Source organism: Streptomyces durmitorensis (assembly GCF_023498005.1).
GTDB classification, from domain to species: Bacteria; Actinomycetota; Actinomycetes; order Streptomycetales; family Streptomycetaceae; genus Streptomyces; species Streptomyces durmitorensis.
This window is the reverse complement of sequence record NZ_CP097289.1, coordinates 8,762,514-8,993,199: the sequence shown is the minus strand read 5'-3', so window position 1 is coordinate 8,993,199 and position 230,686 is coordinate 8,762,514. Positions and strand designations below refer to the sequence as shown.

The 230,686-nt window shown below is 71.0% G+C and carries 127 protein-coding genes, 3 pseudogenes and 1 riboswitch (2 of these 131 only partly in view); of the genes and pseudogenes, 63 read left to right on the top strand and 67 right to left on the bottom strand.

Annotated features, from left to right (window positions below; translation table 11 throughout):
- Both M4V62_RS39740 and M4V62_RS39735 read right to left on the bottom strand, forming a co-directional pair.
- Positions 1 to 116 carry the 5' end (the start) of a type 1 periplasmic-binding domain-containing protein gene (locus M4V62_RS39740; RefSeq protein WP_249592052.1) on the bottom strand. It extends 2,449 nt beyond the left edge of the window, so 116 of the gene's 2,565 nt are visible here — the first part of the coding sequence; the start codon lies at positions 114 to 116; its stop codon lies beyond the left edge, outside the window.
- 276 nt (positions 117 to 392) lie between these two features.
- The gene (locus tag M4V62_RS39735) at positions 393 to 1,760 is read right to left on the bottom strand and encodes an MFS transporter (RefSeq protein ID WP_249593198.1); all 1,368 of its coding nucleotides are present in this window, start codon (positions 1,758 to 1,760) and stop codon (positions 393 to 395) included.
- 156 nt (positions 1,761 to 1,916) lie between these two features.
- Between M4V62_RS39735 and M4V62_RS39730 the strand changes: the two genes are divergently transcribed.
- The 4 genes from M4V62_RS39730 (at position 1,917) to M4V62_RS39715 (ending at position 5,403) form a co-directional block, all read left to right on the top strand.
- On the top strand, positions 1,917 to 2,606 hold the full coding sequence (locus M4V62_RS39730; protein WP_249592051.1) for a GntR family transcriptional regulator: 690 nt from the start codon (positions 1,917 to 1,919) through the stop codon (positions 2,604 to 2,606).
- A gap of 796 nt (positions 2,607 to 3,402) precedes the next feature.
- Positions 3,403 to 3,867, top strand: a complete 465-nt coding sequence (locus tag M4V62_RS39725; RefSeq protein WP_249592050.1) for a Crp/Fnr family transcriptional regulator — start codon at positions 3,403 to 3,405, stop codon at positions 3,865 to 3,867.
- Between the two features lie 42 nt (positions 3,868 to 3,909).
- The gene (locus M4V62_RS39720; protein ID WP_249592049.1) at positions 3,910 to 4,572 is read left to right on the top strand and encodes a CBS domain-containing protein; all 663 of its coding nucleotides are present in this window, start codon (positions 3,910 to 3,912) and stop codon (positions 4,570 to 4,572) included.
- 129 nt (positions 4,573 to 4,701) lie between these two features.
- Positions 4,702 to 5,403, top strand: a complete 702-nt coding sequence (locus tag M4V62_RS39715) for a response regulator (RefSeq protein WP_249592048.1) — start codon at positions 4,702 to 4,704, stop codon at positions 5,401 to 5,403.
- A 75-nt stretch (positions 5,404 to 5,478) separates the two neighbouring features.
- Here M4V62_RS39715 and M4V62_RS39710 read toward each other — a convergent pair whose 3' ends face one another.
- The 7 genes and pseudogenes from M4V62_RS39710 to M4V62_RS39675 form a co-directional block, all read right to left on the bottom strand.
- Positions 5,479 to 7,224, bottom strand: coding sequence for a sensor histidine kinase (locus M4V62_RS39710; RefSeq protein WP_249592047.1), 1,746 nt, complete (start codon positions 7,222 to 7,224; stop codon positions 5,479 to 5,481).
- Between the two features lie 224 nt (positions 7,225 to 7,448).
- On the bottom strand, positions 7,449 to 7,958 hold the full coding sequence (locus M4V62_RS39705; RefSeq protein WP_249592046.1) for a flavodoxin domain-containing protein: 510 nt from the start codon (positions 7,956 to 7,958) through the stop codon (positions 7,449 to 7,451).
- A gap of 42 nt (positions 7,959 to 8,000) precedes the next feature.
- Positions 8,001 to 8,546: a CBS domain-containing protein gene (locus tag M4V62_RS39700; protein ID WP_249592045.1), complete on the bottom strand. Its 546-nt coding sequence runs from the start codon at positions 8,544 to 8,546 to the stop codon at positions 8,001 to 8,003.
- Positions 8,547 to 8,558: 12 nt separating this feature from the next.
- Positions 8,559 to 11,252: a bifunctional acetate--CoA ligase family protein/GNAT family N-acetyltransferase gene (locus tag M4V62_RS39695; RefSeq protein ID WP_249592044.1), complete on the bottom strand. Its 2,694-nt coding sequence runs from the start codon at positions 11,250 to 11,252 to the stop codon at positions 8,559 to 8,561.
- A gap of 552 nt (positions 11,253 to 11,804) precedes the next feature.
- A pseudogene (locus M4V62_RS39685) lies at positions 11,805 to 12,429 on the bottom strand (universal stress protein).
- A 121-nt stretch (positions 12,430 to 12,550) separates the two neighbouring features.
- Positions 12,551 to 12,739 carry a hypothetical protein gene (locus tag M4V62_RS39680; protein ID WP_249592043.1) on the bottom strand — a complete coding sequence of 63 codons (189 nt, stop codon included), beginning with the start codon at positions 12,737 to 12,739 and terminating at the stop codon, positions 12,551 to 12,553.
- 5 nt (positions 12,740 to 12,744) lie between these two features.
- Positions 12,745 to 13,320: a DUF5994 family protein gene (locus M4V62_RS39675; RefSeq protein ID WP_249592042.1), complete on the bottom strand. Its 576-nt coding sequence runs from the start codon at positions 13,318 to 13,320 to the stop codon at positions 12,745 to 12,747.
- 292 nt (positions 13,321 to 13,612) lie between these two features.
- On the opposite strand from M4V62_RS39675, the gene M4V62_RS39670 reads away from it, so the two are divergent.
- Positions 13,613 to 14,098: a DUF5994 family protein gene (locus tag M4V62_RS39670; RefSeq protein WP_249592041.1), complete on the top strand. Its 486-nt coding sequence runs from the start codon at positions 13,613 to 13,615 to the stop codon at positions 14,096 to 14,098.
- Positions 14,099 to 14,308: 210 nt separating this feature from the next.
- On the opposite strand, the gene M4V62_RS39665 is transcribed toward M4V62_RS39670, so the two are convergent.
- The 3 genes from M4V62_RS39665 to M4V62_RS39655 all read right to left on the bottom strand — a co-directional run bounded on the left by M4V62_RS39665 (position 14,309) and on the right by M4V62_RS39655 (position 20,352).
- Entirely contained in the window at positions 14,309 to 15,220 is a 912-nt protein-coding gene (locus tag M4V62_RS39665; RefSeq protein WP_249592040.1) for a universal stress protein, read from the bottom strand.
- A 67-nt stretch (positions 15,221 to 15,287) separates the two neighbouring features.
- Positions 15,288 to 17,885, bottom strand: a complete 2,598-nt coding sequence (locus M4V62_RS39660) for a cation-translocating P-type ATPase (RefSeq protein WP_249592039.1) — start codon at positions 17,883 to 17,885, stop codon at positions 15,288 to 15,290.
- Between the two features lie 82 nt (positions 17,886 to 17,967).
- On the bottom strand, positions 17,968 to 20,352 hold the full coding sequence (locus M4V62_RS39655; RefSeq protein WP_249592038.1) for a phosphoketolase family protein: 2,385 nt from the start codon (positions 20,350 to 20,352) through the stop codon (positions 17,968 to 17,970).
- Positions 20,353 to 20,660: 308 nt separating this feature from the next.
- On the opposite strand from M4V62_RS39655, the gene M4V62_RS39650 reads away from it, so the two are divergent.
- The 6 genes from M4V62_RS39650 (at position 20,661) to M4V62_RS39625 (ending at position 27,731) form a co-directional block, all read left to right on the top strand.
- Positions 20,661 to 21,551 (top strand): universal stress protein, encoded by an 891-nt coding sequence (locus M4V62_RS39650; RefSeq protein WP_249592037.1) that lies wholly within the window; start codon positions 20,661 to 20,663, stop codon positions 21,549 to 21,551.
- A 349-nt stretch (positions 21,552 to 21,900) separates the two neighbouring features.
- Positions 21,901 to 22,542, top strand: coding sequence for a hypothetical protein (locus M4V62_RS39645; protein ID WP_249592036.1), 642 nt, complete (start codon positions 21,901 to 21,903; stop codon positions 22,540 to 22,542).
- 107 nt (positions 22,543 to 22,649) lie between these two features.
- Entirely contained in the window at positions 22,650 to 23,456 is an 807-nt protein-coding gene (locus tag M4V62_RS39640; RefSeq protein WP_249592035.1) for an HAD family hydrolase, read from the top strand.
- Complete coding sequence (locus tag M4V62_RS39635) at positions 23,453 to 25,873, top strand: glycoside hydrolase family 65 protein (RefSeq protein WP_249592034.1); 2,421 nt, start codon at positions 23,453 to 23,455, stop codon at positions 25,871 to 25,873. Before M4V62_RS39640 ends, M4V62_RS39635 begins: the two co-directional genes overlap by 4 nt.
- A gap of 165 nt (positions 25,874 to 26,038) precedes the next feature.
- Positions 26,039 to 26,905, top strand: a complete 867-nt coding sequence (locus M4V62_RS39630) for a universal stress protein (RefSeq protein WP_249592033.1) — start codon at positions 26,039 to 26,041, stop codon at positions 26,903 to 26,905.
- A 97-nt stretch (positions 26,906 to 27,002) separates the two neighbouring features.
- Positions 27,003 to 27,731 (top strand): helix-turn-helix domain-containing protein, encoded by a 729-nt coding sequence (locus M4V62_RS39625; RefSeq protein ID WP_249592032.1) that lies wholly within the window; start codon positions 27,003 to 27,005, stop codon positions 27,729 to 27,731.
- Between the two features lie 715 nt (positions 27,732 to 28,446).
- Here M4V62_RS39625 and M4V62_RS39620 read toward each other — a convergent pair.
- Positions 28,447 to 29,301, bottom strand: coding sequence for an amidase family protein (locus tag M4V62_RS39620; protein ID WP_283779137.1), 855 nt, complete (start codon positions 29,299 to 29,301; stop codon positions 28,447 to 28,449).
- A 71-nt stretch (positions 29,302 to 29,372) separates the two neighbouring features.
- Between M4V62_RS39620 and M4V62_RS39615 the strand changes: the two genes are divergently transcribed.
- The 18 genes from M4V62_RS39615 (at position 29,373) to M4V62_RS39530 (ending at position 52,236) form a co-directional block, all read left to right on the top strand.
- The gene (locus tag M4V62_RS39615; RefSeq protein ID WP_249592030.1) at positions 29,373 to 29,564 is read left to right on the top strand and encodes a hypothetical protein; all 192 of its coding nucleotides are present in this window, start codon (positions 29,373 to 29,375) and stop codon (positions 29,562 to 29,564) included.
- 324 nt (positions 29,565 to 29,888) lie between these two features.
- The gene (locus M4V62_RS39610) at positions 29,889 to 31,133 is read left to right on the top strand and encodes a Pvc16 family protein (RefSeq protein ID WP_249592029.1); all 1,245 of its coding nucleotides are present in this window, start codon (positions 29,889 to 29,891) and stop codon (positions 31,131 to 31,133) included.
- A complete protein-coding gene (locus M4V62_RS39605) occupies positions 31,130 to 33,196 on the top strand; it encodes an ATP-binding protein (protein ID WP_249592028.1) in 2,067 nt (688 codons plus the stop codon). The genes M4V62_RS39610 and M4V62_RS39605 overlap by 4 nt, the downstream gene beginning before the upstream one ends.
- Complete coding sequence (locus M4V62_RS39600) at positions 33,097 to 35,178, top strand: eCIS core domain-containing protein (RefSeq protein WP_283779136.1); 2,082 nt, start codon at positions 33,097 to 33,099, stop codon at positions 35,176 to 35,178. Before M4V62_RS39605 ends, M4V62_RS39600 begins: the two co-directional genes overlap by 100 nt.
- A gap of 100 nt (positions 35,179 to 35,278) precedes the next feature.
- Positions 35,279 to 36,907 carry a phage tail sheath family protein gene (locus tag M4V62_RS39595; protein ID WP_249592026.1) on the top strand — a complete coding sequence of 543 codons (1,629 nt, stop codon included), beginning with the start codon at positions 35,279 to 35,281 and terminating at the stop codon, positions 36,905 to 36,907.
- Between the two features lie 10 nt (positions 36,908 to 36,917).
- Positions 36,918 to 37,445, top strand: coding sequence for a phage tail protein (locus tag M4V62_RS39590; protein WP_249592025.1), 528 nt, complete (start codon positions 36,918 to 36,920; stop codon positions 37,443 to 37,445).
- The gene (locus M4V62_RS39585) at positions 37,442 to 38,230 is read left to right on the top strand and encodes a hypothetical protein (protein WP_249592024.1); all 789 of its coding nucleotides are present in this window, start codon (positions 37,442 to 37,444) and stop codon (positions 38,228 to 38,230) included. The genes M4V62_RS39590 and M4V62_RS39585 overlap by 4 nt, the downstream gene beginning before the upstream one ends.
- Before the next feature lie 996 nt (positions 38,231 to 39,226).
- On the top strand, positions 39,227 to 39,475 hold the full coding sequence (locus M4V62_RS39580; protein WP_249592023.1) for a hypothetical protein: 249 nt from the start codon (positions 39,227 to 39,229) through the stop codon (positions 39,473 to 39,475).
- Entirely contained in the window at positions 39,472 to 40,140 is a 669-nt protein-coding gene (locus tag M4V62_RS39575) for a hypothetical protein (protein ID WP_249592022.1), read from the top strand. The genes M4V62_RS39580 and M4V62_RS39575 overlap by 4 nt, the downstream gene beginning before the upstream one ends.
- A 28-nt stretch (positions 40,141 to 40,168) precedes the next feature.
- On the top strand, positions 40,169 to 40,465 hold the full coding sequence (locus M4V62_RS39570; protein WP_249592021.1) for a LysM peptidoglycan-binding domain-containing protein: 297 nt from the start codon (positions 40,169 to 40,171) through the stop codon (positions 40,463 to 40,465).
- Between the two features lie 16 nt (positions 40,466 to 40,481).
- Complete coding sequence (locus M4V62_RS39565) at positions 40,482 to 41,591, top strand: phage late control D family protein (protein ID WP_249592020.1); 1,110 nt, start codon at positions 40,482 to 40,484, stop codon at positions 41,589 to 41,591.
- A 30-nt stretch (positions 41,592 to 41,621) separates the two neighbouring features.
- Positions 41,622 to 42,125 (top strand): phage baseplate assembly protein V, encoded by a 504-nt coding sequence (locus M4V62_RS39560; RefSeq protein WP_249592019.1) that lies wholly within the window; start codon positions 41,622 to 41,624, stop codon positions 42,123 to 42,125.
- Positions 42,125 to 42,451: a hypothetical protein gene (locus M4V62_RS39555; protein ID WP_249592018.1), complete on the top strand. Its 327-nt coding sequence runs from the start codon at positions 42,125 to 42,127 to the stop codon at positions 42,449 to 42,451. The genes M4V62_RS39560 and M4V62_RS39555 overlap by 1 nt, the downstream gene beginning before the upstream one ends.
- Entirely contained in the window at positions 42,451 to 42,816 is a 366-nt protein-coding gene (locus tag M4V62_RS39550; protein ID WP_249592017.1) for a GPW/gp25 family protein, read from the top strand. Before M4V62_RS39555 ends, M4V62_RS39550 begins: the two co-directional genes overlap by 1 nt.
- Entirely contained in the window at positions 42,813 to 45,329 is a 2,517-nt protein-coding gene (locus M4V62_RS39545; RefSeq protein ID WP_249592016.1) for a putative baseplate assembly protein, read from the top strand. Before M4V62_RS39550 ends, M4V62_RS39545 begins: the two co-directional genes overlap by 4 nt.
- Entirely contained in the window at positions 45,326 to 48,808 is a 3,483-nt protein-coding gene (locus M4V62_RS39540) for a putative baseplate assembly protein (protein WP_249592015.1), read from the top strand. The genes M4V62_RS39545 and M4V62_RS39540 overlap by 4 nt, the downstream gene beginning before the upstream one ends.
- Positions 48,805 to 50,922, top strand: a complete 2,118-nt coding sequence (locus tag M4V62_RS39535) for a hypothetical protein (protein WP_249592014.1) — start codon at positions 48,805 to 48,807, stop codon at positions 50,920 to 50,922. The genes M4V62_RS39540 and M4V62_RS39535 overlap by 4 nt, the downstream gene beginning before the upstream one ends.
- A 12-nt stretch (positions 50,923 to 50,934) precedes the next feature.
- On the top strand, positions 50,935 to 52,236 hold the full coding sequence (locus M4V62_RS39530; protein ID WP_249592013.1) for a DUF6519 domain-containing protein: 1,302 nt from the start codon (positions 50,935 to 50,937) through the stop codon (positions 52,234 to 52,236).
- 55 nt (positions 52,237 to 52,291) lie between these two features.
- On the opposite strand, the gene M4V62_RS39525 is transcribed toward M4V62_RS39530, so the two are convergent.
- Positions 52,292 to 52,990 carry a hypothetical protein gene (locus M4V62_RS39525; RefSeq protein WP_249592012.1) on the bottom strand — a complete coding sequence of 233 codons (699 nt, stop codon included), beginning with the start codon at positions 52,988 to 52,990 and terminating at the stop codon, positions 52,292 to 52,294.
- Between the two features lie 9 nt (positions 52,991 to 52,999).
- Positions 53,000 to 54,538 carry an ROK family protein gene (locus M4V62_RS39520; RefSeq protein ID WP_249592011.1) on the bottom strand — a complete coding sequence of 513 codons (1,539 nt, stop codon included), beginning with the start codon at positions 54,536 to 54,538 and terminating at the stop codon, positions 53,000 to 53,002.
- Positions 54,539 to 54,740: 202 nt separating this feature from the next.
- Between M4V62_RS39520 and M4V62_RS39515 the strand changes: the two genes are divergently transcribed.
- Positions 54,741 to 56,240 carry a hypothetical protein gene (locus M4V62_RS39515; protein WP_249592010.1) on the top strand — a complete coding sequence of 500 codons (1,500 nt, stop codon included), beginning with the start codon at positions 54,741 to 54,743 and terminating at the stop codon, positions 56,238 to 56,240.
- A gap of 71 nt (positions 56,241 to 56,311) precedes the next feature.
- Here M4V62_RS39515 and M4V62_RS39510 read toward each other — a convergent pair whose 3' ends face one another.
- On the bottom strand, positions 56,312 to 56,959 hold the full coding sequence (locus M4V62_RS39510; protein ID WP_249592009.1) for a class I SAM-dependent methyltransferase: 648 nt from the start codon (positions 56,957 to 56,959) through the stop codon (positions 56,312 to 56,314).
- 255 nt (positions 56,960 to 57,214) lie between these two features.
- On the opposite strand from M4V62_RS39510, the gene M4V62_RS39505 reads away from it, so the two are divergent.
- Positions 57,215 to 57,871, top strand: coding sequence for a helix-turn-helix transcriptional regulator (locus tag M4V62_RS39505; protein WP_249592008.1), 657 nt, complete (start codon positions 57,215 to 57,217; stop codon positions 57,869 to 57,871).
- Between the two features lie 68 nt (positions 57,872 to 57,939).
- On the opposite strand, the gene M4V62_RS39500 is transcribed toward M4V62_RS39505, so the two are convergent.
- The 6 genes from M4V62_RS39500 to M4V62_RS39475 all read right to left on the bottom strand — a co-directional run bounded on the left by M4V62_RS39500 (position 57,940) and on the right by M4V62_RS39475 (position 147,702).
- On the bottom strand, positions 57,940 to 58,710 hold the full coding sequence (locus tag M4V62_RS39500; protein WP_249593197.1) for a thioesterase II family protein: 771 nt from the start codon (positions 58,708 to 58,710) through the stop codon (positions 57,940 to 57,942).
- Positions 58,711 to 58,804: 94 nt separating this feature from the next.
- On the bottom strand, positions 58,805 to 70,114 hold the full coding sequence (locus tag M4V62_RS39495; RefSeq protein WP_249592007.1) for a type I polyketide synthase: 11,310 nt from the start codon (positions 70,112 to 70,114) through the stop codon (positions 58,805 to 58,807).
- A 50-nt stretch (positions 70,115 to 70,164) separates the two neighbouring features.
- Positions 70,165 to 90,237 (bottom strand): type I polyketide synthase, encoded by a 20,073-nt coding sequence (locus tag M4V62_RS39490; protein WP_249592006.1) that lies wholly within the window; start codon positions 90,235 to 90,237, stop codon positions 70,165 to 70,167.
- A 77-nt stretch (positions 90,238 to 90,314) separates the two neighbouring features.
- Positions 90,315 to 115,106, bottom strand: coding sequence for a type I polyketide synthase (locus M4V62_RS39485; protein WP_249592005.1), 24,792 nt, complete (start codon positions 115,104 to 115,106; stop codon positions 90,315 to 90,317).
- Positions 115,107 to 115,198: 92 nt separating this feature from the next.
- Positions 115,199 to 134,500: a type I polyketide synthase gene (locus M4V62_RS39480; RefSeq protein WP_249592004.1), complete on the bottom strand. Its 19,302-nt coding sequence runs from the start codon at positions 134,498 to 134,500 to the stop codon at positions 115,199 to 115,201.
- A gap of 53 nt (positions 134,501 to 134,553) precedes the next feature.
- Entirely contained in the window at positions 134,554 to 147,702 is a 13,149-nt protein-coding gene (locus M4V62_RS39475; RefSeq protein WP_249592003.1) for a type I polyketide synthase, read from the bottom strand.
- Positions 147,703 to 149,325: 1,623 nt separating this feature from the next.
- Between M4V62_RS39475 and M4V62_RS39470 the strand changes: the two genes are divergently transcribed.
- The 9 genes from M4V62_RS39470 to M4V62_RS39430 all read left to right on the top strand — a co-directional run bounded on the left by M4V62_RS39470 (position 149,326) and on the right by M4V62_RS39430 (position 158,891).
- Complete coding sequence (locus M4V62_RS39470; RefSeq protein ID WP_249592002.1) at positions 149,326 to 150,555, top strand: NsdA family TPR-like regulatory protein; 1,230 nt, start codon at positions 149,326 to 149,328, stop codon at positions 150,553 to 150,555.
- 60 nt (positions 150,556 to 150,615) lie between these two features.
- Complete coding sequence (locus M4V62_RS39465; protein WP_249592001.1) at positions 150,616 to 150,825, top strand: hypothetical protein; 210 nt, start codon at positions 150,616 to 150,618, stop codon at positions 150,823 to 150,825.
- A 354-nt stretch (positions 150,826 to 151,179) separates the two neighbouring features.
- Positions 151,180 to 152,238: a beta-ketoacyl-ACP synthase 3 gene (locus tag M4V62_RS39460; RefSeq protein ID WP_249592000.1), complete on the top strand. Its 1,059-nt coding sequence runs from the start codon at positions 151,180 to 151,182 to the stop codon at positions 152,236 to 152,238.
- Positions 152,239 to 152,311: 73 nt separating this feature from the next.
- The gene (locus M4V62_RS39455) at positions 152,312 to 152,560 is read left to right on the top strand and encodes a phosphopantetheine-binding protein (protein WP_249591999.1); all 249 of its coding nucleotides are present in this window, start codon (positions 152,312 to 152,314) and stop codon (positions 152,558 to 152,560) included.
- Positions 152,557 to 153,786 (top strand): beta-ketoacyl-[acyl-carrier-protein] synthase family protein, encoded by a 1,230-nt coding sequence (locus M4V62_RS39450; protein WP_249591998.1) that lies wholly within the window; start codon positions 152,557 to 152,559, stop codon positions 153,784 to 153,786. Before M4V62_RS39455 ends, M4V62_RS39450 begins: the two co-directional genes overlap by 4 nt.
- Before the next feature lie 64 nt (positions 153,787 to 153,850).
- Entirely contained in the window at positions 153,851 to 154,846 is a 996-nt protein-coding gene (locus M4V62_RS39445) for a 3-oxoacyl-ACP synthase III family protein (protein ID WP_249591997.1), read from the top strand.
- 76 nt (positions 154,847 to 154,922) lie between these two features.
- Entirely contained in the window at positions 154,923 to 155,828 is a 906-nt protein-coding gene (locus M4V62_RS39440) for a ferredoxin (RefSeq protein WP_249591996.1), read from the top strand.
- Between the two features lie 38 nt (positions 155,829 to 155,866).
- On the top strand, positions 155,867 to 157,087 hold the full coding sequence (locus M4V62_RS39435; RefSeq protein ID WP_249591995.1) for a cytochrome P450: 1,221 nt from the start codon (positions 155,867 to 155,869) through the stop codon (positions 157,085 to 157,087).
- Positions 157,088 to 157,364: 277 nt separating this feature from the next.
- The gene (locus tag M4V62_RS39430) at positions 157,365 to 158,891 is read left to right on the top strand and encodes a hypothetical protein (RefSeq protein ID WP_249591994.1); all 1,527 of its coding nucleotides are present in this window, start codon (positions 157,365 to 157,367) and stop codon (positions 158,889 to 158,891) included.
- Positions 158,892 to 158,930: 39 nt separating this feature from the next.
- On the opposite strand, the gene M4V62_RS39425 is transcribed toward M4V62_RS39430, so the two are convergent.
- The 8 genes and pseudogenes from M4V62_RS39425 to M4V62_RS39390 form a co-directional block, all read right to left on the bottom strand.
- Entirely contained in the window at positions 158,931 to 159,509 is a 579-nt protein-coding gene (locus M4V62_RS39425) for a dihydrofolate reductase family protein (RefSeq protein WP_249591993.1), read from the bottom strand.
- 63 nt (positions 159,510 to 159,572) lie between these two features.
- Complete coding sequence (xdhC, locus tag M4V62_RS39420) at positions 159,573 to 160,400, bottom strand: xanthine dehydrogenase accessory protein XdhC (RefSeq protein ID WP_249591992.1); 828 nt, start codon at positions 160,398 to 160,400, stop codon at positions 159,573 to 159,575.
- Position 160,401: 1 nt separating this feature from the next.
- Positions 160,402 to 162,849, bottom strand: a complete 2,448-nt coding sequence (xdhB, locus tag M4V62_RS39415) for a xanthine dehydrogenase molybdopterin binding subunit (protein ID WP_249591991.1) — start codon at positions 162,847 to 162,849, stop codon at positions 160,402 to 160,404.
- Positions 162,846 to 164,327 carry a xanthine dehydrogenase small subunit gene (locus tag M4V62_RS39410; RefSeq protein ID WP_249591990.1) on the bottom strand — a complete coding sequence of 494 codons (1,482 nt, stop codon included), beginning with the start codon at positions 164,325 to 164,327 and terminating at the stop codon, positions 162,846 to 162,848. Before M4V62_RS39410 ends, xdhB begins: the two co-directional genes overlap by 4 nt.
- Before the next feature lie 416 nt (positions 164,328 to 164,743).
- Complete coding sequence (locus tag M4V62_RS39405) at positions 164,744 to 165,268, bottom strand: hypothetical protein (RefSeq protein ID WP_249591989.1); 525 nt, start codon at positions 165,266 to 165,268, stop codon at positions 164,744 to 164,746.
- Between the two features lie 112 nt (positions 165,269 to 165,380).
- Positions 165,381 to 166,172, bottom strand: coding sequence for an alpha/beta hydrolase (locus M4V62_RS39400; RefSeq protein ID WP_249591988.1), 792 nt, complete (start codon positions 166,170 to 166,172; stop codon positions 165,381 to 165,383).
- Positions 166,173 to 166,186: 14 nt separating this feature from the next.
- On the bottom strand, positions 166,187 to 167,014 hold the full coding sequence (locus tag M4V62_RS39395) for an alpha/beta fold hydrolase (protein ID WP_249591987.1): 828 nt from the start codon (positions 167,012 to 167,014) through the stop codon (positions 166,187 to 166,189).
- Between the two features lie 97 nt (positions 167,015 to 167,111).
- Positions 167,112 to 167,936, bottom strand: a pseudogene (locus M4V62_RS39390) (alpha/beta fold hydrolase).
- A 281-nt stretch (positions 167,937 to 168,217) separates the two neighbouring features.
- Here M4V62_RS39390 and M4V62_RS39385 point away from each other — a divergent pair.
- Positions 168,218 to 169,192, top strand: a complete 975-nt coding sequence (locus M4V62_RS39385) for a helix-turn-helix domain-containing protein (protein WP_249591986.1) — start codon at positions 168,218 to 168,220, stop codon at positions 169,190 to 169,192.
- A gap of 85 nt (positions 169,193 to 169,277) precedes the next feature.
- On the opposite strand, the gene M4V62_RS39380 is transcribed toward M4V62_RS39385, so the two are convergent.
- Positions 169,278 to 169,859, bottom strand: coding sequence for a TetR/AcrR family transcriptional regulator (locus M4V62_RS39380; RefSeq protein WP_249591985.1), 582 nt, complete (start codon positions 169,857 to 169,859; stop codon positions 169,278 to 169,280).
- 204 nt (positions 169,860 to 170,063) lie between these two features.
- Here M4V62_RS39380 and M4V62_RS39375 point away from each other — a divergent pair, with 204 nt between their 5' ends.
- Entirely contained in the window at positions 170,064 to 171,221 is a 1,158-nt protein-coding gene (locus M4V62_RS39375; protein WP_249591984.1) for an agmatine deiminase family protein, read from the top strand.
- Between the two features lie 89 nt (positions 171,222 to 171,310).
- Positions 171,311 to 173,773, top strand: a complete 2,463-nt coding sequence (locus M4V62_RS39370; protein WP_249591983.1) for a SpoIIE family protein phosphatase — start codon at positions 171,311 to 171,313, stop codon at positions 173,771 to 173,773.
- A gap of 31 nt (positions 173,774 to 173,804) precedes the next feature.
- On the opposite strand, the gene M4V62_RS39365 is transcribed toward M4V62_RS39370, so the two are convergent.
- From M4V62_RS39365 to M4V62_RS39345, 5 genes are all read right to left on the bottom strand, one after another.
- Positions 173,805 to 174,632, bottom strand: a complete 828-nt coding sequence (locus tag M4V62_RS39365) for an aldo/keto reductase (protein ID WP_249591982.1) — start codon at positions 174,630 to 174,632, stop codon at positions 173,805 to 173,807.
- A gap of 178 nt (positions 174,633 to 174,810) precedes the next feature.
- Positions 174,811 to 176,316: a hypothetical protein gene (locus tag M4V62_RS39360; RefSeq protein WP_249591981.1), complete on the bottom strand. Its 1,506-nt coding sequence runs from the start codon at positions 176,314 to 176,316 to the stop codon at positions 174,811 to 174,813.
- Between the two features lie 338 nt (positions 176,317 to 176,654).
- Complete coding sequence (locus M4V62_RS39355) at positions 176,655 to 179,936, bottom strand: family 78 glycoside hydrolase catalytic domain (RefSeq protein ID WP_249591980.1); 3,282 nt, start codon at positions 179,934 to 179,936, stop codon at positions 176,655 to 176,657.
- A 186-nt stretch (positions 179,937 to 180,122) separates the two neighbouring features.
- Complete coding sequence (locus tag M4V62_RS39350; RefSeq protein WP_425575148.1) at positions 180,123 to 181,292, bottom strand: serine hydrolase domain-containing protein; 1,170 nt, start codon at positions 181,290 to 181,292, stop codon at positions 180,123 to 180,125.
- Positions 181,293 to 181,432: 140 nt separating this feature from the next.
- Positions 181,433 to 182,704, bottom strand: a complete 1,272-nt coding sequence (locus tag M4V62_RS39345) for an alginate lyase family protein (protein WP_249591979.1) — start codon at positions 182,702 to 182,704, stop codon at positions 181,433 to 181,435.
- A gap of 210 nt (positions 182,705 to 182,914) precedes the next feature.
- Between M4V62_RS39345 and M4V62_RS39340 the strand changes: the two genes are divergently transcribed.
- From M4V62_RS39340 to M4V62_RS39315, 6 genes are all read left to right on the top strand, one after another.
- Positions 182,915 to 183,472: a DinB family protein gene (locus M4V62_RS39340; protein WP_249591978.1), complete on the top strand. Its 558-nt coding sequence runs from the start codon at positions 182,915 to 182,917 to the stop codon at positions 183,470 to 183,472.
- 235 nt (positions 183,473 to 183,707) lie between these two features.
- Positions 183,708 to 184,478, top strand: coding sequence for an MBL fold metallo-hydrolase (locus M4V62_RS39335; protein ID WP_249591977.1), 771 nt, complete (start codon positions 183,708 to 183,710; stop codon positions 184,476 to 184,478).
- Positions 184,479 to 184,660: 182 nt separating this feature from the next.
- Entirely contained in the window at positions 184,661 to 185,617 is a 957-nt protein-coding gene (locus tag M4V62_RS39330; RefSeq protein ID WP_249591976.1) for an SDR family NAD(P)-dependent oxidoreductase, read from the top strand.
- Between the two features lie 100 nt (positions 185,618 to 185,717).
- A complete protein-coding gene (locus M4V62_RS39325) occupies positions 185,718 to 186,260 on the top strand; it encodes a GNAT family N-acetyltransferase (protein WP_249591975.1) in 543 nt (180 codons plus the stop codon).
- A 68-nt stretch (positions 186,261 to 186,328) separates the two neighbouring features.
- Positions 186,329 to 187,243 carry an alpha/beta fold hydrolase gene (locus M4V62_RS39320; RefSeq protein WP_249591974.1) on the top strand — a complete coding sequence of 305 codons (915 nt, stop codon included), beginning with the start codon at positions 186,329 to 186,331 and terminating at the stop codon, positions 187,241 to 187,243.
- A gap of 40 nt (positions 187,244 to 187,283) precedes the next feature.
- Entirely contained in the window at positions 187,284 to 188,021 is a 738-nt protein-coding gene (locus M4V62_RS39315; RefSeq protein WP_283779135.1) for a MerR family transcriptional regulator, read from the top strand.
- 95 nt (positions 188,022 to 188,116) lie between these two features.
- On the opposite strand, the gene M4V62_RS39310 is transcribed toward M4V62_RS39315, so the two are convergent.
- The 3 genes from M4V62_RS39310 to M4V62_RS39300 form a co-directional block, all read right to left on the bottom strand.
- Positions 188,117 to 189,244: a S1 family peptidase gene (locus tag M4V62_RS39310; RefSeq protein ID WP_249591972.1), complete on the bottom strand. Its 1,128-nt coding sequence runs from the start codon at positions 189,242 to 189,244 to the stop codon at positions 188,117 to 188,119.
- Positions 189,245 to 189,366: 122 nt separating this feature from the next.
- The gene (locus M4V62_RS39305) at positions 189,367 to 190,659 is read right to left on the bottom strand and encodes an alpha-L-fucosidase (protein WP_249591971.1); all 1,293 of its coding nucleotides are present in this window, start codon (positions 190,657 to 190,659) and stop codon (positions 189,367 to 189,369) included.
- 196 nt (positions 190,660 to 190,855) lie between these two features.
- Entirely contained in the window at positions 190,856 to 191,854 is a 999-nt protein-coding gene (locus M4V62_RS39300; protein WP_249591970.1) for a helix-turn-helix transcriptional regulator, read from the bottom strand.
- Positions 191,855 to 192,101: 247 nt separating this feature from the next.
- Here M4V62_RS39300 and M4V62_RS39295 point away from each other — a divergent pair, with 247 nt between their 5' ends.
- On the top strand, positions 192,102 to 192,563 hold the full coding sequence (locus tag M4V62_RS39295; RefSeq protein ID WP_249591969.1) for a VOC family protein: 462 nt from the start codon (positions 192,102 to 192,104) through the stop codon (positions 192,561 to 192,563).
- A 134-nt stretch (positions 192,564 to 192,697) separates the two neighbouring features.
- The gene (locus tag M4V62_RS39290) at positions 192,698 to 192,880 is read left to right on the top strand and encodes a CsbD family protein (RefSeq protein WP_249591968.1); all 183 of its coding nucleotides are present in this window, start codon (positions 192,698 to 192,700) and stop codon (positions 192,878 to 192,880) included.
- A gap of 138 nt (positions 192,881 to 193,018) precedes the next feature.
- On the opposite strand, the gene M4V62_RS39285 is transcribed toward M4V62_RS39290, so the two are convergent.
- A complete protein-coding gene (locus tag M4V62_RS39285; RefSeq protein ID WP_249591967.1) occupies positions 193,019 to 193,792 on the bottom strand; it encodes a uracil-DNA glycosylase in 774 nt (257 codons plus the stop codon).
- 206 nt (positions 193,793 to 193,998) lie between these two features.
- Here M4V62_RS39285 and M4V62_RS39280 point away from each other — a divergent pair, with 206 nt between their 5' ends.
- Positions 193,999 to 195,546 carry a carboxylesterase/lipase family protein gene (locus M4V62_RS39280; RefSeq protein ID WP_249591966.1) on the top strand — a complete coding sequence of 516 codons (1,548 nt, stop codon included), beginning with the start codon at positions 193,999 to 194,001 and terminating at the stop codon, positions 195,544 to 195,546.
- Positions 195,547 to 195,718: 172 nt separating this feature from the next.
- On the opposite strand, the gene M4V62_RS39275 is transcribed toward M4V62_RS39280, so the two are convergent.
- Complete coding sequence (locus M4V62_RS39275) at positions 195,719 to 197,260, bottom strand: SulP family inorganic anion transporter (RefSeq protein ID WP_430626885.1); 1,542 nt, start codon at positions 197,258 to 197,260, stop codon at positions 195,719 to 195,721.
- A gap of 225 nt (positions 197,261 to 197,485) precedes the next feature.
- On the opposite strand from M4V62_RS39275, the gene M4V62_RS39270 reads away from it, so the two are divergent.
- On the top strand, positions 197,486 to 197,914 hold the full coding sequence (locus M4V62_RS39270) for a MerR family transcriptional regulator (RefSeq protein WP_249591964.1): 429 nt from the start codon (positions 197,486 to 197,488) through the stop codon (positions 197,912 to 197,914).
- Here the strand turns inward: M4V62_RS39270 and M4V62_RS39265 are convergent.
- A complete protein-coding gene (locus M4V62_RS39265) occupies positions 197,887 to 199,110 on the bottom strand; it encodes a 4-hydroxybenzoate 3-monooxygenase (RefSeq protein WP_249591963.1) in 1,224 nt (407 codons plus the stop codon). The genes M4V62_RS39270 and M4V62_RS39265 overlap by 28 nt on opposite strands.
- Before the next feature lie 290 nt (positions 199,111 to 199,400).
- Between M4V62_RS39265 and M4V62_RS39260 the strand changes: the two genes are divergently transcribed.
- Together M4V62_RS39260 and cpt are read left to right on the top strand one after the other, a co-directional pair.
- A complete protein-coding gene (locus M4V62_RS39260) occupies positions 199,401 to 199,811 on the top strand; it encodes a hypothetical protein (RefSeq protein ID WP_249591962.1) in 411 nt (136 codons plus the stop codon).
- Positions 199,812 to 199,861: 50 nt separating this feature from the next.
- Positions 199,862 to 200,404 (top strand): chloramphenicol phosphotransferase CPT, encoded by a 543-nt coding sequence (gene cpt, locus M4V62_RS39255; RefSeq protein WP_249591961.1) that lies wholly within the window; start codon positions 199,862 to 199,864, stop codon positions 200,402 to 200,404.
- 118 nt (positions 200,405 to 200,522) lie between these two features.
- Here the strand turns inward: cpt and M4V62_RS39250 are convergent, their stop codons facing one another.
- Together M4V62_RS39250 and M4V62_RS39245 are read right to left on the bottom strand one after the other, a co-directional pair.
- Positions 200,523 to 200,873 carry a PRC-barrel domain-containing protein gene (locus M4V62_RS39250; protein ID WP_249591960.1) on the bottom strand — a complete coding sequence of 117 codons (351 nt, stop codon included), beginning with the start codon at positions 200,871 to 200,873 and terminating at the stop codon, positions 200,523 to 200,525.
- 139 nt (positions 200,874 to 201,012) lie between these two features.
- The gene (locus M4V62_RS39245; protein ID WP_249591959.1) at positions 201,013 to 202,035 is read right to left on the bottom strand and encodes a MerR family transcriptional regulator; all 1,023 of its coding nucleotides are present in this window, start codon (positions 202,033 to 202,035) and stop codon (positions 201,013 to 201,015) included.
- A gap of 154 nt (positions 202,036 to 202,189) precedes the next feature.
- Here M4V62_RS39245 and M4V62_RS39240 point away from each other — a divergent pair, with 154 nt between their 5' ends.
- On the top strand, positions 202,190 to 202,780 hold the full coding sequence (locus M4V62_RS39240) for an RNA polymerase sigma factor (RefSeq protein ID WP_249591958.1): 591 nt from the start codon (positions 202,190 to 202,192) through the stop codon (positions 202,778 to 202,780).
- A 238-nt stretch (positions 202,781 to 203,018) separates the two neighbouring features.
- Here M4V62_RS39240 and M4V62_RS39235 read toward each other — a convergent pair whose 3' ends face one another.
- The 4 genes from M4V62_RS39235 to M4V62_RS39220 all read right to left on the bottom strand — a co-directional run bounded on the left by M4V62_RS39235 (position 203,019) and on the right by M4V62_RS39220 (position 206,363).
- On the bottom strand, positions 203,019 to 203,729 hold the full coding sequence (locus M4V62_RS39235; protein ID WP_249591957.1) for a C39 family peptidase: 711 nt from the start codon (positions 203,727 to 203,729) through the stop codon (positions 203,019 to 203,021).
- Positions 203,730 to 203,802: 73 nt separating this feature from the next.
- Entirely contained in the window at positions 203,803 to 204,447 is a 645-nt protein-coding gene (locus M4V62_RS39230) for a peptidoglycan-binding protein (protein WP_249591956.1), read from the bottom strand.
- Positions 204,448 to 204,688: 241 nt separating this feature from the next.
- Positions 204,689 to 205,669, bottom strand: a complete 981-nt coding sequence (locus M4V62_RS39225; RefSeq protein WP_249591955.1) for an ArsR/SmtB family transcription factor — start codon at positions 205,667 to 205,669, stop codon at positions 204,689 to 204,691.
- Positions 205,670 to 205,796: 127 nt separating this feature from the next.
- The gene (locus M4V62_RS39220) at positions 205,797 to 206,363 is read right to left on the bottom strand and encodes a hypothetical protein (protein WP_249591954.1); all 567 of its coding nucleotides are present in this window, start codon (positions 206,361 to 206,363) and stop codon (positions 205,797 to 205,799) included.
- Positions 206,364 to 206,507: 144 nt separating this feature from the next.
- On the opposite strand from M4V62_RS39220, the gene M4V62_RS39215 reads away from it, so the two are divergent.
- The gene (locus M4V62_RS39215; RefSeq protein ID WP_249591953.1) at positions 206,508 to 207,095 is read left to right on the top strand and encodes a TIGR04222 domain-containing membrane protein; all 588 of its coding nucleotides are present in this window, start codon (positions 206,508 to 206,510) and stop codon (positions 207,093 to 207,095) included.
- 84 nt (positions 207,096 to 207,179) lie between these two features.
- On the opposite strand, the gene M4V62_RS39210 is transcribed toward M4V62_RS39215, so the two are convergent.
- The 3 genes and pseudogenes from M4V62_RS39210 to M4V62_RS39200 all read right to left on the bottom strand — a co-directional run bounded on the left by M4V62_RS39210 (position 207,180) and on the right by M4V62_RS39200 (position 210,597).
- The gene (locus M4V62_RS39210; RefSeq protein ID WP_249591952.1) at positions 207,180 to 208,661 is read right to left on the bottom strand and encodes an FG-GAP-like repeat-containing protein; all 1,482 of its coding nucleotides are present in this window, start codon (positions 208,659 to 208,661) and stop codon (positions 207,180 to 207,182) included.
- A 208-nt stretch (positions 208,662 to 208,869) separates the two neighbouring features.
- A pseudogene (locus M4V62_RS39205) lies at positions 208,870 to 209,442 on the bottom strand (dioxygenase family protein); the annotation flags it as partial.
- A 183-nt stretch (positions 209,443 to 209,625) separates the two neighbouring features.
- Positions 209,626 to 210,597 (bottom strand): AraC family transcriptional regulator, encoded by a 972-nt coding sequence (locus M4V62_RS39200; protein ID WP_249591951.1) that lies wholly within the window; start codon positions 210,595 to 210,597, stop codon positions 209,626 to 209,628.
- A gap of 179 nt (positions 210,598 to 210,776) precedes the next feature.
- Here M4V62_RS39200 and M4V62_RS39195 point away from each other — a divergent pair, with 179 nt between their 5' ends.
- Both M4V62_RS39195 and M4V62_RS39190 read left to right on the top strand, forming a co-directional pair.
- Positions 210,777 to 211,535: a PP2C family protein-serine/threonine phosphatase gene (locus M4V62_RS39195; protein ID WP_249591950.1), complete on the top strand. Its 759-nt coding sequence runs from the start codon at positions 210,777 to 210,779 to the stop codon at positions 211,533 to 211,535.
- A gap of 65 nt (positions 211,536 to 211,600) precedes the next feature.
- The gene (locus M4V62_RS39190; RefSeq protein ID WP_249591949.1) at positions 211,601 to 212,221 is read left to right on the top strand and encodes an L-threonylcarbamoyladenylate synthase; all 621 of its coding nucleotides are present in this window, start codon (positions 211,601 to 211,603) and stop codon (positions 212,219 to 212,221) included.
- Between the two features lie 9 nt (positions 212,222 to 212,230).
- Here M4V62_RS39190 and M4V62_RS39185 read toward each other — a convergent pair whose 3' ends face one another.
- The 8 genes from M4V62_RS39185 to M4V62_RS39150 form a co-directional block, all read right to left on the bottom strand.
- Entirely contained in the window at positions 212,231 to 212,905 is a 675-nt protein-coding gene (locus M4V62_RS39185; RefSeq protein WP_249591948.1) for an alpha-ketoglutarate-dependent dioxygenase AlkB family protein, read from the bottom strand.
- Positions 212,902 to 213,459 carry a type 1 periplasmic-binding domain-containing protein gene (locus tag M4V62_RS39180; RefSeq protein ID WP_249591947.1) on the bottom strand — a complete coding sequence of 186 codons (558 nt, stop codon included), beginning with the start codon at positions 213,457 to 213,459 and terminating at the stop codon, positions 212,902 to 212,904. Before M4V62_RS39180 ends, M4V62_RS39185 begins: the two co-directional genes overlap by 4 nt.
- Positions 213,456 to 213,758: an Ada metal-binding domain-containing protein gene (locus M4V62_RS39175; RefSeq protein WP_249591946.1), complete on the bottom strand. Its 303-nt coding sequence runs from the start codon at positions 213,756 to 213,758 to the stop codon at positions 213,456 to 213,458. The genes M4V62_RS39180 and M4V62_RS39175 overlap by 4 nt, the downstream gene beginning before the upstream one ends.
- Positions 213,755 to 214,489, bottom strand: coding sequence for a 2OG-Fe(II) oxygenase (locus tag M4V62_RS39170; RefSeq protein ID WP_249591945.1), 735 nt, complete (start codon positions 214,487 to 214,489; stop codon positions 213,755 to 213,757). Before M4V62_RS39170 ends, M4V62_RS39175 begins: the two co-directional genes overlap by 4 nt.
- A 28-nt stretch (positions 214,490 to 214,517) precedes the next feature.
- Positions 214,518 to 215,021 carry a methylated-DNA--[protein]-cysteine S-methyltransferase gene (locus tag M4V62_RS39165; protein ID WP_249591944.1) on the bottom strand — a complete coding sequence of 168 codons (504 nt, stop codon included), beginning with the start codon at positions 215,019 to 215,021 and terminating at the stop codon, positions 214,518 to 214,520.
- Between the two features lie 118 nt (positions 215,022 to 215,139).
- Positions 215,140 to 216,045, bottom strand: coding sequence for a PhzF family phenazine biosynthesis isomerase (locus tag M4V62_RS39160; RefSeq protein WP_249591943.1), 906 nt, complete (start codon positions 216,043 to 216,045; stop codon positions 215,140 to 215,142).
- 37 nt (positions 216,046 to 216,082) lie between these two features.
- Positions 216,083 to 217,579 carry a leucyl aminopeptidase gene (locus M4V62_RS39155; RefSeq protein WP_249591942.1) on the bottom strand — a complete coding sequence of 499 codons (1,497 nt, stop codon included), beginning with the start codon at positions 217,577 to 217,579 and terminating at the stop codon, positions 216,083 to 216,085.
- Positions 217,576 to 218,517 (bottom strand): DMT family transporter, encoded by a 942-nt coding sequence (locus M4V62_RS39150; RefSeq protein WP_249593195.1) that lies wholly within the window; start codon positions 218,515 to 218,517, stop codon positions 217,576 to 217,578. The genes M4V62_RS39155 and M4V62_RS39150 overlap by 4 nt, the downstream gene beginning before the upstream one ends.
- A gap of 183 nt (positions 218,518 to 218,700) precedes the next feature.
- Positions 218,701 to 218,786, top strand: a riboswitch (ZMP/ZTP riboswitch).
- A gap of 21 nt (positions 218,787 to 218,807) precedes the next feature.
- On the opposite strand from M4V62_RS39150, the gene M4V62_RS39145 reads away from it, so the two are divergent.
- A complete protein-coding gene (locus tag M4V62_RS39145; protein ID WP_249591941.1) occupies positions 218,808 to 219,668 on the top strand; it encodes a bifunctional 5,10-methylenetetrahydrofolate dehydrogenase/5,10-methenyltetrahydrofolate cyclohydrolase in 861 nt (286 codons plus the stop codon).
- A 26-nt stretch (positions 219,669 to 219,694) separates the two neighbouring features.
- On the opposite strand, the gene M4V62_RS39140 is transcribed toward M4V62_RS39145, so the two are convergent.
- Positions 219,695 to 220,588, bottom strand: a complete 894-nt coding sequence (locus M4V62_RS39140) for an EamA family transporter (RefSeq protein WP_249591940.1) — start codon at positions 220,586 to 220,588, stop codon at positions 219,695 to 219,697.
- A gap of 103 nt (positions 220,589 to 220,691) precedes the next feature.
- Here M4V62_RS39140 and M4V62_RS39135 point away from each other — a divergent pair, with 103 nt between their 5' ends.
- A complete protein-coding gene (locus tag M4V62_RS39135; protein ID WP_249591939.1) occupies positions 220,692 to 221,543 on the top strand; it encodes a LysR family transcriptional regulator in 852 nt (283 codons plus the stop codon).
- Here M4V62_RS39135 and M4V62_RS39130 read toward each other — a convergent pair.
- The 7 genes from M4V62_RS39130 to M4V62_RS39100 all read right to left on the bottom strand — a co-directional run bounded on the left by M4V62_RS39130 (position 221,531) and on the right by M4V62_RS39100 (position 228,665).
- Positions 221,531 to 222,088: a PPOX class F420-dependent oxidoreductase gene (locus M4V62_RS39130; protein ID WP_425575150.1), complete on the bottom strand. Its 558-nt coding sequence runs from the start codon at positions 222,086 to 222,088 to the stop codon at positions 221,531 to 221,533. The genes M4V62_RS39135 and M4V62_RS39130 overlap by 13 nt on opposite strands.
- Positions 222,089 to 222,230: 142 nt before the next feature.
- Positions 222,231 to 223,403 carry an ABC transporter permease gene (locus tag M4V62_RS39125; protein WP_249593194.1) on the bottom strand — a complete coding sequence of 391 codons (1,173 nt, stop codon included), beginning with the start codon at positions 223,401 to 223,403 and terminating at the stop codon, positions 222,231 to 222,233.
- A gap of 92 nt (positions 223,404 to 223,495) precedes the next feature.
- Positions 223,496 to 224,230, bottom strand: a complete 735-nt coding sequence (locus M4V62_RS39120) for an ABC transporter ATP-binding protein (protein ID WP_249591938.1) — start codon at positions 224,228 to 224,230, stop codon at positions 223,496 to 223,498.
- Positions 224,227 to 225,612 carry a peptidoglycan-binding protein gene (locus M4V62_RS39115; RefSeq protein ID WP_249591937.1) on the bottom strand — a complete coding sequence of 462 codons (1,386 nt, stop codon included), beginning with the start codon at positions 225,610 to 225,612 and terminating at the stop codon, positions 224,227 to 224,229. Before M4V62_RS39115 ends, M4V62_RS39120 begins: the two co-directional genes overlap by 4 nt.
- Positions 225,612 to 226,184 carry a hypothetical protein gene (locus M4V62_RS39110; RefSeq protein ID WP_249591936.1) on the bottom strand — a complete coding sequence of 191 codons (573 nt, stop codon included), beginning with the start codon at positions 226,182 to 226,184 and terminating at the stop codon, positions 225,612 to 225,614. The genes M4V62_RS39115 and M4V62_RS39110 overlap by 1 nt, the downstream gene beginning before the upstream one ends.
- 124 nt (positions 226,185 to 226,308) lie before the next feature.
- The gene (locus M4V62_RS39105; protein WP_249591935.1) at positions 226,309 to 227,295 is read right to left on the bottom strand and encodes a prephenate dehydrogenase; all 987 of its coding nucleotides are present in this window, start codon (positions 227,293 to 227,295) and stop codon (positions 226,309 to 226,311) included.
- Positions 227,292 to 228,665 carry an aminotransferase-like domain-containing protein gene (locus M4V62_RS39100; RefSeq protein ID WP_249591934.1) on the bottom strand — a complete coding sequence of 458 codons (1,374 nt, stop codon included), beginning with the start codon at positions 228,663 to 228,665 and terminating at the stop codon, positions 227,292 to 227,294. Before M4V62_RS39100 ends, M4V62_RS39105 begins: the two co-directional genes overlap by 4 nt.
- A gap of 210 nt (positions 228,666 to 228,875) precedes the next feature.
- On the opposite strand from M4V62_RS39100, the gene hppD reads away from it, so the two are divergent.
- Both hppD and M4V62_RS39090 read left to right on the top strand, forming a co-directional pair.
- Entirely contained in the window at positions 228,876 to 229,979 is a 1,104-nt protein-coding gene (gene hppD / locus M4V62_RS39095) for a 4-hydroxyphenylpyruvate dioxygenase (RefSeq protein ID WP_249591933.1), read from the top strand.
- On the top strand, positions 229,966 to 230,686 hold the 5' portion of the coding sequence (locus tag M4V62_RS39090) for an alpha-hydroxy acid oxidase (protein WP_249591932.1). Its footprint extends 392 nt past the window's final position; 721 of the gene's 1,113 nt are visible here — the first part of the coding sequence; it begins with the start codon at positions 229,966 to 229,968; its stop codon lies off the right edge, out of view. Before hppD ends, M4V62_RS39090 begins: the two co-directional genes overlap by 14 nt.

The following is a 230,686-nucleotide window of genomic DNA, read 5'->3' as shown; positions in this document are numbered from 1 at the left end:
GGACGGCGCAGCCTGGCGTAGGGGACCAGCTTCTCCTGCTCCTGCGGTCCCAGGACGAAGGCGAACTTGTCCAGGAGCTCGTCCGAGAAGCTCTCGTCCCCCGTGTTCAGGAGCATCGCCGGCAGCACCTTGTCCCGCAGGCTCTTCCACTCAGCCCGGGGAGGGACCACCGCCTTCCTGAAGGCAGGCAGGAAATCACGTGAACTGGGAAAGGCCGGGAACCTGTTCTCATGCAGTGGTCGGTCTGCGTGCCCGGGCGTGGGCTGGTGCCTGTTCGGAGGTACGGATTGGTTCATGGCGAGCCTCCAGCTCTCCTCCATGAGTGATGCGATGCCGGTCGCGGTACGGCTCGGTCCGGCCGAGCGCGCCCCGGAGCGGTTGGGTGGCCTGGCTCAGCGCAGCTCGATGCCGCGGGTTTCGGGAAGCCCCAGCAGTGAGACATAGGCCAGCGCGTAGCCTGCGGCGGCGAAGCCGAGCGCGCCGCCCACGCCCCAGCTGTCGGAGAGGAATCCGACGAGGGTGGGGAAGACGGCTCCGACGGCCCTGCCGGTGTTGTACGTGAACCCCTGTCCGGTGCCGCGCACTTCGGTGGGGTAGAGCTCGGCGAGGAAGGAGCCGAAGCTGGAGAAGATCGCCGACATGCAGAACCCGAGCGGGAAGCCGAGCAGCAGGGATATCTCGTCCCAGTCGGCGGGGACCTGGGAGTAGCTCAGGACGCACAGGGCCGACAGAACGGCGAAGGTCTGGATGGTGAGTCGGCGTCCAAGCCGGTCGGCCAGGTGGGCGCCTGTCACGTAGCCACAAAACGCACCGATGATCTGCACGACGAGGAATCCCCCGACACCGGTGACCGACAGGCCCCGCTCGTCGCTGAGGTACTTGGGAATCCAGGTCGCCAGGGTGTAGTAGCCGCCCTGTACGCCGGTGGACAGCAGGCCGGCCAGCAGGGTCGTACGCAGCAACTGGCCCCGGAAGATGTCCAGGAACGAGTGCGAGCGTCCTGCCGCCTTCAACCGTTCGGTCGCGGCAGGCGCGTCCTTCACGTTGCGCCGGACGTAGAACACGAGCAGTGCGGGCAGTGCGCCGGTGAAGAACAGCACCCGCCATGCGATGTCATCGTCGACCAGGTTGTACACCACCGTGTAGGTGACGACCGCCAGGCCCCAGCCGACGGCCCAGGCCGACTGGATCCAGCCGAGCGTGCGTCCGCGGTGACGGCTCGCGGCGTACTCGGCCACCAGGACCGCGCCGACCGCCCACTCCCCGCCGAACCCGACCCCCTGCAAGGCCCGGAAGACCAGCAGGGTGCCGAAGTTGGGCGCGAAACCACAGGCGACCGTGAACACGGCGTACACACTCACCGTCCACATCAGCGCGCGTACCCGGCCGACCCGGTCGGCGAGCACTCCGGCCAGCGCACCGCCCACGGCGGACATCAGCAGAGTCACCGTGGCCAACAGGCCGGTCTGGCCGTTGTCGAGCCCGAAGTAGACGCCGATGGCGGCCAGGCTCAGTGGCAGCACGTAGAAGTCGTACGAGTCCAGGCCGTAGCCGCCGTACGCGCCGAAGAACGCACGCCGCCCGTCAGGGCCGAGCTCGTGGAACCAGGCGAACCGGCGGCCGCCGTCCGGCGTCGGCCCCGCTTCCCGCGGCAATGGACTCCGCTGATCCGCTGTGACGGCCTGGTCCGGGGCGGCGGTCTCGTCCGGGGAGGGGGACCTGCCCGTGGAGGTGGCCTTGTCCGGCGAGGGAGAACTCATGCTCATGGCCTTGCACCTCTCAAGGGGCTTGATGGGGCCGCGAGTTGATGCATCGTCACCGTAGAGGATTGGTGAACAATCCGACAAGAGGATGCGTCATTGTTCCTCTCCGAGGGGTGTCATACAGTCATCCTGAGGTCTGAGGAAGGAGCATCCATGAGCCGCCAAGCGGATCAACTGGCAGACGACAAATACCTGTTGGGACGGTCGAGCATCTCCGAACGGGTGGCGGATCTGCTGCGGATACGCATCGGCGAGGGCCAGTTCAAGCCTGGCGCGAAACTGTCCGAGGACGAGATCTGCACGGCCCTCGATGTCTCCCGCAACACCCTGCGGGAAGCCTTCCGCCTGCTGACCCATGAACGACTGCTGGTCCACGAACTCAACCGGGGCGTCTTCGTACGCAGACCCAGCGCCGCGGACGTCACCGACATCTACCGCGTGCGACTCCTGGTGGAGTGCGCCGTCGTCCGCTCCCTCGGGCAGCCGCCCTACGGCCTCGACGGCCTGGCGGAGGCCGTCACCGACGGCGAACGGGCCACCGCGGCGCAAGACTGGGACGCGCTCGGCACGGCGAACTTCCACTTCCACCGCGAGCTCGTCGCCCTGGCCGGCAGCCCCCGCATTGACGAATGCATGCGCACGGTCCTGGCCGAACTCCGCCTGGCCTTCCATGCGTTGACAGACCCCGAGGCCCTGCACTCCCCGTACCTGGAACGCAACCGCGCCCTGCTGGAGACGCTGGAGAAAGGCGACACGGCCCAGGCCGAACAGCTACTGGAACGCTACCTCGCCCACTCCAGCAACAACTTGATCCGCGCTTCTTCAGCAGGCGCCCGCCCTTGATCGTGGCCCTGGCATGCTCGCCTTCCGTACCGGCGACGCTTCAGATACTTCATCGCCCAGGACCTGGCCGAGGGGCGCACCTGGCAGCCGTGCGCCGCTGGTCAGTGCGAAGACGGTACGGCTGGTCCCTGTTGGAACAGGCGGCGGCCATCGGAAACTTGACCATCACCCCGCAGTTGGCTGTGATCATGACTACGGTGCCGATCGGATCTTCGGGGTAACCCGTCGGCACGATCGGAGTGCCTTTGTCGCCTTCAGTCCGCTCAACCACTGACACTCCCGGCTCTGGCTTCAGCCGTCCGGGCCGCTCGAAGTAGAAGCCCCTGGGCCCCTGCCGTGCGCCGCTCTCCCCGGGTGGTGGAGTCGCCGCAACACCCTTGACCAGCGCGCTGCCGTCAAGGACACACTTGCCGTCGAACCGGTGGCCGGCGAAGCCGAACAGATGGGTTCCCCGACCCAGCCGCAGCAGCCCCATGGTGACGTGCGTCGCTTCGAGGGGCACACCGCTTGGCAACCGGGGTGGTGGCGTAGCGCCACAGCGCATCCGCGACGGCGTGATGAGCCTGCACGACGTGATGTTGTGCGGCCTGGAGAAATGGATCCACACCCCTATGAACTGGGGTGTTGCGACCACCGCTATAAGTCGAGCACCGCGGCGACGGAGCCCACGCCAAGAGCCTCACCGACCGAGCCATGCCATGCGGCCCGGCCTGGGGGCCGGATGGCCCATGGCGGAAGAGGGGGGACGGGAAGAGATTGGAGTCGGCAGGGTCGCGCTCCAGGAAGAGGCAGGGCCATGAACGCTTTTCCCATTTCCACCATGCTGCGGGCGTTGCCGGTCGAGCACCGAGAGCGGCTGATGGGCCTCGCCCGCGAGGTGTCGTTCCCGCAGGGAACCCGCCTCTTCAAGGAGGGTGGGCGCGCCGACCGGTTCTGGATCATCCGTACCGGCACCATCGCCCTCGGCATGCACGTGCCCGGTCGCCGAGCAGCCGTCATCGAGGCACTCGGGCACAACGAACTCGTGGGCTGGTCCTGGCTGTTCGGGCCGCACGCCTGGTGTCTGGGCGCCGAGACGACGAGTCCGGTGCGCGCGTACGAGTTCGACGCCGAGGCGGTACGGGTCATGTGCCGGGCCGACCCCGTGCTGGGAATGGCCGTGACCCAGTGGGTGGGAGACATCGTCGCCCGCCGGCTGCGGTCAGCGAGGACCCGCTTGCTGGATGTGTACGCGCCCTACGGCAGCGGCAACTCTCGCTGACCCGACCACGATGGAATCGTCGGAACCGACCAAGGAGTCACCGTGCACGGCAGCCCGCACATCGTGAGCGACGTGATGACCCGCACCGTCGCCTCCATCGGTCGCAGGGCCGACTTCAAGGAGATCGTGCAGCTGATGGAAGAGTGGAATGTCAGTGCCCTTCCCGTTCTGGAGGGCGAGGGCCGGGTGGTCGGCGTCGTCTCCGAGGCCGACCTGCTGTACAAGGAGGAGTTCCGCGACGCCGACCCCGATGGCTCCACACAGCTGCGGCGATTCTCCGATCTCGCCAAGGCCGGTGCCGTGACCGCCGAGGAGCTGATGACATCGCCGGCGCTGACCGTGCACGTAAACGCGACCCTCGCGCAGGCCGCCCGCATCATGGCGCGCGCAAAGGTCAAGCGGCTCCCCGTCGTCGACGACACCGGAAGGCTGGAAGGGGTTGTCAGCCGCGGCGATCTCCTGAAGGTGTTCCTGCGGGACGACGAGGAGGTCGCCGAGGAGGTCCGCAGGGAAGTGGTGTCATATCTGTTCCCTGCGTCGTTCCCGCCTGTCCGTGTGCGGGTGAAGGACGGGGTCGTCACACTCGTCGGGCGCGTCAGGGACACCTCTCTGGTGCCCGTGGCCGCACGCTTGGTGCGGGCCGTCGAGGGTGTGGTGGATGTGCAGTGCGAGCTCGCAGGACCGGCTCGCCGCCCGGAGCAATGACCGGCAGCCGAATCCGACGACCATCGTCGGACTGGGCCGCTCGGCCCTGGTGCGTCCGCTCCACAAGGGTGACGATGGTCATCACAGTCGGCATGTGATCCGTGGTCCACCATCGAACGAGGGGACGTCATGGCCGGGGCTCGTACCTTCACGGAAGAGAACCCGATCCGGGTCTTCCTGCTCGATGACCACGAGGTCGTACGACGCGGTCTCACCGACCTGCTGGACTCCGAGCCCGACATCTCAGTGGTCGGCGACGCGGACAGCGCCGAGCACGCGCTGGTGCGCGCACCGGCCCTGCGCCCGGACGTCGCCGTCCTCGACGTACGCCTGCCGGACGGTGACGGGATCAGTGTCTGCCGCGAGCTGCGCAGCCTGATGCCGGAGCTGGCCTGTCTGATGCTGACCTCGTTCGACGACGAAGAGGCCCTGCTCGACGCGATCATGGCCGGGGCGGCGGGCTATGTGCTCAAGCAGATCAAGGGCTCCGACCTGGTTTCGGCGGTCCGCACGGTCGCCTCAGGGCAGTCGATGCTGGACCCCACGACGACTGCCCGCCTGATGCGCTCCCTGCGCGCGGGCCCCGCCGAAGGACCGGCACTCGCACCTGAGCTCGCCAGCCTGTCACCCCGCGAGCGGGACATCCTCACGCTCATCGGAGACGGGCTGACCAACCGCGAGATCGGCAAGAAGCTCTACCTGTCCGAAAAGACGGTGAAGAACCACATCTCCCGGCTGCTGGCCAAGCTCGGCGTCCAACGCCGCGTGCAGGCGGCGGTCCTGGCCAGCCATCTCGAACGGCCCGACTCCACCGACCATCCGACACGATGAACCCGTCCTGCCCCGCCTCACCGTCCTGCCCCGCCTCACCGTCCGGGCCTGCCGCCGGGCCGCGCCCTTCTGCGGTCAGCCTCCGGCCGCGGATCCGTCCGCACTCACGGGAACCCGCCACACCAGCCGCGTGCCACCGCCCTCCGGCCGTGCGTCGAGTGCCAGCGTTCCGCCGAGGGTGACGGCCCGCTCCTCGATGTTCTTCAGCCCGCTGCGCTGGGCGCCACCCGGCACCCCGCAGCCGTCGTCCATCACCGTGAGCGTCAACTCGCCCCTGGAGCACTGAAGTCGGACGTCCACCGCCTGTGCTCCGGCGTGCCGGGCCGCGTTACTGAGCGCCTCGCCGAGGACAGCGACCGCATGGTCGGCGACGTCGCCGGGGACATCGGTCTCGACGAGCCCCTCGATGCGCAGCGCGGGCTGGAATCCGAGTGACGTGGCCGAGTCCCCCACCGCCTCGGAGACCCGGCCGCGCAAGCCGTCGCTCTCCCGCCCGCCCCCGCCGTGGGTGCGCAGTCCGAAGATCGTGGACCGAATGATCTTGATGGTGTCGTCGAGGTCGTCGACGGTCCGTGTCAACCGCTCCATGCCCTCGGGGTGCTCCATGAAACGCTGGGTGCTCTGCAGGGTCATGCCGGCCGCGAAGAGCCGCTGGATGGCGATGTCATGGAGGTCGCGGGCGATGCGGTCCCGGTCCTGCAGCAGGGTGATCTGTTCCGCGTCGCGGCGCCGCTCTGCCAGCTCCAGCGCCAGCGCCGCCTGGTCGGCGAACCCGAGCAGCGGCCCGGAGTCCACGTCGCCGAACGGCGTACCGCCCGGCACACGCCCCAGCAGCAACACGCCCCGCGCTCTCCCGCCGGCGCCGAGCGGCACCGCGACCACGGGTCCGAGCCCGGCCCACTGGGCTTCACCTTCGCCCGTGCGGGAGTCGTGCTCGATGTCGGCGCTGACCACCGGTTCCATCGCGCCGAGTGCCGCTCCGACGAAACCACCCCGCGCGGACAGCACCAGACCGCTGCGTTCCTCTCTGCCCAGGCCGACCGCCAGGGCCGGTCGCAATGTCTCCTCGCCCGGCACGCGCTCCGCGATCAGCCCCATGTCGGCGGATACGATTTTCCGGGCCTCGTCGACGATCAGTTCCATCACGTCCGCGCTCGGCGCACCGGTCAGGAGCATGCTGGTGACCTTGCCGCTGGCCCGCTGCCAGCGCTCGCGCAGTCTGGTCTCCTCGTACAACCGTGCGTTCTCGATGGCCACTCCGGCGGCCACCGCCAGCGTCGACAGGACGGACTCGTCCTCCGCGTCGAATTCCCCGGCGCTGCGCTTCTCGGTGAGGTAGAGGTTTCCGAACACCTCGTGGCGCACCCGGATCGGTACGCCGAGGAAGGAGTGCATCGGCGGGTGGTTCGCCGGAAAGCCGTACGACGCCGGATGCTCCGACAGCTCCGCCAGCCGCAGGGGCACAGGGTGGCGGATCAGCTCTCCGAGGAGACCGTGCCCGCTGGGCAGCGCCCCGATCTCCGACCGCCCGTCCTCACCAATGCCGACGGTCAGGAACTCGGACAGACTCTGGTCGCCGGCGATCACGCCCAGCGCTCCGTACTCGGCGTCCACCAGCACCACCGCGGCCTCGACGATGCTGCGCAGCACCTGCGGCAGGTCGAGTTCCCGTCCGACCGAGAGGACGGCCTCCAGCAGGCTGTGCAGGCGGTCCCGCGTGCCGCGGACCGCGTCGATGCGCACCTGCAGCTCGCCCAACAGTTCGTCGAGCCGCAGTTTGGGCACGTGCTCCTCGGAACCGCCGCGTCCATCCCCGCTCATGACTTCCTCCGACCGACACAGCAGACAAGGCAGTTCGAACCGGTTCCTCGCTGTTCACCGTACTGTCCCGGGGGCCTCGACATCGACATCAAGCGGGCCGAAGACCGGCTGGCATAACGGCGGCGCGGACCGCCCCTAGATCACCACGCCCGCTCCCGCACGGGACTGTCGCTGCCCACTCATGGCGGCGAAGGACATGGGGGGCGATGCGATGCCCACGTGGATCAGCTTCCTCGGGGCTCGGCCGCGAGTTCCGTGCCGATCCGCGTGGCCCACGCCTCGATCTGCCCGAAGTCGCGGAAGTCCCCGCCCCTTCCGGAAGAGACGATCTTCCGGGCCATGAATCCTGTCGCTCCCTCTACGAGGCAGCCACCGAACGTGATGTGTTCCCTGGCGCCGAGCCGGGCCATGGCCCGCTGCACACCGGGCACGGGCGGGATGTCCCGTTCCGGAGCCGTGGCGTCGAGCGGACCGCTGCTGAAGAACCACAGCGGATGCCCGGCCAGCGCGCGGCCGTGACGGCGGACGAAGCGGCGGGCATCCCTGTGCCAGTGCCCCGCGTACAGCCCGCCACCCACCACCACGGCGTCGTACGGCTCCACGTTCGTCACGGACCGGGCAGGTATCGCCTCGGCCGACATTCCCTCCTTGCGCAGGACTTCGGTGATGGTCTCGGCGATCCGCGCGGTCGAACCGTTCGTCGTTCCGTAGGCGACCAGCACTTTACTCAGCATGACGGTGCGTCTCCTCTCACAGCTTTCGAAGCCCTTGCCCGGTCACACCCTGCGAGGCTCGTCCGGCCTCAGGTGCGAGTCGTCGAGCCGGTAGGTGAGCTTCTCGATCACCTCGCGGCGGCGGATCTCGTCGTCGGGTTGGAGGAAGACCCGGATGAGGTCGCGGCGGGTGACGATGCCGACCAGCCGGTTCCCCACGTCCACCACCGGCAGCCGCTCCGCACCGCTCTGCGTCATGGTCCGGGCGACCTCGGCAATGGTGTTGTCGGCGCGCACGGTGACCGGCGGCACGGACATCAACTGTCCGGCGGTACGGGCATGCGTCTTCGGAGCCTGCCTGCGAGTGCCGCGGGTCAGCCCGGTGAGCCGGAAGCGGCGCTTCGATCTGGCCGGGTCGGGTGTGTGCTCCCGCCGGACCATGAGGTCGGTCTCGGAGATCACCCCGATGACCTTCTCGTCCTCGTCGACCACCGGCAGTCCGCTGATGTGGTGCTCGACGAGGAGTCCTGCCACCTCCTGGAACGGGGTGCTGTGCAGAGCACGGACGACCTCCATCGCCATCACGGATCCGGCCTTGTTGTGCTTCATGTCTGTTCCTCCTCAGCGCAGTCGGCGCAGGTAAGGGTGCTGAGCCCTGCGCGGCAGCAGGCGGACGCGTGCGTCGAGCACGCTGACGGCATCAGGCATCGCGAGGACGGGGTCGAAGTCGGCTTCGGCGAGCTGCGGCAGGTCGACCGCCATGCGAGACAGACGCAGGAGTAGCTGTTCGAGGCCTGCGAGGTCGACGGGTCCGCTGCCCCGTGCCCCGAACAGGAGCGGTGCGCAGCGCGGGGCGGTGATCAAGTCGTGTACGTCGAGGTCGGTCAGCGGGGCGAGGCGGGCGGCCTGGTCGGCCAGGACCTCGGCCACGGTGCCGCCGAGCCCGAACAGTACGAGCGGGCCGAAGACCTCGTCCTGCACGACTCCCGCGAACAGTTCGGTGCCGCGCGCGGCCAGCGGCTGGACGACCACCCCGGTCATCAAGCCCACGAACCGTGTCTCGAAGTCCCGGAAGGCGGCGCGGACTTGGGATTCACCTTCGAGATCGAGGTGCACGGCGTGCTGTTCGCTCTTGTGGAGCAGGCCTTGCCAGTGAGCCTTCAGGACCACCCGGCCGTCGGGGCCGCGCAGCCGTTCGGCCGCGATGACGGCGTCGTCCTCCGTCTGCACCCAGGACCACGGAAGCTGGGGAATGCCGTAGCAGGTGAGGAGTTCGCCGCAGGTGCGCGGGTCGAGCCAGCCGCCGTCCGGGTGGGCGGCGAGGTACGTTTCGGCGACCGCGCGGGCCCGGGCCGTGTCGACCTCCGCGAGCTCTGGGATCGTGCCCGCCGCCCTGCTCAGCCACGCCGCGCGGTGAGCTGCGTGGGCCAGCGCGCGTGCTGCCGCGCCGGGTTCGGCGTACGAGGGGATCGAACCGCCCTCGGTGGCCGGCAGCAGCCTGACGGGCAGGTTCTGCTCCAGGCGTACGACGGCGACCGGAAGGGCGCGGCGTGCGGGGCCGCTGGTGAGGGCCCGCACGAGGTCGTCGCCGGTCGCGGCCGCGACGGCCGTGGGGACGAGGGCCAGCAGGACGGTGTCGATACCCGGGTGCCGCATGATCCGGTCCACGCAGTTTCCGAGCTGCTCCTCCGTGACGGCGGCGGTGACGTGGACGGGGTTGCCTGCGGTGGCACCGTCGGGCAGTACGGCAGACAGGCTTTCGATCACCGAGGGCGTGAGCGGCGGAAGCGAAAGTCCCGCTTCCTCGCAGGCGTCCGCGGCCAGGACACCCCCGCCTCGCGGATTGGTGACGATGACTACGCGGGTCCCGGCCGGCAGCGGCTGGGAGTACAACAGGGCTGCGGTTTCGAGTAGTTCACCCACCGAGCGGGTGGCGGTGATGCCGGCCTGGGTGAACAGCGCCTGCCGGGTCATGGTCGGGGTCGCGGCGGCCGCGGTGTGCGAGGCGGCGGCTCGACGGCCGGCGTCAGTGCGGCCCGCGTCGACCGTGAGTACGGGCATGCGGCGACTCACGCGCCGGGCGGTACGGGAGAACGCCCGCGGATTGCCGAAGGACTCCAGGTGCAGCAGGGCGAGTTCGGTGCGGTTGTCGCTCTCCCACCACTGGAGCATGTCGTTGCCGCTGACGTCGTACTTGTCGCCAAGCGAGGCGAAGGACGAGACACCGATGCCAAGCCGGGACAACCCGTCGAGCAGGGCGATGCCGACGCCGCCGGACTGCACGGCGACGCCCGCCGTGCCGGGGCGAGGATGATCCGCTGCGAAGGTGGCGTCGAGGGAGAGTGCCGGGTCGGTGTTGGTGATGCCGAGGCAGTTGGGTCCGACGAGCCGCATGCCGTACGTGCGGCAGGCGGCCATGAGGGCTTGTGCCTGCTGGCTGTCGAGGCCGGCCGAGACGACGAGCAGTGCCCGGACCCCAGCCTTGCCGCACTCCTCAGCGATGCCAGGGAGAGCTGCCGCGGGCACCGCGAGGACAGCGAGGTCCGGGACCTTGGGCAGCGCGCTGACCGACGGATAGGACGGAACGCCGAGGATCGACGTGGCGCAGGGGTTCACCGCGAAGAGCCGCCGGGTGAAACCGCCCGCGTGCAGATGGTGCAGGAGAGCCCGCCCCACCGACCCCGGCCTGCGTCCGGCGCCGACCACCGCGATCGCGTCCGGTCGCAGCAGCGGCTCCAGGCTGGCCACGTCGGCGGCCCGGCCGCGCGCCTCGACGGCCGAGAGATAGGCGTCGTCCTCGTCCAGTTCGATGGCGCAACGCACCTCCGGACCCTCGAAACGGCGTGCGGTGCGCAGGCCCAGGTCGGCGAAGAGCCGAAGCACTTCATGGTTCTCGGAAAGGGCGTCGGCCGTGAACGTGGTGATGCCGTCCGCACGGGCGTCGGAGACCAGGTGCTCGACCAGGAGCGTGCCGACGCCCCGATGGTGCAGTCCGTCGGCCACCGCGATGGAGATCTCGGCCGTGGCCGCTTCGTCGCCGACCTCGTACTCGGCCAGACCGATCACCTGGTCCTTCGACTCGGCCATCAGCGCCCGGTAGCCGGGGCGCGGCGGCGTACAGGCCCGGTCGGCGGCCATCCCGGCGGAATACCGGCTCGCCGCGAAGAACCGCAGCCTCAGATTCTCCGCGGACATCTCCTCGTAGAACCCGTGCAGTTGCTCGTGATCGCCCGGCCGCACGGGACGTATGCGCACGGTGGTGCCGTCCGAGAGCAGGGCATGGACCGTGGGTCGGCTGCGCGTGTCATGGGTCATCGTGGCTCTCCTCCAGGCCTTTTGCCACTTCGAGCATCCAGCGGATCGGCCAGTGATCCCATGGGCTGCCCGGGGTGCTTTGGGGGCCGGTCGGCCCTGGAGTCTGGTCCCGCACGAGCAACGGGCCCAGCTCGGCACCCGGCGAGCATCGAGGGTGCAAGCGTGGGCCCGGGCGGGGTGACGGTGACGCCGTAGTCGGCCCACTGGAGGGCCGCCGGGTCCCTGGGGCCCGCCTTCGCCCGGTCGAACGCCGCGCGGAGGTAGGTGCGGGCGATACGACCGACGCCGTTGATGCCGACGCGTACGGTCATGACGTTGAACTCCCTTGCGGGGTAGTGGCGTTCAGGCCATCCAGGTCCGGTCGAAGCGGGAGCCGACAGATCTCCGAGCACCTCGACCCGCGCGTCGCGGGGACCGTGGCACAGGACCGCGCCGAGCAGTAGCTCGGCGAGGCCGCTGCGGCCGCGCGAGCCCAGGATCAGTGCCGAAGCGGTACGGCCTTCGCGCAGCAGAGCGGGCACGGGCTCTTCGGGCAGTACCTCTTGGCTCAGGTCAGCTGTGCGGAACGACGACGGGGGCGGTGGCGTGGTGCAGTACGGCGTACGTGACGGAACCGACGCGCGCGCCGAGCGGGCTGCGGCGGATTCGGTGGCCCATGACGACCAGGGAGGCCTCGCGGGAGGCGTCCACCAGGTGATTGGCGGCCGTCCCGTACCGGGGCTCCTCAACGACCTCGAGGGTTCCAGCCATGGACGATCCGCAGGGTGGTGGCACGGCGGTCGGCCGCGTCGAAGGCGAACTCGATGAGCGAGGGCTCCGGGTCGTCGATGGCCAGGCCCAGCACCACAGGCCGGTAGGGGGTCGCGGCGGACGGGATGCCCGCCGGGTCCATCAGGTGTTCGTCGGCGGCCTGCTCCCCTGCTCAGGCCGCGCGAGCCCAGGACGAGCAGCGCGGCGTCATCGGCAAGGTGCGCCAAGACCTCGCCGGGCCGGCCGTAGACCTGCTCCGGGGTGCCGCAGGCTCAGTCCCTCTGCGGACTCGCGGGGCCTGCGCCATCGGCGCGGGAACCGGCTCCCAGACGTTGACGAGTTTCAGCGGCAGGCCGCGCAGCTTGGCCTCCCTGGCCGCCCTCCCCCACTCTCGGGCGAGCCGTGTAGGAGCGGGGCAGCACGTCAGGTCGAGGTGAGCCGGAGTTGGCCACGATCGCCTTACGCGGCTTGACCGTTCAGTCCGCCTTGGACGGCGACCACAGGCTGACCGTGCAAGCGCTGCCCCCGGTCAGAGATAGTTCCGTTCCTCACCAGTCGGCATCCGTGCGATGGGCACGACGACCGGTGTCGTCCGGCAGGCCGGGAGGCCTCGGCAGGGGGTCGCTGAAGTGGTGTGCAGCGATCCGTGCGTCGTGCTGGGCGTTGAGCAGGTGGATCAGGCGCATTCCGATGCCGATCGCGAGGACGATCACCGCGATGACGACGAGGGTCTCCACGAGGCTCACCTCCAGCCGTTTCCGGACAGCGGGAGGGCGCTTCGGCCCATGGAGTCCCCGAAGGGCGACATGCAGGCCCCGCCTTCGCCCTCCCAGGTGGCTTCCCGGCGCTGCGCGTCGCGGATGCCACGCCCGATGACGGCTTCGTTGGCCATCAGGATGCCCGCGGTGAGGACGCTGCCCGGAATCGCGGCGGCGGCCATCAGGCGGGCCGCAGCTGCGGGTGGGGTCTCGGGTGGGATGACGAGGAGGTCCCAGCGCCCCACCGTGTAGGAAAGCAGGATGACCTTGTCAGGGTCCTGCTCGGTGAACCAGCCCACGTGCAGCCTGCGCCCGTCCACGGACACCGTGTGCGGTACGACGGGCCAGCGCGTGGGGTTCACGGTGACGCGGGTGATGCGCCCCCAGGATTCCTCCAAGGCGGCGGCGAGCGGTGGGAGCTGGGCTTCGAGGTCTCGGGAGCAGGGCCACCAGGCCCCGTCCAGCTGACCGCCGAGGGTGGTCTTCGGGGTGAGGGACAAGCGGGCCGGGAACTCTGCGGCGAGGTCGCGGGGCGCGGTCCGGTCGAGGGTCGTGGTCATGATGCGGACCTGCCCCCGGACTGCCCGTCGGCAGCCCGGTTCATAGGCGATCGCCGGAAGTGACACCCGCGTGAGAGCCGGTGTGCGAAGTACTCCCGGTGCTGCCACTGTACGCCCGTTCGGTGGGCTCTGGTCGGTTTGACCAGGTATTTTCCGGCGGGCAGTGGAGCGGGCGGCGGGAGTATCGTGAAGTGACGGCGGGCTCGTGCACGCCGCCGACCGGGCACCGGCGTGGGCATGGGCGCCGATTTGCGACAACGCACGGCCGCACCCCGTAGACGGGCGGACCGACATGGCTGACTCCGACATCCCCCACACGCCCCCGCTACTCCTGCCGGATGCGATCCACCAGGCGGTCAAACCCGGTACGGCCCTGCTGCGGCTGGAGACCACGCGATCCCGTGAGGGACTCCTCGACGGCGCGTGGTGGCCGCGCACGCGCGACATCGAGACCGAGCTGCCCGCACTGATCAGCGTGTTGACCGGGCACCTCGGACCGATCACACGGGTGGGCGTGGACGCGTCCGCCTGGAACAGCCTCCCGACCCGCCTGGTCATCGACGACCAGGTCGTGCACCTCGACTCCGACCCGGTCGGCGACGACACCGTCCTCATCACCCGCGGCGACAACGACCACTTCGCCCTGCTGGTGGTTCCCCCGGACACCACAGCCGATGCCGCCCGTGAAGCGATGGCCCGTGCCGTCCGCGCCGACAACATCACCCAGGCCGCTCAGATCCTCATCGCCACCACGCCCGAACCCGAGACGTCGTCTTGACCGAGCCCAGAACCGGCCCTCACAGCCCAATTCCCCTACGCCAAAGGGACTTACTCGGCTACCCGGCCTCATTCCGTCCGACGGCGCCAGACACCCGCACTTGGGGCCGGGGCCAACTGGCGCGCCTGGTCGGGGCCGTGGCCGGTCTCGGCCACGGAGCTCGTTCGCGGCGATGTGCCGCTGCCAATCCGGCGAACCCTCGCGGGTGATCTACCGCCCGCGCTTCCACTGTCCGCTCAAGGGACGGGAAGAGACACATGATCCCCTTGAGGGTCCGTGCGTGACGGGGACGAGGACCACGTGGCAGCGCGCATGGTGCAGGAGCGCATGGGTCACCGGGCCGAGTTGCAGTCCCAGCGTGAACTTCCGGCGGTGCGCGGCGATGACGACGACCTCACCCGTCGCGCCGGCGTCGATCAGTGCCCGAGCGGGTGCGACGCGTACCGAGCGGTTGTCCAGATGCACGAAGGGGTGCTCCTTGTGGAGTGGAGCCACGACCAGCTCGGTCGACGCCTCCTCTCGCCGTGCGCAGGACTTGCGGTCGCTGTGCGTACGGTCGTTCCGTCCGTAGGCCCATGCGTGCACGACCGACACCCCGGCATCTCGTCGGAGGGCCTCCGCGAAGGCGAAGGACACTGCCGGAGCGTCCTCCTCGCCCCGCACGCCCACGACGACGGTGCGCACACGGGCCGTCGTCCGCAGCGGAGGTTCGTACCGGACGACGAGAAGCGGGCTTCGGCAGTGCGCGGCAACGCGTAGGCTCACGGAACCCAGCAGCAAGCCCGCGAATCCCCCGTTGCCGCGGGTGCCGACCACAGTGAGGGCCGCTGCCCGACCCCTCCTCACCAGCACTTGCGCGGCGTCGTCGGCCACGGCGACGGTGGTGACCGGTACCTCCGGGGCCAGCGCCGCGATGTGCCGGGCGGCCTTCGCCAGGATGTCCGGCGCATCATCGTCCAGGGGCTCGTACGCGCCGCCCCAGGGCCAGGCATGGACTATCTCAAGGGGCACCCGGCGGCGGTGCGCCTCCCCAGCCGCCTGTTCTAGTGCGTGCGTCGCCGCTCGAGATCCGTCCGTGCCGACCACGACGTGGCCGTGCGGGCTTTCGCTTCGTCGGCTCATTTCCCCTCCTTCTCGTGGCGCTGCCCGTGACAGCTGCGAAATGGCGTGCTGTGTACGGGCACGAGCCTCAGCCGCGGCCTTCGGGCGAGCGGGAACACTCCGTGCGAGCAGCGATGAAGGCGATGAGGCCGGCCGCAGCAGCGATGCCGATGTCCGGCCAGGACAGGGCCGAGGTGCCCAGGAGATGAGCGAGGAAGGGTACGTACACGGCAGCGACGCCCAGAGCCGCCGCGGTCAGCACGGCGACCGGAAGGCTGAGGTTTCGGCGCGTCAGAACCCGCTCGCGCAAACCCAGTGCGACTCCGAGCTGGGCGGCCAGCAGGGACAGGAACAGCACGGTCTGCCAGGGGCCGCCGGTGTGCCGGACCCAGAGACTTGCGCCGAGACAGACAGCCGTGACAAGGATCGACAGCCGCAGCACACGCTGCCACAGACCGCCGCCGAGAACGTGCTGCCGCGGGCGGCGGGGCGGACGGTGCATCGCGTCGGGTGAGGAGGGTTCGGCTCCCATGGCCACCCCGGTCAGGCCGTGGGTGAGGAGGTTGATCCACAGGATCTGTCCGGCGCGCAGAGGTAGTACGAGGCCGAACAGGGGCCCCAGGAGCATGATCAGGATCTCTGCCGCACCGCCTGCCAGGGCGTAGAGGAGGAAGCGGCGGATGTTGGCGTAGACCCGGCGTCCTTCCTCGACGGCAGCGACGACCGAGGTGAGTTCGTCGTCGGCGAGGACCAGGTCGGCGGCCTGACGGGCGACTTCGGTGCCCCGGCGGCCCATGGCGACGCCGATGTCGGCCTGGCGCAGTGCGGGGCCGTCGTTGACGCCGTCGCCGGTCATGGCGGTGACCTCGCCGCGTGCCTGCCACGCCCCGACGATGTCCAGCTTCTGCTGGGGCGATGTCCGGGCGAAGACCCGGACTGCGGTGAGGTCGGGGATCTGACCTGCCGCCAGTTCCTGGCCGGTCACCACCAGTCCCGGCTGCTCGGCTTCGTCGCGCCGCAGGATGCCGACGCGCACCGCGATCGCGCGGGCTGTCGCCGGATGGTCTCCGGTGATGAGGACGGACGTGATGCCCGCGCTCCTGCAGGCGAGCACGGTCGCCTCGGCCGCCGCCTTGGGCGGGTCACTGATGGCCGCAAGGCCCAGCAGTCTCAGGCCGCTCTCGCTCTTCTCCGCGGGGTCGGGCAGAGCGGTGTGGGAGCCCGCTGCCACCGCCAGGACGCGGTAGCCCTCGGCGGACAGGGCAGCCGCCTCCTCGCGCGCCCGCTTCAGCACCTCGGGCTCCTCGTCGAGCAGCGATGGCTCCAGCACCGCTTCCGGGGCGCCTTTGAGGCAGATGTCGATCGCTCCCCCGGCTGTGCTGTGGAGGGTGGTCATGCGTTTGCGGAGACTGTCGAAGGGGACTTCCCCGACCCGGGGCCGGTCACGGAGGAGGCCCTCCCGGGCGCAACCGGCCTTCGCGGCGCCGGTCAGCAGGGCGGCTTCCGTCGGATCGCCGAGGGCTGCCCACGGTGTGGCCGCCTCGGCGGGCGGGACCAGCGAGGCGTCGTTGCACAGCGCCCCCGTCACGAGGACTTCGCGTACGGCGTCAGCCAGGGCGGGAGTTGGAGGCAGACCGGCGTGCAGGAACTCGCCCACGGGTTCGTACCCGGTCCCGGAGACGGTGACAGTACCGAGGGGGGTCCAGACGCGTTCGAGGAGCATCCTGCCCTCGGTGAGAGTGCCGGTCTTGTCGGTCGCCAGGACGGTGACCGACCCCAAGGTCTCGACGGCGGAGAGACGGCGCACCACCGCGTTGCGGGCAGCCATCCGCCGCGCGCCCAGGGCCAGCCCGAGCGTGACCACAGCCGGCAGCGACTCCGGGACGGCGGCCACGACAAGACTGATCGCGGTGACGGCCATGAGCTCCAGCGACTGACCGCGCAGCAGTCCGAGACCCAGGACCAGGAGACACAGCCCGACAGTGACGAGGGCCAGCACCTTCCCGAGCCCGGCCAGGCGTTTCTGAAGGGGAGTCAGCTGCTGCCTGGGATGCAGCGAGGCGGCGATCACGCCCAGGGCGCTGTGCGCTCCGGTCGCGGTGACCGTGGCCACGGCTCGGCCCCGCACCACCACCGTCCCGGCCCGCAGCCGTGCCGTATCCGGGTCCGTTCCATGGACGTCCTTGTCGGCCGGGACGGATTCTCCGGTCAGGGTCGATTCGTCGACCAGGAGTGCGGCGGCCTGGCGGAGAGTGGCATCGGCCGGGACGATGTCGCCCTCGCCGAGCATCAGGACATCGCCCGGAACGACGTCGGCGGAGGCGACTTCCTGCTCGGTGCCATCACGCCGGACGCGCGCGGTGGGGGCGGTCATGGCGGAGAGGGCCGCGACCGCGTTGTCCGCCCGGACCTCCTGCACCACCCCGACAGTGGTGTTGAACAGGACGACCACACTGATGATGATCGCGTCGGCGTAGTCCGCGGTGGCGACGGTCAGTGCCACCGCGGCCAACAGCACGATGATCAGCGGGTCGCGGAGTTGCGCGGAGACGCGGGACCACAGGGAGATCACGGCGGGCGGGGCAAGCGTGTTGGGGCCGCACTCGGCCAGCAGCCGGGCAGCCTGTTCCCGGCTCAGGCCCGCTTCGTGGGTCGGGTCGGGGTGGACATCGGACGATACGGACACGACGGCTCCGACTGCTCTGGTTCCGGCTCACAAGTTCTGTGACGGGGTGCGGTGACGGTGACGCGATACCCGTCCCTGGAGGTCAGTTGGTCCAGGTCCACTCGCTGACCTCGGGGAGATCGGTGCCGTGTTCGCGGATCCAGGTGTGGTGGCGCAGTCGTACGTCCACCATCTCCTGGCGGACCGCGGCGGCGCGGACGGCGAGACCGGGGACACGGTCGATGACGTCCATGACGAGCCGGTAGCGGTCGAGGTCGTTGCGCACCACCATGTCGAAGGGCGTGGTCGTCGTGCCCTCCTCCTTGTATCCGCGCACGTGCAGGTTCGCGTGCCCGGTGCGCCGGTAGGTGAGGCGATGGATGAGCCACGGGTAGCCGTGGTAGGCGAAGACGACGGGCTTGTCGGGGGTGAACAGGGCGTCGAAGTCCGCGCCCGACATTCCGTGCGGATGCTCCTCCTGCGGGAGCAGACGGGCCAGGTCGACCACGTTGACGACCCGGAAGGCGAGGTCGGGCAGGTGGCGCCGCAGGAGCTGGGCGGCGGCCATGACTTCCAGGGTGGGGACGTCCCCCGCGCACCCGAGGACGACATCGGGCTCTCCGTCGTGGTTCTCGCTGCCGGCCCAGTCCCAGATCCCCGCGCCGCGGGCACAGTGTCCCCGGGCCTCTTCGAGCGTCAGCCAGTCGAAGCAGGGTTGCTTGCCCGCCACGACGACGTTGACGTAGTCGCGGGAGCGCAGGACGTGGTCCGCCACGGACAGCAGCGTGTTGGCGTCCGGCGGCAGGTACACCCGTACGACCTCGGGTGACTTGTTGAGGACGTGGTCGATGAAACCGGGGTCCTGGTGCGAGAAGCCGTTGCTGTCCTGCCGCCACACGTGCGAGGTGAGCAGGTAGTTGAGCGAAGCGATGGGACGCCGCCAGGGCAGGCGGCGTGAGGTGCGCAGCCACTTGATGTGCTGGTTGACCATGGAGTCGACGATGTGGACGAACGCTTCGTAGCAGGAGAAGAGGCCGTGCCTGCCGGTGAGGAGGTAGCCCTCCAGCCAGCCCTGGCAGGTGTGCTCCGAGAGGATCTCCATCACCCGGCCGTGCGGGTCAAGGTGCTCGTCGGTGTCCAGTGTCTGTGCCTGCCAGGCCTTGCCGCTCGCCCCGTACACGTCCTGGAGACGGTTGGAAGCGGTCTCGTCCGGACCCACGAGGCGGAAGTCACGCCGCTGCGCGGTGTTCTCCATCACCGCTTCCAGGAGGCCGCCCAGGACCCGGGTGGGCTCGTGCAGGGTGGTGCCGGGTTTGTCGACGGGTACGGCGTGCCGGCCCAGCGGCGGGATCGGCAGGTCGTGGACGAGCAGCCCTCCGTTGGAGTGCGGGCTCGCGCCCAGCCGCCGCGTTCCGGCCGGTACGCAGTCCAGTACGGCCTCACGCGGCCGCCCGGCCTCGTCGAAGAGCTCCTCGGGCCGATAGGAGCGCATCCACTGCTCCAACTGGCGTAGGTGGTCGGGGTTTTCGCGCACTCCGCTCAGAGGGACCTGATGGGCACGCCACGTCCCCTCGACCGGCAGCCCGTCGACCTCGGCCGGTCCGGTCCACCCCTTGGGTGTGCGCAGGACGATCATCGGCCAGCGGACGCGTTCGCTCACACCTTCTTCGCGGGCTCGCCGCTGCGCGGCCCTGATCCGGTCTAGCGCGGTGTCCATCGCTTGCGCCATGGCGCTGTGTACCCGCAGCGGTTCGTCGCCCTCGACGTGCAAAGGCTCGTGCCCCACGCCCCGCAGGAAGTCGTCGAGTTCTTCCCTGGGCAGGCGTGCGAGCACGGTCGGGTTGGCGATCTTGTAGCCGTTGAGATGCAGGATCGGCAGGACGGCCCCGTCGTGAACGGGGTCGAGGAACTTGTTGGAGTGCCACGAGGCCGCCAGCGGCCCGGTCTCTGCCTCACCGTCGCCGATCACGCATCCGACGAGAAGATCCGGATTGTCCAGGGCCGCACCGTAGGCGTGGGACAGGGCGTACCCCAGCTCGCCGCCCTCGTGGATCGAGCCGGGAGTCTCAGGAGCCACGTGGCTGGGCACGCCGCCGGGGAACGAGAACTGCCGGAAGAGCCGGCCCATGCCGACCTCGTCCCGGCTGACGTCCGGATAGGTCTCGCAGTACGTGCCCTCCAGCCAGGAGTTCGCCAGGACGGCAGGACCGCCGTGGCCGGGCCCCCAGACGCAGACGATGTCCTGTCCACGCTCTCGTGCCACGCGGTTGAGGTGGGTGTGCACGAGGTTGAGGCCGGGCGAGGTCCCCCAGTGCCCAAGGAGCCTGGGCTTGACGTGTTCGGGCCGCAGCGGCTCCTTGAGGAGCGGGTTGGACATCAGGTAGATCTGGCCGACGGCCAGATAGTTCGCGGCCCTCCAGTGTGCGTCCAGCGACGCGAGTGCGGTGTCGTCGAGGTAGCGGGCGTCTCCCCGGGCAGGGCTGTCCATGTCTCGCTCCCTTGGCTGATGGCGAGCCGGTCCGGGCCGTCCGCCCCGCCGGTGGCAGGGGCCTTTGGCCGCCGACGGTCGCCGCTCGGCCAGGACCGGTCCCCGACCGCGCAGACGACCACGGACGGTCTCGCGCTGCCGCCCATCGTGGTCGCCCCGACGGGCGGCGGGAGAGGGGCCGTTCGGCCCCGTGCCGACGCCGGGTGGCCTCTCTTGTCGCACGGCCGCCGGTGCGAGGGTCGAACCGAACGAGCCTGTGCGAACCGAACGCGTCTGTGCAGAGCCACATCCAACAGGAGGCGAGCATCATGCTCCGTCCCGTCATCGTCGGCATCGACGGATCTCCCGAGAGCCTGGCCGCCGCCGGCTGGGCGGCGCGGGAGGCGCAGCGCCGTGACACGGCACTGCGCCTCGTCCACGCCTGGGCATGGTCCCCGCATCCCTCCGCCGCCGTCCCCTCGACGACCAGCCAGCGCCAGTGGGCACAGCGCATCCTGCGCGAGGCCCGCGATCACCTCGGATCCCTGTATCCGCACCTGCACGTCGAGGAAGCCCAGATTCCGGGACCCGCTCCGGCCGTACTCCTGGAAGCGTCGTCGCAGGGCGCGCTTCTTGTGCTGGGCTCACGAGGGCTCAACGGCTTCACCGGCTACCTCGCGGGATCGGTGAGCCTGAGCCTCACGGCGCGGTCCACGACCCCCGTCGCCCTTGTGCGGGCGGGCGAACAGGCGGCGGACGCACACCAGTTGAACGTGGAGGGTCACAGTTCGACGGACACTCCGTACCGCGCTGTGCTGCTCGGAATCGACCTGGCGCACCCCGGCGATGAGGCCATCGCCTTCGCTTTCGAGGCGGCGCAGTCGCGCGGCGCCGCCGTGCAGGTCCTGCACGGCTATCGGCCACCCTCGATCGCGGCGACGGGCCGGGGTGCCGGGGGTGGCCGCGAGACGGCCGCAGAGCACCAGTCAGCCCTCGACGCGCTGGTGCAGCCGTGGCGGGCGAAGTACCCCCGTACGGCGGTGACGACCTCAGCGCTCCGGGGCCGTGCGCAGAGCCTGCTGCTGCACGCCGCGTCCGATGCCGGACTCCTCGTCCTCGGCCGGCGCGACCGGCCCCGCTCCGGCCCGTTCACGGGGCCGACGATCCACGCGGCGCTGCACCACGTCCGGTGCCCGATGGTCGTCGTACCGCACGCCTGACCGGGCGATCGTCATCCGGCCGGCACCTCACCCGACGGACATGCGCCGATGTCCAACTGCCCTACACGCCGCACCGGTCGGCGGACAGGGCGGAGGAGGGGGACATGCGGACGGCATCCGACCGGGCGGCCCGGGCAGCCGCGACATCGACGTCACGCGCGGGGCGAAGAGGGCGGCCTCGATCGCCCTCGTGCGGGCCCGTCGCGTTGGACCTGCCCCAACCGGCCCGCCGGGCAGGGACCTTCGGCGGGTGCCCGAGGACCGATCGGACCGGTCCCGGCACCTGGACCCGGCGAACAGTCTGGACGGACTCACACAGTTCGCGTGACACGAGCAAGGGCGGGACACCATGGCACTGCACCAACGCCCCCGACGACGCACGGGCATCCGTTTTCCCGCTTCCCGCAGGGCCCCGGCGCAGGGTGCGGCGGCTGGCGGAACAGTCGCGCGTCTCGACGAAGCGGCCGCGTCCACCGTCGCTCTCGCACGTACCACCGCCGTACTGCGCATCCTCACCGCGTTCACCTTCCTCTGGGCGTTCTTCGACAAGACCTTCGGCCTGAGCTACGCGACCGGGCATGGCAAGGGATGGCTCGACGGCGGTTCCCCGACGATGGGCTTCCTGAGCGGCGTCTCGGCCGGGCCGATGGAGGGCACCTTCCATGCCTGGGCCGGCGATGCCTGGGCGGACTGGGCCTTCATGCTCGGTCTGCTGGGCGTTGGCGTCGCGCTGGCGAGCGGTGTCGCGCTACGGCTCGCGGCACTCGCCGGAACGGCCATGATGGCCCTGATGTGGGTGGCGGAATGGCCTCCGGCCCAGCACCTGTCCGACGGCTCGCCCAGCATGTCGACGAATCCGCTCGTCGACTACCACGTGTTGTACGCAGCCGTCCTCATCCTGCTCGCCGTGGCACACGCCGGGCGCACCTGGGGGCTCGGTGGCGCATGGGCACGGCTGCCCCTCGTACGGCGACACCGCTGGCTCCTCTGACCCGCCGCCACCCCGCCGCTCCGCCACCAGCGCCCATCGATCCCTCGCATCGCCACCCGCTCGTGCCTCGCGAGCGCCCGGAGCCCGTCGATCACAGGAGAACCGTCATGAGCGCACACCCGCGGACCACAGCGGAGAACCCCCGCGGCCTCCCCGTACTGCGAGACATGAGTGCCGTCGTGTTCGACACCGACGGCGTCATCACCGACTCCGCGCGGCTCCACGCCGCCGCCTGGAAGACCGCCTTCGACGCATGTCTGCGCGCACAACCGTCACGGGGCCCAGGGCCCGAACGGCCCTTTGACCTTCCCGCTGACTATCTGCGCTACGTGGACGGCAGATCGCGGCTCGACGGTGCCGCCTCGTTCCTCGCCTCGCGAGAGCTGCGGCTCCCGGCAGGCAGCCCCGACGACCTCCCGGGAACCGGCACCGTGGGGGCGGTCGCCGCCCGCAAGGAGCAGCTCTTCGTGGAACGCCTGAGCCAGGGCCGCATCGAGGCGTATCCCGGAACGGTCCGGCTGTTACGGATACTGCACGCCCGCGGCGTGCCGATGGCCGCCGTCTCCGCCTCCCGCCACGCAGGCGAACTGCTGCGGGGCGCCGGGGTGTTCGAGCTCTTCGCGGCCCTGGTGGAAGGCGCGGAGGCGGCCCGGCTTGCGCTGCCGGGCAAGCCGGATCCCGCTCTGTTCCTGGAGGCGGCCCGCAGGCTCGGCACGCCGGTGGAGCACACCGCGGTGGTGGAGGACGCCCTGGCGGGGGTCGAGGCAGGTCGCCGCGGCGGGTTCGGGCTCGTGATCGGCGTGGACCGTACCGTGGGTCCGGGCACGGGCGCAGCACTGATGGCACACGGCGCCGACGTCGTGGTCACGGACCTGGCCGAACTGTTCGGCGACGGCGGGGAGATGCGGCCATGACGGGATGGACCTGGGAGTACCACGGGTACGACCCGGCGTCGGAACGCCTGCGCGAGGCACTCTGCACGCTGGGCAACGGATACTTCGCCACCCGCGGTGCCGCACCCGAGTGCCCGGCCGACGACGCCCACTACCCCGGCACGTACGCCGCGGGCTGCTACGACCGGCTCACTTCCACGGTGGCCGGCCGGCAGGTCGAGAACGAGGACATCGTCAACCTGCCCAACTGGCTCCCCCTGCGCTTCAGGATCGACGCGGAGAACGGGGGTATTTCTGAGGCCGCGGAGAGCACCGACGCCCCCTGGCTCACGCCGGACAGTGCAGCGCTGCTCGACCATCACCAGCACCTGGACCTGCGCGCCGGAACCCTGGAACGCACCATGCGCTACTCGGTCGGGGGTGAGCGGGTGCTGTCCGTGCGACAGTTGCGGCTCGTCCACATGGCGGACCCGCATCTCGCCGCGCTGCGCACCGAGTTCACCGCTGAGGGATGGGCGGGCAGCGTGGAGGTCGAGGCGGCCCTGGACGGGGCGGTCACCAACGACGGCGTCGCCCGCTACCGGCAGCTCGACGGCCACCACCTCACAGACGTCCGCACCGGGCGCGGCACACCGGACTCCGCCTGGCTGACCTGTCGCACCCGTACGTCCGCGATCCGCGTCGGCATGGCCAGCCGTGTGACCGCCGATGGCCCCGTCGAACGCCGCCACACCGAGCCTCGCGCCCTACGGGTCACCCAATCCCTGCGCCTCTCCCTCGCGCCCGGCCGTACGACCACCGTCGACAAGGTCGTGGCTCTGCACACCTCACGCGACCCCGCCATCAGTGATCCACTGCACGCCGCCGTCGACAGGGCAGGCCGGGCACCGGGATTCGAGACGCTCCTCATCTCGCACCGCGCGGCCTGGCTGCGCCTGTGGAACAGCGCAGAGCTGGACGTACCGGGGAAGTCGGGCGGCATCCTGCGCCTGCACCTGTTCCACATCCTGCAGACGCTCTCCCCGCACACGGCCGACCTCGATGTCGGGGTGCCGGCCCGCGGCCTGCACGGGGAGGCCTACCGGGGCCACATCTTCTGGGACGAGCTCTTCGTCCTGCCCTATCTGAACCTGCACTTCCCCCAGATCTCCCGTGCCCTGCTCACCTACCGCCACCGGCGCCTCGAACAGGCACGGAACGCGGCCTCCGACGCCGGCCGGACCGGCGCCCTCTACCCGTGGCAGAGCGGGAGCGACGGTCGCGAGGAAACCCAACAGGTACATCTCAACCCCCGCTCCGGACGATGGCTGCCCGACCACTCACGACTCCAGCACCATGTCGGATCGGCGATCGCCTACAACGTGTGGCAGTACTGCGAGGCCAGCGGGGACACCGAATTCCTGCACACCAAGGGCGTGGAGATGCTGACGGAGATCGCCCGCTTCTGGGCAGATCTCGCGACCTACAACGACAGCACCGGACGGTACCGAATCCTCGGCGTGGTCGGCCCCGACGAGTACCACGACGCCTACCCCGGGTCCTCGACGCCCGGTCTGGACGACAACGCCTACACGAACGTCACCGCCGCCTGGGTACTCGCCCGCGCGCTCGACGTGGTGCGCGCACTGCCACAGGCGCGCCAGGACGAACTACGCGAGCGAACCGGCCTCCAAGAAGCCGAACTGATCCGGTGGGACCAGGTGTCACGGAAGCTGCGGGTGGCCTTCCACGACGGAGTCATCAGCCAGTTCGAGGGCTACGGAACGCTCGCCGAGCTCGACTGGAGCGCCTACCGGGCGCGTTACGGCGACATCCGCAGGCTCGACCGAATCTTGGAGGCGGAGGGCGACACGGCCAACCGCTACCAGGCCTCCAAACAGGCCGACGTCCTCATGCTCGGCTACCTCTTCTCGCCGTCCGAACTACGCCAGATCTTCGCCAGGCTGGGCTACGAACTGGACGACGCGCTGTGGGCGAGGACCGTCGACCATTACATGCGGCGTACGAGTCACGGCTCCACCCTCAGCGGTCTTGTGCACGGCTGGGTGCTTGCCCGCCTGCGACGCGAGGACGCCTGGACGTACGTCGAGGAGGTGCTGGCGGGCGATGTCGCGGACGTCCAGGGCGGCACCACGGAAGAGGGCATCCACCTCGGCGCCATGGCCGGCACCCTGGACCTGGTCCAGCGCGGGCTCACCGGCCTCGAGACACGGGACGGAGCCCTGTGGCTCGACCCCGTCTCGCTGCCGCGACTCTCCGAATACGGCTTCTCCGTGCGCTATCAGGGGCATGAGGGGGTCACCGTGCAGGTACGGGCCGGAGAGCTCTCCATCAGCGCGCCCACCTCTGAGCGATCGCCGATCGACATCAGGCTTCCCACTCGTACGGTGTCCCTCGCCCCGGGCAAGAGCTGCTCGCTGCCGCTGCACGACCGGTGAAGCACGCCTTCGACCGGACCCGGCCCACGTCGACGGCCGGGGCCGGGGCCGGGGCCGGGGCCGGGGCCGGTTGGAGACGGTGAGGGACCAACGGCCCCTGCTGCGCGCTCCCATGACGCGGGGAGAGTGGGGACATCCCGAAGACGGCCAGCTCAGGAGGCTCCAATGTCCCGCACCGTGATCGCAGGCATCGATGGTTCACGCGAGAGTCTGGCGGCCGCGGAGTGGGCCGCCGGTGAGGCTTCGCGGCGACGACTACCGCTTCGGCTGCTTCACGTCCGGGACCCGTCCCCCGGGGTGCGCGCGACGTTCGCCGGTGCCAAGAGATCACTCTGGCCTGACGGCGGAGCGCAGTCGGCGGCCGAGTCCCTCCGGATACGGCACCCGGACCTCGATGTGGCAACCGACGACGTGCTCGGCAGGCCCGCCGAAATCCTCTGCACGGCGAAGGACCAGGAACTTCTGGTGCTCGGTTCACGGGGTCTTGGCCGACTGGCGGGCTTCCTCCTCGGCTCCGTGTCGCTGGCGGTCATGGCCCGCAGCACCACCCCGGTCGTCCTCGTGCGGGCCGAGGACACGTCGTCCGCGCGGGAGTGGCTGCCGTCCGGCGATGTCGTGGTGGGCCTGGACACCGCACAGCCGTCGGACGCCGTGCTGGAATTCGCCTTCGCCCACGCCGAACGGCACGGGGTCACGCTGCGGGCGTTGCACAGTTGGCAGCTACCCCCCTTGTACGGCGGCGATCCGACGGGCGCAATGCTGTCGGCCCAGTCCGAACTGGCCACGGTGAGGGGCGAGGTCCTCGAGGAGATTCTGGCGCCCTGGCGGGAGAAGTTCCCCACCGTCGCCGTCACCGAGCGGTGCCGGCTCGGTCATCCCGCGCGCGACCTCGTGGAGGCGTCGCGCGATGCCGGTCTCCTCGTCGTGGGCCGCATGGGGCACCGGGCGAACGTCGGCGCGCACATCGGCTCCGTCACGCACGCGGTGCTGCACCACTCGGTGACCGCGGTGGCCGTGGTGCCCCACGCCTGACCAAGCGCGACCGCCGCGCACCCGCACGGCCGACGCCGACGCGAACTCCGCTCCCTTGCCGGAGCAGACCCTCCGGCCGACGACAGGAGGCTCTCCCATGTCCCCCACCTCAGCGCCCGGCCCCACCGCCCCCGCGTCCCGCCACCGACAGGGTGACATGGGCCGACGCGTGTCGTGGCGTCGAGAGCAACTCGGTCTGTCCCGCCAGGACGTGGCGGAGCGATGTGGCTCGGTGCCCGGCTACATCAGATACGTGGAGGAACAGTCCGTCACGTCACCGGGTATCGGCTTCCTGACCAGCCTCGCCAACGCGCTGGAGACGACGGTTGCCGAACTGGCAGGCGGCACGGCAGACCTCCCACCCGGCACCGCAACAGCGCCCTACCGTCCGCAGTTCACCGAACTGGGTGTCGGGGAGTGCCATCGGCTGCTAGGCACGCACGGCATCGGGCGAGTGGGATTGTCCACGCCCGACGGGCCCGTCATCCTGCCGGTCAACTACATCCTGTCGGAGGATGCCGTCGCTTACCGGACTGCCCCGAACGCTCTTCCCGCGTCCGCCGCGGGAAACCGGGTCGCTTTCGAGGTGGACCGCATGGACGACGCCCTCAGCCAGGCGTGGAGCGTCCTGCTGTCAGGCACGGCACGTGCGGTCACAGACCCCGTCCAGGTGCGTCTGCTGAACGAGAGGGCTCAATCGCTGCCGTGGGCGGGGGGCGACCGCGACCTCTGGATCGCGATCACCCCCACCCGGCTCACCGGCCGCCGGATCGCCGCCCGCCACACCTATCTCTCGTCCGCGGTCGCGCGGCCCGAACTGCAGTAGCCCACCCGCGGATCCGGGCCCACACCTGGCTGGCGAGTGCGCGCGGGTCGATGCCGGGCGGGGCGATGTTGGCGGCACAGCGTCCGCTGCTTTGGCCGATGATCGAGAAGGTGGCATGAGTACCGCCCGACCTGTCCGCTCCGGCCAGGCAGTCCCTGACAGCAGCTGCCTCGTCGGTGATCTTGCAACGAGGATTCCACAGCCGAACATCCGGGCGCGAGGACCAGCAACGCTGCCGCAGCGTGGTCCACTCGGATTGGCGCGCTGGGGCTTGTGTGGCGTGTCCTGGTCTGCGAGTGAGCCGAGTGCTGCAACGCCGCCGTCGCAGTTGTCGGCTCCCGCCAAACGGCCGCGATGTGCTGCGCGCCCCCGAAGCCCCTCGCCGAGCGCGATCGCCCACCCAGCGCTACCCGCAGGTGACCTTTCCATCCAGTCCCGAACGGGCCTGGGCGATGTCCTCGTTGGACCGCCCGATGAAGTTCCACCACAACCCGATCGCATGCCCCATCGCGGCCCGAGGGTAGATCCACCATCACGTCGCCAACCAAGTCCTCAATGCCCGCCTGTGGATCCAAGCACCGGGCCAGTTGCGGTCCAGTGACCGGCCTTCCACGCGTAGCAGACGAAGAACCTGCTGGTTTCATACAGCCCGAAGAAGCTTGGGTTTCTTCTAGAGCCTCACATGGATCAGTGCCTGGTCAGGACGGACCGACGATCAGTCAGTGGCCGACTGCACGAGAGGCTTCGGCTGGACGGTCGGCCGGTGGTTCGGGGTGTAGGCCCAGGGGCGGAGCTGTTCCAGGGCCTTGCCGATGCGGAAGGCGGTCGGGTCGTCGTAGGTGTGGCCGACGATCTGGACGCCAGTCGGCAGGCCCCAACTCGATCGGCCGCTGGGCACGTTGAGGACCGGGCAGCGGTTGCTGATGTTGAACGGCAGGGTCATCGCCGCCCACAGGGGCTCACCGTGGTCCTCGCCGTTCACCACCACGCGGCCCAGGAGATCGTCCCCTGCGGGCAGCCCCGGTACGGCCGTGGTCGGGCAGATCAGGGCGTCGAAGGGAGCGATCGCCTCGGCCAGTTCGCGCTGCAGCCGGGTCTCCACGCGCAGGCCGTCGAGGTAGCTGACCTGCTCACGCGCGACAGCCATGGTGTCGGCGAAGGCGGCTGCGTACGGCGACATCCGGTCGCGGTGCTCGGCTTCGATCTCGCGGACGAGGGCGCCGAAGATGGTGGAGAAGTGTGCGGCGGCACTGGTGAGGAGGTCGTCCTTGGTCCACGGGAGTTCGATCTCCTCGACGATCGCGCCCGCGTCGGTGAGGGCACGGGCGACGGCGCGGGTGTTGGCCTCGATCTCCGCCTGGACGTCGTAGGCGCCCAGGCGGAGGCACAGGGCGATGCGCATCCCGGCGACCGCGTCGTACTCGGCTGGCAGGACGAGTTTCGGGCGCAGTGGGTGCGGGTCTCGTTCAGGACAGGGCGGGTGCGGCCCTGACCGGGGCACCGAGCGGCGTTGCCAGCAACATAGGAAGTGATCTCCAGGCGGATTCGGCACTCCCGGTAGCGTGTCCATCTGCCGCATTCAGCGTCATGTGTCCGGCCGGCCCGTGCTGAGGGCATGCGGCGGAGAGCGACGAGGGTGCAATGAGTGAACGTGCCGCGGACACCGGAACCACGGTGGCGGTGACCGTGCACCTCCGGAGACAGCTCCGGGGACTCGAGAAGTGGGACCCTGACGGCGCAGACCGCTGCTGCACCGAGGACTCCCGCCGGTGGCGCCGTATCGTGCGCGAGCTGCTGGACCAGGGCCACTCCACCCGCCCCGACAACACCTGAACCTTCCACCGTGGGTGGCCGCCTACAAGTACCCGCGGATCGTGCGCTGCGTCGACGCACTCCCGAAAGGGGCGACCGGCAAGATCCTCAAACGGGAGATCGTGGTCGGGCCGCTGATGGCCCCGCCTGTCTGATGGACACGGGCAAGGTCCGGGTCAGGTGCGGGAGCAGGTGCTCGATGCTGCGGCAGGCGCGGGCCGCGTGAGGGGCTGCTTGCGTGCGGGGCCATCAGGGCGGTGACGTGCGGGTGACGCGCCCCGGTGACGCTGAGGGCGTCCCACCGGCAAGCGACCGGCAGAGGCTACGCGAGAGGGGCACACCATCATGAGCAACGCCCTGGCCGTGGCCGCGGTCACCGCCACGCTCGCTCATGTGCTCGGTGAGGCGCTCGGGAACCAGGGGCCCGGCGAGGTGCCCAATGTGAAAGTGTCCACGCTGCGGCCGGACATGGACGCTGCCACGGGAGCGAACGCCCGCGGCATCAACGTATTCCTGTACCAGGTGACGCCCAACCCGGCCTGGCGCGGCGACGACCTGCCGACGCGACGGTCCGACGGCACCGCTCTGACGCCCCCTCAACAAGCATTGGACCTCCATTACTTACTGTCCTTCTCCGGCAACGAGGCCGAGCTCGAACCCCAGCGGCTGCTGGGCACCGCGGTCAGCACCCTCAACGCGCGGCCCGTTCTCACCCGGGAGGTCGTGCGCGACGCCATCGCGCACGCTCTGGCCGCTCCTGTACCCCAGCCGTATCTGCGGTTCGCCGACCTCGCCGACCAGGTGGACGTGGTGCGCTTCACCATGCTTCCGCTCAACTTCGAGGAGCTGTCCAAGCTTTGGTCGACGTTCTTCGAGGTCCCCTACCGGCTCTCGGTGACCTATCAGGGCAGCGTCGTCCTGCTGACGAGCGACGTTCCTCGCCACGTGGCACTCCCCGTGCACTCCCGCACCATCGACGTCGCTCCCCTGGGCCGCGGCCCACAGGTCGCCCGTGCCATCGCCGACTCAGGGGCGGACGACCCGATCACCGCGGGCACGCCCCTCCGCGTCGAGGGCACCGGCTTGCGGAACTCCATCACGCGCTTCCGGATCGGCGGCGTCGAGGACAAGGTCCCGGACGGCCAAGTGGCGGACACCAGCCTCACGTTCACGCTGCCCGCCGACCTGCGCGCCGGTGTGCACGGGCTGCAGATCCTGCATCCGCGCGCGATCGAGTCCAACGTCGTGCCCGTCGTCGTACGACCGGTCGTCGGTCCAGGACCTGTGACGACGGCGCCCGGCGCGAGCGGCACCGTGGACATCACCGTGCCGCTCCTGCCGAAGGTCGGCCACCGCCAGCGCGTCGTCGTCCTGCTCAACGGCCACGGGGCCACGTCCCCCCGCGCGTACACCTTCGCGCTGCCGTACGGCGGAGAGGATCCGGCGGACTCCGACGCGTCCGTCGCCGTCCGGAAGGCGGATCTCGAGGCGGGAGAGTATCTGGTACGCGTCCAAGTGGATGGAGCCGAGAGTGTTCTGACGATAGATCAGGACCGACTCTACGCCGCGCCACGGGTCACCGTCCCATGACCGCCGCGTCGATGAGCACGGACGACAGCTGGACCGAGGCCAATCAGCGCTATGTATCGGCATCGTTGGGCGTGCTGAAGCACATCGTGGGGAGGTCGCACGAAGAGGCGGACCGGGAAGAGACGGACGGAGGGGACCTGCTCCGCCTGGAGGAAGAACGTGTCGCCTCTCGGGACGCGATGTCGGAGCCGCCCGCCCTCGACCGCATCGCTTCAGCCCTCGCCCTGTCGGACTTCGAGCGGGATGTGCTCCTGCTGTGCGCAGGGGTGGAACTGGACTCCTCGGTGGCCGCCGCGTGCGCGACCGCGCACGGTGATCCGGTGCACCGGCACGCGACGTTCGGCCTGACGCTTGCCGCGCTGCCGGATGCCCACTGGAGTGCGCTGAGCCCGGCCGCGCCGCTGCGTCGCTGGCATCTGGTCGACCTCGTGCACCCGCAGCTGCCGACCACGAGCCCGCTGCGCATCGACGAACGGGTGCTGCACGCCCTGGCCGGCCTCGCCTACCTGGACCCGCGGCTGAGCCCTCTGGTCCGGCCGGTGCAGGTCCCCGAAGCTCTGCCGGCCGCCTTGGGGGACGCGGCCGGCAGACTGGCGTCGCTCTGGTCGGACCGGGGCGCGCATCCGCATGTCCAGCTGCACGGCCCGCAGCGCTCCGACTTGCTGGCGGTCGCCGCCGCCGGGTGCACGAGGGCGGGCTTGCGTCCGGTACGCGTTCGGACCGCTGACCTCCACCTCCCCAGCGCTCCCTCCGACCGCGAACTGCTCGCCCGGCTCTGCGAGCGGGAGACGGTGCTCGGCGCGGTGGCCTGGCTGCTGGACGTCGACGAGCCCGAACAGGCGGCGTCCGCCCTCGACTTCGCCGCCGGTACGGATGCCCCGCTCGTCCTGCTGGCCCGTGAGCCGCTGTGCGGACCCGACTCCCGCCCTCGCGGGATCGCGGTCTCCCGGCTGTCACCGTCCGACACGCGGGACGCCTGGACCCACGCCCTGGGGACCGGCACGGCGCTACGTCTCCATGGCGGGCTTGATCGAGTGATCGGCCAGTTCGACCTCGGGGTGGAGGCGATGCGGGCCGCTGCCGAGGAGGTGGACCGGAGCCTCCCCGCGGAAGCGGCGGGCCGCCAACTCTGGCAGGCCTGCGCCGCCCAGGCCCGCCCGACGCTCGACGCCCTCACGCAGCGCATCACGCCGCGGGCCACCTGGGGCGACCTGGTCCTCCCCGCACCCCAGACGGAGGCCCTGCACCAGCTCTCCGCACACGCACGGCATCGCCTGCGCGTCCTCCACGACTGGGGCTTCGCCGCGCGGGGTGGCCGCGGTCTCGGCACGAGCGCGCTCTTCGCGGGTCCGAGCGGAACGGGCAAGACGCTTGCCGCGGAGGCCCTTGCGGCGGACTTGGACCTCGACCTCTACCGCATCGACCTCAGCCAGGTCGTCAGCAAGTACATCGGTGAAACGGAGAAGAACCTCCGCTCGGTCTTCGACGCGGCGGAAGCGGGCGGCGCCGTGCTCCTCTTCGACGAGGCCGACGCGCTCTTCGGCAAGCGCAGCGAGGTCAAGGACAGCCACGACCGCTACGCCAACATAGAGGTCAGCTACCTCCTCCAACGCATGGAGACCTACCGCGGCATAGCCGTCCTCACCACGAACCTGAAGGACTCCTTGGACTCGGCCTTCCTGCGGCGCCTGCGGTTCGTTGTCCATTTCCCTTTCCCGGACGAGGAGTTGCGGGCGGGGATCTGGCGACGGGCGTTCCCCGGCAGTACCCCGATCGACGGCCTGGACCCCGAGCTGCTGGCGTCGCTCACCATCACTGGCGGGTCCATCGCCAATATCGCGTTGTCGGCGGCCTTTCTGGCCGCCGAGGATGACCTGCCCGTGGGTACCCACCATGTGCTGGCGGCTGCTCGTACTGAATACGCCAAACTCGAGAAGGTCCTCACGGACACGGAGGTGCGGGGATGGGTTCGACCGGACGACGAAGCTCTGAACCCGCGGTCGGGCGGTCCACGCCATCGACTCGACTTGGCCGATTCCCCGCGCCGATCCGAGAAGCACTGACGAGGCCCGGCCAACCACTGCCCTCGACGGATCGCCAGCAGATGTCTCAGCGCTTTGCCTGGGACTTCAGCCACGTGCGAGTGCACACCGATGCGACGGCCGCGGCATCCGCCAGGTCCATCGGCGCGGCTGCGTTCACTGTCGGTAACCACATTGTCTTCGGCGCCGGCCAGTTCGCCCCGTCCACACCCGCGGGAAGCAGAGTCCTGGCACATGAGCTCACGCACACAATCCAGGCGCATCCAGGTCAGACAGAACCCGAGATCGCCCAGCCGAGCGATCCACTGGAGAGGGAAGCAGCGAGCAACGCCTATCGAATACACGACAACATCCCGCTGCGGATATCTCCCGGTGCTTCACATCGAATTCACCGTCAGTCCCAAGACGACGACCAGGGATCCGAACTTCGCACACCGAACGCAAGGGTGATCTACCTCGACGGAAACCTGATAGAGGAGGAGCTGAAGCGAGGAAACGAAAATGTAGCAAGGACCTTGAGAGGCCTCCTGTCCACGGCTGACGTGCGACTCGCGCGATGGACATATCATGAACTGGTGGAAAAGCCAGAACTTCCACGGACGTCGGTGGCCAACAGGTTGATGATCGAAGAGCTCTCAAAGCAGGGCCTGCGCGTGGAGGCCACCTACCCACCTCTGTCGCAAACGGTGGACCGGCGACTCGAGAACGACAGCCCCCGACCGGTCACGTCGGAGCTCGACCTGCAACTCGTCGCAGCAGCACGGGCCGGCCGGGGAGAAATCTGGAGTGTCGACAAGGTTTTCGCCCGGAACGGAAAGGCGGTGGAACAGCGTTTCGGAGTGAAGGTCGCAACTGAGAGTGCACTCGGCTCCGGAGGCTCAGGAGCAAAGGACTACCGTGTCGCTCGGCAGCTCATGGGACTTGCCCCCATCGACATCTCGATGTCGGGGGTCGTCCGCAGACAAGGCGGGACAGGAAACGACTCCGGCGGGACCAGCAACGGACCCATGCCATCGGCTAAGGGTGGGGGCTCCGCAGTCACGCCAAAGGCGATACCCACGCCCCAAGGGCGCTTCACGGACGCGACAGGGCCTCGCGCGGAACAAGGCTCAACCCGGGCCTTGGTGGGCTCGCCCGACATGACTCCACCGATGGTCTTCGGGCCGTCACCACGAGGAACCGCCATTGCACAAGGCGCAGTCGTCGCCCTTCAAGGGCTCAACTGGATACTCAAGGCGGTCAATGACGCCATAGAGGCAGAACGCGTACAGGCGGCTCTCGACCTGCTACAGCCGCGCATCGCAGCGACACAGCTTCAGCACCCGTCGCACGGCGTACTCCTCGTGTTGTTCTTCGCCCGATTCCAGCCCGTGCCGGACAGCCCACTGGTCCCCCCTATGGGGTTGACACACATCGAGATGGGATCCGGGATATCTCTCGATGAAGCGCGCATCCAATGGCGCAATGTTGACCGATGGCGCAACCGGACCCCCGGCCGAGAGGTCACCACTCAGGAATTGTGGATCCCTCCGCCGCAACCAGCGGAGATTTCGTCATACCGCACACCATTCGACAAGTTCGCATTGGCTACCTTCACTGCCGGAACGCCCATTCTGCAAGATGTGAATTGGGGCGGAGTCACAGGCTTCGATGACGAAGGCATAACAAGTCTGAGTTCACACCGAGAGACAGCATTGAGATTCTTCCTGCTCAGCGTGCCGAGCACCATTCAATTCTTCGCAGGAAGTTTGCACGAAGTGTCCATTCCAGTAGAGGATCGAACGGTCGCCACCGGAGAAGCAGTTCCCGCAGTCAACCTCGACCCAATCATCCCTGGGGATGCCGCAGCCATTTGCGCATTCCCGGCCGACGAGCAGACTGTGACAGCATTTTCCACCGCTCCGGCAACACATGACAATTACAGGCAATTAGATAGGTATCCGAACTTCGGGATGGTTCGATGGGTACCCCCGGAGAACGTGACCGTGATCCGAAAACTCTGAACCGACGCGAGCTTCCAGGGCTGGTGACGATGGGGTGACGGGCGAGTGATGCGGCACGGGAACCATCATCCCCGGTGTACCACCGAGAGGAGTGCCCACCGTGCCCAGTGCGCTGACATATCCCGGGGTCTACGTAGAAGAGATCCCCAGCGGAGTCCGGACCATCGTCGGTGTGGCGACGTCCATCACCGCGTTCATCGGGAGGGCTCCTCGTGGGCCCATCGACGATCCGCGGACGATCAACGGGTTCGGGGACTTCGAGCGGATCTATGGAGGGCTCTGGGGGAAGAGCTCGCTGGGGTTCGCCGTGCGGGACTTCTTTCTCAATGGCGGGAGCCAGGCCGTCGTTGTCCGGGTGCACGAGGGCGCCAAGAAGACCCGGCTGACGCTGCCCGACGCGTTCAAGCTTGAGGCTGCGTACGAAGGTGCTTGGGGGAATGAACTGCGGGCCCGCGTCGATCACGACGTGTCCGAGGATGTGGCCAAGAGCTATGGGCTGGCCAAAGCGGATCTGTTCAATCTGACGCTCCAAGACACGGCCACCGGCGTCCAGGAGATCTTCCGCAATGTCACCGTCGCGGAGAGCCCGGCCAAGGTGGACCGCGCGCTGGAGAACGGCTCGGTCCTTGCGCGCGTCGTCATGCCGCTGCCGCCCGGTGTCCCCAAGGAGAGCGACGCGGACCTCGAGGCGAAAGCCCTCGACGCCGACGACGCGGTGAGCAAGCCCGCCAAGGCTGCGCTTGCGAAGCCGCCGTTCGGGTCCGACGATGATCCCCGGTCCGTGGGTCTCGCAGCCGACGCAGACAAGGGGAGCGACGGCGACCCGTTGGTGCAGGACAGCTTCATCGGGGCAGGGTTCGAGAACGGAAAGCAGGGCCTCTACGCCCTCGCCAAAGTCGACCTCTTCAATCTTCTGTGCATTCCGGGCTACACAGCCACCGACGACGTCGACCCCAGCCTCGTCACGGTCGCCGCCCAGTACTGCGAGCGCCGCCGCGCGATGCTCCTGGTCGATCCGCCCTCCGCGTGGAGCACCAAGGACGAGGCGCGGGACGGCGTGACCAGCGTCGGGACGAGCAGCAAGAACGCGGCGTTGTTCTTTCCGCGTCTGCGCCAGCCCCATCCGCTGCGCGGCGGCCAGTTGGCGGACTTCGTGCCGTGCGGCGCGGTCGCGGGGATCTTTGCCCGGACCGACACCCAGCGAGGCGTGTGGAAGGCGCCCGCCGGGCTCGAGGCCACGCTGGTCGGCGTGCCCGAGCTCTCCGTTCTGATCAATGACCAGGAGAATGGTCAACTCAATCCGCTCGGCGTCAACTGCCTGCGCGACAGGCCTCCCGCCGGGCGCGTGATCTGGGGCGCGAGGACCCTGCAGGGAAACGACCAACTCGCCTCCGAGTGGAAGTACATCCCCGTACGACGGCTGGCCCTCTACATCGAGGAGAGCCTCTTCCGGGGAACTCAGTGGGTCGTCTTCGAACCCAACGACGAGCCCCTCTGGGCCCAGATCCGGCTGAACCTCGGCGCCTTCATGCACGACCTCTTCGTGCAGGGCGCGTTCCAGGGGAACACCCCGGCGAAGGCGTACTTCGTGAAGTGCGACAGCCAGACCACGACCCAGAACGACATCGACCGGGGTGTCGTGAACATCCTCATCGGATTCGCGCCGTTGAAGCCGGCCGAGTTCGTGGTCATCAAGCTTCAGCAGATCGCCGGCCAGATCCAGACGTGAGGGAAGCGACATGGCCCAGTTCACCGTCGCTCAGCGGCGATTCGACCCGTACAAGAACTTCAAGTTCCTGGTCAAGTGGGACGGCCAGTACGTCGCGGGCGTCAGCAAGGTGAGTTCGTTCAAGCGGACCACGGAGGTCGTGCGGCATCGCGAAGGCGGAGACCCCAGCAGCAGCCGGAAGTCCCCGGGGCGGACGGAGTACGAGGCCATCACCCTGGAGCGCGGGATCACGCACGACCCGCGGTTCGAGCAGTGGGCCAACAAGGTCTGGAACTTCGGATCGGGGCTCGGCGCCGAGGTGTCCCTGCGCGACTTCCGCAAGGACATCATCATCGAGATCCTCAACGAAGCGGGCCAGGTCGCCATCGCCTACAAGGTGTACCGCTGCTGGGTCTCCGAGTTCCAGGCCGTACCCGATCTCGACGCGAACGCCAACGCCGTGGCGATCCAGCACCTCAAGCTGGAGAACGAGGGCTGGGAGCGCGACTACGAGCGTCCGGAGCCCGACGAGCCGACCTTCACCGAGCCGGGCCCGTGATGGACGGTCAGGACGGTCCCGATCGGTACCCGGAGCAGTTGCTCGGGGCGTGGGAGCGTGGGGTCCCGCGGCCGGTGGCAGGGCGGGCCCTCGTCCTGCTCGCCATGGCGGACGAGTCATCGGCGACCGACGACGAGCTCGCCTCGCTGAGCATCGGCCGACGCGACGCCCGTCTCCTCGCCCTGCGCACCCGGCTGTTCGGCGAACGTATGGTCGCCCTTGCCACGTGCGCCGCGTGCGGTGAATCCCTGGAACTGGACTTCTCCGGCGCCGATATCACCCACATCGACCACCCGACGGCGGCCCAGGGCGTGGACCCACTCGTGGACGGGCCCATCAGGCCCGTCACTCTGCACATCGACGGATTCGAGCTGCGCGTCCGTCTCCTCGACAGCCGGGACCTCCAGAGCATCGCCGACGAGACCGACCTCGGCAGCGCACGGGACACACTGCTGCGTCGCTGCATACTCTCGGCGCGTCGGGAAGACGCGGAAGTTGCGGCTGCCCAGCTGCCCGACGCGGTTCTGGACGCCGTCGACGAGTGGCTCGCCGCCAGTGATCCGCAGGCCGACGTCCAGTTAGAGCTCCGCTGCCCCGGGTGCGCGGCGGCCTGGCAGCAGGGCTTCGACATCGTGGGCTTCCTGTGGGCCGAGGTCGACGCGTGGGCGCGGCGGACTCTGTACGAGGTCCACCTCCTCGCCTCCGCGTACGGCTGGCGAGAGAGCGATGTCCTCGCCATGAGCGTGCCGCGCCGCCAGGCGTACCTGGATCTGGTGAGCTCATGAACGGGCCAGGGGCAGCAGCCTCGGGGGCCGGTACGGCGGGGGCGGGCAGTGCACGGGGCTTCGCCGGTCATCAGGCCGCGCGCGTGATGGATCCGGGGCGGCTGGTACGTCCGCGGGTGGTGTCCCTGTATGAGCCGTTCGAGCCCTTCCAGCCGTTCCAGCCACTCGCGCCGATCCCGTCGTCGGACGACGGTCTGTCGGGAGGCCGCCGGGGCATCATCACCGCGTCGGCGGAGCCGACCCAGCCGTCATGGCCATCGCCTGCGCCATCGCCTCTGCCTGCCCGCTTGCCGTCGCTCTCGCCCTCCCTCCCACCCGGTCGGTCACCGGTTCAGCCACCGAGCGCGACGGATACGGATACGAGGACGGGGACAGGGACGGGGACGGAAGTCAGCCATACCGAGCCGGTGTCGGCCGCGTTCTCCTCACCTCCGACACCCGAACCGCACACCCCAGATCCCCGGGACGCCGAGCCCCCGCCCCCGACCCGAGAGCCGGTACGGCCGGTACGGCCGGTACGGATGCAAGTACCGGTGTACGTCAAAGAGTCGGCGCACCTGCCGACCGCGGAGCCCCTGCCCGAGCCCCACTCGGCGCCCGCGCCGAGTTCTCCCTCGGGGCCGGAGCACCCGCAGCAGCAGAAGTCTCCGCTCCACACCGCAGCGCTCCCCCAGACGGCCACGCTCCCTGTGCCGCCCGCGCACCAACCCACGCGGCACCAATCCCTGCCCCTGCCCCTGCCCGCACCCGCCGTACGCCCGGCCGTCACACCCTCCGCCGCCGCGTACGCCGCTCAGCCGACGGCACCTGCCGCGCCACCCCAACCACCTCAACCCCCCTCCATCAACGTCACCATCGACCACATCGAGCTACGTCCCACCACCTCGACTCCCGCACCGACTCCCGCACCCCCCGCCTCCTCCCCGCCCCCGGTGATGACCATGACCGACTACCTCAACCGACGTCGCGAACGCGCAGGGAACTGAGGTGAGGACCGTGCCAGAGAGCCCAGAGAGCAAGGAACCCGAAGGCAACGTGCCGGAGATCAGCCTCCGTATCCGCCGTCTCGTACTGGACCGCCTGCCGGACGGCCCTTCCGGTCAAGCCGAGTTGGCCAAGGAGATCGAGTCGCAGCTGGCCCGGCCGCTCAGCGCCGCCCTGCCACCCGGGGTAGCCGTGCCGGCCATCGCCCACCACATCGCCGCGACCATCCAGCAACGCGCGCCCCGCAAGGAGGCCTCATGAGCGCCTTTCCTCGCTCCCCACGCCTCTTGAAGGGCGCGCTCATCGGCATGGACCCCGCGAACCCGCTCGCGAGCGTGATCGTCTTCCAGTACAACCCGGAGCGGATGACGCGCCGCCTCGATGCGCGTACCACGCGCGGCGGTACCGGTGGCGACGCGGCGGGTGCACGTGCCGAGCCGTTCCGGCTGACCGGGGCGCCGCGGGAGACCATCACGCTCAATGTCGAGATCGACGCGGCGGATCAGCTGGAGAAGGCGGATCCGCTCGCGACGGCCTCCGGTATATCGCCGACGCTGTCGGCGCTGGAGATGCTGCTCTATCCGAAGAGCGCGGTCGTGGTCGCCAACACCGTCCTCGCCGAGCTCGGGTTCACCGAGATCATTCCTCCGCAGGCCCCGCTGACCGTGTTCGTCTGGGGGCCGCAGCGCGTGCTGCCGGTCCGTCTTTCCGGGTTCACGATCACCGAGGAGGCGTACGACACGGCCCTCAACCCCCTTCTCGCCAAGGTCGATCTGACCCTCGACGTCCTCAGCTACTCCGACCTGAAGCGCTCCGACCCGGGCTACACGCTCTTCCTCGCGCACCAGATCGCCAAGGAGATCAGCGCGACGGCGAACGTGACACGCGCCGCGCAGAATCTCGCGCCCTTCCTCAAGAACGTTTGAATCGATCACATCTTCTGGGGGCCTCGTCATGTTCTCGGTGACCAGCCGCTACCGCGGCATCGACACCGCCCGCCTGACGCTGCCCGGCGGGCGCGACACCGTCTACGTTCGCCGTCGCTTCCTGCCTGCCGGTCCGCCGACCGCGGTCGCCACGGAACACACGGTCGCGCAGGGCGAGCGGCTCGACAACATCACGGCGCGGTACCTCGGCGACCCGGAGCAGTTCTGGCAGCTCTGCGACGCGAACGGCGCCATGCGGCCGGTCGAGCTGACGGCGGTGACCGGGCGGCGGCTGGTCGTGCCGGTTCCGCGGGGAGGCCTGTGATGGAGGGCGGTCTGTGATGGCGGGCACCGGCGTACGGATGCAGTTGCTGATGGGGCCGACGGTCGTGCTGCCGGCGCCGTACGAGGTCGTGGACGCGCTGATCGGGGTGCAGGTGTGGTCATCCGGTCGGCAGCAGGACGCGTTCCGGCTGACGTTCGCGCTGGGCAAGGACTCGGCCGTCGACTACGGGCTGCTGCGGGGCGGGTACTTCGACCCACCGGCCCGGGTCAGTGTCGCCGTCGCCATGGGGGCCACTTTCGACGTGCTCATCAACGGCATCGTCACCGATCACCAGGTGGTGCCGAGCGACCGGCCCGGAGCATCGCGGCTCGTCGTCACCGGTGACGACCTGAGTTTCGAGCTCGCCCTGGAGGAGCGGAGCGCCAGTTATCCGGGGCAGAGCGATGCCGAGATCGTCGAGAAGATCGTGACGGGGTACGGCCTGCGGCCCGAGGTCACGGCCACGGACGACAGGCCCACCGAATCCATGCGGATTCCGAACCAGCAGGGCACCGACCTCGATTACGTACGCCGGCTCGCCCGCCGCAACGGGTTCGTCTTCTTCCTGGAGCCGACCCGGCTGCCAGGCGTGAGCACCGCCTACTGGGGGCCGGAGCCGCGCGGCCCGGGTGGTCAGCCGCCGCTGTCCGTGGGCATGGGGCCGGACGCGAATGTCGAGGGGCCGATCACGTTCGGCTTCGACGCGGCAGGCCCGGCCACTCCCCAGGTCACGATCCTGGAGCCGCGGACAGGGCTGTCGATCACCATCCCGCTGCCCGCCAGTCCGCTGGCCGCCCTCAGCGGCCGCCCGACCGCCGCGCTGCGCAAGGTGACCGCCCGCGACGCGGCCCATCTCGACCCGGTCCAGGCAGTAATGCGCGCGATGGCGATGTCGAGCGACGCGGCAGACGCCGTGACCGGCCGGGGCGAGCTCGACGCCGTGCGGTACGGGAGGGTGCTGCGTCCGCGCCGTTCGGTGGAGGTGCGGGGCGCGGGGCAGAGCCATGACGGCGGCTACTACGTGCAGGAGGTCAGCCACCTCATCGAGCGCGGCAGCTATCGGCAGAGCTTCGTCCTCACGCGGGAGGGGCTCGGCGCCCTGTCCACCCGGGTGGGGCTGTCATGAACGGGGGATCGCCATGATCGGGGGAACGCCATGAGCGCAGACGGGCCCGCCTACTACGGCAAGTACCGGGGCGTCGTCACGGACAACTGCCTCCAGGACGGCACGAGCGATCCACAGGGCCGCATCCGCGCCAAAGTCGTCGACGTGTACGGCGAGGACAAGAGTCCTTGGGCCCTGCCCGCGGTGCCGTACGCGGCCAACGGCCTCGGTCTCTATCTCACTCCTCCGGTCGACGCGTTCGTCTGGATCGAGTTCGAGCACGGCGATCCGCACTACCCCGTGTGGAGCGGCTGCTTCTGGGCGGCCAATCAACTCCCGGCCGCCAGACCGGAGATGAAGGTGCTGAAGACCCCGGCAGGGACCGTCACGCTGGACGACTCCCCGAACGCACCCGGCATCACCATCGTGACGGCCAAGGGGCTGAAGATCACCATCGACCAGAACGGCATCGAGATCAACGCCGGGAAGAAGGGCGTGATCCAGCTCACCGACAACAAGGTGACCGTCAATCGCGACGGTCTTGAGGTGACGTGATGGCCGGGTTCCTGCTGCACTCCGGCGCCACCGTCCAGTGCGCGCACACCGGCGGCGCCCAGCCGACCGGGTCGAGCCCGCGCGTCAAGGTCGCGGGGCAGGCCGTCGTCACCCAGCCGACGTCGTACAGCGTCTCGCCCGACTGCAAGGCGCCGCGTCCCACCACGGGCAACGGACCGTGCGTCACGGCGCAGTGGACCTCCGGCGCGACCCGGGTGAAGTCCACGGGCCTGCCGGTGCTTCTCGACGGCAGTGCCGCGACCTGTGCGCCGACCGGGACGGGGCTGAGTGTGATCTCGACCCAGCAACGCGTCAAGGGGGCCTGATGCGGCACATCGATCATCCCTTCCGCGTCGACGCGCGCGGCCGTACCGCGGACACCACGGACGAGGGTCATCTCCGCGACCTGATCGAGCAGTTCCTGTTCACGAGTCCCGGGGAGCGGGTCAACCGGCCGGACTTCGGAAGCGGTCTGCTCCGCAAGGTCTTCGAGCCGAACAGCCCGGAGCTGGCGACCGCGCTCGAATTCACGGTCCAGGCCGGTCTGCAGCAGTGGCTGGGAGACCTCATCGAAGTGCGGTCGCTGGAGGTGACGGCGGAGGACGCGGCGCTGCGGGTCGTTCTTCAGTACGCGGTACGGGCCACTGGCGAGGTCTGGCAGGAGACTCTCGTCCAGGGCGGTGTGCCATGACGGGTCGCCCCCTTGAGTGCCGCGACGAGCAGCGCAGGAAGCACCCCCGGGTCAACGGGCTCGACCGGATCGAGGTCAGTGAGGACCAGCTCACCCTGACCGTCCTCTTCTTGGGCAGGGCCCCGGAGGGGATCGCCCGGGACACCGTACGCATCGACCACCGACCCGGCGCCCTGGCCGTCCAGGTGGACGACGTCGACGTCCGGCGCGCCGAGGGCCCCGGCGCGGACGACTGCATGGTCGTCCGCGTGACCGCTCCCGGCGACTACTCGACGTACACCTTGCGCCTCGTCGTGGCCGACGAGCGGGGCAGGCCCACCGACCGGCCCCTGCCGGGGCTCGATCCCCGGTACGCGCGGCTGGAGTTCAGCTTCAAGGCCAACTGTCTCGAAGGCCCGTTCGGCGGTCTGGACTGCAAGACCGAGCCGGTCTGCGACGAGCCGCTCCCCTCGGAGCCTGAGATCGACTACCTGGCCAAGGACTACGCGAGCTTCCGGCGGCTGATCCTGGACCGGCTCTCGCTCGTGCTGCCCGATTGGCAGGAGCGGCACGTCCCCGACCTCGGGATCGTCCTCACGGAACTGCTCGCCTACGTCGGCGACCACCTCAGCTACCACCAGGACGCCGTCGCCACCGAGGCCTACCTCGCGACCGCCCGGCAGCGCGTCTCCGTGCGCCGGCACGCCAAGCTGGTCGATTACACCGTGCACGAGGGGTGCAACGCGCGCGTGTTCGTCGCGCTGGAGACGGACGCCGACCGGGTCCTCGATCCCGGGCAGGTGCAGTTCCTCGCCGTGCACGGGTCGCTGCAGGGGCTTCCCGCCGTCCTCACACCCGACGATCTCCAGCGGCTGCCGTTCGGCGGGTACGAGGTCTTCGAGCCGCTCGGCGACGGCCCCGTCCAACTCCGGCGCGGCCACAACCTCATTCCCTTCCACACCTGGGGGAACCGCGACTGTGTGCTGCCCGCCGGAGCGACCGCGGCAACGCTCCTCGACCGCGGGCGCCGGCTCGCCCTGCGCGTGAGCGATGTGCTGATCCTCGAGGAGGTCAAGGGGTCGTGCAGCGGGGAGCCGCAGGATGCCGACCGGTCCCGTCGACACGCCGTCCGGCTCACCTCCGTCGACGCGAGCGGCGTGGATCCGTACTCCGAGCCGCCCGGCGCTCCCGTCGTCGAGATCGAGTGGGCCGAGGAGGACGCCCTGCCCTTTCCGCTGTGTCTGTCGGCGGTCGGCAGGGCGCCTCAGTGCGCGCTCATCACGGACATCAGCATGGCGCGGGGCAATGTCGTGGCGGCCGACCACGGGCGGACGGTCCACCGCGAGCCGCTCGGCACGGTGGCCGCCGAGGAGACACCCATGAGCTGCCTCGGCGAGGGACGGCCCGCCGAAACAGCCGTCGTGGCAAGGCCGTTCACCCCCTCACTGCGGCAGCTCCCGCTCACCCATCGCGAGCCGTACGTCCCTGACGCGCCCGCCTCCCGCCTCGCGGTGCAGGATCCCCGTCGCGCGTTGCCGCAGATCAGCCTCGCTCAGCGCGGGGGCGCGGCGCCGCCGGGCGGTTCGCGGTGGGCTCCTCGCCCCGATCTGTTGGACAGCGGTCCCGGGGCGCGGGAGTTCGTCGTCGAGACCGACAACGAGGGGCGCGCGCATCTGCGGTTCGGGGACGGCCGCCTCGGGTGGCGCCCGGAAGCGGGGACCCGTCTGGTGGCGGATTACCGCGTCGGCAATGGACCGGCGGGCAACGTGGGCGCCGGATCCATCTCCAGGCTGCTGCTGCGCGACGGCAGCGGTGACACCGGGGGCATCAGGCCCGGCAACCCGCTTCCGGCAGCCGGGGGACAGCTCCCGGAGACGCTGGACGACGTCAAGTCACTTGCGCCGGTGGCCTTCCGCACCCGGATCGAGCGGGCGATCACCGAGGACGACTACGCGATGCTGGCGGCCCGCGGCGACGACGCGGGCCCCGCACGAGTGCAGCGGGCGGCGGCCACGTTCCGGTGGACGGGCAGTTGGTACGAGGTGCTCACCACGATCGATCCGCTGGGCCTCGCGCAGCCGGACGAGGAGCTGCTGCGACAGGTGGAGCGCAGACTGCGCCGCTACCGGCGGATCGGCCACGACCTTGTCGTCGCCCCGGCCGCCTATGTGCCGCTCGACGTCGGACTGTGCGTCTGTGTGGAGCCGGGGTTCGTCCAGGGGCGGGTCCGGGCGGCACTCCTGGACGCTCTCGGGAATCGGGGGCTTTCCGGAGGGCGCCGCGGGTTCTTCCATCCGGACAACCTGACCTTCGGGCAGGGCGTTTCGGTGAGCCGGCTCACCGCCGCGGCGCTGACGGTGCCGGGCGTCGCGAGCGCCGAAGTGACCAAACTGGAGCGGCTGTTCGCCGGGCCCAACGGTGAACTCTGCGACGGCGTCCTGCGGATCGGCCCGGGCGAGGTCGCCCGGCTCGACAACGATCCCGCCGCGCCGGAACAGGGCCAACTGCTGCTGATACTGCGAGGCGGTCGATGAACTCCCCATGCTGTTACGGACGTTGTGGATGCTGCGCTCCCACTGGCCCGGCCCGGGTCGACACGACCAACCAGCCGGGACTCGACGCCCTCGTCCACCGCATCGGCACCCACGCCTCGTTCTTCGAGACCATGCGCTCGCGGCTGGCCGAGCGGCTGCCCGACCTGCACACCCGGGACCTCGACGACCCTGCCGTCGCCTTCCTCGACGCCTGGGCCGTGGTGGCCGACGTCCTGACCTTCTACCAGGAGCGGATCGCCAACGAGGGCTATCTGCGGACGGCGACGGAGTGGCGGTCGGTCGCGGAGCTCGCCGCTCTCGTCGGTCACCGGCCACGGCCCGGCGTCGCGGCGAGCGTGTTCCTGGCGTTCACCCTCGAGAACGGCTACAGGGGGGAGATCCCGCCCGGCACCCGCGCGCAGAGCATGCCCGCTCCTGGAGAGCTTCCGCAGCCGTACGAAACCACGAACGCACTGCCCGCTCGCGCCGAGTGGAATCTGCTGGGGCCCCGCCTGACCCGTCCCCAGGCGCTGAGGTCCGACCTGATCCCGGACCCGAAGGACCCCGAACCCGGCAAGCGTCTGCCGACGGTGTATCTGGCGGGCACCCGGACGGGCCTTGAAGCCAATGACGCACTGCTCGTGGTTCTGGCGGAGGGCGAGGAGTCGGCCTTCCGAGTCGCGACGGTGGTGACGGATTCGGCGGCCGACCGCACAGCGGTCGAAGTGACGCCCTGGGGGCGGGTGTTCGCCGCTTCCGCCAGCGCCGCTTCCGCCATCGCCAGTTCCGCCAGCGGCGGGCCCGTCGACCGGCTGTGCCGGATCATCGACGACGCGCTCACCCTCCCAGCGGGCGCACGGCCCGGCGAGGCCTGGCGGGAGACCGCCGTGCTGCTGCGGCGCGTGCGATCCCGGCTCGATCACCCGGTCGCCCTCGCCGATCTCCATGTCCTCCTTGAGCGGCAGCTCCTTCCGGTGCTGCGGGAGAGGCAGGCCGTGGCGCTCCGCCACCGGAAAGCCGTCCATCTGCGGGCACGGTTCGCGAGCCTGCTCCCCCCGCTCGAATCGCTCGTGACCGAACTCGAAAGCCGTCCGACACGGCTCCCGGGCTTCGGCGGCCTGGCCCAACTCGCGGACGCCCTCGGCAAACCCGCCTCCGTACCGCCTGCCGACGCGCGCCGCATGCCACGCAGCCCCCGCGACACCTACGCCGCGACCGGTGACACCGTGCCCCGCTTGCTTGCGGCCGTGCGACCGGACCTGGGCCCGGTCCTCTACGCGGCGTGGCGGAACCTGCCGCGTACGCCGCAGCCGACGGACCAGGTGTACGCGCTGCGGACGCGGGCCAGGCTGTTCGGACACAACGCTCCCCCTCGCGCGGCCGAGGCATTCGCCGTCTCCTTCCCTCCGACACACGGCAGCGAGGCACTCATCACCTTCCACGTCACTGTCGCCGGGCACACCATCGCCGTCAGGGCGGCCACCGGCACCACCACCGTCACGCGGTTCGACGCCGCCGCCGAGACGATCGAGACCACGCTGTCGGGGTTCGGGGAGCTGGGCCCTGCCCCCGTCGCGGTCGTCGTACTCAAGCAGCGCCGGGTGACGTTGACGGCGCATCTGCGCCCCTCGGCGCCTCTGAGAGTGGTCTGTGCCGGGAGCGATCCCACAACCGTGGTGCGCGAGGTGCCGGGCGGCGTGATCGGTGCGGTCGGTGCGGGCGGTGCGGTCGGCGAACCGCCCGATCTCACGGTCAGCGGCGAGATCCAGGCGGAGTTCCCGCTCCGCGAGCAGCCGCGAACGCTCACCCTCGATGCCTCGTATCCGCAGATCCTGCCCGGCAGTTGGGTCGCGGTGGACAAGCCGGGGCTCCGAATGGGCCATGGCAACCCGGTGATCGCTCGTGTAGTGCAGGTGCGTGAGGTCACCAGGGCCGATTACGGCATCAGCGCGGCCGGTACGCAGCTGGAACTGGACAGGGAATGGCTGCGCCGGGACGAGAACTCCTATCCCCTCGTCCGCGGAACGACCGTCCATGCCCTCAGTGAACCGCTCCCCCGTGCGCAGGCGCCCCTCGATCCGGTCGCCGAGGCGATCTGCGGCGACCGGATCGAACTGGACGGCGTGTACGAGGGTTTGGAGCCGGGACGCCGTGTCGTCGTGTCCGGTGAACGCACCGACGTCCCTGGCGTGACCGGGCTCCCGGCGGCCGAGGTGGCGATGCTCTCCGGGGTCGAGCAGGTGGCCAGGGACGACCTGCCCGGCGAGACCACCCACAGCGTGCTCCGGCTCGCGGGCCCGCTCGCGTACTGCTATCGGCGCGACACCGCGAAGATCTACGGCAACGTCGCCGACGCCTCGCACGGGGAGACCCGTACGGAGGTGCTCGGCAGCGGTGACGCCTCCGCCGCGGGCCAGCGGTTCGGGCTGCGCCACGGTCCGTTGACGTTCGTCGCCGCCGCGACGCCCTCGGGAACAGAGAACACGCTGCGGGTTCGCGTCGGTGAGGTCCTGTGGCACGAAACCGGGAGTCCGGCCGACGCGACACCCACCGACCACAGCTACAGCACGGCCACGGACGACGAACGGCGCACGACCGTCCTGTTCGGCGACGGCCGTCACGGTGCGCGCCTGCCCACCGGGACGGAGAACGTGACCGCCGTCTACCGCACCGGCATCGGCCGCTCGGGCAACGCGCCGACGGGCCGGATCAGCCTGCTGTCCACACGGCCCCTGGGCGTGCGCGAGGTCGTCAACCCGGTGCCCGCGACCGGCGGCGCCGAGCCGGACGGGCGCGAACAGACCAGGCACAACGCCCCGTTGGGGGTGACGGCACTGGATCGCCTCGTCTCGGTGCGCGACCACGAGGACTTCGCCCGGACGTTCGCCGGGATCGGCAAGGCAGCGGCCGTACGGCTCTCGGACGGGCGTCGACAGCTGGTCCATGTCACGCTGGCGGGCGTCGACGACATCCCGATCGCCCCGTCGTCGGACCTGTACTCCGGCCTCCTGAGGGCCTTCCACCGGTTCGGCGATCCGCATCTTCCGGTGCAGCTGGCCGTGCGCGAACAGCTCGCTCTCGTCGTCGGCGGACGGGTGCGGGTGGCGCAGGACCACCGATGGGAGTCGGTCGAACCCCGTGTCAGGTCGGCCCTGTTGGGGGCCTTCGGCTTCGAGCGTCGCGCACTTGGCCAGGACGCCCTGCTCAGCGAGGCGCTCAAGGTGATCCAGGGCGTGGAGGGCGTCGACTTCGTCGACATCGACACGTTCACGGCCGTCGACGAGGCAGATCTCTTCGCGTCCCTCGCCCGCGACGACGGTCTGTACGGCTTGCTGCGGCGGCGGCAGCGCGTCGCCGCTCGGCCCGCCCGCACCGACCGTTCCGCCACCGATCCGGCACGCCGCGTCCGCCCCGCCCAGCTCGCGGTCCTCGACCCCCGGATCCCGGACACCCTGATCCTCACGGAGCACACGCCATGACCGACCGCCTCTACGAACTTCTGCCCGCCGACTATCGCGGCCGCGACGCCCAACAGGGTGAACCGCTGCGCGCGTTGCTGAGTGTGGTGGAGGAACAGGTCGGGCTGCTCGACGAGGACATGGCCCGGATGTACGAGAACTGGTTCATCGAGACCTGCCAGGAGTGGGCGGTCCCCTACATCGGCGACCTCGTCGGGTACCGCCCGGCGCCCTCCGCCACCGGCCCCGCGAACGCGGTGACGACGGAGTTCCTCTTCCCCCGCCGCGCGGTCGCCCATGTCGTGCGCGACCGCCGCCGCAAAGGAACCCTGGCGCTCCTGGAGTCGCTGGCGACGGACCTGGCCGAACTCCCCGCCAGAGCAGTGGAGTTCTACCGCCTCCTGTCGGTCACCCAGCCGGTGCGCCTGCTCGGCACCGGCGACGTACGCCTGCGCCACCGGCTCCGCCAGGGCCGCACCGCCGATCTGCGCCGCGGTGAGGCGCTCGACCTGCTCGACGGCCCCTTCGACACCCTCGCGCACACCGTGGACGTACGCAGGCCCGACTCGCACCGGACCGCGGGGCGCCACAACATTTCGAGCACCGGTGTCTTCGTCTGGCGGCTGCGCTCCTACCCCGTGAGCCGGACACCCGCGCTGTGCCTGGAGGACGAGGATCCGCACCGCTACACGTTCAGCGTCCTCGGCAACGACACCCCGCTGTTCTCCGGCCCTGCGCACGGCGCGGACACGCGGGATGAACTCCGCTTCCCCGCCGTCCTCCGCCGCAGGGCCCTCGCCCGGCGCCCTGCGGACCAGTACGGCCCGGGCAGGAGCTTCGAGATCCTCCTCGGGGACCCGTCGGCTCCGGTTGCGGTTCCGGTCGAGGACATCAGCGCCGCGGATTTGTCGTCATGGAGCTACCGCCCCCGCGGACGGACCGTCGCCGTCGACCCGAGCCTCGGCCGCATTCTCTTTCCGCGCGACCTCCTCAAGGCGGCCGACGCAGGCGTGACCGTCTCCTACCGGTACGGCTTCAGTGCCGACGTCGGTGGCGGTGAATACGACCGGCCGCTGTCGCAGCGGCCCGGCAGCGTCACCTACCGCGCGAGCGGACAACAGGAGTTGCAGCGGCGGCTCGCGCCGTGGCAGGACGCGGGCCAGCTGGACCGGCAGCCGGAGCACGCCGTCATCGAGATCACGGACAGCGGGGTCTACGACATCACCCCACGGTCGATCCGCCTCGCGGCAGGGCACAGCCTCCAACTGCGGGCGGCCAACCGCTGCCGCCCCGTCCTGCGCCTGCCCGACCACAGGACCGGCCCCGACGCCCTGCGCTTCTCCGGCGAGGCGGGCAGCAGCGTCACCCTCGACGGCCTGCTCATCTGCGGCGGTGCGGTGCGCGCCGACGGCGGGCTGGCCGACGTGACGATCCGGCACTGCACACTGGTCCCGGGCTGGGGCCTCGATGCCGACTGCCGCCCTCACCGCCCGGCCAGGCCGAGCCTGATGCTGATCGACACCGACGCACGGGTGGTGATCGAGCACAGCATCACCGGCTCCGTCGCTGTCGCCCACGACGCCGCCCGGCGGGACCCCGAGCCCATCCGGATCGCCGACACGATCGTGGACGCCACCTCCCACGAGCGCTCCGCGCTGTGCGCCCTCGGCGGCGGTGTCGCCCAGGCCGTGCTCACGCTGCATCGGGCGACCGTCATCGGCGAGGTCTGTGCGCACAGCCTGGAACTCGCCGAGAACAGTGTCTTCGACGGCCGCATCGAGGTGGCACGCCGCCAGTTCGGCTGCGTGCGCTTCTGCTACGTCGCGCCCGGTTCACGGACCCCGCGCCGCCACGGCTGCCAGCCGGACCTCGTGGATGCCGTGACCGCCGAGCCGGATCGGGAGCGCGAGCGACTGCGCGTACGTCCCGCCTTCGACAGCACCCGCTACGGAACACCGGCGTACGGCAGGCTCTCCGCGACCTGCGCCGAAGAGATCACCCAAGGCGCCGATGACGGCTCCGAGATGGGTGTCTTCCATGACCTGTACCAGCCGCAGAGGGCAGCGAATCTGCGTTCCGGGCTTGCCGAGTACACGCCGTCGGGCAGCGACGCCGGTGTCATCGACGCCGATTAGGAGGCACTCATCATGGCAGGCGACTACTCCAGCGTCGGCTTCGACGTGTACAAGCACTTCAGCGGTGTCCTCATGCAGCAGGGCCGCGTTCAGCTCGACCGGGACTGGAACGAACAGGCCGACATCCTCCGCCACTTGCTGCGTTCCTTGGCGGCCGATCTCATCGGGCCGCACGGCGGGCCGGGCAGCGGGTTCGAGATCGGCGCGCCGAAGGACCTCCCCCGGGATGTCACGATCGCTCCGGGCCACTACTACGTCGACGGCATCCTGTGCGAGAACGACGGCGTACGCGACGCACCCGAGCTCCCCCTTCCTCCGTGCCGATACAGCCGACAGCCGGACCTTCCCTCGCCTCCGGAACTGGAGGCGAACGGCGACTATTTGGTCTACCTGGACGTCTGGGAACGCGAGGTGGTCGCCCTCCAGGACGACACCATCCGCGAGACGGCTCTCGGCGGCCCCGACACCACCGCTCGGTCCCAGGTGGTCTGGCAGGTCAAGGCGCTGAGTGTGAAGGACGACAAGGACTTCGACCCAGGCCGGCCCGACGACCATCTGCGCGCGAGCCTCCCGGCGAGCACCGGGCGTCTCCGTGTGCGGGCCCGGCCGCTGCGCACGTCGGACGATCCATGCATCGCGTCTCCGGACGCCCGCTACCGAGGTCTTGAGAACCAGCTCTACCGGATCGAGATTCACCGTTCCGGCCCTCCCGGCCAGGCCACCTTCACCTGGTCGCGGGAGAACGCATCGGTGGTCCTCGCCGTCAGCCGCGTCACGGACCGCTCGGTGACGCTCGAAAGCCTCGGCCGCGACGAGCGGTCATCACTGCACGTGAACGACCAGGTGGAAGTCATCGACGACAACTGCGTCCTGCAAGGGGGCCGCGGTCCCCTGTTCCGAGTCGACGGCGTCAGCGCCGACGATCGCTCGGTGGAGCTGGACGGAAGGCCCCCTCTGTCCGACGCCGACCGGCACCCGCTGCTGCGCCGATGGGACCACCGCGAGCCCGCCGACGGGGACCTCATCGACGGTGCGCTGCCCCTCGACGCGGGAACGTGGCTGGACCTTGAGGACGGCGTACAGGTCTGGTTCGAGGCCGGGGGCAACTACCGCAGCGGCGACCACTGGCTCGTCCCGGCGCGCACGGCAACGGGCGAGGTGGTCTGGCCCGGCCCGCCCGACTCACCGGAGTACCGCCCGCCACTCGGCGTCCGCCACCACTACGCACCCTTGCAACGCATCAGCCTCGATCCGAGCGGCCGGGTCTCGCTTGACAGGACGTATCGCCGCACCATCAAACCGTCGGCTTCGTAGCCGACTTGGCTCCGGCCGCGCCGTCGAGGCCGGCGTGCTCGGCGAGAGGCCGAGCTCAGCCCTCGCTGCGGGCGTCCGACGAACCGTCGACACCGCCGGGCTGCCCGGCGCTGCCTGCTTGTCCGGTGCCGGGTGCCGGAGCTCCGGGAGGTTCCGCGGCGGGGCCGACCAGTTGGTCGGTGCTGTCCCGTGGTGGTGTCAGCAGGGTGTTGAACACCACGCTGAGCTTGTCGACGGTCTGCCGGGAGAACATTCCGACGAGCGCGGCCACGGAGGCCACTCCATAGGGGTTGATGTCGCCGGACGAGGCCACGCTCGTGGTGAGCCCGCCACGCAGGACGCAGTAGACGACGAGGGCCAGCGACGCGCCGACGAGCGGCTCCAGCAGGTACATGAGGAACCAGCTCCGCCGCAGACGCCTGTTGCCCACGTACTCGTAGGCGGAGCGCAGAACGTGGATCAGGGCGCCCAGAGCGCCGATGGAGAACACGACCAGGAAGAGCCGGGTGTCCCGCGCCAGCATCGGATTCCAGATCAGCAGCCGCGTCCGGCTCGCCCTCTCGGTGTTCGCGCCCGGGGACGCAGGCTGCGGCCACGCCTGGAGCAGTACGGTCGCGGACACTGCGGCGAGCAGCAGCAGGACGGCGACGAGAACAATCACGTCCCGCGTTGTCGCGAACCTCGTGCCGACGGCCATCCGCTGGGCCTGCCCCGCGGATGGCTCATCCGGCCGCGCCGGCTCCTCGTCTGTCATGGCGCTGCCCTAATCCTGGTCGAGCCGGTTCCAGGCGACCGCGGCAGCGGCACGGGCACCGAGTTCGTCCTCGTAGGGCCGCGTCACGATGACGACATCGCGAGCGGTGGAGAATGCATGCTCGATACTGGTCCGGCGCACGGCCGTCATGAAGACTTTGGCCGCCGGGAACCTCTCGTGGTCCTCCGACACCAGCGGCTCGGGACCGTAGAGCACCACACGGTCCGGGTTCGCCAGGTTGAGCAGGTCCGCGAGGCCTCGGCCCAGCGCCCGGCCGGCCTCCCTCAGGGCCTCCTCGACGAGCTTGCCGCAGTCGTCGCTCTTGAGCAGGACGAGCGCACGGGCCAGGTCCGGCACCGGATCCCCGCTCATCTCCTGGACCCGCCGCGCGATGGCGTCGCTGCCCGCGACGCTCTCCAGGCATCCCCTGTTCCCGCAACTGCACTCGTGGCCCTGGTAGTTCTCGACCACGACGTGCCCGATCTCGCCCGCGGCCCCTGAAGCCCCGTGAAGGAGTTCGCCGTCGACCACGAGCCCCGCGCCGATCCCCTTGTCGAGCACGACGGCGGCGAAGTGGCTGCTGCCGTCCGCGTCACCGACCGCGAGGGCCAGCTGCGCCATGGCGTTGGCGTCGTTCTCCACGACGGTGGGCAGCGCCGTCGCCTTCCGCAGGAGTTCCCCGAGCGACAGACCGGACCAGGAGGCGTCGTCGGCGTAGTTGGGCGCCTTGACGACGTCCCCGCTGTCCGTCGCCACATGGCCGCCGATCTCCACGCCGAGGCCCGTCCGCCCCGACTTGGCCGCCTCGGCCGCAGCCGGCACCTTGTCGAGCAGGTCTTGAACGAAACGCGCGAGTCCCTGGATCAACTTCTCCTGGCTGCCGTCGAACCGCGCCTGGCGGTGCAGGCTGATGTGCACCTCTCCGCTCGCGTCGGTGACCACGCCTGTCAGTGACTCCGGACGGACCTTGACGCCTACGCAGTAGTCGATGCCCACAGGCTTGGGCGGGACCAGACCGGCGCTCTCCAGGTACTGCGTACCGCGCGACGTGAGGCTCCAGGCGTTGTGGCGCCACTGTCGGCTCTTCCACACCAGGCCGGCCGCCGTCAGCCTTCGGCCGATCCGGCTGATCTCCGTGGCGTCCACCTTGAGCCGGCCGGCGAGTTGCTCGTTGCTCAGGCCCTGCTCTTTGACGACCTCCAGGAGAAAGCTGACGGTGTGCCCCTGGGGGGCGAAGTTCAGTTGCAGTGCCGAGGGCAGGCGGCGCAGTGCCCAGGTCGTCATGTCGAGCAGCCCGAGGAGGTGCCCCCGCTGCTCGGCGCGTTCCGCCTGGTCCCGGTCGGCCCGCACGTGATGCCCGTACAGCCTGCGGAGTCCGTCGTGTGCGGCCTGGATCGCCGGTTCGTCGGCGGTCAACGACGCGTCGGTGACCAGCATGGCCAATGAACTGAACTGCTGGGGCAGAATTATCCGCTCCGCCTGCATCTCCTCGAGTGCGGCCTGCACCTCGCTTAAACGGTCACCCTTGGGTCCCGGTGTTTCACTCATGTCACTCGCCCCTTCGTTCCGACAGCCATAGAGGTGCATCCCCAGCATGGGGCTATGTCAAACGAGCGTCAAGTGACGTTTCATGATCGCTCACAAATGCTCTTCGAATACTTTCTGTTACAGCTTTTTGCCACGAGGAGACACGCATGGATAACACATTCCGTTAACATCTCAGATACGCACTCATGCTTCGGGGGGAGTCATGAATAAAGAGCCGCGCGATCCCGATCATTCGGTCGACGAGATCGAATTACCGGTCGATCCGGCAGACCTCTTCGTCGTCCTGTACGACGCGCTTCCGAACTGGCCATTCAGCGGCCGTACCGCGAACAAGTGGTTCGGTGACATCGGGGTGAAACAGCGAGCGGAACTGGTCTGCAAGGACGTACGCAGAGACGGACGCGCCGACATCGACCTGGTGCGCGACCTCATCCGCCAATACGGCGATCAGGGAATGTTCGCCGTACTCATGGGCCTTGACCGCGCCTTCGAAAACGCCGGAATCTACCCAGGAACCACCGGCGAAAAGACGATGTGCTGGCTCGCTCGGCGATACCAGAACACCAACAGCCTCAACAGCAACACGGACCGGACCGGCCTCCTGCTGCCCCGCTACACGCGGCCGGGCAAAGTCACGGCAGAACACACGGGAAAACCTGATTTCTTCTCCGTGCACCGGGTCACCCCGGCTGCTCGTGAGGGAATCTGGCACAGCGGTATCCTGCACCTCGAACCACGGGGTTGCCCGAGAGGGCAAGCGATTTCCATTGGGGCCGCACCCGTACTGGAGAGCTACCTCGATCTGAAGTTCGAATTCCCGGACGGCGAAGATATCGGTCTCTACCGCATCGCACCGGACGACGGCCGGCTCCGCCCACGGATCGAAAGGGTGTTCCAGAATCTGGAAAACTCCGGTGCCCAGATAGGCGTGCTTCCGGAATGCACGCTCTCGAACGATCTACTCAAACACTGGGACACCCTCCTGCACAGCGACCCGTCCGAGGCGAGCCGCCTCCAGTGGATCCTTCCCGGCACCGGACCCATCGGCCCCACGGAACCGGATACGGCGCCGCCGAACCGGGCCGTCCTGTTCGACCGCGAGACCGCGCAGGTGCTGCTGTGGCAGGACAAGATGGCCGGCTTCACCCTGGGTGAGGGCCAGGCGGAGGACTGGCAGCTGCCGGACCGCCCCAAACACGAACCGGCGGCCGAGTACATCTCGAAAGGGGACCAGGTCGCCGTACTGGAGACCTTCCTCGGCCGCATCGCCATCCTCATCTGTGAGGACATCAAGCAGAACGCCGCTTGGCTGGGCAAGTGCCAGGCATTCGGTGTCTCGCACATCTTCGTGCCGCTGTTCGCCTCGCCGATCAGCCAGCGGGTCAAACGCTGGACACTAGAGGCCGCGGAGCACTGCGTCGACCAGCTGGGCGCGTGGGTCGTCCTCTCCAACAGCCTGGCCGTCGAGGAGGGGATGCGCACCCGGCCGGACTTCGTGGCGGACGGCGCCTACAACTGTGTCGTGGTCGGCCCATCCCTTCCCCGGCCGACGAAGCACGCCAAGGCTCCGGCCCAGTTCTGCCGCTCGGCCACGGTCGAGGAGACAGCCCGGGTCGTCTGCGACGAACACGGCGCACCGCCCGCCTACGACCCAGACGATCCGGCGCCGCTGCCCAAGATACGGTGCGGCCCGGAGGCCTGACGCAGGAACGGCGGCACGGACGTATCACCGACTTGTCCGAACCCTCCCCGTTCGGTCGGACAGCCCCCTGCCTAACCCTTGCGGGCCAGCAGCTGAATCGCCTTGAACTGCCTGCGGTCGGTGGGCTGAGGCTCGCGGACCAGCCTGGCCACCTCCGCCAATCCCAACTCCCGCAGCATCGCGGCGAGGTGGTCGGGCCACCACCTGTAGGCCGGTGCGACCGCATGGTCGAAGACCTGCGTCAGGTGCGTCGGATCCTCACTGCCCGAGAAGCCGATCAGGAGGTGGCCGCCGGGGGCCAGCACGCGGTGGAACTCCGCCAGGACGGCGGGGACTTCCTGCGGCGGTGTGTGGATGATGGACCAACGCGAGAGTACGCCGCCCAGCGCTCCGTCGGCGATGTCCAACGCGGCCATCGAGCCCACCTCGAAGCGCAGGCCCGGATAGGCCTGTCGAGCCAGCTCGATCATCGCAGGAGAGGCATCGACACCAAACGCCGCCAGCCCCAACTCGTCGAGATGCGCGGTGACATGACCGGGGCCACAGCCCAGATCCGCGACCTCACCGGCCCCGCTCGCCGTCACGGACTCGGCGAAGGCACCCAGGATCGCGCGGTCCAGAGGGCTGTCCCGCAGCGAGTCGCGGAACAGTTCCGCATAGGTGGGCGCGGCATCGTCGTAGGCCTCGCGGGTTGCGGTGAGGGCATCGTGTTCGACCATGCCCGCGACAGTAGTTGGTGGCCCTGAGGCGGGACGAGGGAGGGGTAGGGGCTGCCGGTACGGCACCGGACGTCAGCGGAACATCAGCGGGACGTGAGCGGTGGGCACGAACCTGGTGATCAGGAACACGTTGAGCCTCCTAGGGCACACACGCAGTAGCTGATTATCTGGTCGACGAGGGGGTAGCGGTGCACGCTCATGTCTGCCGCGCTCGAACCCCCTGGGCCTTCATGGAAGCAGAAGGAGCTCTAGCCCGTGCAGCAGCAGACCGTCGAGATTGTCCCTACGACTGAGCGGGTGCTGTTGTCCGTTCACACATCGGACCCCATTTCCCGGGCCGGAGTGCGCAGCCAGCTCCGCCAGTACGCGGAGATCGAGTTGGTGGACACCACCCGGCAGGACCGCGGCCAGGTCGCCCTGCTCGTCGCCTGCTCCGTGGACGAGACGACTCTGCTGAGCCTGCGCACCCTCGTCCGCATCAAGGGCGTCCGGGCGGTCCTGGTGGTGGACCGGATGCGGGAGGCCGACCTGCTGGACGTCGCCGGGTGCGGCGTCACGTCGATCGTGTGGCGACGAGAGGCCACGCCGGCGCGGCTGCTGCGGGCCGTGCTCGCCGCCCACCGAGGTGACGGTGACTTACCGGCCGATTTATTGGGCACCTTCCTCACCCGCATGGGACAGCTCAACAGCAGCACACCAGGTCCGGCCGGACTCCCCACGATGGGCATGACCCCGCGTGAGGTCGAAGTCCTCCAACTGGTGGCGGAAGGTCTCGACACCGGGCAGATAGCGGTCAAGCTCGCGTATTCCGAGCGGACGGTGAAGAACGTCCTGCAGACTCTGACCTCCCGCCTCCAACTGCGCAACCGCACCCACGCGGTGGCCTACGCGGTGCGCGCGGGCTACATCTGAGGTCCGCACGCAGTCGCGTACGGCCGCGACGGGGGCTGGACCATCTACTCGTCCAACCCCCGCCTCCCTTACGCCCGGCCGACGGCTACCGCACTGCGCAGCCCCTCACGCGTCAGTGAGATCACTTCCGCCGCGCGCGAGCTGAGGAAGAAGTGGCCCCCGCGGAACGTGTGGATCTCGAACGCGGCGGTCGTGTGGGAGCGCCACGCGTCGGCTTCCAGGACCGTCGACTTCGGGTCCGCGTCGCCGATCAGGGCGGTGATCGGGCATGCGACGGTCGCGCTCACGGGCACGGAGCCGTACGTCTCGATGGCGCGGTAGTCGCTGCGGATCGAGGGCAGCACCATCCGCAGCAGTTCCTCGTCACCGAGTACCTGGGCGTCGGTGCCGCTCATGGCCTTCATCTCGGCCACGATCCCGTCGTCGTCACGCTGATGGACGTTCTCCACTCGCCGCGTCGACGGTGCGCGCCTGCCGGAGGCGAACAGCATGGCGGGCTTGTGGCCCTTCTCCTCCAGCCTGCGCGCGACCTCGAACGCGAGGATCGCGCCCATGCTGTGCCCGAAGAGCACGACGGGCCGGTCGAACAGCGGCTCGAGCACGGGCGCGATCCGGTCGGCGAGCACACCTATGTCGTCGACGTTGGGCTCGGACCGGCGGTCCTGACGGCCTGGGTACTGCAGGGCCACCACGTCGCTGTCGCTCTGGAGCGCGGCCGAGACGGGGAAGTAGAAGGTCGCCGATCCGCCCGCGTGCGGGAAGCACACCAGCCGGACCGGGGCCTCCGGTGCGGGGTGGAACCGGCGGAGCCAGAGGTCACTGCCGTCGGTAACAGTCATGTTGATCGTCCGTTCTGCTGTGGTTGTCGTACGCAGCTCTGCTGTGGTTGTCGTACGCAGCGTGCTGCTGTCCATGGTGGGGCTTCGCGTGCGTTCAGGGGGAGTTGGTACCCCGGTCGCCGGCCAGCCAGGCCCGTACGGCGAGCGCCGTCGACTCCGAGTGGTCGTCCATGATCGTGAAGTGGTCGCCGGGGACGTCGGCGTCCTCGTGCGGCAGGGGCCACTGGGGACGCCAGTCGTCCTCGGTCTCCAGTGCCTGCGACTCCCCCGGCGGGAAGGTGGCGTGCACGTACAGGGTCGGCGTGTCGATCGGTTCGGGTTCCCAGTCCCCGAAGATGCGCAAGTAGCCGCCCTGGCCTGTCAGTTGTGCCCCTGACATCAGCTCGAACGCCTCGCTGGTGGCCGCGCGTTGCCGCAGCGCCTCCTCGAGCCGCCCCTCGAACGAATTCGTCGCGGTGTACGTGTCGACGAGCACCACCGCCGCCGGTGAGGTGCCCTCCTGTTCGAGCAGCGCGGCGACCGCGTTGGCCAGCCAGCCGCCGGACGAGTAGCCGACGAGCACGAACGGCCCTTCGCCTGCCTGCCTCTTGACGGCCTCGGCCTGGAAGCGCACGACCGCTTCCCTGGTCGCGGGCAGCGCCTCCCCCGCCGCGAAGCCGGGGTTGGGCAGCACGGTCACGTCCCGCTCGCCCGCGAACACGGGGGCGAAGCGGCCGAAGTAGTGCGGGCCGGACGGCGCCATCGTCGGCGGGAGGCAAAGGAGCGGGGTTCCAGGACCGGTCGCCAGCGTGACCGGCGGCAGTGCGGCCACCTCGTCCGGCGTCTCGAACACCGGCCGCACGCGCGCGGCGGCGTTCACCATCTGCCATCCCTCCTCGTACAGGCCGAGGTCACAGGCCTGCCGGTACAGGCCGGTGAGCGTGTCCTCCACCGCCAGGGCCGCGGTCGAGGCGGGAGCGTCGTCGTCCCCGGCTCCCGATGCGAGTTCGCGCCGGAGGTAACCGGCGAGCGCCGGTCCTGTCGGCTGGTCGAACACGACGGTGGTGGGCAGCCGGAGCCCGGTCGCGCCGGCGAGCCGGTTGCGCAGTTGGAGCGCGGTCAAGGAGTCAAGGCCGAGCTGGGTCAGTGCGCCGGAGACATCGAGCTCCTCCGGCGCGTAGCCGAGTACGGCCGCCGTCTGGTCCCGGACGAGCAGCAGGAGTTCCCGCCCCTGCTCCTCCTCCGTGAGACCGGCAAGCCGCTGCGACAGCGGTTCCTCGCTCGCGGCGGCCGCCTTGGTGGCCCGCGGGCGCACGAGGCCGCGCAGCAGCGGAGGCACCTCGTCGGGCCCGCCGCGCAAGGAGCCGAGGTCGAGCCGCATCGGCACCACGACCGCGTCGTCCGCAGCGCATCCGAGGTCGAACAGCGCGAGGCCCTGCTCCTCGGTCAGTCCCCCGACACCGGAGCGGGAAAGGCGCGCCAGGTCGGTCTCCGCCATGTCGCCGGTCATCGCGCTTGCCGTCTCCCACAAGCCCCACGCCAGTGATGTCGCGGGGAGTCCTGCGGCCCTGCGGTGGTGGGTGAGCGCGTCGACGAACGCGTTGGCCGCCGCGTAGTTGCCCTGGCCGGGGCCTCCGAGGATGCCCGCCGCCGAGGAGAACAGCACGAACGCGGACAGGTCCAGGTCACGGGTCAGCTCGTGCAGATTCCAGGCCGCGTCGACCTTGGGCCGGAACACCCTGTCGACCTGGTCCGGGGTCAGCGAGGTGATCGTGCCGTCGTCCAGGACGCCCGCCGAGTGCACCACGCCGGTCAGCGGGTGGTCCGCGGGCACCGCGGCGAGGAGTTCCTTCAGCGCGCCGGGGTCGGTGACGTCGCAGGCGGCGAGCGTCACGTGCGCGCCGAGGTCGGTCAGTTCGGCGCGGAGGGCGTCGGCGCCGGGTGCGGCGGCGCCGCTGCGGCTGGCGAGGACGAGGTGCCGGACGCCGTGCTCGGTCACGAGGTGCCGGGTGACGAGGCCGCCGATCATGCCGGTGGCGCCGGTCACCAGGACGGTGCCGCCGGGCGCGAACTCGATTCCGGACTCCGCATCGGAGGGCCTGGTGCGGGCGATGCGCGGCACCAGCACGTCACCGGTGCGCAGAGCCAGTTGCGGCTCGGCAGCGGCGAGGGCGGCGGGCAGCGCCGGCCAGGAGGTGTCGTGCCCGTCCACGTCGACCAGCGTGAACCGCTCGGGGTTCTCGGACTGTGCCGACCGGATCAGGCCCCACACCGCCGCGTCGGCGATGTCGTTCACGTCCTCGTCGGGTCCGGTCGCGACGGCCCCGCGGGTCACGAAGACGAGGCGCGATGCGAGGAACCGGTCGTCGGCGAGCCACTCCTGGGCAAGGCGCAGCGCGCGCAGGGCGGCGGTGCGGGCCCCGGTTACCGGCTCCACGTCGTCCTCGGCGCACGGGACGACGACGAGCCCCGGCACACCGGCCTCGGCGAGCGCCGTGAGGTTCTCGTGCTCCTCGACGGCGATGCCGGCCGCGGCGAGGCCCGCGCCGACCTTCAGGTCGTCGGGGCCGACGACTGCGCAACCGCGGGCGGGAGCGGGGGTGGCCGCACGGGTCGGTGCGGCCACCCACTCCAGCCGGAACAGTGAATCGCGGTGGCGCGCACCCCATTGGTCGGCGGCGATCGGCCGCAGGACCAGTGATGCGACCGTCGCCAGGGGGTTCCCCTGTACGTCGGTCAGTTCCAGGGAGACGGCGTCGGGTCCGGCCGGTGTGAGCCGTACCCGCGCCGCTGTGGCACCGGTCGCGTGCCATCGGATCCCGCTCCAGGAGAACGGGAGCCGGGGGCGACCGGCGTCTTCGACGAGGCCGCCGAGCATGCAGGCGTGCAGCGCGGCGTCGAGCAGCGCCGGGTGGAGGCCGAACGACGCGGCGTCCCGGTGCTGGTCCTCGTCAAGGCTGATCTCGGCGTACACGGCGCGCTCGCCGCGCCATGCCGCCCTGAGGCCCTGGAAGGCGGGCCCATAGGCGAAGCCGGCCCCTTCCAGGCTGTCGTAGAGGCCGTCGATGTCGACGGGCTCGGCTCCGACGGGCGGCCACTGCGAGACAGCGGCCGGCTCGACGGGGGTTCCTGTGGTGAGGAAGCCGGTGGCGTGCCGGGTCCAGTCGGCTCCGGCGGCGGGATCGTCCGGGCAGGAGTCGATGCTCAGTGCCCGCCGGTCGGAGCCGTCGTCGCCGCCGACCGTCACCCGCAGGCGCACGCCGCCACGTTCGGGCAGCACCAGCGGTGCGGCGAGCGCCAGTTCCTCCACCTCGTCAAGGCCGAGCCTGCCGCCCGCCGCGAGCGCGATCTCCGCGAAGGCGGTGCCGGGCAGGAGCGTCGTCCGTGCGACGGCGTGGTCGGCGAGCCACGGGTGGGTGTCCGTGCCGAGCCTGCCGGTGCACACCAGGCCCTGCTCGTCGGCGAGGTCCACGGCGGCGCCGAGCAGCGGATGGTCGGCGTCCGCGAGGCCGAGACCACCGGCCGCTTCGACGAAGCGCAGATCACGCGGGACGTCGAGCCAGTAGTGCTTGCGCTGGAAGGGGTAGGTGGGCAGCTCGACGGGCCGCCCGGCGGGCACCACGGCACGCCAGTCGAACGGCAGGCCCCCTACGTATGCCTCGGCGGCGGAGAGCAGGAACCGGTCGAGGCCGCCCTCGTCCCGGCGCAGCGTGCCCACCATGACGGCGTCGCCACCGGTGGCCTCCACCGTCTCGGACACGCCGATGGTGAGGACGGGGTGCGGGCTGCACTCGACGAACACGCCGACCCCGTGGTCGAGCAGACCGCGGGTCGCGTCCTCGAACCGCACGGTGTTCCGCAGGTTCTGATACCAGTACTCGGCGCCGACCTCGGTCCCGGTCAACCACTCCCCCGTCACCGTGGACAGCATCGGCACGCTCGCGGGCGTCGGCTCAACACCGGCCAATACTCCCGCCAACGCCTCCTGAATACGCTCCACGTGCGGCGAATGCGACGCGTAGTCGACGGGCACCCGACGGGCGCGCACCTCGTCTGCCGCGCACGACTCCATCAGCTCGTCCAGGGCGTCGGCATCACCCGCCACCACCACCGAACCCGGGCCATTCACAGCAGCGACGGATATCCGTCCGTCCCACCGCGCGATCCGCTCCCGCGCGGCATCGGCCGTCACCGCGAGCGACACCATGCCGCCCTGCCCCGAGAGCGCCAGGATCGCCTTGCTGCGCAGCGCGACCACCTTGGCGGCGTCGGCCAGCGACAATGCACCCGCAACGTGAGCGGCGGCGATCTCGCCCTGGCTGTGCCCGACCACCGCGTCGGGCTCCACACCGTACGAACGCCACAGCGCGGCCAGCGACACCATCACCGCGAACAACGCGGGCTGCACAACGTCCACCCGCTCCAACTCGGCACCATCAGCCAGCACCTCGTGCAACGACCAGTCCACATACGGCGCGAGCGCATCAGCACACGCATCGAGAGAAGCACGGAACACCGGCGAGGACTCCGCCAACTCCGCACCCATCCCCAGCCACTGCGAACCCTGCCCCGGGAACACGAACGCCACCTTGCCCGCAGGCCGCGCCACACCAATCGCCACACGAGTGGACTCAGAGCCCGCAGCCACCGCCGCCAACGCATCGGCACCACCCGAAACCACCACCGCCCGGTGATCGAACACCGACCGCGACAGCAGAGCATCCGCCACATCCACCAGCGCCGACCCCTCCACCGCAGTGGCGAGTTGGGCGGCATGGGCGCGCAGGGCGGCTTCCGTGCGCGCGGAGAACACCAGCGGGACCGGTACGGACACCGATGCCGAATCCGAAGCCGAAGCGGCCGGGGTCTCGTCGGGCGTCGCGTCCGGAGTCAACTCCTCCGGCTCCGGGGCCTGTTCCAGAATGGTGTGTGCGTTCGTCCCGCTCACGCCGAACGACGACACACCCGCCCTGCGCGGTCGACCGACGGCCGGCCACGGACGGGTCTCCGTCAGTACGTCGACCTCGCCCGCCGACCAGTCCACGTGCGAGGAGCGTGCGTCGACGTGCAGCGACTTCGGCAGTTCGGCGTGTCGCAGCGCCATCACCATCTTGATGACGCCACCGACACCGGCAGCCGCCTGCGTGTGGCCGATGTTCGACTTCAGCGAACCGAGCCACAGGGGCTCTCCGGCACGGTCCTGGCCGTAGGTGGCGAGGAGGGCCTGGGCCTCGATCGGGTCGCCGAGGGTGGTGCCGGTGCCGTGCGCCTCGACCGCGTCCACGTCGGACGGGGTCAGGCCCGCGTTCGCCAGGGCCTGGCGGATGACGCGCTGCTGCGAGGGGCCGTTCGGCGCGGTGAGGCCGTTGGACGCGCCGTCCTGGTTCACCGCCGAACCCCGCACGACCGCGAGGACGCGGTGACCGTTGCGCCGGGCGTCCGAAAGCCGCTCGAGCACCAGCATGCCGATCCCCTCGCCCCAGCCGGTGCCGTCGGCGCTCTCGGAGAACGCCTTGCAGCGCCCGTCCGGAGCCAGGCCGCGCTGCCTGCTGAACTCGACGAAGGTCGCCGGGCTCGCCATCACCGTCACGCCGCCCGCGAGGGCCAGCGTGCACTCACCGGAGCGCAGCGCCTGGCTCGCCAGGTGCATCGCCACCAGCGACGACGAGCACGCCGTGTCCACGGTCACCGCGGGGCCTTCGAGGCCGAAGACGTAGGACACGCGGCCGGACGCGACACTGCCGGAGCTGCCGACGCCGAGCTGGCCCTCGAAGCCTTCCGGAGAGCGGCCGAGCCGGGCGGCGTAGTCGTTGTACATCACGCCCGCGAAGACACCGGTCGCGCTGCCCCGCAGCGACTTGGGGTCGATGCCGGCCCGCTCGAACGCCTCCCAGGAGGTCTCCAGGAGCAGTCGCTGCTGTGGGTCGACCGCGAGGGCCTCGCGCGGCGACATGCCGAAGAACGCGGGGTCGAACTCGGCGGCGTCGTGCAGGAAGCCGCCCGACCTGACGGTGCTTGTGCCCATGTTCTCGGGGTCGGGGTCGTAGAGCGCCTCGACGTCCCAGCCCCGGTTGTCGGGGAAGTCGGACACGGCGTCACGGCCCTCGGCGACCAGTCGCCACAGGTCCTCCGACGAGCGCACTCCGCCGGGGTAGCGGCAGCTCATGCCGACGATGGCGATCGGCTCGTCGTCGGCGGCGGCCGTGCGGACGGTCGCCGTTCGCGTCTCGTCGTCGCCGAGCAGCGTGGCGCGCAGGTGCTTGGCGAGGGCCAGGGGCGTCGGGTAGTCGAAGACCAGCGTGGCGGGCAGGCGCAGGCCGGTGGCCGCGTCGAGCCGGTTGCGCAGCTCGACCGCGGTCAGCGAGTCGAACCCGAGCTCGTCGAAGGCTCGCTCCGCCTCCACCGCGGTGGCGGAGGCGTGGCCGAGCACGGCGGCGACGCAGGTGCGTACGAGGTCGAGCACGGCCGGGAGGCGCTCTTCGAGCGGCAGGGCAAAGATCCGCGCCGCCAGGCCCCCGTCGGCCTTGGCGGCCTCGGGGCGCGCCGTGCGCACGAGCGCGCGGAGCAGGGCGGGTACGGCCTCGGGGCGGGCCCGCAGCGGGGCCAGGTCGAGGCGCATGGGTACGGCCACGGCCGACGGCAGCGCGAGGGCGGCGTCGAAGAGGCGCAGCCCCTCCTCGGCGGAGAGACCGGCGACACCGGCCCGTGCGAGGCGGCCGCGGTCGGTCTCGGCCAGTTCGTCGGTCATGCCGCTCGCGTCCGCCCACAGGCCCCACGCGAGCGACGTCGCGGGCAGACCCTGCGCTCGCCGGTGCTGGGCGAGTGCGTCCAGGAAGGCGTTGGCGGCCGCGTAATTGGCCTGGCCCGCGTTGCCGAAGGTGCCGGCCGCGGAGGAGAACAGCACGAACGCGGACAGGTCCAGATCGCGCGTCAGCTCGTGCAGGTGCCGGGCGGCGTCGACCTTGGGCCGGAACACGGTGTCGATCCGTTCCGGGGTCAGCGACTCGATCACGCCGTCGTCCAGGACACCCGCCGCGTGCACGACGGCCGTCACGGGGTGCTCGGTGAGGAGGGCCGCCACCGCGTCGCGCTCGGCCACGTCACAGGCGACAGTGGTGACGTCGGCACCCAGGCCGACCAACTCGCCGTACAGGTCGCCCACTTGACCGCGCCTGCTCGCAAGGATCAGGCGTCGCACCCCGTGCCGTACTACCAGATGCCGCGCCACGAGGCCGCCCAGCGTCCCGCTCGCACCGGTCACGAGAACCGGACCGGCACCGAAGTCCGGCTCGTCCTGGTTTGCTGGACGGGCCCGCACGAGCCTCGGCGCCAGCAATTCACCGGCGCGCAGGGCGAGTTGAGGCTCACCGGTCGCGACGGCACCCAACAGAGCGTGGGCCCCGTCCGCCGACCACTCGGTATCGGTGTCGATGAGCACGAACCGGCCGGGGTGCTCGGACTGTGCCGCGCGTACGAGGCCCCACACCGGGGCGTTGTCCAGGTCGAGGACGTCTTCGTCGTGGCCTGATGCCACCGCGCCGCCGGTGACGAACACCAGTCGCGCCGAGCCGAACCGGTCGTCGGCGAGCCAGGCATGCACCAGGGCCAGCGCCCGGTGCGTGGCCTCCGCAGGGGTCGCTGCCGGGGGCACGGGGGCGAACACGAGGTCCGGCACCTCGTCCTCCGCCAGCGCGGCCAGGTCGGGCTCGTCCCCCAGGACCGCCCAGCGGGACGGGGGCGCCTCGGCGGGGCTCACCCGCGTCCAGTCGACCCGGAACAGCGAGTCGAGGCGGTCGCCGGTGAGGCCGTCCGTCGACAGTGGCCGCAGCGACAGTTCCTCGACCGTGGCGACGGCGGCACCCGTGCCGTCCGTCAGGGCGATCGCGACGCCCGATGCGCCCGCCGGGGACAGCCGCCCCCGCAGTGCGGACGCGCCGCTGCTGTGCAGCCGCACGCCGCGCCAGGAGTACGGCAGGTGCAGCCGCTCCGTGTCGGTGACGAAGTCGCCGAGGCCGATGGCGTGCAGCGCGGAGTCGAGCAGCGCGGGATGCAGTCCGAAGGAGCCCGCGCCGTCCTGGTCGGGCAGCTCCAGCTCCACGAACACCTCGTCGCCCTGCCGCCACGCAGCGCGCAGGCCGCGGAACGCGGGCCCGTAGCCGAGTCCGGACGCGGCGAGGTCGTCGTAGCGGCCCTCGATGTCGATGCGTTCGGCTCCGGCGGGCGGCCAGGCGCCGGTGTCGGCGGCCGGGGCCGCCGCTTCCGACGCGAGCGTGCCGAAGGCGTGCCGCGTCCACGGTTCGTCGTCGGGTGCGTCGTCGGCCCGTGAGTAGACGCTCAGGGCACGGCGCCCCGACTCGTCCGGGGCTCCGACGGACACCTGGAGCCGTACCGCGCCGTCCTCGGGCAGGACCAGCGGCGCCGCCAGCGTCAGCTCCTCCACGTGGTCAAGGCCGACCTGGTCGCCCGCCCTGATCGCGAGCTCCACCAACGCGGCGCCTGGTACGAGGACCACGCCACCGACGGTGTGGTCGGCCAGCCACGGGTGGGTGGCCAGGGAGAGCCTGCCCGTGAGCAGGGCTCCCTCCTCGTCGGCCAGGGTGACCGCGGCGCCGAGGAGCGGGTGGTCGGCGGGCCGCAGGCCCACCGAGGTCATGTCTCCCACGTGCGCGCCGACGTCCAGCCAGTACCTGGTGCGCTGGAAGGGGTACGTGGGCAGGTCGGTGCGCCGGGCGCCTCGGCCCGCGAACACCGCCTGCCAGTCGAGGGCGACACCCCGCACGTGCAGGGCCGCGACCGCCGAGGTGAGCGTGGCGCCCTCGGGCCGGTTCGCGCGTGCGCCTGCGACAAGGAGCGCGCCCTCGTCGGCGCAGTCGCGGCCCGCCGCGGTCAGGACCGCGTCGGGGCCCAGCTCCAGGAAGTTGGTGACGCCCTGCTCGCCCAGGCACCGCACGCCGTCGAGGAACCGCACCGCCTCGCGCACGTGGCGCACCCAGTGCTCCGGGTCGCGTGCCTGTGCCGGGGTCAGGACGGCGCCGGTCAGCGTGGACACCACCGGGATCGCCGGGGTGCCGTACGTGATGGTCCGGGCGACGGCGCGGAAGTCGTCGAGTACGGCGTCCACGTGCGGCGAGTGGAACGCGTGGCTGACCTTCAGGTACCGGGTCTTGCCGCCGCGCTCCCGCCATGCGGCGTCGATCGCGGCCACGGCGTCGGCGTCACCCGAGAGCACCGTGGACTCGGGGCCGTTGACCGCCGCGACGTCCACCGTGCCGCCGTGCTCGGCGACCAGCGCGCGGACGGTGTCCTCGTCCGCGCGCAGCGACAGCATCGCCCCGCCCTCGGGCAGCGCACCCATCAGCCTGCCGCGGGCGGCGACGAGCGTGCACGCGTCGGCGAGGGAGAACACGCCCGACACGTGCGCCGCCGCGAGTTCTCCGATGGAGTGGCCCGCGAGGAACTGCGGGGTGAGACCCCACGCGGTGACGAGGCGGAACAGCGCCACCTCGATCGCGAACAGCGCGGGCTGCGTGTAGGTGGTCAGGTCGAGCAGGGCGGCGGTCTCGGTGCCGGGCTCGGCGAAGAGCACGTCCCGGAGCGGCCGGTCCAGGTGCGGGTCCAGGCCCGCGCAGATCTCGTCGAGGGCCTGCGCGAACACGGGGAACTCCCCGTACAACTCACGTCCCATACCCACCCGTTGGCTGCCCTGTCCGCTGAACAGGAACGCGAGCTTGCCGCGCGTTCCGACGGTGCCGCGCACCAGGTTCGGTGCCTCGCCACCTGTGGCCAGGGCCTCAAGACCGCGCAGCAGTTCCGCGCGGTCCGCGCCGACGACGGCGGCGCGGTGCTCAAGTGCGGTCCTGCTCACGGCGAGCGAGTAGCCCACGTCCACCGGTGTCTCGTCCCGGCCGTCCAGGTGGGACACGAGAGCGGCGGCGCGCTCGCGCAGGGCGGCGGGGTCGTTGCCGGAAAGGATCCACGGCACGGCGTCGGCGACGACGGGGTCGACGGGGGCCAGGGGCTCCCCCGGTTCGTCGTCGGGGTCCTCGACCGGGGCCTGTTCGAGGACGACGTGGGCGTTGGTTCCGCTGATGCCGAAGGACGACACCGCTGTCCTGCGCGGCTGCCCCGTCTCCGGCCACGGCCGCCCCTCGGTCAGGAGTTCCACGGCGCCCGCCGACCAGTCGACGTGCCGGGAGCGCTCGCCGACGTGCAGGGTCGGCGGCAGTACGCCGTGCCGCATCGCCATGACCGTCTTGATCACGCCCGCCACACCGGCAGCCGCCTGCGTGTGGCCGATGTTGGACTTCACCGAACCGAGCCACAACGGCCGGTCGGCGGTGCGGTCCTGACCGTACGTCGCAAGGAGCGCCTGGGCCTCGATCGGGTCGCCGAGGGTGGTGCCGGTGCCGTGCGCCTCGACCGCGTCGACCTGGCCGGCGGTCAGTCCGGCACTGTCGAGCGCCTGCCGGATCACGCGCTGCTGCGACGGGCCGTTGGGCGCGGTGAGGCCGTTGGACGCGCCGTCCTGGTTGACCGCCGATCCGCGCACGACCCCAAGGACGGTGTGGCCGTTGCGCCGGGCGTCGGAGAGACGCTCCAGGAGCAGCATGCCGGCGCCCTCGCCCCAGCCGGTGCCGTCGGCGTCCTCGGAGAAGGACTTGCACCGGCCGTCCGCGGCGAGGCCGCGCTGCTTGCTGAAGCCGATGAACGTGTCCGGTGTCGCCATCACGGTGACACCGCCCGCGAGGGCGAGCGTGCACTCGCCCGACCGCAGTGCCTGGGCCGCCAGATGCAGCGTGACCAGGGAGGACGAGCAGGCGGTGTCCACCGTGACGGCGGGCCCCTCAAGGGCGAACGTGTAGGACACGCGGCCGGAGGCGACGCTGCCGAAGCTGCCGGTGCCGAGGAAGCCCTCGACTCCCTCCGGCACCGACCGCAGCCGCGACGTGTAGTCGTGGTACATCACTCCGGCGAACACGCCCGTCCTGCTGCCGCGCAGCGACGACGCGTCGATCCCGGCCCGCTCGAACGCCTCCCAGGAGGTCTCCAGGAGTAACCGCTGCTGCGGGTCCATCGCAAGGGCCTCGCGGGGCGATATCCCGAACACGCCGGGGTCGAACTCGGCCGCGTCGTGCAGGAATCCGCCTTCGGTGCGGAACGCGCGGTCGGGGTCCTCGGGGTCGGACAGTTCGACCTCGCCCCAGCCCCGGTCGGCGGGGAACGCCGTCACGCCGTCGCGGCCGTTCGCGACCAGCTCCCACAGGTCCTCGGGGGAGCGTACGTCGCCGGGGTAGCGGCAGCTCATGCCGATGATCGCCACCGGCTCCTGCTCGCCCTCCTCGACCTCGCGCAGACGCCTGCGCGTGTCACGCAGGTCCGCGGTGACCCGCTTCAGGAAATAGCGGAGCTTGTCCTCGTTGTCCATCGTTCTCAACTCCAGGCAGTGTTCGTGCAAGTGCGGTGGCCGGGGGCGGGTCAGGAGATGCCGAACTCCTTGCCGAGCAGGTCGAACACCTCGTCGTCCGTGGCGGCGTCCAGGTCGTCGGACGCCTGCGCGGCGGCGTCGGCACGGCTGTCACGCCACACCGCGAGGAGCGCCGACAGACGGGCACCGACCCGGTCGTCCGCGTCGTCGCCGGGCTTGACCGAGGCGAGGCCCGCCTCGATGCGGCTCAGTTCGGCGAGCAGCGGCGCCACCCCGTCGGGTTCGGCGACGGCGAGCGCGTCCTCGATGTGGCCGACCAGGTCGAGCGGGGTCGGGTAGTCGAAGATCGCGGTGGCGGGCAGCCGCAGGCCGGTGGCGGCGCCGAGCCGGTTGCGCAGCTCGACCGCGGTCAGTGAGTCGAAGCCCAGCTCGGTGAACGCGCGCCGCTCGTCGACCGCTCCGGCGCCGGGGAGCGCAAGTACGGCCGCGACGTGCGTGCACACCACGTCCATCAGCGCGGACGTCCGCTCGGTCGCCGGCAGCTCCGCGAGCCGGTCCCGCAGAGCGGCCGCGGGGTCGACCCCGGTCTCCGCCGCCCTGCGGGCCGTGGTCCGCACCAGGCCGCTGAACACCGGCGGGATCACCGGGAGTTCGCGTACGGCCCGCAGGTCGAGCCGCATCGGTACGACGACCGGGTCGGTCCCGAGTGCCGCCGCGTCGAACAGCTCCATGCCCTCCTCGGCGGACAGGCCCGCGGCTCCGGTCTCCGCCATGCGGGCGCCCATGCCGTCCTCTCCGGCCCACAGGCCCCACGCCAGCGACGTCGCGGGCAGGCCCTGGACGTGCCGGTGCCGGGCGAGTGCGTCCAGGAACGCGTTGGCCGCGGAGTAGTTGGCCTGGCCGGGGTTGCCCAGCGTGCCCGCCGCGGACGAGAACAGCACGAACGCGGACAGGTCCAGGTCACGGGTCAGCTCGTGCAGATTCCAGGCGGCGTCGACCTTCGGGCGGAACACCGTGTCGATCCGCTCCGGCGTCTGCGACCCGATCACGCCGTCGTCCAGGACACCCGCCACGTGCACGACGGCCGTCACGGGGTGCTCGGCAAGGAGCGCCGCCACCGCGTCCCGGTCCGCCACGTCACAGGCGACGGCCGCGACCTCGGCACCCAGACCGACCAACTCGTCGTGCAGTGCGCCGACTTGACCACGCCTGCTCGCAAGGACCAGACGTCGCACCCCGTGCCGTACGACCAGATGCCGCGCCACAAGGCCGCCCAGCATCCCGCTCGCACCGGTCACAAGAACCGGACCGGCACCAAAGCCCCGCCCGTCCTCGATTTCGGGACGGGCCCGCACGAGCCTCGGCACGAACGTCTCACCGGCGCGTACGGCCAGCTCGGGCTCCGCGCCGACGACGGCAGGCTTCCAGCCGTCCTCGTCGTCGACGTCCACCAGGACGAAGCGGTCCGGGTTCTCCGCCTGTGCCGTCCGCAGCAGACCCCACACCGCGGCCGATGCCAGGTCCGCCACGTCGTCGTCGGCGTCCACCGCCACCGCGCCGCTGGTCACGAGCACCAGGCGCGACTGCGCGCAGCGGTCGTCGGCCAGCCAGCCCTGCACCAGTTCCAGAGCGGTGTGCACCTGCCGGTGCACGGCGTCCGCGTCCACGTCACCGGGCCGTGCGCACCGCACCACGGCGTTCTCCGGCAGCGACTCGTCCGCGTCGAGCGCCGACCGTACCGCCGCCCAGTCGGCGAACTCCGCCACCGAACCGGCACTTCCGGCCGCCGCCGAAGCGGCCACCCAGTCAAGGCGGAACAGCGACTCGTGCCCGCGCGCCGTCCCCAGCGAACCGGGCGACACCGCGCGAAGGACCAGCGAGTCCACGGTCGCGACCGGGGCGCCGGAGCCGTCGGCGACGGCCAGGGCCACCGCGTCAGGTCCCACCGCGGTCAGCCGCACCCGCAGCGTCGTGGCGCCCTCGGCGTGCAGGCGGACCCCCGTCCACGCGAACGGCAGCCGACCGTGCTCGACCGGGGGCAGCACGCCGAACGCCACCGTGTGCAGCACCGCGTCAAGGAGCGCCGGGTGTACGCCGAACCCGGCGACGGCGGTTTCCTCCGGCAGCGCGACTTCGGCGAACACCTCGTCCCCGTTGCGCCACACCGACCGCAGGCCCTGGAACAACGGACCGTAGGCGAAGCCGCCGTCGGCCATGCCGTCGTAGAAGCCGTCCAGTTCGACGGCCTGCGCGCCAGCCGGCGGCCACGCGCCGAGGTCGGCGGGAGCACCGCCGTCATCGGCGAGGACTCCGCTGGCGTGCCGGGACCACGGCAGGTCGCCGCTCTCGTCCCGCGCGTGGACCGCGATCGGGCGTCGGCCGGACTCGTCCGGCGCGCCGACCCGTACCTGGACCTGCACACCGCCGCGCTCGGGAAGCACCAGCGGTGTCTCCAGGGTCAGCTCCTCCACCGAGGTGCAACCGACCTGGTCACCGGCGCGCACCGCCAGCTCGACGAACGCCGTTCCGGGCAGCAGTACCGATCCCATGATCTCGTGCTCGGCGAGCCACGGGTGCGTCCGCAGCGAAAGCCTGCCCGTGAACAGGACGGTGTCCTCGTCCGCGAGCGCGACCGCCGTGCCGAGCAGCGGGTGATCGGCGGAGCCGAGCCCGAGCCCGGTCGCGTCGGTGGTGGGCCGCACGCTCGTGTCCGGCCAGAACCGCTGGTACTGGAAGGCGTAGGTCGGCAGGTCGACTCCGTAGCCGCTGCCTTCGAAGTAGGCGGCCCAGTCGACGTGCACGCCTCGCACGTGCAGTTCGGAGAGCGCCGTCATGACGGCGCCGTCCTCCGTACGGTCGCCGCGCAGCACCGGCACGAACGCCGCGTCCGGCAGCGACTCCTGCCCAAGGGCCGACAGCACGCCACCGGGTCCCATCTCGACGAGGACGTCCGCGTCGATGCCGGCCACGGCGTCGGCGAACCGTACGGGCTCGCGTACGTGCCGCACCCAGTACTCCGCCGAGGTCAGTTCCTCGGCGGTCGCCAACCGGCCCGTCAGCGTGGACACGATCGGGATCGCGGGCGCCTCGTACGACACACCCTCCAGAACCCGGCGGAACTCATCCAGCATCGGGTCCATGAGCGGCGAGTGGAACGCGTGGCTCACCTTCAGGCGAGACACCTTCCGGCCCGCCTCACGCCACCGCTCGGCGACTGCTTCCACGTCGGTGTCGACACCGGAAATGACCACCGACGTCGGCCCGTTGACCGCGGCGACACCGACCGTGTCCGGCAGATCCGACGCGACTTCGGCCTCGGTCGCCTGGATCGCCACCATCGCGCCACCGGCGGGGAGCGCCTGCATCAGGGCGCCCCGCGCGGACACCACCTTCACGGCGTCGGACAGCGCCCAGACACCGGCCACATGGGCGGCGGCCAGCTCACCGATCGAGTGCCCGGCCAGCACGTCCGGCCGCACACCCCACGACTCAAGCAGACGGAACAACGCCACCTCCACCGCGAACAGCGCGGGCTGCGTCACCCCCGTCTCGTTCAGCGCATCGGCATCCTCACCGAACAGCACCTCACGAACCGCCGGGTCGAATTCACCCAGTACGGCGTCCAGTGCCTCGGCGAACACCGGGAAAAGGTCCGCTAGTTGGCGCCCCATACCGAGCCGCTGCGAACCCTGACCCGAGAACAGGAAACCGACCCGGTGCTCATCGGAGACACCCAGCACGACTCCGCTGCCCGGCCGTCCCTCGACGGCATCGGTCAGCCCGGCCGTCAGGTCGGCCACATCCCCGCCGACGACGGCGAGCCTGTGCTCGAACCCGGCCCGCGAGGTCGCGAGTGCGCGGGCGACGTCAGTGGGGTCGAGGTCGGGCCGCTCGGCCAGGTGGTCGCGCAACCGCGCCGCCTGGTCGCGCAGCGCGCCCTCGGTGCGGCCGGAGAGCAGCCACGGACCGGCAGGGCCCTTCGGCACATCGGCATCTGCCGTGGACTCGAATTCCGGCGACTCGATGATGACGTGCGCGTTGGTGCCGCTGAAGCCGAAGGACGAGACTCCCGCCCGTCGGGGCCGGTCCGCCTGAGGCCACGGCTGTGCCTCGGTCAGCAGCTCCACGGCGCCCGCCGACCAGTCGATGTGCGGCGAGGGCTCGCCGACGTGCAGCGTCTTCGGCAGCACGCCGTGCCGCAGCGACATCACCGTCTTGATGACGCCGCCCACACCCGCGGCGGCCTGGGTGTGGCCGATGTTGGACTTCAACGAGCCCAGCCACAGCGGCTCACCCGCACGGTCCCGTCCGTAGGTGGCGAGCAGCGCCTGGGCCTCGATCGGGTCGCCCAGGGTGGTGCCGGTGCCGTGCGCCTCGACCGCGTCCACGTCGGACGGGGTGAGGCCCGCGCTGGCGAGCGCCTGGCGGATCACCCGCTGCTGCGAGGGACCGTTCGGAGCGGTCAGGCCGTTCGACGCACCGTCCTGGTTCACCGCGGAGCCGCGGACCACCGCGAGTACGGGGTGTCCGTTGCGCCGGGCGTCCGAGAGACGTTCCAGTACGAGCATGCCGACGCCCTCACCCCAGCCGGTGCCGTCGGCATCGGCGGAGAAGGACTTGCACCGGCCGTCGGCGGACAGGCCCTGCTGGCGGCTGAAGTCGACGAACGCGCCGGGCGTCGCCATGACGGTGGCGCCTCCCGCGAGGGCGAGCGAGCACTCCCCCGACCGCAGTGCCTGCGCCGCCAGGTGCAGCGCGACCAGGGACGACGAGCAGGCCGTGTCCACGGTCATCGCGGGGCCTTCGAGGCCGAACGTGTAGGACACGCGGCCGGAGGCGACGCTGCCCGCGTTGCCCGTACCGAGGAATCCCTCGCTGCTCTTCGACACGCCGTGCAGCTGGGAGGCGTAGTCGTGGTACATGACGCCCGCGAACACGCCGGTCGCGCTGCCGCGCAGCGACTTGGGGTCGATGCCGGCCCGCTCGAAGGCCTCCCAGGAGGTCTCAAGGAGCAGTCGCTGCTGCGGGTCCATGGCGAGCGCCTCGCGGGGCGAGATCCCGAAGAACGTCGGGTCGAACAGGTCGGCGTCGTGCAGGAAGCCGCCCTCGCGGGTGTAGGAGCTGCCGTCTCGTTCGCCCGACGGGTCGTAGAGCGACTCCACGTCCCAGCCGCGCTCGGTCGGGAACGGCGTGATGCCGTCGGCGCCGTCGAGGACGAGTCGCCACAGGTCCTCCGGCGTACGGACGCCACCGGGGTAGCGGCAGCTCATGCCGACGATGGCGATCGGCTCGTCGGTCGCGGCCACGACCGTGGCGGCGGGTGCCGCGACGACGGGCGCGCCCGCGAACTCCGTGCCGATGAACTCGGCGAGTGCCGCGGGGGTCGGGTAGTCGAAGACCAGCGTGGCGGGCAGGCGGAGGCCGGTGGCCAGGTTGAGCCGGTTGCGCAGGTCGACGGCCGTCAGCGAGTCGAAGCCCAGCTCGGTGAAGGCCTGGTCGAGCGAGACCGCCTCGGGACCGGCGTGGCCGAGCACCGCGGAGGCCTGGGTGCGGACGAGGTCCAGGAGCGCCCGCTCGCGTTCGTCCTCGGCCAGCGACGCGAGCCGGTCGCGGAGCGCGGCTGCGGGGTCGACCCCGGTCTCCGCCGCCCTGCGGGCCGTCGTCCGCACCAGGCCGCTGAACACCGGCGGGATCACCGGGAGTTCCCGTACGGCCCGCAGGTCGAGCCGCATCGGTACGACGACCGGGTCGGTCCCGGAGACCGCGGCATCGAAAAGTGCGACGCCCTCCTCCGCGGACAGGCCGGTAGCGGCGGACTGTGCCACCTTGGCGCCCATGCCGTCGGCCCACAGGCCCCAGGCCAGGGATGTCGCGGGCAGGCCCTGGGCGCGCCTGCGCCGGGCCAGGCCGTCGAGGAACGCGTTGGCGGCCGAGTAGTTGCCCTGGCCGGTCGCGCCCAGGGTGCCCGCCACCGAGGAGAACAGCACGAAGGCGGACAGATCCAGGTCACGGGTCAGCTCGTGCAGGTTCCAGGCGGCGTCGACCTTGGGCCGGAACACGGTGTCGACCTGATCCGGGGTCAGCGAGCCGATCGTGGCGTCGTCCAGCACACCGGCGGTGTGCACGACGGCGGTCACGGGGTGCTCGGCGATGAGCGCGGCCAGCGCGTCCCGGTCCGCGACGTCACACACCGCGAACGTCACGTCGGCGCCCTGCGCGACCAGTTCGGCACGCAGCTCCTCGGCGCCTTCCGCCGCCTGCCCGCGCCTGCTGGCGAGGACGAGGCGCTCGACCCCGTGCCCGCCGACGAGGTGCCGGGCGACGAGACTGCCCAGGGCGCCCGACGCGCCGGTCACCAGGACCGAGCTGTCCGGACCGAACGCCGGGCCGGTGCCGGTCTCCGGCCGCACTCGCGCGAGGCGGGCCACGTACACCCGTCCGTCCCGCACGACGACCTGGGATTCCCCGGTCGTCAGCGCCTGCCGCCAGCCGTCATCGTCGTCGACGTCCACCAGGACGAAGCGGTCCGGGTCCTCCAACTGTGCGGAACGCACCAGCCCCCACACCGCGGCCGACGCCAGGTCCGCCACGTCGTCCTCGGCGCCCACCGCGACAGCGCCACGCGTCACAAGGACAAGCCGCGACGCCAAGCACCGGTCATCGGTCAGCCAGCCCTGTACGAGTTCCAGGGCGTTCAGCGTCTCCCTGCGCACGGCGTCCACGTCCTGGGACTCGGCGCACCGCACCACGACGTGGTCCGGCAGCGACTCGCCCGCGTCGAGCGCCGACCGCACCGCGGCCCAGTCCGCGAACTCCACCACCGGTCCTGCACTCCCGGCCTGCACGGCGGCAGGCACCCAGTCCAGGCGGAACAGCGACTCCCAGCCCTGCCGCGACAACGTCGCCGTCACCGGCCGGAGGACCAGCGATTCGATCGTGGCCACCGGAGCACCGGAGCCGTCCGCGACCGCCAACGACACCCCGTCCGACCCCGCGGGCGCCAACCGCACCCGCAGCACCGTCGCACCCGAGGCGTGCAGCCGCACACCCGACCACGAGAAGGGCAGCTTGCCGGGTCCTTCGGGCCCGCCCATCAACCCGATGCCGTGCAGCGCCGCGTCGAGCAACGCCGGGTGCAGACCGAAACCGTCCACTCCCGCGCCGTCCGGCAGCGCGACCTCGGCGAACACCTCGTCGCCCTTGCGCCACGCGGCCCGCAGCCCCTGGAAGAGCGGACCGTAGCCGAACCCTCCGTCGGCCATGCGGTCGTAGAGCCCGTCCAGGTCCACGGCCCGCGCCCCGGCCGGAGGCCAGGCACCGACATCGGCCGGCGGCGCGTCAGCTCCGGCCACGAGCACACCGCTCGCATGCCGCACCCACAGGTCCCCGTCATCGTCCCGCGCGTGCACCGTCACCGCACGCCGACCGGACTCGTCCAACTCACCGACCTGCAACTGCACCCGTACGCCACCGCGCTCGGGCACCACCAGCGGCGCCTCCAGCGTCAGCTCCTCGACCAGATCGCAGCCGACCTGGTCACCGGCGCGCACCGCCAGCTCGAGGAAGGCCGTGCCGGGCAGCAGGATCGAGCCCTGGATGACGTGATCGGCCAGCCACGGGTGGGTCGCCACCGACAACCGGCCGGTGAAGAGCTGCCCGTCCGAGTCGGCCGTGTCGACGATCGCGCCGAGCAGCGGGTGACCGGCCGAGCCGAGCCCCGCGGCGTCCAGGTCGCCCGCCGACACACCGGCGTCCAGCCAGTAACTCTGGTGCTGGAACGCGTACGTGGGCAGGCCGACCCGGCGTGCGCCACGACCGGCGAAGAAGGCTTCCCAGTCCACCCGCGTGCCCCACGTGCAGAGCTGGGCCACGGCGGAGACCAGCGCGGCCTCCTCCGGGCGGTCGTTCCGCAGCACCGGCACGAACCCGGCGTCCGGCGCGGACTCCTGACCAAGCGCCGACAGCGTGCCACCCGGGCCGACCTCGACGAACGTCGCCACACCCTCGTCCACGAGCGTGCCGACGGCGTCGGCGAAGCGTACGGACTCGCGCACGTGCCGCACCCAGTACTCCGGGGACGTCAGCTCTTCGGCGGTCGCCCGCGCGCCGGTCAGTGTGGACACGATGGGGACGGTCGGAGCCTCGTACGACACCTCTTCGAGGACCCGGCGGAAGTCGTCGAGCATCGGGTCCATGAGCGGCGAGTGGAACGCGTGGCTGACCTTCAGGCGAGACACCTTCCGGCCCGCCTCACGCCAACGCTCGGCGACTGCTTCAACGTCAGCGATGACTCCGGAAATGACCACTGAATTCGATCCGTTGACCGCGGCAATGCCCACGGTCTCCGAGAGGTCCGAGGCGACCTCGCTCTCGGTGGCCTGGATCGCGACCATCGCGCCACCGGACGGCAGCGCCTGCATCAGCGAGCTCCGCGCCGACACCACCTTGACGGCGTCGGACAGCGACCACACACCGGCCACGTGGGCCGCGGCCAGCTCGCCGATCGAGTGCCCGGCAAGGACATCGGGCTGCACACCCCACGACTCAAGGAGCCGGAACAGCGCGACCTCGACCGCGAACAGCGCGGGCTGCGTCACCCCCGTCTCATTCAGCGCATCTGCGTCCTCACCGAAGAGGACCGCACGCACCCGCGGGTCGAACTCGCCCAGTACGGCGTCCAAGGACTCGGCGAACACCGGGAAACGGGCGGCCAGTTCACGGCCCATCCCGAGTCGCTGCGAACCCTGACCCGAGAACAAGAAGCCCACACCGCCCACGGCGACGGACCCGGTGACCAGGCCCGGGAACGGCCGGCCCTCGGCCAGAGCGTTGAGCCCGTCAAGGAGCACCGCTCGGTCGTCGCCCACGACAACGGCCCTGTGGTCGAAGGCCGATCGTGTCGTCGCCAACGAGTAGGCCACGTCCGGCGCACCGGTCTCCGGCCCACCTTCGACGTGCTCCCGCAGCCGGATCGCCTGGTCACGCAGCGCCTCCGCGCTCCGTGCGGACAGCACCCACGGCAGCACGCCGTCGACGGGGGCCGGAGTGTGGTCCACGTCCGGCACGTGCTCGATGATGGTGTGTGCGTTCGTGCCGCTCACGCCGAACGACGACACACCTGCTCGGCGCCTGCGTCCGGTCTCCGGCCAGGGCTGTGCCTCGGTCAACAGCTCGACGGCGCCCGCGGACCAGTCCACGTTCGACGAGGGCTCGCCGACGTGCAGGGACTGCGGCAGCACACCGTTCCGCATCGCCATGACCATCTTGATCACACCCGCGACACCTGCGGCGGCCTGGGTGTGGCCGATGTTCGACTTGATCGAGCCGAGCCACAGGGGCTCACCGGTGCGGTCCTGGCCGTAGGTGGCGAGGAGGGCCTGGGCCTCGATCGGGTCGCCGAGCGTGGTGCCGGTGCCGTGCGCCTCGACCGCGTCCACGTCGGACGGGGTCAGGCCCGCGCTGGCGAGCGCCTGTCGCATGACGCGCTGCTGCGAGGGACCGTTCGGGGCGGTGAGACCGTTGGACGCGCCGTCCTGGTTCACCGCCGAACCACGGATGACGGCAAGGACGGGGTGTCCGTTGCGGCGGGCGTCCGAGAGCCGCTCCACGAGGAGCATGCCGACGCCCTCGCCCCAGCCGGTGCCGTCGGCGTCGTCGGAGAACGACTTGCACCGACCGTCGGCGGACAGGCCGCGCTGGCGGCTGAAGTCGACGAAGGTCGCCGGGCTCGCCATCACGGCGACACCACCGGCGAGCGCCATCGAGCACTCCCCCTGGCGCAGCGCCTGGATCGCCCAGTGCAGGGCCACCAGGGACGAGGAGCACGCGGTGTCGACGGTGACGGCGGGGCCCTCCAGGCCCAGTGCGTAGGCGACACGGCCGGAGGCGACGCTGCCCGCTCCGCCCGTGCCGAGGTAGCCCTCGACGTCCTCCGATACGGAACGCAGCCGCGCCACGTAGTCGTGGTACATCACGCCCGCGAACACCCCGGTCGCGCTGCCCCGCGCGGACTCCGGGGCGATACCGGCCTGCTCGAACGCCTCCCAGGAGGTCTCAAGGAGCAGTCGCTGCTGCGGGTCCATGGCGAGGGCCTCGCGGGGCGAGATCCCGAAGAACGCCGGGTCGAACAGGTCGGCGTCGTGCAGGAAGCCGCCTTCGCGGGTGTACGAGGTCCCCATGTGCTCGGGGTCCGGGTTGTACAGGGCGTCCAGGTCCCAGCCACGGTTGACGGGGAACTCGCTGATGGCGTCGGCGCCGTCGAGGACGAGTCGCCACAGATCCTCGGGCGAGTTGACCCCGCCGGGGTAGCGGCAGCTCATGCCGACGATCGCGATCGGCTCGTCGCTCACGGCGACGGTCGTGCGAGTGGGCGCCACGGCGACGGGCGCGCCCGCGAACTCCGTGCCGATGAAGGCGGCGAGCGCCGCGGGGCTCGGGTAGTCGAAGACCAGCGTGGCGGGCAGGCGCAGTTCGGTGGCCGCGTTGAGGTGGTTGCGCAGCTCGACGGAGCTGAGCGAGTCGAAGCCCAGCTCGCGGAACGCGCGGTCGGGTGCGACGGCGTGCGCCGAACTGTGGCCGAGCACCGCTGCGGCGTGGGTACGGACGAGGTCAAGCAGTGCCTTCTCCCGCTCGGCCTCGGTCATGCCGGCAAGGGACTGCGCCAGCGCGGTCCGGGCGGCGGCGGGATCGACGGTCCTGCGCGCGGTGCCCCGCACCAGGCCGCGCAGGAGGTGCGGGACGGGGTGAGAGCGTGCCTGCCGCTGCAGAACGGTCAGGTCGAGGGGAACGGGCGCAAGCAGCGCGCGGCCCGTGGATCCCGCCGCGTCGAACAGCGCAAGGCCCTCGGTCGCGCCGATCGGTATCGCGCCGCCGCTGGTGATCCGTCGTACGTCGGCCTCGTCGAGGCTGCCTGCCATGCCGCCGCCCGAGGCCCACAGGCCCCACGCGAGCGAGGTCGCGGCAAGCCCGGCCGCGTGACGGTGGTGGGCGAGCGCGTCCAGGAACGCGTTGGCCGCCGCGTAGTTGCCCTGACCGGCGCCACCGAACACACCGGCGGCGGACGAGAACAGCACGAAGGCGGACAGGTCGAGGTCGCGGGTCAGCTCGTGCAGGTGCCAGGCCGCGTCGACCTTGGGCCGGAAGACGGCATCGATCCGCTCGGCGGTCAGTGAGCCGATCGTGCCGTCGTCCAGCACGCCTGCGGTGTGCACCACAGCGGATATGTCGTGCTCGGCGAGCAGCGCCTGGAGGGCTGCGCGGTCGGCCACGTCGCATGCCGCGTACGTCACTTCGGCGCCCTGCGCGGTGAGTTCGCCACGCAGTTCTTCGGCGCCCTCGGCCGCAGCACCACGCCTGCTCACCAGGAGCAGGTTGCGCACGCCTCGCTCGGCCACCAGGTGCCGGGCGACAAGGCCACCCAGCGTTCCCGTCGCGCCAGTGAGCAACACGGCGCCGGTGCCAAAGCCGGGGTCTTCGACCACGGACTGCCGGGCCCTGGCCAGGCGCGGGGCGCTGGCAGCACCCGAGCGCAGCGCCAACTGCGGCTCACCGGTGGCCAGCGCGGACGGCAGTACGTCGCGCGAGGACGCCTCGTCGTCGAGGTCGACCAGCACGATCCGGTCCGGGTTCTCCGACTGAGCGGACCGCAGCAGACCCCACACCGCTGCCTGCGCGACATCTCGTACGTCGTCATCGGCCGTGGCGGCAATCGCGCCGTTGGTGACGATGACCAGGCGCGACGCGTCGAACCGCTCGTCGTTGAGCCAGGACTGCACCGCGTTCAGTGCCCAGTGCGCGGCCTCGTGCGCACCGGCCACCGGGTCGGACCCGGAGCTGACCGGGCACGACAGAACAACGAAGTCAGGCAGCTCTGCCGCCTGTGTCAGCGCCTCCAGGTCGGTCCACTCGACCGTCGAAACATCGTCCCTGGCCAGGGGCACCGATACCCAGTCGACGCCGAACAGCGCGTCATCGCGGTCGTCAGCGGCGACCTGGGCAGGTGCGGCCGGGCGCAGGACCAGTGAATCGATCGTGGCCACCGGTGCGCCGGAGCCGTCCGCGACCGTCAGCGCCACTCCGTCCGCGCCGGTGGGTGACAGGCGCACCCGCAGAGCCGTCGCACCCGAGGCGTGCAGCCGCACACCCGACCACGAGAACGGCAGCTTGCCGGGAGCGTCGGCCTCGCCCATCAGCCCGATGGCTTGCAGCGTCGCGTCCAACAGCGCCGGGTGCAGACCGAATCCCTCAGCCTTCACGCCGTCCGGGAGCGCGACCTCTGCGAACATCTCGTTGCCGCTGCGCCAGGCCGACCGCAGCCCCTGGAACACCGGCCCGTAGCCGAAGCCACCCGCCACCATGCGGTCGTAGTAGCCGTCCAGGTCCACGGCCTCCGCGCCTGCGGGCGGCCACTCGGCCAGCGAAGCCCCGCCGGAGCGGCCGCCTGCTCCCAGCACACCGGTGGCGTGCCGGGTCCACGCACGGCCGTCGTCGGTGTCGCCCACGCTGGAGTGGAAGCTCAGCTCGCGCCGGCCCGACTCGTCCGCCGCACCGACCCACACCTGAACCCGCACCGAACCCTGCTCGGGCAGAACGAGCGGCGCCTCCAGTGTCAACTCCTCGACCAGGTCGCACCCGACCTGGTCACCGGCGCGCACCGCCAGCTCGACGAACGCCGTACCGGGCAGCAGCACCGAGCCCATGATCTCGTGATCGGCCAGCCACGGATGGGTCCGGACCGACAACCGGCCGGTCAGCAGCACACCGTCCGTGCCGCCGAGGGTGACGGTCGCGCCGAGGAGCGGGTGCTCGGCGGCACCGAGCCCGGCCGCCGCGACGTTGCCGATCACCGGCTGGACGTCAGGCCAGTAGCGCTCGCGCTGGAACGCGTACGTCGGCAGGTCGGCCCACCGCGCACCGCGACCGGTGAAGAACACATCCCAGTCCACTCGGACGCCGCGTACGTGCAGCTGTCCCGCGGCCGTCGTCGCGGCAACCGCCTCCGGGCGGTCGTTCCGCAGCACCGGGACGAACCCGGCATCGGGCGCGGTCTCCTGGCCCAGCGCGGAGAGCGTCCCTCCGGGACCCACCTCGACAAACGTCGCAACGCCCTCGTCGACGAGCGTGCTCACGGCGTCGGCGAACCGCACCGACTCACGCACATGCCGCACCCAGTACTCCGCCGACGCCAACTCCTCGGCGGTCGCGCGGACTCCGGTCAGCGTCGACACGATCGGAATCGCGGGAGCCTCGTACGACACGCCCTCCAGAACCCGGCGGAACTCGTCGAGCATGGGGTCCATCAGCGGCGAGTGGAACGCGTGGCTCACCTTCAGGCGAGACACCTTCCGGCCTGCCTCGCGCCAACTCTCAGCCACCGCCTCCACATCACCCGCGACACCCGAAATCACCACTGACGACGGGCCGTTGACCGCAGCAATCCCGACGGACTCCGACAGGTCCGATGCGACCTCGGCCTCGGACGCCTGGATCGCGACCATCGCGCCACCGGACGGCAGCGCCTGCATCAGCCCGGCACGAGCCGACACCACCTTGACCGCGTCGGACAGCGACCAGACGCCCGCCACGTGAGCCGCGGCCAGCTCGCCGATCGAGTGCCCGGCCAACATGTCGGGCCGGACACCCCACGACTCGAGGAGACGGAACAGGGCGACCTCGACCGCGAACAGCGCGGGCTGGGTCACCCCCGTCTCGTTCAGCGCATCGGCGTCCTCACCGAAGAGGACTTCGCGTACCTGCGGGTCGAACTCGCCCAGTACGGCGTCCAGCGCATCGGCGAACACCGGGAAACGGGCGGCCAGTTCGCGCCCCATCCCGAGTCGCTGCGAACCCTGACCCGAGAACAGGAATCCAAGTCGGCCGGGCTCGTCAGCAACTCCCTTGACCACAGCTCCGGTTGCCTGACCCTCGGCCATGGCCTCCAATGCGGCCACCAGTTCCGCCCGGTCGGCTCCGACCACCACGGCACGGTGCTCAAGCACCGCACGCGAGGACACCAGCGCACGGCCCACGTCCGCCACACTCAGCTCGGGAGCCGCGTCCGCGAAGGACTTGAGCCGTGCGGCCTGCTCCCGCAGCGCCTCGGGGCTCTTGGCCGACAGCAGCCACGGCACCAGGCCCTCGCCTGCCATCGGCTCCGGAGCCTCCGCCTGCTCCTCCTGCTCGACGGCGGGGGCCTGCTCGATGATGGTGTGCGCGTTTGTGCCACTGAAGCCGAAAGACGACACACCCGCGCGCCACGGCCGGTCCACAGCAGGCCACTCACGTTCGTCGGTGAGCAACTCCACCGCACCCGCGGACCAGTCCACGTGGGGTGACGGCTCGTCCACGTGCAGCGTCTTGGGCAGTACGCCGTGCCGCATCGACATGACCATCTTGATCACGCCCGCCACACCGGCAGCGGCCTGCGTGTGGCCAAGGTTCGACTTGATCGAGCCCAGCCACAACGGCCGGTCGGCGGGCCGGTCCTGGCCGTAGGTGGCAAGGACAGCCTGCGCCTCGATGGGGTCGCCCAGCTTCGTACCGGTGCCGTGCGCCTCGACCACGTCCACGTCGGCCGACTCCAGGCCCGCGCTGGCGAGCGCCTGGCGGATCACGCGCTGCTGCGACGGGCCGTTCGGGGCGGTAAGCCCGTTGGACGCACCGTCCTGGTTGACCGCGGATCCGCGGACGACGGCCAGCACCTGGTGGCCGTTGCGCTGAGCGTCCGAGAGCCGTTCGACGAACAGCATGCCGACGCCCTCGCCCCAGCCGGTGCCGTCGGCACCGGCGGCGAACGCCTTGCAGCGGCCGTCCACCGCGAGACCACGCTGGCGGCTGAACTCGACGAACGAGGTCGGCGTCGACATCACCGTCACACCGCCGGCAAGGGCCAGTTCGCACTCGCCCCTTTGCAGTGCTTGCACCGCCAGGTGCAGGGCCACCAGCGACGACGAGCACGCCGTGTCCACCGTGACGGCCGGGCCCTCAAGGCCGAAGGTGTAGGACAGGCGGCCGGAGGCCACGCTGGCCGCGTTGCCGGTCGCCACGTATCCGCCCATGTCGTCGGCAGCCGCGCCCAGCACCCATCCGTAGTCCTGCATGTTCGAGCCTACGAACACGCCGACGCGCTCACCGCGCAGCGAACCCGGGTCGATGCCTGCCCGCTCGAAGGCCTCCCACGAGGTCTCAAGGAGCAGTCGCTGCTGCGGGTCCATGGCAAGGGCCTCGCGCGGCGAGATCCCGAAGAACGCCGGGTCGAAGGCGCCCACGTCGGACAGGAAGGCACCGGAACGCGAGTATGAGGTTCCCACACCGTCCGGGTCGGGGTCGTACAGCGCCTCCAAGTCCCAACCACGATCGGTCGGGAACTCCGACACCGCGTCCTCACCCGCGAGGACGACGTCCCACAGTTCCTCCGGGCTCGACACACCGCCCGGGAACCGGCACGACATCGCCACGATCGCGATCGGCTCATCGGACGCGCTCGACACGGTCACGGAAGCGGAGGCAGTGGGGACCACGCCGGACAGTTCGGTACGCAGATACGTGGCGAGTACCGCCGCGTTCGGGTAGTCGTAGACCAGCGTCGCAGGCAACGCCACACCCGTGGCCTCACTCAGCCGGGCACGCAACTCCACCGCCGTCAGCGAGTCAAAGCCCAACTCCCTGAACGCACGAGACGCCGAGAACGCATCCCCCGACACATGGCCCAGCACCGCCGCAGCCTCATACCGCACCAACTCCGTGAGCTGCCGCTCCTGCTCCACCTCATCCAGACCGGACAGGCGCTGCGCCAGCTCAGACATACCGCCAGCCGCCGACGTCGCCTCGAACGCCGCACGCACCGCAGGCAGTTCACCCAGCAGAGGGCTCGGTCGCTGCGCCATGAACGTGCCCGCGAACCGCTCCCAATCCACATCAGCGACGACCACATTGCCGTCACCACGCTCCAACGCCATGGCCAGACCCGCAATCGCCACCGCCGGATCCATCGTCGGCAGACCCCTGCGACGCAAGTGCCCCGCCGCATCGCCACCGGCGCCGGCGACCATACCGCCACCACCCCACGGACCCCACGCAACCGCCGTAGCAGGCAAACCCACCGCCCTACGGTGACCAGCAAGGGAGTCCAGATAGGCGTTGGCAGCCGCATACGCTCCCTGACCACCACTGCCCCACACACCAGCAATGGACGAGAACAGTACGAACGCGTCCAACTGCCGGTCACCCAGCAGCTCGTGGAGGTTGCGCGCGCCGTCCACCTTCGCCGACAACACGTCAGCGAACCCACCCAGATCAGCCGGGTCAAGGTCGGCAAGAACACCCGAACGCTCGATACCCGCCGCGTGCACCACCGCAGTGAGCGACGGGATGCTCTCCAGCAGCTCGGCGACGGACTCCCTGTCCGCCATGTCGCAGGCGGCGAACGTGACGCGTGCGCCCAGCTCGACGAGTTCGGCCTCCAGCTCCGCGGCACCATCAGCAGCGCGTCCGCGACGGCTCACCAGCACGACGTGCTCGGCCCCGTGCCCCGCCAACCAGCGGGACACATGACCACCCAGGGCACCTAGGCCTCCGGTCACAAGGACCGTCCCACTCGGCGTCCAGCCGGCGCCGAGGGTGTTCGTACTCATCGGCGCGGGCACCAGCCTGCGCCCGAGGATTCCGCCGCCACGCAGGGCGATCTGGTCCTCGCCGTTCGGGTCGGCGAGGGCGGATGCGAGAAGGTCGCCGGTCGCCTCGTCCTGCGCTTGGGGCAGATCGACCAGGCCGCCCCAGCGGCCGGGCTGCTCCAGCGCGGCCACCCGGCCCAGACCCCACAGCATCGACTGCTCGAACCCGGCGACCACATCGTCCGCACCCGCCGACACCGCGCCCGACGTCAGGCACCACAGCGGCACGTCCGCTCCACCGAGTGCCTGCAACAGACCGATCGTGGCCGCGACACCCGCGGGCACAGTCGAATCACCCGCATCGGCGAGCCCGAGGAGCGAGACCACACCACTCAGGGCCGACAGACCGGCCAACTCCTCCGCCCAGTCGGCCCCTTCCGGGTCCACGTGCAGGACGTGCACGTCGTCCGCGCCGTTCCGGGTCAGCGACTCACGCACCCAATCGGCACGGTCCTCACCCACCGGCGCGACAACCAGCCAGCCACCATCCAGGCGCCCGGACCCGGCAGCCACCGACCGCCACTCGACCCCGTACCGCCAGCCGTCCACGGTGGAGCGGCCCTGCTGCTCCTTGCGCCACGCGGAAAGCCTCGGCAGCACCGCACTCAGCGGAGCGTCCGACGACACATCCAGCGTACGGGCGAGGTCGGCGATGTCGCCGTCCTCCACGACGCCCCAGAACCGCGCCTCCACCGGCGACAGGAGCTCAACCTCCATATCGGCGGCGGAGGGAGCGTCCAGCCAGTAGCGCTCGCGCTGGAAGGCGTACGTCGGCAGGTCCACCCGCCGCGCACTGCGATCGGCGAAGAACACCTCCCAGTCCACTCGGACGCCTCGCACATGCAGATGTCCTGCGGCCGTCGTAGCGGCGACCGCTTCCGGGCGGTCACCACGCAGCACCGGCACGAAGGCCGCATCAGGTGCGGACTGCTGACCCAGCGCCGACAGCGTCCCGCCCGGACCGACCTCGACGAACGCGGTCACTTCGTCGTCCACGAGCGTGCCGACGGCAGCGGCGAACCGCACCGACTCACGCACGTGCCGCACCCAGTACTCCGCCGACGCCAACTCCTCGGCGGTCGCGCGGACTCCGGTCAGCGTCGACACGATCGGAATCGACGGTGCCTCGTACGACACCTCTTCAAGCACCCGGCGGAAGTCGTCAAGCATCGGGGCCATCAGCGGCGAGTGGAACGCATGACTCACCTTCAGGCGAGACACCTTGCGGCCCGCCTCACGCCAACGCTCCGCCACCGCCTCAACATCAGCGGCCACACCCGAAATCACCACTGACGAGGGGCCGTTGACCGCGGCAATGCCCACCGTCTCCGGCAGATCCGATGCGACCTCGGTCTCGGACGCCTGGATCGCCACCATCGCGCCACCGGACGGCAGCGCCTGCATCAGCGCACCACGCGCCGACACCACCTTGACCGCGTCCTCCAGCGACCACACACCAGCCACATGCGCGGCAGCCAGCTCACCGATCGAATGCCCCGCCAGTGCGTCGGGCTGCACACCCCACGACTCAAGGAGCCGGAACAACGCCACCTCGACCGCGAACAGCGCGGGCTGCGTCACCCCGGTCTCGTTCAGCGCATCGGCATCCTCACCGAACAACACCTCACGGACCTCAGGCCCGAACTCCGCAAGCACAGCGTCCAGGGAATCGGCGAACACCGGGAAACGGGCGGCCAGTTCACGGCCCATACCGAGTCGCTGCGAACCCTGACCCGAGAACAGGAAAGCCAGTCGGCCGGGGGCGTCGGCAAGGCCCGTGACCACGGCGCCGGTCGTCCGGCCCTCGGCCACGGCTGCCAAAGCCGCCTGGAAATCGGACCGCTCACCGGCGACCACCACCGCACGGTGCTCAAGCACCGCACGCGAGGACACCAGCGCACGGCCCACGTCCGCCACGGCCAGATCCGACGCCTCGTCCACGAAGGACTTGAGCCGGGCCGCCTGTTCCCGCAGCGCCTCGGCACTCCGTGCCGAAAGGACCCACGGCACCAGGCCCGCGTCGCCCACCGGCTCCGGTGCCTGTGCCTGCTCCTCCTGCGCGACCACAGGAGCCTGCTCGACGATGACATGCGCGTTCGTCCCGCTCACGCCGAACGACGACACACCCGCCCGCCACGGCTGACCCGTCTCCGGCCACGGACGCGCCTCCGTCAGCAGTTCAACTGCGCCCGCAGACCAGTCCACATGCGACGACGGCTCATCCACGTGGAGGGTCTTCGGCAGCACACCCTGCCGCATCGCCATCACCATCTTGATCACACCGGCCACACCCGCGGCCGCCTGCGTGTGACCGATGTTCGACTTCACCGAGCCCAGCCACAGCGGCCGGTCGGCGGGCCGGTCCTGGCCGTAGGCCGTCAGGAGCGCCTGCGCCTCGATCGGGTCGCCCAGCTTCGTGCCCGTACCGTGCGCCTCCACCGCGTCCACCTGCGCCGCGGTGAGCTGTGCGCTCGCCAGCGCCTGGCGGATGACCCGCTGTTGGGAAGGGCCGTTCGGCGCCGTCAGGCCGTTCGATGCGCCGTCCTGGTTCACCGCCGAGCCGCGGATCACACCAAGGACCTCGTGGCCGTTGCGCTCCGCGTCCGAGAGACGCTCGAGGACCAGCAGGCCGACGCCCTCGCCCCAGCCGGTGCCATCGGCGGCGTCGGCGAACGCCTTGACACGGCCGTCCATGGCCAGGCCGCGCTGGCGGCTGAAGTCGATGAAGACTCCCGGCGTCGACATGACGGTGACACCGCCCGCGAGGGCGATCGGGCACTCGCCGTGCCGCAGCGCGTGCACCGCGAGGTGCATGGCGACCAGGGACGACGAGCAGGCGGTGTCCACCGTCAGCGCCGGGCCCTCGAAACCGAAGGTGTAGGACAGCCGGCCGGAGATGACGCTCGCCGCGTTGCCGGTGCCGAGGTAGCCCTCGTAGCCCTCCGGCGCGCCGGTCAGCAGGCGTGCCAGGTAGTCCTGGCCGTTGGTGCCGACGAACACGCCCGACCTGCTGCCCCGCAGCGTGTGCGGGTCGATGCCCGCGCGCTCGAAGGCCTCCCAGGACGTCTCCAGGAGTAAGCGCTGCTGCGGGTCCATCGCCGCGGCCTCGCGCGGTGAGATCCCGAAGAAGGCCGGGTCGAAGTCCGGCACGTCGTGGATGAAGGCGCCCTCACGGGTGTAGCAGGTCCCCTGCCGGTCGGGGTCGTCGTCGAAGAGTGCCTCCAGGTCCCACCCACGGTTGGTGGGGAACTCGGAGACGGCGTCCTTGCCGTCCTCCAGGAGTCGCCACAGGTCCTCCGGCGAGCGCACACCACCGGGGAACCGGCAGCTCATGCCGACGATCGCGATCGGCTCGGCCTCGCGCTCCTCGGCCTCCCGCAGCTTGCCGCGTGCCTCCTGGAGGTCCACGGAGGCTCGGCGGAGGTAGTCGAGGTACTTCTCCTCGTTGGACATGTGTTGCGACCCTTCAGGTGAGTTCATCGGCTCAGGACCGACCGAGTTGTTCGTCGAGCAGCGGGAGCGGCTCGTGCTCAGGACTTGCCAAGTTGATCGTCGAGCAGCGCGAGCAGCTCATCCGCCGACGCGGTACGCGCGTCCGTTCCGGACTCGGCGGGTTCTGTGCGGTTGTGCGTTGCGTCCCACTTGGACAGCAGGGCGCGGAGGCGGTCTCCGACGGCCGCGCTCTGTTCGTCGTCCGGTGTGAGGAGGGACAACGTGGACTCCAGACGGTCCAGTTCGGTGTCGATGGTCGGCGCCCCGCCTCCCGGCAGCCCGTCGAGCACGTGCGCGGCGAGCGCGGACGGCGTGGGGAAGTCGAAGACGAGCGTCGCGGGCAGGCTCAGGCCGGTGGTGGCGTTGAGGAGGTTGCGGAACTCGACGGCGGTGAGCGAGTCGAAGCCCAACTCCTGGAATGCCCGGCCGGGTTCCACCAGCTTGGTTCCCTCGTGTCCGAGGACGGCGGCCGCCGCCTCCCGCACGAGGTCGAGGACGGCGCGTTCGCGCTCCGGCCCGGACAGCGCGGTGAGCTTGGCCACCATGTCGACCGGCGCCGTCGTATCGGCGGCGCCCTGGGCGCGGTGCACGCCGGGCAGTTCCTGGAGCAGCGGGCTGGGCCGCACCGATGTGAAGGCCGGGGCGAACACACCCCAGTCGACGTCCGCCACGAGCGCCGTCGGATCGCCCTGTCGGACGGCCCGGTCCAGCGCGGCGACGGCCTGCTCGGGCTCCAGCGGGGCCAGGCCGCGGCGGCGCAGCTGTTCGCCGAGCTGCCCGTCGGCCATTCCGCCGCCGCCCCAGGGTCCCCACGCGACCGCGGTGGCGGGCAGGCCGGCGGCCACCCGCTGTTCCGCGAGTGCGTCGAGGAAGGCGTTGGCAGGCGCGTAGTTGCCCTGGGCCGCGGCACCGAACGTGCCCGACACCGAGGAGAACATCACGAAGGCCGACAGGTCCATGTCGCGGGTCAGCTCGTCCAGGTTGGCCGCGGCGCCGGCCTTCGGCCGCAGCACGGCGTCGAGCCGCTCCGGGGTGAGCGAGGACAGTACGCCGTCGTCCAGAGTGCCCGCCGCGTGGACGACCGCGGTGAGCGGGAACTCTGCGGGAACCGATGCCAGCAGGGCCGCGAGCGCGTCCCGGTCGGCGACATCGCAGGCCGCGATCGTGACACGGGCGCCAAGGGCGGTCAGCTCCGCGTGCAGTTCCTTCGCGCCGTCGGCCTCCAGGCCGCGCCTGCTGGTCAGGAGCAGATGCTCGGCGCCCTTCGCCACCAGCCACCTGGCGACGTGCCCGCCGAGCGAGCCGGTGCCGCCGGTGACGAGGACCGTGCCGGTGGGGTCCCAGCCGCCGAGGCGTGCCGAGGTCACCGGCTGGAGCCGTCGGCCGTACACCCCGCTGGCGCGGAGCGCGACCTGGTCCTCGCCCTGCGTTCCGGACAGGACGCCCGCGAGGCGTGCGCCGCTGCGCTCGTCCAGTGTGCCGGGCAGGTCGACGAGGCCACCCCAGCGTTCGGGGTGTTCCAGTGCGACGACGCGGCCGAAGCCCCACACCATCGCCTGGTCGGGTGCCGCGGGTGCGTCGGAGCCGCCGATGGCGACACCGCCCCGCGTCGCGCACCACAGCGGGGCGGCGATGCCGATGTCGCTGAGGGCCTGGACGAGGGCGAGGGTCGCGTGCAGGCCGCCGGACGGCAGTTCGGGGTCGAGCGCGAGCAGCGAGAGCATGCCCGCGACGGGGTCGCCGGTCGCTGTCCGGGCCTCGGTCGCCATCCGGGCCGCGAGGGATTCGCGGTCCACCGCATCGCCGGTCCGGACGGAAACGACCTGCGCGCCGTGCCTGCTCAGCGCGGCGGCGACGTCTTCCTCACCGGCGCCGTCCCGGCTGACCACGAGCCAGGTGCCCGTGAGCGCAGCGGTGGGCTCGTTCACCGGCTGCCAGGTCACGCGGTAGCGCAGACCGTCGACCGCGGAGTTCTCGGCCTGTTCCTGCCGCCACGACGAGAGCCGGGGCAGTACCGCACTGATCGGGTCGTCGAGGGACACGGCCAGCTCGTCCGCGAGCTCGCCGAGGTCGCCCTCGGCGACAGCCGCCCAGAACCGTGCGTCGACGGCCCCGGAGACCTCGCCCGATGGGGCCTGGGCCAGCGTCGGCCAGTACCTCTGGCGCTGGAAAGCGTAGGTGGGCAGGTCGATGTGCGCGCCGCCGGCGGTCAGGGCGGTCCAGTCGACGGAGACACCGCGCACGTGCAGCCTGCCCGCGGCCGTCGCCAGTTCGAGCGCCTCGGACCGGTCGCCGCGCAGCGCGGGCACGAACGCGGCGTCGGGCGCGGTCTCCTGGCCGAGCGCGGTGAGCACCCCGCCGGGACCGATCTCCAGGAACGCGTCCACGCCCTGGTCCCGCAGCGTGCCGACGGCGTCGGCGAACCGCACCGCTTCGCGCACGTGCCGCACCCAGTACTCCGGCGACGTCAGCTCTTCGACGGTCGCCCGCGTGCCGGTCAGCGTGGACACGATCGGGATGGCCGGAGCCTCGTACGACACCTCTTCAAGGACCCGGCGGAAGTCGTCGAGCATCGGCTCCATGAGCGGTGAGTGGAACGCGTGGCTGACCTTCAGGCGAGACACCTTCCGGCCCGCCTCACGCCAGCGCTCGGCGATGGCCTCGGCGTCGGCGGCGACACCCGAAACCACCACGGAGGTCGGGCCGTTCACCGCTGCGATGCCCACGGTGTCGGTCAGCTCCGGCAGGATCTCGGCCTCGGTCGCCTGGATCGCGAACATCGCGCCGCCCTCGGGCAGCGCCTGCATGAGGCGACCCCGGCTCGACACCACGGCGGCGGCGTCGGCCAGCGACCAGACACCGGCCACGTGGGCCGCGGCCAGCTCGCCGATCGAGTGCCCGGCCAGCACCTCGGGGCGGATGCCCCAGGACTCCACGAGCCGGAACAGCGCGACCTCTACCGCGAACAGCGCGGGCTGCGTCACCGCGGTCCGGTTCAGCGCTTCGGCGTCGTCGCCGAACAGCAGGTCCCGCAGCGGCGCGGCGGAGCCGGACTTGGCGTCGGAGCCGGACTTGGCCTCGATATGGGCATCGATGTGGGCGCAGACCTCGTCGAGCGCGGCGGCGAACACCGGGAAGCGGTCGTACAGTTCGCGTCCCATGCCGAGCCGCTGTGCGCCCTGGCCGGAGAACAGGAACGCCGCCCGGTGCCCCGCCGCGACGCCGGAGACGAGACCGTTCGCGGTCCGCCCCTCGGCGAGCGCGCCGAGGGCCGCGAGCAGCCCGTCGCGGTCCTGCCCGACGACGACCGCCCGGTGGTCGAGGGAGGCTCGCGTCTGAGCGAGCGTCGTGGCGACGTCGAGCAGGTTCAGCTCCGGGTGCGCCACGAGGTGGGCACGCAGCCGTTCGCCCTGCGCACGCAGCGCGTCGTCGCCCCGAGCCGATACCAGCAGCGGCAGCACGGACGGGTCCGGTGCGGCCTTCGGTACGGCGACCGGGGTGGCCGGCGCCTGCTCGATGATGGCGTGTGCGTTGGTTCCGCTGAACCCGAACGACGACACGCCGAACCGGCGCGGCCGGTCGGTCTCCGGCCAGGGGCGGGCCTCGGTGAGGAGCTCGATGTCACCGGCCGACCAGTCGACCTGCGGGGTCGGCTCGGCGACGTGCAGCGTCTTCGGCAGCACGCCGTGCTGCATCGCCATGACCATCTTGATGACGCCGCCGACTCCGGCCGCGCCCTGGGTGTGCCCGATGTTGGACTTCAGCGACCCGAGCCACAGCGGCTGTTCGGCGGGCCGGTCCTGGCCGTAGGTGGCAAGGAGCGCCTGCGCCTCGATCGGGTCGCCCAGCTTCGTGCCGGTGCCGTGCGCCTCCATCGCGTCCACGTCGGCCGACTCCAGGCCCGCGCTTGCCAGCGCCTGCCGGATGACGCGCTGCTGCGAGGGACCGTTCGGAGCGGTCAGGCCGTTGGACGCACCGTCCTGGTTCACCGCGGTGCCCCGCACGACGGCAAGCACGCGATGCCCGTTCCGCCGGGCATCGGAAAGACGTTCCAGTACGAGCATGCCGACGCCCTCGCCCCAGCCGGTACCTTCGGCGTCCGACGAGAACGGCCTGCACCGACCGTCCACGGAAAGGCCGCGCTGGCGGCTGAAGTCCATGAACGCGCCCGGCGTCGTCATCACCGCCACGCCACCGGCCAGCGCCATCGAGCACTCGCCCGACCGCACCGCCTGCGCGGCCAGGTGCAGGGCCACCAGGGACGAGGAGCACGCCGTGTCGACGGTCACCGCAGGTCCCTCAAGGCCGAACGTGTAGGAGAGCCGACCGGACGTGACGCTCGCCGCGTTGCCCGTACCGACGTATCCCTCGACGCTCTCCTCGCCCGCCGCCAGCAGGTTCGCGTAGTCCTGGATGCTGGTGCCGGCGTAGACGCCGATGTCGCGTCCCCGCACCGAGTTCGGGTCGATGCCGGACCGCTCGAACGCCTCCCATGAGGTCTCCAGGAGCAGCCGGTGCTGCGGGTCCATGGCGAGGGCCTCGCGGGGCGAGATCCCGAAGAACGTCGGGTCGAACAGATCGGCGTCGTGCAGGAAGCCGCCCTCGCGGGTGTAAGTGGTGCCCGCGTGGTCGGGGTCCGGGTGGTAGATCGCGTCCAGGTCCCAACCGCGGTTTCCGGGGAACTCGCTGATGGCGTCGGCGCCGTCGAGGACGAGTCGCCACAGGTCCTCGGGCGAGTTGACCCCGCCGGGGTAGCGGCAGCTCATGCCGACGATCGCGACCGGCTCGTCGGCCACGGCGACGGTCGTGCGGGTGCGCGCCGCCGCGACAGGCGTGGTGCCCGCGAGTTCGGCGCCGAGGTGCGCGACGAGCGCGGCAGGGGTCGGGTAGTCGAAGACCAGCGTGGCGGGCAGGCGCAGCTCGGTGGCCGAGTTGAGCCGGTCGCGGAATTCGACGGCGGTCAGCGAGTCGAACCCGAGCTCCTTGAACGCACGATCGGGTACGACGGCGTGCGCCGAACTGTGACCGAGCACCACGGCCACATGGCCGAGCACGAGGTCAAGCAGCGCCTTCTCCCGCTCGGCCTCGGTCAGCCCGGCAAGGGACTGCGCCAACGCGGACGCGGCGGCCCCGGAATCGGCGGTCCTGCGCGCGGTGCCCCGCACCAGGCCGCGCAGGAGGTGCGGCACGGGCTGGGAACGCGCCTGCCGCTGCAGCACGGTCAGGTCGAGGGGGATCGGCACGAGCGCGGCACGGTCCGTGGATCCCGCCGCATCGAACAGCGCAAGGCCCTCGCTCGCGCCGATCGGCATCGCGCCGCCGCTGGTGATCCGTCGTACGTCGACCTCGTCGAGGCTGTCTGTCGTGCTGTTCTCGTCCGCCCACAGGCCCCAGGCCAGGGATGTGGCAGGCAGGTCGGCGGCGCGGCGGTGCTGGGCGAGCGCGTCCAGGAAGGTGCCGGCCGCCGCGTTGCAGCCCTGGGCCGGGTCGCCGAGGGTGCCCGCCGCCGAGGAGAACAGCACGAAGGCGGACAGGTCGAGGTCGCGGGTCAACTCGTGCAGGTGCCAGGCCGCGTCGACCTTGGACCGGAAAACCGTGTCGATCTGGTCCGGGGTCATCGATTCGATCGTGGCGGTGTCCAGCGCGCCTGCGGTGTGGATCACGGCGGATATGTCGTGGTCGGCGAGCAGTTCCTTGAGGGCTGCGCGGTCGGCGACGTCGCATGCCGCGTACGTCACTTCGGCGCCCTGCGCGGTGAGTTCATCACGCAGTTCCTCGGCGCCCTCGGCGGCAGCGCCGCGTCGGCTCACCAGGAGCAGGTTGCGCACGCCTCGCTCGGCCACCAGGTGCCGGGCGACGAAGCCACCCAGCGTGCCCGTGGCACCGGTGACCAGGACGGTACCGGTACCGAAGCCGGGGCCATCCGTTGCGGACTGGCGCACCCTGGCCAGGCGGGGCACGCGAACGTCGCCGGACCGCAGCGCCAACTGCGGCTCACCGGTGGCCAGCGCAGACGGCAGCGCCTCAAGCGAGGCCGACTCGTCGTCCAAGTCCACCAGCACGATCCGGTCCGGGTTCTCCGACTGAGCCGACCGCACCAGACCCCACACCGCCGCCTGCGCAACATCTCGTACGTCGTCATCAGCCGTTGCGGCAATCGCACCATGGGTCACGATGACCAGACGCGACGCGTCGAACCGCCCGTCCGCCAACCAGAATTGGACTGCGTGCAGTGCCCAGTGCGCCGCCTCGTGCGCACCGTTGACCGGGTCCGACGAGGAAGTGCCCGGGCACGGCAGAACGATGAAGTCGGGCAGTTCCGCCGCCTCCGCCAGCAGCGGCAGGTCGGTCCACTCAATCGTCTCAATCGTCGGTACGTCAGCGTCGGACGAAGGAGCCGACACCCAGTCGACGCCGAACAGCGACTCCCCGTTCTGCCGCGCCGGCTTCGCCGCCATGGGGCGCAGCACGAGCGAGTCGATCGTGGCCACCGGTGCGCCGGAACCGTCCGCGACCGTCAGCGCCACTCCGTCCGCGCCGGTGGGCGACAGCCGCACCCGCAACGCCGTCGCACCCGAAGCGTGCAGCCGCACACCCGACCACGAGAACGGCAAGCCGCCGGAGTCACCTTCGCCACCCGCCAGGCCGATCGCGTGCAGCGCCGCGTCCAGCAACGCCGGGTGCAGACCGAAGCCGTCCACTCCCACACCGTCCGGGAGCCCGACCTCGACGAACATCTCGTCACCCTTGCGCCAGGCCGACCGCAGCCCCTGGAACACCGGCCCGTAGCCGAAGCCACCCGCGGCCATGCGGTCGTAATGACCGTCCAGGTCCACGGCCTCCGCGCCCGCCGGCGGCCACTCGGCCAGCGAAGCCCCGCCGGAGCGGCCGCCCTCGCGCAGTACGCCGGTGGCGTGCCGGGTCCACGCACGGCCGTCGTCGGTGTCACCCACACTGGAGTGGAAACTCAGCTCGCGCCGGCCCGACGAATCCTCGGCGCCGACCCACACCTGCACCCGCACCGAACCGCGCTCCGGCAGAACAAGCGGCGCCTCCAGCGTCAGCTCCTCGACCAGGTCACACCCGACCTCGTCCCCCGCACGCACCGCCAGTTCGACAAACGCGGCACCAGGCAGCAGTACCGAACCCTGTACGAGGGAGTCGGCCAGCCACGGGTGGGTCTGGAGCGACAACCGGCCGGTCAGCAGCACACCGTCCGTGCCGCCGAGAGTGACGGTCGCGCCAAGCAACGGGTGCTCCGCCGCACCGAGCCCGACTGCCGAGACATCGCCCATCGCGGGCAGCACATCGGGCCAGTAGCGCTCGCGCTGGAAGGCGTACGTCGGCAGGTCCACCCGCCGCGCACTGCGACCGGCGAAGAACACCTCCCAGTCCACTCGGACGCCCCGCACGTGGAGCTGTCCCGCGGCCGTCGTCGCGGCCGCCGCCTCCGGGCGGTCGCCACGCAGTACGGGTACGAAGGTTGCCTCCTGCGCGGACTCACGGCCCAGCGCCGACAGCGTGCCACCCGGGCCGACCTCGACGAACGTACCCACACCCTCGTCGACGAGCGTGCTCACGGCGTCGGCGAACCGCACCGACTCGCGCACGTGCCGCACCCAGTACTCCGGCGACGCCAACTCCTCGGCGGTCGCACGGACTCCGGTCAGCGTCGACACGATCGGGATCGCGGGAGCCTCGTACGACACGCCCTCAAGCACCCGGCGGAACTCGTCGAGCATGGGGTCCATCAGCGGCGAGTGGAACGCGTGACTCACGCGGAGGGCGGTCACCTTCCGGCCCGCCTCGCGCCACCGCTCGGCGACAACCTCGACGTCGGCAGTGACACCGGAAATGACCACCGAGTTGGGGCCGTTGACCGCGGCGACACCAACAGTCCCCGGCAGGTCGGACGCGACCTCGGCCTCGGTGGCCTGGATCGCGACCATCGTGCCACCGGACGGCAGCGCCTGCATCAGCCCCGCACGGGCCGACACCACTGCGGCGGCGTCAGCAAGGGACCACACACCGGCCACGTGCGCGGCGGCCAGCTCGCCGATCGAATGGCCCGCCAGTACGTCGGGGCGAACACCCCACGACTCCAGGAGCCGGAAGAGCGCCACCTCGACCGCGAACAGCGCGGGCTGCGTCACTCCGGTCTCGTTCAGGGCGTCGACGTCCTCACCGAAGAGGACCTCGCGCACCTGCGGGTCGAACTCCGACAGCGCGGCGTCCAGGGCGTCGGCGAACACCGGGAAACGGGAGGCCAGTTCGCGACCCATCCCGAGCCGCTGCGAACCCTGACCCGAGAACAGGAAGGCCAGTCGGCCGGGCTCGCCAGCCACGCCCGTGAGCGCGGCGCCGGTCGGCTGCCCCTCGGACACAGCCGCAAGAGCAGCCAGGAACTCGGACCGGTCGGTGCCAATCACCACGGCACGGTGCTCAAGCAGCGCCCGCGAGGACACCAGCGCGCGGCCGACGTCCGCCACACTCAGCTCGGGAGTCGTGTCCGCGAAGGACTTGAGCCGTGCCGCCTGCTCCCGCAGCGCCTCAGGGCTCTTGGCCGACAGCAGCCACGGCACCAGGCCCGCATCGCCCACCGGCTCCGGTGCCTCCGCCTGCTCCGCCTGCGCGACCACAGGAGCCTGCTCGACGATGACATGCGCGTTCGTACCACTCACACCGAACGACGACACACCCGCCCGCCACGGCTGACCCGTCTCCGGCCAGGGCTGTGCCTCGGTCAACAGCTCGACGGCGCCCGCAGACCAATCCACATGCGACGACGGCTCATCCACGTGGAGGGTGCGCGGAAGTACTCCGTGCTGCATCGACATGACCATCTTGATCACGCCCGCCACGCCTGCGGCGGCCTGGGTGTGACCGATGTTGGACTTCACCGAACCGAGCCACAGGGGTCGGTCGGCGGTGCGGTCCTGGCCGTAGGTGGCAAGCAGCGCCTGGGCTTCGATCGGGTCACCGAGTGTGGTGCCTGTGCCGTGCGCCTCCATGGCATCCACGTCGGCCGACTCCAGACCCGCACTCGCGAGTGCCTGGCGGATGACGCGCTGCTGCGACGGGCCGTTCGGCGCGGTCAGACCGTTGGATGCGCCGTCCTGGTTGACGGCCGAGCCCCGCACGACGGCCAGTATTTGGTGGCCATTGCGCTGGGCATCCGACAGCCGCTCCACGAGCAGCATGCCGACGCCCTCACCCCAACCAGTGCCATCGGCGGCATCGGCGAACGCCTTGCAGCGGCCGTCCACGGACAGCCCGCGCTGACGGCTGAACTCGATGAACGCACCCGGCGTCGACATCACCGTCACACCGCCGACCAGTGCCAACTCGCACTCGCCCTTGTGCAGTGCCTGACTCGCCCAGTGCAGGGCGACCAGTGACGACGAGCACGCCGTGTCCACGGTGACCGCCGGGCCTTCGAGACCGAAGGTGTAGGACAGCCTGCCGGAGATGACACTTGCCGCATTGCCGGTACCCGCGTAGCCATCCACGTTCTCGCGCGAGGCCATCAACAAGGCCCCGTAGTCCTGGCCGTTGGTGCCCACGAAGACACCGGAGCGGCTTCCGCGCAGCGAGTTCGGGTCGATTCCGGCCCGCTCGAACGCCTCCCAGGAGGTTTCGAGCAGCAGTCGTTGCTGCGGGTCCATCGCCAGCGCTTCACGGGGCGAGATCCCGAAGAAGGCCGGGTCGAAGTCCGCGACGTCGTTCAGGAAGGCGCCCATGCGGCTGTACGTGGTGCCCGACTGCTCGGGGTCGGGGTCGTAGAGCGAGTCGATGTCCCAGCCGCGGTCGGCGGGGAATCCGGCCACCGCGTCCGCACCGGACTCGACGAGACGCCACAGGTCTTCCGGCGACTCGACGCCACCGGGGAAGCGGCAGCTCATGCCGACGATCACGATCGGCTCGTCGGCCACCATCGCAACGGGCTCGTTGGTGACGACATCGACCACACCACCCAGCAACTCGGCGCCGAGATGCGCCGCGAGCGCGGCCGGAGTCGGATAGTCGAAGACCAGCGTGGCCGGCAACGCCAACTCGGTCGCCGCGTTCAACCGGTTGCGCAGCTCGACAGAGCTCAGCGAATCAAAGCCCAGCTCCTTGAACGCACGCTCAGGCGCGATGGCCTGCGCCGAACTGTGACCGAGCACCACGGCCACATGACCGAGCACGAGGTCAAGCAGCACCCTCTCCCGCTCCGCGACAGGCAGCACCGTCAACGACTGCGCCAACGCAGACCCTGCGACAACGAGGCCGGACTCAACAGCCCTACGTGCGCTGCCCCGCACCAGGCCGCGCAGGAGGTGCGGCACGGGCTGGGAACGCGCCTGCCGCTGCAGCACGGTCAGGTCGAGCGGGATCGGCACCAGCGCGGCACGGCCCGTGGATCCCGCCGCGTCGAACAGCGCAAGGCCCTCGGTCGTGCCGATCGGGATCACGCCACTGCGGGTCATCCGTCGTACGTCGGCTTCGTCGAGGCTGCCTGCCATGCCGTCGGCTGAGGCCCACAGGCCCCACGCGAGCGAGGTCGCGGCGAGGCCGTCCGCGCAGCGGTGCTGGGCGAGCGCGTCCAGGAAGGTGTTGGCGGCCGCGTAGTTGCCCTGGCCAGGTCCACCGAGGGTGCCCGCCACCGAGGAGAACAGCACGAAGGCGGACAGGTCCAGGTCGCGGGTCAACTCGTGCAGGTACCAGGCCGCGTCGACCTTGGGCCGGAAGACGGCGTCGATCCGCTCGGCGGTCAGCGAGCCGATCATGCCGTCGTCCAGCACGCCTGCGGTGTGGATCACGGCGGATATGTCGTGGTCAGCGAGCAGTTCCTTGAGGGCTGCGCGGTCGGCGACGTCGCATGCCGCGTACGTCACTTCGGCGCCCTGCGCGGTGAGTTCATCACGCAGTTCCTCGGCGCCCTCGGCCGCAGCGCCGCGTCGGCTCACCAGGAGCAGGTTGCGCACGCCTCGCTCGGCCACCAGGTGCCGGACGACAAGGCCACCCAGAGTGCCCGTCGCGCCGGTGACCAGGACGGTACCGGTACCGAAGCCGGGGTCATCCGTTGCGGACTGGCGCACCCTGGCCAGGCGGGGCACGCGAACGTCGCCGGACCGCAGCGCCAACTGCGGCTCGCCCGTGGCCAGCGCGGACGGCAGTACATCGAGCGAGACCGCCTCGTCGTCCAGGTCGACCAGCATGATCCGGTCCGGGTTCTCCGACTGAGCGGAGCGCACCAGACCCCACACCGCAGCCTGAGCAACATCTCGTACGTCGTCATCAGCCGTGGCAGCAATCGCACCACGGGTCACGATGACCAGACGCGACGCGTCGAACCGCCCGTCTGCCAACCAGAATTGGACTGCGTTCAGTGCCCAGTGCGCCGCCCCATGCGCACCGGCCACCGGGTCGGACCCGGAGCTGACCGGGCACGACAGAACAACGAAGTCAGGCAGCTCTGCCGCCTGTGTCAGCGCCTCCAGGTCGGTCCACTCGACCGTCGAAACATCGCCCCCGGCCAGGGGCACCGACACCCAGTCGACACCGAACAGGGTGTCGTCCTGGCCGTCGCCGCCGAGCTGATCCAGCGACACCGGACGCAGTACCAGCGAGTCGATCGTCGCTACTGGTGCGCCGGAGCCGTCCGCGACCGTCAGCGCCACTCCGTCCGCGCCGGTGGACGACAGCCGCACCCGCAACGCCGTCGCACCCGACGCGTGCAGCCGCACACCCGACCACGAGAACGGCAAGCCATCGACATCACCGTCGGTCAAGCCAACCGTGTGCAACGCCGCGTCCAACAAAGCCGGATGGAGACCGAACCCCTCAGCCTTCACACCCTCCGGCAACGCAACCTCGGCAAACACCTCATCGCCCTTGCGCCAAGCCGACCGCAACCCCTGGAACACCGGGCCATAACCCAAGCCCAGCTCCGCCAAATCGCCGTAGAACCCCTCCAGGTCCACGACCTCCGCACCCGCCGGCGGCCACTCCACCAGCGCAACCCCACCGGAACGGCCACCCTCACACAACACACCCGTGGCATGCCTGGTCCACGCACGGCCGTCGTCAGCGTCACCCACACTGGAGTGGAAACTCAGCTCGCGCCTGCCCGACGAATCCTCGGCGCCGACCCACACCTGAACCCGCACCGAACCCTGCTCGGGCAGAACGAGCGGCGCCTCCAGAGTCAACTCCTCGACCAGATCGCACCCGACCTGGTCACCGGCACGCACCGCCAGCTCGACAAACGCAGCACCGGGAAGCAGAACCGAACCCTGGACCACGTAATCAGCCAGCCACGGGTGGGACTGGACAGACAACCGGCCGGTCAGTAGCACACCATCTGTGCCGCCAAGGGTGACGGTCGCGCCAAGCAGCGGGTGCTCCGCCGCACCGAGCCCGGCCGCCGCGACATTGCCGATCGCGGGCAGCACATCGGGCCAGAAGCGCTCGCGCTGGAACGGGTACGTCGGCAGTTCAATTCGGCGTGCGCCGCGACCGGCGAAGAACGCTCCCCACGCCACCTGTACACCGCACACGTGCAGCTGTCCTGCAGCCGTCGTAACGGCGGTTGCCTCCGGGCGGTCGCCACCACGCAGCACCGGTACGAAGGTTGCCTCCGGCGCGGACTCACGGCCCAGCGCCGACAGCGTCCCACCCGGGCCGACCTCGACGAACGTACCCACACCCTCAGCAACCAGAGCCCCGACGGCATCGGCGAACCGCACCGACTCACGCACATGCCGCACCCAGTACTCCGCCGACGCCAACTCCTCGGCGGTCACGCGGACTCCGGTCAGCGTCGACACGATCGGAATCGCGGGAGCCTCGTACGACACGCCCTCAAGCACCCGGCGGAAGTCGTCAAGCATCGGGGCCATCAACGGCGAGTGGAACGCGTGGCTCACCTTCAGGCGAGACACCTTCCGGCCCGCCTCACGCCACCGCTCGGCGACAACCTCGACGTCGGCAGCGACACCGGAAATGACCACCGAGGCAGGGCCGTTGACCGCGGCAACACCGACAGTCTCCGGCAGGTCGGACGCGACCTCGGCCTCGGACGCCTGGATCGCGACCATCGCACCACCAGACGGCAGCGCCTGCATCAACGCACCACGCGCCGACACCACCTTGACCGCGTCCTCCAGCGACCACACACCAGCCACATGAGCCGCAGCCAGCTCACCGATCGAATGCCCGGCCAGCACATCCGGCCGCACACCCCACGACTCCAACAGCCGGAACAACGCCACCTCGACCGCGAACAACGCAGGCTGCGTCACCCCCGTCTCATTCAGCGCATCGGCATCCTCACCGAACAACACCTCACGGACCTCAGGCCCAAACTCCGCAAGCACCGCATCCAGAGCCTCGGCGAACACCGGGAAACGGACGGACAACTCACGACCCATACCGAGCCGCTGCGAACCCTGCCCCGAGAACAGGAAACCCACTCGGCCAGGCTCATCAGCGACACCCGTGACCACCGCACCGGTCGCCCGGCCCTCGGCCAAGGCCGCCAAAGCGGCCAGGAACTCGGACCGGTCAGCGGCCACGACCACCGCACGGTGGTCCAACGCCGACCGCGTCGTGGCGAGCGAGAAGCCGACATCAGCGAGCGCGTGGTCGTCCACCACGGACAGCAGCCGCTCGGCCTGGCCACGCAACGCGCCCTCGTCGCCCGCCGAAAGCACCCACGGCACCACGCCGTCACATACCGGCTCCGGTGCTTCCTCCTGCTCCTGCTGCTCGACGGCGGGGGCCTGCTCGATGATGGTGTGCGCATTGGTACCGCTGAACCCGAACGACGACACACCGGCGCGCAACGGCTGACCGGTCTCCGGCCAGGGGCGCGCCTCCGCAAGGAGTTCCACGGCGCCCGCGGACCAGTCGACATGGGGCGACGGCTCGTCCACGTGCAGCGTCTTCGGCAGTACGCCGTGCCGCATGGCCATGACCATCTTGATCACGCCCGCCACACCGGCCGCAGCCTGAGTGTGACCGATGTTCGACTTCACCGAACCCAGCAACAGCGGCTCACCGCTGCGGTCCTGGCCGTAGGTGGCAAGGAGGGCCTGGGCCTCGATTGGGTCGCCCAGCTTCGTACCGGTGCCGTGCGCCTCGACCACATCCACATCGGCAGGGGCCAGGCCCGCACTGGCGAGCGCCTGGCGGATCACGCGCTGCTGCGACGGGCCGTTCGGGGCGGTCAGGCCGTTGGACGCACCGTCCTGGTTGACCGCGGAGCCCCGTACAACGGCCAGCACCTGGTGGCCGTTGCGCTGAGCGTCCGAGAGCCGTTCGACGAACAGCATGCCGACGCCCTCGCCCCAGCCGGTGCCATCGGCGCCGGCGGCGAACGCCTTGCACCGCCCGTCCTCGGCAAGGCCACGCTGACGGCTGAACTCGACGAACGCACCCGGCGTCGACATCACGGTGACGCCACCCGCAAGGGCCAGTTCGCACTCGCCGGACCGCAGTGCCTGCACCGCCAGGTGCAGGGCCACCAGCGACGACGAGCACGCCGTGTCAACCGTGACGGCCGGGCCCTCGAAGCCGAACGTGTACGACAGGCGCCCCGACGCCACGCTGGCCGCGTTGCCGGTCGCCACATAGCCGCCGACATCCTCAGCGGCCCCGCCCAGCACCAGCCCGTAGTCCTGCACGTTCGAGCCCACGAACACGCCGACGCGCTCACCGCGCAGCGACGCCGGGTCGACCCCGGCCCTCTCGAACGCCTCCCACGAGGTCTCAAGGAGCAGTCGCTGCTGCGGGTCCATGGCAAGGGCCTCGCGCGGCGAGATCCCGAAGAAGTCCGCGTCGAACCCGCCTACGTCTGACAGGAAGGCACCCGAACGCGAGTATGACGTTCCCACCCCATCCGGGTCGGGGTCGTACAACGCCTCCAAGTCCCAACCACGGTCCGTCGGGAACTCCGACACCGCGTCCCCACCGGACAGCAACACCTGCCACAGGTCCTCCGGGCTCGACACACCACCGGGATACCGGCAGGCCATCGCCACGATCGCGACCGGCTCATCGAGCACACCAGAGACTGCGGTCGGAGCGGAGGGGGCGACGACGTCCACGCCGGACAGTTCGGTCCGCAGATACGCGGCAAGCACCGCCGCGTTCGGGTAGTCGTAGACCAGCGTCGCAGGCAACGCCACACCCGTGGCCTCACTCAGCCGGGCACGCAACTCCACCGCCGTCAGCGAGTCAAAGCCCAACTCCCTGAACGCACGAGACGCCGAGAACGCGTCGCCCGAGACATGGCCGAGCACCGCGGCAGCCTCGTACCGCACCAGCTCCGTGAGCTGCCGCTCCTGCTCCACCTCGTCCAGACCGGACAGGCGCTGCGCCAGCTCAGACATCCCGTCAGCCGCCGATGTCGCCTCGAACGCCGCACGCACCGCAGGCAGTTCACCCAGCAACGGGCTCGGTCGCTGCGCCATGAACGTGCCCGCGAACCGCTCCCAATCCACATCAGCGACGACGACGTTCCCGTCGCCGCGCTCCAATGCCATGGCCAGACCGGCAATCGCCACCGCAGGAGGCATGGTCGGCAGACCCCTGCGCCGCAACTGCGCCGCCGCATCGCCACCGGCGCCGGCGACCATACCGCCACCACCCCACGGACCCCACGCAACCGCCGTAGCAGCCAGGCCCTCCGCCCTACGGTGGTCGGCGAGAGAGTCCAAGTAGGCGTTGGCGGCCGCATACGCAGCCTGACCACCACTGCCCCACACACCAGCAATGGACGAGAACAGTACGAACGCGTCCAACTGCCGGTCACCCAGGAGCTCGTGCAGGTTCCGCGCACCATTCACCTTGGCCGACAACACATCAGCGAACCCACCCAGATCAGTCGGATCAAGGTCGGCAAGAACGGCCGAGCGCTCAATGCCCGCCGCATGCACGACCGCAGTGAGCGGGTACTCGGCGGGAACCGACGCCAGCACATCCGCCAAGGCGTTTCGGTCAGCGACGTCACAGGCCGCGATCGTGACACGGGCACCCAACTCGGTCAGCTCCGCGCACAGCTCCTGCGCACCATCGGCGTCCAGTCCACGCCTGTTGGTCAACAGCAGGTGCTCGGCACCCTTCGCCACCAGCCACCTGGCAACGTGCGCACCGAGCGCACCGGTACCACCTGTGACCAGGACCGTCCCACGCGGCGACCAGCCCGCCCCAGATGCCTTGTCCAGCGGCGCGGGCACCAGCCTGCGCCCCAGAACCTCGCCACTGCGCAGCGCGACCTGATCCTCGCCACTGGTCCCGGCGAGTACGGCAGCCAGCAGATCACCGGCCCCGTCGTCCTGCGCCTCGGGCAGGTCGACCAACCCGCCCCAGCGGCCCGGCTGCTCCAGCGCGGCCACCCTCCCCAGACCCCACAGCATCGACTGCTCGAACCCGGCAACCACATCGTCCGCGCCCACCGACACCGCACCCGACGTCAGGCACCACAGCGGGGCGGACACGTCCGCATCACCGAGCGCCTGCAACAGACCCACCGTGGCCACGACACCCGCAGGCACAGTCGAATCGCCCGCATCAGCAAGGCCCAGCAAGGAGACCACGCCGTTCAGGTCCGACAGACCGGCCAACTGCTCGGCCCAGTCGACCACTTCCGCATCCACATCTACATGCAGGACGTACACATCGTCCGCGCCATTCCGGGTCAGCGCCTCACCGACCCACCCAGCGCACTCCTCACCAGTCGGCGCGACAACCAGCCAGGCACCGTCCAGTCGCCGACTCCCTGCGGCCACCGACCGCCACTCGACCCGATACCGCCAGCCATCGGCGGTGGAGCGCCCCAACTGCTCCTTGCGCCAAGCCGAAAGCCTCGGCAGCACCGCACTCAGCGGAGCATCCGACGACACATCCAACGTACGGGCGACGTCAGCGAGGTCACCGTCTTCGACGACCTCCCAGAACCGCGTCTCCGCCGGCGACAGCCCCTGGGTGCGATCCTCGGGCGCTACGTCCAGCCAGTAGCGCTGGTGCTGGAACGCGTACGTCGGCAGATCCACCCGCCGGGCACCACTGCCCGCGAAGTACACAGCCCAGTCGACCGTCACGCCCCGCGTGTGCAGCGCGGCAAGCGTGGTGACCAGCGCGGTCTCCTCGGTCCTGTCCGCACGCAACGCGGGCAGGAACACCGCGTCGGGCGCACTCCCGAGACCCAGAGCGGACAGCGTCCCACCCGGACCGACCTCGACGAACACCTCCGCACCCTGCTCACGCAACGCCACAACCGCGTCATGGAACCGAACGGCCCCACGCACGTGCCGCACCCAGTACTCCGCCGAGGTCAGCTCCTCGACAGTCGCCAACCGACCCGTCAGCGTGGACACGATCGGGATCGCGGGCGCCTCGTACGACACGCCTTCCAGCACCCGGCGGAAGTCATCCAGCATCGGGTCCATCAACGGCGAGTGGAACGCATGGCTGACACGGAGCCGCGTCACCTTCCGGTCCTCGGACCGCCACCGCTCCGCAACCGCCTCCACGTCGGCGGCGACGCCGGAAATGACCACCGAGGTCGGGCCGTTGACCGCAGCGATACCCACCGTCCCCGGCAGATCCAACGCGACCTCGGCCTCGGACGCCTGGATCGCCACCATCGCACCACCGGACGGCAGCGCCTGCATCAACACACCACGCGCCGACACCACCTTCACGGCATCAGCAAGCGACCACACACCAGCCACATGCGCGGCAGCCAGCTCACCGATCGAATGCCCCGCCAGCACATCCGGCCGCACACCCCACGACTCCAACAGCCTGAATAGCGCCACCTCGACCGCGAACAGCGCGGGCTGCGTCACACCCGTCTCATTCAGCGCATCGGCATCCTCGCCGAAGAGGACTTCGCGTACCTCCGGCTCGAACTCCGCAAGCACAGCGTCCAGAGCCTCGGCGAACACCGGGAAACGGACGGCCAGTTCACGACCCATACCGAGCCGCTGCGACCCCTGCCCCGAGAACAGGAAACCCAGCAGGCCGGTGACAGCGGAACCCGTCACCACTCCCCCCGCCTGCCTGCCCTCGGCCAACGCGGTAAGAGCGCTCAGCCGGGTCTCCGCGTCGTCAGCAATGACGACCGCGCGCTGCTCCAGCGATGCCCGCGTCGTCGCGAGGGAGTAGCCGACATCCGCAGGGTCCAGGTCAACCGTGCCCGAGACCAGCCGTGCCGCCTGCTGCCGCAGCGCCTCGGCACTCCTTGCCGACAGCACCCACGGCACCAGGCCGACCGGCACAGAAGCAACAGCCGGAGTCGACTCCTCGACCGTCGGGGCCTGCTCGATGATGGTGTGCGCGTTCGTGCCGCTGAAGCCGAACGACGACACACCGAACCGGCGCGGCCGGTCGGTCTCCGGCCAGGGGCGGGACTCGGTGAGGAGCTCGACGTCACCGGCCGACCAGTCGACCTGCGAGGTCGGCTCATCCACATGCAACGTCTGCGGCAGCACCCCGTGCTGCATAGCCATGACCATCTTGATCACACCCGCCACACCGGCAGCCGCCTGCGTGTGACCGATGTTCGACTTCACCGACCCCAGCCACAACGGCCGGTCGGCAGTGCGGTCCTGCCCGTAAGTCGCGAGGAGCGCCTGGGCCTCGATCGGGTCACCGAGCGTGGTGCCGGTGCCGTGCGCCTCCATGGCATCCACGTCGGCCGACTCCAGACCCGCACTCGCGAGTGCCTGCCGGATGACGCGCTGCTGCGACGGGCCGTTCGGCGCGGTCAGGCCGTTCGACGCACCGTCCTGGTTCACCGCCGAGCCCCGCACGACGGCCAGCACCTGGTGGCCATTGCGTCGGGCATCCGAAAGCCGCTCCACGAGCAGCATGCCGACACCCTCACCCCAGCCAGTGCCATCGGCGGCATCGGCGAACGCCTTGACCCGGCCGTCCACGGACAGCCCGCGCTGACGGCTGAACTCGATGAAGGAGCCCGGCGTCGACATCACCGACACGCCACCGACCAGCGCCAGTTCACACTCGCCCTTGTGCAGCGCGTTGACCGCCAAGTGCAGCGCCACCAACGATGACGAGCACGCCGTGTCCACCGTCACCGCAGGGCCCTCAAAGCCGTACGTGTACGACAGGCGGCCGGAGATGACGCTCGCCGAGATACCGGTGCCCGCGTAACCCTCGACTTCCTTCTGCGCGGCCATCAGCAGCGCCGCGTAGTCCTGGCCGTTGGTGCCCACGAAGACACCGGAACGGCCGCCGCGCAGCGAGTTCGGGTCGATGCCCGCCCGCTCGAACGCCTCCCAGGAGGTTTCGAGCAGCAGTCGCTGCTGCGGGTCCATCGCCGCGGCCTCACGCGGCGAGATCCCGAAGAACGCCGGGTCGAAGTCGGCCATGCCATCCAGGAAGGCGCCCATGCGGCTGTACGTGGTGCCCGACTGCTCGGGGTCGGGGTCATAGAGCGAGTCGATGTCCCAGCCGCGGTCCGTCGGGAACTGCGACACCGCGTCCCCTCCCCCGGCCACCAAGCGCCACAGGTCCTCCGGCGACTCGACACCGCCGGGGAAGCGGCAGCTCATGCCGACGATCACGATCGGCTCGTCGGCCACCATCGCAACGGGCTCGTTGGTGACGACATCGACCACACCGCCCAGCAACTCGGCGCCGAGATGCGCCGCGAGCGCGGCCGGAGTCGGATAGTCGAAGACCAGCGTGGCCGGCAACGCCAACTCGGTCGCCGCGTTCAACCGGTTACGCAGCTCGACAGAGCTCAGCGAATCAAAGCCCAGCTCCTTGAACGCACGCTCAGGCGCGACGGCCTGCGCCGAACTGTGACCGAGCACCATCGCCACGTGCCCGACCACGAGGTCAAGCAGCACCTTCTCCCGCTCCGCGGCGGGCAGCACCGCCAGCGACTGCGCCAACGCAGACCCGGCAACCGCCAGGCCGGACTCAACAGCCCTACGTGCACTGCCCCGCACCAGGCCGCGCATGATGTGCGGCACGGGCTGGGAACGCGCCTGCCGACGCAACACCGGCAGGTCGAGAGGGATCGGCACCAGCGCGGCACGCCCCGTGGAACCCGCTGCGTCAAACAACGCCAAGCCCTCAGCCGCGCCGATCGGGATCGCGCCGCCACTGGTGATCCGCCGCACATCAGACTCATCGAGGCTGCCGGCCATGCCATCCGCATCAGCCCACAAGCCCCACGCCAACGATGTGGCGGACAGCCCGGCCACCCGACGGTGTTGGGCGAGCGCGTCCAGGAACGCGTTGGCCGCCGCGTAGTTGCCCTGCCCCGCGCCACCGAACACACCGGCGGCGGACGAGAACAGCACGAACGCCGAAAGGTCCAAGTCCCGCGTCAGCTCGTGCAGATGCCAGGCCGCGTCGACCTTGGGCCGGAACACGCCGTCGATCCGCTCGGCGGTCAGCGAGCCGATCGTGCCGTCGTCCAGCACACCCGCCGTATGCACCACGGCGGAGACCTCGTGCTCGGCCAGCAGCGCTGCCACCGCATCCCGATCCGCGACGTCACACGCCGCGAACGCCACCTCGGCGCCCAGCGCGGTGAGTTCGCCACGCAGTTCCTCGGCACCCTCAGCCGCAGCACCGCGTCGGCTCACCAGCAGCAGGTTGCGCACGCCCCGCTCGGCGACCAGGTGCCGGGCCACGAGACCACCCAGCGTGCCCGTCGCGCCAGTGATCAGCACCGCACCGGCACCAAAGCCCAGGTCGTCGACCACGGACTGCCGCACCCTCGCCAGGCGCGGCGCACTGACAGCACCCGAACGCAGCGCCAACTGCGGCTCGCCCGTGGCCAGCGCAGACGGCAGTACGTCGAGCGAGGCCGACTCGTCGTCCAGGTCGACCAGCACGATCCGGTCCGGGTTCTCCGACTGAGCGGACCGCACCAGACCCCACACCGCCGCCTGCGCAACATCTCGTACGTCGTCATCGGCCGTTGCGGCAATCGCACCACGGGTCACGATGACCAGACGCGACGCACCGAACCGCCCGTCACTGAGCCACGACTGGACCGCGCTCAGCGCCCAGTGCGCCACCCCATGCGCACCGGCCACCGGGTCGGACCCGGAAGTGCCCGGGCACGGCAGAACAACGAAGTCAGGCAGCTCCACCGCCCCAGCCAGCGCCTCCAGGTCGGTCCACTCGACCGACGGAACATCGTTCTCGACCAGGGGAACCGACACCCAGTCGACACCGAACAGCGCATCGTCATGGCCGTCACCGGCGAACTCTTCCAGTGACACCGGACGCAGCACCAACGCGTCCACGCTCGCGACCGGGGCACCCGCCCCGTCCGCCACGGCCAACGACACTCCGTCGGACCCCGCAGGCGTCACCCGCACGCGCAGAGCAGTCGCGCCCGAGGCATGCAGCCGCACACCCGACCACGAGAACGGCAAGCCATCGACATCACCGTCGGTCAGGCCAACCGTGTGCAACGCCGCGTCCAACAACGCCGGGTGCAGACCGAACCCCTCAGCCTTCACACCCTCCGGCAACGCAACCTCGGCGAACACCTCATCGCCCTTGCGCCAGGCCGACCGCAACCCCTGGAACACCGGGCCATAACCCAAGCCCAGCTCCGCCAAATCGCCGTAGAACCCCTCCAGGTCCATGACCTCAGCACCCGCCGGCGGCCACTCCACCAGCGCAACCCCACCGGAACGGCTGCCTGTCCCCAGCACACCCGTGGCATGCCTGGTCCACGCATGACCGTCGTCAGCGTCACCAGCGCTGGAGTGGAAGCTCAGCTCACGTCGCCCCGACTCGTCCGCCGCACCGACCCACACCTGCACCCGCACCGAACCCCGCTCGGGCAGAACGAGCGGCGCCTCCAGCCTCAATTCCTCGACCAGATCGCACCCGACCTGATCCCCCGCACGCACCGCCAGCTCGACAAACGCAGCACCCGGCAACAACACCGAACCCTGCACCACATAATCAGCCAGCCACGGATGCGACTGAACCGACAACCGACCGGTCAGCAACACACCGTCCGTGCCACCCACCGTGACAGCGGCACCCAGCAACGGATGGTCCGCCGAACCCAGTCCGGCCGCCGCGACATCGCCGACCGTGGGCAGCACGTCCAGCCAGAAGCGCTCGCGCTGGAACGCGTACGTCGGCAGATCGACGCGCTGAGCCCCGCTGCCCGCGAAGTAGGCGGCCCAGTCGACGCGAACGCCCCGTACGTGAGCTTCCGCGATCGCGGAGGTCAGTGCCGTCTGCTCCGGGCGGTCGTTCCGCAGCACCGGCACGAACCCGGCGTCAGGCGCGGTCTCCTGCCCCAGCGCCGACAGCGTGCCACCCGGGCCGACCTCGACGAACGTACTCACACCCTCGGCAACCAGAGCCCCGATGGCATCGGCGAACCGCACCGACTCACGTACGTGCCGCACCCAGTACTCCGCCGAGGTCAGCTCCTCGGCAGTCGCCAACCGGCCCGTCAGCGTCGACACCACCGGGATGGCGGGCGCCTCGTACGACACACCCTCCAGAACCTGGCGGAACTCATCCAGCATCGGGTCCATCAACGGCGAGTGGAACGCATGACTGACCTTCAGCCGGGACACCTTGCGGCCCGCCTCACGCCAACGCTCAGCCACCACCTCCACATCAGCGGCCACACCCGAAATCACCACCGAAGACGGCCCGTTGACCGCAGCGACACCTACCGTCTCCGGCAGATCCGACCCAACTTCGGCCTCAGAGGCCTGGATCGCGACCATCGCGCCACCAGACGGCAGCGCCTGCATCAACGCACCACGCGCCGACACCACCTTGACCGCGTCCGCCAGCGACCACACACCCGACACATGAGCCGCAGCCAACTCACCGATCGAATGTCCCGCCAGCACATCCGGCCGCACACCCCACGACTCCAGCAGCCGGAACAACGCCACCTCGACCGCGAACAGCGCAGGCTGCGTCACCCCCGTCTCATTCAGCGCATCGGCATCCTCACCGAACAACACCTCACGGACCTCAGGCCCGAACTCCGCAAGCACAGCATCCAGAGCCTCGGCGAACACCGGGAAACGGACGGACAACTCACGACCCATACCGAGCCGCTGCGATCCCTGACCCGAGAACAGGAAACCCAGCAGGCCGCCGGCGACGGAACCCGTCACCACTCCCGCCGCCTGCTTGCCCTCGGCCAACGCGGTCAGGGCGGTCAGCCGGGTCTCCGCGTCGTCCGCGACGACGACCGCGCGCTGCTCCAGCGATGCCCGCGTCGTCGCGAGGGAGTAGCCGACATCCACAGGGTCCAGGCCGAGCACACCCGAGAGCAGCCGCGCCGCCTGCTCCCGCAACGCATCGGCATTCCGCGCCGACAGCACCCAAGGCGCCAGTTCGACCGGCATGGACGCCCGAGCGGGAGTCGACTCCTCGGCTCCCGAGGACTGCTCGGCTTCCGGGGCCTGCTCAGCTTCCGGGGCCTGCTCGATGATGGTGTGCGCGTTCGTGCCGCTCACGCCGAACGACGACACACCCGCCCGCCACGGCTGGCCCGTCTCCGGCCACGACCGGGTCTCCGTCAGGAGTTCCACCGCGCCCGCGGACCAGTCCACGTGCGACGACGGCTCGTCCACGTGCAGCGTCTTCGGCAGCACGCCGTGCCGCATCGACATGACCATCTTGATCACGCCCGCCACACCCGCTGCGGCTTGCGTGTGGCCGATGTTGGACTTCACCGAACCGAGCCACAGCGGCCGGTCGGCGGGGCGGTCCTGGCCGTACGTCGCGAGGAGCGCCTGCGCCTCGATCGGGTCGCCCAGCTTCGTGCCCGTACCGTGCGCCTCCATCGCGTCCACATCGGCCGGGGTCAGGCCCGCGCTCGCCAGCGCCTGGCGGATCACGCGCTGCTGCGAGGGGCCGTTCGGGGCGGTCAGGCCGTTCGACGCGCCGTCCTGGTTGACCGCGGAGCCACGGACCACCGCGAGCACCTGGTGGCCGTTGCGTCGGGCATCCGAAAGGCGCTCGACGAGCAGCATGCCGACGCCCTCACCCCAGCCGGTGCCGTCTGCGGCGTCGGCGAACGCCTTGACACGGCCGTCCGGGGCGAGGCCGCGCTGGCGGCTGAACTCGATGAAGGAGCCCGGCGTCGACATCACCGTCACACCGCCGACCAGCGCGAGCTCGCACTCGCCCTTGTGTAATGCCTGTACCGCGAGGTGCAGGGCGACCAGCGACGACGAGCACGCCGTGTCGACCGTCAGCGCCGGGCCCTCGAGACCGAAGGTGTACGAAAGGCGGCCGGAGATGACGCTCGCCGAGATGCCCGTGCCCGCGTAGCCCTCGACTTCCTCCTGCGCGGCCATCAGCAGCGCCGCGTAGTCCTGGCCGTTGGTGCCGACGAACACGCCCGACCTGCTGCCCCGCAGCGAGTTGGGGTCGATGCCCGCCCGCTCGAAGGCCTCCCAGGAGGTTTCGAGGAGCAGTCGCTGCTGCGGGTCCATCGCCGCGGCCTCACGCGGCGAGATCCCGAAGAAGCCGGGGTCGAACTCCGTCGCGCCGTACAGGAATCCGCCTTCACGGGCGTAGGTGGTGCCCGTGTGGTCGGGGTCCTCGTCGTACAGCGACTCCAGGTCCCAGCCGCGGTCGGCCGGGAACCCGGCCACCGCGTCCGCACCGGACTCGACAAGACGCCACAGGTCCTCGGGCGACGCGACCCCGCCGGGGAAGCGGCAGCTCATGCCGACGATCGCGATCGGCTCGCTGTCCTTCTCCTCGACCTCGCGGAGACGTTGCTTGGTCTGCCGCAGGTCCGCGGTCAGGCGCTTCAGATAGTCGAGGACCTTGTCGTCGTTCGACATGTGCTTGATACCCCTCTGGGTGAGAGCCCGTACCCCGTGTTGATGAGAGTCCGTACCGGCTGGTCAGGTTGGTCAGAGTCCGTACCGGCTGGTCAGGACTTTCCGAGTTCGTCGTCGATGATGTTGAAGACGTCGTCGAGCGTGGCCGCGGTCAAGTCGTCCGCCGCGGGCTCGGGTTCGCCCTCGTCCCACGTGGACAGGAGCGACCGGAGCCGCAGCCGGATGTCCCCGGCCAGGACGTCGTTCGGGTCGAGCTTGGAGATGGTGACCGTCAGCTTGTTCAGCTCGCTGAGTACCGCGGCGGCGGGTGTGCCGTCGCCGGCGAGCACCGTCGTGCGCAGGTGGGCCGCGAGGGCCGCCGGGTTCGGGTGGTCGAACACCAGGGTGGCGGGCAGTCGTGAGTCGACCTCGGCGTCGAGCCTGTTGCGCAGTTCCACGGCGGTGAGTGAGTCGAAGCCGAGTTCCTTGAAGGCACGGTCCGCCTCGACGGCGTCCGGTCCGGGGAAGCCGAGCACGGCCGCGGTGTGGGTGCGGACGAGCTGTACGAGGGCCCGGTCCTGCTCCGCTTCGGTGAGTCCTGCGAGCCGCTGGGCGAGCGGGACCGCGCCGGGGCCGCCGTCGCCGGACCGTGCGGACCGGCGTGCGGGCGTCGGAACCAGGCCGCGCAGCAGCGGCCGTACCTGTTCCGGGTGGGCCCGCAGCGCTGCCAGGTCGATCGCGGCGGGCACCGCGGTCGCGGTGCCGGACGCGCGTGCCGCGTCGAACAGGGCCATGCCGTCGGCGGAGGAGAGCGGGGTCATGCCGCCCCTCGCCATCCGCTGCACGTCGGCGTCGTCCAGGTGCCCTGTGATGCCGCTGGCCTCGGCCCACAGGCCCCAGGCCAGCGAGGTCGCGGGCAGCCCGGCGGCCCTGCGGTGCTGTGCGAGCGCGTCGAGGAAGGCGTTGGCGGCCGCGTAGTTGCCCTGGCCGGGGCCGCCGAAGACACCGGCGGCGGCGGAGAAGAGCACGAATGCCGTGAGGTCCTTCTCCCGGGTCAGCTCGTGCAGGTGGAGCGCGGCGTCGGCCTTGGGTCCGAACACCGCGTCGACGTGCTCCGGTGTCAGGGACTCGATCACGCTGTCGTCCAGGACGCCCGCCGTGTGGACGACGGCGGTCACGGGGTGCTCGGCGAGGAGCGCGGCGACCGCGGCGCGGTCGCCGACGTCGCACCGGACGACCGTGACGCGTGCGCCCAGTTCGGCCAGTTCCCGGCGCAGGTCGTCCGCGCCCGGTGTGGCCGGGCCGCGCCTTCCGGTCAGTACGAGGTCCCGGACTCCGTGGCGGGTGACGAGGTGCCGTGCGGTCAGGCCGCCGAGCACGCCGAGTCCACCGGTGATGAGCACGGTGCTGTCGGGGGTGAACGCCGTCTGCTCGGGAGCGTCGGCCGGGGTGGTGAGCCGTGCCAGCCTGGCCACCGTGGCGGTGCCGTTCCTGACGGCGATCTGCGGTTCCCCGGTCGCCACGGCGGCGGGCAGCCTGCGCAGCGACTTCTCGTTCGCGTCCACGTCGACGAGCACGAACCGCGCCGGGTGCTCCGACTGTGCCGACCGCGCCAGGCCCCATGCGGGAGCCCGCACCAGGTCCGTCACGTCCTCGTCCGGTCCTGCCGGTACCGCGCTGCTCGTCAGGAACACGAGCTGCGTCGCGGCGAACCGGTCGTCCGCCAGCCACCTCTGGAGCAGGTCGAGGGTGTGGTGGGTCGCCTCGCGGGGGCTCGTCGCGCCCTCGCCCGGCGTCACGGCCACGTACCGGGGCACGGGCACGCCTGCGTCGACGGCGGCGAGGAGTGCGGCCAGGTCGGCGTGCTCGTCGACCGGTCCGCCGGCCGCGGTGAGCGCGTGGGCGATGCGGGCGGTGTCGTTGCCGAGGACCGCCCAGGTGCCGGTCTCGGGAGCGGCGTCCGGCATCGGCACCCACTTCACCTCGAACAGCGAGTCGCGGTGGGCGGAGCGTGCGGTGTTGAGCTGGTCGGCCGAGAAGGGGCGCAGGATCAGTTCGTCCACGGCGGCGACCGCCTCGCCGGAGCCGTCGGTGACGAGCACCGCCACGGCGTCCACGCCGACCGGCGTCAGCCGGACCCGCAGCTGCGTCGCACCGGTGGCGAGGAGCCGCACCCCGGACCACGAGAACGGGAGCCCGTCCGAGCTCACCCCGAGCCCGACGGCGTGCAGCGCGGCGTCCAGGAGAGCCGGGTGCAGGCCGAAGCCCTCGTCGGCGATGCCGTCCGGCAGCGCCACTTCGGCGAACACCTCGTCGCCCTTGCGCCAGGCGGCGCGCAGGCCATGGAAGGCGGGGCCGTGGTCGAGGCCGGATGCGGCGACGGTGGCGTAGTGGCTGTCGACGTCGAGCGGTTCGGCCTCGCTCGGCGGCCAGACGACGAGGTCGTCGGTGACGGGGGGTGCATCGGCCGTCAGGGTGCCGGTGGCGTGGCGGGTCCAGTCACCGCCCTCGTCTCCTCGGGAGTCCACGGTGAACGCCCGCACGCCGGACGCGTCGGGGCCGTCGAGGCTGAGCCGTATCTGGACGCCGTCCCGCTCGGGCAGCACCAGGGGCGCTTCGATGACCAGGTCGTCCAGGGACGCGCAGCCGACGTGGTCGCCGGCGCGCAGCGCGAGGTCCACGTAGGCCGCGCCGGGGAGCACGGCGGTGTCCAGGAGTCGGTAGTCGGTGAGCCAGGGGTGGGTGCGCAGGGACAGTCTGCCGCTGAACACGAGGCTCTCGGAGTCGGCGAGTTCGGTGACGGCGGCGAGCAGGGGGTGGTCCACGCGCCCGAGGCCGGCCGAGGTCACGTCGCCGGACGCGGCGTGGGCCGTCGTGGGCCAGAAGCGGCTGCGCTGGAAGGGGTAGGTGGGCAGGTCCACGCGGCGTGCGTCGGGGAGCGGCAGGGCTACCCGGCCGCCGCGCACGAACAGGCTGCCTGCCGAGTTCAGGAGTCGGTCCTTGCCGCCGTCGCCGCGCCGCAGGGAGCCGACCACCAGGCCTTCGGGGCCTGCCAGTTCGCCGAGTCCGGCCACCAGGACGGGGTGCGGGCTGACCTCGACGAAGGTGGTGAAGCCCTCCGCCACCAGGGTGGACACGGAGTCCGCGAACTCCACCGTCTGCCGCAGGCTGCGGTACCAGTAGGAGGCGTCCAGGTCACGGGTGTCCAGCCAGCCGCCGGTCAGCGGCGAGTAGTACGGCACGTCGCCGGAGCGCGGCGTCACATCGGCGAGGCCTTCCAGGATCTCCGTCTCGACCTGCTCGACGTGGTGGGAGTGCGGGGCGTAGTCCGCCTGGACCCGCCGCGCCCACGTCCCCCGCTCGGTGCAGACCTCCATCAGCTCGTCCAGCGCGGCGGCGTCACCGGAGACGACGACGGACGCGGGGCCGTTCACCACGCCGACGGCGAGCTGTCCGTCCCACCGCGCGATGAGTTCCCGTACGTCGTCCACGCCGAGCGCGACCGAGACCATGCCGCCCTGGCCGGACAGGGCGGTCAGCGCCTTGCTCCGCAGGACGGCGAGGCGCGTCGCGTCCTCCAGGGACAGGGCGCCCGCGACGCACGCCGCGGCGATCTCGCCCTGCGAGTGCCCCAGTACGGCGCTCGGCTCGACGCCCCAGGAACGCCAGGTGGCGGCAAGGGACACCATCACCGCGAACAGGGCGGGCTGCACGACGTCAAGACGTTCCATCAGGCCGGGGTCCTGGATCGCGTCGAGGAGCGACCAGTCGACGTACGCGTCGAGTGCCTCGGCGCACTCCTCCATCCGTATGCGGAACTCCGGCGAGGAGTCGAGGAGTTCCAGGGCCATGCCGACCCACTGCGTGCCGTGGCCGGGGAACACGAACACCGTGCCGGTGCCGCGGTTCTCGGCCGCGCCGGTCACGACGTTCGGCGCCTCGCGGCCGTCGGCCAGGGCGGTGAGACCGGCGAGGAACTCCTGCCGGTCGACGCCCACCACGACGGCCCGGTGGTCGAACACCGCGCGGGACCGCAGCGAGTGGGCGACGTCGGCGACCGACACGGCCGCGTCGGCGCGCTCGCACTCCTCGCCGAGGCGGGACGCCTGCTCCCGCAGGGCTTCGGCGGTGCGCGCCGAGAGCACCCACGGCACGACGGTCGGTTCTGCCGGCTCCGCCGGTTCGATTTCGGGGGAAGGCGTCTCGGGGGCCTGCTCGATGATGGTGTGGGCGTTCGTGCCGCTGAAGCCGAACGACGACACACCGGCGCGCCAGGGCCGGTCCACGGCAGGCCACTCACGCCGGTCGGTGAGCAGTTCCATCGCTCCTGCCGACCAGTCCACGTGCGACGACGGTTCTGTGACGTGCAGCGTCTGCGGCAGTACGCCGTGCCGCATCGCCATGACCATCTTGATCACACCCGCCACACCGGCAGCCGCCTGCGTGTGACCAATGTTGGACTTCACCGAACCGAGCAACAGCGGCCGGTCGGCGGGACGGCCCTGGCCGTAGGTGGCAAGGAGCGCCTGCGCCTCGATCGGGTCGCCCAGGGTGGTGCCGGTGCCGTGCGCCTCGACCGCGTCCACGTCGGACGGTGCAAGGCCCGCCCCGGCGAGCGCCTGGCGGATGACGCGCTGCTGCGAGGGGCCGTTCGGGGCGGTGAGGCCGTTGGAAGCACCGTCCTGGTTGACCGCGGATCCCCTTACGACGGCGAGCACTTCATGGCCGTTGCGCTGCGCGTCGGACAGCCGCTCGACGATCAGCATGCCGACGCCCTCGCCCCAGCCCGTGCCGTCGGCGCTGTCGGAGAACGCCTTGCAGCGGCCGTCCACGGACAGCCCGCGCTGGCGGCTGAACTCGATGAACGCACCCGGCGTCGACATCACCGTCACGCCGCCCGCGAGAGCCAGTTCGCACTCACCCGACCGCAGGGCCTGCGCGGCCAGGTGCAGGGCGACCAGGGACGACGAGCACGCCGTGTCCACCGTCACCGCGGGTCCTTCGAGGCCGAACGTGTACGAGAGGCGGCCGGACATGACGCTCGCCGCGCTGCCGGTCGCCACGTGCCCGCCCACGTCCTCGACGGCCTCGCCGAGGACAAGCCCGTAGTCCTGCACGTTCGAGCCGACGAACACGCCGACTCGCTCGCCGCGGACCGAGTTCGGGTCGATTCCGGCCCGCTCGAACGCCTCCCAGGAGGTTTCCAGGAGCAGTCGCTGCTGCGGGTCCATGGCGAGGGCCTCACGGGGCGAGGTCCCGAAGAAGGTCGCGTCGAAGTCCGCCACCTGGTCGAGGAAGGCGCCCCTGCGCGAGTACGTCGTGCCGATGCCCGCGGGGTCCGGGTCGTACAGCGCCTCCAGGTCCCAGCCACGGTCGGCCGGGAAGTCCGTGACCGCGTCCCCGCCCGACAGGAGCACCTGCCACAGCTCCTCCGGGCTTGTGACGCCGCCGGGGTACCGGCACGTCATCGCCACGATCGCGATCGGCTCGTCGGTCATGACCGGCCGCGCGGTGTCCGGCGTCAGGGGCGCCTCGCCGTGCGGTTCAAGGACCGCGGACAGCAGGTGGTCGGCGAGCGCCGCGGGGGTGGGGTAGTCGAAGACCACGGTCGCGGGCAGGGTCAGGCCGGATGCGGCCGCGAGACCGTTGCGCAGTTCCACGGCGGTCAGCGAGTCGAAGCCAAGGTCCCGGAAGGCCCGGTCGGGGTCGACGGCGCCGGCCGTGGTGTGGCCCAGGACGGCGGCTGCCTGCGCCACCACCAGGCCGCGCACCAGTTCGTCCTGCTTCGCCTTGTCCAGGCCGGTGAGCCGGTCCCGCAGCTCGGCTCCGTCCCGGCCGGATCCGTCCGGCCCGTCAGCACCGTCGGCTCCGGCGATCCGGCCCGCGACCGCGTCGCGTGCCTCGACCAGGTCGGCGAAGAGCGGGCTCGGTCTGCCGATGGTGAACGCGGGGGCGAACCGTTCCCAGTCGACGTCCACCACGACCGTGCTCGCCGCGGTGCCGCCGACCGCGTCGGCGATGGCACCCACCGCGAGTTCGGGCGACAGCGCCAGGAGGCCGCGCCGGGAGAGCTGGCGCTGCGCCTCGTCGTCGGCCATCCCGCCACCGCCCCAGGGACCCCAGGCCACGGCTGTGCCCGGCAGGCCGTGCGCGGTGCGGTGCTCGGCGAGCGCGTCGAGGTAGGCGTTGGCCGCGCTGTAGCCGACCTGACCGCCGCTGCCCCAGATGCCTGCGATCGAGGAGTAGGAGAGGAACGCGTCGAGCGGCGTGTCGGCGAGCAGCTCGTGCAGGTGCGCGGCACCCGCCACCTTGGCGCCGACCACGTCGGCGAAGCGCGCGAGGTCGGTCTCCTCGACAGGGGTGCTGTCGTTGAGTCCGGCGGTGTGCACGACGGCGTCGACCTGGTCTCCGGCGGCCGCCAGGCCGTCGAGCAGGGCGGCGAGCCCGTCCCGGTCGGCGATGTCGACGGCGGCGATCGTGACGCGTGCGCCCAGCTCGATGAGCTCGGCCTCCAACTCGGCGGCGCCATCGGCCTCGGAACCGCGTCGGCTCACCAGCACGATGTGCTCGGCGCCGTGCGCCGCCGACCACCGGGCGACCCTGGCACCCAGGGCGCCGAGACCTCCGGTCACCAGAACCGTCCCGCGTGGCGTCCAGCCGGATTCCGGGGCGGCCGGGTCGGCCCGGCGGAGGCGACGTGCGAAGACACCGGATCCGCGTACGGCGACCTGGTCCTCCGCCCCGCCGAGCAGCCCGCACAGCCGTGCGGCCACCCGCTGGTCCACCGTTTCCGGCACGTCGGCCAACCCGCCCCAGCGGGCAGGGAGTTCCAGGGCCGCGGCCCGGCCGAGACCCCACACCATGGACTGCGCGAAGCCTGCGACCGCGTCACCCGCGACCGCCGCCACGGCACCCGACGTCACGCACCAAAGCGGCGCCTGTACGTCGGCCTCGCCGAGCGCCTGGACCAGCGCGAGGGTGGCTGCCACGCCGTTCGGCACGGCGGGGTGGTCGGGGTACGGCGACTCGTCGAACGCCAGCAGCGACAGGACTCCGCCGACCTCTTCTCCCCGCGCGAGAACCTGCGTGACGCCGGAGCGCAGCGCGTGGGCGAGGGCTGTGCGGTCCGTGCGGTCCGTGCGGTCCGTTCGGTCCGTTCGGTCCGTGGGGTCCGCCTCTTCTGGCTCGACCACGACGAGCGACAGGCCGCTCTCCGCGAGCAGTTCGCTCAGCGCGGCGGCGCGCTCGTCACCGGTGGGCGCCACGACCAGCCACGTGCCCGAGGGTGGCGTCGTCGCCGGGACACCGACGGACTTCCAGCCGACGGTGTAACGCCACTTGTCCCATGTGGACTTCTCGTGACTCCGACGTCGCCACGACGTCAGGAACGGCAGCACGGCGCGGAGCGAGTCGGTCGCACCGTCGTCGGTGATGCCCAGGGACGACGCGAGCGCGGACGCCTCCTCGCTGTCCACCGCGGCCCAGAACCGTGCCTCGTCCGCGTTCGGAGCTGCCTCGGCGGCGACGGGCGGAGCGTCCATCCAGTAGCGCTGGTGCTGGAACGCGTACGTCGGCAGATCCACCCGCCGGGCACCACTGCCCGCGAAGTACGCCGCCCAGTCGACCGCCACGCCCCGCGTGTGCAGCGCGGCGACCGTGGTGACCAGCGCGGTCTCCTCAGCCCTGTCCGCACGCAACGCAGGCAGGAACACCGCATCGGGCGCACTCCCGAGACCCAGAGCGGACAACGTCCCACCCGGACCGACCTCGACGAACACCTCCGCACCCTGCTCACGCAACGCCACAACCGCGTCATGGAACCGAACGGCCCCACGTACGTGCCGCACCCAGTACTCCGGCGAGGCGAGTTCCTCGGCGGTGGCCGGGCAGCCGGTCAGCGTGGACACGATGGGGATCGCGGGAGCCCCGTACGACACGCCTTCGAGCACTCGGCGGAAGTCGTCAAGGATCGGGTCCATCAGTGGCGAGTGGAACGCGTGACTCACGCGGAGGCGGGTGACCTTGCGGCCGGCTTCGCGCCAGCGCTCGGCGAGGTTCTCCACGTCGGCGGCGACTCCCGAGACGACCACCGAGGTCGGGCCGTTCACCGCGGCAATCCCGACGGTTTCCGGGAGTTCCGATGCGACCTCGGCCTCGGAGGCCTGGATCGCCACCATCGCGCCACCCGTCGGCAACGCCTGCATCAGAGCACCACGCGCCGCCACCACCTTGACCGCGTCCGCCAGCGACCACACGCCCGCCACATGAGCCGCGGCCAGCTCACCGATCGAGTGCCCGGCAAGGACATCGGGGCGCACACCCCACGACTGCAGGAGCCGGAACAGCGCGACCTCGACCGCGAACAGCGCGGGCTGCGTCACCCCCGTCTCGTTCAGCGCATCGGCATCCTCACCGAAGAGGACTTCGCGTACCTCCGGCTCGAACTCCGCAAGCACAGCGTCCAGAGCCTCGGCGAACACCGGGTAACGGGCGGCCAGTTCACGACCCATACCGAGCCGCTGCGCCCCCTGCCCCGAGAACAGGAAGGCCAACCGGCCGGGCTCGCCCGCGACTCCACCGACCACGGCACCGGTCGTCCGGCCATCGGCCACGGCAGTCAAGGCCGCCAGGAACTCGGACCGGTCGGCGGCCACGACCACCGCACGGTGATCCAGCACCGACCGTGACGTCGCGAGCGAGTAGCCGATGTCGACCGGTGCGTGCTCGTCCACCAAGGACAGCAGGCGCTCGGCCTGGCCACGCAACGCGCCCTCGTCGCCCGCCGAAAGGACCCACGGCACCAGGCCGCCGTCACGCACCGGCTGCTGAGCTTCTGCCGGGTCCGCCGGCTCGACCGTCGGGGCCTGCTCGATGATGGCGTGCGCGTTCGTACCGCTGAAGCCGAACGACGACACACCGGCGCGCCACGGCCGGTCCGCGGCAGGCCACTCGCGCTGGTCGCTGAGCAGTTCCACGGCGCCCGCCGACCAGTCGACGTGCGGTGACGGCTCGTCCGCGTGCAGGGTGCGCGGCAGTACGCCGTGCTGCATCGCCATGACCATCTTGATCACGCCCGCCACACCGGCAGCCGCCTGCGTGTGGCCGATGTTCGACTTGATCGAACCGAGCCACAGCGGCCGTTCGGCGGGACGGTCCTGGCCGTAGGTGGCGAGGAGCGCCTGCGCCTCGATCGGGTCGCCCAGCTTCGTGCCCGTGCCGTGCGCCTCCACCGCGTCCACGTCGGACGGTGCCAGGCCCGCACCTGCGAGCGCCTGGCGGATGACCCGCTGCTGTGACGGGCCGTTCGGGGCGGTCAGGCCGTTGGAAGCGCCGTCCTGGTTGACCGCGGAACCACGGATGACGGCCAGGACCGGGTGCCCGTTGCGCTGTGCGTCCGAAAGGCGCTCGACGAGCAGCATGCCGACGCCTTCGCCCCAGCTGGTGCCGTCGGCGCCTGCTCCAAATGCCTTGCACCGGCCGTCCAACGACAGTCCGCGCTGCCTGCTGAACTCGATGAACGCGCCCGGCGTCGACATCACCGTCACACCGCCGGCCAGCGCGGACGAGCACTCACCGGACCGCAGTGCCTGCACCGCAAGGTGCAGGGCCACCAGCGACGACGAGCACGCCGTGTCCACGGTGACGGCCGGGCCCTCGAAGCCGAACGTGTAGGACAGGCGGCCCGAGGCCACACTGGCCGCGTTGCCGGTCGCCACATAGCCGCCCACGTCCTCGGCCGCGTCGCCGAGCACGAGGCCGTAGTCCTGGGCATTCGAGCCGACGAACACGCCGACGCGCTCGCCGCGCAGCGACGCAGAGTCGACCCCGGCCCGTTCGAGCAGCTCCCAGGAGGTCTCGAGCAGCAGCCGCTGCTGCGGGTCCATCGCAAGGGCCTCACGCGGCGAGATCCCGAAGAAGCCCGCGTCGAACCCGCTCACGTCCGACATGAACGCGCCGGAGCGCAGGTACGTGGTCCCCACCGAGTCCGGGTCGGGGTCGTACAGCGCCTCGACGTCCCAGCCGCGGTCCGTCGGGAACTCCGTCACCGCGTCCCCGCCCGACAGCAGGACGTCCCACAGGTCCTCCGGGCTCGCCACACCACCCGGGAACCGGCACGCCATCGACACGATCGCGATCGGCTCGTCGGTCACACCGGACACAGCAACAGGGTTGGTGGGGGTGGGCGTTGCGTCCACGCCGGACAGTTCCACGCGCAGATAGGCCGCCAGGGCCGCGGCCGTCGGGTAGTCAAACACCAGGGTCGCGGGCAGGGCGATGCCGGTGGCCTCGCGGAGCCGTGCGCGCAGCTCCACGGCCGTCAGCGAGTCGAAGCCGAGCTCCTTGAAGGCACGCGTCGGCGAGAGGGCGTCACCGGACACGTGGCCCAGCACCGCGGCAGCCTCGTACCGGACCAGCTCGGTGAGCTGCCGCTCCTGCTCGGCCTCATCGAGGCCCGCGAGCCGCTGTGCGAGTGCCGACGTGCTGCCCAGCTCTGCCGGAGCGGCATCGAACGCCGCACGCACCTCGGGCAGTTCACCGAGCAGGGCGCTGGGGCGCTGCGCCATGAAGGTGCCTGCGAACCGGGTCCAGTCGACGTCGGCGACGACGATGTTCCCGTCCCCGCGCTCCAGGGCCGTGGCCAGGCCGGCGACAGCCACATCCGGATCCATCGTCGCCAGACCCCAGCGGTGCAGCTGCGTGGCCTGCTCGGTGGTCGCGACCATGCCGCCACCGCCCCACGGGCCCCATGCGACGGCTGTGGCAGGTAGACCGGCCGCTCGGCGGTGCCCGGCGAGAGCATCGAGGTACGCGTTGGCAGCCGCGTACGCGCCCTGCCCGCTGCTGCCCCACACTCCGGCGATGGACGAGAACAGCACGAACGCGTCCAACTGCGTGTCAGCGAGGAGCTCGTGCAGATTGCGCGCGCCGTCGACCTTCGCCGTCAGTACGTCGGAGAACTCGGAGAGGTCGCCGAGGTCGAGGTCGGCGAGGGCCGCCGAACGCTCGATGCCTGCCGCATGTACGACCGCGGTGAGCGGGAACTCGGTGGGGACGGACGCAAGGACATCCGCCAACGCATCGCGATCGGCCGCGTCGCAGGCCGCGATCGTGACCTGGGCACCCAACTCGGTCAGCTCGGCGCGCAGTTCCTCCGCGCCGTCGGCGTCCAGTCCACGCCTGCTGGTCAGCAGCAGGTGCTCGGCCCCGTGCGCCGCCAGCCAGCGCGCCACGTGGCCGCCGAGGGCGCCGGTGCCACCGGTGACAAGCACGGTGCCACGCGGCGACCAAGCGTCCCCGGACGCCTTGCCCACCGGAGCGGTGACCAGCCTGCGGCTGAGGATCTTGCCACCGCGCAACGCGACCTGGTCCTCGCCACTGGTCCCGGCGAGCACGGCAGCCAGCAGATCACCGGCCCCGTCGTCCTGCGCCTCGGGCAGATCAACGAGACCGCCCCAGCGGCCGGGCTGCTCCAGCGCGGCCACCCGGCCAAGGCCCCACAGCATCGACTGCTCGAACCCGGCAACCACATCGTCCGCGCCCACCGACACCGCGCCCGAGGTCAAGCACCACAGCGGCACATCCGCCTCACCCAGCGCCTGCAACAGCCCCACCGTGGCCACGACACCCGCAGGCACGGTCGAATCACCCGCATCAGCGAGCCCCAGCAAGGAGACCACGCCGTTCAGATCCGACAGACCGGCCAACTGCTGGTCCCAGTGCACCGCTTCCGCGTCCACGTGCAGGACGTACACATCGTCCGCACCGTTGCGGGTCAGCGCGTCGCCGACCCACTCGGCGCGCTCCTCACCGGTCGGTGCGACAACCAGCCAGGCACCGTCCAGTAGCCGACTCCCTGCGGCAACCGACCGCCACTCGACCCGATACCGCCAGCCATCGGCGGTGGACCGCTCCCGCTGCTTCCGACGCCACGCGGACAGATGGGGCAGCACCGCGCTCAACGGGTCGTCGGACGACACGCCCAGCGTGTGAGCGAGATCCGCGATGTCGCCCTCCTCCACGACCTCCCAGAACCGCGCCTCCACCGGCGATATCCGCTCGGAGTTCTCCTCTGCGGCCGGTGCGTCCAGCCAGAAGCGCTCACGCTGGAACGCGTACGTCGGCAGGTCCACCCGCCGCGTGCCACGACCGGCGAGGAACGCCTCCCAGTCCACCTCGACACCGCGTACGTGCAACTTCCCGACAGCCGTGGTGGCGGCCACCGCCTCCGGGCGGTCGCCGCGCAGCGTCGGTACGAAGGCCGCTTCCGGCGCGGACTCCTGGCCCAGCGCGGACAGCGTGCCGCCGGGGCCGACCTCGACGAACGTGGTCACACCCTCGTCCCGCAACGTACTCACGGCGTCGGCAAAGCGCACGGACTCGCGTACGTGCCGCACCCAGTACTCCGGGGAAGCGAGTTCCTCGGCGGTGGCGCGGACGCCGGTCAGCGTGGACACGATGGGGATCTCGGGCGCCTCGTACGACACTGCTTCCAGCACTCGGCGGAAGTCGTCAAGCATCGGGTCCATCAACGGCGAGTGGAACGCGTGACTGACCTTCAGGCGAGACACCTTCCGCCCCGCCTCACGCCAACGCTCAGCCACCATTTCCACGTCACCGTCGACACCAGAAATGACCGCCGAGGCAGGGCCGTTGACCGCAGCGATACCGACGGTCTCCGGCAGATCCGACCCAACCTCGCCCTCGGACGCCTGGATCGCGACCATCGCACCGCCAGACGGCAGCGCCTGCATCAACGCACCACGCGCCGACACCACCTTGACCGCGTCCGCCAGCGACCACACACCCGACACATGAGCCGCAGCCAACTCACCGATCGAATGCCCCGCCAGCACATCCGGCCGCACACCCCACGACCGCAGGAGCCGGAACAACGCCACCTCGACCGCGAACAGAGCGGGCTGCGTCACACCCGTCTCGTTCAGCGCATCGGCATCCTCACCGAACAACACCTCACGGACCTCAGGCCCAAATTCCGCAAGCACAGCATCCAGAGCCTCGGCGAACACCGGGAAACGGGACGCCAGTTCACGCCCCATCCCCAGCCGCTGCGAACCCTGACCCGAGAACAAGAAGCCAAGTCGCTGCGGCACCGCCTCACCCACCACGACACCCGCGCCGCCACGCCCCTCGGCCAGCGCACTCAGAGCCGACTGGAACTCTGCGGGCTCCGCGGCGACCACCACCGCGCGGTGGTCAAGGACGGCCCGTGAGAACGCCAGCGCACGGGCCACGTCCGCCACGGCCAGGTCAGGCGATCCGTCCACGAAGGCCTTGAGCCGTGCTGCCTGCTCCCGCAGCGCCTCGGGGGTGTTGGCCGACAGCGTCCACGGGAGGGCCGTGCCGGCCGGCAGCGGCTCCGGGAGGTCTTCCTGCTCGATCTCAGGGGTCTGCGGGGCCTGCTCGATGATGGCGTGGGCGTTCGTGCCGCTGAAGCCGAACGACGACACACCGGCCCGCCACGGCTGACCCGTCTCCGGCCACGGGCGCGTCTCCGTCAGCAACTCCACCGCACCCGTGGACCAGTCCACGTGCGGTGACGGTTCGTCCGCGTGCAGCGTGCGCGGCAGTACTCCGTGCCGCATCGACATGACCATCTTGATCACACCCGCCACACCGGCAGCCGCCTGCGTGTGGCCGATGTTCGACTTGATCGAACCGAGCCACAGCGGCCGTTCGGCGGGACGGTCCTGGCCGTACGTCGCGAGGAGCGCCTGCGCCTCGATCGGGTCGCCCAGCTTGGTGCCGGTGCCGTGCGCCTCGACCGCGTCGACATCGGACGGCACGAGGCCCGTTGCCTCCAGCGCTGCCCGGATGACCCGCTGCTGCGAGGGGCCGTTCGGGGCGGTCAGGCCGTTGGAAGCGCCGTCCTGGTTGACGGCGGATCCCCGTACGACCGCGAGGACTTGGTGGCCGTTGCGCTGTGCGTCCGAGAGGCGCTCCACGAGCAGCATGCCGATGCCCTCGCCCCAGCCGGTGCCGTCCGCGTCCGCTCCGAAGGCCTTGCACCGGCCGTCGACCGAAAGCCCGCGCTGGCGGCTGAACTCCACGAACGCGGCCGGCGTGGACATCACCGTCACGCCGCCCGCGAGGGCCAGTTCGCACTCACCCTTCTGCAGGGCTTGTACCGCAAGGTGCAGGGCGACCAGGGACGACGAGCACGCCGTGTCCACCGTCACCGCGGGGCCTTCGAGGCCGAACGTGTACGACAGGCGGCCGGAGATGACACTCGCCGCGCTGCCGGTGCCGAAGTAGCCGTCGACGCTGTCCGGCGCGGCCATCATCAGCGTCGTGTAGTCCTGGCCGTTCGTGCCGACGAACACGCCCGAGCTGCTGCCACGCAGTGAGTTGGGGTCAATGCCCGCCCTCTCGAAGGCCTCCCAGGAGGTTTCGAGGAGCAGTCGCTGCTGCGGGTCCATGGCGAGGGCCTCACGCGGCGAGATCCCGAAGAACGTCGGGTCGAAGTCCGCCACTTGGTCGAGGAATGCGCCCATGCGGGAGTACGACGTGCCGACGCTCGCCGCGTCCGGGTCGGGGTTGTACAACGCCTCGACGTCCCAGCCGCGGTCGGTGGGGAACTCCGTCACCGCGTCCCCGCCGGACAGCAGGACGTCCCACAGGTCCTCCGGGCTCGCCACACCGCCCGGGAACCGGCACGCCATCGACACGATCGCGATCGGCTCGTCGGTCACACCGGACACAGCGCTGGGGACGGAGGCGGTGGGCGCGGCCCCGGACAGTTCCACGCGCAGATAGGCCGCCAGGGCCGCGGCCGTCGGGTAGTCGAACACCACGGCCGCGGGCAGGGCGATGCCGGTGGCCTCGCTGAGGCGTGCGCGCAGTTCCACGGCCGTCAGCGAGTCGAAGCCGAGCTCCCTGAAGGCACGCGTGGCGGAGAACGCGTCAGCGGACGCATGGCCGAGCACCGCGGCCGCCTCGGACCGGACCAGCTCGGTGAGCTGCCGCTCCTGCTCGGCCTCGTCAAGGCCCGCGAGCCGCTGCGCGAGAGCCGACGTGCTGCCCTGCTCGGCGGTAGCGGAGTCGAACGCGGCGCGCACCTCGGGGAGTTCACTCAGGAGCGCGCTCGGGCGCTGGGCCATGAAGGTGCCCGCGAACCGGGTCCAGTCGACGTCGGCGACGGTTACCTTGCCGTCTCCGTGTTCGATGGCCGAGCCGAGACCGGCGAGCGCCGCCTCGGGGTCCATCGTGATGAGGCCGAGGCGCTGGAGGTGGGCGGCCTGCCCGGAGTCCTCGACCATGCCGCCGCCGCCCCACGGGCCCCATGCCACGGCCGTGGCGGGCAGACCGGCAGCCCTGCGGTGGTCTGCGAGGGCGTCCAGGTAGGCGTTGGCCGCCCCATAGGCTGCCTGGCCGCCGCTGCCCCACACTCCGGCGATGGACGAGAACAGCACGAACGCGTCCAACTGCGCGTCGGCAAGGAGCTCGTGCAGATTGCGCGCGCCGTCGACCTTCGCCGCCAAGACCTCACCGAACCCGGTGAGGTCGTCCGGTTCGAGGTCGGCGAGAGCGGCCGAGCGCTCGACGCCTGCCGTGTGCACGACGGCGGTGAGCGCCGGGACGCTCTCAAGCAGCGCCGCGACGGCGTTCCGGTCGGCCACGTCACAGGTGGCGAACGTGACGCGCGCGCCCAGCTCCACGAGCTCGGCCTCCAGCTCATCCGCCCCTTGTGCGGCCCGGCCGCGGCGGGCTGCCAGCACGATGTGCTCGGCTCCGTGCGTCGCCAGCCAGCGCGCCACGTGGCCGCCCAGGGCGCCGGTGCCGCCGGTGACGAGGACCGTGCCGCGCGGCGACCAGTTCTCGCCGGAAGTGTCGCCGCCCAGCGGGGCGGGGACGAGTCTGCGGCCGAGGATCTCGTTGCCGCGCAGGGCGATCTGGTCTTCGCCGGTCGTCTCGGCGGGGCCCGTCGGTTCGGCGAGGGCCGAGGCGAGGAGGTCTCCGGTCTTCTCGTTCTGCGTCTCGTCCTGCGTCTCGCCCTGCGTCTCGGGCAGGTCGACCAATCCGCCCCAGCGGTTGGGGTGTTCCAGCGCGGCCACCCGGCCAAGGCCCCACAGCATCGACTGCTCGAACCCGGCAACGCTCTCGCTCTCGCCCACCGAGACCGCGCCCGACGTCAGGCACCACAGCGGTGCGGACACGTCCGCGTCACCGAGCGCTCGTAAGAGCCCGATCGTGGCCGCCACACCCGCAGGCACGGACGATGCGCCCGCGTCAGCGAGCCCCAGCAGCGAAACGACTCCGCCCAGAGACGGAAGCCCGGCCAACGGCTCCGCCCAGTCGACCGACTCCGCCGGGTCCACGTGCAGGACGTGCACGTCGTCCGCGCCGTTCCGCGTCAGCGACTCACGCACCCACTCGGCGCGCTCTTCACCGGTCGGTGCGACAACCAGCCAGGCACCGTCCAGTCGCCGACTCCCTGCGGCAACCGACCGCCACTCGACCCGATACCGCCAGCCATCGGCGGTGGACCGCTCCCGCTGCTTCCGACGCCACGCCGACAGGCGAGGCAGCACCGCACTCAACGGGTCGTCGGACGACACGCCCAGCGTGCGGGCGAGATCAGCGGGATCGCCCTCCTCCACAACCTCCCAGAAGCGCGCCTCCACGGGCGAAATCCGCTCGGCGCTCTCCTCCGCGGCCGGCGCGTCCAGCCAGTAGTGCTCGCGCTGGAACGCGTACGTCGGCAGGTCGACCCGGGTGGCGCCGCTGCCGTCGAAGAGGGCGGTCAGGTCCACCGGGACACCGCGTACGTGCAGTTGACCGATGGCGGTGGTCAGTGCGACGAGTTCGGAGCGGTCACCACGCAGGGTGGGTACGAAAGCGGCCTCCGGGGCGCTGAGCTGCCCGAGACCGGAAAGTACGCCGCCGGGACCGACCTCCAGGAAGACGTCGACGCCTTGCTCACGCAGCCCCAGGACCGCGCCGTGGAACCGCACGGACTCACGCACGTGCCGCACCCAGTACTCCGCCGAACCCAATTCCTCGGCGGTCACACGGGCACCGGTCAGCGTGGACACGAGAGGGATCGCGGGCGCCTCGTACGACACGCCCTCCAGAACCCGGCGAAACTCATCCAGCATCGGGTCCATCAACGGCGAGTGGAACGCATGACTCACCTTCAGGCGAGACACCTTCCGACCCGCCTCACGCCAACGCTCAGCCACTGCCTCCACATCACCCGCGACACCCGAAATCACCACTGAAGACGGGCCGTTGACCGCAGCAATCCCGACGGTCTCCGACAGGTCCGACGCGACCTCGGCCTCGGTGGCCTGGATCGCCACCATCGCCCCACCGGAGGGGAGCGCCTGCATCAGCCCGGCACGCGCCGACACCACCTTCACGGCATCGGCCAGCGACCAGACACCAGCCACATGCGCGGCAGCCAACTCACCGATCGAATGCCCGGCAAGTACGTCGGGGCGCACACCCCACGACTCCAACAGCCTGAACAACGCCACCTCGACCGCGAACAGCGCAGGCTGCGTGATACCCGTCTCGTTCAGCGCATCAGCGTCCTCGCCGAACAGCACCTCACGAACTGCCGGGTCGAATTCACCAAGTACAGCGTCCAAGGCCTCGGCGAACACCGGGAAACGGGCCGCCAGTTCACGCCCCATCCCCAACCGCTGCGACCCCTGACCCGAGAACAAGAAACCCAACCGGTGCGGCGCCGCCTCACCCACCGCGACACCCGCACCACCACGCCCCTCGGCGAGCGCGGTGAGGCGCTCGGTGGTGGTGGTCCGGTCCTCGGCGATGAGGACGGCGCGGTGCTCAAACAGGGACCGTGTCGTGGCCAGCGAGAAGCCGATGCCCGCCGGGTCGAAGTCGGCCGAGGCCTCCACGGCGGACCGGAGGCGGTCGGCCTGCGCGCGCAGTGCGTCGGGGGTGCGGGCGGACAGCACCCACGGCGTGACGGTGGGGGCCGGCAGCTCGGTGGCCGCTGTGGGCTCCGGAGCTTCGGCGTCCGCCGTGGGTGCCGGTTCGGGGGTGGGCGCCTCCTCCAGGATGACGTGGGCGTTCGTGCCGCTCACGCCGAACGAGGACACACCTGCGCGGCGCGGTTCGCCGGACTCCGGCCAGGACTGGCCCTCGGTCAGGAGTTCCACGGTGCCCGCCGACCAGTCGACGTGGCTGCTCGGCTCGTCGACGTGCAGGGTCTTGGGCAGCATGCCGTGCCGCATCGCCATGACCATCTTGATGATGCCGCCGGCTCCGGCCGCCGCCTGGGAGTGGCCGATGTTCGACTTGAGCGAGCCAAGGAGCAGCGGCCGGTCGGCTTCCCGCTCGGCGCCGTAGGTCGCGATGAGGGCCTGGGCCTCGATCGGGTCGCCGAGCGTGGTGCCGGTGCCGTGAGCCTCGACCGCGTCCACCTGCGCAGCGGTGAGCCGCGCGCTGGCAAGGGCCTGGTTGATCACGGTCTGCTGGGACGGGCCGTTCGGCGCGGTCAGGCCGTGGGAGGCGCCGTCCTGGTTCACCGCCGAGCCACGGACGACCGCGAGGATGGGGTGCCCGTTGCGCTGGGCGTCGGAGAGGCGCTCCACCAGGAGCATGCCGACGCCCTCGCCCCAGCCGGTGCCGTCGGCGCTGTCGGAGAACGCCTTGCAGCGGCCGTCCACGGACAGGGCACGCTGACGGCTGTACTCGACGAACGTACGCGGTGTGGACATGAAGGTGGCACCGCCCGCGAGCGCGAGGGAGCACTCGTCGCGGCGCAGCGCCACCATCGCGAGGTGCAGTGCCACCAGGGACGACGAGCATGCCGTGTCCACCGTCACAGCGGGTCCGACGAGGCCGAGCGTGTAGGCGATCCGGCCGGACGCGATGCTGCCCGCGCTGCCGTTGGCGAGGAAGCCCTCGAACCCTTCGGGCGCCTGCGGCAGACGGGTCGCGTAGTCGTTGTACATGACGCCCGCGAACACGCCGGTCCTGCTGTCCCTGGCCTGCGCCGGGTCGATGCCTGCGCGCTCGAAGGCCTCCCACGACGTCTCGAGGAGCAGCCGCTGCTGGGGGTCCATCGCGGCGGCCTCGCGCGGGCTGACCCCGAAGAACGCCGGGTCGAAGCCCGCGGCGCCCTGGAGGAAGCCGCCGTGGCGGGTGATCGAGGTGCCCGCGTGCTCCGGGTCGGGGTCGTAGAGCGATTCGACGTCCCAGCCGCGGTCGGCGGGGAACTCGACCACGGCGTCGCGGCCCTCGGCCACCAACTGCCACAGGTCTTCCGGGGACTCGACACCACCGGGGTAGCGGCAGCTCATCCCGATGATGGCGATGGGCTCGTTCTCCCGCTCCTCGACCTCGCGCAGGCGTCGGCGTGCGGTGCGCAGATCGGTGGTGGCCCGCTTGAGGTAATCGCGGAGCTTGTCCTCGTTCTGCATCTGGCGTGTGCTCCTTACAGCGGTGCGGGGGAGATCGTTGCGGTCCGACTCGGTCACGAGGTCTCGAGTTCGTCGTCGAGGTAGCCGAAGAGTTCGTCGTCGGTGGCCGATGTGAGGTCGGACTCGGCGTCCTCGTCGACGTCGTCGGCCCGCGCGTCGCTCCACTTGGCGAGCAGGGCCCGCAGCCGCAGGTCCGCCTTGGTGGCGGTGCCGTCGTCGGTGAGGGCGAGCAGCGCGCTTTCCAGTTGGTCGAGTTGGTCCAGTACGCGGGTCTCCGGCTGGTCCTCGGTGCGCGGGAGCAGCGTGAGTACGTGCCGGGTGATCGCGGCGGCCGACGGGTGGTCGAAGACGAGCGTCGACGGCAGTCGGAGCCCGGTGGCCGCGGTGAGCCGGTTGCGCAGTTCCACCGAGGTCAGTGAGTCGAACCCGAGGTCCTGCAGCCCACGGCCGGGATCGACCTGGGTGCCCGCCGCGTGGCCGAGCACCGCGGCGACCTGTGCGCAGACCAGGTCGAGGACCGTCTGCTCGCGGTCCGCGGCGGACTGGCCCGCGATGGTGTCGGTGAACGTCGCGCCCGTGGTGGTCGTCTCCGCCGTGACGCGGCGTGCGGGGGCGCGGACCAGGCCCCGCAGCATCGGGGGCAGCGTGCCGTCCGCCGCCTGTCCGCGCAGTGTCGCGGTGTCGAGAAGGACCGGCACGAGTGCGGCGCGGTCGTCCTGCGCCGCGGTGTCGAAGAGCGCGAGGGCGTCCTCGGTGGGCAGTTCGAGGATGCCGGAGCGGCCGAGCCGGGCCCGGTCGTCGGCGTCGAGGCCCGCCGTCATTCCGCTCGCGGCCGCCCACATGCCCCACGCAAGCGAGACGCCGGGCAGACCGAGGGCGTGGCGGCGGCGCACGAGTGCGTCGAGCGCCGCGTTGGCGGCGGCGTAGCTTGCCTGGCCCGCGCTGCCAATGATGCCGGCCGCGGAGGAGAACACGACGAAGGCGGACAGGTCGGCGTCCCGGGTCAGTTCGTCCAGGTGCAGCAAGCCGTCGACCTTCGGGCCGAAGACGCGGTCGACCCGCTCGGGCGTCAGCGACTCGACGACGCCGTCGTCGACGATCCCGGCGGCGTGCACGACCGCGCCGAGCGGCCGGTCGAGGGAGGCGATGAGCGCGGCCACCGCGTCGCGGTCGGCCACGTCGCACGCCGCCACGGACACCTGGGCGCCCAGTGCCGTCAATTCGTCGCGCAGTTCCTGTGCGCCGTCGGTCGCAAGGCCCTTGCGTCCGGCGAGGACGAGGTTGCGGGCGCCCCGGTCGGCGACCAGGTGGCGGGCCACCAGTGCGCCGAGCGTGCCGAGGCCGCCGGTGACCAGGACCGGGCGCTCCGGGTCGAGCGGGGCGGGCGCGGTCAGGACGACCTTGCCGATGTGCCGACTCTCGCTGTGGTGTCGCAGCGCCTCGGGTGCGCGGCGCACGTCCCAGGCCCGCACGGGCAGGGGGCTCAGCACGCCTGCGGCGAACAGCGCGAGCACTTCGGCCAGCATGTCCTGGAAGCGGTCGGGGTCCGGCTGTGTCTGGTCGAAGGTGGCGTACTTGACGCCGGACGGCAGGTCGTCGGGTTCGGGTACGTCGCCCTTGCCCAGTTCGATGAACCGCCCGCCGTCGGAGAGCAGTTCTAGGGAGGCCTGCACGAACTCCCGCATTTCCGGGGAGTCGTCGGTGATCTCCGGGAGTCGCGGGGAGCCGTCCGTGGGCTCCGACTGCTGCCGCGAGGCGTCCACCAACTCCCGTACCGGCGAGTTCAGGACCACATCCACGCCGCGTCCGCCGGTCTCGGCGGCGAAGTGCGCCGCGAAGCCGGTGTCGAGGCAGGACGCCAGGTGCGCCTGGGGCACGCCCGCCGCCCGTACGGCGTCCCACTCGGCGGGACTCGCGGTCGCGAAGACCTCCGCGCCCCGGTGCCGTGCGAGCCGCACGGCCGCCATGCCGACATCGCTCGCCGCATCGTGCACGAGGACGGACTCGCCCCGGCGCAGATCCGCCAGGTCGTGCAGGGCGTGGTAGGCCGTGAGGAACGCCGGCGCTACGGATGCCGCCTGTGCGAAGGACCATCCGGCGGGCACCGGTGCGACCAGCCTGCGGTCGGTGACCGCGAGCGACCCGAAGCCCTTGGTGGCCATGGCAAGCACGCGGTCGCCCACGGCCAGGTCGGTCACCGCCGCGCCGGTCTCGGTCACCACGCCCGCGATCTCACTGCCCGGCCGGACCTCACCGTGGGGTGCGCCGAGGGCGGCCAGCACGTCCCGGAAGTCCAGGCCCGCCGCGCGGACGGCGATGCGTACGTCGCCGGGCGCGAGGGGTGCGGTTGCTTCGGGGTGCGGCACCAGGGCGAGGCCGTCCAGGGAGCCGCGCGCCGTGACGTCGAGGCGCCACGGTCCTTCGGCGGGCGGGGCGAGCAGTTGGCCTGCGGTGGCTCGGGCGAGCCGGGGCACGGTCACCAGTCCGGCCCGCACCGCCGACTGGGGCTCACCGGTGGCCAGCGCGGCCGGCAGTGCGAGGGCGGACTCCTCGGCGTCGTCGAGGTCGATCAGGGCGAACCGGCCGGGGTTCTCGGTCTGCGCCGACCGCACGAGTCCCCACACGGCGGCCTGCGCCGGGTCGGGCGTTTCGTCGTCGACCGCGCCGCGGGTCACGAACACCAGGCGGGTGTCCGCCGTCCGCTCGTCGGCGATCCAGTTCTGGGCAAGCTCCAGCGCCCAGGACACCGCGTCCCGCGCCGCCGCTCCGTCCGACCCGGTCGGGCCGGACGGTCGGGGGCAGAGCGCGAGCAGGTCGGTCACGACGTCGAGGGCGCCGAAGTCGCGCACGGTCGGCACGTCGATGCCGAGGTCTCCCGCGGTGAGGCCGTCCGGGCCGGCGGAGTGCGCGTCGAGCACGGCGAGCCTGACCGACCTCTCCCCTGTCGCTCCGTCGGCGGCAGGCGTCCACTCCAGGGCGAACAGGGCGTCGGCGGTGCGGGATGCGGCCTTGTGGAGCTCCACCGGTCGCATCACGAGCGACTCGACGGTCGCGACGGGCCTGCCGGACGGGTCCGCGACGGCCAGCGACATCTCGTCCTGCCCGTCCTTCCCCTTGGGCGACCAGCGCACCCGCAGTGTCGAAGCGCCGACGGCGTGCAGCCGCACCCCGGTGAAGGCGAACGGCAGCCGGGGGCCGCCGCCGGTCTCCTCCAGGGCGCGCAGCACCGGCGCGTGCAGGGCGGCGTCGAGCAGGGCGGGGTGCACGCTGAAGCCCTCGCCGCCGGTCCCGTCGGGCAGGGACACCTCCACGTACACGTCGGAGCCGAGGCGCCAGGCCGCGCGCAGCGCACGGAACACCGGGCCGTAGCCGTAGCCGAGTTCGGTGAGCCGGTCGTAGACGTCGTCGGCGTCCATCGGTGTCGCGCCCTGCGGCGGCCACACGGAGAGCTCGGTCGCCGGGGCATCGCCCATGGTGAGCGTGCCGGTGGCGTGCTCGGTCCACGGCGCGTCCCGGTCGGCGTCCTCGGCCCGCGAGTGCACCCGGACGCCGCGCCTGTCGTCGCTCGCCGCGCCGACCGTGACCCGCAGGACGCGGGCGCCTCGCTCGGGCAGGACCAGCGGGGCGTGCAGGGTCAGTTCCTCGACGGTGTCGAGACCGCAGTGGCCCGCGGCGTGCAGGGCGAGGTCGAGGAAGCCAGTGCCGGGGAACAGCACCTGGTCGCCGACACCGTGGTCGGCGAGCCACGGCTGGGTCCGCGTGGACAGCCTGCCGGTGAACACGACGCCGTCGGAGTCGGGCAGCGCGACCGCGGCGCGCAGCAGCGGGTGGTCGCCGGTGGCGACACCGAGTGCCGCGGTCGCCCCGTCGCCCGCGGGGGCGACGGCCGCGGTCAGCCAGTAACGGTCGTGCTGGAAGGCGTAGGTGGGCAGGTCGACGCGGGTGCCCCGGCCGCCGAGCGCGGCGGCCAGGTCGAGGCGTGCGCCCCGGACGTGGAGCTGCGCGGCGGCGAGGGCCAGCATGTCCGGTTCGCTCCTGTCGGAGCGCAGGGTGGGCACGAACACGGCGGCGGGCGCGCTGTCCTGGCCCATCGCGGTGAGCACGCTGCCGGGTCCGACCTCCACCATCGTCGTCACGCCCTGCGCGACGAGGGCGGTGACGCCGTCGGCGAACCGTACGGGCCGGCGCACGTGCTGGACCCAGTGGTCCGGTGCGGCGAGTTCCTCGGCGTCGACCGGCGCGCCGGTGAGGGTGGAGACGATCGGCAGGGTGGGCGGGTTGGCGGTCGCGGCCGTCACGACGCGGCGGAACTCCGCGAGCATCGGCTCCATCAGCGGGGAGTGGAACGCGTGGCTGACCCGCAGTCCGGTGACCTTGCGCCCCTGCGCCTTGAGGCGGTCGGCGAGCTCGCGCACCTCGGGTTCGCTGCCGGAAAGGACCAGTGAGTCCGGGCCGTTGATGGCGGCGATGCCGACGTGCTCGAAGCACTCCGGCGCGATCTCGGCCTCGGTGGCCTGCACGGCGACCATGACGCCTCCGGCGGGCAGCGCCTGCATGAGGGCGCCGCGGGCGGCGACGATCGTGCAGGCGTCCGCGAGGGAGAAGACGCCCGCCACGTGCGCGGCGGCCAGTTCGCCGATCGAGTGTCCTGCGAGCGCGTCGGGCTTGAGGCCCCAGGACTCCCACAGCCGGTACAGCGCGACCTCGACGGCGAACAGCGCGGGCTGGGCGTACTCGGTGCGGTCGAGCAGGTCCTGGTCGTCGCCGAACACCACGTCGCGCAGCGGCACGTCGAGGAGCGGGTCGAGGTGGGCGAACGCCTCGTCGAGCGCGTCGGCGAACGCGGGGTGCGCCTCGTACAGGCCGCGGCCCATGCCGATGCGCTGGGAGCCCTGGCCGGAGAACAGCACGGCGAACCTGCCGCCGTCGGGGACTCCGCGCACCACGCCCGGGGTGACGGCGCCCTCGGCCAACGCGTCGAGTCCGGCGCGCAGTCCAGCCGTGTCGGTGCCGAGCACGACCGCCCGTTGGTCGAGCGCGGCTCGCCCGGTCGCGAGCGTCAAGGCGACGTCCACCGGCGACAGTTCGGGCTGCGCGTCCACGGTGGCCGCCAGACGGGCGGCCTGCTCGCGCAGCGCGGCGGTGTCGCGGGCGGACAGGGCCCACGCGAGGGTGCGTCCGTCGGGCTCACCGGCGAGGTCCGGGGTCGGGGCCGCGGGGGCGGGTTCGCCCTGTTCGAGGATGACGTGGCCGTTGGTGCCGCTGACGCCGAACGCGGAGACGGCTGCGCGCCTGGGCCGGCCGGCCTCGGGCCACGGCCGCTGGTCGGCGAGGAGTTCCACGGCGCCGGTCGTCCAGTCCACGTGGTCGGATGGACGGTCGAGGTGGAGGGTGCGGGGCAGTACGCCGTGCCGCATCGCCTGCACCATCTTGATGACGCCCGCGATGCCCGAAGCCGCCTGGGTGTGGCCGATGTTGGACTTCAGGGCGCCGAGGAGCAGCGGCCGGTCGGCGGGGCGGTTCTGGCCGTAGGTGGCGAGGAGCGCCTGTGCCTCGATGGGGTCGCCCAGCTTGGTGCCCGTGCCGTGGCCCTCGACGGCGTCCACGTCCGCGGTGGACAGGCCCGCGTTCGCGAGCGCCGCGCGGATGACCTGCTGCTGCGCGGGTCCGTTCGGTGCGGAGAGGCCGTTCGACGCGCCGTCCTGGTTGGTGGCGGAACCCCGGACGACGGCGAGTACTTCGTGGCCGTTGGCCCGTGCGTCGGAGAGCCGTTCGAGGAGGATCAGGCCCGCGCCCTCGCCCCAGCCGACGCCGTCGGCGGCATCGGCGAACGGCTTGCACCGGCCGTCGGGGGCAAGGCCGCCCTGGAGGCTGAACTCGGCGAAGGGCGTCGGCGTCACCATGATCGCCGTGCCGCCCGCCAGGGCCATCGAGCACTCCCCCGACCGCAGCGCCTGCACCGCGAGGTGCAGGGCGACCAGCGAGGACGAGCACGCGGTGTCCACGGTGACGGCGGGCCCGCGCAGGCCGAGCGAGTAGGCGATGCGCCCGGACACGACGCTCAGCGCGTCGCCAGTGAGCCGGTAGCCGTCCATCTCGGGCGTGGCCTGTTCCAGGGTGCCCGCGTAGCTCTGCGGTGAGGCGCCGACGAACACGCCGGTGAGGCTGTCGCGTACGGAGGACGGGTCGATGCCCGCCCGCTCGAAGGCCTCCCAGGCCAGTTCGAGCACCTGCCGCTGCTGCGGGTCCATCGCGAGGGCCTCGCGCGGGGCGATGCCGAAGAAGCCCGCGTCGAACCCTCCCGCGTCGTCCATGAAGGCGCCCTCGAACGTACGGCTGCGGCCTTGTGCCTCCGCGTCGGCCGGGTACAGCCGGTCGGGGTCCCAGCCCCGGTCGTCGGGGAACGGTCCGACGGCGTCGTGTCCACCCAGGACGAGCGACCACAGGTCCTCGGGGCCGCGTACGCCGCCGGGGAAGCGGCAGCTCATCGCCACCACCGCGATCGGATCGTCGGCGGCGCGGGCCGCGGCCGGGACCGGGGCGGTGCTCTGCCGCTCGCCCAGGACCACGGAGTACAGGTGGTCGGCCAGCGCGTCCGGCGTCGGGTGGTCGAAGACGACGGTCGCGGGCAGACGTACGCCGGTGGCGGAGTTGAGGCGCTTGCGGAGCTCGATGGCGGTGAGGGAGTCGAAGCCCAGCTCGCGGAAGGCCCGGTCGGGCGTGACGGTGTCGGGTCCCTCGTGGCCGAGCACCGTCGCCGCGTGACCGCGGACCAGGTCGAGCAGGAGCCGGTGCTGGTCGGCCTCGGCGAGCCCGGTAAGGCGGTCGGCGAGCGCACCGCCGGAGGCCGGCTGCTCCACCGCGTCCTGCGCGGCGAGGGTGACGACGTCGGGTATCTCGCTGATCAGGGGGCGCGAACGGGCCGCCGTGAAGCCGGGGGTGAAGCGGGCCCAGTCGACGTCCGCGACCGTCACGGTCGTCTCGCCCGCCGTGAGGGCGGCGGCGAGCGCGCTGACCGCGAGTTCCGGCCGCATGGGACGCATGCCCCTGCGGCGCAGCTGGTCGTCGAGGTCGCCGGTCACCATGCCACCGCCGGCCCACATGCCCCAGGAGACCGAGGTGGCGGGCAGGCCTTCGGCGTGGCGGCGCTGCGCGAGGCCGTCGAGGAAGGCGTTGGCGGCGCCGTAGGCGCCCAGTTCGCCGCTGCCCCAGACCGCGGATCCGGAGGAGAACAGCACGAACGCGTCGAGCTCGCGTCCTGCGCACAGCTCGTCGAGGTGGGCCGCGCCGACGGCCTTCGCCTCCAGGGCGTACGCGAGGTCCGAGGTCTCGGTGTCGGACAGCGGCAGGGACGGGACGGTGCCCGCCGCGTGGAAGACCGAGCGGATCGGGGTGCCTTCGGCGTCGAGCCGGGCGAACAGGTCGGCGAGCGCGGCACGGTCGGCGGCGTCGCAGGCGGCGACGGTGGTCCGGACGCCGAGTCCGGTCAGCTCGGCCTCCAGCTCCCGCGCGCCGGGGGCGTCGGCGCCACTGCGGCTCGTCAGGACGATGTGCTCGGCGCCGTTGCCCGCGAGCCAGCGGGCCACGTGGCCGCCGATGGCGCCGGTGCCGCCGGTGATCAGTACGGTGCCCGTGGCGCGCCAGGCGGGTGCCTGCGCCGGTGCGGGGGCCGGGGTCAGCCGTCGTGCGGACAACCCGGAGGCCCGGATGGCCAGTTGGTCCTCGTCCGCGAGTCCGGCCAGGGCGGCGGCGAGCCGCGTCGCGGTCCTGGCGTCGGGGGTCACGGGCAGGTCGACGATGCCGCCCCAGCGGCCCGGCTGTTCCAGGCCGACGGCGAGGCCAAGTCCCCACACCTGGCTCTGCGTCGGGTGGGTCAGCGGGTCGGACCGGCCGACGGACACCGCGCCCGTCGTCGCCATCCACAGCGGTGCGCCGATCCCGGCGTCACCGAGTGCCCGTACCAGCTCCAGCGTGCCGGACAGTCCCCTCGGGACGGTCGGCGCCGCGGGGTCGGGCCGTTCGTCGAAGGCCAGGAGGGAGAGCACACCGCTGGGTACGAAGTCCACGGCGCGCAGCGCCTCCGCCGATCCTTCGACCTCCAGGGCGTCGGCGCCGTGGGCGCGCAGGGCGTCGACCGCCGCCGCACGCCACGGGTGCTCCGCCTCGGACGGCGAGCCGATCACGAGCCAGGTGCCGGACAGGGCCGGGGTGGCGGCGGTGCCGAGCGCGTGCCAGGTGACCCGGTAGCGCCAGGCGTCGACAGTGGAGCGCTCCTGCCTGCGGCGGCGCCAGTCGCCCAGGCTTGCCAGCACGTCGGAGAGCGGCGCGTCGGCGGGCACGTCCAGCGTCGTGGCGAGGTCGCCACGCTCCACCGAGGACCAGAATTCCTCAAGGGCGGGATCGCCTGCCGTGGACGGGCGGGCGGTCTCGTCGAGCCAGAACCGCCTGCGCTGGAAGGGGTAGGTGGGCAGGTCGACGGGCCGCCCCGCGGGCACCACGGCACGCCAGTCGAAGGGCAGGCCCTCCACGTATGCCTCGGCGGCGGAGAGCAGGAACCGGTCGAGGCCGCCGTCCGTGCGGCGCAGCGTGCCCACGACGACGGCGTCGGCGCCGGTCGCATCCAGCGTCTCCCGCACCCCGAAGGTGAGCACGGGGTGCGGGCTGCACTCGACGAACGCTCCGATGCCCCGGTCGAGCAGACCGCGCGTGGCCTCTTCGAACCGCACGGTGTTCCGCAGGTTCTGATACCAGTACTCGGCGCCGACCTCGGTCCCGGTCAGCCACTCCCCCGTCACCGTGGACAGCATCGGCACACTTGCGGGCATCGGCTCAACACCGGCCAGCACTCCCGCCAACGCCTCCTGAATACGCTCCACGTGCGGCGAATGCGAGGCGTAGTCGACAGGCACCCGACGGGCGCGCACCTCGTCTGCGGCGCACGACTCCATCAGCTCGTCCAGGGCGTCGGCGTCACCCGCCACCACCACCGAACCCGGGCCATTCACAGCAGCGACGGATATCCGTCCGTCCCACCGCGCGATCCGCTCCCGCGCGGCGTCGGCGGTCACAGAAAGGGACACCATGCCGCCCTGCCCGGAGAGCGCCAGGATCGCCTTGCTGCGCAGCGCGACCACCTTGGCCGCATCCGCCAGCGACAACGCACCCGCCACATGCGCGGCAGCGATCTCACCCTGGCTGTGCCCGACCACCGCGTCGGGCTCCACACCGTACGCACGCCACAACGCGGCCAGCGACACCATCACCGCGAACAACGCGGGCTGCACGACATCCACCCGCTCCAACTCGGCACCATCAGCCAGCACCTCGTGCAACGACCAGTCCACATACGGCGCGAGCGCATCAGCACACGCATCGAGAGAAGCACGGAACACCGGCGAAGACTCCGCCAACTCCGCACCCATCCCCAGCCACTGCGAACCCTGCCCCGGGAACACGAACGCCACCTTGCCCGCAGGCCGCGCCACACCAATCGCCACACGAGTGGACTCAGAGCCCGCGGCCACCGCCGCCAACGCATCGGCACCACCCGAGACCACCACGGCCCGGTGATCGAACACCGCGCGGGACAGCAGGGCATCCGCCACGTCAGCCGGCGCAAGCGCCTCTGCTGCAGTAGCGAGTTGGGCGGCGTGGGCGCGCAGGGCGTCCTCCGTGCGCGCGGAGAACACCAGCGGAACCGGTCCGGTAGTCGGCAGCGGGTCGATCGGGGTCTCTTCGGGCGCCTGTTCAAGGACGGCGTGGGCGTTGGTGCCGCTGATGCCGAACGAGGACACGGCGGCCCGACGGGGGCGCCCGGCCTCGGGCCACGGCGTGGTCTCGGTGACCAGCGACACGGCGCCCGATGCCCAGTCCACGTGCGGGGTGGGCTCGGTGATGTGCAGGCTTTCGGGCAGTACGCCGTGCCGCAACGCGAGCACCATCTTGATCAGGCCCGCGACGCCCGAAGCCGCCTGCGTGTGGCCGATGTTGGACTTCACCGAGCCGAGCAGCAGCGGCCGGTCGGCGGGGCGCTCACGGCCGTAGGTGGCAAGAAGGGCGTCCGCCTCGATCGGGTCGCCGAGGCGGGTGCCGGTGCCGTGCGCCTCGACGGCGTCGACCTCGGCGGCCGAGACGCCCGCGTCGGCGAGCGCCTGCCGGATGACCCTGCGCTGCGCCGGGCCGCTGGGGGCGGTGAGGCCGTTGGACGCGCCGTCCTGATTGATCGCGGTGCCCTTGATCAGCGCGAGTACGGGGTGTCCGTTGCGGCGCGCGTCGGAAAGACGCTCCAGAAGCACCATGGTGGCGCCCTCGGCGAGGCCGAACCCGTCGGCACTCGCCGAGAACGCCTTGCAGCGCCCGTCGGGGGCAAGCGCGCGCTGCCTGCTGAACTCCACGAACATGCCCGGCGAGGGCATGACCGTGACGCCGCCCGCGAGGGCGATGGGGCACTCGCCCCGCCGCAGCGACTGCACGGCCAGGTGCAGGGCGGCCAGCGACGAGGAGCATGCCGTGTCGAGGGTGACGGCGGGTCCGTTAAACCCGAAGGAGTACGAGAGCCTGCCGGACGCGACGCTCGCGGTGTTGCCGGTGAGCAGATAGCCCTCTAGGTCGGCGGGGGCCTCGTGCAGCCTCGGCCCGTAGTCCATCGTCATCGCGCCGACGAACACACCGGCCTGACTGCCTCTCAGCCCTGTCGGCTCGATGCCCGCGCGCTCGATGGCCTCCCAGCCAATTTCGAGGAGAAGCCGCTGCTGCGGGTCCATAGCCAGTGCCTCGCGCGGCGATATGCCGAAGAACTCGGGGTCGAACTGGTCGACGTCGTGCAGGAATCCGGCCTCGCGCTGGTAGTAGCCGCCGGCCCGCTCGGCGTCCTCGTCGTAGCGCCCGTCCAGGTCCCAGCCCCGGTCGGTGGGGAACGCGGTGATGCCGTCGCCGCCCGTGGACAGCAGCTCCCACAGGTCCTCGGGACTGCGCACTCCGCCGGGCAGGCGGCAGCTCATCGCCACGACGGCGATCGGTTCGTCGTCCCCGGCCCCCGCGAAGGCCGGCAGTTGGTCGTCATCGGCCGATGTGCCGAGCAGGACGCGGTCGATGCGTTCGGCGAGGCCACGGCACGTCGGGGTGTCGAACACCGCCGACACGGGCAGGTTCAGGCCGGTGGCCGCGTTCAGCAGGTTGCGCAGTCGCACCGCGCCCGCCGAGTCGACGCCCAGTTCGAGGAGCGGCGCGTCCACGTCGGGGGCGGGCCCGGTGTTCCCGACGACGGCGGCCACCTGCGCGCGGACCAGGTCGAGCAGGAAGTCGGTGCGGTCGGCGGCGTCCGCGAGCCGGTCGTCAAAGGAGGGGACAGGGACGGCCCCGGGCTCCGCGTGCAGCGGATAGGCGGGCAGCGGCACCGCGCGTGCGTCCCGGCCCGCGAACACCGCGTTCCAGTCGGGGAGCACGCCGTGCGCGTGCAGTTCGGCGAGCGCGGCGGTCATCTGGTCGGCGCCGCCACGGTCCCTGCGCAGCGTGCCGACGACGGCGGCCTCCACGGCGGCGTCCTCGGCGGTCTCCTGCACGGCCCTGGTCAGCACGGGGTGGGGGCTCGGTTCGAGCAGCAGTCGGTGCCCGGCGGCCAGGACGGCGCGTGTGGCGCTCTGGAAGTCCGCGGTGCCGCGCACGTTGCGGCACCAGTGGTCCGCGGTGAGCGTGAGCGGGTCGACCCTCGCGCCCGTGGTGGCCGTGTAGATCGGCACGTCCGTCGGGCGGGGCGTGATGGGGCTGAGGTCGGCGCGCAGCATGTCGAGCACGGAGTCGACCTGACGGCCGTGGGCCGCCAAACGGATCGCGATGCTTCTGGCCCTGATGCCGTCCGCGGCGAGGTCGGCGAGGAGTTGGGTGGCCGCGTCCTCGTCGCCGGAGACCAGGACCGACGTGGGCGCGTGCACTGCGGCCAGGTCGAGCCCCTCGTACCGGGTGAGCCGCTCACGTACCTCGTCGGCCGACGCCAGTACGGAGAGCATCACGCCGCGTTCGAGCAGGTGCACCTGCGCTTGGCTGAACAGCGCCACGGCCCGCGCGCCGTCCTCGACGGACAGTGCGCCCGCGACCGTCGCGGCCGGGATCTCGCCGACGCTGGAGCCGATCACGGCACCGGGCCGCACACCCCAGGAGCGCCACAGCGCGGACAGGGACACCATCATCGCCCAGAGCGCGGGCTGCGCCACGTCCGGCCGGTCGAGGGAAGGCGTGTCCGTCCTGCCGCGCAGCACGTCGAGGACGGGCCAGTCCACGAACGGCGTGAGGGCTTCCGCACAGGCATGCAGTTGCTCGGCGAACACCGGCGACGTGGCGAGGAGTTCGTCGGCCATGCCCAGCCACTGCGGCCCGTGACCGGGGAACACAAAGGCGACGTCGTCTGCCGCGGCTCGCGCCGGTCCTCCGGCCGCGAGCCCCGGCACCGGTATTCGCCCCTCGCTGACGGCGAGCAGCTCCTCGGCGAGCCGGGTGCGGTCCCCGCCGACCAGCACGGCGCGCCGGGCGAGAGCGGGGCGGGTGGTGGCGAGCGAGAAGGCGAGGTCGACGAGCGGCAGGGCCGGCTCGGCCTCGATCAGCGAGTGCAGATCAGCGGCCCGCGCCCGCAGCGCGTCCTGGCTGTGCGCCGACACCGTGATCGGGACGGCGGGCCCTTCCTGTGCGTCGCGGCCGGGCGCGGTCCTGCCCGAGCGCAGCGCGGCCTCGACCAGCGCGGGAACGCCGTCGGACCATGCGTGGCCGGTGTCGAGCCGGTAGGCGAAGGTCGCGGTCCGTGCGCTGTCGCCACGCGTGAGCACGGCGAAGGCACCGTCCGCCCCGACCAGCGCCAGGTCGCACTCACCGGAACGCACGGCGGCGACGGCATCGGCGAGCGGGTCGTGTCCGGTCCGGCGGGGGCCGCGCAAGCCGAGCACGCGTGCCAACTCGGCCGCATCGCCCGCATCGTCCGCGCCCTCGGTGCCGGCGGCCAGATGGACACCGACGCCTGCCCGGTCGTCCGCGCCGATGCCCGCGTCCTCGCAGGCCGTCCACGCCGACTCCAGTTCGTCCGTCCGGCCCGCGGGCAGCGGCACACCGGTCAGCTCGACAAGTACACCGTGATCGCGCTCCGCCCGCACCGGTGCCGCGGACGCGACCCCAATGACGGCGACAGTGCCGGTGTGCAGCCCTTCTGATAAGCGCATGGCAGCCTCTGCCTTCGTCGGTCATCCACTGGAACTGGAACATGCATGGTTGGCCTGAATGGGCTCGATACTTTCTCGGCCACTTCGCCGCGACAACGAGCGCAAGTCAAAGCCAGATATCCAGAAATTGTCAACTGCGGTCTATTTTCGGTCTGTCACAGGCGGAAAACACTCGTAGGGTCTGCGTAAGCGCGGGTCAGAGCCGCGTCCACTCGCGCGATTTACCGTGCGGACTTCCAAAATTTACCTGGCTATCGGCACACCCAGGAGAGCGGCGGGCCCGCCTGCCGCCCTGTCGCCAAGCACCTACTGCCCTATCGTGCAGCGCCTTTTGCCCCATCGTGCAGGAGTGGCTCGCACGCGGGCGGACGGAATTGCCGCAGCACCCGTTCATCAATAACCCGCCATTCCAACGTCACGATCCGGCCATACGGATCCCGTTAAAATCAAGCCCCCCGTGCATGGCCACGCGGAAGCACCGAATGAATAGGGGGCCAAAACCAGCTCGTTGACCGCGCCGTGGGAGCTCATGGGCCTGCACGGGAACACCGGCGGTACACCCGGAGCCGGAGCCAGGAGGGGAAGGGCCAGGGAAGCCCTGGCCACGAGGGGGGGTGGTCGCGCCGCCCCGCAGGGGCGACGCCTGTCACACCACTCAAGACTCCATTGGCCGAGCGGTGCGCAACGACGGTGGGGGGGGGACGGGCGCGGATACGGCTGCGGGGCGCACGGAAGAGCGGCGCACAAACCTCCGACCGTCTCCACGAAGTGCCGGCCGGGATCGAATTCCGCGATGGTCAGGGTTCGCCACGCATCAGTCGAGAGATGCAGTACGACATAACCCGTTCAGGAACACAGTGAATTGCGTTCGGGTGCAGGAACTGCACCCCAGATGTTCACACGCCGGCCAAGGCAACACGCCTGCAAGTGCCGGGACTTGCGTCGTGACCCACCGATGCCCATCCCTCCTATATATAGGCCCCGGACAGTCGCCGGGATCGATACGGAGGACCACAGGAGCGGCGCTCCGAGAAGACCGATTCAGTCTGCGGACGAGGGGTGCACGGCCGGATCAGACGCGATACCCCTGACCCCTCGCCTGGACAACAGTATCCGAGCGGGTGTAGCCCGCACCAGACTCTCTTTATGTGGCAAGCGGAAGCAGAACCACACTTCTCAAGTGACGCTTGGAGCGCCTTACCCGGTGCGGTAAACGCGCCCATGTATATGCCACCGCGAATGCCTGACGCCTCCACCACCTGGCATCAATCGCCGCAGTTCGCGTCCGCGACATCTGACTCCTGAGTATCTGACGCACCACACTCCGTGCCCGAGCGGCGGAGCACCACGAGGCAGCCGTGCCCGTTTCGCTCTGCTCACGCTCCGTCTTCTGACCGTTTCGGGCCCACGCGTGATCACTGTGGTTCACCTCACACGCCCGTACTTCCGGGCAGCGGTCGCCGACCGACCGGTCCGGTGCCGCTGCCCTCGGCCACGGTCGTGGAACTGTCGTGCAGGGATCCGGGACGCGCGAAACCGTACGCCGACGGGCCCGTTGGGCCGGGGAGAGGTTCATGGAGCGGGGAGAGGTTCCTCCCGCTCTCGAAGTGACGGAGTGAGGCCATGACCACGCCCAACGACTCCCTGCTGCGCCTGATCCGGGAAGCGGGCTGGACGTACGAAGCGCTGGCCCGCCGCGTCAACACGGACGCGTGCCGACGCAATCTGGGAACCACCTACGACCGGACGACGGTGGCGCACTGGGTGCGCGGCTCCCGCCCGCGCAGCCCGGTGCCCGAGCTGCTGTGCGGGCTCTTCACACAACGGCTCGGGCGCCTGATCACGCCGGTGGAGTTGGGGCTCGCCGACAGCCGGCCACCGGCGCTCAAAGGCGCGGCCGCACTCATCGCCGCCATCCCCGGCCTCGACGCGAACAGCGGCCAGGAGCCCGACAGCGGCGACGGGGCGCCCCGCACCCGCGTACCCGAACAGCGTCCCCGCCCCGACAGCGAAGAGCGGACCGTTCCCGCCTGGCACGAGCAGGTGTGGCGAGGGGCCGAGCGGTTCTTCGTGGGGCAGACAGCGGCTCTGGGCGGGCGGCACACCGGGCCGGTGTTGCTCGCCTACCTGCAGTCCGCCTTCGGCCCCGGGGGCGGCGCCCCGTTCCTGGGCGCGGAGTCGAGGGCGGGCCTTGTCCATGTCGCACGCACCGCCGTTCTCCTGGCCGGCAGTTACACCGACGCGTGCCGCACCCAGGAGGCGCAAGGTGCGCTGACCGCCGCCGAAGCGCTCGCCGACCATGCGCAGGACAGGGCCGTCCAGGCCATCGCACTGCGGCAGTTGAGCGAGAACGCCCTGTTGCAGGGCGGGACCGCCCTCGCTACGGGATATCTGAACCGCGCCCTGGAGGTCTCCCGCCACACGTCGAGCCCGGTGCGCGCGTACGTCGCCGCGCAGGCGGCCCGGGTGAGCGCGGCGACCGGGGAGCGGCCGACCGCACTGAACTGGCTGGAGACCGCATCCCGGTTACTGCCGCACCACGCCGACGACGGGGACCCCTTCGCGGTCTATTCGGCGGCGGCCCTGCACTATCAGCAGGCCGCCGTGCTGCATCGCCTCGGTGAGCCGCGTGAGGCCCATGCGGCGCTCACCGCATCGCTCGAAGCGCGGCCCGTACAGGAAGCGCGCGCGGTCCTGCTGACCCTGCTCGCCAGAGGCTGGCTGCACCACGCCGAGGGCAACAGCGAGGCGATGTCCGCGGCCGCGGATGCCGCCGCGGAGATGAACGCCACCATCGCTTCGGTCAGGGCCGCCCGGGAGATCGCCCGCATCCGCTCGGCGCAACCGGCTTGAGCGGCGCGCCGTGCGACCGCACGACATGCGTGTGCCGAACGCGTCGCCGACCATGGAGACATGAACGATCCCTTGCTTGTCGCGCAGCTCCTTGCCGTTCACGGTACGTCCCGGCCGAGCACCACCGAGGCGGACGCCGCCCGCGGGCGCCCCGCTGGTCACGGCGGCTCGCCACAGGCGGGCGCCGACGCCCTGCCCGCCGAATTCAACACGTTCAACAACACCCTGGTGCCGACATCGGCATCGTCGGCCAGGCCGGTCGTTTACTGACCGGGACGAAGCTGGCCCAGGTGACTCCGCCCCCCTGCATCGCCGCTGCCCCGGGCGTCACGCCTGCATCGCAATAGCGGCAAATCTTCACCCCTTGGCGTGACTCCCGTTCGGCGCAGCGGCCGTAACGTTCCTGCATCGGCCCGTGTGAGCTGCGCAATCATCGACGATTCCCACGCCTAGGTCTTTCGTTCGAAGACCACGCCATTCTCCCCAAGATCCTTTGCGCCCATAAGGTCATGCCGATTCCAGCAGGACGCGATCCCGGGTGAGGTGTGGGTGTCTGGCGAACTCTTGTGCTCCGCAGGCGAGTTGAGGCTCGGCGATGCTCCTTGGCGGAGCCGTCGTACGGCTGTGCTCGAGGGCCTCGCAGGCGTCGTACCGCCGCGGGCGGTGGGCAACAACGAGCTGCCCGCCGCCTGGGAGACCGACGACGCCTGGGTGCGCCGTCGCACCGGCATCGGAGTGCGCCACTGGGTCGCCCCCGGGGTGTCGACCGGCGACCTCGCACTCCAGGCCGCGGTCCGCGCGCTCGATGTGGCCGCCGCCGCGCCACCCGACGGACTCGACGCGGTCACCCCTCCCCCCGTCGACGCGGTCATCGTGGCCACGTCCACCCCCGACCGGCCGATGCCCGCCATGGCGCCGCAACTGGCGCACCGGCTCGGCCTCGGCCAGGTCGCGGCCTGGGACGTGGCCGCCGCGTGCAGCGGATTCGTCTACGCGCTCGCCACCGCCGCCGGAGTGATCGGGGCGGGGATCGCCCACCGGGTCCTGGTCGTCGCGGCCGAGGTGTACTCGACGCTGATCGCCCCGGACGACCGTGGTGCCGGCGTCGTCTTCGCGGACGGGGCGGGTGCGGTGGTGCTGCGCCGCGGCGAGCACGGCGAGCCGGGCAGCATCCTCGGCTTCGACCTGGGCAGTGACGGCGCAGGCCATGAACTGATCGAAGTGCCGGGCGGCGGCGCGCTCGCCCGCTCCGCGCCCGACCGCTACACCCCGGCGGACCTGCACTTCCGGATGCGAGGACGTGACGTGTTCCAACACGCCGTCACCCGCATGACGCTCTCCTCACAGGTGCTGCTCAAGAACGTCGGCTGGTCCGTGGACGACGTCGACCGGTTCGTGGCGCACCAGGCCAACGCACGCATCCTGAGCGCCGTGGCCGACCGCATTCCTCTGCCCGCCGGCCGGCAGATCGCCAACATCGACCGCGTCGGCAACACCGGGGCCGCCTCCATTCCGCTGGCGCTGGCCGACGCAGCCGGGAACAGCCGCCTCCACACCGGGCAGCGCGTCCTGCTCACCTCTTTCGGAGCCGGGCTCACCTGGGGCTCCGCCGCCCTGCTGTGGCCCCACCTCGCCCCGGTTCCGTCGGTCCACGGCGTCGGCGGCCCAGTCCGCTCCGCCTGAGCGGCAGTTCTCCCGCGCCTCCTGCTCCTCTGCTCTCCCATGTTTCCCGATCCATCACCCGAAGGGCACAGCCATGTCTTCGATCGACACCGCGATCCACTCCGTACTGACCGGAAAGTTCGAGGTTCCCCAGGACCTCATCCTCCCCGAGGCCACGCTGGAAAGCCTCGACCTGGACTCCCTGGCCCTGGCCGAACTCGCCCTTGCCCTGCAGGAGGAGCTGGCCGTCGAGGTGCAGGAGCACGAGGCGACGAAGAGCACCACGGTCGCCGGGCTCACCGCCACCCTGGCCGCCAAGCGCACTGCGGCAGGCGCGCTGTGACGGCTGACAACCGTGCGGTCGCCGTCACCGGCCTGGGGCTCATCACCCCGGCCGGTGTCGGCCGCGACGCGACCTGGACGGGTGTACTGCGCGGTGCGTCCACGGCGGCCCGCGATCCTCAGCTGAAGGAACTTCCGGTCGACTTCTCCTGCCGCATCCCGGAGATGACCCCGGAGCAGGCCAGGATCGGCGGCGGCAAGGCGTGGCGGATGGGCCGGTTCTCGCAGCTCGCCGTGCTCGCGGCGCGTGAGGCGGTGGCCGACGCGGGCCTGGATCCGGTCCACTGGGACGGCGCCCGGGTGGCCGTCGTCATCGGTTCGGGTCTCGCCGGCGCGGCCCACCTGGAGGAGCAGACCCTGCGCATGCAGGCGGGCCCCGACCTGGTGTCCCCCGTCCTGATCCCGATGCTGATCTCGAACATGGCCGCCGGCGAGGTCCTGCTCGACCTGGGCGCACGCGGGCCTTCCCTGGCCACGGAGACCGCCTGCGCATCGGGGGCCAGTGCCCTGGCCGTCGCCCGTGACCTGCTCCTTTCGGGGGCCTGCGACATCGCGGTGGCCGGCGGCACCGAGGCCGCGATCAGCCCGGTCGTCACCACCGGCTTCCAGAGGATGGGCGCCCTCTCCTCACGTACGGACGATCCTTCGCAGGCCTCCCGGCCGTTCGCCGCCGACCGTGACGGCTTCGTCATCTCCGAGGGCGCCGCCATCCTCGTACTCGAACGCGCCGAGGACGCGCGAGCACGCGGGCAGCAGCAGTACGCCCAACTCGTCGGCGTCGGTCTGAGTTCGGACGCCCACCACCCCACGGCCCCCGCACCCGGCGGCACGACGGCGGAGGCGGCGCTGCGGACCGCCATCGGTGAAGCCGGGCTCGCTCCGGGAGACATCGACCATGTCAACGCCCATGGCACCTCGACCCCGTTGAACGACCAGGCCGAGGCCGAGGTCATCGCACGCGTCCTTCCCCACGGGCCCACGGTGACCTCCGCCAAGGGTGTTCTCGGGCACAGCCTCGGCGCGGCCGGCGCCATCGAGGCGGCCCTGACGGCCCTCACGATCCACCACTCCGCCGTCCCGCCCGTCGCCAACCTCACGACCGACACGCTCGCGTTCCCCCTGGACTGCGTGGTGGACCGGCCCCGCCGGCAGACCGTACGGGCCGCCGCCAGCCATTCCTTCGGATTCGGCGGACACAACGTGGCGCTCGTCCTGCGCGCGCCCTGACCCTGCGTCACCTTCCGCCGCAGCGCTCCCCGCACCTCTTCGCCCTCAGAAAGTCACCTCCCCTGTGACCGTGTACAGCGCGCTCGCCCACGCCAGCGTCCACATTCCTCCCGGCCGGCAGACCGTGGCCGAGGCCGAGGACCGCTTCCGGGCCAATAACCCCGGCATCACCCTGTCCCCCGGTGTCCTGCGGCACATGTACGGGCTCCAGGCGCGCTGCGTCGCGCCCGCCGACGAGCAGCCGTCCGATCTCGCCGCACACGCCGCCCGCACCCTGTTCGACGAGCACGGCACCGATCCGGGCGACATCGACCTGTTGCTGTTCGCCGGCATCCTCGCCGACATGGAGGAGCCGGCCACGGCCCATGTCGTCGCCGCCAAACTGGGCCTCGGCTGTCCCGTCTTCGATCTGAAGAACGCCTGCAACGGCGTGCTCAACGCTCTGGAGGTCGCCGACGCGTTCATCAGGACCGGCCAGTACCGCCGTGTCCTCGTCACCACCGCCGAGGTCAGCACCCGCGAGAGCCGCTGGTCGGTGGATGACGCCTCCGACGTCCTGCACGCACTGCCGAGCCTGAGCACCGGCGACATGGGGTCCGCCGTCCTGGTCGAGGCCGCCGAGCGGCCCGGCATCCTCGGCAGCCGGTTCTTCGCCAACTCCTGGGGCTGGCAGGCCGCGACCCTGCCCAATCCCTACGCCCAGCACCGCACGCTGGGTCATCTGCGCATCGACTCCGCCGAGTTGGTGGCGTCCTTCGACGGCATGCCCGAGAAGGTGCGCGGCGCCCTGCACGACCTCGGGGTGAAGGCGGGCGACCTGGACCTCGCCTGCATCCACCAGCCGTCGGTGGCCTTCACCAAGATCGCCTGCGACTGGGTCGGCGTGGACCCCGGGCAGATCCTGACCACCTTCCCCACCCACGGCAACGTCGCCACCAACACCATTCCCCTCCAGCTGGCCACCGCTCTGAAGGCAGGCAGGCTGCGACGCGGCGACCTGGTGGGCCTGTTCGGCTTCGCCAGTGGCGCCAGCAGCGGCCTGGTCCTGTGCGCATGGTGAGCCCGCCCGCGCCCTCACCCTGTGCCTTCACCCCGCGCCCTTGGCCGACGACCCGCCCTGTGTACGGAGCCCCACGATGACCCTTTCCTCCCCCGCCCGAACCCGGACCCTCGCCGTCGAGTCACCGCAAGACCCTGCCGACGGGCAGCGGCCCCGCATCACCCCCGTACCTCCTGAGCAGTGGCCACCCGCCCTGCACGCGGTCCTCGACGCGTCCCGCAAGGACGGTCCGGGCCGGATCAACCTGTTCGGCACCCTGGCCCATCATCTGCCGGTGGCCGAGGCCTGGTTGGCGCTCGCCCGGGTCCTCACCCACGACGGCACCCTGTCCGCGCGCGATCGCGAACTGACCATCCTGCGCACCGCACACCGCCTCGGCTCCGCGTTCGTCCACGACCGCCACACGTCCCAGGCCGGGCCCGCCGGGCTGCGCCCCGACGAGACGGCCGCCACCGCCGCACCACTGGAGGCCCACGCCTGGGACCCCGACGACCTGGCGCTGCTCCGGACCGTCGACGCACTGGCCGACCGCGCCGACGTACCGGATGCCGCGTGGGAGCGGCTCGCCCGGCGGCTGCGCTCCGACCAGCTGGTCGAACTCCTGGTCCTGGCAGGGCAGTCGGCCATGATGTGCATGACTCTGCGCACCCTGCGTACGCCGCCCGACGGGCCCGGCGCAGCTCCCGGCCGCACGGACGCCGCTCTCGACAGCCGCGGGGCGACCGAACAGCCGGACCGCACCCATGCCGATGCCCCTGCCGCACCGGACCAGGTCATCGACGTACACATCGACCGCGAGCTGTGCTGCAGCTCGGGCCAGTGCGTCACCACCGCACCCGACGTCTTCGAGCAGAACGACGACGACGGCCTCGTCATGCTCCGCCCCGGACATCGGGACCGGGCATCGGCGGCACAGGACAGCGTCCGGCTTGCCGCCGCGCTGTGTCCCGGCGGGGCGATCACCCTCACGCCCAAGTCGTAAGCGCTCGCCCCGCCCCCACCCACGGAGAGCCCTGCCTCATGTCACTCACCTCCATGGCGCCCGCGCCCGCCCTCACGCTCCCGGCTCCATACGGCAGTTGCCCCTACGACCCGCCGCCCGCCTACCTGGAGGCGGCGGCGGAACGGCCCCTCACACGCACCGTGCTGCCGGACGGCTCACCGTGCTGGCTGATCACCGGGTATCCGGAGGTCCGCGCCGTCCTGGCCGACGCACGCTTCAGCGCCGACGCCCGTACCCCCGGCTTCCCGTTCCTCTCCCCGGGCCAGCGTGAACTGGCCACCGCCCAACCGAGCTTCATCCGCATGGACGACCCCGAGCACGCCCGGCTGCGCCGCATGGTCACCAAGGACTTCCTGGTGAAGCGCATCGAGGCGCTGCGGCCCGGCATCCAGCGCATCGTCGACGAGGCCGTCGACCGCATGCTCGCGAAGGGCGCGCCGGTCGACCTAGTCGGCGACTTCGCCCTGCCGGTCCCCTCCCTGGTCATCTGCCTGATGCTCGGCGTCCCGTACCAGGACCACGACTTCTTCCAATCCCTGAGCCGGACCCTTCTCGACAACAGCACCACCCACGAACAGGCCGCCCGCGCCCACCACGAGCTCATGTCCTACCTGGCTCGACTCGCCGCCGACAAGCAGCAGAAGCCCGGTGACGACATCCTCAGCCGGCTGGTGGCACGCGACGATCTCACCCCGCAGGAGACCGCCTCTCTGGGCTTCCTGCTCCTGGTCACCGGCCACGAGAGCACGGCCAACATGAGCGCCATGTGCACCCTGGCGCTGCTGCGCGACCCGAAGCAGGCCACGCTGCTGCGTGAGCGTCCGGCGCTGATCCCTGCTGCTGTCGAGGAGTTGCTGCGCCACCTCACGATCATCCATCTGGGTCTCGCCCGGGTGGCCAAGGAACCCGTGGAGATCGCGGGAACGTCCCTGGTCGCAGGTGACGCGGTGATCTGCATGCTGTCCACCGCCAACCGGGACGCGGGCCTCTTCGGCCCGGAGGGCTGCACCCACCCCTCACAACTCGACCTCACGCGCGACGCACGCCGCCATCTGGCCTTCGGCTTCGGTGTCCATCAATGCCTCGGACAGCCCCTGGCGCGCGCCGAGCTGCACATCATCCTGGAGACGCTGCTGCGCAGGCTGCCCGGACTGCGGCTCGCGGTGCCGGAGGAGGAGCTCGAGTTCAGCACGGGGAGCATCGTGTACGGGGTGAAGGCGCTGCCCGTCTCCTGGTGAGCCCGCGGCCGAGCACCTGGATCGACTACAGCCGCCGCCGAGGTGACGCTCCCACTGAACCGACGAGGAGCCCGCCGGGGATCCGTCTGCTCCTCATGAGCATCGGCAGCGTAGAAACTGCGTACATCCGTGCCGTACCGCGAATGCGGCGCGCCAGCGTGGGGAACCAGGAGTTCTTCGCCCGGCGGGTCGCGCCCCCAGCGACGGTGCCTCATGCCAACAGGCCCGCTCCGCTCCACCGGACAGCCGCATGAGCGGCGCCTTACGGAAGTGAGTCATGTCGCAACAGAACGCGTTTCACGACTTCGGTGCTCTGCACTTCGGCCGGCGAGCAGAGTTCGATCAGGCCGAGGTGCAGGCAGTGCACGAGGCTGTGCAGGACAGCGGGATACGGGACTTGTACGTGCTGGTGCACGGAGCCCATAACGACGAGGCGGTGGCCGAAGCCGCCGACGACGCGTTTCGCGGGATGCTCGCCGAGGCATGGGGAGACGATGCGGCCACGGTGGGCTGTCTCACGGTGGGGTGGCCGTCGCTGTGTTTCAGGGACGAGGGCATCCCGGGTGTCGCGGAGCACGAGACGAAGCGTGAACGTGAGGCGTGCCCCGGCATCAGCGAGGCGATGAGCGACGATCTGGTGCGGCATCTGCCCGACAGTGCGTCTCCGTTGGCCGAGATCGCGGAGCTCCTGAACGGTCGGCCCCCGCACGAGGGGGCGTTCGACGACCTCGGCTCGGCGCTGCGCCGGCTTGCGGAGACCCCGCTGCAGGATCCGCTGACCGAATTCGCCGCCGACACGGAAGGCGAGGTGATGCCGCAGACCGATCCGCTCATGCTGTTCGAGGACACGAAGACGATGTGCCGCGAATTCGCGGGCGCGCTGGGCGACTTGAACGGTGCCGTCGACGCGAACGGTTCTGCTGACGAGAAAGCGGGCGAACCCGCCCGTCACGAGGCCGGGACCGGCGATTCCGATTCCCCGGTGTCCAGGGCGGGCACCCTGCCCGAGATCCGGGTGGCAGGACACCGGCCGGCCACGCCGCTCAGCGACCGGGTGAGCCGGACGGGCACGGTTGCCGCCGGCGGCCCTGTGGGGCAGGACCGCCGACATCAGGATGCCGCGGAACTGTGGTGCGGGGCTCATGAGCTGTTCCGCCAGGTGGTGCGTCATGTGCTGCGCCGCCGGGCGGGAGTGGTGGGTCAGGCGGGTCTGGGTCCCTGTCTCGCGGCGCTGGTGGACGCGAGCGAGGCGCGGATCCATCTGGTCGGCCACGGGCTTGGAGGCCGCGTGGTCGGATTCGCGCTGCGCGGCCTGGAGACAAGGGGTTCGGACTCGGTCATGCTCGCGTCCCTGACGCTCCTTCAGGCCGAGATGTCGCACTTCGTCTTCGCCGACAGCCTGCCCCAACAGGTCTCCGGACACGGTGCGTTGTGGAGTCAGCGACGCCTGGTCAACGGGCCGTTGATCTGTACTTTCTCCCATCTCGACACGCACCTGGGCGTGATGTATCCGCTGTCGTCCCAGATGATCGGCGACTCAGCCGAATCGGCCACCATGAGCCGCAAGTGGGGAGCCCTCGGCTTCGACGGCATCCAGGGCATCGACGGCCCTCCCAACACCACGTTGGACGACAGTTTGGACGACGCGGAGGAGCAGAATCTGAACGAGATGCCTTACACGAACGTGGACGCCTCCTCGCTCTTCCGGTCCGACGACGTCCCGATGGGAGGTCACCATCACGTCGTCCACTCCGAGGTGGGCCGACTCCTGCGCAAGGTGGCGGAGAGCTGCGCCGAGAAGTGACGCGCCCTCACCGGGCCGGGAGGGGGCGCGAGGAGGGGCTCAGGCATGCAGGGTGGGCCGGTAGCTGAGCTCTTGGATGTGGCCGTCGAGCGTCCGGCGGTCGATCAGCTCGAGGTCGAAGTCGGCCGCGCCCTGGAAGATCGGGTCGAGTCCCGTACGACCGGTGATCACGGGGAAGAGCGTCACCTGGACGCGGTCGACCAGACCGGCGGCCAGCAGCGCCCGGTTCATCGACAGGCTGCCGTGCGAGCGCAACGGCACATCGGACTCCTTCTTGAGCCGAGTGACGACGTCGACGGCGTCGCCGCTCGCGACGATCGCGTCCGGCCAGTCGAGGGGTCCTTCCAGCGTGCTCGACACCACCGTCGTCGGCAGGTTCCTCATCCGTGTCACCCATGGATCACGTACCTCGGACTCCTCGGTGCTCTCGGCAAGCATCTGCGCGAACAACCGATACGTGTTGGCCCCGAAGACCATCCGCTGCTCCTCGTCGTACAGGGCGAGGCGGTGGTCGAGGAGCTCGGGGCCTTGTTTGCCCCAGTAGCCGGTCCAGTCGCCGCCGGCGCCGCCGAAGCCGTCAAGGCTGGAGAAGACGTCGAACGTATAGGTAGCGGCCATGATGCTCTCCTTGAGTGCGATGGTTCGCCTGTCAGGGATAGAGACCGGAAACCCTGGTGAAACTCATCGCGAGTCGGAGAGTCGGTTCCCCTCGCTCTCGAACGTGCGCAGCAGATCCGCGGCGACGCTCACGGCAATGGTCGCGGGTTCCTTGCCGGTGATCTCCGCGAGACCGATCGGGGTCTTGATCCGGTCGATGGCGGCCTCGTCATGACCACCCTCGGTGACGAGGCGGTTGCGGAAGCGCGCCCACTTGGCCGCCGACCCGATCAGCCCGATGGAGCCGAGATGACTGGTGCGCAAGGCGGCGTCGCACAGGGCGGCGTCCTCGGCGTGATCATGGGTCATGATCAGGACGTGGGTGCCGCGCGGCAACTCCGCGAGAACTTCCTCGGGCAGCAGCAGCGTGTGATGCACGTGCACCTGCCCCACCGCATCCGCCAGCACACTGAGCCGCTCCTCGGTGAGGATCTCGGAGCGGGTGTCGATCAGATGCAGGTCGAGGTCCTGACGCGCCAGGATGCGCGCCAGTTCGAGGCCGACGTGACCGACGCCGAAAATCGCCACCGCCCGTACCACCGCGAGCGGTTCGAGCAGCACAGAGACCGTGCCGCCACAGCACTGCACGCCATGCTGGTTGGTCACCTTGTCGTTCAGGGCGAAATCCATCAGCTCCGGCTCCGGCTTGGACGCGGCCATCAGCTCCCTGGCCCGGTCGATCGCGACGGCCTCGACATTGCCGCCGCCGATCGAGCCCCACGTCTCGGTCTCCCCCACGACGAGTTTCGCGCCGGCGTCGCGCGGGGCATGGCCGCGCACGGTCGCGACGGTCACGAGCACGCCGGGCTCCCTGCGTGCTCGCAACCGTGCGACCGCGGCGACCCACGTCATGTCAGGCACCGCTCAGTGTTGTTGCCTCGGAACGGATCTCGCCCTCGGGGGCGGAGCCGTTGTGCGCGGAGCCGTTGTGGCTGGAGTTTGTAAGGGTGTGGCCAAGCCCGGTCCGGAAGGCACCACCCTGGCGAGCCGCCTGGATCGCCCAGTACACCGCCTCCGGCGTCGCGGGCGACGCCAGCTCGACGCTGACCCCGCTCGGCCCGAACGCGGCGGCCGCCTGCCGCAGGGCTTCGCGTACCGAGAACGCCAGCATCAGCGGAGGCTCGCCCACCGCCTTGGACCCGTAGACCGCGCCCTCTTCGGTGGCGTTCTCCAGCAGCGTGACGTTGAACTCCGCAGGCATCTCCGAGAAGCTCGGCAGCTTGTAGGTGCTCGCGGCCTGGGTGAGCAGCCGGCCGCGGTGGGGCCCGTCACCGGTGTCCCAGCGCAGGTCCTCCAGGGTCAGCCAGCCGGCGCCCTGCACGAAGCCACCCTCGACCTGACCGATGTCGATCATCGGGGACAGGCTGTCGCCGACGTCGTGCACGATGTCCACCCGGCGGATGCGGTACGCGCCGGTGAAGCCGTCCACCTCGACCTCGGCCGCGGCGGCACCGATGGCGAAGTACTTGAACGGCGAGCCCCGGAAAACCTTCGCGTCCCAGTGCAGGCCCTCCGTCCGGTAGAAACCGGCCGCCGACAGCTGGACCCGCTGGAAGTACGCGGTGCGCACCAGGTCGTCCCAGGCCAGCTCCTTGTCACTGCCGAGGGTGCGCGCGACGCCCTCGACGATGCGTACGTCCGAGGCATGCGAGCCCAGTTGCGTGGCAGCCACCTGCAGCAGCCGCTCGCGCAGCTGATGGCAGGCGTTCTTCACCGCCGCTCCGTTGAGATCCGCCCCGGCACTCGCCGCGGTGGCACTGGTGTTGGGGACCTTGTCGGTCCGCGTCGGGGCCAGCCGCACCTTGTGCAGCGGGATGCCCAGCGTGGTCGCGGCCACCTGCAGCATCTTCGTGTGCAGGCCCTGGCCCATCTCGGTGCCGCCGTGGTTGATCAGGACCGAGCCGTCCTTGTAGATGAGGACCAGCGCACCGCCCTGGTTGAAGGCGGTGAGGTTGAACGAGATCCCGAACTTCACGCCCGTGATCGCAAGTCCCCGCTTGGTGTGCTGGTGCGCGGAGTTGAAGGCGGCGATCTCGCGCCTGCGGTCGGCGATGCCGCCGTTGTCCTTGACCTGCTCCCAGATTGCGGAGATCCGTTCGGGCTGCGTGACCGGCTGTCCGTACGGTGTCGACTGACCCTGCCGGTAGAAGTTGCGCTCCCGCAACTCGGTCGGATCCAGGCCGAGCAGCGGCGCGCACCGGCCCATGATGTCCTCGATCACCAGCATGCCCTGCGGTCCGCCGAAGCCGCGGAAGGCGGTGTTGGAGGCCTTGTTGGTCCGGGCGATGCGACCGGCGACGCGCGCGTGGGGAATCCAGTAGGTGTTGTCGATGTGGCACAGCGCGCGGGCCACCACCGGCTCGGAGAGGTCCAGGCTCCAGCCGCCGTCCGCGGTCAAGGTGGCATCCAGGGCCTGGATGCGCCCTTCGGCATCGAAGCCGATCTTCCATGTGGCGTTGAACCCGTGCCGCTTGCCGGACATGGTGAGGTCCTGGGTCCGGTTGAGCCGCAGCCGAACCGGCCGGCCGGTCAGCTTGGCGCCGAGCGCGGCGACGGCGGCGAACCCGTGCGGCTGCATCTCCTTGCCGCCGAACCCGCCGCCCATCCGCAGGCACTGCACGGTCACCTCGTGGCTGTGCAGGCCGAGTACGTGCGCGACGATCTCCTGGGTCTCCGAAGGGTGCTGGGTGCTGCTCTGGACGAACACCTGCTCCGCCTCGTCGACCAGGGCCAGCGCCGCGTGCGTCTCCAGGTAGAAGTGTTCCTGGTCGGAGAACTGGAACTCGCCCGTGAACACGTGCGCGGAGTCGGCGAAGCCGGCCTCGACGTCACCGGTCAGCATCTCGGGCCGAGCGCCGTGGAAGCTGTCGGCCGCGATGGCTTCCCGCAGCGTGATCACGGACGGCAGTTCGTCCAGTTCCACCTCGACGGCCGCCGCGCCGATCCTGGCGGCCTCCAGGGTCTCGGCGAGCACCCAGGCGACCGCGTGGCCGTAGAACATGACCTCGCTGGGGAACAGCGGTTCGTCGTGCTTCATCCCGGCGTCGTTGACACCGGGCACGTCGGCGACGGTCAGTACCCGGACCACGCCCGGCACGGCGAGCGCGGGCTCGGTGCGCAGCGCGGTGATCCTGCCGTGGGCCTTCGTGGCCTGGACCGGATAGGCGTGCAGCACGTCCTTGGTGCGGTGGATCAGGTCGTCGGTGTAGAGCGCCGTGCCGGTGACGTGCAGGGCAGCACTCTCGTGCGGCATGGGGACGCCGACGACGGACTTCTCGGGGCGCTCGGACAGTTGGCTCATGACGACACACCCTCGGTGGTTTGTGCGTACAGCTTCAGCAGGCTCTGGCCGAGCATCGCGGAGCGGTAGGCGGCGCTCGCTCGGTGATCGTTCATGGGCGTGCCCTGGGCCCGCAGGGCCTGGGCCGCGGCCTCGACCGTCTCGGGCACCCACGGCTCGCCCTCCAGTGCCGTCTCCACGGTGCGGGCGCGGATCGGGGTCGCGGCCACGCCGCCGAGCCCGATGCGTGCCTTGCGTACGAAGCCGTCCTCGATGTCGAGCGCGAAGGCGACGGCCACGCTGGAGATGTCGTCGAAGCGCCGCTTGGCGATCTTGTGGAAGGCCACGACCGGTGCCAGCGGCAGCGGGACGCGCACCGCGCGGATCAGCTCACCGGGGCGGCGCACGCTCTGCCGGTAGCCGGTGAAGTAGTCGGACAGGGGGACCTCGCGCTCACCGTCGGCGGCGGCGAGCACCACCGATGCCTCAAGGGCGAGCAGCGCCGGCGGGCTGTCACCGATGGGCGAGCCGGTACCCAGATTGCCGCCGAGGGTCGCGCTGTTGCGGATGAGCCGGGAGGCGAACTGCGGGAACAGCTCGCCAAGGAGCGGGACGCGGCCGTCGAGGCGGCGTTCGATCTCGGTGAGCGTCAGCGCCGCCCCGATCTCGACGTGATCCGACGCGACGCGCAACTCCCGCAGCTCGGACAGCCGGTCGACGGCGACCACGCAGTCCGCGCGGCGGGCACGGATGTTCACCTCCACGCCCCAGTCGGTGGAGCCTGCGACCACCACCGCGTCGGGCCGCTCACGCAGCAGCCGCAGTACGTCCGCCAGGGTGCCCGGCCGCAGAAACGCCCGGTCGTCCTGGGTGTATTCGGTGGCAGCGGGCGCGGGCGGAGACTGCTCGCGGCGCTGCGCCAGCCGGTCCTCGTCGGTGGGCGTGCCGACGGCGAACGCGGCGTCGCGAATGGGGCGATAGCCGGTGCAGCGGCACAGGTTTCCGCTCAGCGCATGCAGATCAAACCCGTTCGGACCGTGCTCGGCATCCATGCCTTCGGTCGGCTCGGCGCTGTCGGTCGAGGTCGCGTGCGCGCAGCGGTCGGGGCGGTAGTACTCGGCGGCCATGCTGCAGATGAATCCCGGTGTGCAGTAACCGCATTGGGAGCCGCCGCGGACCGCCATCTCCTCCTGCACCGGGTGCAGCGTGGGCGGTGTGCCGGGTTCGCCGACCGTGGCGAGACCTTCGGAGGTGATGATCTCCTGACCGTCGAGGGCCGCGGCCGGCACCAGGCAGGCGTTGACCGCCACCCAGTCGGTGGGCTTGTCCACCCCGGGACGGGCCACCAGGACCGAGCAGGCGCCGCATTCACCCTCGGCGCAGCCCTCCTTGGTGCCGGTGAGACCACGCTCCCGCAGAAAGTCCAGCGTGGTGGTGTGGGGCGCAGCCGGGGAGAGCGGCGCTTCTTTTCCGTTGACGGTGATCCGCGCCGCTGTCATGACAGGCCTTCGTTTCGGTGCACGAGCGGTCGATTCATCATGTTCGCCAATTTCGGGCAGCTTTCTGTGCTCAGAGGCGCCACGTGAGCGGAGCGGGCGCAAGACGGCACACAAGAGTGACGTGCCGGGAGAAGTCAGGAAAAGGGGTTACGGGAAACCCGGAACGTGCCGCGGACGGGCGGGCACGGATGTGCCGCGCACGGGCACATCAGAACGGCGCGCTCAGGCGCCGTGCGCGATCCGGCCGGGAACCCAGACGGTGCGCTGGGCGAGGCGACCGAGATCAGAGCTGGTGTTCATCCGCTGGTCGCCTCCTTCCGGTGGATACAGGTCGACAGATACAGGTCGACGGCCCCCGCAACTTAATGGCAGGGGCCACAGGGGGTCAAGAGGTTCCGACGGGAGCGGGTGCCTGATCAGGCGATGAGACCGCGGATGGTCTCCTCCACCAGACGGGTGCCCCTGGGTGCGTACCACGAGGTGAAGGTCGACAGCTCTGCGACCGCCGCGCCCAGCCACCGGGGATCGCCGAGCCGCTCCAGTGCCTTCGCTTCGTCGAGCTGGTCGAACAGGGCCTTCAACACGATGACGTGCCCGCCGGTGTAGCTGCGCTCGTGATGCGTGTACCGCACCGACCAGTGCTCGTAGGGGTGGCGCAGGATGCCCTGCAGGGAACAGCCGTCGCGGCCCATGTCGGCACCGGGGGCGAACGCCCCGGCCAAGCCCCCGAAGCGGGTGAGGTGCCAGTTCTTGCAGCCGGCGCGTACCCCCAGCTCCACGAACTGGGACCATCGGACGGACTCCTGAGGAGCCGCCTCGCCGCGCCGGTGCTGCTCAACGCCCTCGGGGGTCAGCACGACGTACAGACCCTCCTTCCGCGTCGGGTCCCCGATCACCCACCGGCCCTCGGTCAGCTCCAGCGGCCCCAATTGCTGCGCCATGACCACTCCCTCGGTCCTGCCGTTCATCCGGCCTTGGACCGTAACCGACACCGCAAGGCCGTCGCCCGCAGGCACGTCCGCCATCGCGTGCAGGTGGGTGAACCGGACTCGGTCAGGTGTGGTCGAGGGCCCAGGCCAGAACGTGGTCGGCGATCTCCTCCCAGCCGCTCTGGGCGGGCATCAGATGGGATCGCCCCGGATACTCGACGATGTCGGTGACGGTGTTCGACTTGTAGTGCTTGGCGTTGGACTGCTGGATCCTCGGCGGCATCAGGTGGTCGTTCTCACCCGAGACGAACAGCAGCGGAGCCCGGTCGTCGTTGCGGTAGTTCACGTACGAGTCGGCGTGGCCGGGGTGGATGTTCGCGAGCGCGCTCCCCCAGAACACATGGCCGGAGGCGGGGATGTGGTAGCGCTCGTACAGGGCGCGGGCCTCGTCCTCGGGGAAGGTGTTGGTGAAGGCGTAGCGCCACTGGTCGTAGGTGAATCCGACGGCCTTGTGCCGGTTGGCCGGGTTCCTCAGCACGGGAAACGTCGCCCTCAGCTGTGACAGCGGAACCGTCGCCACCCCTTCGGTGGGCGCGGAGTTGATGGCTGCTCCGGCACTGCCGTATCCGTGGTCGAGAAGGATCTGGGTGAACACCCCGCCGGCGGAGTGGCCGATGATGATCGGCTGCGTGCCGAGGCCGTCGATCAGCTTCTCCAGCGACGAGATGATCGAGGGGACGGAGAGTTCCTCGATAGGCGTGGGGTCGGCGTTGAGCGCCTCCACCTCCACCTCGAATCCGGGGTACGCGGGGGCCAGTACCCGGAAGCCCTGGGACTGGTAGCGGGTGATCCAGTGCTCCCAGCTCCGGGGTGTCACCCAGAAGCCGTGGATGAGGACGATGGTGTCCGGTTTCATGAGCGTTCTTCCCTTCAACGGGTGGCGGCGTGGGCGGCTTTGATGACCTTGGTGGCGGCTTCCGGGTGGGAGACCATGACCACGTGCGAGGACCGGATCTCGGTCACCTTGCTGCCTGCGCGCTTGGCCATGAACCGCTGGGCCGCGGGCGGGATGACCTTGTCCTCGGTCGGAATCAGGTACCAGGACGGGACGGACTTCCAGGCGGGTGCGCCGCTGGGGCCGCTGAGGCCCTGGACGCTGCCGGGGCGCTGGGTGGCCGCCATGAGGCGGGTCCGGGAGGCGGGCAGATCGGCGGCGAACACGGCCCGGAACTTCGCGGCATCGATGTAGCCGTCGGTGCCCGGTTCGCTGCCGGGCACCGGGTAGCTGCGGGGGATCAGGGCGGCGCCCAGTTCACTGCCCGGGAACTGGCCGGCCAATTGCAGCGCGCTCTCGCCCTCGTCGGGCGCGAACGCCCCCAGGTACACCAGGGCCTTGACGTTGGCGTGGCCGCGGGCGGCGTTGGTGATGACGACGCCGCCGTAGGAGTGGGCCGCCAGGATGACCGGGCCGGGGATGGTGTCCACCACGCTGGAGATGTAGGCGGCGTCACCCGCCGTGTCCCGCAGCGGGTTGGCCGGTGCGATGACCGGGAAGCCGGCCTTCTGCAGCGACGCGATGGTGTCGTTGAACCCGGAGGCGTCGGCGAACGCCCCGTGCACGAGCACGACGGTCGGCTTCGGCCCCTTGTCGGCCTGCACGGGTCTCTGGGAGGTCGCTTGGGCGGAGACCGCGCCGACGACGATGAGCACGGCGGCGGCCAGTGCCGTCAGCGGACGGCGCAGTGCGGGAACACGCATGACGAACCCTTTCGGAAAGGAAGCGGGTTGGCGGCGACGAGGCCGGCGGGGCTGGAGGCGGCCGGCAGGGCTGGAGGAACTGGAGGGGCTGGAGGGCTCAAGAGGCGAGGAACGCGAGTAGGTCGGCGTCGAACTCGTCCTGGAAATCGCCCACGAGACCGTGCGGAGCACCCGGATAGACCTTCAGTGTCGCGTCCTTGACGAGCTTGGCCGACTCCAGGCCGGCAGCCACGATCGGGACGATCTGGTCGTCGTCGCCGTGGGCGATGAGGGTGGGGATGTCGAAGCGGCCCAGGTCCTCGGTGAAGTCGGTCTCGGAGAACGCGCGGATGCAGTCCAGCGCCCCCTTGAGTCCGACCTGCATGCTCTGCAGCCAGAACGCGTCCGAGACGCCCTGCGAGACGTTCGCACCGGGCCGGTTGAAGCCGTAGAAGGGCAGGCTCAGCTCGGTGTAGAACTGCGACCGGTCGGCCGAGACACCCGCGCGGATGGCGTCGAACGCCTCGATCGGCAGGCCCTGCGGATTGGTGTCGGTCTTGAGCATGAGGGGCGGCACCGCGCCCAGCAGAACGGCCTTGGCGATCCGGGACGTGCCGTGCCTGCCGATGTAACGGGTCACCTCACCGCCGCCCGTCGAGTGCCCGACCAGCACGGCGTCGTGCAGGTCGAGGGTCTCGATCAGCTGGGCGAGGTCGTCGGCGTAGGTGTCCATGTCGTTGCCGCTTCACGGCTGGCCGGAGCGGCCGTGGCCGCGCCGGTCGTGCGCGATCGCGCGGTGGCCGTGCGAGGCGACCAGGTGCAGCTGGCGGTCCCAGGCGTCGGCGTTCAAGGGCCAGCCGTGGCTGAACACCACCGGCGGGCCGCTGCCCCAGTCCTTGTAGAAGATTTCCGTGCCGTCGTGGGTCGTGATGAAGGTGCTCATGGGAGCGCTCCCGTCAGCGGCCGGTGTCGGTGTCGGTGCCCGACTCAGGTGAGGGGAATCGTGTCAGTGCCAGGGGCAAGGTTCTTTACCCTGCGCGTCGAGAACTGTTCCCTGGGTGCCAAGGCGCCGTCCGTCGCGGTGGCTGCTGTGGCACGGGTGAAGAGCGGGACGCGGGTGGCCCAGCAGTGCTTGGGCCCACCTGTCCAAGCCGCCCGCGGTGTTGAAGAATCCGGAGGACGGCGCCACACCGGAGAGACCGCTGCTGCCGCCCTGGGGGGATCATGCTGGTTCTGGACACGGAGGACTTACCTCCCGCCGACCGGATCGAGGCCTTTCAGGCCGTGGCTGTCGGGGAGAGCGGCAGCTGCTCGGTGGAGCAGGAACATCCCGAGACCGGCATCAGGAAGAAGCTGGAAGTCTGGAACTTCGGCCCGCTGACCCTGTTCGCGACGCGTGGCTCCGGCATGCGCATCTGGCGCACCCCGCGACATGCGCGATTCGACTCGATGAACACCGTCTCGATCATCACCCAGAGCCAGGGGACGGGCGCGTTCACCTGGAACGGGCATCAGCAGCATGTGGGCCAGGACGCACTGGCCCTGGCCCACAAGACCGCCGGTTACGAATACGCGTGGTCCGGTAGCGGACTGTCCGTGGCGTTCATGGTCGACATCGAACGTCTCGGCCTGCCCGAACACCTGGTCAGGGCCTCGATACCGCTGCTGCGGCACAGCAACGTCGCACCGCTGCTGCTGCATCATCTACGGGACCTTCATCACCGCGCCGACGAGCTCAGCGCCGGGCCCGGCGCCGAGGCCCTGGCCTCCGCCACCCTGGAACTCACCCGCGCCCTCATCGTCTCGGTGGCCGCCGACGACCGCACCCGGCGTTCGGTCGCGGAGGACACCCTCCTCAACCGCGTCCTCGCCTACGTACGCGCGCGCCTGACCGACCCCGGACTCACCCCGCAGAGCATCGCCGCAGCCCACAACGTCTCCGTGCGAACCCTCTACCGGCTGTGCGAGCAAGGCGGCCTCGGCCTGGAGCAATGGATCATTCGCCGCCGCATGGAAGGCACACGCCACGACCTGGCCATGCCCGAGCACGCCCACCGCACGATCGAGGCCGTCGCACGGTCCTGGGGCTTCACCAACCCCGCCTACTTCTCACGCCGCTTCCACCAGACCTACGGCGCCACACCCCGCCAATGGCGCCGCCTCCACCACCACCAGGGAGGCTCGGAACCCGGTCAGTGAGCGGGTTCCGCGGAGGGCCCTCGTCAAGACCTCTCGCGCGGGCTGCGCAGGGCGTGCGGCAGGAAGCGTCCCGCGGCGGCTGGAGTTACTTCTCCCGCAGCAGTGCCAGCTCGGCATCGATGGCACCGCGCATCAGGTCGCGCGCGCGGTCGATCCGCAGTCCGCCGCTGAGCCAGCGCATGCTGAGCCCTTCGAGCAGGGCAGTGAGCCGTTCGCCCGCCGCGGCCAGGGCGGGCGCCGGTGCCGTCGGCCGCACCTGCCCGAGCAGGGCCGCCACCTCCTGCACCCACACCAGGGTCGCCCTGGCGAGATCGTCGCGCAGCACTTCGTCGAAGACGGCACTGGCACGCAACTCGCCCCAGGCGGAACTGTTCTCCCTGACGACCGGGGTGTCCTGCAGCTCCAGGAGGAGGACCGCTTCCAGCTCCTCACGCGGAGCGAGCGGCTCGGCGTCCTCAGCGCCACCGGTGGTGTAGCGCTCGGCACGGTCGTTGATGAACTCCAGCGTCTGGCGCAGGATTCCGGTGCGGTCCTTGAAGTGGTAGTAGATCAACCCCGTGGAGACCCCCGCCTCGGCGGCGAGCTCCTCGACGCGCAGACCGCGGACCCCGCGACGGGCGATCAGCCGTGCGGCCGCTTCAAGGATCTGAGTAGAGCGAGGCGCCATGAATCGAAACCCTACCGGGACACACCTGGCCCGTTGATCTCGGTCGACCGGCAGGTGAACCGCGCGACAGGCCGACCGTACGGCCTCGAGTCGGCCACTCTCTTTGACTGAATTTTCAGTTTGTGTCAGAGTCGAGGCAGTCAGGGTCGAGGTAGTAGAACGGCTCCGTCCGCATCGCCCCCATCACGATGATCGGAGTTCACCGTGTCTCTCCCCCTCCCCTCCCGCCGTTCGACACTCCGCGCATTCGCCGGAATCGGCGCCGTGGTTCTGGGTGCATCGGCGTGCGGCCCCGGCGAAGGGACGGCAGGGGCCGCGAGCACCGCCGGTGACGGGGTCACGGCGGCCAAGGGACTGCGCATGGGTGCCGAGTGGGAGAGCCACGCGCGCACCTTCATGTCCTGGCCCGCCCTGGAGTCGGTGTGGGAGGAGGAACTCCCCTCCGTACGCAAGGACATCGCACGGATCGCCCGCACCATCGCGGAGTACGAGTACGTCGTGATGATGGCGAGGCCCGACCAGCAGGCCGCCGCCCAGAAGGCCTGCGGACGCGACGTCGAGGTCATCCCGCTGGCCGTCGACGACCTGTGGGCCCGCGACACCGTGCCGGTGTTCGTGGAGCAGGACGGCGACGTCGTCGGCGTCGACTTCAACTTCAACGGCTGGGGCGACAAGCAGGAGCACACGAACGACGCCCGGGTGGGCCGCACCCTCCTGGCGGAGTACGACATCCCCCGCAGGAAGGCCCCTCTGGTCGCCGAGGGCGGCTCCTTCGAGACCGACGGCGAGGGCACGCTCCTCATCACCGAGAGCTCGATCGTCAACGACAACCGCAACCGCGGGAAGAGCCAGGCCCAGATCGAGAACGAGCTCAAGCGGACCCTGGGCATCAAGAAGGTCATCTGGCTGGCCGGCGTCCGCGGCCAGGACATCACCGACGCCCACGTGGACAGCCTCGTACGCTTCACCGCCCCCGGCGTGGTGCTCCTGGACAGGGCGCACCCCGACACCCCCGCCGACTCCTGGTCACGCGCGGCCGACCAGGCGAAATCCGTGCTCAGCAAGGCGAAGGACGCCAAGGGCCGATCCTTCGAGATCATCGATCTGCCGCAGCCCGACCTGTACGAGATCACCGGCGAGGGCGACGACTTCGTGTCCAGCTACGCCAACTTCTACGTGGCCAACGACGCCGTGTTCATGCCCAAATTCGGAGACCGGAAGGCCGACAAGCGCGCCCGGAGCATCCTGCGGGAGCACTTCCCCAAGCGCGACATCGTGCCCGTCCAGATCGACACCATCGCTTCGGGCGGCGGCGGCATCCACTGCTCCACCCACGACGAGCCGGGCAAGCCGGTCGACTGACCCCCGGCCGGTCCTGTGGGCGCACAGCGGTTGTGCCCGCCCCCGGGACGGCGGATTCTGTAGGGGATGAACGGGGCTGGTGTGTCGCCATGACGGCATCGAACGCGGAGCAGAGTGCTGACTTTCGTGGGCCCCTCGACGTCACCAGGGCGGCCACGGCGGTCGTCGACGCCCAGGACACGGTCATCGGATGGAGCCCCGCGGCGGAGCGGCTCCTCGGATATCCCTCCCAGGAGGTCGTCGGCAGGCCCCTGGCCGCTTTCCTGTCGCCCGCACCGACACCCCCTGTTCTCCCTCTCGCGCCCCGGTTCCAGGGGAACGAGCTCCGCGTCGCCCGGCACCGGGACGGGCGTGAGCTGGTCGTCGCCACCGCGGAATGTCCCCTGCCGGGCTCCGGCACGGCGGCGCGCGTCATCGTCGCGACGGAGCTGAAGGACCTCCGGATGTGGGAGTCCCAGCTGGCCCTCTTGCACGGCCTCGCCACGCAGTCCCCCGTCGGCCTGGGCATCTACGACACCGACCTGCGCCTGACCTGGTGCAACGCGGCGTACGAACGGGAGATCGGCCGACCGTTCGCCGAGTTCCGGGGCCTTCGCGCCGATCAGCTGTACTCCGAGGGAAAATTCGTGACCAAGGGGCACCCGCCCACGCTCGAAGCGGTCATGCGGCACGTGATGGACACCGGAGAACCCTTTCTGGACCTCCACTTCCAGGGCCGGCCGCCCAGCGACCCGGAGACGGACCACCTCTGGTCCTGTGCCTACTACCGGCTCCAGGACGCCGACGGACGCGTCATCGGCGTGTGCGAGGACGCCTTCGACATCTCGGATCGCTACAAGGCCCAGCGGCGGCTCGCCCTGCTCGTCGAAGCAGGCCGCGGAATCGGGGCCGCCCTCGATGTGCGGGTCACCGCCGAGAAGATCACCGAGGTGGCGGTACCGGAGTTCGCCACCACAGTGACGGTCGACCTCGCGCAGGCGGTCCTGGAGGGCGAGGTCCCTGCCACCAGCGGCGCGGCGGCGATCTCCCTGGTGCGGGTCGCCCGCTGCTCGGCCGGGGCCGAGGAAGCCGACCGGGCAGAGCCGGGAGAGCGGCCTGCGCGCTGCGGGCCCGTTGACCGCGGGGACACTGACCGCGGGCGCGTCGCTCCCCGTCCCCCCGTGAACCACCCTCCCGTCGAGTACCCGCCTGGTTCGCCGCAGCATCGCAGCCTCTCCTCGGGCGGGCTCGTGCTCGACGACACGGCGCTGGTCGTGCCGCTGCGGGCCGGGAACAGCACGCTGGGGCTCGTCACCTTCCTTCGCGGGCCCGGGCCGGGTTCGGCCACCTTCGACAGCGGCGAGGTGGCGCTGGCCGACGAGCTGGTCGCCCGTACGGCCGTGTCCATCGACAACGCCCGCCGCTTCACCCGTGAACGCACCGCGTCCCTGGCCCTCCAGCGCCAGCTGCTCCCGCAGCACGTGCCGGAGCAGTCAGCCGTCGACCTGGCCTTCCGCTACCTGCCCACGGACGACGTGACAGGCGTCGGCGGTGACTGGTTCGACGTCATCCCGCTGTCCGGAACCCGGGTCGGGCTCGTGGTCGGGGACGTGGTCGGCCATGGCCTCCAGGCGGCCGCCACCATGGGGCGGCTGCGTACGACCGTGCGCGCGTTCGCCCAGATGGACCTGGACCCCGTCGAGCTGCTCTCCCGGCTCGACGATCTGGTGGCGCAGTCGGCGGAGGAGCAGCGCAGCGAGCTGGGGACGCCCGACGGCACCTACGCCGATGTGACCACCGGGGCGACCTGTCTCTACGCGGTCTACGACCCGGTCTCGCGGCGCTGCGTCATGGCCAGGGCCGGGCATCTGCCGCCTGCGGTCGTCGACCCGGACGGCCTGCTGTCCTTCCCTGACCTGCCGGCAGGGCCGCCGCTCGGCCTCGGCGGCCTGCCGTTCGAGTCGATGGAGATCGAACTGCCGGTGGGCAGCCTCCTTGCTCTCTTCACCGACGGGCTCGTCGAGGCCCGCGACCGCGACATCGATCACGGACTCGACACCCTGGGACGTGTCCTCAGCGACCAGCACGCATCGCTCGAAGAACTGTGCGACCGGGCGGTGGCGGAGCTCCTGCCGGACGGCTCGACGGCCGACGACACCGCCCTGCTGCTCGTCCGCACCCGCGAGCTCGACACCTCGCAGGTCGCCGAATGGGAACTGCCCGCGGAACCGGTCGCCGCGGGCAGGGCCCGGGACCTGGCCACCCAGCAGCTGCACCACTGGGGCCTTCAGGAACTGGCGTTCGCGACCGAACTCGTCGTCAGCGAGCTGGTGACCAACGCGGTCAGGTACGCCGAAGGGCCGATCCAAGTACGCCTCATCCGTGACCGCACCCTCCTGTGCGAGGTCGCGGACAGGGGCCACACCTCGCCGCACCTGCGCCACAGCGGCGATGACGACGAAGGCGGGCGCGGCCTGTTCATCGTCGCGCAGCTCGTCCAGAGATGGGGAACGCGCTACACCCGCTCCGGCAAGACCATCTGGACCGAACAGGCCTTCCCGAAGTCGGGCTGAGCGGGCAGGGACGGGCTGACGCGGTCGGTCCTCAGCCGTTGAAGCGTTCCGGGTCGGGGCCGGTCCGCTCGTCGCGGTTCAGTGCGGAGATCTCACCGATGTCACCCTCGCTGAGCTCGAAGTCGAAGAGGTCGAAGTTCTCCTCGATGCGCTTTTGGGTCACCGACTTCGGGAAGACGATGTCGCCCCGCTGGAGGTGCCAGCGCAGGGTCACCTGGGCGGGCGACTTGCCCACCCGCTGCGCGATCCGGTTGATCGTCGGGTCGTCGAGCACCTTGCCCTGCGCGATGGGCGACCAGGCCTCGGTGGCGATGTCGTGCTCGGCGCCGAAGGCCCTGACGTCGTCCTGGGTGAGGTAGGGGTGCACCTCGATCTGGTTGACCGCGGGCACCACGTCGCTGCCCTGGAGCAGCCGACGCAGGTGGTGGGGCTGGAAGTTGGAGACCCCGATGGCCTTGGACCGGCCCGAGCGGTAGATCTCCTCCAGGGCCTTCCAGGTCTCCACGAAGTCGCCCTCGCCGGGCAGCGGCCAGTGGATGAGGAAGAGGTCCAGGTGGTCGAGGCCGAGGTCGTCCATGGTGCGGTCGAACGCCTTGAGGGCGTCGTCGTGCTCATGGGCGCCGTTGTTGAGCTTGCTGGTCACGAAGATGTCGGCGCGGTCGAGACCGGAGTCGCGGACCGCCTGGCCGACCTCCTTCTCGTTGCCGTACATCTGTGCCGTGTCGATGTGCCGGTAGCCGGCTTCCAGCGCGGCCAGCGTCGTCTCGCGGGTCTCCTCCGGCTCGATCTGGTAGGTGCCGAAGCCGAGCTGGGGGATCTGCACGGCGTTGTTGAGGGTGATGGCGGGTACTGCGGTCACGGTGGCTCCTTGTACTGATCGTTTCGCGTGCAGAGGGCTTGTGTCGGGACTGCTCTCCGCTCACTCGCCCGCAAAACACTCGGATGGTCAGCTTTTGTCCCGCTGTCCGTATGCGGTGCGCACGTGGACCAACCACCGCGTGCGGACGCCCGACGGGCCCGACGGGCGGGTCATCCGGTCATCCCTGGTCTCCCGTCCTCGTCGCGGGGCCGACATGGATGCGCAGATCGCCGAACCGGTGGGACGGCCAGCCGCGCGCGTACTCCGGCGGCCCGTCCTTCGCCGTGGCGAGCGCGGCCGTCGGCGTCCGCTGTGCGGTCCGCAGGAGCTCCGCCCGGGTCGTGCTGGCGTTGTGCCCCTGCGTCTGGGCGGAGGAGCACCCGGCGTAGAAGGCGATCGGCAGGGCCTCCAGCCCGGTCACCACGCACGGCGGCCGTACGCCGAGACGGTGGAGCTCGGACGCCGTGCGGGCCCAGTCCTCGCGGGCGGCGGTGGAGCGGGCCACGGCGTTCTCCAGGACCGCGTACTGCACGGCCACATGCCCGGCGAGCGCCAGTGCCACCAGGGTCGTGGCCACCGGTCGCCACGCCTGGCGCCGGGTGGTGACCAGGTGGATGAGGGCGTCGGCGACCGGGATGGCGAGCAGGGCGTAGAACGGCAGCAGGAAGCGCGGCGCGGCGTATCCGATCATGAACAGGTATGGGATGCCCGCCGTCGTGGCACAGGCCAGCGGCAGAAGGGTGCCCGCGGTGCGCCGGGCCCTGACCGCGACCACGAGCCCCAGCGCGGCGAGCAGCGGCAGGGCGAACCACCACGCGATCAGCTCCGGTGCCGGAACCGAGCCGGTGCACGGGCGGCACAGCGTCTGGCCGCGCAGGCTGCGGAGCTGATCGAGGACGGCGATGTTCCAGCCGAGGCCGCCCTGGATGCGGGAGGCGTCGGCCAGGCGTGCGCCCAGACCGCCGAAACTGACGTACGCCTCGACGACCCACCCGACCGCCCCTGACCCCAGACCCACGACGAGCGCCGCCAGCAACCGCGGCCGCCGCCACCGGCGGACGCACACCAGCAGCACCAAGAGCGGAAGGACCACCCAGACGGTGTCGGTGGGCCGCATCCACGCCATCAGGGCCGCGCTCGCGCCCGCGCCCCACAGCGCGGCCCGGTCGCGGCGGTCCGCCTGGACCCGCAGGAAGCACCCGACGCCCGCCAGGGCGCCGATCGCGACCCAGTAGTTGGGCATGACCTCCGGGCCGTAGAACACGGTCACCCAGAGCGTCGCGAACAGAGCACCCGCGAGGGCCGTCACCCGTACGGGGAACAAGCCGCGCCAGGCGCGCAGCGCCAGGAAGAGGCCGAGGCCTGACAGCAGGGACAGATAGACCCGCAGGAGTTCGGTGGACGACGACCACGAGGCGATCGGCGCGACCAGCAGGGAGATCCCGCGGGAACGGGGAGCGCTGAAGAACGCCGCGGGGGCGTGGCCGCTGACCTGGCTGACATACACCGCCTCGTCCCAGCCGAGCCCCATTCCGGGCCGTACGAGGGCCAGTTGGGCCAGGGTGAAAGCCACCGCCACTGCGGCCACCCAGCCCTGCCCTCCGGTGCGTCGCGGGGTGCGCACGGCCGTCAGCGGGCCGCGGTACTCCATTCCGGCGAGCGGGACGCTCAAGGTCTTGGCCATCGCCTGCCTTCCCCCTACACGCTGCAGGGCTCCTCCGCTGACCCGCAGGGCGCAGGACAGAGAGCATTAATCGGTAGAAACGATGACAAATTACCCCGACCTTTCCGAGGGCGCAGGGCGAAGATCGGAGGGGCCCGACGGACGCTCCCCGGGGCTTGTACGCCGTCCGGGGCCCCTGGGGGCGATGAGGTTTGGGACCGTCAGAAGCGGCCAGGCGCACCACAGTCGACACGGGCCCTCTACAGCCGGCTCAGCTGACCGGCCCCGCCTCCCGCCCCGGCGGGCCGAGCGCCGGGGCGGGAGGACGGCAGCACTTCAGCAATTCAGGAGCTGAGGATTCAGGGACGCCCGCTGAACCCCCACGTGCCATGCGGCGCCCGGTACACCGCGTAGCCCGGTTCGGTGCGCACGAACTCAGCGCCCTGCGGCGCCCGCACCTCCTTGCGTGACGCGGCGGGGACATGGACCTCCGCCGTCGCGCCCACCGGCACCCGCACCGTGAGGCGCACGGTCTCGTCGACGCGCGACCAGGACACCTCGGCCGGGCCCCGCACGGTGTGGAACTCGGTGCGCGCCCACGTGACACCCGTGCGCGCGTCGGGCCGCACGGTGAAGGTGCGGTACCCCTCGTCGCCGGGACGCAGCCCCGCCACGTTCTCGTAGAGCCACTGCACCACGGTCCCCTGGAAGTAGTGGTCGCGTGAGCGTGAGTCGAGCGGCCACATCTCCCACATGGTGTCGGCGCCGTGGTCGAACCAGTGGCCCCAGCTCGGGTAGGTCCGCTGGGTGGCGATGGCGTGGGCCACGTCGGAGTGGCCCTGCGCGCTCAGGCAGCGGAGCAGCACACTGGTGCCGAGGCAGCCGGTGTTGAGGTGGTTGCCCCGCTTCTCGATGTCCGCGAGGAGCGACGCCGTGACGCTCGCCCGTGCGCCGGGCGGAACGAGCCCGAAGGCCAGCGGAACGCAGTTGTTGGTCTGCCGGTATTCGGGGTCCTTGGCCGTGCGGTAGTGGCCTTCGGGGGCGAGGAACGTCGCGTTGAGGCTCTTCTTCATCTGCTCGGCGGTGCTCAGGAAGCGCTGGTGGACATCGTTGTCACGCGCGATGCGCGCCATCTCAGCGGTGTCGGTGAGCGCCCGGTGCAGATAGGCGGTCGCGGTGAGCCGGGTGTCCTCGGGCGGGTTGCCTCCGTAGCCGGGCGACAGATAGTCGCCGAGCGCGGTCACCGCCAGGCCGTCCTTCAAGCGGTCGGTCTCCCAGTCCAAGTACCGCACCAGGGCGGGCAGATGCTCCTCGATGACGCGCTCGTCGCCATAGACCCGGTACATCTCGCGCACCAGGAAGGGATAGACCGTGGTCCACTCCGGAGAGGGTCCCAGGTCCCCGTACCCCCAGCCTCCGCTCGGCACGATCACCGGCAGCTGGCCGTCCTTGTTCTGACTGTCCCTCAGGTCGCCCAGCCACTTGCCCAGGAACCGGTGCATGCCGAGGGCGTACATCATGACGGGCGCGCCGACCTGCGCGTCGCCGGTCCAGCCGTTCTTCTCGTACATCGGAGTGTCCGTGGGGATGCCGTGCAGATTGTTCTGGATCGTGCGCCGCATGGCCTGTTCGAGCCGCTCGTAGAAGGGCTCGGAGCACGTGAAGGTGCCGGTGTCGTCGACGGGTGTGTGGACCACGATGCCGGTCACGTCGTCCGGATCGGGCTTGCCGGGCAGCCCGCTGATCTGCACATAGCGGAAGCCCTTGTACGAGAAGCGGGGTTCCCACACCTCGTCGGCCCCGTCACCCGCGCAGATGTACTCGTCGGTCTGGAAGCGGCCGGGCACATGGCCCGTCTCGGCGTGCACGCTTCCGTCGTCCTTGAGTTTCTCGCCGTGCGCGAGCCGCACCGTCGTACCGGCTTCGGCCCGCACGCGCAGTCGCGTCCACCCCGCCAGGGTGCGCCCCATGTCGACGATCCAGTCGTCGCCGTGCGCCTTCACCGCCACCGGCCGCACGGTGTCGATGACCTCGATCGCGTCGTGAGGCTGCGCGCGCAGCGCTCCCTTCGGCGGGTCCTGCCGCGCGGGCCGCCGCCAGTCGCCGTCGTCGAAGCCGGGCTCGGTCCAGCCCTTCCGGCGCTCGCGGGCGTCGTAGGTCTCCCCCGCGTAGAGGGAGTTGGTCCGGGTCGGGCCCTCCGCGATCCGCCATGAGCCGTCCGTCGCGACGGTGGTGCGGGAGCCGTCCGAGTGCTCGATCTCGAGCTGGCCGATGAGTTGGGGTTCCCCGTGCCACGGCGGCTTGTGCCAGTTCCATACGTTGGGTGTCGTCATGCCGTAGAAGCCGCGGCCGAGCGTGACGCCGATGACATTGGAGCCCCGTCGGATCTGGTCCGTCACGTCGTGCACGGCGTAGAGGACCGTCTCCTCGTAGTCCGTGAAGCCCGGGTCGAGCACTTGGCGGCCGATCCTGCGACCGTTGATGTGGGCCTCGTAATAGGCCAGACCGCTGATGTAGAGGCGAGCTCGCGTCACGGGCTTGCGCACGGTGAACTCGCGGCGCAGCAGCGGCGCGGGCTGCTCGGCCGCCGGGACCTGGGCGTCACTGCCCCAGGGGCCTTCGCCGAACGGCGCGAGCACGTCCGCCTCGGGCCACCCGCTGTCGTCGAAGTCGGCCCGCTGCCAGCCCTCTTGCTCCGACTCCGCACATCGCCACCCCGCCCCGGTGACCAACTCGTGGGCTCCGCCCGCGGATTGCACCAGCAGACGCACGAGCAGGCCACCGGGGTTGACGGCGGCGCTGCCGCGGTTCGTCGCGCGAGCGGCGACCACCACGCGCCGGCCCGCACCTCGTACGCGCTCGGTCACATCGGCGAGACGAGCGGTGCGCCAGCCGTCGGTCTGCTCCGGGGCGTGCAGTACTTCCTCGCCGTCCAGGTGGAGGGTGAAGTCGTCGTCGGCGGTGGCCACGACCTGCGCGGCGGACACCTCGATCCCCTCGGGCAGTTCGAGTACGCCCCGGAACCACCTCGCGCCCGCCGGGGCGTCCTGCGCAGTGGAGCCCGGCGACCAGATCCAGGACGCCCCCTCGAAGCCGGGCGCCTTCGGGGCGGCGTCCGCGCCGATCCAGTGCCCCTGCCAGGCGTCCTTCGCAAGGGCGGTCTCCCACCAGCGCGAGGTGCTCCAGGCGGAGGCCCGTCCGTCGGCGTCCCAGACCCGCACCTGCCAGTGGTAGCGCGTACGGGGTTTCAACGCGGGCCCGCCGTACGGCACTCCGAGCGTCCGCGAGGAGGCGACGCGGCCGGAGTCCCACACCGCCTTGGTGCTCTTCTCGCCCGAGCCGAGCGAGACCCTGATCTGATACGCGCTCTGCCGGGCGCCATGGCCCGGCGCCGACAGTTCCCAACTCAGCCTCGGCTCGGCCGCGTCCGTACCGAGGAGAGTCGTCGCGTACTCGACGGTGGTGCGTTCGACTCTCAGTTTCCCTGCCCCCTCCCGGTGGTCCCCTCGATCCTCCGCGGCGGCTGTGTCCACGCCCTGGCTCAGCCCGAGTACGCCCACTCCGGCACCGGCCGCTGAAGTCCTCAGAAAGGCCCGGCGGTTCCACGCACTGCCGCGCCTCGTCTCACGCTCTTCGCTCATCACACGTCCCTTGGATGATGAATCCGAGTGCCCACAACGTAAATGAAACGTTTCATTCACGACCCGGTAAGCCTAGGTCGAGCATTGCGGGCAACTCAAGAGGTGTGCGGAGGCCCGGCGGATCTCCCTCTCCCCTCCCGTACCGCCGAGTTGATCGGCGGTACGGGAGGGGAGCGATGGCGCGGTTCAGCGGCAGAGGGCCTCGTCCACGACCTTCTCGACGTGCTTCATGGTGGCCTTGTCGCTCGGCTGGGTGGTCACCGCGACGTTGGCGGCGCGCCCCTTGCCGGTGACGCCGCCCCGGGTCTCGTACCCCGTGGTGCTTCCGCCGTGGCCCCAGTAGACACCGCCGCACGACAGCGGCGTGCTCACGAGCCCCAGTCCGTAACGGGCACCCGAGGCGAAGGGCTCTGAGGCGGGGACGGTGGTGCGCATCTCGTCGAGCTGGGCCTTGGGCAGGAGGCGGCCGGAAAGGAGCGCCGTGAAGAAGCGGTTGAGGTCGGTGTTGGTGGAGATCATCTGGCCTGCCGCCCAGCCCCAGGAGGGGTCAAGTTCCGTGCCGTCGCGCAGAGGCGCGCCCGCCGTTTCCTGGTAGTAGCCCTTGGGATGGGGCTCTCGGATGGTCACGTCACCGGGGGCGGGGAAGTAGGTGTGGCGCAGCCCGATGGGTTTGATGATGCGCCGCTCCAGCTCCTCTTCGAGGGGGCGGCCGGTGATCTTCTCGACGAGCAGGCCCGCAAGCACGTAGTTCGTGTTGCTGTACTCCCACTTCTCCCCGGGGTCGAAGCGGGCCTTGTGCTGGAGGGCTATGTCCAGGAGTTGGCGGGGTTCGTAGTGCCGGACGTCCTCGCCGAGGTAGTTGACGTAGTTGGGGAGTCCGCTGGTGTGCTGCAGGAGGTGGCGGACGGAGATGCGGCTTCCGTCGATCCCCTCTCCGCGTACGAGTCCCGGCAGATAGGTGTCGATCGACGTGTCCAGGTCGATCTTCCCTTCCCCGACCAGTTGCAGCACGAGCACCGCGGTGAACGTCTTGGTGTTGCTGCCGATCCGCACCTGACCGTCCCTGGGCACCTTCGCGCCGGTGGCCAGGTCGCCGACCCCCGCGGTGTAGGTGCGGGTGCGGCCGTCACGGTCCTTGACGCTCGCCAGCGCTGCGGGCACTCCGTCGGAACGCACCAGCGCGTTCAGGCCCTGCCGGACGGTGTCCGGCCCGGCGGTGGCGGACGCCGCGGTCGGCGAAAGGGCGCCCATCGTCATGACGCCGACGGCCACCGCGGCCGCGGCCGGCACGGCTCTGCGCCGACCGCCCTGCTGCCGCCCGGAAGAACGCGACGTCTGCCATACCTGCTCACGCACGAGCCAACTCCTACGGAATCTTGGGGAACCCAGCGGTACTTGCCGGACCCAGCATTTCCGTCGGTGACCTTGCGGGACGATCCCGCTAACCGCCCAGCTCCAGGTAGGGGTAACCCCCGCGCCAACCGGGGGCCCGCCGCTCAGCCAGCGATCGAGTCCAGCTGCTCGGCCGCGGGGCGCAGCGCCCACAGGTCCCCGCCGGGCGGTGCCTCCAGCTTCGGGACGGCCTTGCGCGCGGCGGCGTCCCCGGCATCGGCCACCGCGTGCACGACGTCGCTCGCCGCGAACCGGTGGAACTCCAGCTCGGGGTGCGGCCACTGCGCCGCGCCCGTGGCCGCGGGCAGGAGGTAGTCGACGGCCTTGAACAGGCTCTGTCCGTCGGGGCCTTGGTGCGACCAGAGGTCCACTCCCACGTTCCGGCCGATCGCGGCGAGCCGGGTGTAGGCGACGAGGTCGAAGGTCGAGTAGTGCCAGCTCCGCGTCCGGGCCAGCTCCTGCGGCTGGCTTCCGTCGCCCGCGATCTGGGGGTCGATGCGCCGGGCACGGGCGTCGAGGACAGTGCGGCGGGCCAGGGCCGTGTCGCCGGTCGCGTAGGCGAGGGCGGCTACCTGCATGTCGTAGAACGTGCCGTGGTTGTTCTGCGCGGCGCTCTCCTGCTTGCCGAAGTCGCTGTCGACGAGCCAGCCGAGGAAGTCCTTGTTCCACTCCCCCATCGCGGAGCGGTCGCCCTTCGACCAGCCGGGTGCGCCCGTGCCGAGGATCGCGATCGCGTCCACGACGCTCGTGTACGACTGCGAGAAGTCGATGATGCCGATGGCCCGGCCGTCGAACTTGCAGGGGATGAACTGCGCGTGGTCCAGGTTCGGGTTCATCCTGGTCGCCGGGTCCAGGAACCAGGTGCGCAGGACGGACGCGGCCTTCTCGGCGTACTTCTTCTTGCCCGTGTAGTACCAGGCGAGCGTGAGGTCGTACGTCGAGTCGAAGACCCTCTCCGCGTCCTGGCGGTCGGTCCCGGTATCGACCTCGGGGTTGCGCTGCCCGTCCCGCTGTTCGTACGGGCAGCCCCACGGATTGTCCGCGGTCGGTGTCTGCGTGGGCCACCAGTAGGGCGCCTGGCTCAGATAGTCGTGCACGTCGCCGCCGGGCGCGGGCTTCGGCTTGTCGACGACCGTCCAGGGACCCTGGTCGAGCCAGCCGTCGGCGCGGCCCGTCAAGTCCCTTACCGAACGCTTCAGTTCGGGATCTCCTTGGTCCAGGCGGAGCTTGGTCTGCTGGAGCCGTTCGCCGTCGAGCACCGCGGTTCGCGGGGCGCCCTCGTGGGCGGTGGCGTTCGCGGCCGGCGTCAGAACGGAGGCGAGGGCTGCCGCCGCGGTGAGCAAGGCGCCGAACCGTACCCGGGATCTTGCGCGCATCACACACTCCAGTCGCAGAGATGATGAGCCATGGATGTGAACAGCGTTCTTCATGTGAACCGGGCGAGCGTAGAACCAGCGGGGCCACCCCGGCAACGGGTGCGACGAGAAGCGTTCTTCACCCAGCGCCTCATCTAGGACAGCAACTGACCTATACGACGCATAGTGTCTTCCTTGAACGACGGAGCAGAACACCGGAAGGCGGAGACCATGACTGCGAACGAGCCGACCACCCGCGACCTGGCCGAGGGCCCGGCCATCACCGGCGAGCGCGCCGAATGGCTGGAGACGCTGGGAAAGCACCGGCACTTCCTGCGCTTCACCGCCCGTGATCTCACGGACGAGCAGGCCGGCCTGCGAACCACCGCGAGCGAGCTGTGCATCGGCGGTCTGATCAAGCACGTCACCGGGGTCGAGCAGGCCTGGGTGGACTTCATCCTGAACGGCCCTTCGACCATGCAGGACTTCACATCCATGACCGAGGCCGACTGGGCCCAGCACAACGACGAGTTCCAGATGCTGCCGAGCGAGACGCTGGCGGGCGTCCTGGCCGACTACGCCGACGTGGCTCGCCGTACCGACGAACTGGTCGCCACTCTCCCCGACTTGGACGTCTCCTGGCCGCTGCCGGAGGCCCCGTGGTTCGAGTCCGGCGCGCGATGGTCGGCCCGCCGGGTGCTGATGCACGTCGTCACCGAGACCGCTCAGCACTCCGGTCACGCGGACATCATCCGGGAGTCCCTGGACGGCGCCACGAGCATGGCCTGAGCCCTGGCATCCGGCGGCGGACGGCGCTTGCCCTCCGCCGCCGGCCGGGTGCCGCTGGGCTTCCACGGAAGCTGGGTGGGGGATCTGTAGGCGGGCGGGGGGGGCGGCGCGGCGCGGGTCATCCCGACGGACGTGAACGCCGCTGCCGCGAGCGTGGCGGCAGCGGTGAACGTGAACGCGGCGAGCGGCCGGACGCCCGCCGGCACCGGTGGCCCACGCTCTCTAAACTCGCCGGATGACCAGCGATCTTCTCCGTCTCACCGTCCTGGGGTCCGCGACGCCCTATCCGAGCGTGGACAATCCGTGCTCCGGATACCTGGTGTCCCGCGGAGACACTCGGGTGTGGGTGGATGCGGGCAGTGGGACGCTGGCGCAGTTGCAACGGCATGTGCGGATCGACGAGTTGGACGCGATCTGGATCTCTCATCTGCACGCGGATCACAGCGCGGACTTGCTGACCGCCTTCTACGGTGCGCTCTACGCGGACGTACGACTCGCTGCGCCGATCCCCCTGTACGGACCGCCGGGCATCGCCGGCCGGCTGGCCCATTTCCTCACGAACACCGCGACCCGCAGCCCGGTCGAAGCGGCCTTCGACGTTCATGAGTTGTACGACGGACACCAGGTGCGCGTGGGTGCGCTCACGCTGACCAGCCGGGCCGTGGCGCACGGCATGCCGGCCTTCGCGCTGCGCATCGAGGCCGCGGGGAGCTCGTTGGTCTACTCCGGGGACACAGCGCCGTGCGCCAACCTCACGCGGCTGGCCGAGGGGTGTGACGTACTGCTGTGTGAGGCCGACAGCGCGGAGCGGCCCTCGGAGGGCGAACAGGTCCATCACACGCCCGAGGACGCCGGTGACACGGCCGATGCCGCCCGCGCAGGACGGTTGATCGTCACGCATGTGGGCCGCTCTCTCACGCCGGGGCAGGCAGTGGCCCGCGCAGCGACCCGGTTCGACGGCCCCGTCGACCATGCCGCCCCGGGGGCCGTCTTCTCGATCGGTTGAGCCGCGGCTGCCTCGGGGGGGGGCGTAGAAGGTGTCCCGTCCTGGCGTCGGCGGGATGTCGGTCGCTCGGCGGCACTGGCGGTGGTCTGTAGCCGATGTGTCGGTGGCCGGTGGAAGTGTGGGGGGCGAGCTGATCCGCTGCACAGCGGCAGCCGCGTTCACCGCGAGGGAGACCCGCCACCATGTCATCCACGTCCCCCACCCCGCCCGGGAGTGTCGAACGACTGCCGCGTGCCGACGGCCGGATCTTCCTGGTCACCGGCGGCAATGCCGGTATCGGCTACTTCGTCGCGGAGCAGTTGTCCACCACCGGAGCCACGGTCGTGCTGGGCAGCCGGAATCCAGCGAAGGCCGACGTGGCGAGGGCCTCGATCCGCGCGCGTGTTCCCGGCGCACAGGTGCGGACCGTCCAGCTGGACCTCGCGGACCTCTCCTCGCTCGAAGCAGCCGTGCAAGCACTGGATGTGGATCGCCTCGACGCGGTGGTCCACAACGCCGGTGTCGCGCTCGACGACCCGCCGCGCAGGGAGACCGGGGACGGTCACGAGCTCATGTTCGGCACGAACCACCTGGGGCACTTCGCACTGACTCACTGCCTGATGCCGCTGCTGTCGGCCGCACCGGCGGCCCGGATCGTGACCACGGGCAGCTTCGCGGCGAAGACCGAGCGGCTGGACCTGGACGACCTGGAGTCCCGCGAGGACTACCGGCCCAAGCGCACGTACGGACGCTCCAAGCTGGCCCAGATGTACTTCGGCCTCGAACTCGACCGCCGCCTGCGTGCCGTCGGCAGCACGGTGACCAGCGTGGTGGTCCACCCCGGCGGCGCGCTGGACTCCCTCACCCCGTCACGGCCGCCGGTCCACGTGCGGACCACCGGCGCGCTGATCCTCAAGGCACCGGCGGGGCTCCTCCTCCAGGGCAAGCATGCCGGCGCGTGGCCCGCGGTCCGTGCCGTGCTCGACCCTGCGGTGCGGGGAGGCGAGCTGTGGGGACCGCGCGTCTTCGGCCTGCGCGGCAGGCCCCGGCGCGAACCGGTGTGGAGTCATCTCACCGACGCCACCGCCGCGGCACGGTTGTGGGACGCGACCTGTGACATGACGGGCGTCGACGTCGGCCTTGGCGTCGACCTCGGATAGCCCCGAGCACGTCACTCACCAGGCGGGCAGGCGGACAGACAGGCAGGCAGACAGGCAGACAGGCAGCGGGACTGTCAGTGGTGGGTGCCATCATCTCGGGATGACCGCCGCCGCCCTCGCCTTTCAGCAGTTCTCGTCGCCCGGCGACATCGACTCCCCACTCCGGCGTGCCCTCGTCGAGTGCTGGGTCGAGGTCACCAATGCGGGTGGCGCGGCCGGTTTTCCCTTCCCCCCTGTCGACGTCAGCACGGTGACTCCGTCTCTCGATCGCCTCGTCGATCTGCTGTCCCCTGACACCAGTCGGCTCCTCACGGCGACCGTGAACGGGGAACTCGCGGGCTGGCTCAACGTTCGTCGCGACTGTTTCGAACTGATCGCGCACTGGGGAACCGTCCACCACGTCCAGACCCGCACCGCCGTTCGCGGGCGCGGTGTCGGCCGTGCCCTCATGCAGGAAGTCCGCAGGGTGGCCAGGGACGAGATGGGCCTGGAACAGCTGCGCCTCGCCGCCCGCGGTGGCGTCGGCCTTGAGGGCTTCTACGGGCGGCTCGGCTGGAAAGAGGTCGGCCGGTGGCCGGGTGCCCTGCGGCTCGCCGCAGGTGACGATCGCGACGAAGCCCTGATGATCCTTGCCCCGCTCTGAGCCGCGTCCTGGGTGCGGTGACGGAGGGGGTTGACCCTGACCCTGCGTCAGGGTTGGAACCTCCTCGCATGACGAACAACAGCACTTCCCCCGCTCGGCACGCCCCGCCGGTCGGAGGGTTCCAGGAGATCGAGGGCCGCCGTGTTTTCGTGCATCGGGCGGGCAGCGGCGGGCCCGCCGTGGTGTTCCTGCCGGGCGCCGGCGCGGTCGGCCTTGACTATTTCGGTGTTCAGCAGGGCGTTTCGCGGTTCACCACCGCCGTGACGTACGACCGCGGCGGCACGGGCTACAGCGATCCCCTCCCGCTGCCGCGCACCGCCGCCGCGGTGGCCACGGAGCTGCGTGAGCTGCTGCGCGCCCAGAACATCCCCGCCCCGTACGTGCTGGTGCCGCACTCCCTCGGCGGCTTCTACGCGCATCGGTTCGCGCAGCTGTACCCGCAGGACGTGGCCGGTCTCGTCTGGTTGGACGCCTTCCACCGTGACTGGGACGACTTCATGCCCGCCGAGGCGAGCCTGGCCGCGGTCGAGCGGATGGCACCTGATCAGGAGCAGCTCGCCGAGATGCTGCCGGCCCTGCGCGCGACGTATGCCGAGTTGCGCGCGGACTACCCGCAGGACATCGGGCAGGCGTTGACCGAGGCCAAGGTGAGCGACGCGTGGATCCGGGTCGGCATCGCCGAGCGCACCCGGCTGGCCGAACTCGCCGCCGAGCTGCGGGCAGGGCCGAACGTTCCCGACGTCCCGGTGGTCGCCCTCACCGTGGTCGGCACCGACCCCGCCCAGCAGGAACTGACGTCGGAGCGGACGCTGCGGGGGATGCACGACGGCCACACGCGCATGGACGCGGCCCTGGTGAGCTCGGTGTCGTACGGCGAACAACGCGTCCTCTCGGACACCGTCCACCACCGGCTCTGCTTCGACCGCCCCGATGCCGTGGTCCAGGCGATCCGCGACGTCATCGAGCGGGCGGCCCGCCGCTAAGCTCGGCGCCACCCCCCTTCACGAAGATCTCAGGAGAACGGTGCTCACGATCGGCCAACTCGCGGCGACCGCAGGGGTGACCGTGCGCACCGTTCGCCATTACCACCACATCGGCCTGTTGCCGGAGCCCGAGCGTGATGCCTCCGGCTACCGCCGCTACAGCGCGCAAGCGGCCGTGGATCTCATCCGGATCAGGACCCTCGCCGACGCCGGTGTTCCGCTGGCCCGTATCGACGCGCTGCTGCACGCGCAGCCGGCCGAGTTCGCCGCGGCCATCACCGACATCGACGCCGCACTGCAGCGCAAGATCGACCAGCTCACCGAATACCGCGGGAGGGTCGCCGAACTGGCCGGCGGCGAAAGGCTCGTCCTGCCTCCCGAGGTGGTCGCCGTCCTTGACCGGATGCGCGGTCTGGGGATCAGCGAACGGAGAGTGCTGCTTGAGCGCGACTCGTGGATCCTCATGCAGGCGTTGGATCCGCACGTCATGCCACAGCGGGTACGGGACAAGAATGCCGGTCTGGACGACCCCGAGACGGTGCGCCTGTTTCTCGCCTGTGATCAGTCGGTTGACTGGAATCCGCACGATCCACGTCTGGACCGGCTCATCGACGACCTGGACGCATGGGAGATCAAGCACGAACAGGACGGCAGCCGACCGGGATATCTCAAGCTGGTCTCCGCCCGGATCTCCGAGGCGTCACCGGCATGGCAACGCATCATCGACGCGCTCGCCCACCGCACCGAGCGGCGCCGAACCGCCGTGCGGGACAGCTGAGTCCTTGGCCGGCCGACCGCCGTCGGCCGGCCAAGGTCGCTCTGGAATCCGCGCGAACCTGAGGTGCCGCGCGAACCTCAGGTGCCGCGCGGACCTCAGTTGCCGCCGGCTCCGATCTCGGCGCCGACCGCTTCCAGCGCGGTGGTAACGGGCTGGAAGAACGTCTCGCCGCCCGCCGTGCAGTCGCCGCTGCCGCCCGACGTGAGGCCGATCGCGCTCCCGTCAGCGGTGAACAACGCGCCCCCGCTGTCTCCCGGTTCGGCACAGACATCGGTCTGGATGAGGCCGCTGACCGTGCCTTCCGGATAGTTCACCGTGGCGTTGAGGCCGGTGACCACACCGTCCTGGAGGCCTGTGGTGCTGCCCATGCGGGACACTTCGAGCCCGACCGCCGCCTCGGCGGCCTGCGCGATCTCGACGGTCTGGCCGTCGCCCGTGTTGACCGTGCTCGGGGCCTCGGTGGCCGGGTCGTCGTACGTGACAAGCGCGAAGTCACCGTCCCCCGGGAACGTCGCGGCCTGGACCGTACCGATGGCCGCGCCGTCCTGGGCGTCCGACCAGCTCTCGGCGGCCACCCCGCAGTGTCCCGCGGTGAGGAAGCCGGGGCTGCCGTCCTGGGTCGTCACGTTGAAGCCGAGCGAGCAGCGTGCGCCGCCGCCGAAGATGGCGTCACCGCCCTCGGCGAAGGTCTTGAACTCTCCCGTGGACTTCTGGATGCGGGCCATTCCTGAGCCGAGCGCATCGACGGTCGACTCCAGCTTGTCCCAGCGTTCGCCGGTGACCGTGCGGTCGGCCGTGACCACGATCTGGTTGGTCCGGGGGTCCGTGGCCCACGCGGTGCCCGCCATGGTGGCCCGGTTGGCCAGCGTCTTCGTGGCCGCGCCCAGTTCACCCGTGCTGTTGTCGACGCTCCGCGCCACCGCTCCAGCTCTCTTCACCTGGACGTTCACCGCGTTGTTGTCGCCCACGACGTTCACGACGAGCTGCTGCTTGTTCTCGTCGTAGTACGCCCCGCCGTAGGCATCGCCGAGCTGCGATGCCAGCGGCTGGACGAGCTTCGTCGCCGATGCCGCGCTGAGCCTCTTGGCAGCGGACTCTGAGGCGCTCTCCGTCCCGGACTGCGAGGCGTTGGCCTGCTGCAGCAGGACGGCCGTCGCGACCATGCCCATCACCGCCGCCCCGGCCAGAACGGCCTTTCGCTTGGGTATTCGCTTGTGCCTCAACTCGTCGCCTCCTGTGCGGATGCCGAATTCGACCACCGGCCGAAGCCGGAGACATGTTCGGCCCTAGATACGGGTGAGACGAGAGTCGCGTTCACCGACGACTTTTGGATCCGGGTACGGCTTCAGCCGGTGGCCGGGGTGTCCAGGTACAGCTCGATGACGGGTACGGGTGTGTCGGGCCGCTGGACCGGGAGTTGGAGGGTGAGGGTGCCTGCAGGCTGCCCGCCCAGCTCGGTGCTGAGCGCGGGTTCGCCGGGGGCGATCTCGATGCGGGTGATCTCGGAGGCGTCGCCCAGGAGTTGGGCGTAGCGCACCCGGCCGGCGAGCCCCGGCAGATGCAGATGGCGCAGCGGCCAGGCGAACAGGTGGACGTAGAGGCGGTCGCCGCGCTGGGTGTAGCGGCAGTCGGCGGGGGCGGTGTACGGGGACGGGCCGCAGCCGCGGACCGACCGTTCGTGCAGGTCCGTCCACCGGCCGAGGTCGCCGAGTACGGCGACGGCGCGCGGGTCGAGGTCTCCGCGGCCGGTGGGGCCGACGTTGAGCAGCAGGTTGCCGCCCTTGGACACGCCGTCGACGAGCATGCGGATCAGCAGGTCGGCGCTCTTGTGGTCGAGGTTGTCGCGGTCGTAGCCCCAGCTGCCGTTGAGCGTCTGACACGCCTCCCAGACCACGGGCCGCCCGTCCTTGGTCATCGGTCCCGCGGGCTGGTACTGCTCGGGGGTGACGAAGTCGCCGGGAAGGCCGGTCCTGTCGTTGACGAGGACGTGCGGCTGGAGTTCGCGAATCATCTCGAGGAGTTTCGGTGAGTCCCAGTCGTCGGGGCCCTTGCCGCCCCACCAGTGGCCGCCCGCGTACGAGAAGTCGAAGAAGAGGTAGTCGACGCGTCCGAAGTCCGTGAGCAGCTCGCGGACCTGGCCGTGCAGGTAGCGCCGGTAGTCGCGGATGTCGCGGTCGGCGGTGGCGGCCTTGAACTCCTCGTCGTCGCGCTGCGGGTGGGTGCCGTCCACGGGGAAGGACGGGTGGTGCCAGTCGATCAGTGAGTAGTAGAAGCCGACCTTGAGTCCCTCGGCGCGGCACGCCTCGACGAACGGCTCGACGAGGTCGCGGCCGTACGGGGTGTTGGTGACCTTGTAGTCGGTGAGGGCGCTGTCCCACAGGCAGAAGCCGTCGTGGTGCTTGGTGGTCAGGACGACGTACCGCATGCCGGCCGCCTTGGCCGTCCTCGCCCACTGGACCGGGTCGTAGCGGTCGGGGTCGAAGTGGTCGAAGTAGACCTGGTACTGCTCGTCGGACTGCTTCTCCCGGGTCTTGACCCACTCGTGCCGGGCGGCCAGGGAGTACAGGCCCCAGTGGACGAACATGCCGAACCGGTCGGTGGTGAACCAGGTCGTGTCGGGGGCGGCGGCCGGGCTCATGAGGTGTCGCTCCTTGTCGTGGGCGGGCTTGCCGGGGACGCTAACGGGGCATCAAATCCCGGGTCAATACTCCGATGAATGCAAACCACCTGGCTTCACCGCATGCTCGTACGCCGCCAACGCCCCGCCGGGACTAGCCAGTCATCCGATGTGTGGCCGCCCGAGAGAGACAAAGCGCCGCGACTCGCTCTCCCGGTCAAGGCTGTTGCGTGTCCGCCACCGGGGCAGGCGGCGCTCCGGCCGACAGCAGTCTCTCCGCCAGTTCGCGGCAGCGCTCCCCCAGCTCCGGAGGGTCGAGCACCTCGAAGGCGTGCCCCAGCAGGAGCACGTGCATCAGCACGGCGTCGAGGCGTTCGGCCCCGCTGAGCACCTCGCAGCGCCCGCTCCCCCGCGGTCGTACGACGGCCGCCGACGCCGGGATCTGTGCGCGTACCGTCTCGGCCGGCGCGTGCACGAGGAAGCGCGCCTGGTGGGAGTAGACCCGGCTCGCCACGCCCTCCTGCACGTACGTCGCGGCGTCGGGCGCCTCGCGCGGGCGAAAGCGCCAGGTCCGCGCGGACGCGTCGGTCATCCGGTCGACGCGGAAGGTGCGCCAGTCGTCGCGATCGAGGTCGTAGGCGAGGAGGTACCAGCGCCGGTCGGAGGCGACCAGGCGGTAGGGCTCGACACGTCGGCGTCGCACCTCGCCCCCGGAGGGGTAGTCGAAGCCGGCCTCCACCTCGTCGCGGCAGGCCCTGGCCAGCTTCATGAGCACCTCGGGGTCGACGGGCGTGCGGCCTTGGCCGAAGAACTCCACCGAGCCGGAGAGCGCGCGCACCTCGTGCCGCAGCCGGGCGGGCAGCACCTGGTCGAGCTTGGCCAGCGCCTGGAGTGCGGCGTCGCCCGCACCGGCGACCGCGCCTCCCGCACCGGCGAGCAGCGAGACCGCGGTGGCGATCGCCTCCTGGTCGTCGAGGAGCAGCGGCGGCAGCTCCTGCCCCGGGCCGAGCCGGTAGCCGCCGCCGACACCCTGGCCCGCGTGCACCGGATAGCCGAGCGTGCGCAGCCGCTCGACGTCGCGCCGCACGGTGCGAGGCGTGACCCCGAGCCGTTCGGCGAGCTCGGGGCCGGTCCAGACCCGGCGCCGCTGCAGCAGCCCGAGCAGCGTGAGCACCCGCTCTGTCGTACCCAGCTCGTCGTCGCGCACCCCGTCCATGGCGCCCACCCTGCCAGAGATGGCGGACCGATCCTGTCCGCCAGGGGTGTCACGGTGGCTCCATGAACGCGGACGGACTCGACTGCGGCGGCGTCGTACGAGAGCTGGGATCATGCCGACAGCGCGGCCACCGCGCTCGAACAGCCCGGGACCCAGCTCGACGTGTTGATCCACCACCTCCGTCCGAGGTGTGTCCGCTGCGCGACCTCTACCCGCACACGCATCCCGCTACGAACGGAGCAGTCCGATGAGCCGCGACATCCAGATCACCTTCGACGCCCACGACCCGCGGGCACTGTCGTCCTTCTGGAGCGACGTACTCGGCTACGTCATCCCCGGCCCGCCCGGTGTCGACCTGCCCGAGGGCGCCGACGCGCTGGCGGCGTGGGACGACTTCCTCGCGCGGATCGGAGTACCGGAGGACCAGCGCAACGCGAAATCGGCCATCGAGGACCCGTCCGGGCACGGACCGCGCGTCTTCTTCCAGCAGGTGCCGGAGGACAAGGTCGCCAAGAACCGCGTGCACCTCGACGTCCGCGCGGCTCCCGGGCTCGAGGGAGAGGAGCGGATGGCCGCGCTGGAGGCCGAGTGTGCCCGCCTGGTCGCCCTGGGGGCCGAGCGGGTACGCCGCGACGAGCCCGCTCCCCCGCTGAGCAGCGGCTACATCGTGATGACCGACCCCGAGGGCAACGAGTTCTGCCTGGACTGACTCCCGCCACGCCGTGCGCCGTGACGGTGTGTGACGGCTGGACGGGCGGGGTCTCCATGTCCCGCTTACGTTGAACGCAGAGGCCCACACCGTGTGTGAAGACCGGTGGGCGCTGTACCGACAAAGGAGTGGTCATGGCTGACAAGGGCGGCATGGACAAGATGAAGGGCAAGGCCAAGGAGATGACCGGCAAGGTCACGGGTGACCGCGGCAAACAGGCCGAGGGCAAGATGGACCAGGCGAAGGGCGAGGCCAAGAAGGCAATGGGCGACGCCCGCGACCGCGCCCAGGAGTCCCTCAAGCGCCGCGACACCTGACCGACTCCGCCGAAGCCCCCGCCCGTTCGCGTGCGGGGGCTTCGGGCGTGCCCGTCGCGTCGGCCGGGGCTTCGCCACTCACCGCTGCCCGCTCTCCGGCGCGTACGGCGATTACGGCGCGTACGGCGCGTACGGCGATTACGGCGCGTACGGCGGGATGTCCGCATCGCCCGCGGCCTCCCGCAGGACGTCCTTGAGCATGTCCGGAGTCAGCCGGCCCGTGAACGTGTTGCGCTGGCTGACGTGGAAGCAGCCGTAAAGGGTGACCGGGCCCGGGGCCGGTCCGCCGGATTCCCCGGGGGCGGCGGGCGTCGAGGGGTCTCCAGTTCCCGGCGCGCTCTCGCGCTCCAGCGTCACCCGCGTGCCGTGCGCGAACCGCGGCCGCGGCTTCGGCAGGCGCCACCCCGCCGCCGCGAACGCCGGCAGCGCCGCCTGCCACCCGAACGCCCCCAGGATCACCACTGAGCGCAGCCGCGGCCCCAGCAACTCAAGCTCCCGCACGAGCCAGGGCCTGCACGTGTCCCGCTCACCCGGGGTCGGCTTGTTGTCGGGCGGGGCGCAGTGCACCGGCGACGTCACGCGCACACCGCGCAATGTCAGGCCGTCGTCCAGGGACACCGCCAGCGGGCCCGAGGCAAGACCCAGTTCGTACATCGCCTTGTACAGGACGTCTCCGGAACGGTCCCCCGTGAACATCCGGCCCGTCCTGTTCCCTCCGTGCGCCGCGGGCGCGAGCCCGATGACGAGCATCGAGGCGTCGGCGGGACCGAATCCGGGCACGGGCCGGGCCCAGTACGTCCAGTCCTGGTATGCGGCCCGTTTGACCCGCCCCACCTCCTCCCGCCACGCGACGAGGCGCGGGCAGGCGCCGCACCCCGCGATACGCGCGTCCAGCTCGTCGAGCGGGTTCATGCGGGCCCGAACAGAGGCGTCTTCACAGCCATGCCCCAAGTTCATCACGCGCGTCACGCGGATGCACGGACGCCCCGCCCGTCCGTAAATCGCTGGCGCGGCGTCCGGACGCGGCGGGATGCTCCCCCGTGTCCGGGACCGTGTCCGCTGCCGTGTCTGCGGGAAGCCTGTGATCGCGTTCCCGCCCGGCCACAGAGGGAGTTGTGATGACCGATGCCGCGTCGGAGCCGTCCGGGCCCGGCCCCGAGGTCCGCGCGGTGGCCGGAGCGCTGCGCGGCATGCGGGAGGCGGGGGTGGCGGTCTTCCGTGGCATCCCCTTCGCCGAGCCGCCGGTCGGCGCCCTGCGTTTCGCCGCCCCGCGCCCGGTTGGGGGATGGGACGGCGTGCGGGCGGCGCGATCCTACGGACCGCCGCCCCCTCAGGGCGGCCACTTCGGGATGGACGCGCTGGCGCAGGAAGTGCCGGGCGACGACTGGCTGACGGTGAATGTCTGGTCACCCGAGCCGGGCTCGGGCGCGGACCCGGGCGCGGGGCTGCCGGTGATGGTGTGGATCCAGGGCGGCGCCTACACGATCGGCATGTCCGGTCTTCCCGAGTACGACGGCTGCCGCCTCGCACGCGAGGGCGGCGTCGTCGTGGTGACGTTCAACTACCGGGTGGGACTTGAGGGGTTCGGGCAGATCGAGGGGGCGCCCGCCAACCGGGGGCTGCTCGACCAGGTCGCCGCTCTGGAGTGGGTGCGCGACAACATCCGGGCCTTTGGCGGCGACCCGGCCCGCGTCACGGTCTTCGGCCAGTCGGCGGGCGCCGGATCGGTCGCCGCGCTGCTCGCGATGCCGCGTGCCGCCGGGCTCTTCGGCCGGGCCGTCGCGCAGAGTGCGCAGGGCACGTTCTTCTCGCCGGAGCTCGCCGCCGACATCGCGTCCGCCTGCGCCGCCGAGCTGGGGCTGAGGCCCACGGTGGCCGACCTGTCCGCGGTGGACCCGGCCCTGCTGTCGGCGGCCGGTGACGCGGTCGGCGCCAAGATGGGCCAGTGGGCGCAGCGTTGGGGGCAGCCGGCGCACAGGTCGATCGCGTTCTCACCGGTCGTCGTCGAGGGCGATGCGCTGCCGGTCACTCCTTGGCAGGCGCTGGCCGACGGCGCAGGACGCGGCATCGAGCTCCTCGTCGGCCACACCCGCGACGAACAGCGGCTGCTCACCGCGCTCGACGGTCTGCTCGGCCAGGTGACGCGGGAGCAGGCGGAGACCGCACTGCGCGTCTTCTGCCCCGGCCAGGACGGCGCGCGCCGCTACCGCGACGGATTTCCGGCCGCGGGCCCGGACGCGTTGCACGAACTGGTCCAGTCCGACTTCCTGTTCCGCATGCCGAGCCTCCACCTCGCCCAGGCCCAGACCGCTGCCGGTGGCCGCGCCCACGTCTACGAACTGACCTGGCCCGCCCCGGGCATGGGCGGCATCCTCGGCGCCTGCCACGGCCTCGACGTGCCCCTGGTCTTCGGCAATCTGGACCGCGGCCAGCCTGCCGCGCTGATCGGCGAGGGCCCGCCCCCGGAGGCAGAGGCGCTGTCCGCCCGCATGCGCGCCGCCTGGACGTCGTTCGCGGCCAACGGCGACCCCGGCTGGCCCGCGTACGACAGCGGGCAACGCCTCGTGCAGCTCTTCGACACGCGGCCTGCTGTCACCACGTACCCGGAGGAGTCCTCCCGCAGGATCTGGCAGGACCACACCTTCCCCGTCCTGCCCCTGCATTGACCATCAGCCGACGGCGACCGCCACGACGGCGAGGTCGATCTCCAGGCGTCGGCCGCCGCTCGGAGGAGTTCATCCGGGCGCTGCGCGCGGTCAACTTCGGCAAGAAGGTGCTCCCGATCGTCCGCGAACTCGAGGCCGCCTTGGCCGCCGGCTGACGCGACCTCAGGGGCGGTCAGTGGCCGCCGGTGAGTTCGCCGCTGAGCTTCTCGTGGATCTGGGCGCTCGGCTTGTTCAGGCCGATGATCTCCACCGTCTTGCCGCGCTGGGCGTACTTGGTCTCGATCGCGTCCAGGGCTGCGACGGAGGAGGCGTCCCAGATGTGGGCGGCGGTCAGGTCGACGACGACCTGGTCGGGGTCGCCCGCGTAGTCGAACCGTCCGACGAGGTCGTTGGCGGAGGCGAAGAACAGCTCGCCGGTGACGGAGTACGTCACGCTGCCGCCGGCATGGTCGGTGACGGCGGTGACCTCGGCGACGTGGGCGACGCGCTTGGCGAAGATGACCATCGCCGTGACGGATCCCGCGACCACGCCGACGGCGAGGTTGTGCGTGGCGACCACGCACGCCACGGTGACGACCATGACCGTGATCTCGCCTGCGGGCAGCCGCCGGAGCGTCTTGGGCGCGATGGAGTGCCAGTCGAAGGTCGCGAAGCAGACCATCACCATCACGGCGACCAGGGCGGCCATCGGGATGTCGGAGACGACGGGTCCGAAGACGATGCACAGGACCATCAGGAAGGCGCCCGCGAGGAAGGTGGACAGGCGGGTGCGGGCGCCTGACACCTTCACGTTGATCATCGTCTGGCCGATCATGGCGCAGCCGCCCATGCCGCCGAAGAAGCCGGTGACGATGTTGGCGATGCCCTGACCGATGGACTCGCGGGTCTTGGAGGAGCGGGTGTCGGTGATGTCGTCGACGAGCTTGGCGGTCATCAGGGACTCCATCAGGCCGACCAGCGCCATGGCGAGCGCGTAGGGCGCGACGGTCGTCAACGTGTCCATGGTGAAGGGCACATCGGGCAGGCCGGGCACCGGCAGGGAGGACGGCAGTTCGCCCTTGTCGCCGACGGTCGGCACCGCGATCCCGGCGGCCACGGTGATCGCGGTGAGGACGACGATGGAGACGAGAGGGGCCGGGATCACCTTGGTGACCTTCGGGAAGAACACCATGAGGCCGAGACCGGCCGCGAGCAGCGGGTAGACGGGCCAGGGCACGTCGTGCATCTCGGGGACCTGCGCCATGAAGATCAGGATGGCGAGGGAGTTCACGAAGCCGACCATCACGCTGCGGGGCACGAACCGCATCAGCTTGGCCACGCCGAGCGCGCCGAGCGCGATCTGGAAGACACCGGCCAGGATCACGGCCGCGACGAGATATCCGAAGCCGTGCTCGCGGTTCAGCGGCGCGATGACCAGCGCCACGGCGCCGGTCGCCGCCGAGATCATCGCGCGGCGGCCGCCGACGACGGAGATGGTCACGGCCATGGTGAAGGACGCGAACAGACCGATCGCGGGGTCGACCCCGGCGATGATGGAGAACGAGATCGCCTCGGGGATGAGCGCGAGCGCGACCACCAGACCGGCGAGCACCTCGGTGCGCCAGACCTTCGGGTCGGACAGCCAGTCGGGGCGCAGGCCACGCAGCCGGGCGGCCGGGGACGGTGCGGACGTGGACAAGAGAGGAACCTGTCGTGCTCGGGCAGCGCCTGGCATCACCCTGGGCGTGCGGAAAGGGGCCGGAAGCGCTGTGATCGACGGCTGCGACACGGCTGAGGTCGCGGAAGGTGTCCCGCACCATGGAGCGGGGGCGGCACGCGAGCCGATCCCGGCACCCGCAGACCCTACCCTAACGTTACGGTAGAGATCGAAGACGGTCCGCCAGGGCCGCGACGAGCAACGAGCGACGAGCAAGCAACGAACGACAAGGAAGGCAGCCGCGTGGGCAGCGAGCACATGCAGATCGGTGAGGTCGCCGCACGGACCGAGCTGTCGCTGCGCACCATCCGCCATTACGAGGACACCGGCCTGGTCATCCCGTCCGCCCGTTCCCAGGGCGGTTTCCGCCTCTACACCGAGGCCGACGTCGCCCGTCTGATGGTCATCCGCCGCATGAAGCCACTCGGCTTCACGCTGGACGCGATGCGCGATCTTCTCGCCACCACCGACCGTCTGGACTCCGGGGACGAGCTGACGGCCGAGCAGCGCGAGGAACTCGTGGAGCGGATGCGCGGCTTCGAGCAGGCCACGCAGCAGCGGGTACGTGACCTGCGTACGCAGTTGGCGCGGGCCGAGGAGTTCGCCGCCACGCTGCGCGAACACCTCCCCCGCGACGCCGAGCCTCAGTTGCCGTCGCCCTTCCCGATGTAGAGCTCGGCGAACGCGGCCGCGGCGGCCGGCGAGCGGAGGATCCTGCGCAGCCGGGCGGCCGCGGTGCCCGCCTTGAACGGGTCACCGGACGACGCCCCGTGCAGCAGTTCCGAGAGCCACTGGGAGAACTCCTGGTACTGCCACACCCGCGGCAGACAGGCCTCCGAGTAGCCGTTCAGCTCGGCGTCGTCGCCTTGTGCGCAGTAGGCGACGAGCGCGTCGCCGAGCAGCAGCGCGTCGTGCAGCGCCAGGTTCATGCCCTTCGCGGCGATCGGGGCGGCGAGGTGGGCGGCGTCGCCCGCGAGATACAGCCGCCCGTGGGACATGGGCTCCACGACGTAGTTGTGCATGTCGAGGACGCGTTTCTCGATCAGTCGCCCCTCGGTGAGCGGCGGCGCCCCCGCCACCGAGAGGCGGGCGTGCAGCTCGGACCAGACACGCGCGTGCGGCCAGTTCCCGGGGTCGTCGCCGGGCGGGCACTCGAGGTAGTAGCGGGTGACCTCGGGGCTTCGGGCCATGTGGGCGGCGAATCCGCGCGGATGGAGGCCGAAGACCACGCAGTCCGATGACGGCGGGGCCTCGGCGAGGAGAGCGAGCCAGCCGATGCCGTAGTCGTGCCGGGCGACGATGGCCCGCTCCGCACCCACGTAGCCGCGCGTCACGCCACGCGCGCCGTCGCAGCCCGCGATCGCGTCGCAGTCGATGCGCACGCGCTCGCCCGTCTCCGGGTCCGTGTACGACACCGAGGGGCGGTCGGTGTCGACGCCGTGCAGTTCCACGTCGCGTACGCCGAATCGGATGTCGCCGCCCGCGCGGTCGGCGTAGGCACGCACCAGGTCGGTCACCAGGAGGGGCTGCGGGTAGACGAAGTGGCGGTGGCCGGACAGCTCGCCGTACGAGAACCGGTGACGCTCCCCCGCCCACCGGAACTCGCATTCACTGTGGGTCTGCGCGTGTGCGAGGAGACGGTCGGCGAGGCCCCGCTCCTCCAGGGCGCGCACCGCCCACTCCTCGATGAAGCCCGCGCGGGGCCGCTGTTCGATGAACTCTCTGCTCTCCGACTCCACGACCACGCAGTCGACGGAGGCGGCACGCAGGATGTTGGCGACGGTGAGCCCCGCCGGTCCGGCTCCTACGACGACGATGCGGGCGCGCCGTCGCGGCGTGGATGACTCGGGAGTTGAAGCGAGGTCCATCCGGGAATTATGACGTGGGCACGACGAGAGGCGGGACCGCGCCGGAGACCACTCCGGACGCCACCTCGGAGACCACCCCGGAGCCCGTGTGCACGGTCCGCGCACGAAGGGGCAGGCGTGGGAGCTCGCACCTGGCCGGACAGCGTGCCCCTGATGTGGTGCGACAATCTGCCCGAGACCACGCCCCGTGCCCGATCTCCGGCGCGTCGGTCTCCTTGCGGGAGGCGCCGGTCACGGACGTCCCCGGGGCAGCGGCGCCCCGGCGGACCGGCGGTGGGGAGGAATCGACGGTGGTGGAGTGGCGATACATCGCCAAGGGCGTGCGGGTCGTTCCCGAACCTGTGGCCACGCCCTTCATCTGGACAGGCGCGTACGCGGGCGCCTTCGCCCTGGTGACGGTGCTCGATCTGCTCGGGGCGCTCGACCGCACGGGGCTCGCGCTCGCGGCCCTCTCGGTCCTTGCCGCGCTGCTCGGAGTGCGGGGCCGGTACGTCGCGGCACCGGGGACGGCCCTGTTGTGCTGGATGCTCCTGAACTTCTTCGCCGCCCACCCCATCGGGGAGATCTCCTGGGCCGGGCACCGGGATCCCGAGTGGATGGCCTGCCTGCTGGCCGCGGCCCTCATCGGCACGACGGCGGGGCGCGTCCTTCACGCACGCGCCGCGTACCGCCGCATCAGCCCGTACGACGGAACGGGCTGACCCGCCGATATCCGTTTCCCGTGGCGCGCCGATGCTCCTACTGTGGCGCGGTGACGACTCAAGTGATCGTTCTCAATGGTGGTTCCAGCTCGGGGAAGTCCGGCATCGCGCGCTGCCTGCAGGCGGTGCTGCCGGATCCGTGGCTGGCTTTCGGATGCGACACGCTGGTCGACGCGATGCCCGCGTCCATGCAGAGCGCGTCGGAGGGAATCGACTTCGCCGAGGACGGCTCGGTGAGCGTCGGCCCGGAGTTCCGGACGCTGGAGGCGGCGTGGATCGAGGGGATCGCGGCCATGGCCCGCGCCGGAGCCCGGGTCATCGTCGACGAGGTCTTCCTCGGCGGACCGGCGTCGCAGGAGCGGTGGCAGAAGTCCCTCGGTGATCTGGGGGTGCTGTGGGTCGGTGTCCGCTGTGACAGCACCGTGGCCGCGGGCCGGGAGACGGCACGGGGCGACCGGGTCGCCGGAATGGCCGCGTCCCAGGCGGAACTGGTCCACCGCGGCGTGCTCTACGACATGGAGGTGGACACGACGCACACCGAGTCCTTGGAGTGCGCGCGAGCCATCGCCTCCGGCGTCACCTCGGCGGGGTAGTGGCCGCGAGGCCTGACGAGCCGGAATGCCGGATGGCGTCCGAGGCACCTCGTGCCTCGGACGCCATCGGTATCAGTGCAGCATTGAGTGCACCGGCCTGGTCACGCCTGCGCGCGGATCAGTGGCCCGGACCGCTGTAGTAGCCGCCGAGCTGATCGCGGTAGGCGGGGTCGCCCAGGTGCTTCTCCTTGTCGAACTCGGGCGCGTTCTTGATCTGCTCCTTGGTGCGCGAGACCAGGATCTTCCGCTCTTCGTGGTCGATGGCGGTGACGGTGCTTGCGGGCAGCAGCACCTCCTTGCCGAAGATCCACACTCCGGTGTCGACGACGATGTACTGGTTGGCGACCTCGCTCGAGTGCTTGTCGACCTTGCCGATGTGCCCGTCCGCGGCCTCGACCTTGTAGCCCGTCAGGTCGTTGTCCGGGCCGTGCCCGGCGGTGGGGCCGTAGCTCCAGATTTCGTTGCTCATCGAGAACTCCTCAATTGGCTTTCCCTGAAAGGCAGGGATTCAAATAACGGGAGGGGATGATCAACCTCCAACGCACCGGGTGCCCTGCCCGAAAGGGGCCAAACAGAGACTTCCGGCCTTCACTCCGGCCAGGGCGGCATCAAGCGGGCGCACCCTCTCCGCGCACCCGGCTGATCTGGGCCAGCGCTTCGCGCAGGCTGGTGGGCCGCAGCGCACCGCGCACCGCGGGGCCCGCCCAGCCGGGGCCGCCCAGCATGACCACGGAACGGCCCCGGGCGCCCCGTACCCCCCAGCGCGTGTCGGCGATGTGCCGGGCCAGCGGGACGCTCGCGGTGGAGCGGGCCTGTGCCCACAGGACGACGACGGCCGGGCCCGTCCTGCGCACGGCCGACGACACCGCCTCGACCGGCACCGCCGCGCCGAACATCCGCTGCGGCACGCCGAGTTCGCCCAGCGCCGCGCTCAGCGCCTCCAGCGGAAGGGAGTGCTGTTCACCCGGCACGCAGGCCAGGACGAGGGGTGCGCTCGCGGCAGGGGAGCTCGGCGGGACGGGGGCGACCGGTGCGGTGGCGCTGCGGTGCAGGGTGCGGGAGACGTGCCAGGACAGCAGGTGCTCGACCTCCACATAACGGTCGCCCGCCTCTTCCCACCTGCGGCCCACAGCGTGCAGCGTCGGCACCATCACCTCCTGCCACGCGGTGACCAGACTGTGGCTCTCCACCGCGTCGGTCAGCAGGTCCTGCATGGTCGGGGCGTCGAGCCGTACGGCGGCGCGCGACAGGCCCCGCCGTCGGCGGACGAACGTGTCGGGTGACGGCACCGGAGCGGCGCGTGCGGGCCCCCGCTGCCGCGGCACGGCGGCCGGTTCGGGGGCGCGCCGGGAGGCGCCCTCGGGGTCGAGCAGCTTGAGCGCCTGGTGGGCTGCCTCAGCCGGCGGCACCCCCGCGGTGGTGAGGCGGCCCATCTCCTCCACCATGGCGATGTCCCGCTCGGACCAGCGCCGGTGGTGACCGGGATCGCGCCGGGCGGGGCCCAGGCCGTACCTGCGGTCCCATGTGCGCAACGTCGTCGGTGACACCCCGAGGCGTCGCGCCAGGGCACCCGTCGTCACGCCTGTACCTGCAGACTCGCTGTCCTGACCGCGGTGTTGCCCCTCGCTCATCCGGCCACGATACGACGCACAACCGATGCGAGTTGCCGCCCGCGAGCAACTGTTTCCAGGATGACCGGATCGCGGCCGCGGCCACCACGAGACTGCCCTTTTCCGTTCGGTCGTACGGCGATTGTGATCACCACGAGGAGCTGACGAAGCGTCGATGAGCACACTGGTGCAACAGCCGGTGCGGGCCCCCTCCGGGGAGCGGACCACAGATCTGGCCAGGGGCCTTGCCGACGGAGACGAAGCGAGCCTCACGGCGGTGTACCGCCGGTGGGGGCCTCTTGTGCATGCCCTGGCCCAGCGCGCGCTCGGTGACAGCCGTGAGGCGGAGGACATCACCCAGCAGGTGTTCCTCGCCGCCTGGCGCGGCCGGTCCTGCTACCGCCCCGAACTGGGCAGCCTGGCGGCCTGGTTGATCGGCATCACGCGGCACAGGGTCGCGGACGCACTGGCGGCGCGCACCCGCAGGGCGGCGCTCGTCGAGGGAGCCGGGGAGCAGTACGCCGTCATGAACCACCGAGCCCAGGAGGGGATGGACCCGACGGTCGACCGGGCGCTGATGACGGTCGAGTTGGCGAGACTCCCCATGCCGCAGCGGACGGTACTGCGTCTGGCGTACTACGAGGACCTCACGCATCCGCAGATCTCCGAACGCACCGGGTGGCCGCTCGGCACGGTCAAGAGCCATGCCCGGCGCGGTATCCGCAGTCTGCGTCTCCGCCTGGAGGACGTGCGGGACGGCCGCTGAGAAATTCCGGGAACCGGGTGCATCCGCGCACCCGGTTCGGGCGGAAGCAAGGGGTAGCTCCATATGACCCTGAGGTCGGCGGGATCGCCCGGACCCTGCCTCCTGTTCGGCCTCAGCGGAGTCGGTGCCGCTGAGGCTGTCGTCGTTGCCCCCGGAACGGCGACCGTGCGGGCCGTGGGTGGCGTACGTGGTCGTGCGGCGCCACCCACGGCCACCGCTGGTGTCCCGGGGCTCCGGCTCAGGCCGCGTAGCCCTTCGGCGGGATCAGGGTGGCGAGCTGGTCGAAGGAGAGCCAGTAGATCTGATTGCCGCCGAAGGAGGCGGGGTCGGCGATGAGGACGGTGCGGTTCGCGTCGTCGTAGCCGATGACGGTGAAGTAGTGGTAGATCGTCTGGTCCGACGGGTAGCCGGGCGGCTGATTGCCGGGCGGGGCCACGATGTTGGCCACCAGCGGGTAGTTGTTGTCGATGTCCAGGACGATGTCGTTCCACAACAGGTCCTTCTGGGCCTGGGTGGGCGGGTCGTTCGGCATCTCCTTGGTCTCGTACCAGCCCGTGCCGAGGTTGGCGTTGAGCACGCCGGTCACCTGACTGATGTGGTCGGTGCCCGCCTCGGTGGTGCCGAGCTGCGCGGCAAGGGCGCCCTGGCTCGGCGGGGCGATCCGCGCGGACAGGGCGATGCGGGTGGCGGCGGGTCCGCACCAGTAGCCGGTCTCCTGGACCTGGTAGTCGACCGGGAGGGTGTGGGCGCTCTTGGTCCGCGCACCGCCGACGCTCAGCCGGGTGCCGGGTTCGTTCTGTCCGCTGACGACCGCGGTACCGGCCTTCGAGCCGTGGCCGAGCACGGACACGCTCCGCGGGTGCGCGGGTTCCGCCTGGGCGGCGGCCGGGGTGACGAGGGCGCCCACCGCGGCTACGGCGATCGCTGTGGAGACAAGTCTCTTGCGCATACGGGCTCCTGGGGTGGGGGGTGAGGGGCGAGGCGTGCAGGGGCGTGCGAGATGCGAGGACCGGCGCCTGGGGTCAGGGGATCGGCGGGACCGAGGGCCCTTCCTGGGCGAGCAGGTCGCGGGCGAACTGCTCCCACTGGGCGTAGCGGTCGGGATAGGCCGACACCTGGACGGCCTGGCAGACGTCGCCCGGGGGCATCGTCTGCCAGCCGTCGATCTGGATCAGCCCCGGGTTGCTGCCGAAGGGGGCCACTCCGTAGAAGGACTTGGACGAGGTGGCGACGTCGGTGATCTGCTCGGGAGTGCCCCAGCCGGTGCTGGGGCGCTGCTGGAAGATGCCCAGGGAGTCGTGGTCGACCGGCGTCAGGTAGTTGACGAACTTCGACTCCTGCATTGCTGTCATCAGCGCGATGACCAGGCCCTGTTCGGGAATCTGCGCACCCTTGCCGACACCGATGACGGTGCGCGCGTTGGCGAGTTCCTCGGGCCCGAGGTCGGCCGCGGTCCGGAAGGCCTTGTGCAGTTCGGCATCGGGGGCCTGTCGCAGGGCTCTGGCGGTCGCTCCGTCGACCGAGCCGGTCCGGGGCAGACCGTGGCGCTCCTGGAACCACTTCAGGCCGTGCCCGGAGGACGCCGCAATGGCCGTGGGGGCCTCGGCGGCCTGCACGACGCCGGGCACGGCACAGAGGGTGCCGACGACGGCGAGCGAGACGGCCACGGCCGCGCGGCGGGTCAGGATACGAGTAGTAGTGCTAGTAGTGCTAGTAGTGCGCAACGCCACTCCTTCATCGGATCGTCGATGCGTCCCTCGTGCCGTGCCCGGAAGTTCTCAGGTGGACGCGCGTTGAACGCGCGCAGGACAGAGGGCTGGGACGCAACGCGGTGGGGGGATGCGTGTGCAACAGCCCGGTCAGCTTCCTTGCATGGCCATGCCAGACGCAATGAATGAAAGCCCAGACTTACGACCCGCTGCTGCGCAGCAGCGCGCGCCCTTCCGCCGTGGCGACGTGGAGGGACCGCCCCGCCCTGCGGACCGTGGTCACAAGGCCCGCCGCGCGCAGCACTTTGACGTGCTGGCTTATCGCCGGGTGGGTGACCGCGAGGAGACGGGCGAGCTCGACCGTGGACGAGCCGGTGCGGACCGCCTTGAGGACGGCGGCGCGCGTGTGCCCGATGAGCGGTCCCAGGGCGCCGTCGGCCGGACGGTCGGCGGGCGTGGGCTGGGCCCAGTCCATCGCGTGGTCGATGGGATACACCAGGACAGGGGGCAGTTCGCCGTCGGCGAGCGTGACGGGCGTGGGCCAGCAGAAGAAGGAGGGCTGCAGGGTGAGCCCCCTGCCGTCGAGCCGCAGGTCCTGCTCCACGGGGTAGTCGACCTCCAACACCGGCTGACGCCAGCGCAGTTGAGGCCCCAGACCCGCGAGCAGTCCATCGGTCCCGCCGTCCAGGAGGCTGTGCAGCCGGATGATGCGGTCGGCGTCGATCTGGGCGTGGATGCGCGGCCAGAAGGGTGCGAGCGCCTCCAGGTGGTACGTGTGCAGCGCGTGCCCCAGCTGCCGCAGAGCCGCGACGTCACCGCGCGCCAGCGACTCCGTCCAGCCCGGAAGGCGCCGTGACGCGGCCACCCGCGTCAGGTCGGTGCGCAGCCGCATCCGGGGAGTGCGTACGAGGGTGTCGACCGCCGCGTGGAGCGTCTCGCCTTCTCCGTGGGTGGGGGTGAGGAAGTCGGGAGAGCAGCCGTGCGGCGGCAGGAGCGGCGAAAGGAGCCGGCAGCTATCCGAGAGCCGGGGCCTGGCCCACCGCCGCCATTCCCCGAACACCCTGGCCCCGTCACGCCGTTGCAGCGTCTGCACGCTGTTGCTGATCTCCCAGAGGAAGTCAGGACCCGAGGCGACCCGCACCCGCGCCAGGTCCTCGGCCGTGAAGTGCACCCGCAACATCGCCTGCCTCTCCCCCGTGTGTCCCGGCGCCGCCGCGCGGCAGGGCTCCAGGCGACCGTCGCGAGGCGGTCGCTGTCAAGACACCTGAGAACTCCGGGGAGTTGAGGGACGCCCGGACCGCGCTCCGTCAGTCGTAGTCGCCGGACGGCAGCGGCCAGGTCCGCACGCCCGTCGTGAAGGACGCCGTGGGGCACGCCCTGCTCCACGCCTCCTCGAAGCGTGCACGCTGCCGTCTGTCCATGCCCGCGAAACGGCACCGGTAGCGGCGGCCCTGGCGGGTGCGCAGATGCAGTACGGCCGTGCCGTCGCCAGGGGTATCGGGCTCCTGGAACGGCGTGGTCACCAGATGCACGCGGCTGACCGAGCCCGCCGGAATGTCCACGATCCCGCCGACGGCCCTCCGCAGCCGCAGCACCGACCGGTCACCGCCTACCGCGTCCACCTCGACGACGGCGCGGCTGTCGCGCAGCCAGTGGACGGCCACGGGCAGCCCGACGAGCAGAACGCAGCCCGTGATCACGGCGGCTGCGCCCTGCTCGCCCGCGGCGAACAGCAGCCCACCGAAACCGAGCCCCACCACCACCGTGACCGAGGCGCGCAGTATCCGGCTCCGCAGATGCGCATCTCTGTCCGCGGCGCGCCAGAGGGCCTCGCCGTCGGCGCCGGCAGCATCGACATCCGCATTCTTCCGCATGCCGTCATGATGGCCGCGGGACCGGACGGCACCAATGGGGCCGGGACCCTCAAGTTTTGCTCTGAAGGAGCGAGGGCGAGGGATGTGCGCTCCTGCCATCGGGCACCACAGCCGAAAGACGGGGTGTCCGAAGGGGGTGGGGGCATGCGGATGTACTTCAGGCGGGCCACGGCGGCGGTGGAAGCGCGAGAGGCCCTGGGTGTGTACGACGTGGCGTATCTGGCCGGTGGGCCGCGGCGGGTGGTGGAGTGCGCGGTGATCGCGCTGGCCGATGGCGGGCTGCTCAGGCTCAGGGCGTCGCGAGTGCGGTCCGTGGGCGGGGAGTTGCCCGCGCACCCCGTCGAGCGTGCCCTGGTCTCGGCGTGCCCGCAGAGCAGCAGCACGGAGTCCGTGTGCGGCCGGTTGCGGGAGTCTCCCGAGGTGGAGGAGATCGGCGACCGGCTCGCGGACCGGGGCCTGGTGACCAGGGCCAGGCACCAGCTGACCCGGGCCGGAAGGCAGCGGCTACAGGCGGCCGAACAGGAAGGAAGCCTGCCCGCCTACGTGTTCGACGGCCCCGAAGTCCTTCCGAAGGGGACGGTCCGACGCGGCGTCATGGAGGCGCAGTTGATGCCGTCCGGCCTCGGCCGGGCGATGGTCCGGTTGGGCAAGGCCCTCGACCACGACTCGGGCTCCGACCACTCGGACTTCGGCTGCGGAGGCGGCGGGGGCGGCGGGGGCGGCAGCGACTGAGGGAGAACAGCACGGGCCCGCGGGCGGGGGGTGCGACGATCCGTCGTCCCCCGCCCTCGGGCCCGTACGTGAGCCGCTTCGTTCCTAGCGCAGGGTGCTGCCGAAGAGGGCCGCGGCGTCCGGAGCCCCGACGTCCTTGGGGCCGAAGGCGACGGAGTCCGTGGCGATCAGGCCCGCGGTGGTGCCGCGCAGCGACCAGACGGCGCCCGCCTGGGCGTTCTCCCTGGCGGATGACACCGCCAGGTCGCGGTGGCCGTCACCCGTGACGTCGAGCAGCGCCGCGGCCGCCCCGAACTGGTCGTCCGCCTCGGCGACTCCGGGCACGCCCGCCGTGTCCTGGTGGAAGGCCTGCGCGCCGGTGCCGGTCACGCCGTTCGCACTGCCGTGCACGAGGACGACGGCGCCCGCGTCGCCGACGGCCTTGACGTCCTCGCCGACGACGCCGAGCGCGATGTCCGCGTAGCCGTCACCCGTCACGTCGCCGACGGAGACGGAGCTGCCGAAGCGGTCGCCCTCCTCCTCGGCACCGGGAATGCCGGGCAGGTCCTGGTCGAACTCCTGGACCTGCGGCTTCAGGCCGTCCGCCGAGCCATAGGCGACCCTGACCTTGGCGTCGGCCTCGTCGTAGTTGCTCTCGCCGACGACCAGGTCGTCGTAGTGGTCGCCGTTGATGTCGCCGAGGCCCAACTGCCCCTTGGCGCCCGCCCCGTGACCGCGCTTGAAGCCGGTGGGGCTGCCGTACAGGATGCTGTTGGTCCAGGTTCCGTCGCCGGTGTAGTCGTTGATGGCGATGTCGGCGCGACCGTCGCCGTTGACATCACCGACGGCGTCCGGGATCACCGGGCCCTGCACGGAGAGCGGTCCGTCGACACAGACCTCGGGCTTCTCGCGGCATGCGGGGTAGGGGCGCTCGTCGCTCTCGTAGCTCCACCACTGCGACTTGTCCATGAAGTCGAGCGTGGCGGCCGGGGTGCCGGTCCGCGCGATGGGCCCCTTCCACAGGCGGGCCTTCTGCTCGACCGGGTCGTCGCCGTGCGAACCCACCAGGTCGAACAGGGCCAGGTCGGTGGTGCCGTCGCCGTCGAAGTCCGCCGCCTGCGGGGCGAATCCGAAGGTGTCGATCGCGGTGCCGCCGGTCGGGCCGCTCACGGAGCCCCACAGGATCACCGAGCCACCGGCCTTGACGCCGGTGCCGACGACCAGGTCCCCGTACCCGTCCTGGTCCAGGTCGGCCTTGGTGACGTGCCTGCCGAACTCCTGCTTGGCGGTGGCCGCGCCGGGCACACCGCTCGTGGAGCGGCTGATGATCTTCTTCTTGGCCGGGTCGAGGCCGTCCTTGGAGCCGTAGGTCACCACGACGTACCCGGCCTTGGCCTTGCCGGAGACCGTGCCGCCCGGGGCGCCGACGACGAGGTCGGCGTAGCCGTCGCCGTTCAGGTCGTCCGTCGCCTTCCCCGCGGCGGCGCTCGCGCGGCCCGCGTCGGTGGCCGGCGTGGCCGCCTGGGCGCTGCCCGCCCCGAGGGCCAGGGCCGAGAGGCCACTGCCCACGAGCAGGGAGGCGGCCATCAGGGGCAGGGTGCGACGGGCTGTGCGGCTGGCTCGCGACATACGGGTTCCCTTGGTTCAGAGTGCGGTGGGGCGGCTGCCCGGTGGAGTTCACCACCGGTTCATGCCGGCCGATCACTTGACCCTCCGAGGTCACCAAAGGTTGTACGCGCCCCTTGCCGCTCGGCCGCCTCACCGGGAGGCCGAGCGGCAGGCCACTTTCCGGTCAGGGCTGCTGCGGCACGTTCAGGACGAAGTCGAAGTCGGCCTCCTTCGCGTTCCCGACGGTGCGTACGTTCATGAGCAGCCGGGCGTCGAAGATCGGGTCCGTGTTGTTGCGCGGTTCACCGGGGAAGTACAGCTGGGTCGTGAGGACCGGGCGCCCAGGGGCCTGCACCTTGACGTGCAGGTGCCGGGTGCGGCCCGGGTAGAGGCCGGGCACGACCGTGGTGAGCCTGAACGCGCCGTTGGCGTCGGTGAATTGGTGCCCCCGGAAGCGGAAACCCGTGTTGTCGTACGTCCCGTAGGTGTCGGCCTGCCAGAAGTCCATCAGGACCCGGGGAATCGGCCGGCAGGCACGCCCGAAGACGTAGCCGGTGACGGTGAGCCGGACGCCCGGGGTGCCGGGCTGCAGGAGCGAGGTGCGCCGGGGGGAGTTGGGTTTGAAGTACGGGCCCTCCATCTGCGGGGGCGTCGGATCGTCGCCGTCGTCGCAGGCCGGGGTCGCCTCCGGCGCCACGCCGCGCTCCCCCGCGGTCCGGGCAAGGGCGGGGACTCCCATGAGGGCCACCGGCAGGGCCATGCCCACCGCGGCGGCCGCTCTCAGGACGGTCTTGCGGCTGGGGCCGCCGCCCTGGTGCGCCTTCGGTTCGCTGGTCCCGCCGCTGTCGCCGGCGCCGTCGCGTATGCCGTCTCCGGTCGTGCCGATCTCGTGCTCCATCGCTCCTCCTGAGGGGGTGGGGTGGGTTCCGGATCGGCTCCGAAGTTATGCGGACGGCCGGGTGCGGGCGATGGACTCAAGACGGTGGTCGTGGTGAATATCGCCACCGCCGCGCCGGAAGTCCCCCGGGCTCGTGCCGGTCTCCCTGCGGAAGAAGCGACAGAAGTAGGCCGGGTCGCCGAAGCCGACCCGCAGCGCTATCTGACGGACCGACAACTCCGTACGCAGCAGGAGGCGTTTGGCCTCGTGCACCCGGGCCTGCCGGATCAGTTCGCCGGGCGTGCGGCCGGTGGACGCCTTCACCGCCTCGCCCAGATAGCTCACGGAGACTCCCAGCTGCTGCGCGCACGCCCGGACGGAGCGCCGGGCACCCTCCGGGGTGCCGAGCAGGGTCATCAACTCCGCGGCGACCGAGCCGGGCCGCGAGCGCTGCGCGGGCGGCGGCGCCGTCGGCTGGTGCGCGGGCAGCCGCGCCGCCCGCACCACCAGGACGTGCAGCAGGGCCCGCAGCACGCTCTGGAATCCGTCGGCACCCGCCTGGTACTCGCCGTCGAGATCGGCGACGAGGCGCGCGGTCGGCTCGGCCGCCTCGTCGGGCAGTTCGAGCCAGGAGCGCCGCCCGAGCCCTCGCAGCGCGTGGCGATCCGCGGGGTGGTCCAGGAGGAAGTCGTCGGTGAAGAGGATGACGCGCCCGTCGAGGCCGGTGACGTTCTCCCAGTGGTGGACCTGGCCCGGTGCGATGAAGCACAGGTTCGGCGGACTCAGCGCGAAGCGGGTCAGATCGACGACGTGACCGCCGGTGCCGCCCGTGACGTGGACGATCTCGTGGAACGTGTGCCGGTGCGGGAACGACGCACGTGACATCGGCCCGATGGTGTCGAACGTGCCGATGGCGAACGGCAGCGCGTTGGGCATGGGCACTTCCAGGCGATGCGTCGGCATCCCGTCGTCGCCGGGCGGCCCGCTCCCCGGTAATCCGCTGTTCCCCTCGCCGGGCAAGACCGTTGTGCCGCGCATGCGTACGCTCCTCACCACGACCGGAGGCTGGTCCAGACCAGCCGGATCCCTCACCATGGCACGGTGTGGTCACCGCAGGGCAGAGGGTGGCCACGGTCCGCCACTGAGCCGAGGGAGGCTCCCGGCGTGACAATGGTGGTGCGGAGCACGCCTGGCCGTTGCGGAGAGGCGGGACAGGGATGCCGTACATCACGGTCACCGCGCTGAGCCACCCCGGGCTCGTGCGCGATCACAACGAGGACAGTCTGGCCGTCGGCCCATGGACGCTGTGCGGGACCATGACCGAGAACCCGCAGACCCTGGGGTTCCCGCTCGGCAACCCCCTGGTCGTCGCGGTCGCCGACGGCATCGGCGGCCAGCCCGGCGGCGAGGTGGCCAGCGGTCTCGTCGTACGGCAGCTGGCGGAGGTCGGCTCGTCGCTCGACAGTGAGCAGGCCGTGCAGGACGCGCTGAACGCCTGCAATCACGCCGTGTACGCGGCTGCCGAGCACGATCCGGAGCTGACCACCATGGGGACGACGGTCGCGGGTGTCGTGGTCCTCGGCGAGGAGCTGCTGGTGTTCAACGTCGGTGACAGCAGAGTGCTCGACGTCGGTCGCAGCGGCACACCCGGGACGCTGCGCCAGGTGAGCGTCGACGACAGCCCGCCGCCCGCACCGGGCCGGCGCACCACGTCGATCGTCACGCAGGCGCTCGGCGGTGCGCTCCGGTTCAGCGCGGTCACGCCGCATGTCAGCACGTTGCCGATCGTCGGGGGTGAGCGCTATCTGGTGTGCTCCGACGGCCTGACCGACCCCGTGCCCGAGGACACTCTCGACGACATCCTCGCGGCCCACGACGGCGGCCGTGCGGTCTTCGAACTGTGGAAGGCCGCCATCGACGCCGGCGGCCCCGACAACGTCACGCTCGCGCTGATCAGCGTGGTCGACGATGACTAGCCGCGTGCGGCAATGCGACCCCTGAGAAACCAGGGACTGCTGATGCGATCCCGTAGGCTCGGCGGATGGCGAAGTATTTTGACGTGCACCCCGAGAACCCCCAGCCGCGCAGCATCAGCACCGTGGCCGACAGCATCCGCTCCGGGGCGCTCATCGCGTATCCGACGGACTCCTGTTTCGCGCTGGGGTGCCAGCTGGGCAACCGCGACGGCCTCGACCGGATCCGCAAGATCCGGAACCTCGACGATCGCCACCACTTCACCCTGGTCTGCGAGAACTTCGCGCAGCTGGGTCAGTTCGTGCAGATCGACAACGACGTGTTCCGTGCGATCAAGGCCGCGACGCCGGGCAGCTACACCTTCATCCTGCCCGCGACGAAGGAGGTGCCGCGCCAGCTCCTGCACCCGAAGAAGAAGACCGTCGGCGTCCGGATCCCCGACCATGTCGTCACGCAGGCCCTGCTCACCGAGCTCGGTGAGCCGCTGCTCTCCAGCACGCTGCTCCTGCCCGACGAGGAGGAGCCGCTGACGCAGGGCTGGGAGATCAAGGAGCGGCTCGACCACGTGGTGGACGCCGTGGTCGACTCGGGCGACTGCGGCACGAGCCCGACCACGGTCATCGACTTCTCCGGCGGTGAGGCCGAGATCGTGCGCCGAGGGGCGGGCGACACCTCGCGGTTCGAGTAGTCGCGCGGGTCACCCGGGCAGGCCGGTGACCCGCATCGTGATGTTCAGGCGGCCCGAGGTCAGGCCGGTGGCGGGGTCCGCGGTGCCCTCGTGGACCTTGGGCACGCCGTGGAAGACGTAACGCGAGGGGCCGCCGAGGACGAACAGGTCGCCGGAGGCCAGTTCGATGTCGGTGTAGGGCTTGGTGCGGGTCTCGGTGTTTCCCACGCGGAAGACGCACGTGTCGCCGATGGACAGCGACACCACCGGGGCCGACGACCGTTCGTCCTTGTCCTGGTGCATGCCCATCCTGGCCTGCCCGTCATAGAAGTTGATCAGCGCCGTGTCCGGGGTGTACGTGTCCGGGGTGCAGTCGGCCGCGGTCGGCGCGTCCGCGTACGCCGCTGTCAGCGCCCTGCGGCCCAGCTCGACCATCCAGTCCGGGAACGCGGCGACCCGCCGGCCGTTCACGTCACCGGCGGTGCGGGTGTACTGGTAGGGCTGCCAGTGCCATCCGAGGCACACCGTCTGCACGGACATGACCCCGCCGCGCGGCAGCCGCGTGTGACGGATCGGCACCGGCCCGGTGGCCCAGCCGCGGCACGCCGTGACGAGTTCGCGCTGCTGCTCCAGGGTGAGCCACTGGGGCACGTGCACCGCGCCGGGGGCGATCTCCGTGGTGGGGCGGGGGATCAGGGCGCTCACTCGCTCACCTCGGCGCGCAGGTGGGTGGTGACCCAGCGGTGGCGCACGTGCCAGGTGTCGCCGTCGGCGGTGGCGCCCCGCAGGCCGTGGAGCACGTCGTCTCCGGCGAGTGCGGGGACGCGGGAGTCCTGGAGGGAGGCGAAGGCGTAGGTGCGGGCCGGGTCCCAGTCGGTGGAGTGGCGCAGGCGGCGGGCCAGCTGGGCGAGGCCGAGAGGGGCCGCTGCCATGACCCAGGCGTCCGGGATCTGGGCGGCCAGGCGGTGCGCGGGGCGCAGCCAGGACGCGGCCGTCTCGGGCCAGCTCACCGTGGTGAGGACCGTGCCGCCGCGGGCCGTCCACGCGGCGGCGAAGGCTTCGGCGGCGTCCCGGGAGGCCGCGTCGCGACTGTGCCCGATGGCGACGGTCCCGATCCGCGCCTTCGGGAGCGTCAACAGGCCGATGAGGGCGGTGAGTTCAGCTGCGGTGTGCGGGGCGGGCGCGGGCAGGTCGGCGGCCGCCGCGGGGGCGCCGATGAGGGGCGAGCGGGAGGACTCCCGCTCCGTCAGAATGCTCATGGTGTGCCGGTGCTTTCTGGGTCTGCTTTCCAGCGAGCGTACTGAGCGGGCAGGCAGACCGCACAGGGGCGGTGGCCGGCCGCGATGGCGGTGGCCTCGTCGGGGAAGAACACCCGGTGGGTGGCGTAGGGGCCGCGGGCGACGGCCCGCAGGGCGGAGGGGCAGTCGAGGCGGCCGTAGAGGCGCCCGCGGCGGTGTCCGCCGAGGGTGCCCGGCGTGCTGCTGGGGTACGGCTTTCCGTCCGGGCCGCACAGTGTGTACGTGGGCGGGTCCTGCCGCCCGGCCTGGCCGGGGTTCACGCCGCGTCGTGGAAGACCAGGCCGAGCGTGTGCCGTCGCCCGGAGCGGACGGTGCTCACGCCGTGCCGCATCGGCCCGTTCGACCAGCCTCGCCTGGAGGCCACGGGCCGGTCGCGGGTCGTGAAGATGAGCCCGTGGCCTTGCGGCAGAGTGGTCGACGATCCGCGCGACTGGGCGCGGGGGCGCTGCTCGGTCATGATGAACTCGCCGCCGGTGAAGTCGGTTCCCGGGGCGTCGAGACCGACGACGACCTGGAGCGGGAAGAGCATGTCCCCGAAGACGTCGCGGTGCAGGGCGTTCCAGTCACCCGGCCCGTAACGGAGCAGGATCTGCGCGGACTTGGCCTGACCGGCGGCGTGGCACATCTCCACCCACTCCCCCAGGGTGTCGGGCCACGGGGCGGGCTTGTCGAGCTTCGCCGCCCAGCCACGGGCGACGGGAAGCAGCCGGGGGTAGAACGCCTCGCGCAACTCCCGTACGACATCGGGCAGTTCGTGGGTGAAGTAGCGGTACTGGCCGGAGCCGAAGCGGTAGCGGGCCATGTCGATGGTGGTGCGGAAGCGGTCGGTCTCGTCGTACAGGGCGGAGAGGTCGCGGCAGGCTTCGGGGGTCAGGAGCCGACCGGTGAGGGCGTTGCCGTGCTCGTCCAGCTCGGCGGTCAGCGCGTCCCAGTCCCCGGCGGCCACGCGTTCGCCGACGCGGGCGTCCACCGGACGAGTGGTGTCGATCATGATGAGGGATCCTTCGTGGTCGTGCGGGTCAGATCAGGGCGGGCTGCAGTGCACCCTCATGGGTGAGGAGCTCGACCTTGCGCTCCACGCCGCCCGCGTACCCGCGCATGGAGCCGTCCGCGCCGATCACGCGGTGGCACGGGCGCACGAGGAGCAGCGGGTTCGCGCCGATGGCGGCGCCCAGGGCCTGGACGCGCCCGCGTTCGACGCCGAGGCGCCCGGCGAGCTCTCCGTAGGTGGCCGTCGTGCCGTACGGGATCTCCTCCACGGCGCTCCAGACGCGCCGCTGGAAGTCGGTGCCGCTCGGGGTGACCTCGATGTCGAACGCGGTGAGTTCACCGGCGAAGTAGGCATCCAACTGCCGGGAGATCTCCACGAAGGGGGCGGGGTCGCGAACCCAACTGCGCTGCACGGAAGGGGCGTTCTTCTGGCCGGGCATGGACAGTGAGGTGAGAGCGACGCCGTCCGGTGTCGGCTCTCCCGCCAGCAGCAGTTCGCCGAGCGGGCTGGTGACGATCGTGTGGACAGTCATCGTGATGACCTCCCTCTTTCCTTTCCTTGGCTCTGCTTCCACCTTCAACACTGAGGTGTCGCGCTCGCCCGTGCTGGCGGGATTCGGACATCACGCTGTCGTCAACGGGCATTGTGGTTCACGCGTCCAGTCGCGTGCGGAACGCCGTCACCGCGTCCCCCTGGATGGACACCAGGAGGGTGCCGTCGTGCTGCGCCTCGACCCGCACCGCGACCTCGCCGGGCCGCCCCATGGCCACGCCCTGGCGCCCGGTGAAGGCAAGCGTGCCGTCGGGCGCCGGGACGATGCCGTGGTGCACCAGGTAGGCGCCGAGCGGGCCGTGGCCGTTGCCGGTCACCGGGTCCTCGGTGATGCCGATGGCGGGGGCGAACATCCTTGCCCAGGTGAGGAGTTCGGGTTCGGCTGCGGCGATGTCCCGGGTGAAGACGAAGAATCCGTTGCTGCCCACCTCGCGGCTGAGCGCGGTCAGCGCGGCCGGGTCGGGGCGCAGTCCGTCCACCACGGCGCGGGCGCGCAGCTCCACGAGGACCTTGGAGTGCCCGGTGGACACCACCTGGACCGGGCCGCCGTCCGCCAGGTCGCCGGCCGCCACGCCCAGCGCACGCAGCAGCCGGTCCACCTGTGTGCCGTCCAGCTCGGGCCCGAACTCGGCCGCCCCTTGCCGCATGCCGATGCGCACCCGGTCACCGTCACGGTGGATCTCCACCCGCTGCCGCAGCCCGCTGCCCGTCTTCTGCACCAGCTCACCGGACGGCAGGCCGTACTCGACGGCCCTCGCGAAGTGCGTACCCACGGTGGCGTGGCCGCAGGTCGGAACCTCCGTCGTAGGGGTGAAGAAGCGGACGCGTACGTCGTGGTCGGCTCCGTCGGCGGGCAGCACGAACGCCGTCTCGGAGTTGTTGAGTTCGCGGGCGACGGCGAGCATGTCGCCCTCCGTCATGCCCTCCGCGTCGAGGACCACGCCCGCCGGGTTGCCGGTGAAGGGGGCCCTTGTGAAGGAATCGACTTGGTAGAGGGTCCGCATCAATCCGCCCTGCCGCCATCGGTCGCCGCGACGCACATCAGGAGCGCGCCTCGTCTGCGGCATCTTCCGCCACGCGTACGAGGGTTCGGACCGCGGACCCGGTGCCGCCCTGCGGGGTGTAGCCGTAGGGAGTGCCCTCGTGGAAGGCGGGTCCCGCGATGTCGAGGTGCGCCCAGGGGATGTTGTCCGGCGCGAACTCCTTGAGGAACAGACCGGCGACGAGCCCGCCGCCCATCCGCTCCCCCTGGTTGGCGATGTCGGCCACCGAGGAGTCCAGGCTCTCGCGCAGCTCGGCGGGCAGCGGCATCGGCCAGGCCTGCTCGCCTGCCCTCCCCGCGGCGTCCACCACTCGCTCGCGGAAGGCGTCGTCGGTGGACATCACGCCGAAGACACGGTTGCCGAGGCCGAGCCGCATGGCGCCGGTCAGCGTGGCCACGTCCACGACGGCGTCCGGCTCCTCCTCGCCCGCGCGCACCAGGGCGTCCGCGAGGACGAGGCGTCCCTCGGCGTCGGTGTTGAGCACCTCGACGGTCTTGCCGCCGTACATCCGCAGGACGTCACCCGGGCGGACGGCGGAGCCGGACGGCATGTTCTCCGCGAGCGCGAGCCAACCGGTGACGTTCACCCGCAGACCGAGCCGCGCGACGGCCGTGACCGCGGCGAACACCGCCGCCGCACCCGACATGTCGCGCTTCATGATCTCGTTGAAGCCGACCGGCTTCAGTGAGATGCCGCCCGAGTCGTAGGTGATGCCCTTGCCGACGAACGCGAGGTCCGTTCGCGCCTCGGGATGGGTGTGGGCGATCTTCACGAGCCGCGGCGGTCGGACCGAGCCCTGTCCGACGCCGAGGATGCCGCCGAAGGACTGCTCGGCCAGCTCCTTCTCATCCAGCACCTCGACCGCGAGTCCGTGCTCCGCACCGACTGCCCGCACGGTGGCCGCGAATGTCTCCGGATACAGGTCGTTGGCCGGTGTGTTGATGAGATCCCGGGAGCGGTTCAGCTCCTGGCCGACCACCGTGGCGCGCCGCACCGCCGCGTCCGCGTCCGTGAGGCCGGTGAGGATCGAGAGCTCGCCGACGGGCGGCTTGTCGTGGCCCCCGGTGCGGTAGGCCGTGAAGGCGTACGCACCCAGCAGACCGCCCAGCGCCACCGCCTCCACGGCATCGGCCGTGCCCGCAGGCAGGGCAAGCACCGCCCGCGCCCTGCCGGCCAGCGTCCGGGCCGCCACACCGGCGGCGCGGCGCAGCGCCTCGGCGCCGTGCCCACCGGTGCCGTCGGCTTCGCCGAGCCCGACCGCGAGCACCAGGGCGGCTCCGAGGCCCTTCGGCGCGGGGACGGCGACTGCCTCGCCCGTGGCGCCGGTCATGCCGAGTGCGTCGAGGGTCTCGGCCGGTGTCCCGTCGAACGCCTCGGCCACCGCCTCCGCTTCGGGGGTCGGCAGCGGTCCTTCGGGGCCCTGGGCGACACCGACCACGTAGACATCGGCGGGCGGTGTCGTCACCAGGGCGGTGGTCACGGTCACTTGGGTCATGCGAGTGCGTCCTGTTCCTTCTCGGCCGCCGTGACACCCACGGCTTCCGTGGCCGATGGATCCGCCACGGCCTTCGTGGCCGGTGGCTCCGGCTTCCGCTTCTGCCGACGTGTCATGCCGACCCCGACGAGGACGACCGCCATGCCCGCGGCCACCCGGAAGCTGAAGGCCTCGTCGAGCACGATGGCGCCCAACGCCACGGAGACCACTGGCAGCAGATATCCGACCGTCGCCGCGTTGGTCGCGCCCTCGTCCGCGATGATCCGGTAGGTGAGGTGGAAGGTGATGCCGGTGGCGAAGATTCCCAGGATGACGACGGCGACGAGAGCCGTGTGGTCCACGTGGATGGTCTCCAGGCCGCCGACCGGCAGGGCGAGGGCCGTCAGACCCGTCGCCGCCATGAGCTGGGCCGCGGAGAGGGACAGGGTGGGCATGCCCTTCCCGACGAGGTGGTGACCCATGTACGCGAAGCCGACGGCATAGCTCGCCGCCGCGCCCACGATCGCGAGGGCGCCCCAACTCGTGAGGCCTGACTGCTGCCACGGGGCGAAGATCAACGACGTACCGGCGAAACCGAGAAGGAGTCCGGCCAGGCGTACGGGGCGCAGTCCTCGTTCCGTGCCGATGGCGAGGCCGATCAGGACCGACCACAGCGGAGTCGTCGCGTTCAGCGCGCCCGCCACCCCCGAGTCGACCGTCTGCTGGCCGACGCTGAAGAGGCCGAAGGGCAGGGCATTGCAGAAGAAGGCGGCGACGAAGATGTGCTTCCACACCGCACGGCCCTGCGGAAGACGGTTGCGCGTAACGAAGAGCAGGACCGTCAAGGTCGCCGCCCCGAGGGTGCAGCGCAGGAGCGTGACCTGCACGGGTGACAGGCCCTCAAGGGCCAGTTCGATCCAGAGGAAGGTGGATCCCCAGAGAAGGGCGAGCACACCCACCCTCGCCGCTGCCCATGTTCTCCCTGGGACGCCGTTCACTGTTGTTCTCCTCGCTCTGGCCGTTGTCAGTGAACGATGCCGTCGCCGACCAGGAAGGACAAGCAAAGAGTTTTGAATCTCTTTTAAGCTCAGCTACATCCACGGCGCCCGCGTCCTCCGGCCCCGTACCGTCCTTTAGGGTGAGAGGCGGGCCGTGACTGGCGCTGAGGTGGAGTACCACCGGGGAGCGGCCTGACATCGTGTCGATGCCGCGCGCCTGGGCGACTCACCCTGAAGTCCAGGAGTGGCACATGCCCCAGACGCAGACGGCTCGCCTGATGGACGGCACCGGCCTCGCCCGCCAGATCGTCGAAACCACCTCCGCGACCGCGGCGGACATCCTCCGGCGCACCGGGCAGCGCCCCTGCCTGGCGACCGTCCTGGTCGGCGAGGACCCCGCATCGGTGACCTACGTACGCATGAAGCGCGCCCGCTGCGAGAAGGCCGGCATCGAGTCGCGCCACGTGGCACTGCCCGCCTCGATCGGCACCGAGGAACTGGTCGCGACGATCACCGGCCTCTCCCAGGACCCGACCGTGCACGGCATCCTGTTGCAGCACCCCGTCGGGCCCCACATCGACGAGCGCGCCGCCTTCGAGGCGATCGCGCCGGCCAAGGACGTCGACGGCGTCACCATGCACTCGTTCGCGGCGATGGGCTTCGGCCTGCCCGGCTTCGTGTCCTGCACGCCCGGCGGCATCATGCGCCTGCTCGACGCGTACGACGTCGATCTCACCGGCAAGCACGCCGTCGTCGTGGGACGCAGCGCCATCCTCGGCAAGCCCGCGGGCATGCTGCTCCTCGGCAGGGACGCGACGGTCACGTACTGCCACTCGCGCACCGCCGACCTGACCTCGATCGTGCGGCAGGCCGACGTCCTGATCGCGGCGGTCGGCAAGCCGCGCTTCATCTCCGGCGCGGACATCAAGCCCGGGGCCGTGGTGATCGACGCGGGCTACAACGCGGGCAATGTGGGTGACGTCGACTTCGACTCCGCCCTGGAGCGCGCGAGTCTGATCACTCCCGTGCCCGGCGGGGTCGGCCCCATGACCATCGCCGTCCTCCTCGCCCAGACGGTCGACGCGGCGACACGGCAGCTCGGCCTCGGCTGATCGCGGACGTCTCGGGGATCAGGCGGTCACCTCAGGACGCTGACCCCGTTCGCCGTCACGATCGCCGCGATGGCCGTCCACTCCACCCAGTCCAGGGACTGCCCCAGGACGACCATGCCCACCAGCGCCGCGAGCACCGGGTTGACGCTCATGAAGATCCCGAAGAAGCGGGCGTCGACCCGGCGCAGGGCGAGCAGGTCGGCGAGGAACGGGACCGCGGAGGAGAGGATGCCCGCGGTGGCCGCGCAGGCCAGGGCGGTGGCCGTGGGCGGGTGGTGGGCGAGAACCGCGATGCCGACGGGCAGGTAGAGGAGCCCCGAGACTCCCGCGGCGGCGGCCGATCCCTCAACTCCCGGGAGGCGGGCGCCGACCGTGCGGTTGAGCAGGATGTACGAGGCCCAGCAGACCGCGGCGAGCAGGCCGAGCGCGATGCCCGCGTAGTCCGTGCTGGGCTGCGGGCGGGCCAGGGCGACCACCGCCGCCCCCGCCACGACCGCGCAGCCGAGGTCCACCGCACGGCGGGAAGCCGCGAGCGCGACCGCGAGCGGGCCCAGGAACTCCAGGGTCACCGCGAGGCCGAGACCCACCCGGTCGATCGCGGTGTACAGGGAGAGGTTCATGGTGGCGAAGACCGCGGCCAGGCACAGCAGCGGCCACCACTGGCGCCAGGTGAAGGCGCGCACCTTGGGCCTGCCCACGGCGAGGAGCACGGCTCCCGCGACCCATTGCCGCACGGCGACGACACCGGCAGGACCGAGCACACCGAACGCCAGGGCGCCTGTGGCGGCGCCGACTTGGTTGGACAGGCCGCTGCCGAACATCATCGCCATGCCGGGGAGGCGACCTCGTGGACCCGCCTCCCGATCGCCGGGGACGACAGCGGGCACGGCGGGCGCTGCGGGGCTCTGGGACGTTCGCATGCACCGCAGGATGCGTCACCCGCGAGCATACGAAAAATGCATGCGAGCACTCATCCATACGCTCTGGTCATCCATGAGATCCGGTTGCCCATACGCTGGGGTCATGGATCTGGAACTGCGGCATCTGCGCTGCCTGGTCGCCATCGTCGACACCGGCGGCTTCACCGATGCCGCCGCCGAGTTGGGTGTCTCCCAGGCCGCCGTGTCGCGCACCCTCGGCGGGCTCGAGGACGTGCTCGGGGTGCGCCTCCTGCACCGGACGAGCCGGAGCGTCACGCCCACGACGGCGGGCGTGCAGGTACTCGCACGGGCCCGGCATCTGCTCGCGGAGGCCGACGACCTCATCCGCGAGGCGACCACCGGACACACCCGGCTGCGCATCGGCCACGCCTGGTCGGCGATGGGCCGCCACACGGCGGAGTTCCAGCGCCGCTGGGCGGCCGGACACCCCGACGTCGAGCTGTACTTGATCCGCACGAACTCCGCGACCGGCGGCCTCGCCGAGGGCCTGTGCGACCTCGCCGTCGTCCGCACCGACTTCAACGAGGCACGGTTCGCCAGCGCCGTCGTCGGTCACGAGCGCCGCTTCTGCGCCCTGGCGAGCGACGACCCGTGGGCCAGGAGGCGCTCCATCCCACTGGCCGACATACGGGACCGTACGCTCCTCATCGACCGGCGCACCGGCACGACCACCGCCGAGCTGTGGCCCGAAGAGGCCCGCCCCCCGGTGGAGTACACCCAGGACATCGACGACTGGCTGGCCGTCGTCGCGTCGGGCCGCTGTGTCGGCCTCACCCCGGAGAGCACCGCCAACCAGTACCGCCGCGACGGCGTCGTGTTCCGGCCGCTGCGCGACGCCGACCCCATCGCTGTGCATCTCATCTGGCGCCGCCACGACCCGCACCCGATGACGCATGCGGCCGTGGCGCTCCTGACGGACCTCTACCGCATGTGAGGCGGCGGCTCGCCCGTGCCGAGCTGTAGACCGGGCCGCCCGGCCACCGCGCCCACGGGCGCGGGGCCGGGTCCCTTGGGTCCGCTGCCCGCGAGGATCCGCTTCCCTGCGGCTCCGTAGAGGTGCTTCACGTGCAGCCGGATCACCAGGCGCCGCTCCTTCACCATCGCGGCGCGGAATCCCTCCCAGTCCGGGTGCTCGCCCTGGAACCCCCGGAAGACCAGGGCCAGTTCATCGGCGACGGCGTCATGCGGGTCGGTCACGACCGGCGTGAGCTCGGCGTCGCCCTCGGCGATCATGTACGAGAAACCGGCGCCGTCGGTGACGAGGAAGCTCGCGCGCGGATCGCGGCGCAGATTCCGGGTCTTGGCGCGGCTGTCGGTCACCATGAGGCGGATGACGCGCTCCTGCGGGTCGAAGGCATAGCCGACGTTCGAGAGCTGCGGGCGGCCGTCGCGTTTGAGGGTGACGAGCGTGCCGATGCGCTGCTCCTGGAGCAGATCGAGCAGGGCGCTTTCGTCGACTTTCCCTAAGTGCTCAGTCATGTGGCGAGAATACGAGAGGGGACGGCCGTCCAGGCAGCGGAACGGTTCTGGGAGTTGCCCGGCACAAAGCGATGCCCTCGTCGCCCGCGGGGGATTTGGGCTGACGAAGGCACCGCGTCTGTTGGGTGGCGGATTCATGGGGTCAGGTCGTGGCGAGCGCCTCCGTGGGAGGCAGCCGCGCCGCACGCACCGCGGGATAGAAGCCCGCGAGTCCGCCGATGACCAAGGTCGCGCCGACACCGCCCGCCATCGCCCAGACCGGCACCACCGAGGGCCAGCCCTGGTAGGTGGAGTAGCCGGAAGTGACGGCGATGCCGAGCAGGACCCCGCCGACACCGCCGAGCGCCGACAGGAGCAGGGCCTCGCAGAGGAACTGCGTACGGATCTGGCCGCGGGTGGCGCCCAGCGAGCGGCGCAGGCCTATCTCCGAGCGGCGTTCCAGGACCGAGATGACCATGGTGTTGGCGACGCCGACCCCGCCGACCAGCAGGGCGACCGCGCCGAGGCCGAGCAGCAGACCGCTGAGGGTGTCGTCGGTGGCCTCCTTGGCCTCCAGGACGTCGGAGGGACGGGAGACGTTGGCCTCGCTGGGGTTCTCCGGGTTGGCGGTGGCGCCGAGCACGGACTGGACGTCGCTCACGGCGGATTCCTCGGCGCGGGTGTAGACCGTCGTCGGGTAGCCGTCGAAGTCCAGCTCCTTCTCCGCGACGGGCCAGCCGACCAGCGCGGCCGAGTCCAGGTCGGGGACGAGCTCGTTGGGCGCGAGGATCCCCACGACGGTGAACCACTGCCCGCCCAGCCACACCTTGGTGTCGGGTCCGGCCCGGAAGACGCCCAGTTGTCCGGCGGCCTTGGGGCCGAGCACGACGGCCGGGTAGCGCTGGTTCGCGGCGTTCAGCCAGCGGCCCTCGACGACCTCCGCGCCCGCGGTCCTCGGCAGATCCGTGCGGGCCGCGTAGACGTTGAGGCCGCCGGTCTCCTCCTTCTTGATGTGGTCGTTGCGGTAGACCTTGGCGCTCGTCTTACCGATGGCGGAGACCGACTCGACGTCCTTGATGTTGCCGATCATGTCGACGGAGGAGTCGGGCAGATGGGCCGCGTCACCGGCGAAGGACTGGCCCGGCGAGACGGTCAGGAGGTTCGTGCCGAGCGCGGCGAGCCGCCGGTTGAGGTCCTCGCTGCTGGAGGTGGAGATGCCCACCACGCCGACCATCGCGGCGATGCCGATGGCGATGCCGAGCGCCGAGAGGAACACCCGCATGGGGCGCGAGCGCAGCCCCGATCCGCCGACCCGCAGCACGTCGGCCGGGCCCATCCGGGCCGGCTTGGGGCGCGGTGGCGGCGCGGGACGGGGCAGCTCGCGCGCCGTGCCCCGCTCCCCTGTCGTACTCAACTCCTTGGTCGGGCTCATCGCAGGGCCTCCTCGGGGAGCAGGCCGGCCGCGTCGGTGGAACCGGCCGCGTCGGTCGCGTCTTCTTCGATGCGGCCGTCCTTGATGCGGACCTCGCGCGGCAGGGAACCCGCGATGTCCCGGTCATGGGTGATGACCACGACCGTGGTCCCCGCCCGGTGCAGTTCGTGCAGGAGCTCGATCACCACGGCGCCGGAACGCGAGTCGAGGGCGCCGGTCGGCTCGTCGGCGAGGAGCAGCGGCGGGTCGCCGAGGACCGCGCGCGCGATGGCCACGCGCTGCTTCTCGCCGCCGGAGAGCTGATGCGGCTCGTGGTAGAGGCGGTGGCCGAGTCCGACCCGGCGCAGGGCACGCTCGGCGAGTCTGCGCCGCTCGCCCCGCGGCCTGCCGCTGTACAGCAGCCCGTTCGCGACACTGTCCAGCGCCGGGACGCCGGGGGCGAGATGGAACTGCTGGAAGACGAAGCCGATCGTTCCCGCCCGCAGCGCGGAAAGCTCCCGGTCGCTGAGCCGGTCGATGTCGTGCCCGTCGATGTGCACGGTGCCGGTGGTGGGGCGGTCGAGGGTGCCCATGATGTTGAGCATCGTGGACTTGCCCGAGCCGGAAGGGCCGACGACGGCGAGCAGTTCCCCGCGCCGGATGACGAGATCGGCGGCCTTGAGCGCCTCGACCTCTCCGTACGTCTTGGTGACTCCGGCCAGTTCGACCACCGGGTGCGCGGCGGTGGTCACTTGGGGACCCCCACGACCGTGCCGTCGGTGATGCCGGCCCCGGACACCTCCACCATGCTGTCGGCGAACATGCCGACCTTGACCGTCCGCGCCTTCACCTCGCCGTCCGCTCCGACGACCTCCACGGCGTAGCCGCCTCCGCGCTGCGCCACCAGGGCGTTGACCGGGACGACGAGCACGTCCTCGCGCGTCTCCGCCTTGAGGGAGATCTCCACGGCGGCCGCCTGGTAGCGGCCGAGGCCCCTCTGGTTCTCGACCTTCAGCTCCACGGGCAGGGTGGGCTTGTCGTCGCCGCCCGACTGGCCGCCCGAGCCCTCGGATCCCGCGTCCTGGGAAGGCGTGGAGGGGGTGCCGACATCGGTGACCTCGGCCTGGACCGTGCTGTCGTCGGGAAGGGTGACCGTCGCCTTGGTGCCCTTCTCGACCATGTCCTCGTACTGCACGTCGAGGTCGACGGTGACGGTGCGTTCGGTGCCGGTCCAGGTGAGGACGGGCCCGTTCGACGGGGCGCCTGCCGTGGCCTTCACCTCGGCGACGCGTCGGGCACCGGGGGCGACCACAGCGTCCGACGGCTGCACCGTCCCGGTCTCCGCCCGGCCCAGGTCGTCCTGCCAGTCCTGCACGGCCTCGGCGGTTCCGGCGTCGTACGTGTCGTCGACGGTGAAGCCGGTGTAGCCGAGGGCGGAGAGGTTCTTCTCCAGGATCTCGACGTCCTTCCCCTCGCTGCCCGTCTTCAGCGGGCGGTAGAAGGGGGTGGAGCCGTAGAGCAGCGGGACCTTCTGCTCCGCCACCTTGTAGGCACTCCCGCCTCGCTTGACGGTGTCGCCGTCGCCGGGCACCCAGGTGATGATCCCGGCGCCCGCCTTGCCTGCGGGCGGGGCCGGTACGGCCGTCGCGTCGCCGTAGCCGAGGTTCCCGTCCACGGACTCCGTGCGCGTCAGCGTGGTCCGCTCGACCGTGGCGGTCTTCGGCGGCGCCGAGGGGGCGTCGCCCGCCGATCCGGAGCCGTCGTCCCCGAAGACGCCGGTGGTGGCGGCCCCCGCGGCGGCGACCACGGCGATCGCGACGACGACGATCAGTGACATCCGCAGCGGGCGGCGCCTGCGGCGGTCCCCCGGGCGGGGCGTGGTCTCCTCTCCGCCGTCGTCGCCGCCTGCCGAGGCGGTCTCCTCAAGCGCGGTCTCCTCGTGCTCGGGTGCGAGGCCGTCGGGAGTGCGTTCGGACACCTCCCCCGGCGTGTGCAGTTCCAGGGCTCCGGCTCCGGAGATCTCGCCCGAGCCGCGGGCAGGCTCCACGGGGCTCTCTGAATCGGGCTCCTCGAACTCTCCTGTCTCCGCGTCCCGTTCCCTCTCGCGCTCACGTGTCTCGTCCGGTGCGGTCATCAGGCGCCGCCGCCCGAGCCGGTGAGGCCGCCGCCGGGCCACTTGTCCTGGCAGGCGATCCGGGCCTTCTGGAACTCGTCGCTGCCGGGGTCGATGCCGCTCGCGCCGAAGTCGAGCGACATGTTGCCGCCGTTGATCTCCGGGTCGGGCAGCTTGGGCAGGCCGTTCTCGCGCATGCACTTGGCCCAGGCCGAGACCTTGGCCGAGTCCAGCGGTTCGCCGCCGCCTCCGCCCCCGCCGAGCTGACCGCCCTGGGGCATCTTGTCGCGGCAGGCCTCGGTGGCGGACTGGAACTCCGCGGAGTTCGGGTCGACGTCGCCGCCCGGGGTGAGTGCGATGCCGCCGCCCGCGTCCTTCTGCGGGTCGGGGAATCCGGTCACGCCGTTTTCGCGCATGCACTCGGAGAAGGCGAGGGCCTGGTCGAAGGGGCTGGTGGGCGAGGCGTCCGGCTTCTTCGGGTCGTCCTTCGAGGCGGCCGACGAGTCACCGGAGCAGCCGGTGAGGAAGACGCCGGCGACGAGCGCCGTGGCCGCGATCAGTGTCTGTGCGGTTCGCTTGTGTGTGGTGGACATGGGGCCAAGTTCTACGCGGGCACCGGTCACACGGCGGATACAAGCGGCGCCGCCCCGACAGGCTCGCCCGGCCCTGGGGCGCCGTCGCGTACGGCACCCCAACTCACCTGCGACGACGCGGACTTCACCGCGGAGGACAAGGGACGGCCTGTCCAGGCACGCGTCCAGGCATGCGTCCAGGAACGCGCCCGGGAACGGGTCCGGGAACCTCTCCGGGAACCTCCCCACGAAGCGGCCCGTCGAGGCGTGGCCCGTCCAACTCCCCCACCCCGGCCGCGCCCCGGTCGAGGAGGTCCACCAGGGTGTGCCTGCTCTTGCCGGAGAGCTCCCTGCCCCGCTCGGGGTCGGCGAGGTCGTACAGGGCGGCGACGACGCTGGCGAGGTCCTCCTGGAGCCGGGTGAGGATGTCGGCGACCGCCGCCGCGTTGGACTCGACGATGTCGCTCCACAGCCGGGAGTCGCCGCGGGCGATCCTGGTGGTGTCGCGCAGCCCCTGCCCCGCCAGATGGGCCGCCTCCGCGGGCCCCTCCCCCAGGCGCGCCGCCATCAGGCTGGCCACCAGGTGCGGGGCATGGGAGGTCAGTGCCACCGCGTCGTCGTGGGCGCGGGCCCGCATCACGCGCGGCACCGCGCCGCACAGCGCGATCAGGTCAAGGGCGCGGCCGAAGGCGGCCCTGGAGGTGAGGCGGGTCGGGGTGAGGACCCAGGGGCGGCCCTGGAACAGCTCCGCGCGGGCCGCGAGCGGGCCCGAACGCTCACGGCCCGCGAGGGGGTGGCCGCCGATGTAGCGGGACGGGTCGGGGGCGGTGTCCAGGATCTCCCGCTCGGCGTGCGCCTTCACGCTCGCCACGTCGGTGTAGCTCAACGCGAGTCCCCGCGCCTGGAGTTCGGCGAGGACCGGGGCGATCTGGCTCGGCGGCACCGCGAGCACGGCCAGGTCGACGGGGTCCTGCGGGGCCTCCGGCCGCCCGGCACCGAGCACCGCGGCGGCGCGCACGGCGGACTCGTCCCGGTCCAAGAGGTAGACGGTCACGTCTCGCAGGCGGGCCGCGAGGGCCACGGAGGTGCCGATCAGGCCGGTGCCGACGACGGCCAGGGTGCGGAGCGTCACGCGACCTCACCCGGGAGCGGCTCCCCGGTCGCCTCCCGCGCACCGGGCGCGTCGGACTCCCCGAGCCGCTCGTCGATCAGCGCGGCGAGGCGGTCAAGGCCCTGCTCGATGCGGGCGCCCGTCAACGTACTGATCGACAGGCGGAGTTGGCGGAACCCGGCCGAAGCGCCGTAGAAGTGGTGCATGGGCGTGAAGAGCACGCCGTGGCGGCGTGCCGCGTGCTCCAGGAGGGCGTCGTCGACGGTGAACGGCACGGTGAGCACGATGAAGAACCCGCCGGTCGGCACGTTCCAGGTGACGGAGGCACGGTCGCCGAGGCGCCGGTCGAGGCCGTCGAGCACCTGACGCAGATTGCGCCGGTAGACCTCCGTCTCCTGGCGGTTGGCGGCGACCAGGCTGCAGTCGTGTGCGAGGAGTTTGCCGCCGATCACGGCCTGGGCGATCGGCGAGGTGTTCACGGTGAGCATGCTCTTGAGCTTGGACAACTCGTCGGCGAACAGCGTGTCGCCGCCGGTGGCGCCTGCCACCCGCTGATCGGCGACCACGTAGCCCACGCGGGCGCCGGGCATCCCGGTCTTGGCGAACGACCCCAGGTAGACGACGCGTCGGTGGCGGTCGAGGGCCTTCAGGGTGGGCGGACGGTCGGCCGCGCTGTTCAGGAGGCCGTACGCGTTGTCCTCCAGGAGCAGGAGGTCCTCGTCGGCCGCGATGTCCAGGAGGCGGTGTCTGTCGGCGAGCGGCAGACTGACGCCCACCGGGTTGGCGAAGTCGGGCGTCACGTAGCAGGCGCGGACCCGCCGTCCGTCGCCGCGCGCCCGGCGCAGCTGGACCACCAGGTCGTCGAGGTCGATACCGTCCGCTGCGGTGCGCACGGGGAGTACGGGCATGTCGGCGAGCAACGCGGCCCCCGTCAGGCCGACATAGGTCGGGCTCGGGGCGAGGACGGCATCGCGGTCGTCGGCGCGCAGCGCGCGCAGCAGCAGGAACATCGCCTCCTGGCAGCCGACCGTGACGACCACGGAGGCGGGGTCGGCGTCGATGCCCTCGTCCACGGCGAGGCTGCGTGCCACGAGGTCGCCGATGATCCCTTTCGTCGCGCCGTACTGGAACAGCGTGCGGGCGGTCTCCGTCTCGCTCAGGCCGAGGCGGGTGCGGAGGTGGTCGCAGAAGACCTGGAGGTATTCGTGGATCTGGGTCACGTCGTAGAAGCCCTCGTAAGGGCGTCCCGCCGCGAACGAGACCGCGTCCGGATAGGTGTCGGCGACCTGGTTGAGGAGGTTCATGGACTCCATCGACACATCGCCGAGCGACGCGTGCAGCGTGGCCGCGTTCAACTCGGCGACGGCGATTTCCGTTTGCAGGATTTCCATCGCTTCAGCGTCTCCTGACAGCAGATCCACAGCAATGCTTTGACAGGTGCGGCAACCACGAAGGCGGTCGTACCATCGGGGCCGCAAAGAGAATTCTGCCTCGCGGCCCGGCGGCAATGCCGTGGATTTCCGCAGCACCTTTCGCGGTCCGGCATTCCGCGATCCGGCGCGAGGGCATGAATCCGCATTCTTCTTCCCACGAGGACTCCAATGACGGATTTACCCGCAACGGCACCGAACAATGATCTGGCGGATCTCGCGATCGACCATGTCGAGATGTACGTCGACGGCCTGGAGGAGGCGGTGTTCGCCTGGGTCGACAAGTACGCCTTCACGGTCGTCGGCACCGGCGGCAGCGCCGACCACCGCAGCGTCGCCCTGCGCCAGGGGCGGATGACGCTGGTGCTCACCGAGGCGACCGCGGAGCGGCACCCCGCCACCACGTACGTCACCACCCACGGCAACGGCGTCGCCGACATCGCCCTGCGCACCGCGGACGTGTCCGCGGCCTTCGCCGCCGCGGTGGCGGGCGGCGCGCGTCCCGTGCGCAAGCCCACACGGCACGCGGGGGAAGGCCCCGCGGTCACGGCGGCCGTCTCGGGCTTCGGCGACGTGGTGCACACGCTGGTCGAGCGGTCCCCGGGAGAAGGTCCGGGGCTTCCGCCCGGATTCGTTCCGGCGCTCGGCTCGCGCGAGGCGCGCACCAGTGAGGTGGGACTCCTCGACATCGACCACATCGCCGTGTGCCTGAACCCCGGAGATCTCGAATCGACGGCCCGCTTCTATCAACAGGCCCTCGGTTTCCGCGAGGTCTTCAAGGAGCACATCGTCGTCGGCGCCCAGGCAATGGACTCCAAGGTCGTGCAGAGCGCGACCGGAGCGGTGACGCTGACGCTCATAGAGCCCGATCCGCTGGCGCAGCCCGGTCAGATCGACGAATTCCTCAAGAGCCATCACGGAGCGGGCGTGCAGCATCTGGCCTTCTCCAGCAGGGACGCCGTCCGTTCGGTGCGCACGCTGTCCGCGCGCGGTGTCGGATTCCTCCAGACCCCGTCGACGTACTACGACCTGCTCTCCGAACGGATCGGGCTCAAGTCCCACACCCTGAACGAACTGCGCGCGACGAACCTCCTCGTCGACGAGGACCACGACGGCCAGCTGTTCCAGATCTTCACCGCGTCGACGCACCCACGGGGCACGATCTTCTTCGAGGTCATCGAGCGCCAGGGCGCACAGACCTTCGGCAGTTCCAACATCAAGGCGCTGTACGAGGCCGTGGAGCTGGAACGGACCGGGCAGCGTGCGGCGCGCTGACCCCGCGGCCGCGCGTGATCTGGGCGACGTCGAGAGAGCCGCGGCCGCGGCCCTGCCACCCGAGGTGTGGGACTTCATCGCGGGTGGCAGTGGCCGTGAGCGGTCCCTCGAGGCGAACCGGGAGGCGTTCGACCGCATCTTCGTCGCCTCCCGGGTGCTCAGGGACGTCTCGGGGTGCACCACGGACGCGACGCTCCTGAAGCGTCCGGTGCGGATGCCGGTGGCGGTCGCCCCGGTCGCGTACCACCGACTGGTGCACCCCGAGGGCGAGTTGGCCACCGCGCGGGCGGCGAAGACGGCGGGCGTGCCGTTCACGGTGGCCACCTTGAGCAGCGTTCCCGTCGAGGAGATCACGGCGGTCGGCGGCACGGTGTGGTTCCAGCTCTACTGGCTGCGCGAGCGGCGACGCACCCTGGACCTGGCCCGCCGGGCCGAGGACGCGGGGTGCCAGGCGCTGATGCTCACCGTCGACGTGCCCTGGATGGGCCGCCGGCTGCGGGACGTCCGCAACGGCTTCGCGCTGCCGGGCCATGTGCGGGCCGCGCATCTGGACGGCGGTGCGGCATCGGCGGCGCACCGCTCCGGCCGGAACGGCTCGGCGGTGGCGGCCCACACGGCCGAGGCGTTCTCGCCTTCGGTGACGTGGTCGTGCGTGGAGGAGCTGCGGGCGGCCACCCGGCTGCCGCTGGTGGTGAAGGGCGTCCTCG

Excerpts from the sequence above, each read along its gene's own strand:
- M4V62_RS39735 (WP_249593198.1), bottom strand. The coding sequence starts at position 1,760 with ATGAGTTCTCCCTCGCCGGACAAGGCCACCTCCACGGGCAGGTCCCCC.
- M4V62_RS39730 (WP_249592051.1), top strand. The coding sequence starts at position 1,917 with ATGAGCCGCCAAGCGGATCAACTGGCAGACGACAAATACCTGTTGGGA.
- M4V62_RS39725 (WP_249592050.1), top strand. The coding sequence starts at position 3,403 with ATGAACGCTTTTCCCATTTCCACCATGCTGCGGGCGTTGCCGGTCGAG.
- M4V62_RS39715 (WP_249592048.1), top strand. The coding sequence starts at position 4,702 with ATGGCCGGGGCTCGTACCTTCACGGAAGAGAACCCGATCCGGGTCTTC.
- M4V62_RS39710 (WP_249592047.1), bottom strand. The coding sequence starts at position 7,224 with ATGAGCGGGGATGGACGCGGCGGTTCCGAGGAGCACGTGCCCAAACTG.
- M4V62_RS39705 (WP_249592046.1), bottom strand. The coding sequence starts at position 7,958 with ATGCTGAGTAAAGTGCTGGTCGCCTACGGAACGACGAACGGTTCGACC.
- M4V62_RS39700 (WP_249592045.1), bottom strand. The coding sequence starts at position 8,546 with ATGAAGCACAACAAGGCCGGATCCGTGATGGCGATGGAGGTCGTCCGT.
- M4V62_RS39695 (WP_249592044.1), bottom strand. The coding sequence starts at position 11,252 with ATGACCCATGACACGCGCAGCCGACCCACGGTCCATGCCCTGCTCTCG.
- M4V62_RS39675 (WP_249592042.1), bottom strand. The coding sequence starts at position 13,320 with ATGACCACGACCCTCGACCGGACCGCGCCCCGCGACCTCGCCGCAGAG.
- M4V62_RS39670 (WP_249592041.1), top strand. The coding sequence starts at position 13,613 with ATGGCTGACTCCGACATCCCCCACACGCCCCCGCTACTCCTGCCGGAT.
- M4V62_RS39665 (WP_249592040.1), bottom strand. The coding sequence starts at position 15,220 with ATGAGCCGACGAAGCGAAAGCCCGCACGGCCACGTCGTGGTCGGCACG.
- M4V62_RS39655 (WP_249592038.1), bottom strand. The coding sequence starts at position 20,352 with ATGGACAGCCCTGCCCGGGGAGACGCCCGCTACCTCGACGACACCGCA.
- M4V62_RS39650 (WP_249592037.1), top strand. The coding sequence starts at position 20,661 with ATGCTCCGTCCCGTCATCGTCGGCATCGACGGATCTCCCGAGAGCCTG.
- M4V62_RS39645 (WP_249592036.1), top strand. The coding sequence starts at position 21,901 with ATGGCACTGCACCAACGCCCCCGACGACGCACGGGCATCCGTTTTCCC.
- M4V62_RS39640 (WP_249592035.1), top strand. The coding sequence starts at position 22,650 with ATGAGCGCACACCCGCGGACCACAGCGGAGAACCCCCGCGGCCTCCCC.
- M4V62_RS39635 (WP_249592034.1), top strand. The coding sequence starts at position 23,453 with ATGACGGGATGGACCTGGGAGTACCACGGGTACGACCCGGCGTCGGAA.
- M4V62_RS39630 (WP_249592033.1), top strand. The coding sequence starts at position 26,039 with ATGTCCCGCACCGTGATCGCAGGCATCGATGGTTCACGCGAGAGTCTG.
- M4V62_RS39625 (WP_249592032.1), top strand. The coding sequence starts at position 27,003 with ATGTCCCCCACCTCAGCGCCCGGCCCCACCGCCCCCGCGTCCCGCCAC.
- M4V62_RS39620 (WP_283779137.1), bottom strand. The coding sequence starts at position 29,301 with ATGGACACGCTACCGGGAGTGCCGAATCCGCCTGGAGATCACTTCCTA.
- M4V62_RS39615 (WP_249592030.1), top strand. The coding sequence starts at position 29,373 with ATGAGTGAACGTGCCGCGGACACCGGAACCACGGTGGCGGTGACCGTG.
- M4V62_RS39610 (WP_249592029.1), top strand. The coding sequence starts at position 29,889 with ATGAGCAACGCCCTGGCCGTGGCCGCGGTCACCGCCACGCTCGCTCAT.
- M4V62_RS39605 (WP_249592028.1), top strand. The coding sequence starts at position 31,130 with ATGACCGCCGCGTCGATGAGCACGGACGACAGCTGGACCGAGGCCAAT.
- M4V62_RS39600 (WP_283779136.1), top strand. The coding sequence starts at position 33,097 with ATGGGTTCGACCGGACGACGAAGCTCTGAACCCGCGGTCGGGCGGTCC.
- M4V62_RS39590 (WP_249592025.1), top strand. The coding sequence starts at position 36,918 with ATGGCCCAGTTCACCGTCGCTCAGCGGCGATTCGACCCGTACAAGAAC.
- M4V62_RS39575 (WP_249592022.1), top strand. The coding sequence starts at position 39,472 with ATGAGCGCCTTTCCTCGCTCCCCACGCCTCTTGAAGGGCGCGCTCATC.
- M4V62_RS39570 (WP_249592021.1), top strand. The coding sequence starts at position 40,169 with ATGTTCTCGGTGACCAGCCGCTACCGCGGCATCGACACCGCCCGCCTG.
- M4V62_RS39565 (WP_249592020.1), top strand. The coding sequence starts at position 40,482 with ATGGCGGGCACCGGCGTACGGATGCAGTTGCTGATGGGGCCGACGGTC.
- M4V62_RS39560 (WP_249592019.1), top strand. The coding sequence starts at position 41,622 with ATGAGCGCAGACGGGCCCGCCTACTACGGCAAGTACCGGGGCGTCGTC.
- M4V62_RS39555 (WP_249592018.1), top strand. The coding sequence starts at position 42,125 with ATGGCCGGGTTCCTGCTGCACTCCGGCGCCACCGTCCAGTGCGCGCAC.
- M4V62_RS39550 (WP_249592017.1), top strand. The coding sequence starts at position 42,451 with ATGCGGCACATCGATCATCCCTTCCGCGTCGACGCGCGCGGCCGTACC.
- M4V62_RS39545 (WP_249592016.1), top strand. The coding sequence starts at position 42,813 with ATGACGGGTCGCCCCCTTGAGTGCCGCGACGAGCAGCGCAGGAAGCAC.
- M4V62_RS39540 (WP_249592015.1), top strand. The coding sequence starts at position 45,326 with ATGAACTCCCCATGCTGTTACGGACGTTGTGGATGCTGCGCTCCCACT.
- M4V62_RS39535 (WP_249592014.1), top strand. The coding sequence starts at position 48,805 with ATGACCGACCGCCTCTACGAACTTCTGCCCGCCGACTATCGCGGCCGC.
- M4V62_RS39530 (WP_249592013.1), top strand. The coding sequence starts at position 50,935 with ATGGCAGGCGACTACTCCAGCGTCGGCTTCGACGTGTACAAGCACTTC.
- M4V62_RS39525 (WP_249592012.1), bottom strand. The coding sequence starts at position 52,990 with ATGACAGACGAGGAGCCGGCGCGGCCGGATGAGCCATCCGCGGGGCAG.
- M4V62_RS39520 (WP_249592011.1), bottom strand. The coding sequence starts at position 54,538 with ATGAGTGAAACACCGGGACCCAAGGGTGACCGTTTAAGCGAGGTGCAG.
- M4V62_RS39515 (WP_249592010.1), top strand. The coding sequence starts at position 54,741 with ATGAATAAAGAGCCGCGCGATCCCGATCATTCGGTCGACGAGATCGAA.
- M4V62_RS39510 (WP_249592009.1), bottom strand. The coding sequence starts at position 56,959 with ATGGTCGAACACGATGCCCTCACCGCAACCCGCGAGGCCTACGACGAT.
- M4V62_RS39500 (WP_249593197.1), bottom strand. The coding sequence starts at position 58,710 with ATGACTGTTACCGACGGCAGTGACCTCTGGCTCCGCCGGTTCCACCCC.
- M4V62_RS39495 (WP_249592007.1), bottom strand. The coding sequence starts at position 70,114 with ATGGACAACGAGGACAAGCTCCGCTATTTCCTGAAGCGGGTCACCGCG.
- M4V62_RS39490 (WP_249592006.1), bottom strand. The coding sequence starts at position 90,237 with ATGTCCAACGAGGAGAAGTACCTCGACTACCTCCGCCGAGCCTCCGTG.
- M4V62_RS39485 (WP_249592005.1), bottom strand. The coding sequence starts at position 115,106 with ATGTCGAACGACGACAAGGTCCTCGACTATCTGAAGCGCCTGACCGCG.
- M4V62_RS39480 (WP_249592004.1), bottom strand. The coding sequence starts at position 134,500 with ATGCAGAACGAGGACAAGCTCCGCGATTACCTCAAGCGGGCCACCACC.
- M4V62_RS39475 (WP_249592003.1), bottom strand. The coding sequence starts at position 147,702 with ATGCGCTTATCAGAAGGGCTGCACACCGGCACTGTCGCCGTCATTGGG.
- M4V62_RS39470 (WP_249592002.1), top strand. The coding sequence starts at position 149,326 with ATGACCACGCCCAACGACTCCCTGCTGCGCCTGATCCGGGAAGCGGGC.
- M4V62_RS39465 (WP_249592001.1), top strand. The coding sequence starts at position 150,616 with ATGAACGATCCCTTGCTTGTCGCGCAGCTCCTTGCCGTTCACGGTACG.
- M4V62_RS39455 (WP_249591999.1), top strand. The coding sequence starts at position 152,312 with ATGTCTTCGATCGACACCGCGATCCACTCCGTACTGACCGGAAAGTTC.
- M4V62_RS39440 (WP_249591996.1), top strand. The coding sequence starts at position 154,923 with ATGACCCTTTCCTCCCCCGCCCGAACCCGGACCCTCGCCGTCGAGTCA.
- M4V62_RS39435 (WP_249591995.1), top strand. The coding sequence starts at position 155,867 with ATGTCACTCACCTCCATGGCGCCCGCGCCCGCCCTCACGCTCCCGGCT.
- M4V62_RS39430 (WP_249591994.1), top strand. The coding sequence starts at position 157,365 with ATGTCGCAACAGAACGCGTTTCACGACTTCGGTGCTCTGCACTTCGGC.
- M4V62_RS39425 (WP_249591993.1), bottom strand. The coding sequence starts at position 159,509 with ATGGCCGCTACCTATACGTTCGACGTCTTCTCCAGCCTTGACGGCTTC.
- xdhC (WP_249591992.1), bottom strand. The coding sequence starts at position 160,400 with ATGACGTGGGTCGCCGCGGTCGCACGGTTGCGAGCACGCAGGGAGCCC.
- xdhB (WP_249591991.1), bottom strand. The coding sequence starts at position 162,849 with ATGAGCCAACTGTCCGAGCGCCCCGAGAAGTCCGTCGTCGGCGTCCCC.
- M4V62_RS39410 (WP_249591990.1), bottom strand. The coding sequence starts at position 164,327 with ATGACAGCGGCGCGGATCACCGTCAACGGAAAAGAAGCGCCGCTCTCC.
- M4V62_RS39405 (WP_249591989.1), bottom strand. The coding sequence starts at position 165,268 with ATGGCGCAGCAATTGGGGCCGCTGGAGCTGACCGAGGGCCGGTGGGTG.
- M4V62_RS39400 (WP_249591988.1), bottom strand. The coding sequence starts at position 166,172 with ATGAAACCGGACACCATCGTCCTCATCCACGGCTTCTGGGTGACACCC.
- M4V62_RS39395 (WP_249591987.1), bottom strand. The coding sequence starts at position 167,014 with ATGCGTGTTCCCGCACTGCGCCGTCCGCTGACGGCACTGGCCGCCGCC.
- M4V62_RS39385 (WP_249591986.1), top strand. The coding sequence starts at position 168,218 with ATGCTGGTTCTGGACACGGAGGACTTACCTCCCGCCGACCGGATCGAG.
- M4V62_RS39380 (WP_249591985.1), bottom strand. The coding sequence starts at position 169,859 with ATGGCGCCTCGCTCTACTCAGATCCTTGAAGCGGCCGCACGGCTGATC.
- M4V62_RS39370 (WP_249591983.1), top strand. The coding sequence starts at position 171,311 with ATGACGGCATCGAACGCGGAGCAGAGTGCTGACTTTCGTGGGCCCCTC.
- M4V62_RS39360 (WP_249591981.1), bottom strand. The coding sequence starts at position 176,316 with ATGGCCAAGACCTTGAGCGTCCCGCTCGCCGGAATGGAGTACCGCGGC.
- M4V62_RS39355 (WP_249591980.1), bottom strand. The coding sequence starts at position 179,936 with ATGAGCGAAGAGCGTGAGACGAGGCGCGGCAGTGCGTGGAACCGCCGG.
- M4V62_RS39345 (WP_249591979.1), bottom strand. The coding sequence starts at position 182,704 with ATGCGCGCAAGATCCCGGGTACGGTTCGGCGCCTTGCTCACCGCGGCG.
- M4V62_RS39340 (WP_249591978.1), top strand. The coding sequence starts at position 182,915 with ATGACTGCGAACGAGCCGACCACCCGCGACCTGGCCGAGGGCCCGGCC.
- M4V62_RS39335 (WP_249591977.1), top strand. The coding sequence starts at position 183,708 with ATGACCAGCGATCTTCTCCGTCTCACCGTCCTGGGGTCCGCGACGCCC.
- M4V62_RS39330 (WP_249591976.1), top strand. The coding sequence starts at position 184,661 with ATGTCATCCACGTCCCCCACCCCGCCCGGGAGTGTCGAACGACTGCCG.
- M4V62_RS39325 (WP_249591975.1), top strand. The coding sequence starts at position 185,718 with ATGACCGCCGCCGCCCTCGCCTTTCAGCAGTTCTCGTCGCCCGGCGAC.
- M4V62_RS39320 (WP_249591974.1), top strand. The coding sequence starts at position 186,329 with ATGACGAACAACAGCACTTCCCCCGCTCGGCACGCCCCGCCGGTCGGA.
- M4V62_RS39305 (WP_249591971.1), bottom strand. The coding sequence starts at position 190,659 with ATGAGCCCGGCCGCCGCCCCCGACACGACCTGGTTCACCACCGACCGG.
- M4V62_RS39300 (WP_249591970.1), bottom strand. The coding sequence starts at position 191,854 with ATGGACGGGGTGCGCGACGACGAGCTGGGTACGACAGAGCGGGTGCTC.
- M4V62_RS39295 (WP_249591969.1), top strand. The coding sequence starts at position 192,102 with ATGAGCCGCGACATCCAGATCACCTTCGACGCCCACGACCCGCGGGCA.
- M4V62_RS39290 (WP_249591968.1), top strand. The coding sequence starts at position 192,698 with ATGGCTGACAAGGGCGGCATGGACAAGATGAAGGGCAAGGCCAAGGAG.
- M4V62_RS39285 (WP_249591967.1), bottom strand. The coding sequence starts at position 193,792 with ATGAACCCGCTCGACGAGCTGGACGCGCGTATCGCGGGGTGCGGCGCC.
- M4V62_RS39280 (WP_249591966.1), top strand. The coding sequence starts at position 193,999 with ATGACCGATGCCGCGTCGGAGCCGTCCGGGCCCGGCCCCGAGGTCCGC.
- M4V62_RS39275 (WP_430626885.1), bottom strand. The coding sequence starts at position 197,260 with ATGCCAGGCGCTGCCCGAGCACGACAGGTTCCTCTCTTGTCCACGTCC.
- M4V62_RS39265 (WP_249591963.1), bottom strand. The coding sequence starts at position 199,110 with ATGGACCTCGCTTCAACTCCCGAGTCATCCACGCCGCGACGGCGCGCC.
- M4V62_RS39250 (WP_249591960.1), bottom strand. The coding sequence starts at position 200,873 with ATGAGCAACGAAATCTGGAGCTACGGCCCCACCGCCGGGCACGGCCCG.
- M4V62_RS39245 (WP_249591959.1), bottom strand. The coding sequence starts at position 202,035 with ATGAGCGAGGGGCAACACCGCGGTCAGGACAGCGAGTCTGCAGGTACA.
- M4V62_RS39240 (WP_249591958.1), top strand. The coding sequence starts at position 202,190 with ATGAGCACACTGGTGCAACAGCCGGTGCGGGCCCCCTCCGGGGAGCGG.
- M4V62_RS39235 (WP_249591957.1), bottom strand. The coding sequence starts at position 203,729 with ATGCGCAAGAGACTTGTCTCCACAGCGATCGCCGTAGCCGCGGTGGGC.
- M4V62_RS39225 (WP_249591955.1), bottom strand. The coding sequence starts at position 205,669 with ATGTTGCGGGTGCACTTCACGGCCGAGGACCTGGCGCGGGTGCGGGTC.
- M4V62_RS39220 (WP_249591954.1), bottom strand. The coding sequence starts at position 206,363 with ATGCGGAAGAATGCGGATGTCGATGCTGCCGGCGCCGACGGCGAGGCC.
- M4V62_RS39215 (WP_249591953.1), top strand. The coding sequence starts at position 206,508 with ATGCGGATGTACTTCAGGCGGGCCACGGCGGCGGTGGAAGCGCGAGAG.
- M4V62_RS39210 (WP_249591952.1), bottom strand. The coding sequence starts at position 208,661 with ATGGCCGCCTCCCTGCTCGTGGGCAGTGGCCTCTCGGCCCTGGCCCTC.
- M4V62_RS39200 (WP_249591951.1), bottom strand. The coding sequence starts at position 210,597 with ATGCGCGGCACAACGGTCTTGCCCGGCGAGGGGAACAGCGGATTACCG.
- M4V62_RS39195 (WP_249591950.1), top strand. The coding sequence starts at position 210,777 with ATGCCGTACATCACGGTCACCGCGCTGAGCCACCCCGGGCTCGTGCGC.
- M4V62_RS39190 (WP_249591949.1), top strand. The coding sequence starts at position 211,601 with ATGGCGAAGTATTTTGACGTGCACCCCGAGAACCCCCAGCCGCGCAGC.
- M4V62_RS39180 (WP_249591947.1), bottom strand. The coding sequence starts at position 213,459 with ATGAGCATTCTGACGGAGCGGGAGTCCTCCCGCTCGCCCCTCATCGGC.
- M4V62_RS39170 (WP_249591945.1), bottom strand. The coding sequence starts at position 214,489 with ATGATCGACACCACTCGTCCGGTGGACGCCCGCGTCGGCGAACGCGTG.
- M4V62_RS39165 (WP_249591944.1), bottom strand. The coding sequence starts at position 215,021 with ATGACTGTCCACACGATCGTCACCAGCCCGCTCGGCGAACTGCTGCTG.
- M4V62_RS39160 (WP_249591943.1), bottom strand. The coding sequence starts at position 216,045 with ATGCGGACCCTCTACCAAGTCGATTCCTTCACAAGGGCCCCCTTCACC.
- M4V62_RS39155 (WP_249591942.1), bottom strand. The coding sequence starts at position 217,579 with ATGACCCAAGTGACCGTGACCACCGCCCTGGTGACGACACCGCCCGCC.
- M4V62_RS39145 (WP_249591941.1), top strand. The coding sequence starts at position 218,808 with ATGCCCCAGACGCAGACGGCTCGCCTGATGGACGGCACCGGCCTCGCC.
- M4V62_RS39140 (WP_249591940.1), bottom strand. The coding sequence starts at position 220,588 with ATGCGAACGTCCCAGAGCCCCGCAGCGCCCGCCGTGCCCGCTGTCGTC.
- M4V62_RS39135 (WP_249591939.1), top strand. The coding sequence starts at position 220,692 with ATGGATCTGGAACTGCGGCATCTGCGCTGCCTGGTCGCCATCGTCGAC.
- M4V62_RS39130 (WP_425575150.1), bottom strand. The coding sequence starts at position 222,088 with ATGACTGAGCACTTAGGGAAAGTCGACGAAAGCGCCCTGCTCGATCTG.
- M4V62_RS39125 (WP_249593194.1), bottom strand. The coding sequence starts at position 223,403 with ATGGGCCCGGCCGACGTGCTGCGGGTCGGCGGATCGGGGCTGCGCTCG.
- M4V62_RS39115 (WP_249591937.1), bottom strand. The coding sequence starts at position 225,612 with ATGACCGCACCGGACGAGACACGTGAGCGCGAGAGGGAACGGGACGCG.
- M4V62_RS39110 (WP_249591936.1), bottom strand. The coding sequence starts at position 226,184 with ATGTCCACCACACACAAGCGAACCGCACAGACACTGATCGCGGCCACG.
- M4V62_RS39100 (WP_249591934.1), bottom strand. The coding sequence starts at position 228,665 with ATGGAAATCCTGCAAACGGAAATCGCCGTCGCCGAGTTGAACGCGGCC.
- hppD (WP_249591933.1), top strand. The coding sequence starts at position 228,876 with ATGACGGATTTACCCGCAACGGCACCGAACAATGATCTGGCGGATCTC.